The organism is Exiguobacterium sp. s70, assembly GCF_018618315.1.
In the GTDB taxonomy this organism is placed as follows: Bacteria; Bacillota; Bacilli; order Exiguobacteriales; family Exiguobacteriaceae; genus Exiguobacterium; species Exiguobacterium chiriqhucha.
Genome location: NZ_JACSLV010000001.1, coordinates 170,417 through 401,102, shown reverse-complemented (window position 1 = coordinate 401,102; position 230,686 = coordinate 170,417). Strand labels below are relative to the sequence as shown.

At 52.3% G+C, this 230,686-nt stretch carries 224 protein-coding genes, 1 tRNA gene, 1 other RNA gene, 2 pseudogenes, 4 riboswitches and 2 other annotated features (2 of these 234 cut by a window edge); of the genes and pseudogenes, 174 read left to right on the top strand and 54 right to left on the bottom strand.

Going from position 1 to position 230,686, the window contains the following annotated elements; genetic code table 11:
• From rapZ to KNP84_RS01995, 7 genes are all read left to right on the top strand, one after another.
• Positions 1-498 carry the 3' portion of an RNase adapter RapZ gene (gene rapZ, locus KNP84_RS02025; RefSeq protein ID WP_128124256.1) on the top strand. 375 nt of this gene lie to the left of the window's left edge, so 498 of the gene's 873 nt are visible here — the last part of the coding sequence; its start codon lies beyond the left edge, outside the window; its stop codon occupies positions 496-498.
• A 1-nt stretch (position 499) separates the two neighbouring features.
• The gene (locus tag KNP84_RS02020) at positions 500-1,495 is read left to right on the top strand and encodes a gluconeogenesis factor YvcK family protein (protein ID WP_214751750.1); all 996 of its coding nucleotides are present in this window, start codon (positions 500-502) and stop codon (positions 1,493-1,495) included.
• A 31-nt stretch (positions 1,496-1,526) separates the two neighbouring features.
• The gene (whiA, locus tag KNP84_RS02015; protein ID WP_029595055.1) at positions 1,527-2,480 is read left to right on the top strand and encodes a DNA-binding protein WhiA; all 954 of its coding nucleotides are present in this window, start codon (positions 1,527-1,529) and stop codon (positions 2,478-2,480) included.
• A gap of 87 nt (positions 2,481-2,567) precedes the next feature.
• Positions 2,568-2,804, top strand: a complete 237-nt coding sequence (locus tag KNP84_RS02010) for a hypothetical protein (RefSeq protein ID WP_021065439.1) — start codon at positions 2,568-2,570, stop codon at positions 2,802-2,804.
• A gap of 95 nt (positions 2,805-2,899) precedes the next feature.
• A complete protein-coding gene (locus KNP84_RS02005; protein WP_021065440.1) occupies positions 2,900-3,415 on the top strand; it encodes a DUF2179 domain-containing protein in 516 nt (171 codons plus the stop codon).
• A 63-nt stretch (positions 3,416-3,478) separates the two neighbouring features.
• On the top strand, positions 3,479-3,919 hold the full coding sequence (locus tag KNP84_RS02000; RefSeq protein ID WP_031199788.1) for a hypothetical protein: 441 nt from the start codon (positions 3,479-3,481) through the stop codon (positions 3,917-3,919).
• Between the two features lie 57 nt (positions 3,920-3,976).
• On the top strand, positions 3,977-4,672 hold the full coding sequence (locus KNP84_RS01995; protein ID WP_215114107.1) for a MerR family transcriptional regulator: 696 nt from the start codon (positions 3,977-3,979) through the stop codon (positions 4,670-4,672).
• A 42-nt stretch (positions 4,673-4,714) separates the two neighbouring features.
• On the opposite strand, the gene clpP is transcribed toward KNP84_RS01995, so the two are convergent.
• On the bottom strand, positions 4,715-5,290 hold the full coding sequence (gene clpP / locus KNP84_RS01990; protein WP_021065442.1) for an ATP-dependent Clp endopeptidase proteolytic subunit ClpP: 576 nt from the start codon (positions 5,288-5,290) through the stop codon (positions 4,715-4,717).
• Positions 5,291-5,444: 154 nt separating this feature from the next.
• Positions 5,445-5,517: transfer RNA gene (locus tag KNP84_RS01985), tRNA-Arg, on the bottom strand.
• A 123-nt stretch (positions 5,518-5,640) separates the two neighbouring features.
• Between KNP84_RS01985 and KNP84_RS01980 the strand changes: the two genes are divergently transcribed.
• The 8 genes from KNP84_RS01980 (at position 5,641) to eno (ending at position 14,170) form a co-directional block, all read left to right on the top strand.
• A complete protein-coding gene (locus KNP84_RS01980; RefSeq protein WP_215114106.1) occupies positions 5,641-6,783 on the top strand; it encodes an RNA polymerase factor sigma-54 in 1,143 nt (380 codons plus the stop codon).
• Between the two features lies 1 nt (position 6,784).
• Positions 6,785-7,042, top strand: a complete 258-nt coding sequence (locus KNP84_RS01975; protein WP_021065444.1) for a glutaredoxin family protein — start codon at positions 6,785-6,787, stop codon at positions 7,040-7,042.
• 109 nt (positions 7,043-7,151) lie between these two features.
• Entirely contained in the window at positions 7,152-8,180 is a 1,029-nt protein-coding gene (locus KNP84_RS01970; RefSeq protein ID WP_021065445.1) for a sugar-binding transcriptional regulator, read from the top strand.
• Between the two features lie 59 nt (positions 8,181-8,239).
• Positions 8,240-9,247, top strand: coding sequence for a type I glyceraldehyde-3-phosphate dehydrogenase (gene gap, locus KNP84_RS01965; RefSeq protein WP_021065446.1), 1,008 nt, complete (start codon positions 8,240-8,242; stop codon positions 9,245-9,247).
• A gap of 98 nt (positions 9,248-9,345) precedes the next feature.
• A complete protein-coding gene (locus KNP84_RS01960) occupies positions 9,346-10,530 on the top strand; it encodes a phosphoglycerate kinase (RefSeq protein ID WP_021065447.1) in 1,185 nt (394 codons plus the stop codon).
• Between the two features lie 18 nt (positions 10,531-10,548).
• A complete protein-coding gene (gene tpiA / locus KNP84_RS01955; protein WP_021065448.1) occupies positions 10,549-11,301 on the top strand; it encodes a triose-phosphate isomerase in 753 nt (250 codons plus the stop codon).
• Positions 11,302-12,840: a 2,3-bisphosphoglycerate-independent phosphoglycerate mutase gene (gpmI, locus tag KNP84_RS01950; protein WP_215114105.1), complete on the top strand. Its 1,539-nt coding sequence runs from the start codon at positions 11,302-11,304 to the stop codon at positions 12,838-12,840. It begins immediately after the preceding gene.
• 37 nt (positions 12,841-12,877) lie between these two features.
• Complete coding sequence (gene eno / locus KNP84_RS01945) at positions 12,878-14,170, top strand: phosphopyruvate hydratase (protein WP_021065450.1); 1,293 nt, start codon at positions 12,878-12,880, stop codon at positions 14,168-14,170.
• An 89-nt stretch (positions 14,171-14,259) separates the two neighbouring features.
• On the opposite strand, the gene KNP84_RS01940 is transcribed toward eno, so the two are convergent.
• Positions 14,260-14,643, bottom strand: a complete 384-nt coding sequence (locus KNP84_RS01940; protein ID WP_215114104.1) for a DUF2513 domain-containing protein — start codon at positions 14,641-14,643, stop codon at positions 14,260-14,262.
• Positions 14,644-15,036: 393 nt separating this feature from the next.
• On the opposite strand from KNP84_RS01940, the gene galU reads away from it, so the two are divergent.
• The 14 genes from galU (at position 15,037) to KNP84_RS01870 (ending at position 28,612) form a co-directional block, all read left to right on the top strand.
• Entirely contained in the window at positions 15,037-15,918 is an 882-nt protein-coding gene (gene galU / locus KNP84_RS01935; protein ID WP_021065453.1) for a UTP--glucose-1-phosphate uridylyltransferase GalU, read from the top strand.
• Positions 15,919-15,939: 21 nt separating this feature from the next.
• Positions 15,940-17,148 carry a glycosyltransferase family 4 protein gene (locus tag KNP84_RS01930; RefSeq protein ID WP_251131136.1) on the top strand — a complete coding sequence of 403 codons (1,209 nt, stop codon included), beginning with the start codon at positions 15,940-15,942 and terminating at the stop codon, positions 17,146-17,148.
• Positions 17,145-18,485, top strand: coding sequence for a glycosyltransferase (locus tag KNP84_RS01925; protein ID WP_215114102.1), 1,341 nt, complete (start codon positions 17,145-17,147; stop codon positions 18,483-18,485). The genes KNP84_RS01930 and KNP84_RS01925 overlap by 4 nt, the downstream gene beginning before the upstream one ends.
• Positions 18,486-18,540: 55 nt before the next feature.
• A complete protein-coding gene (locus tag KNP84_RS01920) occupies positions 18,541-19,428 on the top strand; it encodes a YitT family protein (RefSeq protein WP_021065456.1) in 888 nt (295 codons plus the stop codon).
• Positions 19,429-19,501: 73 nt separating this feature from the next.
• Positions 19,502-19,726, top strand: coding sequence for a preprotein translocase subunit SecG (gene secG / locus KNP84_RS01915; protein WP_012726902.1), 225 nt, complete (start codon positions 19,502-19,504; stop codon positions 19,724-19,726).
• Positions 19,727-19,816: 90 nt separating this feature from the next.
• Entirely contained in the window at positions 19,817-20,569 is a 753-nt protein-coding gene (locus tag KNP84_RS01910) for an alpha/beta hydrolase (RefSeq protein ID WP_483299371.1), read from the top strand.
• Between the two features lie 16 nt (positions 20,570-20,585).
• Complete coding sequence (gene rnr, locus KNP84_RS01905; RefSeq protein WP_215114100.1) at positions 20,586-22,988, top strand: ribonuclease R; 2,403 nt, start codon at positions 20,586-20,588, stop codon at positions 22,986-22,988.
• A gap of 49 nt (positions 22,989-23,037) precedes the next feature.
• Complete coding sequence (gene smpB / locus KNP84_RS01900; RefSeq protein ID WP_029595066.1) at positions 23,038-23,508, top strand: SsrA-binding protein SmpB; 471 nt, start codon at positions 23,038-23,040, stop codon at positions 23,506-23,508.
• A gap of 49 nt (positions 23,509-23,557) precedes the next feature.
• Positions 23,558-23,913, top strand: a transfer-messenger RNA (tmRNA) gene (ssrA, locus tag KNP84_RS01895).
• A 127-nt stretch (positions 23,914-24,040) separates the two neighbouring features.
• Positions 24,041-24,196 (top strand): alcohol dehydrogenase, encoded by a 156-nt coding sequence (locus tag KNP84_RS01890; RefSeq protein WP_215114099.1) that lies wholly within the window; start codon positions 24,041-24,043, stop codon positions 24,194-24,196.
• A gap of 744 nt (positions 24,197-24,940) precedes the next feature.
• The gene (locus tag KNP84_RS01885; protein WP_215114098.1) at positions 24,941-25,777 is read left to right on the top strand and encodes a GIY-YIG nuclease family protein; all 837 of its coding nucleotides are present in this window, start codon (positions 24,941-24,943) and stop codon (positions 25,775-25,777) included.
• Between the two features lie 383 nt (positions 25,778-26,160).
• On the top strand, positions 26,161-26,769 hold the full coding sequence (locus KNP84_RS01880) for a hypothetical protein (RefSeq protein WP_215114097.1): 609 nt from the start codon (positions 26,161-26,163) through the stop codon (positions 26,767-26,769).
• Between the two features lie 155 nt (positions 26,770-26,924).
• Positions 26,925-27,800, top strand: coding sequence for an HNH endonuclease signature motif containing protein (locus KNP84_RS01875; protein ID WP_215114096.1), 876 nt, complete (start codon positions 26,925-26,927; stop codon positions 27,798-27,800).
• A gap of 164 nt (positions 27,801-27,964) precedes the next feature.
• On the top strand, positions 27,965-28,612 hold the full coding sequence (locus KNP84_RS01870; RefSeq protein WP_215114095.1) for a hypothetical protein: 648 nt from the start codon (positions 27,965-27,967) through the stop codon (positions 28,610-28,612).
• 47 nt (positions 28,613-28,659) lie between these two features.
• Here KNP84_RS01870 and KNP84_RS01865 read toward each other — a convergent pair whose 3' ends face one another.
• Positions 28,660-28,851 (bottom strand): hypothetical protein, encoded by a 192-nt coding sequence (locus KNP84_RS01865; protein ID WP_131485055.1) that lies wholly within the window; start codon positions 28,849-28,851, stop codon positions 28,660-28,662.
• A gap of 139 nt (positions 28,852-28,990) precedes the next feature.
• On the opposite strand from KNP84_RS01865, the gene KNP84_RS15320 reads away from it, so the two are divergent.
• The 3 genes from KNP84_RS15320 to KNP84_RS01855 all read left to right on the top strand — a co-directional run bounded on the left by KNP84_RS15320 (position 28,991) and on the right by KNP84_RS01855 (position 32,098).
• The gene (locus KNP84_RS15320) at positions 28,991-29,305 is read left to right on the top strand and encodes an NAD-dependent epimerase/dehydratase family protein (RefSeq protein WP_353049096.1); all 315 of its coding nucleotides are present in this window, start codon (positions 28,991-28,993) and stop codon (positions 29,303-29,305) included.
• Positions 29,256-30,407, top strand: coding sequence for a Rossmann-fold NAD(P)-binding domain-containing protein (locus tag KNP84_RS01860; protein WP_353049095.1), 1,152 nt, complete (start codon positions 29,256-29,258; stop codon positions 30,405-30,407). The genes KNP84_RS15320 and KNP84_RS01860 overlap by 50 nt, the downstream gene beginning before the upstream one ends.
• Before the next feature lie 146 nt (positions 30,408-30,553).
• Positions 30,554-32,098 (top strand): SulP family inorganic anion transporter, encoded by a 1,545-nt coding sequence (locus tag KNP84_RS01855; RefSeq protein WP_251131101.1) that lies wholly within the window; start codon positions 30,554-30,556, stop codon positions 32,096-32,098.
• Here the strand turns inward: KNP84_RS01855 and KNP84_RS01850 are convergent.
• Positions 32,095-32,424 (bottom strand): YolD-like family protein, encoded by a 330-nt coding sequence (locus tag KNP84_RS01850; protein ID WP_131437869.1) that lies wholly within the window; start codon positions 32,422-32,424, stop codon positions 32,095-32,097. The genes KNP84_RS01855 and KNP84_RS01850 overlap by 4 nt on opposite strands.
• Positions 32,421-33,716, bottom strand: a complete 1,296-nt coding sequence (locus KNP84_RS01845; RefSeq protein WP_214799116.1) for a Y-family DNA polymerase — start codon at positions 33,714-33,716, stop codon at positions 32,421-32,423. The genes KNP84_RS01850 and KNP84_RS01845 overlap by 4 nt, the downstream gene beginning before the upstream one ends.
• Positions 33,717-33,953: 237 nt before the next feature.
• On the opposite strand from KNP84_RS01845, the gene secA2 reads away from it, so the two are divergent.
• The 6 genes from secA2 to KNP84_RS01815 all read left to right on the top strand — a co-directional run bounded on the left by secA2 (position 33,954) and on the right by KNP84_RS01815 (position 43,677).
• Entirely contained in the window at positions 33,954-36,323 is a 2,370-nt protein-coding gene (gene secA2 / locus KNP84_RS01840) for an accessory Sec system translocase SecA2 (protein WP_215114093.1), read from the top strand.
• A gap of 1 nt (position 36,324) precedes the next feature.
• Positions 36,325-37,146, top strand: coding sequence for an SLAP domain-containing protein (locus KNP84_RS01835; RefSeq protein WP_215114092.1), 822 nt, complete (start codon positions 36,325-36,327; stop codon positions 37,144-37,146).
• 292 nt (positions 37,147-37,438) lie between these two features.
• Positions 37,439-40,183, top strand: coding sequence for a bifunctional 2',3'-cyclic-nucleotide 2'-phosphodiesterase/3'-nucleotidase (locus tag KNP84_RS01830; protein ID WP_215114091.1), 2,745 nt, complete (start codon positions 37,439-37,441; stop codon positions 40,181-40,183).
• Positions 40,184-40,392: 209 nt separating this feature from the next.
• Positions 40,393-41,835: a carbon starvation CstA family protein gene (locus KNP84_RS01825; protein ID WP_021065477.1), complete on the top strand. Its 1,443-nt coding sequence runs from the start codon at positions 40,393-40,395 to the stop codon at positions 41,833-41,835.
• Between the two features lie 95 nt (positions 41,836-41,930).
• Positions 41,931-42,602: a PAQR family membrane homeostasis protein TrhA gene (gene trhA, locus KNP84_RS01820; protein ID WP_215114090.1), complete on the top strand. Its 672-nt coding sequence runs from the start codon at positions 41,931-41,933 to the stop codon at positions 42,600-42,602.
• Positions 42,603-42,759: 157 nt separating this feature from the next.
• Entirely contained in the window at positions 42,760-43,677 is a 918-nt protein-coding gene (locus KNP84_RS01815) for a proline dehydrogenase family protein (RefSeq protein ID WP_021065479.1), read from the top strand.
• A 15-nt stretch (positions 43,678-43,692) separates the two neighbouring features.
• On the opposite strand, the gene KNP84_RS01810 is transcribed toward KNP84_RS01815, so the two are convergent.
• The 3 genes from KNP84_RS01810 to KNP84_RS01800 form a co-directional block, all read right to left on the bottom strand.
• Positions 43,693-44,250: a YcxB family protein gene (locus KNP84_RS01810; RefSeq protein WP_215114089.1), complete on the bottom strand. Its 558-nt coding sequence runs from the start codon at positions 44,248-44,250 to the stop codon at positions 43,693-43,695.
• A 57-nt stretch (positions 44,251-44,307) separates the two neighbouring features.
• Positions 44,308-44,862 (bottom strand): YcxB family protein, encoded by a 555-nt coding sequence (locus KNP84_RS01805; RefSeq protein WP_131472373.1) that lies wholly within the window; start codon positions 44,860-44,862, stop codon positions 44,308-44,310.
• 122 nt (positions 44,863-44,984) lie between these two features.
• Entirely contained in the window at positions 44,985-45,887 is a 903-nt protein-coding gene (locus KNP84_RS01800; RefSeq protein ID WP_214715906.1) for an SDR family oxidoreductase, read from the bottom strand.
• A 214-nt stretch (positions 45,888-46,101) separates the two neighbouring features.
• Here KNP84_RS01800 and KNP84_RS01795 point away from each other — a divergent pair, with 214 nt between their 5' ends.
• The 6 genes from KNP84_RS01795 (at position 46,102) to gcvH (ending at position 53,150) form a co-directional block, all read left to right on the top strand.
• On the top strand, positions 46,102-48,513 hold the full coding sequence (locus KNP84_RS01795; RefSeq protein WP_215114088.1) for a 3-hydroxyacyl-CoA dehydrogenase/enoyl-CoA hydratase family protein: 2,412 nt from the start codon (positions 46,102-46,104) through the stop codon (positions 48,511-48,513).
• Between the two features lie 19 nt (positions 48,514-48,532).
• Complete coding sequence (locus KNP84_RS01790) at positions 48,533-49,705, top strand: acetyl-CoA C-acetyltransferase (protein WP_021065484.1); 1,173 nt, start codon at positions 48,533-48,535, stop codon at positions 49,703-49,705.
• Between the two features lie 13 nt (positions 49,706-49,718).
• Complete coding sequence (locus KNP84_RS01785) at positions 49,719-51,503, top strand: acyl-CoA dehydrogenase family protein (RefSeq protein ID WP_215114087.1); 1,785 nt, start codon at positions 49,719-49,721, stop codon at positions 51,501-51,503.
• Positions 51,504-51,590: 87 nt separating this feature from the next.
• The gene (locus KNP84_RS01780; protein WP_251131099.1) at positions 51,591-52,319 is read left to right on the top strand and encodes a hypothetical protein; all 729 of its coding nucleotides are present in this window, start codon (positions 51,591-51,593) and stop codon (positions 52,317-52,319) included.
• A gap of 45 nt (positions 52,320-52,364) precedes the next feature.
• The gene (locus KNP84_RS01775; RefSeq protein ID WP_021065487.1) at positions 52,365-52,727 is read left to right on the top strand and encodes an arsenate reductase family protein; all 363 of its coding nucleotides are present in this window, start codon (positions 52,365-52,367) and stop codon (positions 52,725-52,727) included.
• A 39-nt stretch (positions 52,728-52,766) separates the two neighbouring features.
• A complete protein-coding gene (gene gcvH, locus KNP84_RS01770) occupies positions 52,767-53,150 on the top strand; it encodes a glycine cleavage system protein GcvH (RefSeq protein WP_021065488.1) in 384 nt (127 codons plus the stop codon).
• Positions 53,151-53,192: 42 nt separating this feature from the next.
• Here gcvH and KNP84_RS01765 read toward each other — a convergent pair whose 3' ends face one another.
• Positions 53,193-54,245 carry a PTS sugar transporter subunit IIC gene (locus KNP84_RS01765; protein WP_029595091.1) on the bottom strand — a complete coding sequence of 351 codons (1,053 nt, stop codon included), beginning with the start codon at positions 54,243-54,245 and terminating at the stop codon, positions 53,193-53,195.
• A gap of 187 nt (positions 54,246-54,432) precedes the next feature.
• Here KNP84_RS01765 and KNP84_RS01760 point away from each other — a divergent pair, with 187 nt between their 5' ends.
• From KNP84_RS01760 to KNP84_RS01695, 15 genes are all read left to right on the top strand, one after another.
• Positions 54,433-54,690: a thioredoxin family protein gene (locus KNP84_RS01760; protein WP_021065490.1), complete on the top strand. Its 258-nt coding sequence runs from the start codon at positions 54,433-54,435 to the stop codon at positions 54,688-54,690.
• A 453-nt stretch (positions 54,691-55,143) separates the two neighbouring features.
• A riboswitch (SAM riboswitch) is annotated at positions 55,144-55,249 on the top strand.
• 77 nt (positions 55,250-55,326) lie between these two features.
• The gene (locus KNP84_RS01755; protein WP_021065491.1) at positions 55,327-56,355 is read left to right on the top strand and encodes a methionine ABC transporter ATP-binding protein; all 1,029 of its coding nucleotides are present in this window, start codon (positions 55,327-55,329) and stop codon (positions 56,353-56,355) included.
• Complete coding sequence (locus KNP84_RS01750; RefSeq protein WP_215114086.1) at positions 56,345-57,007, top strand: methionine ABC transporter permease; 663 nt, start codon at positions 56,345-56,347, stop codon at positions 57,005-57,007. The genes KNP84_RS01755 and KNP84_RS01750 overlap by 11 nt, the downstream gene beginning before the upstream one ends.
• Positions 57,008-57,037: 30 nt before the next feature.
• Positions 57,038-57,871 carry a MetQ/NlpA family ABC transporter substrate-binding protein gene (locus KNP84_RS01745; RefSeq protein ID WP_021065493.1) on the top strand — a complete coding sequence of 278 codons (834 nt, stop codon included), beginning with the start codon at positions 57,038-57,040 and terminating at the stop codon, positions 57,869-57,871.
• Between the two features lie 101 nt (positions 57,872-57,972).
• A complete protein-coding gene (locus KNP84_RS01740; RefSeq protein ID WP_215114085.1) occupies positions 57,973-59,187 on the top strand; it encodes an MDR family MFS transporter in 1,215 nt (404 codons plus the stop codon).
• A gap of 172 nt (positions 59,188-59,359) precedes the next feature.
• Positions 59,360-60,121: a Fe-S cluster assembly ATPase SufC gene (gene sufC / locus KNP84_RS01735; RefSeq protein WP_087576453.1), complete on the top strand. Its 762-nt coding sequence runs from the start codon at positions 59,360-59,362 to the stop codon at positions 60,119-60,121.
• A 12-nt stretch (positions 60,122-60,133) separates the two neighbouring features.
• Positions 60,134-61,402 (top strand): Fe-S cluster assembly protein SufD, encoded by a 1,269-nt coding sequence (gene sufD, locus KNP84_RS01730; RefSeq protein ID WP_021065496.1) that lies wholly within the window; start codon positions 60,134-60,136, stop codon positions 61,400-61,402.
• Position 61,403: 1 nt separating this feature from the next.
• Complete coding sequence (locus KNP84_RS01725; protein ID WP_029595097.1) at positions 61,404-62,624, top strand: cysteine desulfurase; 1,221 nt, start codon at positions 61,404-61,406, stop codon at positions 62,622-62,624.
• A complete protein-coding gene (gene sufU / locus KNP84_RS01720; protein ID WP_029595098.1) occupies positions 62,614-63,048 on the top strand; it encodes a Fe-S cluster assembly sulfur transfer protein SufU in 435 nt (144 codons plus the stop codon). Before KNP84_RS01725 ends, sufU begins: the two co-directional genes overlap by 11 nt.
• A 19-nt stretch (positions 63,049-63,067) precedes the next feature.
• Positions 63,068-64,465 (top strand): Fe-S cluster assembly protein SufB, encoded by a 1,398-nt coding sequence (sufB, locus tag KNP84_RS01715; protein ID WP_029595099.1) that lies wholly within the window; start codon positions 63,068-63,070, stop codon positions 64,463-64,465.
• 134 nt (positions 64,466-64,599) lie between these two features.
• Positions 64,600-64,974: a YciI family protein gene (locus KNP84_RS01710; RefSeq protein ID WP_215114084.1), complete on the top strand. Its 375-nt coding sequence runs from the start codon at positions 64,600-64,602 to the stop codon at positions 64,972-64,974.
• Between the two features lie 90 nt (positions 64,975-65,064).
• A riboswitch (SAM riboswitch) is annotated at positions 65,065-65,179 on the top strand.
• A 111-nt stretch (positions 65,180-65,290) separates the two neighbouring features.
• Positions 65,291-66,673: an LVIVD repeat-containing protein gene (locus KNP84_RS01705; RefSeq protein WP_215114083.1), complete on the top strand. Its 1,383-nt coding sequence runs from the start codon at positions 65,291-65,293 to the stop codon at positions 66,671-66,673.
• A gap of 69 nt (positions 66,674-66,742) precedes the next feature.
• Complete coding sequence (locus KNP84_RS01700; RefSeq protein WP_215114082.1) at positions 66,743-67,162, top strand: hypothetical protein; 420 nt, start codon at positions 66,743-66,745, stop codon at positions 67,160-67,162.
• A gap of 2 nt (positions 67,163-67,164) precedes the next feature.
• On the top strand, positions 67,165-67,605 hold the full coding sequence (locus KNP84_RS15315) for a DUF6678 family protein (protein WP_353049094.1): 441 nt from the start codon (positions 67,165-67,167) through the stop codon (positions 67,603-67,605).
• Positions 67,606-67,714: 109 nt separating this feature from the next.
• Positions 67,715-68,689, top strand: coding sequence for an L-lactate dehydrogenase (locus KNP84_RS01695; protein ID WP_021065501.1), 975 nt, complete (start codon positions 67,715-67,717; stop codon positions 68,687-68,689).
• 35 nt (positions 68,690-68,724) lie between these two features.
• Here the strand turns inward: KNP84_RS01695 and KNP84_RS01690 are convergent, their stop codons facing one another.
• A complete protein-coding gene (locus tag KNP84_RS01690; protein WP_215114081.1) occupies positions 68,725-70,107 on the bottom strand; it encodes an alanine/glycine:cation symporter family protein in 1,383 nt (460 codons plus the stop codon).
• A 92-nt stretch (positions 70,108-70,199) separates the two neighbouring features.
• Between KNP84_RS01690 and KNP84_RS01685 the strand changes: the two genes are divergently transcribed.
• From KNP84_RS01685 to KNP84_RS01650, 8 genes are all read left to right on the top strand, one after another.
• Positions 70,200-70,472: an acylphosphatase gene (locus KNP84_RS01685; protein ID WP_215114080.1), complete on the top strand. Its 273-nt coding sequence runs from the start codon at positions 70,200-70,202 to the stop codon at positions 70,470-70,472.
• 241 nt (positions 70,473-70,713) lie between these two features.
• A complete protein-coding gene (brnQ, locus tag KNP84_RS01680; RefSeq protein WP_215114079.1) occupies positions 70,714-72,033 on the top strand; it encodes a branched-chain amino acid transport system II carrier protein in 1,320 nt (439 codons plus the stop codon).
• A 114-nt stretch (positions 72,034-72,147) separates the two neighbouring features.
• Complete coding sequence (locus KNP84_RS01675) at positions 72,148-73,329, top strand: MFS transporter (protein ID WP_021065505.1); 1,182 nt, start codon at positions 72,148-72,150, stop codon at positions 73,327-73,329.
• Between the two features lie 17 nt (positions 73,330-73,346).
• Entirely contained in the window at positions 73,347-74,192 is an 846-nt protein-coding gene (locus KNP84_RS01670) for a DUF72 domain-containing protein (protein ID WP_214831966.1), read from the top strand.
• 14 nt (positions 74,193-74,206) lie between these two features.
• Complete coding sequence (locus KNP84_RS01665) at positions 74,207-75,547, top strand: bifunctional metallophosphatase/5'-nucleotidase (RefSeq protein WP_251131098.1); 1,341 nt, start codon at positions 74,207-74,209, stop codon at positions 75,545-75,547.
• A gap of 48 nt (positions 75,548-75,595) precedes the next feature.
• Positions 75,596-75,976, top strand: coding sequence for a YutD family protein (locus tag KNP84_RS01660; RefSeq protein WP_215114078.1), 381 nt, complete (start codon positions 75,596-75,598; stop codon positions 75,974-75,976).
• A 165-nt stretch (positions 75,977-76,141) separates the two neighbouring features.
• Positions 76,142-76,447: a hypothetical protein gene (locus tag KNP84_RS01655; RefSeq protein ID WP_021065509.1), complete on the top strand. Its 306-nt coding sequence runs from the start codon at positions 76,142-76,144 to the stop codon at positions 76,445-76,447.
• A gap of 92 nt (positions 76,448-76,539) precedes the next feature.
• A complete protein-coding gene (locus tag KNP84_RS01650; protein ID WP_251131097.1) occupies positions 76,540-77,217 on the top strand; it encodes a DUF975 family protein in 678 nt (225 codons plus the stop codon).
• A gap of 37 nt (positions 77,218-77,254) precedes the next feature.
• Here the strand turns inward: KNP84_RS01650 and glpX are convergent, their stop codons facing one another.
• On the bottom strand, positions 77,255-78,235 hold the full coding sequence (gene glpX / locus KNP84_RS01645; protein WP_021065511.1) for a class II fructose-bisphosphatase: 981 nt from the start codon (positions 78,233-78,235) through the stop codon (positions 77,255-77,257).
• Between the two features lie 158 nt (positions 78,236-78,393).
• Between glpX and KNP84_RS01640 the strand changes: the two genes are divergently transcribed.
• Together KNP84_RS01640 and KNP84_RS01635 are read left to right on the top strand one after the other, a co-directional pair.
• Positions 78,394-78,837 (top strand): DUF86 domain-containing protein, encoded by a 444-nt coding sequence (locus tag KNP84_RS01640; protein ID WP_131472395.1) that lies wholly within the window; start codon positions 78,394-78,396, stop codon positions 78,835-78,837.
• A gap of 4 nt (positions 78,838-78,841) precedes the next feature.
• On the top strand, positions 78,842-79,612 hold the full coding sequence (locus KNP84_RS01635; RefSeq protein ID WP_058764066.1) for a TIGR01457 family HAD-type hydrolase: 771 nt from the start codon (positions 78,842-78,844) through the stop codon (positions 79,610-79,612).
• Positions 79,613-79,646: 34 nt separating this feature from the next.
• Here KNP84_RS01635 and KNP84_RS01630 read toward each other — a convergent pair whose 3' ends face one another.
• Complete coding sequence (locus KNP84_RS01630) at positions 79,647-79,904, bottom strand: NifU family protein (protein WP_228617585.1); 258 nt, start codon at positions 79,902-79,904, stop codon at positions 79,647-79,649.
• A 96-nt stretch (positions 79,905-80,000) separates the two neighbouring features.
• Here KNP84_RS01630 and KNP84_RS01625 point away from each other — a divergent pair, with 96 nt between their 5' ends.
• Positions 80,001-80,294, top strand: coding sequence for a DUF1462 family protein (locus tag KNP84_RS01625; protein WP_058764064.1), 294 nt, complete (start codon positions 80,001-80,003; stop codon positions 80,292-80,294).
• A gap of 38 nt (positions 80,295-80,332) precedes the next feature.
• On the opposite strand, the gene KNP84_RS01620 is transcribed toward KNP84_RS01625, so the two are convergent.
• Both KNP84_RS01620 and KNP84_RS01615 read right to left on the bottom strand, forming a co-directional pair.
• A complete protein-coding gene (locus tag KNP84_RS01620; protein ID WP_215114077.1) occupies positions 80,333-81,763 on the bottom strand; it encodes a S8 family serine peptidase in 1,431 nt (476 codons plus the stop codon).
• A gap of 238 nt (positions 81,764-82,001) precedes the next feature.
• The gene (locus KNP84_RS01615; protein ID WP_021065516.1) at positions 82,002-83,057 is read right to left on the bottom strand and encodes an NAD(P)/FAD-dependent oxidoreductase; all 1,056 of its coding nucleotides are present in this window, start codon (positions 83,055-83,057) and stop codon (positions 82,002-82,004) included.
• Positions 83,058-83,154: 97 nt separating this feature from the next.
• Here KNP84_RS01615 and KNP84_RS01610 point away from each other — a divergent pair, with 97 nt between their 5' ends.
• Complete coding sequence (locus KNP84_RS01610) at positions 83,155-83,391, top strand: YuzB family protein (RefSeq protein WP_215114076.1); 237 nt, start codon at positions 83,155-83,157, stop codon at positions 83,389-83,391.
• Between the two features lie 210 nt (positions 83,392-83,601).
• Positions 83,602-84,813: a NupC/NupG family nucleoside CNT transporter gene (locus KNP84_RS01605; RefSeq protein ID WP_214831956.1), complete on the top strand. Its 1,212-nt coding sequence runs from the start codon at positions 83,602-83,604 to the stop codon at positions 84,811-84,813.
• A 94-nt stretch (positions 84,814-84,907) separates the two neighbouring features.
• Here the strand turns inward: KNP84_RS01605 and KNP84_RS01600 are convergent, their stop codons facing one another.
• Together KNP84_RS01600 and KNP84_RS01595 are read right to left on the bottom strand one after the other, a co-directional pair.
• The gene (locus KNP84_RS01600) at positions 84,908-85,486 is read right to left on the bottom strand and encodes a nucleotidyltransferase family protein (RefSeq protein ID WP_251131096.1); all 579 of its coding nucleotides are present in this window, start codon (positions 85,484-85,486) and stop codon (positions 84,908-84,910) included.
• Between the two features lie 78 nt (positions 85,487-85,564).
• Entirely contained in the window at positions 85,565-86,152 is a 588-nt protein-coding gene (locus KNP84_RS01595; RefSeq protein WP_031199812.1) for an ECF transporter S component, read from the bottom strand.
• 159 nt (positions 86,153-86,311) lie between these two features.
• A riboswitch (FMN riboswitch) is annotated at positions 86,312-86,453 on the bottom strand.
• A gap of 97 nt (positions 86,454-86,550) precedes the next feature.
• Here KNP84_RS01595 and KNP84_RS01590 point away from each other — a divergent pair.
• Positions 86,551-86,907, top strand: a complete 357-nt coding sequence (locus tag KNP84_RS01590; protein ID WP_021065521.1) for a HesB/IscA family protein — start codon at positions 86,551-86,553, stop codon at positions 86,905-86,907.
• 40 nt (positions 86,908-86,947) lie between these two features.
• On the opposite strand, the gene KNP84_RS01585 is transcribed toward KNP84_RS01590, so the two are convergent.
• Positions 86,948-87,190: a hypothetical protein gene (locus KNP84_RS01585; RefSeq protein WP_214717630.1), complete on the bottom strand. Its 243-nt coding sequence runs from the start codon at positions 87,188-87,190 to the stop codon at positions 86,948-86,950.
• A 142-nt stretch (positions 87,191-87,332) separates the two neighbouring features.
• On the opposite strand from KNP84_RS01585, the gene KNP84_RS01580 reads away from it, so the two are divergent.
• A complete protein-coding gene (locus KNP84_RS01580) occupies positions 87,333-88,187 on the top strand; it encodes a Rossmann-fold NAD(P)-binding domain-containing protein (protein WP_215114075.1) in 855 nt (284 codons plus the stop codon).
• A gap of 36 nt (positions 88,188-88,223) precedes the next feature.
• Here the strand turns inward: KNP84_RS01580 and KNP84_RS01575 are convergent, their stop codons facing one another.
• Positions 88,224-89,201 carry an NAD(P)/FAD-dependent oxidoreductase gene (locus KNP84_RS01575; protein ID WP_021065524.1) on the bottom strand — a complete coding sequence of 326 codons (978 nt, stop codon included), beginning with the start codon at positions 89,199-89,201 and terminating at the stop codon, positions 88,224-88,226.
• Positions 89,202-89,467: 266 nt separating this feature from the next.
• On the opposite strand from KNP84_RS01575, the gene KNP84_RS01570 reads away from it, so the two are divergent.
• The 5 genes and pseudogenes from KNP84_RS01570 to ptsG (KNP84_RS01550) all read left to right on the top strand — a co-directional run.
• A complete protein-coding gene (locus KNP84_RS01570; RefSeq protein WP_021065525.1) occupies positions 89,468-90,679 on the top strand; it encodes an NAD(P)/FAD-dependent oxidoreductase in 1,212 nt (403 codons plus the stop codon).
• 126 nt (positions 90,680-90,805) lie between these two features.
• Positions 90,806-91,123 carry a YuiB family protein gene (locus KNP84_RS01565; RefSeq protein ID WP_021065526.1) on the top strand — a complete coding sequence of 106 codons (318 nt, stop codon included), beginning with the start codon at positions 90,806-90,808 and terminating at the stop codon, positions 91,121-91,123.
• A 105-nt stretch (positions 91,124-91,228) separates the two neighbouring features.
• Positions 91,229-92,074, top strand: coding sequence for a glucose PTS transporter transcription antiterminator GlcT (gene glcT, locus KNP84_RS01560; protein ID WP_021065527.1), 846 nt, complete (start codon positions 91,229-91,231; stop codon positions 92,072-92,074).
• A gap of 217 nt (positions 92,075-92,291) precedes the next feature.
• A pseudogene (ptsG, locus tag KNP84_RS01555) lies at positions 92,292-93,791 on the top strand (glucose-specific PTS transporter subunit IIBC); the annotation flags it as partial.
• A gap of 140 nt (positions 93,792-93,931) precedes the next feature.
• Positions 93,932-95,869, top strand: a pseudogene (gene ptsG / locus KNP84_RS01550) (glucose-specific PTS transporter subunit IIBC); the annotation flags it as partial.
• A gap of 137 nt (positions 95,870-96,006) precedes the next feature.
• Here the strand turns inward: ptsG (KNP84_RS01550) and ptsP are convergent.
• The gene (gene ptsP / locus KNP84_RS01545; protein WP_215114074.1) at positions 96,007-97,725 is read right to left on the bottom strand and encodes a phosphoenolpyruvate--protein phosphotransferase; all 1,719 of its coding nucleotides are present in this window, start codon (positions 97,723-97,725) and stop codon (positions 96,007-96,009) included.
• Positions 97,726-98,054: 329 nt separating this feature from the next.
• On the opposite strand from ptsP, the gene KNP84_RS01540 reads away from it, so the two are divergent.
• Both KNP84_RS01540 and KNP84_RS01535 read left to right on the top strand, forming a co-directional pair.
• Positions 98,055-99,497 carry a leucyl aminopeptidase gene (locus KNP84_RS01540; protein WP_215114073.1) on the top strand — a complete coding sequence of 481 codons (1,443 nt, stop codon included), beginning with the start codon at positions 98,055-98,057 and terminating at the stop codon, positions 99,495-99,497.
• A 135-nt stretch (positions 99,498-99,632) separates the two neighbouring features.
• On the top strand, positions 99,633-100,292 hold the full coding sequence (locus KNP84_RS01535) for a DUF429 domain-containing protein (protein WP_021065532.1): 660 nt from the start codon (positions 99,633-99,635) through the stop codon (positions 100,290-100,292).
• 4 nt (positions 100,293-100,296) lie between these two features.
• On the opposite strand, the gene ytvI is transcribed toward KNP84_RS01535, so the two are convergent.
• Positions 100,297-101,424: a sporulation integral membrane protein YtvI gene (gene ytvI / locus KNP84_RS01530; protein WP_058764051.1), complete on the bottom strand. Its 1,128-nt coding sequence runs from the start codon at positions 101,422-101,424 to the stop codon at positions 100,297-100,299.
• Positions 101,425-101,509: 85 nt separating this feature from the next.
• Between ytvI and KNP84_RS01525 the strand changes: the two genes are divergently transcribed.
• Together KNP84_RS01525 and KNP84_RS01520 are read left to right on the top strand one after the other, a co-directional pair.
• Complete coding sequence (locus KNP84_RS01525; RefSeq protein ID WP_021065534.1) at positions 101,510-102,298, top strand: MazG nucleotide pyrophosphohydrolase domain-containing protein; 789 nt, start codon at positions 101,510-101,512, stop codon at positions 102,296-102,298.
• Between the two features lie 126 nt (positions 102,299-102,424).
• Positions 102,425-104,368 carry an N-acetylmuramoyl-L-alanine amidase gene (locus tag KNP84_RS01520; RefSeq protein ID WP_215114072.1) on the top strand — a complete coding sequence of 648 codons (1,944 nt, stop codon included), beginning with the start codon at positions 102,425-102,427 and terminating at the stop codon, positions 104,366-104,368.
• Between the two features lie 54 nt (positions 104,369-104,422).
• Here the strand turns inward: KNP84_RS01520 and KNP84_RS01515 are convergent, their stop codons facing one another.
• From KNP84_RS01515 to KNP84_RS01505, 3 genes are read right to left on the bottom strand one after another with little or no spacing between them, the layout of a single operon-like run.
• Entirely contained in the window at positions 104,423-105,463 is a 1,041-nt protein-coding gene (locus KNP84_RS01515) for a ribonucleotide-diphosphate reductase subunit beta (protein ID WP_058764045.1), read from the bottom strand.
• Positions 105,420-105,926: a flavodoxin domain-containing protein gene (locus KNP84_RS01510; RefSeq protein ID WP_021065537.1), complete on the bottom strand. Its 507-nt coding sequence runs from the start codon at positions 105,924-105,926 to the stop codon at positions 105,420-105,422. Before KNP84_RS01510 ends, KNP84_RS01515 begins: the two co-directional genes overlap by 44 nt.
• Positions 105,927-105,955: 29 nt before the next feature.
• Positions 105,956-108,223 (bottom strand): ribonucleoside-diphosphate reductase subunit alpha, encoded by a 2,268-nt coding sequence (locus tag KNP84_RS01505; protein ID WP_035385654.1) that lies wholly within the window; start codon positions 108,221-108,223, stop codon positions 105,956-105,958.
• Positions 108,224-108,732: 509 nt separating this feature from the next.
• Here KNP84_RS01505 and KNP84_RS01500 point away from each other — a divergent pair.
• The 12 genes from KNP84_RS01500 to KNP84_RS01445 all read left to right on the top strand — a co-directional run bounded on the left by KNP84_RS01500 (position 108,733) and on the right by KNP84_RS01445 (position 118,688).
• Positions 108,733-108,966, top strand: a complete 234-nt coding sequence (locus tag KNP84_RS01500; RefSeq protein WP_215114071.1) for a DUF1871 family protein — start codon at positions 108,733-108,735, stop codon at positions 108,964-108,966.
• Between the two features lie 12 nt (positions 108,967-108,978).
• Positions 108,979-109,227 carry a NifU N-terminal domain-containing protein gene (locus KNP84_RS01495; RefSeq protein ID WP_021065540.1) on the top strand — a complete coding sequence of 83 codons (249 nt, stop codon included), beginning with the start codon at positions 108,979-108,981 and terminating at the stop codon, positions 109,225-109,227.
• On the top strand, positions 109,224-110,024 hold the full coding sequence (locus KNP84_RS01490; RefSeq protein ID WP_215114070.1) for a glycosyltransferase family 2 protein: 801 nt from the start codon (positions 109,224-109,226) through the stop codon (positions 110,022-110,024). Before KNP84_RS01495 ends, KNP84_RS01490 begins: the two co-directional genes overlap by 4 nt.
• A gap of 3 nt (positions 110,025-110,027) precedes the next feature.
• Entirely contained in the window at positions 110,028-110,522 is a 495-nt protein-coding gene (locus KNP84_RS01485; protein ID WP_215114069.1) for an Lrp/AsnC family transcriptional regulator, read from the top strand.
• Positions 110,519-111,706 (top strand): aminotransferase, encoded by a 1,188-nt coding sequence (locus KNP84_RS01480; protein WP_021065543.1) that lies wholly within the window; start codon positions 110,519-110,521, stop codon positions 111,704-111,706. The genes KNP84_RS01485 and KNP84_RS01480 overlap by 4 nt, the downstream gene beginning before the upstream one ends.
• A gap of 58 nt (positions 111,707-111,764) precedes the next feature.
• Positions 111,765-113,009 (top strand): lysine N(6)-hydroxylase/L-ornithine N(5)-oxygenase family protein, encoded by a 1,245-nt coding sequence (locus tag KNP84_RS01475; RefSeq protein WP_215114068.1) that lies wholly within the window; start codon positions 111,765-111,767, stop codon positions 113,007-113,009.
• A 194-nt stretch (positions 113,010-113,203) separates the two neighbouring features.
• A complete protein-coding gene (gene yugI / locus KNP84_RS01470; protein WP_016509788.1) occupies positions 113,204-113,596 on the top strand; it encodes a S1 domain-containing post-transcriptional regulator GSP13 in 393 nt (130 codons plus the stop codon).
• Between the two features lie 94 nt (positions 113,597-113,690).
• Complete coding sequence (locus KNP84_RS01465; RefSeq protein ID WP_215114067.1) at positions 113,691-114,689, top strand: Gfo/Idh/MocA family protein; 999 nt, start codon at positions 113,691-113,693, stop codon at positions 114,687-114,689.
• Positions 114,690-114,757: 68 nt separating this feature from the next.
• A complete protein-coding gene (locus tag KNP84_RS01460; protein ID WP_029595137.1) occupies positions 114,758-115,921 on the top strand; it encodes an iron-containing alcohol dehydrogenase in 1,164 nt (387 codons plus the stop codon).
• Between the two features lie 106 nt (positions 115,922-116,027).
• The gene (locus KNP84_RS01455) at positions 116,028-117,380 is read left to right on the top strand and encodes a glucose-6-phosphate isomerase (RefSeq protein WP_029595138.1); all 1,353 of its coding nucleotides are present in this window, start codon (positions 116,028-116,030) and stop codon (positions 117,378-117,380) included.
• 98 nt (positions 117,381-117,478) lie between these two features.
• A complete protein-coding gene (gene ytkD / locus KNP84_RS01450; RefSeq protein ID WP_021065548.1) occupies positions 117,479-117,952 on the top strand; it encodes an RNA deprotection pyrophosphohydrolase in 474 nt (157 codons plus the stop codon).
• Positions 117,933-118,688, top strand: coding sequence for an alpha/beta hydrolase family protein (locus KNP84_RS01445; RefSeq protein WP_021065549.1), 756 nt, complete (start codon positions 117,933-117,935; stop codon positions 118,686-118,688). Before ytkD ends, KNP84_RS01445 begins: the two co-directional genes overlap by 20 nt.
• 35 nt (positions 118,689-118,723) lie before the next feature.
• On the opposite strand, the gene pckA is transcribed toward KNP84_RS01445, so the two are convergent.
• Positions 118,724-120,295: a phosphoenolpyruvate carboxykinase (ATP) gene (gene pckA / locus KNP84_RS01440; RefSeq protein ID WP_021065550.1), complete on the bottom strand. Its 1,572-nt coding sequence runs from the start codon at positions 120,293-120,295 to the stop codon at positions 118,724-118,726.
• A 315-nt stretch (positions 120,296-120,610) separates the two neighbouring features.
• Positions 120,611-120,730, top strand: a riboswitch (SAM riboswitch).
• A 132-nt stretch (positions 120,731-120,862) separates the two neighbouring features.
• Between pckA and metK the strand changes: the two genes are divergently transcribed.
• Complete coding sequence (gene metK / locus KNP84_RS01435; protein WP_215114066.1) at positions 120,863-122,071, top strand: methionine adenosyltransferase; 1,209 nt, start codon at positions 120,863-120,865, stop codon at positions 122,069-122,071.
• A 39-nt stretch (positions 122,072-122,110) separates the two neighbouring features.
• Here the strand turns inward: metK and KNP84_RS01430 are convergent, their stop codons facing one another.
• Positions 122,111-122,608, bottom strand: a complete 498-nt coding sequence (locus tag KNP84_RS01430) for a hypothetical protein (protein ID WP_029595140.1) — start codon at positions 122,606-122,608, stop codon at positions 122,111-122,113.
• Positions 122,609-122,772: 164 nt separating this feature from the next.
• Here KNP84_RS01430 and KNP84_RS01425 point away from each other — a divergent pair, with 164 nt between their 5' ends.
• Together KNP84_RS01425 and KNP84_RS01420 are read left to right on the top strand one after the other, a co-directional pair.
• Positions 122,773-123,243, top strand: coding sequence for a GNAT family N-acetyltransferase (locus tag KNP84_RS01425; RefSeq protein ID WP_029595141.1), 471 nt, complete (start codon positions 122,773-122,775; stop codon positions 123,241-123,243).
• An 89-nt stretch (positions 123,244-123,332) separates the two neighbouring features.
• Positions 123,333-124,049 carry an alpha/beta fold hydrolase gene (locus KNP84_RS01420; protein WP_021065554.1) on the top strand — a complete coding sequence of 239 codons (717 nt, stop codon included), beginning with the start codon at positions 123,333-123,335 and terminating at the stop codon, positions 124,047-124,049.
• A gap of 30 nt (positions 124,050-124,079) precedes the next feature.
• Here the strand turns inward: KNP84_RS01420 and mnmM are convergent, their stop codons facing one another.
• Together mnmM and mnmL are read right to left on the bottom strand one after the other, a co-directional pair.
• Positions 124,080-124,652: a tRNA 5-(aminomethyl)-2-thiouridylate-methyltransferase MnmM gene (gene mnmM / locus KNP84_RS01415; protein ID WP_029595142.1), complete on the bottom strand. Its 573-nt coding sequence runs from the start codon at positions 124,650-124,652 to the stop codon at positions 124,080-124,082.
• Complete coding sequence (mnmL, locus tag KNP84_RS01410; RefSeq protein ID WP_215114065.1) at positions 124,606-125,583, bottom strand: tRNA modification radical SAM protein MnmL/YtqA; 978 nt, start codon at positions 125,581-125,583, stop codon at positions 124,606-124,608. The genes mnmM and mnmL overlap by 47 nt, the downstream gene beginning before the upstream one ends.
• Positions 125,584-125,759: 176 nt before the next feature.
• Here mnmL and KNP84_RS01405 point away from each other — a divergent pair, with 176 nt between their 5' ends.
• From KNP84_RS01405 to KNP84_RS01385, 5 genes are all read left to right on the top strand, one after another.
• Positions 125,760-126,941, top strand: coding sequence for an MFS transporter (locus KNP84_RS01405; protein ID WP_214802825.1), 1,182 nt, complete (start codon positions 125,760-125,762; stop codon positions 126,939-126,941).
• A 129-nt stretch (positions 126,942-127,070) separates the two neighbouring features.
• Positions 127,071-127,817, top strand: coding sequence for a bacteriorhodopsin (locus KNP84_RS01400; protein ID WP_131437070.1), 747 nt, complete (start codon positions 127,071-127,073; stop codon positions 127,815-127,817).
• Positions 127,818-127,874: 57 nt separating this feature from the next.
• Positions 127,875-128,093 (top strand) — a binding site (T-box leader).
• 38 nt (positions 128,094-128,131) lie between these two features.
• A complete protein-coding gene (gene leuS / locus KNP84_RS01395; protein WP_214802823.1) occupies positions 128,132-130,537 on the top strand; it encodes a leucine--tRNA ligase in 2,406 nt (801 codons plus the stop codon).
• Positions 130,538-130,654: 117 nt separating this feature from the next.
• Complete coding sequence (locus KNP84_RS01390) at positions 130,655-131,695, top strand: hypothetical protein (protein WP_215114064.1); 1,041 nt, start codon at positions 130,655-130,657, stop codon at positions 131,693-131,695.
• A 14-nt stretch (positions 131,696-131,709) separates the two neighbouring features.
• Positions 131,710-132,222, top strand: coding sequence for a pyrophosphohydrolase domain-containing protein (locus tag KNP84_RS01385; RefSeq protein ID WP_021065560.1), 513 nt, complete (start codon positions 131,710-131,712; stop codon positions 132,220-132,222).
• A gap of 44 nt (positions 132,223-132,266) precedes the next feature.
• Here the strand turns inward: KNP84_RS01385 and KNP84_RS01380 are convergent, their stop codons facing one another.
• The gene (locus KNP84_RS01380; RefSeq protein ID WP_483299370.1) at positions 132,267-133,541 is read right to left on the bottom strand and encodes a BaiN/RdsA family NAD(P)/FAD-dependent oxidoreductase; all 1,275 of its coding nucleotides are present in this window, start codon (positions 133,539-133,541) and stop codon (positions 132,267-132,269) included.
• 128 nt (positions 133,542-133,669) lie between these two features.
• On the opposite strand from KNP84_RS01380, the gene KNP84_RS01375 reads away from it, so the two are divergent.
• Entirely contained in the window at positions 133,670-135,367 is a 1,698-nt protein-coding gene (locus tag KNP84_RS01375; protein WP_058764030.1) for a putative polysaccharide biosynthesis protein, read from the top strand.
• Entirely contained in the window at positions 135,367-136,077 is a 711-nt protein-coding gene (locus tag KNP84_RS01370; protein ID WP_131471312.1) for a pseudouridine synthase, read from the top strand. The genes KNP84_RS01375 and KNP84_RS01370 overlap by 1 nt, the downstream gene beginning before the upstream one ends.
• Before the next feature lie 84 nt (positions 136,078-136,161).
• Here the strand turns inward: KNP84_RS01370 and KNP84_RS01365 are convergent, their stop codons facing one another.
• The gene (locus KNP84_RS01365; protein ID WP_081637897.1) at positions 136,162-136,383 is read right to left on the bottom strand and encodes a DeoR family transcriptional regulator; all 222 of its coding nucleotides are present in this window, start codon (positions 136,381-136,383) and stop codon (positions 136,162-136,164) included.
• Positions 136,384-136,689: 306 nt separating this feature from the next.
• Between KNP84_RS01365 and pepV the strand changes: the two genes are divergently transcribed.
• The 6 genes from pepV to KNP84_RS01335 are packed head-to-tail and all read left to right on the top strand — an operon-like array spanning position 136,690 to position 143,708.
• Positions 136,690-138,075: a dipeptidase PepV gene (gene pepV / locus KNP84_RS01360; RefSeq protein ID WP_021065564.1), complete on the top strand. Its 1,386-nt coding sequence runs from the start codon at positions 136,690-136,692 to the stop codon at positions 138,073-138,075.
• 59 nt (positions 138,076-138,134) lie between these two features.
• Positions 138,135-139,286, top strand: a complete 1,152-nt coding sequence (locus KNP84_RS01355) for an MFS transporter (RefSeq protein ID WP_215114063.1) — start codon at positions 138,135-138,137, stop codon at positions 139,284-139,286.
• A gap of 5 nt (positions 139,287-139,291) precedes the next feature.
• Positions 139,292-139,867, top strand: coding sequence for an RNA 2',3'-cyclic phosphodiesterase (gene thpR, locus KNP84_RS01350; protein ID WP_214714556.1), 576 nt, complete (start codon positions 139,292-139,294; stop codon positions 139,865-139,867).
• A complete protein-coding gene (locus KNP84_RS01345) occupies positions 139,837-140,676 on the top strand; it encodes an NERD domain-containing protein (protein ID WP_058764022.1) in 840 nt (279 codons plus the stop codon). The genes thpR and KNP84_RS01345 overlap by 31 nt, the downstream gene beginning before the upstream one ends.
• 21 nt (positions 140,677-140,697) lie before the next feature.
• Positions 140,698-142,863: a type I pullulanase gene (gene pulA / locus KNP84_RS01340; RefSeq protein WP_215114062.1), complete on the top strand. Its 2,166-nt coding sequence runs from the start codon at positions 140,698-140,700 to the stop codon at positions 142,861-142,863.
• A 50-nt stretch (positions 142,864-142,913) separates the two neighbouring features.
• Positions 142,914-143,708 (top strand): phosphotransferase family protein, encoded by a 795-nt coding sequence (locus KNP84_RS01335; protein WP_029595153.1) that lies wholly within the window; start codon positions 142,914-142,916, stop codon positions 143,706-143,708.
• A 45-nt stretch (positions 143,709-143,753) separates the two neighbouring features.
• On the opposite strand, the gene cydS is transcribed toward KNP84_RS01335, so the two are convergent.
• Positions 143,754-143,864: a cytochrome bd oxidase small subunit CydS family protein gene (cydS, locus tag KNP84_RS15390; RefSeq protein ID WP_021065570.1), complete on the bottom strand. Its 111-nt coding sequence runs from the start codon at positions 143,862-143,864 to the stop codon at positions 143,754-143,756.
• A 135-nt stretch (positions 143,865-143,999) separates the two neighbouring features.
• On the opposite strand from cydS, the gene trmB reads away from it, so the two are divergent.
• Entirely contained in the window at positions 144,000-144,647 is a 648-nt protein-coding gene (trmB, locus tag KNP84_RS01330; protein WP_029595154.1) for a tRNA (guanosine(46)-N7)-methyltransferase TrmB, read from the top strand.
• 105 nt (positions 144,648-144,752) lie between these two features.
• The gene (locus tag KNP84_RS01325) at positions 144,753-145,262 is read left to right on the top strand and encodes a hypothetical protein (protein WP_021065572.1); all 510 of its coding nucleotides are present in this window, start codon (positions 144,753-144,755) and stop codon (positions 145,260-145,262) included.
• A 24-nt stretch (positions 145,263-145,286) separates the two neighbouring features.
• Here KNP84_RS01325 and dhaM read toward each other — a convergent pair whose 3' ends face one another.
• The 4 genes from dhaM to KNP84_RS01305 all read right to left on the bottom strand — a co-directional run bounded on the left by dhaM (position 145,287) and on the right by KNP84_RS01305 (position 147,646).
• Positions 145,287-145,655: a dihydroxyacetone kinase phosphoryl donor subunit DhaM gene (gene dhaM, locus KNP84_RS01320; RefSeq protein ID WP_021065573.1), complete on the bottom strand. Its 369-nt coding sequence runs from the start codon at positions 145,653-145,655 to the stop codon at positions 145,287-145,289.
• Complete coding sequence (gene dhaL, locus KNP84_RS01315) at positions 145,648-146,238, bottom strand: dihydroxyacetone kinase subunit DhaL (RefSeq protein ID WP_215114061.1); 591 nt, start codon at positions 146,236-146,238, stop codon at positions 145,648-145,650. Before dhaL ends, dhaM begins: the two co-directional genes overlap by 8 nt.
• Before the next feature lie 23 nt (positions 146,239-146,261).
• Positions 146,262-147,239 carry a dihydroxyacetone kinase subunit DhaK gene (gene dhaK / locus KNP84_RS01310; RefSeq protein WP_021065575.1) on the bottom strand — a complete coding sequence of 326 codons (978 nt, stop codon included), beginning with the start codon at positions 147,237-147,239 and terminating at the stop codon, positions 146,262-146,264.
• A 104-nt stretch (positions 147,240-147,343) separates the two neighbouring features.
• Positions 147,344-147,646, bottom strand: a complete 303-nt coding sequence (locus tag KNP84_RS01305) for a PepSY domain-containing protein (RefSeq protein WP_021065576.1) — start codon at positions 147,644-147,646, stop codon at positions 147,344-147,346.
• Between the two features lie 136 nt (positions 147,647-147,782).
• Here KNP84_RS01305 and KNP84_RS01300 point away from each other — a divergent pair, with 136 nt between their 5' ends.
• Entirely contained in the window at positions 147,783-148,856 is a 1,074-nt protein-coding gene (locus KNP84_RS01300; protein ID WP_029595159.1) for a M42 family metallopeptidase, read from the top strand.
• A 127-nt stretch (positions 148,857-148,983) separates the two neighbouring features.
• Positions 148,984-150,000 (top strand): PTS sugar transporter subunit IIC, encoded by a 1,017-nt coding sequence (locus KNP84_RS01295; RefSeq protein WP_215114060.1) that lies wholly within the window; start codon positions 148,984-148,986, stop codon positions 149,998-150,000.
• 49 nt (positions 150,001-150,049) lie between these two features.
• Here the strand turns inward: KNP84_RS01295 and KNP84_RS01290 are convergent, their stop codons facing one another.
• The gene (locus KNP84_RS01290; RefSeq protein WP_021065579.1) at positions 150,050-150,382 is read right to left on the bottom strand and encodes a hypothetical protein; all 333 of its coding nucleotides are present in this window, start codon (positions 150,380-150,382) and stop codon (positions 150,050-150,052) included.
• Positions 150,383-150,496: 114 nt separating this feature from the next.
• Between KNP84_RS01290 and KNP84_RS01285 the strand changes: the two genes are divergently transcribed.
• From KNP84_RS01285 to KNP84_RS01260, 6 genes are all read left to right on the top strand, one after another.
• Positions 150,497-150,808 (top strand): thioredoxin family protein, encoded by a 312-nt coding sequence (locus KNP84_RS01285; RefSeq protein WP_021065580.1) that lies wholly within the window; start codon positions 150,497-150,499, stop codon positions 150,806-150,808.
• A gap of 5 nt (positions 150,809-150,813) precedes the next feature.
• On the top strand, positions 150,814-151,605 hold the full coding sequence (locus KNP84_RS01280) for a DUF1444 family protein (RefSeq protein ID WP_029595160.1): 792 nt from the start codon (positions 150,814-150,816) through the stop codon (positions 151,603-151,605).
• Positions 151,606-151,653: 48 nt separating this feature from the next.
• Positions 151,654-152,274, top strand: a complete 621-nt coding sequence (gene ytpR, locus KNP84_RS01275) for a YtpR family tRNA-binding protein (RefSeq protein ID WP_058764015.1) — start codon at positions 151,654-151,656, stop codon at positions 152,272-152,274.
• A gap of 53 nt (positions 152,275-152,327) precedes the next feature.
• Entirely contained in the window at positions 152,328-153,311 is a 984-nt protein-coding gene (locus tag KNP84_RS01270) for a hypothetical protein (RefSeq protein WP_215114059.1), read from the top strand.
• An 88-nt stretch (positions 153,312-153,399) separates the two neighbouring features.
• Complete coding sequence (gene murC / locus KNP84_RS01265; protein WP_215114058.1) at positions 153,400-154,707, top strand: UDP-N-acetylmuramate--L-alanine ligase; 1,308 nt, start codon at positions 153,400-153,402, stop codon at positions 154,705-154,707.
• A gap of 102 nt (positions 154,708-154,809) precedes the next feature.
• Positions 154,810-155,262 carry a Dps family protein gene (locus KNP84_RS01260; RefSeq protein ID WP_021065585.1) on the top strand — a complete coding sequence of 151 codons (453 nt, stop codon included), beginning with the start codon at positions 154,810-154,812 and terminating at the stop codon, positions 155,260-155,262.
• Positions 155,263-155,302: 40 nt separating this feature from the next.
• Here the strand turns inward: KNP84_RS01260 and KNP84_RS01255 are convergent, their stop codons facing one another.
• Positions 155,303-156,415 (bottom strand): aminopeptidase, encoded by a 1,113-nt coding sequence (locus KNP84_RS01255; protein WP_215114057.1) that lies wholly within the window; start codon positions 156,413-156,415, stop codon positions 155,303-155,305.
• 173 nt (positions 156,416-156,588) lie between these two features.
• Between KNP84_RS01255 and KNP84_RS01250 the strand changes: the two genes are divergently transcribed.
• The 4 genes from KNP84_RS01250 to ccpA all read left to right on the top strand — a co-directional run bounded on the left by KNP84_RS01250 (position 156,589) and on the right by ccpA (position 160,215).
• Positions 156,589-157,107 carry a DUF948 domain-containing protein gene (locus KNP84_RS01250; RefSeq protein WP_021065587.1) on the top strand — a complete coding sequence of 173 codons (519 nt, stop codon included), beginning with the start codon at positions 156,589-156,591 and terminating at the stop codon, positions 157,105-157,107.
• 22 nt (positions 157,108-157,129) lie between these two features.
• Entirely contained in the window at positions 157,130-157,846 is a 717-nt protein-coding gene (locus KNP84_RS01245; protein WP_021065588.1) for a YtxH domain-containing protein, read from the top strand.
• A gap of 137 nt (positions 157,847-157,983) precedes the next feature.
• Positions 157,984-159,075: a bifunctional 3-deoxy-7-phosphoheptulonate synthase/chorismate mutase gene (locus KNP84_RS01240; RefSeq protein ID WP_021065589.1), complete on the top strand. Its 1,092-nt coding sequence runs from the start codon at positions 157,984-157,986 to the stop codon at positions 159,073-159,075.
• A gap of 126 nt (positions 159,076-159,201) precedes the next feature.
• On the top strand, positions 159,202-160,215 hold the full coding sequence (ccpA, locus tag KNP84_RS01235; RefSeq protein ID WP_021065590.1) for a catabolite control protein A: 1,014 nt from the start codon (positions 159,202-159,204) through the stop codon (positions 160,213-160,215).
• 50 nt (positions 160,216-160,265) lie between these two features.
• Here ccpA and KNP84_RS01230 read toward each other — a convergent pair whose 3' ends face one another.
• Genes KNP84_RS01230 through KNP84_RS01220 form a run of 3 tightly spaced genes read right to left on the bottom strand, consistent with a single transcriptional unit; the run spans position 160,266 to position 162,706 of the window.
• On the bottom strand, positions 160,266-161,435 hold the full coding sequence (locus KNP84_RS01230; RefSeq protein ID WP_214831916.1) for an acetoin utilization protein AcuC: 1,170 nt from the start codon (positions 161,433-161,435) through the stop codon (positions 160,266-160,268).
• Positions 161,432-162,064 (bottom strand): acetoin utilization AcuB family protein, encoded by a 633-nt coding sequence (locus KNP84_RS01225; RefSeq protein WP_021065592.1) that lies wholly within the window; start codon positions 162,062-162,064, stop codon positions 161,432-161,434. Before KNP84_RS01225 ends, KNP84_RS01230 begins: the two co-directional genes overlap by 4 nt.
• A 12-nt stretch (positions 162,065-162,076) precedes the next feature.
• The gene (locus KNP84_RS01220; protein WP_058764004.1) at positions 162,077-162,706 is read right to left on the bottom strand and encodes a GNAT family N-acetyltransferase; all 630 of its coding nucleotides are present in this window, start codon (positions 162,704-162,706) and stop codon (positions 162,077-162,079) included.
• Positions 162,707-162,861: 155 nt separating this feature from the next.
• Between KNP84_RS01220 and acsA the strand changes: the two genes are divergently transcribed.
• On the top strand, positions 162,862-164,568 hold the full coding sequence (acsA, locus tag KNP84_RS01215) for an acetate--CoA ligase (protein ID WP_021065594.1): 1,707 nt from the start codon (positions 162,862-162,864) through the stop codon (positions 164,566-164,568).
• 44 nt (positions 164,569-164,612) lie between these two features.
• Here the strand turns inward: acsA and KNP84_RS01210 are convergent, their stop codons facing one another.
• Positions 164,613-167,111 carry a transglycosylase domain-containing protein gene (locus tag KNP84_RS01210; protein ID WP_214714561.1) on the bottom strand — a complete coding sequence of 833 codons (2,499 nt, stop codon included), beginning with the start codon at positions 167,109-167,111 and terminating at the stop codon, positions 164,613-164,615.
• A 167-nt stretch (positions 167,112-167,278) separates the two neighbouring features.
• Positions 167,279-167,476: a binding site (T-box leader), on the top strand.
• A 47-nt stretch (positions 167,477-167,523) separates the two neighbouring features.
• On the opposite strand from KNP84_RS01210, the gene tyrS reads away from it, so the two are divergent.
• Positions 167,524-168,771 carry a tyrosine--tRNA ligase gene (gene tyrS, locus KNP84_RS01205; RefSeq protein ID WP_029595167.1) on the top strand — a complete coding sequence of 416 codons (1,248 nt, stop codon included), beginning with the start codon at positions 167,524-167,526 and terminating at the stop codon, positions 168,769-168,771.
• Positions 168,772-168,878: 107 nt separating this feature from the next.
• On the top strand, positions 168,879-169,505 hold the full coding sequence (locus KNP84_RS01200) for a GTP pyrophosphokinase (RefSeq protein WP_021065597.1): 627 nt from the start codon (positions 168,879-168,881) through the stop codon (positions 169,503-169,505).
• Positions 169,506-169,548: 43 nt separating this feature from the next.
• Here KNP84_RS01200 and rpsD read toward each other — a convergent pair whose 3' ends face one another.
• Together rpsD and KNP84_RS01190 are read right to left on the bottom strand one after the other, a co-directional pair.
• The gene (gene rpsD, locus KNP84_RS01195) at positions 169,549-170,148 is read right to left on the bottom strand and encodes a 30S ribosomal protein S4 (RefSeq protein ID WP_029595169.1); all 600 of its coding nucleotides are present in this window, start codon (positions 170,146-170,148) and stop codon (positions 169,549-169,551) included.
• A gap of 222 nt (positions 170,149-170,370) precedes the next feature.
• On the bottom strand, positions 170,371-170,853 hold the full coding sequence (locus KNP84_RS01190) for a GAF domain-containing protein (protein WP_021065599.1): 483 nt from the start codon (positions 170,851-170,853) through the stop codon (positions 170,371-170,373).
• A gap of 236 nt (positions 170,854-171,089) precedes the next feature.
• On the opposite strand from KNP84_RS01190, the gene ezrA reads away from it, so the two are divergent.
• Both ezrA and KNP84_RS01180 read left to right on the top strand, forming a co-directional pair.
• Positions 171,090-172,820, top strand: coding sequence for a septation ring formation regulator EzrA (ezrA, locus tag KNP84_RS01185; protein WP_021065600.1), 1,731 nt, complete (start codon positions 171,090-171,092; stop codon positions 172,818-172,820).
• Positions 172,821-172,894: 74 nt separating this feature from the next.
• Positions 172,895-174,466: an amidohydrolase gene (locus tag KNP84_RS01180; RefSeq protein WP_215114056.1), complete on the top strand. Its 1,572-nt coding sequence runs from the start codon at positions 172,895-172,897 to the stop codon at positions 174,464-174,466.
• 45 nt (positions 174,467-174,511) lie between these two features.
• Here KNP84_RS01180 and KNP84_RS01175 read toward each other — a convergent pair whose 3' ends face one another.
• Entirely contained in the window at positions 174,512-175,330 is an 819-nt protein-coding gene (locus KNP84_RS01175) for an NAD kinase (protein WP_031199840.1), read from the bottom strand.
• Positions 175,331-175,485: 155 nt separating this feature from the next.
• Here KNP84_RS01175 and tpx point away from each other — a divergent pair, with 155 nt between their 5' ends.
• From tpx to KNP84_RS01150, 5 genes are all read left to right on the top strand, one after another.
• Positions 175,486-175,974, top strand: a complete 489-nt coding sequence (gene tpx, locus KNP84_RS01170) for a thiol peroxidase (RefSeq protein ID WP_021065603.1) — start codon at positions 175,486-175,488, stop codon at positions 175,972-175,974.
• Positions 175,975-176,073: 99 nt separating this feature from the next.
• Complete coding sequence (locus KNP84_RS01165; protein WP_058764001.1) at positions 176,074-176,961, top strand: class I SAM-dependent methyltransferase; 888 nt, start codon at positions 176,074-176,076, stop codon at positions 176,959-176,961.
• A 126-nt stretch (positions 176,962-177,087) separates the two neighbouring features.
• Positions 177,088-178,299: an acetate kinase gene (locus KNP84_RS01160; RefSeq protein WP_021065605.1), complete on the top strand. Its 1,212-nt coding sequence runs from the start codon at positions 177,088-177,090 to the stop codon at positions 178,297-178,299.
• A gap of 432 nt (positions 178,300-178,731) precedes the next feature.
• Entirely contained in the window at positions 178,732-179,325 is a 594-nt protein-coding gene (locus tag KNP84_RS01155) for a 3D domain-containing protein (RefSeq protein ID WP_021065606.1), read from the top strand.
• 158 nt (positions 179,326-179,483) lie between these two features.
• A complete protein-coding gene (locus tag KNP84_RS01150; protein ID WP_021065607.1) occupies positions 179,484-180,506 on the top strand; it encodes a serine hydrolase domain-containing protein in 1,023 nt (340 codons plus the stop codon).
• 48 nt (positions 180,507-180,554) lie between these two features.
• Here the strand turns inward: KNP84_RS01150 and KNP84_RS01145 are convergent, their stop codons facing one another.
• On the bottom strand, positions 180,555-180,992 hold the full coding sequence (locus KNP84_RS01145) for a universal stress protein (protein WP_021065608.1): 438 nt from the start codon (positions 180,990-180,992) through the stop codon (positions 180,555-180,557).
• Positions 180,993-181,175: 183 nt separating this feature from the next.
• Here KNP84_RS01145 and KNP84_RS01140 point away from each other — a divergent pair, with 183 nt between their 5' ends.
• Together KNP84_RS01140 and KNP84_RS01135 are read left to right on the top strand one after the other, a co-directional pair.
• Positions 181,176-181,901, top strand: a complete 726-nt coding sequence (locus KNP84_RS01140) for an SDR family oxidoreductase (RefSeq protein WP_021065609.1) — start codon at positions 181,176-181,178, stop codon at positions 181,899-181,901.
• Between the two features lie 12 nt (positions 181,902-181,913).
• Positions 181,914-182,636 carry a metallophosphoesterase family protein gene (locus KNP84_RS01135; RefSeq protein WP_215114055.1) on the top strand — a complete coding sequence of 241 codons (723 nt, stop codon included), beginning with the start codon at positions 181,914-181,916 and terminating at the stop codon, positions 182,634-182,636.
• A gap of 43 nt (positions 182,637-182,679) precedes the next feature.
• Here the strand turns inward: KNP84_RS01135 and KNP84_RS01130 are convergent, their stop codons facing one another.
• Positions 182,680-183,777: a M24 family metallopeptidase gene (locus KNP84_RS01130; protein ID WP_021065611.1), complete on the bottom strand. Its 1,098-nt coding sequence runs from the start codon at positions 183,775-183,777 to the stop codon at positions 182,680-182,682.
• 161 nt (positions 183,778-183,938) lie between these two features.
• Here KNP84_RS01130 and KNP84_RS01125 point away from each other — a divergent pair, with 161 nt between their 5' ends.
• Complete coding sequence (locus KNP84_RS01125) at positions 183,939-185,249, top strand: DRTGG domain-containing protein (protein ID WP_021065612.1); 1,311 nt, start codon at positions 183,939-183,941, stop codon at positions 185,247-185,249.
• 44 nt (positions 185,250-185,293) lie between these two features.
• Here KNP84_RS01125 and KNP84_RS01120 read toward each other — a convergent pair whose 3' ends face one another.
• Positions 185,294-185,608, bottom strand: a complete 315-nt coding sequence (locus KNP84_RS01120) for a YtpI family protein (RefSeq protein WP_235045157.1) — start codon at positions 185,606-185,608, stop codon at positions 185,294-185,296.
• Positions 185,609-185,685: 77 nt separating this feature from the next.
• Between KNP84_RS01120 and KNP84_RS01115 the strand changes: the two genes are divergently transcribed.
• Positions 185,686-186,651 (top strand): DHH family phosphoesterase, encoded by a 966-nt coding sequence (locus tag KNP84_RS01115; protein ID WP_031199843.1) that lies wholly within the window; start codon positions 185,686-185,688, stop codon positions 186,649-186,651.
• A gap of 18 nt (positions 186,652-186,669) precedes the next feature.
• Here KNP84_RS01115 and KNP84_RS01110 read toward each other — a convergent pair whose 3' ends face one another.
• Positions 186,670-186,861, bottom strand: coding sequence for a YtzJ family protein (locus KNP84_RS01110; protein WP_021065615.1), 192 nt, complete (start codon positions 186,859-186,861; stop codon positions 186,670-186,672).
• Between the two features lie 102 nt (positions 186,862-186,963).
• Here KNP84_RS01110 and dnaE point away from each other — a divergent pair, with 102 nt between their 5' ends.
• The 15 genes from dnaE to coaE all read left to right on the top strand — a co-directional run bounded on the left by dnaE (position 186,964) and on the right by coaE (position 206,590).
• Positions 186,964-190,134 (top strand): DNA polymerase III subunit alpha, encoded by a 3,171-nt coding sequence (gene dnaE, locus KNP84_RS01105; RefSeq protein ID WP_236355695.1) that lies wholly within the window; start codon positions 186,964-186,966, stop codon positions 190,132-190,134.
• 74 nt (positions 190,135-190,208) lie between these two features.
• Positions 190,209-190,763 carry a FadR/GntR family transcriptional regulator gene (locus KNP84_RS01100; protein WP_021065617.1) on the top strand — a complete coding sequence of 185 codons (555 nt, stop codon included), beginning with the start codon at positions 190,209-190,211 and terminating at the stop codon, positions 190,761-190,763.
• 14 nt (positions 190,764-190,777) lie between these two features.
• Positions 190,778-191,632: an acetyl-CoA carboxylase, carboxyltransferase subunit beta gene (accD, locus tag KNP84_RS01095; protein WP_215114381.1), complete on the top strand. Its 855-nt coding sequence runs from the start codon at positions 190,778-190,780 to the stop codon at positions 191,630-191,632.
• Positions 191,625-192,560: an acetyl-CoA carboxylase carboxyltransferase subunit alpha gene (locus tag KNP84_RS01090; RefSeq protein WP_021065619.1), complete on the top strand. Its 936-nt coding sequence runs from the start codon at positions 191,625-191,627 to the stop codon at positions 192,558-192,560. Before accD ends, KNP84_RS01090 begins: the two co-directional genes overlap by 8 nt.
• 160 nt (positions 192,561-192,720) lie before the next feature.
• Entirely contained in the window at positions 192,721-193,689 is a 969-nt protein-coding gene (pfkA, locus tag KNP84_RS01085) for a 6-phosphofructokinase (RefSeq protein WP_214831905.1), read from the top strand.
• A gap of 95 nt (positions 193,690-193,784) precedes the next feature.
• Complete coding sequence (gene pyk, locus KNP84_RS01080) at positions 193,785-195,527, top strand: pyruvate kinase (RefSeq protein ID WP_214831904.1); 1,743 nt, start codon at positions 193,785-193,787, stop codon at positions 195,525-195,527.
• A 67-nt stretch (positions 195,528-195,594) separates the two neighbouring features.
• Positions 195,595-196,059 carry a DUF441 domain-containing protein gene (locus tag KNP84_RS01075; RefSeq protein ID WP_021065622.1) on the top strand — a complete coding sequence of 155 codons (465 nt, stop codon included), beginning with the start codon at positions 195,595-195,597 and terminating at the stop codon, positions 196,057-196,059.
• Positions 196,060-196,242: 183 nt separating this feature from the next.
• A complete protein-coding gene (citZ, locus tag KNP84_RS01070) occupies positions 196,243-197,355 on the top strand; it encodes a citrate synthase (RefSeq protein ID WP_021065623.1) in 1,113 nt (370 codons plus the stop codon).
• Between the two features lie 118 nt (positions 197,356-197,473).
• On the top strand, positions 197,474-198,742 hold the full coding sequence (gene icd / locus KNP84_RS01065) for an NADP-dependent isocitrate dehydrogenase (protein ID WP_029595182.1): 1,269 nt from the start codon (positions 197,474-197,476) through the stop codon (positions 198,740-198,742).
• A gap of 30 nt (positions 198,743-198,772) precedes the next feature.
• Positions 198,773-199,708, top strand: coding sequence for a malate dehydrogenase (mdh, locus tag KNP84_RS01060; protein ID WP_021065625.1), 936 nt, complete (start codon positions 198,773-198,775; stop codon positions 199,706-199,708).
• Between the two features lie 185 nt (positions 199,709-199,893).
• Positions 199,894-200,598, top strand: coding sequence for a response regulator transcription factor (locus tag KNP84_RS01055; RefSeq protein WP_021065626.1), 705 nt, complete (start codon positions 199,894-199,896; stop codon positions 200,596-200,598).
• The gene (gene pnpS, locus KNP84_RS01050; RefSeq protein ID WP_021065627.1) at positions 200,595-202,322 is read left to right on the top strand and encodes a two-component system histidine kinase PnpS; all 1,728 of its coding nucleotides are present in this window, start codon (positions 200,595-200,597) and stop codon (positions 202,320-202,322) included. Before KNP84_RS01055 ends, pnpS begins: the two co-directional genes overlap by 4 nt.
• Positions 202,323-202,529: 207 nt before the next feature.
• The gene (polA, locus tag KNP84_RS01045; RefSeq protein ID WP_214835183.1) at positions 202,530-205,127 is read left to right on the top strand and encodes a DNA polymerase I; all 2,598 of its coding nucleotides are present in this window, start codon (positions 202,530-202,532) and stop codon (positions 205,125-205,127) included.
• 20 nt (positions 205,128-205,147) lie between these two features.
• Complete coding sequence (mutM, locus tag KNP84_RS01040) at positions 205,148-205,972, top strand: DNA-formamidopyrimidine glycosylase (RefSeq protein WP_215114054.1); 825 nt, start codon at positions 205,148-205,150, stop codon at positions 205,970-205,972.
• A gap of 12 nt (positions 205,973-205,984) precedes the next feature.
• Positions 205,985-206,590: a dephospho-CoA kinase gene (gene coaE, locus KNP84_RS01035; RefSeq protein ID WP_029595185.1), complete on the top strand. Its 606-nt coding sequence runs from the start codon at positions 205,985-205,987 to the stop codon at positions 206,588-206,590.
• Positions 206,591-206,607: 17 nt separating this feature from the next.
• On the opposite strand, the gene KNP84_RS01030 is transcribed toward coaE, so the two are convergent.
• Positions 206,608-207,090: a site-2 protease family protein gene (locus tag KNP84_RS01030; RefSeq protein ID WP_029595186.1), complete on the bottom strand. Its 483-nt coding sequence runs from the start codon at positions 207,088-207,090 to the stop codon at positions 206,608-206,610.
• Between the two features lie 154 nt (positions 207,091-207,244).
• Here KNP84_RS01030 and KNP84_RS01025 point away from each other — a divergent pair, with 154 nt between their 5' ends.
• The 8 genes from KNP84_RS01025 to KNP84_RS00990 all read left to right on the top strand — a co-directional run bounded on the left by KNP84_RS01025 (position 207,245) and on the right by KNP84_RS00990 (position 215,398).
• Positions 207,245-208,276 carry a glyceraldehyde-3-phosphate dehydrogenase gene (locus KNP84_RS01025; RefSeq protein ID WP_215114053.1) on the top strand — a complete coding sequence of 344 codons (1,032 nt, stop codon included), beginning with the start codon at positions 207,245-207,247 and terminating at the stop codon, positions 208,274-208,276.
• A 231-nt stretch (positions 208,277-208,507) separates the two neighbouring features.
• A complete protein-coding gene (speD, locus tag KNP84_RS01020; protein WP_029595188.1) occupies positions 208,508-208,894 on the top strand; it encodes an adenosylmethionine decarboxylase in 387 nt (128 codons plus the stop codon).
• Positions 208,895-209,005: 111 nt separating this feature from the next.
• Positions 209,006-209,377: a hypothetical protein gene (locus tag KNP84_RS01015; protein WP_029595189.1), complete on the top strand. Its 372-nt coding sequence runs from the start codon at positions 209,006-209,008 to the stop codon at positions 209,375-209,377.
• A gap of 12 nt (positions 209,378-209,389) precedes the next feature.
• The gene (nrdR, locus tag KNP84_RS01010; RefSeq protein ID WP_021065634.1) at positions 209,390-209,857 is read left to right on the top strand and encodes a transcriptional regulator NrdR; all 468 of its coding nucleotides are present in this window, start codon (positions 209,390-209,392) and stop codon (positions 209,855-209,857) included.
• Positions 209,858-209,899: 42 nt separating this feature from the next.
• Positions 209,900-211,252, top strand: coding sequence for a DnaD domain protein (locus tag KNP84_RS01005; protein ID WP_021065635.1), 1,353 nt, complete (start codon positions 209,900-209,902; stop codon positions 211,250-211,252).
• 5 nt (positions 211,253-211,257) lie between these two features.
• Positions 211,258-212,172, top strand: coding sequence for a primosomal protein DnaI (gene dnaI, locus KNP84_RS01000; RefSeq protein WP_021065636.1), 915 nt, complete (start codon positions 211,258-211,260; stop codon positions 212,170-212,172).
• Positions 212,173-212,484: 312 nt separating this feature from the next.
• Positions 212,485-214,422 (top strand): threonine--tRNA ligase, encoded by a 1,938-nt coding sequence (thrS, locus tag KNP84_RS00995; RefSeq protein WP_214714591.1) that lies wholly within the window; start codon positions 212,485-212,487, stop codon positions 214,420-214,422.
• 112 nt (positions 214,423-214,534) lie between these two features.
• The gene (locus KNP84_RS00990; RefSeq protein ID WP_031199847.1) at positions 214,535-215,398 is read left to right on the top strand and encodes a DUF1002 domain-containing protein; all 864 of its coding nucleotides are present in this window, start codon (positions 214,535-214,537) and stop codon (positions 215,396-215,398) included.
• A 52-nt stretch (positions 215,399-215,450) separates the two neighbouring features.
• Here the strand turns inward: KNP84_RS00990 and KNP84_RS00985 are convergent, their stop codons facing one another.
• A complete protein-coding gene (locus KNP84_RS00985; RefSeq protein ID WP_021065639.1) occupies positions 215,451-215,660 on the bottom strand; it encodes a hypothetical protein in 210 nt (69 codons plus the stop codon).
• Between the two features lie 338 nt (positions 215,661-215,998).
• Here KNP84_RS00985 and infC point away from each other — a divergent pair, with 338 nt between their 5' ends.
• The 3 genes from infC to rplT are packed head-to-tail and all read left to right on the top strand — an operon-like array spanning position 215,999 to position 217,142.
• Positions 215,999-216,529, top strand: a complete 531-nt coding sequence (gene infC, locus KNP84_RS00980; RefSeq protein WP_021065640.1) for a translation initiation factor IF-3 — start codon at positions 215,999-216,001, stop codon at positions 216,527-216,529.
• A 30-nt stretch (positions 216,530-216,559) separates the two neighbouring features.
• Positions 216,560-216,754, top strand: coding sequence for a 50S ribosomal protein L35 (gene rpmI, locus KNP84_RS00975; RefSeq protein WP_021065641.1), 195 nt, complete (start codon positions 216,560-216,562; stop codon positions 216,752-216,754).
• 28 nt (positions 216,755-216,782) lie between these two features.
• Positions 216,783-217,142: a 50S ribosomal protein L20 gene (rplT, locus tag KNP84_RS00970; RefSeq protein ID WP_021065642.1), complete on the top strand. Its 360-nt coding sequence runs from the start codon at positions 216,783-216,785 to the stop codon at positions 217,140-217,142.
• A 178-nt stretch (positions 217,143-217,320) separates the two neighbouring features.
• On the opposite strand, the gene KNP84_RS00965 is transcribed toward rplT, so the two are convergent.
• Positions 217,321-218,412 (bottom strand): RNA-guided endonuclease TnpB family protein, encoded by a 1,092-nt coding sequence (locus KNP84_RS00965; RefSeq protein WP_215114052.1) that lies wholly within the window; start codon positions 218,410-218,412, stop codon positions 217,321-217,323.
• Between the two features lie 238 nt (positions 218,413-218,650).
• Between KNP84_RS00965 and KNP84_RS00960 the strand changes: the two genes are divergently transcribed.
• From KNP84_RS00960 to pheT, 6 genes are all read left to right on the top strand, one after another.
• A complete protein-coding gene (locus tag KNP84_RS00960; RefSeq protein ID WP_214835179.1) occupies positions 218,651-218,905 on the top strand; it encodes a hypothetical protein in 255 nt (84 codons plus the stop codon).
• 23 nt (positions 218,906-218,928) lie between these two features.
• Entirely contained in the window at positions 218,929-219,411 is a 483-nt protein-coding gene (locus tag KNP84_RS00955) for a dUTP diphosphatase (RefSeq protein WP_029595195.1), read from the top strand.
• A 23-nt stretch (positions 219,412-219,434) separates the two neighbouring features.
• Positions 219,435-220,514, top strand: a complete 1,080-nt coding sequence (locus tag KNP84_RS00950) for a M42 family metallopeptidase (protein ID WP_021065645.1) — start codon at positions 219,435-219,437, stop codon at positions 220,512-220,514.
• A gap of 1 nt (position 220,515) precedes the next feature.
• Positions 220,516-221,262 carry a TrmH family RNA methyltransferase gene (locus KNP84_RS00945; RefSeq protein ID WP_215114051.1) on the top strand — a complete coding sequence of 249 codons (747 nt, stop codon included), beginning with the start codon at positions 220,516-220,518 and terminating at the stop codon, positions 221,260-221,262.
• 301 nt (positions 221,263-221,563) lie between these two features.
• Entirely contained in the window at positions 221,564-222,586 is a 1,023-nt protein-coding gene (gene pheS, locus KNP84_RS00940; RefSeq protein ID WP_214835177.1) for a phenylalanine--tRNA ligase subunit alpha, read from the top strand.
• A gap of 12 nt (positions 222,587-222,598) precedes the next feature.
• On the top strand, positions 222,599-224,974 hold the full coding sequence (gene pheT / locus KNP84_RS00935; RefSeq protein WP_215114050.1) for a phenylalanine--tRNA ligase subunit beta: 2,376 nt from the start codon (positions 222,599-222,601) through the stop codon (positions 224,972-224,974).
• Between the two features lie 41 nt (positions 224,975-225,015).
• Here pheT and KNP84_RS00930 read toward each other — a convergent pair whose 3' ends face one another.
• The 3 genes from KNP84_RS00930 to rnhC form a co-directional block, all read right to left on the bottom strand.
• Complete coding sequence (locus KNP84_RS00930; RefSeq protein ID WP_034796886.1) at positions 225,016-226,038, bottom strand: PTS sugar transporter subunit IIC; 1,023 nt, start codon at positions 226,036-226,038, stop codon at positions 225,016-225,018.
• Positions 226,039-226,365: 327 nt separating this feature from the next.
• Entirely contained in the window at positions 226,366-227,178 is an 813-nt protein-coding gene (locus KNP84_RS00925) for an alpha/beta fold hydrolase (protein WP_021065650.1), read from the bottom strand.
• 72 nt (positions 227,179-227,250) lie between these two features.
• Positions 227,251-228,162: a ribonuclease HIII gene (gene rnhC / locus KNP84_RS00920; RefSeq protein ID WP_021065651.1), complete on the bottom strand. Its 912-nt coding sequence runs from the start codon at positions 228,160-228,162 to the stop codon at positions 227,251-227,253.
• 123 nt (positions 228,163-228,285) lie between these two features.
• On the opposite strand from rnhC, the gene KNP84_RS00915 reads away from it, so the two are divergent.
• The 3 genes in view from KNP84_RS00915 to KNP84_RS00905 are tightly spaced (at most 3 nt apart) and all read left to right on the top strand, a layout consistent with a single transcriptional unit that may run on beyond the window.
• On the top strand, positions 228,286-228,687 hold the full coding sequence (locus KNP84_RS00915; RefSeq protein ID WP_021065652.1) for a hypothetical protein: 402 nt from the start codon (positions 228,286-228,288) through the stop codon (positions 228,685-228,687).
• On the top strand, positions 228,687-229,208 hold the full coding sequence (locus KNP84_RS00910) for an NfeD family membrane protein (protein ID WP_021065653.1): 522 nt from the start codon (positions 228,687-228,689) through the stop codon (positions 229,206-229,208). The genes KNP84_RS00915 and KNP84_RS00910 overlap by 1 nt, the downstream gene beginning before the upstream one ends.
• A gap of 3 nt (positions 229,209-229,211) precedes the next feature.
• On the top strand, positions 229,212-230,686 hold the 5' portion of the coding sequence (locus KNP84_RS00905) for a flotillin lipid rafts scaffold protein FloT (RefSeq protein WP_021065654.1). It continues 40 nt past the right edge of the window; only the first 1,475 of its 1,515 coding nucleotides appear in the window; the start codon lies at positions 229,212-229,214; the stop codon falls past the right edge of the window.

Genomic DNA, 230,686 nt, shown 5'->3' with positions numbered 1-230,686 from the left:
CGCTCATTGCTCGAAGGCTTCCGTGACCGGGCCCATACGCTCTATGACACGACCGACTTGAAGCCGCAGATGCTCAAAGACCGCATCCTGCTCCAATTCAACGAGGAACGGATCCCGTTCACGGTCAACTTCATGTCGTTCGGGTTCAAACACGGCGTCCCGCTCGACATCGATCTGTTGTTCGACGTCCGATTCATCACGAACCCGTTCTATATCCCGGAGCTCCGTCCGCTCACCGGGCAGACGGAAGAAGTCCAGACTTACGTCATGTCGCATCCCGAGGCACGGGCGTTCTATAAGAAGCTGATCGACATGCTTGAATTCCTGTTGCCGCAGTACAAGCGCGAAGGGAAGACGCAAGTCGTCGTCGCCTTCGGCTGTACCGGCGGGAAGCACCGCTCGATCACGTTCGCCGAGAAAGTGTCGGCCCATTTCGCCGAGCGCTATAACGTCAAGACCGTCCATCGCGACCTCGCACATGCGACGAAGGAGAAGTAAGATGAGACGCGACAGAAAAGTTGTGGCCATCGGTGGCGGTACGGGCCTCTCGACGCTCGTACGGGGCTTGAAGCACTATCCGCTCGACATCACGGCCATCGTCACGGTCGGGGACGACGGGGGCAGCTCGGGACGCCTCCGTGACGAGTTCCACATGTTGCCGCCGGGCGATATCCGTAACGTCATCCTCGCCTTGTCCGAGGTCGAGCCGCTCATGGACAAGATTTTGCAGTACCGGTTCGACAGCGGTTACGGACTCGAGGGTCACTCGCTCGGTAACCTCATGCTGACGGCGGCGACGCACATTTGTGAAGGGTCGTTCGTCAAGGCGGTCGACGTCTTGTCGCAGCTGTTGAATGCCCAGGGCAAGGTGCTCCCGGTGACAGAGACGCTCATGACGCTCGCGGCCGAGTTCGAGGACGGGACAATCGTCAAAGGCGAATCGAAAATCCCGCTCGTCGAGAAACCGATTAAGCGCCTGTTTTTGCTCGAAGAAGGCATCAAGCCAGCGGCCGGTGTCGTCGAGGCGATCGAGGACGCGGATTTGATTGTACTCGGACCAGGGAGCTTATATACGAGCATCATCCCGAACCTGTTGATTCCGGAAGTGCGCGACGCCATCGTCCGCTCCGGGAAGCCGGTCGTCTATATTTGCAACGTTATGACGCAGCCGGGCGAGACGAAAGGGTACGACGCGATGAAGCATTTGAAATCGATTGAGGCGTATCTCGGCAAGTCGACGGTCGACACGATCGTCGTCAATAACGAGCCGATCGAGGACATCTATTTAGAGCGTTACCTCGAGGACGGCTCGGAAGAGGTCCGTTTCGATCGCAAGAAGCTTCGGAACTATGGCACGAACGTGCTCGCCGGTGACATCGTCGACTATAACCGCGATTACATCCGCCACGACTCGGACGCCATTGCCGGACTCGTCATGCAGCGCGTGTTGCGCATCAAGAAACCACGCTCGTTCCAAGAGCTCGAGCTGAAATAAGTTGTGATTGAACAGAAAGGAGGGGACTGACATGAGCTTTGCCTCTGACGTCAAAAAAGAACTGACGCAACTCGAAGTGACCGATGCCGAGGCGAAAGCGGAACTGTCCGCGCTCGTCCGGATGAACGGGGTCATCTCGCTCGCCTTAGGGCGGGGGATGACGCTCGACGTCTCGACCGAGAACGCCGCCATCGCACGCCGAATCTATTCCCTCATGAAACGGCTGTACGACCATCATCTCGATTTGTTCGTACGGAAGAAAATGCGGTTGAAGAAGAACAACGTCTATATCGTCCGGGTCGCCCAACGCGCCGAGACGATGTTGAAGGACCTCGAGATTCTCGGGGAGAATTACGAGATGATTCGGACGCTCAACTCGGATATGACGCGCGACGAGAACCTCGCCCGGGCCTATTTGCGCGGGTCGTTCCTTGCCGGCGGGTCAATCAATCATCCGAAGACGTCGTCGTATCACCTCGAGGTGTACAGCCTGTACGAGAACCATAACCAGGCGCTCCGGGACCTCGCCAACCGCTTCGGCTTGAACGCGAAGACGCTCGAGCGGAAGAAAGGGCATATTCTCTACATTAAAGAGAGCGAGAAAATCTCGGACTTTCTGAAACTTGTCGGGGCGACGCGCGGCATGCTCGACTTCGAGGACGCGCGCATCATCAAGGACATGCGGAACTCCGTTAACCGGCTCGTCAACTGTGAGACGGCGAACTTGAACAAGACCGTCGGGGCGGCACTCCGCCAAGTCGAGAACATCAAGTTCCTCGAGCGCACGGTCGGACTCGAAATCTTACCGGTCAAACTCCGGGAGATTGCCGAGCTCCGGGTCACCCATCAAGACGTCTCGCTCCAAGAACTTGGCGAGATGCTCGAAACGGGACCGATCTCGAAGTCAGGAATCAACCACCGGCTTCGTAAAATCGATCAGATTGCGGACAAGGTGCGCAACGGTGAAGAAATCAGCTCATCGTGACGTTGGTTGCGCCAAAACCATTCTTCCTATATAATTAGCAATTGTGTATAGGACTTTAGAAATGTAACTTAAAGGAGCTTCATGATTATGTCGAATGCAAAGAAAAGAATCTCGCTCACGATTGACGCTGACTTAGACCAGGTCATCACGGAGCGTGCGAAACAAATCGGAATCCCGAAAAGTGCCCTCGTCACGTTCGCGACAAGCCTCTTCCTCAACCAATTGCGGGCCGAAGAAGTATTGTCAGGCGACACGAATGCCATCTATCAGGTCATCCGTAAAGACTATGAACTGCTCACGAGCGTTGATAACTTAGACAAATAATTGCGAAAGGCTGACTCCGGTCAGCCTTTTTTGGTTGCATCCGGCCCTGAAATTTGAAATAGTGGTTGTATTGAATTCGAATGGAGGTCGTTCCAATGGGGCAAATCTTGCTCATCCTAGTATTACAACTCGTCTATGTACCGGTGCTGACGCTTCGTACCATCATGCTCGTCAAAGGAAAAACGATGATTGCGGGGCTGTTCGGTACGCTTGAGACGCTCATCTATATCTTTGCGCTCGGCATCGTGTTCCAAGATTTGACGACACTCGGGATGATCGTCTATGCGGTCGGCTTCGGACTTGGGATTCTCGTCGGCGGTTACGTCGAGCGGAAACTTGCGATCGGCTACAATATGATTCAAGTGCACACACAAGAGTTCCCGGCCGAGCTCATCCAGAAGATGCGCGACAGCGGCTACGGGGTGACACACTACCAAGGGCAGGGACGTGACGGCATCCGCTATCGTCTCGATGTCTTGGCAGCGCGGACACGGATGAAAGATTTGCGCCAGATGGTCGAGGAGTATGAACCGAAGGCGTTCCTCGTCGCTTTCGATCCAATCGACTTTAAAGGCGGCTATATGATGAAAGGGCTCCGACGCCCGAAATGAACAGGACGACTCACGGAAGTGGGTCGTTTTTTTCGTGGAACGGGGAATAGACGTACAAAGGGGATGAGCGGGTTGAGACGAAAAGGATTATGGATTGTTGTGATTGGGTTGCTCGTGGTCGGCGGGGCGTTGTATGCCACCTCGTTTTGGAACTCGGAGTCGTCACTGAAACCACCGCTCCCGACGGTCCGGGTCGGAACCGTGACCGCGGAAGTGAAACAGTCGACGTTCTGTTGGTCGGACGGGGGCGAGGCGGTATGCGAGGACCACGCTCTGCCGGAAGCGGATGACCTACAGCTCGTGCCGGTCGAAGCGGGTGCCGAGATTGATGTCGAGTTCCACGCCGAGCCGTCGAACGCTTCGTTCCATCAACTCGTCGATGGGGAACTTGTCCCGGCTGAACCGGTCGTGCCAGACGAGCCGGGCGTTTATGTATTCGAGACGGGCGGGGATTGGCCGCAAGGCGATAGCCGCTATGTGTTCGGTGTCGAGGTCAAGGAATAAAAATGTTGACCTGTCCGCTACGGGCGGCTTTATGATAAACGAGAAGGGGGGACGCCAATGATTCAAATCGGAAAAGTGGTCCATCTAACGGGGTTGTCCACTAAGGCAATCAAATGGTATGAAGCGAAAGGACTTGTCCAACCGACTCGTTTAGACAATCAGTATCGGTTATACGGGATGGAAGAAATAAGGCGCCTGAACGAAATCAAATTACTACGTCAAATGGGCATCTCGCTCGAACAAATTCAAACGGCAGAAAGTGTGAGTGGGTTACTCGACAGCAGACTTGATGAGGTCCAACGTGAAATCGAGGCGTTGCGACAAGTTGAGCAACAAATTAAATGGATGCAAACAGGGGGAGATTCAATGAAAGTACGTTATGAGAAGTGGGACCAACCGAAAATCGTAAACGGCTATGTATCCGAACTCACCAAAATCCCATTCGTTTGGGAAAAACTGCAACCAGAGCTGACAACAGACGAATCATATGGCGTCTGTTTAGCGAAAGAAGAAGCCTATTTAGCAGGGATGACTAATCCTGTGACAGGTGAAGACGGAAGACAGGTTGAACTGTCGGCAGGACGGTATCTTGTCGCCACGGTCGAAGGGGGAATTCCAGCCATCCCTACGACATATAATCAACTTCTAGCATTGCCGGATGTAACGTTGCGAGATGCACTCGATTTTGAGCGCTATATTCATGGGCAAGACGGAGCCGACGACTTGATTGAAATTTGGTTGCCCGTCCAATAACAAAGAAGTGCCTTTCCCGAAGTCGGGAAAGGCACTTTTGGATTAACGCGTCATGACTTTGTCGATGAGACCGTAGTCTTTCGCTTGTTCAGCTGACATGAAGTAGTCGCGCTCTGTGTCGCGCTCGATGACTTCAAGCGGCTGGCCAGTGTTGTCGGCCATGATTTGGTTTAATTTCTCACGCATCTTGATGATGCGCTCGGCATGGATTTTGATATCCGATGCTTGACCTTGCGTACCGCCGAGCGGTTGGTGAATCATGATCTCTGCGTTTGGAAGCGCGAAGCGTTTGCCTTGTTCACCGGCTTGAAGCAAGAAGGCACCCATCGATGCGGCCATTCCGATACAAATCGTCGACACGTTCGGCTTGATGAAGTTCATCGTGTCATAAATCGCCATTCCGGAAGTGATCGAACCACCCGGGCTGTTGATGTAAAGTGAGATGTCCTTATCTGGGTCCTCGGCTGCAAGGAAGAGAAGCTGGGCGACAATCGAGTTTGCGACGTTGTCGTCGATTGCACTTCCGAGCAAGATGATGCGGTCCTTGAGCAAGCGTGAGTAAATATCGTACGCGCGTTCCCCGCGACCTGTTTGTTCGATAACTGTTGGAATTAACATTGAATCTGCCTCCTTTATGTAGGTTGTAAACATATCATACCGCTATAGTCAATGTTGGTCAAACGATAGTCATCGTTTTTGACCTATTCCACGGTTTGATGATTCTAAAACGACAAAAGAGGCCAGGCATATGCTGCCTGGCCTCTTGCTATGATACACCCGGAGAGATTCGAACTCCCGACACCTGGCACCGGAAACCAGTGCTCTATCCCCTGAGCTACGGGTGCATGTTCTCTGACACGATTTATTATACATTTGTTTTTTTAAAAAAGCAATCCTGTTCGTCTCACTTTTTTTCGAGCACGATTTCGCGCTGTTCGCTACAATAGGAAGCGAGAGGGGTGTGACCGATGCAACGGCAAGAACAGCAACAACTTCAGACACAACAGTTGACCCAGGACATGGTCCGGCGGCTGCCGATTCTCGAGGCGGACCGGACCGCGATCGCCTTTCAGCTCGGCCGGTTGGCCCGACGCAATCCATGCATCGCCACGGGGAGCGGTGCGGTCGAATGGGTGGCCGATACGGCGAGTGGGTTCGAGGAGCGATTGTTCGAGCAAATCGAGGAAGGGAGCGGGACCGAGGCCCAGCGTGCGCTCCAGAAACGGCTCGTCCTCGCGCTCGACCATCGCGGTCTACTACCGGAGAGCGACTTCGTGCTCGCCCATCGTTTCGAGGTCGATGTGGCGGACATTGAGGCGGCGCGCCAGGCGCTCTTGTTTCTAGAACCGACAGGGATCGGGGCAAAGAATGAGCACGACTGCCAATACCGGCATGCGATTGAACATGACGACCCACTCGTCTTGGACGTGTTCGAGGCGCTCGACGCGAACCTTGATGACATCCCGGGACGACTCGACATCTCGGTTGCCGAGTACGAACGAGTGACGCGTATCGTGGCAACGCTCCCGAAGACGCCATTATTATATGAAGGAACCGAACACGTCGTCCCGGAACTTGAAGTCGTCCGTCATGACGGAGAGCTCGTGACGACATGGTTCAGCCCGACGCTCGACGCGGCTCGGATCGGAGACGACCGCGAGGCGAAATGGTGGAATGAGACGCTCGAGATGCGGAACGCGACGCTTCGATTGGTATGGGCCGTCATCGCCGAACGGCAACGCGATTGGTTGGACGGGAAGCTCGTCTTGCACCCGTTGACGCGAAAAGAAGTCGCCGAACAAATCGGCAAGCACGAGTCGACCGTCGGCCGGGCGATTCAAGGCAAGTACGTGACGACCGAAGGCGGCGTGATGGCGTGGCGTCACTTTTTCGTCCGGGCCTCGCACGGGCAATCGCCGTTCATGGTGAAGAAGGCGCTCGCCGAACTGATTCAACAAGAGACGTCGCCGCTGAGCGATGCCGCACTCATGCGCGAGCTGGCAAGGCTCGGCTATACGGTGACACGACGGACCGTGGCGAACTATCGGGAGGCGCTCGGTTTTGGAAACTCGCGGGAGCGGGAACGACAACTATGGAAAGGAGGGGACTGACATGGTCCTGACGTTATACCGCCGTGCCAACTGTTCGCTTTGCGAGGAGGCACTCGTCATGCTCGAATGGCTCATGGAAGACTATCCGTTTGAGCTCGAGCAGATCGACATCACCGGCAACGAAGAACTTGAGGCGAAGTACTTGTTTGAGATCCCTGTCGTCTTACACGAGGGGCGTGTCATTAGTCAAGGTCGATACGATGACAGTAAAGTTGAAGATTTTGTTAAGTATACGCTTACATCGAAAAAAAACGTTTGAAGGGGTTGCAAGACGGAAAGGTGATTGATAAGATGAAGTCGTAGCGGTGGGACGCAAATATAAAAGTGGGACAAAAATTGTCCATGCTTTAAGTCGAGGGGGAATGAGTATGATCCAGCAGCTGATTCAAGTTCAGAAGCAAATCGTTCCCGACATGCTCGATACGCTCCGACATCGTTACGATATCTTACATTATGTCCGTTTGATGCAGCCGATCGGCCGCAGGACATTGGCCACAAGCCTCGGGCTGACGGAACGAATCCTAAGACGAGAAGTCGACTTTTTGAAAGACCAAGGTCTATTGATGGTCGCTACTCAAGGTATTTCCCTTACGGAATCGGGCAGAAACGTTCTCCGGGACTTGCACGAGGTCATGGGAGAGATCCTAGGCATCTCGGAAGTCGCACGAGAACTCGAGCGCAAACTAGGCGTTCGCCAAGTCGTCATCGTACCGGGTGATTCCGACGAGACGTTCTGGGTCCAGCGAGATATCGGACGGGCCGCCGTCACGCAACTAAAAGCGCGACTGGCACCGGACGACAATATCATCGCGGTCACAGGCGGGACGACGATGGCATCGGTTGCGGCCATGATGTCGCCCGATAAAAAAGAACGGCCGATGCATTTCGTGCCGGCACGCGGCGGACTCGGAGAGACGCTCGAGTTACAGGCGAACACCGTCTGTTCTCGGATGGCCGACCGGGCCCATGCCGACTATCATTTACTCCACATTCCGGACGAGGTTTCGCAAGAGACATTCGAGCGGATGGTGGAGGAACCTAGCATTAAAAATGTACTGGAAATGATTAGAGCGGCGCGAATTGTGGTACATGGAATTGGTGAGGCGGAAACGATGGCGAAACGCCGTCACGCGTCACCAGAGCATTTGCGGATGATCGAACGGCACGATGCCGTCGCTGAAGCGTTCGGATATTATTTCAACGCGGAAGGTGAAATCGTGCACCGGGTCAAGACGGTCGGGATCCAATTGGAGGAGCTCGACGACATGGACACCGTCATCGCTGTCGCCGGAGGAAAGTCGAAGGCACAGGCGATCGCCGCATATGCGAAACACACGCCGAACATCATCCTCGTCACAGACGAAGGTGCGGCGACAGAATTATTAACTCGTTATTAAAGAGTTGACCCCCGTTGGCTCTTCAATAAATAGCTTCTACCCTAAGGAGGAAATTAACTATGGCAGTAAAAGTTGGTATTAACGGATTTGGACGTATTGGTCGTTTGGCATTCCGCGAGATCATCAAAAACGAAGGAATCGAAGTTGTTGCAATCAACGACTTGACTGACACGAAGATGCTTGCTCACCTTCTCAAGTACGACACGACTCAAGGTCGTTTCGACGGAGACGTTGAAGTACACGACGATCACTTCCTCGTAAACGGCGAGAAAGTCATCACACTTGCTAACCGTAACCCAGAAGAACTTCCATGGGGCGAGCTCGGTGTTGACATCGTACTCGAATGTACTGGATTCTTCACAGACAAAGAAAAAGCGGAGCTTCACTTGAAAGCTGGCGCGAAAAAAGTTGTCATCTCGGCTCCAGCTACAGGTGACATGAAAACTGTCGTTTATAACACAAACCATGACATCCTCGATGGTACAGAGACAGTAATCTCTGGTGCTTCATGTACGACAAACTGCTTGGCGCCAATGGCTAAAGTTCTCCAAGACCAGTTCGGAATCATCGAAGGTCTTATGACAACAATCCACGCTTACACAGGCGACCAAAACACGCTTGACGCTCCACACCCGAAAGGCGACTTCCGTCGTGCACGTGCGGCAGCAGCTAACATCGTACCGAACACAACTGGTGCGGCTAAAGCAATCGGCCTCGTTATCCCAGAACTTCAAGGTAAACTTGACGGTGCGGCACAACGTGTACCAGTTGCTACAGGTTCACTCACAGAGCTCGTAACAGTTCTTGAGAAAACTGTATCTGTTGACGAAATCAACGCAGCAATGAAAGCAGCAGCGAACGAGTCTTACGGTTACACTGAAGACGAAATCGTATCTTCTGACATCGTCGGAATCACTTACGGTTCACTCTTCGATGCAACACAAACTAAAGTAATGACAGTTGGCGACAAGCAACTCGTTAAGACAGTTTCTTGGTACGACAACGAAATGTCTTACACTGCACAATTGGTTCGCACACTCAAGCACTTCGCTGAAATCGCGAAGTAAGTTCGTGAACTAAATAGAATCAAATAGGAGCGGAAACAAGAGATTGTTCTCCGCTCTATTTATGAAATTGACACGCACGACATATGGAGGCGAAGGTTATGAACAAACAGTCTATTCGTGACATCGATGTAAAAGGGAAACGCGTCTTTTGCCGCGTTGACTTCAACGTTCCACTCAAAGATGGCGTCATTCAAGATGAAACGCGGATTCAAGCGGCACTTCCAACGATCAAGCACTTGATCGACGGCGGCGCGAAAGTCATTTTGGCGAGCCACCTCGGCCGTCCAAAAGGCGAGAAGAACCTCGAGTTCTCACTCGCACCGGTCGCTAAACGTCTCGCTGAGCTTCTCGGCAAAGAAGTACCCCTCGTTGAAGAGGCGTACGGTCCAGTCGCAGAAGAAGCCGTTTCAAAACTTGGTGAAGGTGACGTCGTCGTTCTCGAGAACGTCCGTTTCTACCCTGGTGAAACGAAAAACGATCCAGAACTCGCGAAAGGTTTCGCGGCACTCGCTGATATCTTCGTCAACGACGCGTTCGGTGCGGCTCACCGTGCCCACGCTTCGACAGAAGGCATCGCGCACCACGTCGACCACGCGGTTGCTGGTTTCTTGATGGAGAAAGAACTTGAAGTCCTCGGCAAGGCACTCTCGAATCCTGACCGTCCGTTCACGGCGATTATCGGCGGGTCGAAAGTTGCTGACAAGATTGGGGTCATCGACCACCTTCTTGACATCGTGGATACACTCATCATCGGTGGCGGTCTCTCGTACACGTTCTCGAAAGCACTCGGGCACGAAGTAGGGACATCACTCCTTGAAGAAGACAAGCTCGACCTCGCTCGTCAGTTCATGAAAAAAGCAGAAGACAAAGGCGTGAAATTCTTGATGCCAGTCGACTGTGTCATCACGAAAGAATTCGGCGAAGAGACATACGTCGGACCAGTCGATATCGACTCGATCCCAGCGGATCACATGGGTCTTGATATCGGACCGAAGACAGTCGAACTTTACGCGGCAGCGATTCGCGAATCGAAACTTGTCGTTTGGAACGGACCGATGGGCGTATTCGAACTTGATAAGTACGCCAACGGAACGAAAGGTGTCGCTCAAGCACTTGCAGACAGCGATGCATACTCAATCATCGGTGGTGGGGATTCAGCGGCAGCAGCAGCCAAGTTTGGCCTTGCTGACCAAATGAGCCACATTTCAACTGGTGGCGGCGCTTCACTCGAATTCATGGAAGGCAAGAAACTTCCAGGCGTCGAAGCGTTGAACGACAAGTAAAACAGAGGAGGGTTATCGATGCGTAAACCGATTATTGCAGGTAACTGGAAAATGAACAAAACACTCTCGGAAGCCGTCGCTTTCGTAGAGGAAGTTAAAAACAATATCCCGTCAACGGACAAAGTTGACGCGGCGATTGGTGCACCAGCAGTATTCTTGGCCCCAATGGTAGAAGCGGCTAAAGGATCGAACTTGAAACTCAGTGCACAAAACATGTACGACAAAGACAGCGGGGCATACACAGGCGAAATCAGCCCGGCCATGGTCGCTGACCTCGGCGTGACATATGTCATCCTTGGACACTCAGAGCGTCGCGAATACTTCGGCGAATCAGATGCGTTCATCAACAGCAAAACGAAAAAAGCGTTCGAACACGGTCTTACGCCAATCGTTTGTGTCGGTGAGACATTGGAAGAGCGCGAAGGCGGCAAGTTCGAAGAAGTCATCAAGACGCAAGTCGAAGGTGGCCTCGCGGACCTCTCAGCTGATCAAGTCAAACAACTCGTCATCGCGTACGAGCCAGTTTGGGCAATCGGCACTGGTAAATCAGCGGACGAAGCAGACGCGCAAAGCTCATGCAAATATGTTCGTGACGTGGTAAAAGGTCTTTACGGTGAAGACGTGGCGGCTGCGGTTCGCATCCAATACGGCGGTTCTGTAAAACCTGAGAACATCAAGGAGTATATGGCACAAGAAGACATCGACGGCGCACTCGTCGGCGGTGCTTCACTTGAAGCTGCTTCGTTCCTCAAGTTGTTGGAGGCGATTTAAATGGCAAGACCAGTCGCCCTCATCATCTTGGATGGTTTTGGAATGCGGAACGAGACGTTCGGCAATGCGGTCGCTGCGGCGAACAAACCGAACTTCGACCGCTTCTGGGAGCAGTACCCACATACGCTCCTGAACGCGAAAGGCGAGTACGTCGGCCTTCCGGAAGGTCAGATGGGGAACTCGGAAGTCGGTCACTTGAACATCGGTGCCGGCCGGGTCGTCTATCAGTCACTTTCACGCGTCAACAACTCCATCAAAGACCGTTCACTCTTCGACCGCCAAGCGATGAACCACTTGGCCGGACATGTGAAGAAGTATGATTCGAGCCTTCACATCATGGGCCTCGTCTCAGACGGTGGGATTCACTCTCACATCAACCACATGTACGCCATCGTCGAGTTTGCAAAACTTCATGGTATCGAAAAAGTATTCATTCACGCTTTCACGGACGGCCGTGACTGTGATCCGAAATCAGGCGCTGGCTTCCTCGAACAGACGGAAGCGAAGCTCGCTGAACTCGGACTCGGTCAAGTCGCTAGCGTGTCTGGACGTTACTATGCCATGGACCGCGACAACCGTTGGGAACGCGTCGAGAAAGTATACGACGTACTCGTCAACGCGAAAGGCGAAGTCGGCACGAATGCAGTCGACGTTCTTAAACAGTCGTATGCAGACGGCTTGACGGATGAATTCGTTCTTCCGACGGTCATCGAGAAAGACGGTCAACCGATTGCGACGATCAAAGACAACGACGCAATCATGTTCTTCAACTTCCGTCCGGACCGGGCGATTGAACTTGCGAAAGTGTTCAAAGAGAAGACCGGCTTCAAAGGCTTCGAACTTTCGAGCGCACATCCAGAGAACATCTTGCTCGTCTCGATGACGAAATTCTCGGATGAAATCGACACGGACATCGTCTTCCCACCAGAAGATTTGAAAAACACGCTCGGTGAGACTCTCGCCGCGCAAGGGTACAAACAGCTCCGCGCTGCGGAAACTGAGAAATACCCGCACGTCACGTTCTTCTTGAACGGACAACAAGAAACACCGTTCGAAGGTGAAGATCGTTTCCTCGTACCGTCACCGAAAGTGGCGACGTACGACTTGAAGCCGGAAATGAGCGCATACGAGCTCACGGAAGGTCTTCTCGAACGCATCGAATCCGATCAATATGACGCGTATATCATCAACTACGCGAACCCGGACATGGTCGGCCATTCCGGTATGCTCGAACCGACGAAGAAAGCTGTCGAAGTCGTCGACGAATGCCTCGGTAAAGTAGTGGACGCACTCATTGCCAAAGGCGGCGCGGCGATCATCACGGCGGACCACGGGAACGCTGACCTTGTCACGAACCCGGACGGCTCACCGATGACGGCCCACACGACGGAACCAGTACCATGTATCGTCACGAAAGAAGGGGTAGAACTGAAACCAGTTCTAGAAGGCGCCTTGTGCGACCTCGCCCCGACACTCCTTCACCTTCTCGGTGGAGAGCAACCGGCCGAAATGACCGGTACATCAATCGTCACGAAGTAACTCAAAAAACTTTCCAAACAAAAAGGAGCGAATTTTCATGTCAATGATTACAGAAATTTACGCACGCGAGATTTTGGATTCACGCGGTAACCCAACAATCGAAGTAGAAGTCTTCACAGAAGACGGCGGTTTCGGCCGTGCCCTCGTCCCATCAGGCGCATCAACTGGTGAGCACGAAGCAGTTGAACTCCGTGATGGCGACAAGTCACGTTACCTTGGTAAAGGCGTACTCAAAGCCGTTGCTAACGTAAACGACACAATCGCACCAGAACTCATCGGCTACGATGTATTCGACCAAAACGCACTCGACAAGAAAATGATCGAGCTCGACGGTACGAAAAACAAAGGTAAACTCGGCGCAAACGCGATCCTTGGTGTCTCTATGGCAGCAGCACACGCAGCAGCAGACGAGCTTGGCCTTCCACTTTACACGTACCTCGGTGGATTCAACGCGAAGACGCTTCCAACTCCAATGATGAACATCATCAACGGTGGTTCGCACGCTGACAACAACGTTGACTTCCAAGAGTTCATGATCATGCCTGTTGGCGCGCCAACGTTCCGCGAAGCGCTCCGCATGGGTGCAGAAGTATTCCACGCCCTCAAATCAGTTCTTTCTGGTATGGGTCTTAACACAGCTGTCGGTGACGAAGGTGGTTTCGCACCAAACCTTAAGTCTAACGAAGAAGCGATCACAGTTATCCTTGAAGCGATCGAAAAAGCTGGTTACAAAGCTGGCGAAGACATCTACCTCGCAATGGACGTTGCGTCTTCTGAGTTCTACGACAAGTCGACTGGCAAGTACGAACTCGCTGGCGAAGGCAAGTCAATGACAACTGCTGAGCTCGTAGACTTCTACGCTGAGCTCGTAAGCAAGTACCCAATCATCTCAATCGAAGACGGTTGCGACGAAAACGACTGGGACGGCTTCAAATTGCTCACTGACAAAATCGGTGACAAAGTTCAGCTCGTTGGGGATGACCTCTTCGTAACGAACACTGAGAAATTGGCTGAAGGTATCGAAAAAGGAATCTCGAACTCGATCCTCATCAAAGTTAACCAAATCGGTACGCTCACAGAAACATTCGACGCGATCGAAATGGCTAAAAAAGCTGGCTACACAGCTGTTATCTCACACCGTTCTGGTGAAACAGAAGATGCGACGATCGCGGACATCGCTGTTGCGACAAACGCTGGTCAAATCAAAACTGGTTCGCTCTCGCGTACAGACCGTATCGCGAAGTACAACCAACTTCTCCGCATCGAAGACATGCTCGGCGATGTAGCGAAATACGACGGTATCAAGTCGTTCTACAACCTCAAGAAGTAATTAAAAAACCACGATGAGCCTAAATTAGCTCATCGTGGTTTTTTGTAATCTAATTATATTGGGGAAGAATCATTTTCTCGATAATCCTTTTAAATTTTACCTTTAATCAGCTCAACTAAAATACCTGAAGCTACTTGAGAGATTAATTGTAATCCTACACTAGTGAATCTTGAAGTACGTTTTTTTGTCTCTGACCATACACTCTCGTCACGTATAGTATCTAAAAATTGGTGTCCATCCCATGTTATAGAGTCAATTATTAAGTCGTAACCGGAACCAGAAAATCTAAGAACTTTAGCGTCAATAAAGTTTGCTGAATTTAAGGTCTGGATGGTATAGAGAATCTCCTCTTCTGAATAAGGTGTCATTCTAGGTGCTTCTTGTATTTCAAAATTTCTTGTGGGAGCGAAAGGTGTATTTATTTCTTCCAGTGTAAGTAAAGCATCACGAACGCAATCATGGTTTAAACGCATTCAGTAACCCCCTTGGTTTAATTAAAGTAGGATAGAAATTAGAAAAAGTTAACCATTGACTTAATTATAACTTGAACGAAAATTATCCCACACCCTTGACTTAATATTACTGCATTTAGAAAAGTGATAATTCTAATCAACTTTTTCGCGTTTATACAAGATTAGTTTTGAATTACGGGAATAGACTAGTGTAGGTAAAAGGAGGCGTTCGTCATGATGATCAGCGGTTTTCTCCTTCTTCTCATCGCGCTCGGTGTCGGTGGTTGGTTCCTGTACAAGTATATGGACGACCGGAAATGGTCGTGACGTATGTCACGGCCGTTTTTTTTTGTGCGTGAACGCTAGGAAATTGGGTATAATCATCAGATACAGCATAAAAAAGGAGAGACGTCCATGACACGCGTACGGAAAGCCATCATCCCGGCCGCCGGGCTCGGTACCCGCTTCTTGCCGGCGACGAAAGCGATGCCGAAAGAGATGCTCCCGATCGTCAACAAACCGACGATTCAATTCATCGTGGAAGAAGCCGTCGCTTCCGGCATCGAGGACATCATCATCGTGACCGGGAAGAACAAGCGCGCCATCGAGGACCATTTCGACCGGGCCATCGAGCTCGAACAGAACCTTGAGTCAAAAGGCAAGACCGAGCTCCTCGAGTCGGTGCGCCACTCGTCGAACCTCGCCAATATCCACTACATACGGCAACAGGAACCGAAAGGGCTCGGCCACGCGATTTGGTGTGCCCGCAAGTTCATCGGCGACGAACCGTTCGCGGTCCTGCTCGGGGACGACATCATCGAGGCGGACGTGCCGGCGACGAAGCAATTGATTGACCAGTACGAGCAGTATGAGCGTTCGATTATCGGGGTGCAGCGCGTCCCGTATGAAATGACGAATCGATATGGTATAATTGACCCGCTTGCCGTCGAAGGGAAGCTGATCCCGGTCCGGACGTTCGTTGAGAAACCGGCTGTCGGAGAAGCCCCATCGAACCTCGCCATCCTCGGCCGCTACATTTTGACGCCGGACGTCTTCGAGGCGTTGTCGGCGCAAGAAATCGGGACGGGCGGCGAGATCCAACTGACGGACGCCATCGCCCGCTTGAACGAGGTGGAGACCGTCTTCGCCTATGAATTTGACGGGCGTCGCTATGACGTTGGGGAACCGATCGGCTTCATCGAAGCGACGATTGCCCATGCGCTCTGCGACCCAGATTTAAAAGCCAACGTCCACACGCTCTTGAAGCGCTTCGTGGACGAACTCGAACAACAGTAAGGTGTGTTATTTTTGAAAACAATGTTAATGGTCTGTCAAAACTATTATCCGGAAATCGGCAGTGCCGGTAACCGGATGCAAAATATTACGCATCTCATGAAAGAACGCGGTTACGAGGTGGAGGTCATCACGGCCGCCCCGTCGTATCCGAACTTCAACTTGTATAAAGACGACCGCTTCTGGAACGACAAGGCGCTCAACAACCAGCCGTTCATCAAGCGTCTCATCACGAAGAAACGCAAGCATACGTCGAACATGGTGAGCCGGCTCGCTTTGTTTTTGGAACAGATGATTAAAGGCGTCGCTGCCGTCCAAAAGCTCGACTCGAAACCGGATGTCGTCTTTGCGACGACCCCGTCTTTTTTTATGGCGTTCGTCGGTGTGTATGCGAAACGGAAGTATGGCGTCCCGTTCATCTTGGACGTCCGTGACCTCTGGCCGGAGTCGGTGAAAGGCGTCGGCGTGTTCAAACACGACTGGATGCTCGCCCCGGCGTTTTGGTTTGAGAAGCGGCTGTATAAGGCGGCCGATGAAATCATCATCAACTCGGAAGGGTTCCGCAGCTATCTGCGCCAACGTGGCGTCGACAACGACATGATTCACTATATGCCGAACTCGATTCGAGAGAGCGAGCGCAACCTCGAGCGGACCGTCCCTGAGGACGACCGGATGGAGATTCTGTACGCCGGGAACATGGGCCTCGCCCAAGACGTATCGCTCTTGCTCGAGCTTGCAGAACGATTCCGTGACGAGCCGCGCGTGCATTTCAAGTTGATCGGCTATGGATACCGGAAGAACGAATTGAAAGACATGATTAAAGCCCGCGGTTTCAAGAACTTCCTCTTCCTCGAGGCGATGCCTCGGACGGAGGCGTTCCAAGCCATCAAGAACGCGGACGTCGCGTTCGTCAGCTTGATTGAGCAAGAAGTGTTCGATACGGTCATCCCGGGTAAATTGATTGACTATATGGCGGTCGGGAAACCGATCGTCGCGGCGGTGTCAGGCCATGCGGCGAATGTCATCGAAGCGGCCGAGGTCGGTTACGTGTCACGGAAGCGTGACATCAACGAGATCGAGCTCATGCTCCGGAAACTGCTCGAACGTCCCGACTTGCGTGAGAAGTACGGCGTCAACGGGATCCGTTATGTGAAAGACAATCTGTGCTGGGAAAACAATATACACGTCCTCGAAGACGTGGTAGAAAAAGTAACGATGGAGGAAACACGATGAAGTCAGTATGTATGTTTGTATGGAATCATTTTACGAATGATGCGCGCGTCTTGCGCGAATGCTCGGCGCTCGCCGAAGCGGGCTATGAAGTCGATTTGATCGCGCTCCAAGACCCGAAAAATCCGTCGCTCCCGAAAGAAGAGATGCGTCCGGAAGGATTCCGTGTCATCCGCGTCAAACGGCAGCCGTCGATTCTCGCCAACGGGATGAAGGCGCTCAAGTCGGCCCGCACATGGGTCAGCGCGAAGAAGACACGTCAACTCGGCGCTGGACTCGTCGGTGCGGGACTGCTCGTCCTCGCACCACTGACGATGATCGGACTCGGCGCGGCAGCGGGTGCGATTTTGTTCCCACCGGTGCGTAAAAACATCGTCAACGCGAGCGCGATGCTCGAGATGGTGTTCACTTCGACGAAGAAGTCGTACGATTTCTATCACGCCAACGACTTGAACACGCTCCCGCAGGCGTTGATCGCCGGGAAACTCGTCAACAAAGGCAAAATCGTCTACGATTCGCACGAAGTCCAGACGGACCGGACCGGTTACGGTTATATCCAAAGTAATCTCGAAGGCTGGCTCTTGCCATACGTCGACTCGATGATGGTCGAAAATCATACGCGCGCGGCGCATAACGAAGAGTTGTACGGCTTCTACCCGTACGTGCTCCACAACTATCCGTTCTATCGTCCGCTCGACTTCACGCTCCGCAAAGACTTGCATGCGCTCCTCGACTTGCCGAAAGATGAAAAGATCCTATTGTACCAAGGCGGCATTCAAGCCGGCCGCGGACTCGAGCAACTCATCCTCGCCGTCAAGGACTTCAAGGAAGGCACGCTCGTCATGATCGGGGACGGGAAACTCAAGCCGGTGATTAAACAGATGATCGAGGACGAAGGCGTCAGCGACCGCGTCAAGATGATTGACAAAGTACCGGTCGAGGCGTTACCGTACTATACGATGAACGCGTATCTCGGTTTCCAAGTGTTGAACAACGTCTGCTTCAACCACTACTCGGCGTCATCGAACAAGCTGTTCGAATATTTAATGGCCGAAGTACCGGTCGTCTCATGTGACTTCCCGGAAATCGAACGTGTCGTCGCCGGCAACGACGTCGGTGTCGTCGTCGATTCGCACGACCCACAATCGATCGCCGAAGGCGTCAACCGCCTGCTCGACGATCAAGCACTCTACGCCCGTGTCAAAGAGAACACGAAGACGGCGCGTGAGCAATATAACTGGGATTTGGAAAAAGAGGCACTCTTGAACGTCTACACGAACGTCGTGGACCGCAAGTTGCCGATTATGAAAGACGGTGCGCCAAAGCCAGTTCAACAGTAAGACTTAGACTGCGGCTTTGTGCCGCGGTCTTTTTTATATGGAAGGGGGACAACCAATGAAACGTCAACAACAACATCTATTGCGTCAACAAGTCTGGAAGAAGCTCCAATCGATTTCCTTGAAGGATATCGCCTGGATCGTCGCCGGCTCATTCATTCTCTCGTTCGGGGTGAACTACTTCACCGTTCCGAACGACTTCTCGGAAGGCGGCCTGCTCGGGGTCACCATCATCCTGTATTACATGTTCGGCTGGGACCTCGGGGTCACGTCGATTATCGGGAACGGGATTTTATTCATCGTCGGCTATAAGCTGCTCGACCGCCGGACGATGGTATACTCGGTCGTCGCTGTCATCGCGACGTCATTCTTCCTAAGCTTGACCCATGACTGGGGCAGCCCGGCTGAGGACAAACTGCTTGCGGCCGTCTACGCCGGGATTATGATCGGGGTCGGCATCGGCATGGTGCTCCGCGTCGGGGGGACGACCGGAGGCGGGGTCATCATCGCCCGTCTCATGGAGCGCTATTTGCATATGAGCGTCGCTGTGTCGATGTTCATCATCGATGCCATCGTCGTCGGGGCGTCGGGCTTCATCCTCGGGGAACAGATCGTGCTCTATACGTTGATCGCCATCATCATCGGCTCGTGGGTCATTGACCTCGTCGCTGAAGGGCTCAACATCCGTAAGGCCGTCACGATCATCAGCGACAAGCAAGAAGAGCTCGCCGTCGTATTGACGGAGACGCTCGGCCGCTCGGCGACGATTATCCATGGCCACGGCTACTATACGAAGCAAGATAAGAACATGCTGTATATGATCGTCGACAAGCGCCAAGTCGGTCCACTCAAGAAAATCGTCGAAGTGACAGACCCACGTGCCTTCGTCGTCATTCACCAAGTGAAAGAGGTCATCGGAGAAGGGTTTAGCTACCCGTCCCGATAATTTGAAAGCTGGTGTTTTGACGCCAACTTCTATATAATAAGAAGCGTGTAAAAAGAAGGAGGAACTGACTACTATGCAAACGATCGCTACAATCAGCCTACTCGTCGTGGCTGTTTTATTGATTGTCGTCGTACTGCTCATGTCAGGTCGGTCGCAAGGTCTTGGGGCGATTGCAGGTGGCGCGGAGCAGTTGTTCGGCCGCCAGAAAGCGCGCGGCTTCGACGCTGTTTTGAACCGAACTGCAGCTGTACTAGGCACATTGTTTTTCATTTTAGGATTACTAGTCGCATCACTATGATGAAAGGCTGATCGTTCTCGGTTTTTACGTGAGGCGGTCGGCTTTTGTTTTTTTCAATTATTTTTTGGGAATAATGGATTGTATGAGGAGATGACGTTAGCAATGAAGATTACAGCACCGAAACCGTTCTTCTTTGAAGGCGGACCACGTGCCGTGTTGATGTTACATGGCTTTACCGGATCGAGCGCGGATGTCCGCATGCTCGGTCGTTTCCTGCAAAAAGAAGGCTATACGTGTATGGGTCCACAGTACCGGGGCCATGCCGTCCCGCCGGAAGAATTGCTTCAGTACGGGCCGGCGGACTGGTGGGAGGACGTCTTGAACGCCTACCAGTCGTTGAAAGAGAAAGGCTATGAGGAGATTGCCGTCTGTGGCCTCTCGCTCGGCGGCGTCATGTCGCTACGCCTCGCTTCGGAGGAGAACGTCAAAGGCGTCATCCCGATGTGCGCCCCGACCGGAATCGATGCCGAGGACCGGTTATACAAAGGAGTCAAAGCCTACGCTCGAGAATATAAGTCTCGAGAAGAAAAATCGCCTGAACAGATCGAACAGGAGATGGCGGACTTCAAACCGATGCCGACGCTCAAGGACCTCCGTGCCTTCGTCCGTGACACGACGACAAAACTAGAAGATATTTTCGTCCCGGCGCTCGTCGTCCAAGGGGCAAAAGATCAAATGGTCGATCCTGAATCTGCACACGAAATTTACGAGGCGATTAATGCGTTCCAAAAAGAACTGCTCATGTACGAGGAGTCGGGACACGTGATCACGCTCGATAAAGAAAAAGAGAAACTGCACCAGGACGTGCTCGATTTTCTCGAAACGTTAGACTGGTCAGTTTGAAAAAGGAGGTGTCACGTTGAATTTACGTGACCAACTACTAGAAATTATCCAAGCCAGTGATAAAGCACTGACAGTGGACCAGTTGACCGAGCGTCTTTCGCTCGAGTCGACGGATGCTTTTAAAGAACTCATCCGCACCTTGAACACCCTCGAAGAAGAGGGCTTAATCGGCCGCACACGGACGAACCGTTACGGGACGCTCGCCGTGCTCGGCCAAGCAGCGGGAATCATCTCGATTCACCAACGCGGCTTCGGCTTCTTATCGGTCGAAGGCGAGACGGAGGACGTGTTCCTTCCGCCCGACCAATTGAAAGACGTCTACCACGGGGACACGATCCTCGTCAAAAAACGCGAGGACAACCGCGGCAAGACCGAGGGCGTGCTCCTCAAAGTCTTGAAGCGCGGCTTGTCGGAGTTCGTCGGGACGTATACGCTCCCGAGCGGACGCCTCGACCAGTTCGCTTTCATCGAGCCGGATGACAAGCGCATCAACTTCTGGCCGGTCGTCAACCCGGACAAATCGCTCGGTGCCGTCGATGGTCATAAAGTCGTCGTCCGCATCACAAAATATCCGGACGGACGTTTCGCCGGAGCGTGTGACGTCGTCCGCATCATCGGACACAAGAACGACCCAGGCGTCGACATCTTGTCGATCGTCTATAAGCATGGCATCCCGACGGAGTTCCCGGAAGATGTCATCGACCAGGCGAACGCCGTACCGGACGAGGCCGACGAGAAAGACTTCATGGGCCGTGTCGACCTTCGTAACGAGACGATCTTCACGATTGACGGCGAAGACGCGAAAGACTTGGACGATGCCGTCCACGTCAAAAAACTCGACAACGGCAACTATGAACTCGGCGTCCACATCGCCGACGTGTCACACTACGTGACGGAAGGGTCACCGCTCGACGTCGAGGCGTTCGAACGGGGGACGAGTGTCTATCTCGTCGACCGTGTCATCCCGATGTTGCCGCACCGTCTCTCGAACGGGATTTGTTCGCTCAACCCGCACGTCAACCGTTTGACGCTCAGCTGCGTCATGGAGATCTCCCCGCAAAACGGGAAGGTCGTCCATCATGAGCTGTTCCCGAGTGTCATCAAGACGACGGAACGGATGACGTATACGAACGTCCGTGAAATCATTGAACGTGATGACGAAGCGACGCTCGAACGGTACGAGCCGTACATCCCGTTGTTCGACCTCATGGCCGAACTCGCGGAAGTGCTCCGCACGCGCCGTAACTCACGTGGTGCCATCAATTTCGATTTTGCCGAGGCGAAAGTCGTCGTCGACGAAGAAGGCAAACCGGCCGACATCGTCTTGCGTCCGCGCTCGGTCGCCGAGAAGTTAATCGAAGAGTTCATGCTCGCGGCCAACGAGACGGTCGCCGAACACTTCCACAAGATGGACGTGCCGTTCATCTATCGTGTCCACGATAACCCGAAACCGGACAAGCTCGATTTCTTCTTCGATTTCGTCGCGAACTTCGGCGTTCACATCGAGCGGTTCAAAGGCCAGAAGGTCGAACCGAAGACGCTGCAGAAGATTTTGAAAGCAATCTCGGGTGAACCGGAAGAGCCGGTCATCAGCACAATCATGCTCCGTTCGATGCAACAGGCGAAGTATGACGACGTCTCGCTCGGCCACTTCGGCCTCGCGACCGACTTCTATACGCACTTCACATCGCCGATTCGTCGGTACCCGGACTTGATCGTCCACCGTCTCATGCGCACGTACGTCTTCAACGGCGACGTGTCTGAGAAGACGATTGCCAAGTACGAGGACCGTCTCGACTCGATCGCCGAACAGGCGTCGAAACGTGAGCGTCGTTCGGTCGATGCCGAACGCGAGACGCAAGCCTTGAAGAAAGCCGAGTACATGGAATCACGTCTCGGTGAAGAGTTCGACGGTGTCGTCAGCGGTGTCACGAACTTCGGAATGTTCATCGAGCTCCCGAACACGATTGAAGGACTCGTCCGTCTCCAGTCGATGGATGACTACTACCACTTCGACGAGTCGCAACTCATGTTGCTCGGCGAGCGGACGAAACGTCAGTTCCGCATTGGTGACGCGGTGCGCGTCAAGGTCGACGCCGTCAACTTGGACGAGCGCACGATCGACTTCACCGTCGTCGGCATGCCGAAACGGGAACAGTCGCGCCGTCGCCAACCGACGACGATCAAAGCGACGGAAGGCCGTCCGAAGAAGGACGACAAAAAAGGCCGCGGTCGTGACGACAAACGTCCGAAGCGCGGCAAGCCAGGCAAACCAGGGAAACCAGGTCAAGCCGGCAAACCGTCTAAACCAGGCGAGAAGCCGAAGACGTCGCAAGGACGCTCGGCACTCGACTTGAAGAAGAAAGACGGTCAAAAACGAACAGGCGACGCCAAACGCGGAGCGAAGAAGCGTCGTTGATGGGAGGGGGCGACCCCTCCTCCATATTGAAGTAAAGGACTGAATGTCTATGGCCAAGAAGAAAGATTCGAACGCACTCGCGCAAAACCGAAAAGCGTCCTTCGATTATGCGATTGAAGATACGATTGAAGCCGGCATGGTGTTGACGGGGACCGAGATTAAATCGGTGCGCCAGTCAAAAATCAATATCGCCGATGCGTATGTCCGCTTTGACGGTGGCGAGGCGACGCTTCATAACTGTCATATCAGCCCGTTCGAGCAAGGGAACCGGTTCAACCATGAGCCGCTTCGTGTCCGAAAGCTATTGTTGCATAAGAAGCAAATCAATCAGCTCATCGGGGCGCAAGGGCGTGACGGGTATACAATCATCCCGCTCAAAGTGTATCTCAAGAACGGCTTCGCTAAATGTCTCCTCGGCATCGGGCGCGGGAAGAAGAAGTATGACAAGCGCGACGACTTGAAGAAGAAAGACGCGAAGCGTGACGTCGACCGGGCACTCCGGGACCGGCAAAAATACTGACAGCGAGACCTGATTGTGGTATAGTTGTTGTAGTACCAATTACCACCTCGGGGACGTTATGGATTCGACGGGGGTAGGTCGGTCGTATGTGGCGTGTCGAGGGGTCGGCCTCGTTAAAACGCAAACGCCTATAACTGGCAAAACTAACACACAACTCGCAGCAGCCTAAGTGCCCTGCGGATCCTGACATCCATCGCTTGTGTGGATGATTATCAGGGTCTCAAACTAAGCAAGCTACGCTTCAACCTCGCCGTCTGAGGGCGCGAAGAAGAGATGAACCAGACTGGATGCGACAACGCCTGTTTATCGGCAGTGTCACATTGAGATTCAATAGATAAACTACACACGTAGAAGCATGCGTTACGATGCCTTCGGACGCGGGTTCGACTCCCGCCGTCTCCATTTTTAAGCAGTCTGCAACGACTGCAATCAATGATATTTCATGAAGACCTTCTAATTTCATTGAGATTAGAAGGTCTTTTGATTTGAACGGAGCAACTCAATCAGAATGAAATGAAAGCAGGTGAACGGAATGGGGAAATATCAATTGGATACGAAAAGTAAAGTGGCCGCTGCCAAGTATCAAGACGGCAAAAAACCAGCTGTCTCGAATAAAAAAGATAAGATCAATCAGATTCGAGAAGCATATTTGCAGAAGCAAAAAGATAAAAAACAATCTGGTGAATGATTAGACAGCTTAGCTGACTTCAGGTGTTCTCTTATAAGAAGTTGAAATGAACGAAGAGGGTCATCCATGCGTAGTTTATGCATGGGTGACCCTCTTTTTGTTTCTCCGTTTGTTAATCAGATTCGAATTATTTCTATTTCACGCACAATCATGCTAGAAGTTAATACATTTTAATTTTCATACGGGGACTTATAGAACGTTCTTCAAGATTTCGTTATAGCGTAACGTTGCTAGTTCACTCGGTTTGCCTTTTTGGCAGAATGACAGCTTCGCTAGTTTTGGGACGACCCGTTCGACCACAAATCTTTCTGTCGACCAGTTTAGACTGCAGGGAGGCCATGGCTTCCGAAAAGCGTTCATCCTCTTTGGCGCGATTATAAAACAATAGGACGTATACATAGAGAAAGAGATTGTAATTTTGGAATGGGTACGCGACTTGTATAAATAACGTCCCGATACTAAAGTGGCACGGCCAATCTGCTCACGAATCGTCCGATAATCAAGCAAAAAATCAACGGCCTGATCAAGTGAAGGTTCTTTATTGATATAATCAGTGAATCGGATATATGCAGGGCATTTGAAGTTCGCAACGGGTTCGAATACTTTGTTTCAGCACCATGACTATAACTGAATTGATTAATGTATAGATTAATGCCATTTCTTTAAGTTTTAGATTTTTGGAAAATTGAATAATAGTATGGCAATATTAAACTAATGACTTAAATCATCGACAGGAGCCATGACATGAAGTTTGGGAAGACAATAAAACTATTTTTAATTGATGGAGATCCAAGTGGTCGCTTAACTTGTGAGCTGTCTAATTGGACTGGACTTGCTTATCGGATTCCACGAACGGAAGTAAAACGATGTAAAGACCGTTCAAATTTAAACTCAACAGGGGTATATATGTTGTTTGGTCGTAGCGAAGATGCAGATGCAGTGTACATAGGAGAGGCAGAAGATGTCTATAAACGTCTGCAAGATCACCTGCGAGAAAAAGATTTTTGGAATGAAGTACTAGTTTTCATCAGTAAGGATGAAAATCTGAACAAGGCGCATATTAAATATATTGAAAATAAATTGTACGAAAAAGCACAAACAATCAAACGTTATAAATTATTGAATGGAAATATTCCACCGATGTCTTCTATTTCAGAATCGGACCGTGCTGAGATGGATGAATACATCAGCAATTTAATGATGATTGTTAATACGTTGGGACATAAACTTTTTGAAGGACTTAAAGATAGTCAAGAGATGGAGTCAGATAGTATTTTTTACATTGAAGGGAGCCGCGGGGCAAAAGCAAAAGGTGTTCAAACGCATGAAGGATTTGTTGTTTTAAAAGATTCAAGAATTGCAACAACTGTTGTCCCTTCATATTCAGAACGACTTCATGCTAAGCGCAATTTCTTGATTGAATCGAATGAAATAGCAATTATAGACGGTGAATATGTAGTTATGCAGGATATTCTGTTCTCTAGCCCTTCGGCAGCTGCTGATCTTGTGACGGGTCGTAGCGCTAATGGATTGACTGAATGGAAAAACATTAATCAGCAAAGTATTCGTGATTTATCATAGTTCTAAAAACAGAATTTCTTATTGTGCTTGATTGTGGCGTTGAATAGCAAATCGTAATGTAATATCCGACAACGCCTGTTTATCGACAGTGTCACATTGAGATCCAAAGGATAAATTAAACACGTAGAAGCATTTGGATGCCTTTGGACACGGGTTCGACTCCCGCCGTTTCCATTTTGATAAATGGCTATGTCCATAGTGAATCACTATAACATTGAGATTATTGAGTTTATTGCTCGATAATCTTTTATTGTGGATATACGACATACTTTATGTGCACGAACTGATTCAAAAGGTATGGAAAATTGTTTATCGAATATAAGTTATTAGGTTGTGTTTTATTTTTCATATGATGTGACGTATGACGAAAAAGGAGGATCTCTATGTCAAAAAAATCTACGGAATTAATTATCAATGGGGTCAAGAAGTATGGTCCGGCAGTAGGCAAGTTTGCACTTGAACATAAAAAAGAAATTGTTGGAGCAATTGGTGCACTCGGTGTAAAGGAACAACTTAAAAAGCGTACGAATAAAGAATCAAATCCTAAAAAAGCAAAAGACAAAATTATGCATCCTCGAAAGAAGAGATATCAATACTATTTAACAGAGGTAATCCCTACAGTAGATACTCGAAATCGAGACGAGTTGTTCCAGTACAAGTTAGAAGTGGAGCAATGCATTCAACAAATTAAATTGGAGCAGGCGCAGGACATCGTCATCAAAAAACAGATTCATGAGAGTCGGGTAAAAGAGTGGGATGCAATCATGTCTCAAATCGTGAGCCAGATGACCGTGAAAGATTATATGGAATATTTAAAGCTCTTTAACAATCCGGAATATCAAAGCGAGTACTTCAAAGGCTTTGAAGGAGATGTTGAGAAATTTAAAAAACTAAATACTATCGAACAGTATGATACGTTAGTCCACTATATTCATGAAAAAACAAATATTGATATAGAACAAATCAAAAAAGAGTTTTCGGCTCCTGTTTGAGTTACCTTGATCCGTTCTTGTTCCTCCTTCGTTATAATCGATGATGTAACGAAGCAGTGGGGGTGAGGTCATTGGGCTGGGATTTGAGTGTTGCTGAAGCAAAGGACGTCTACTTAACAGAAACTGACTTATGGCGCTATACACAGCAATTTTTAATGAATGCAACACATACGACGACGTACAAACACATGCTCATGAAAGCGTTGCTCGAATGTACGACTGAACTGAGTGATTCCGGTGTACTGACGTTCGAGCAAATTTCTAAACATGTGACGAAGATGTATTGGAATTTGATTGTGACGCACGGATTGCGACAAGTGAATCAGACTGGAAAGATGAGTTCGGTGGAACAAACAATGCTCGTATTTCAAGCGACGCATGAAATTCCGTCTTCATGGAACTTTGACCGTCTGCCAGATGAGCAGCAGCAACAATTGATTCGGGAAGTGAATCGGTTCTATAAGAAATACGTGTACGGCTCGTTTTATGCCTCGTTCGATGGAACCATTTATTCGTTCAATCGGAAAGAGGAATGGGTCAAACTCGTGCCGAGCTATATCGTCTTCTTTGAGAAATATAAGCGGGTATTGATGAACGTCACGAACTATCAACTCGCTGTCTTCTTAGAGAAATACAATACACGTGATGCAATGGAGCGAATTTTGAGCAAACTCGAGTTTGTCTCAGCCCGTCAATCGCTCGACGAGTTCAAGCAGATTTTGCTGAGTCACGGTCATTCTATCTGTTTTTATTGTATGAAGCCGCTCAAACAGATTCATGTCGATCACTTTATTCCATGGTCGTATATGCAGAACGATGTATTATGGAACTTCGTGTTGGCATGCCCGAGTTGCAACACGAGCAAGAATAATCGGATGGCGAAGGTGGATTATCTTTATGCACTCGTGGAACGAAATGAAGAACTGCGAGTAGCAGAGCAGATGGAGACATACAAAGAGACAAAATTAATTCACTTGTACGAGTATGCGGTCCAAAATGGGTTTGAAGCCGATTGGGCACCGAGGGTATAGATGATATTCAAAAAATCAGGATCTCAGAAAACTAGAAACTCATTACCTTTAAAACTATACCTGTGAATAAAATAAACCCTTCCATAAATTGTCTGATACACTGATAGAAAGAAGCTGAGACACTTTCTTCTGGTGGTACATAGACGTTTAGAGGAGGTATTGGTATGAAGCGCTTTTGGAAATGGGGATTAATTACGATTGGGGTGCTTGTCGTCGGGATGGGTGGGCTCGTTTTTGCGTTCAATCAGTCTATGCAGTCCGATCCCGATGAAGAAGCAAAAGCCATTCAACTCGCGGAGCCGTATGTAGCGGAGCGTTTCGACAATGCCGAATTGACGACAGAGGTCACGTTCGACAACATGGGCAATTTCCCGTTCGAGTATGCGGCGACTGCAGTTGATGCCGTGACAGGGACCGAATTTTTTGTCTATGCAGATGAGACGACAGGGGAAGTCGTCGACACGTTCCTGGCATCGAAATGGGAAGATGACGTGACGGATGTCATCGAGGATTCGGTCATGACGGCGTTTGGCCGTGATGTCACGTTCGATGTTTTTTACGATGAAGTAGCCTTACGACAACTCGACGCTTCGGCGGCGAACCCGCTCGCCTATAAAACAGCCGACGTCGTACCGACAATCTTGGTGACGATTCCTCGGATGCCGGAGTCAGGGGATGAGGCACTCGTCCGCACCTGGATGGCAGCGCTACAAGAGAGCGACATGTTACGCCATGCGGATGTTCATGTCGACTATGTCGCTAAAAACGGGAAGATCCTTAATGACGGTATTCCGTTAATTCTATTGTTCTAATGAAAAACACTTTCTGCACGCAGGAAGTGTTTTTGTTCAATCCATGGTCACCACAAGTTAAACAAATCCGCCACAATCGCATCACTGCCGTCTTGGAACATGAACAAGCCGAGTGCAATCAACAGCCCTCCAATGACGAGTGTGCCGAACCGCATCAGTCCGTTTGTGTTCTTTCTAAATAGGCCGCGTATCACAAGCCCTCCACCGATCAATAGCATCAAGAAATACCAAAACCCCATAGCCATTCCTCCTCCGCCTGTAGTTGAGTTCAGCTTACATAAATTTTCCAGTACATACTGTAGGGCGTGAGACTGATTTAATCTCAGTCCAAGACGGGTACAGTACCTTTATGTGTAAATAAAGGGGAGAGTGACCACTATGCGAAAAACCATCGTCATCGCGGGCGCGAGCGGCTACATTGGCTCGAACGTGATGGACCATTTAAAAGAAGAATACGACATCATCGCTTTGTCCCGTTCGACGAAACACAAGGAAGACGAGGACCACATCACGTGGCGTTCGTGCGATTTGTTCTCGTATGAACAGACACGTGAGGCGTGCGAGGGAGCAGACTACGCCATGTTCCTCGTCCACTCGATGATTCCGGACGGCGGATGGATTGACGCAAGCGACGTTCGAAGACATGGACGCGCTCATCGCCGACAACTTCGCCCGGGCGACGAAAGCGAATGACATCGAACAGATTGTCTATTTGAGCGGAATCATTCCGAAAGAGTCGAAGACGTTGTCCCGTCACTTGAAGAGCCGGCTCGAGGTCGAACGGATTCTCGGTGGGCAAGGCGTGCCGGTGACGACGATTCGGGCCGGGCTCATCATCGGTCCGGAGGGCTCGTCGTTCCCGATTCTCGCGAAGCTCGTCAAACGGTTGCCGGTCATGATTCTCCCGAATTGGACGAAGACGGAGACGCATCCGATTGATTTGCGTGAAGCCGTCCAGGCGCTCATCTCGGTCGTCGGCGCCGAGGCGCTGTACGACCATCATATCGATATCGGCGGTCCGGAAGTGATGACGTATCGCAAGATGATTGAAGATACGGCTGACGTCATGGGCAAACGTCGCGTCATGATTGACTTCCCGTTCCCGACCATCAAGCTGTCCCGCCTCTGGGTCATGGCTGTGACGGGTGAACCGAAAGACACCGTCTATCCGCTCGTCGAGAGCATGGGCCACGCCATGGTCGCGAAAGACACGACCGGCGTCAAACAAGGGGAGATCCCGTTCAAGGAAGCGGTCGAGCACGCGCTCGAGGAAGAAGAGAAGCAGAAGTCGGGCGGCGGCAAGAAGAAAAAAGCGCCGCAACAGTATACCGTCCGCTCGATTCAACGGTTCGGTCTGCCCGAGAACAAATCGGCGCTATGGATGGCCGACACGTACTTCGAGTGGCTCGGCCGTCTCGCCTATCCGCTCATCCAGACGACGAAAGAAGACGATGATTGGGAGATTGCGCTCCTGCGACCGTCACTCGTCGCGCTTCATCTGTCGCTCGAAGACGAGGCGACGGACGATATGGCCTCTTATGAAATCGATGGCGGCTTGTTCGCGAAGTTGAGTGAGGATGACAAGACAGGCCGACTCGAGTTCAGACGGCTCCCCGAGTCGGACGAAGGGCTCGTCGCCATCCATGAGTTCGTACCGGCGCTGCCGTGGTGGTTCTATACGAAGACGCAGGCGAAAGCCCACCTCGTCGTCATGTGGTTGTTCGGCCGTCACGTCCGTCTGCTTGGGGAAGATGCGGATGAGGGCGATCAAGTCGTCGAGGCACCCACGAATTAACGAAGACGCATCCATCGCGATGCGTCTTTTTGTTTTGTCGATTATGTTAACGTTTCGCCAGAGTCGTTTACAAAGGACAGGGACAGGCGTACACTGAACTCGTTTTCGACCTAATAGAAAGAAGGAATGCAAGAATGGACAACCTCATGACATCACGCCAAGGATGGCAGAAAGACATCTCGGCTGGGATCACCGTCGGGGTCGTCGCCGTCCCGCTCGCGATGGCGTTCGCGATCGCCTCGGGCGTCGGACCGGTGTACGGGCTCTATACGGCCATCATCGCCGGCATCCTCGTCAGCCTGTTCGGGGGCTCGACGTTCCAAATCGCCGGACCGACCGGCGCCTTCATCCCGATCGTCTCGGGCGTCATGCTCGCGCACGGTTACGAAGGGTTGCTTGTGACGACGTTCCTCGCTGGGATCCTATTGTTCCTCATGAGCGTGCTCCGCGTCGGACGACTGATCCGCTTCATGCCACGGGCGGTCACAATCGGGTTCACGGCCGGGATTGCCGTCGTCATCTTCGTCGACCAGCTCGATGAACTGTTCGGCATCTCGTTTCAGAAGGCGCCGCACTTCCACGAGAATTTACTGAAGCTCGTGACGTCGTTACATGAAGCGAGCCTATGGCCTGTCTTCATTGCCGCCATCGGTTTCTTGACGCTCTGGCTCGTACCGAAACTGCCTGTCAAATTGCCGCTTCTCTTGATGGCGATGCTCGTGCCGACTTTCGTCAGTCTCGTCATCCCAGGGGAAGTCGCGACGATCGGCAGTGCCTATGGCGGCATCCCGAGCGGACTGCCTGAGTTCAACTGGCTCGTGATCGACCTCGATTTGATTGCGACGCTCATGCCATCGGCGTTCGCCATCGCCTTCCTCGGGGCGCTCGAGTCGCTATTGTCGGGTGCGGTCGCGGACGGCATGGCCGGTACGAAGATGAACCCGGACAAGGAACTGTTCGGGCAAGGGCTCGCCAACGTCGTCGTCCCGTTCTTCGGCGGGATTCCGGCGACCGGCGCCATCGCCCGGACGGCGACGAACATTCAAGCAGGGGCCGTCAGCCGCCGCTCCGGCGTCATCCACGGGTTGACGGTGCTCCTCGCCGTGCTCGTGTTGGCACCGCTCGCGAGCTATGTCCCATTGGCCGCACTCGCCCCAATCTTGATGCGCGTCGCTTGGAATATGTCGGAGCGGCACCACGTCTTCGAGATGCTCAAACATCGGTCGGCCGAGTCGCTCGTTTTGCTCGTCACGCTCGGGCTGACTGTGTTCGTCGACCTCGTCGTCGCCGTCGAGGTCGGGGTCATCTGTGCACTCGCCTTGTTCGCGAAACGGATGGCCGATACGATTGACGTCCGCGAACAGACGGAACGGTACGTGACGCGCGACGGACAGGTCGTCTTCAGCGTCGAAGGACCGCTCTTCTTCGGGGCGATTGAGATGTTCGAGCATGTGTTGCATCATATCCATGACGAGCCTGACGTGTTCATCTTCAACTTCCACCGTTGTCCGGTCATCGATGTGACGGCCGTCGAAGAGATTCGCCGCGTCGTGCGGGAATTGAAAGCGGCCGACCGTCGTGTCGTCTTTGCGCACTTGTCGACACCGGTGCGCCAGACACTCACGCATTACGGCGTGCTCGAGTACGTCGACACGTTTGAGACGACGCAGGAAGCGATTGACGCGTCTTAACGGACAGACAGAATTTGACCGAACGGGATGCGGCGCACGTCCGTGTCGAACAGCTCGACTTCACGCTCCGCATAATAGATGGCATGAACGTAGCCGCGCACCGTATGGGTCATACCGTTGTCGAACAGCGTCAGCTCAACGGCGTCACCTTCACGGATGGCGCGTTCGAGCTCGGTCTGCCACAAGTAGAGCAATTGCTCATCCAAGTCGGGCAGCTCAATCTTTTGGACGTGGGCGTAATATTTCTTCAGGAGCGCCACGTGCTCGGGCATGAGGAACGGAATCCATTTCAATTCACCGCGGTCTTTGTAGCGGGTCTGGCTCATGACGATTCACCTCCTTGTTTATGTCCGCCGATGAGGCGTTGTCGCGTCCGGAGCGGACTGTCTTTCAATAAACTCGATGCTGGGCGGATCGTGCCGCGTCCGAAGCGGACGTTCAAGCTATCGACGAGATCGAGGAAGTCGAACCGGCGCGCCCGGGCCCACTCATCCTCGAAGAAGGAGAGTTGGACATGGTCGCTCCTTGGCTCGAGCTTGCCGAGGGCGACCGAGACGTAACGGACTGCCTCCGTCTCGTCCCAGGCGTCGAGGAAAAGCGTCAACAACACCGGCAAGAACTCGCGCTCGTCCGCTGTGAAGCGGGCGAGCTTTTTTTGTTTGCTGAAGCCGCGCCGCTCGCTCGTCCGGGTGTAGCGAACGCCGAGATGGACGCTGCCGCCGACGAGACCAGCCTGTCGCGTCCGCATCCCGACCTCGACGGCGATGGCCTGTAGGACGAGCCGGATGGCCGCGTACGTCGTATAGTCTTTCATGAGCGTGATGCCGTGGCCGATCGTCCGGGGCCGCTGCCGCTTCGCGCCGAACAAAGAGCTTGGCGGGAGGATTGTCGGCGACTCATCGATGCCCCAGGCGTGATGCCACAGCTCGGCGCCGATGACGCCGAACTTTTCATGGAGCGTCTCGAGCGGATAGCGGGCGAGGTCGCCGATCGTGTCGATGCCGAGCCGCCGGAGATGGACTTCCATCTTCGCACCGACGCCCCACATCTTGCCGATCGGGGCCGGGTGAATTAATCGTTCGACGTCGTGGAGGAAACAGCTGGCGACACCCGTCTTCTTCCCATGAAGGTCGAGGACGAGCTTGGCGAGGACGTTGTTCGGACCGATGCCGATCGTGACCGGGATGCCGGTATAGCGGAAGACGGTCGAGCGGATGAGGCGGGCGACGTGCGCATCGTTCCCGAACAGCCGCTCCGTCCCCGTCAAGTCGACGAGCGTCTCGTCGACCGAGTAGACGCGGATTGCCTCCGGGGGTGCGAACTGATGCAAGATGTGGACGATTTGCACGGATACGTTCAAATAATGGCTCATCCGGGCCTCGGCGTAGATGACGTGCCGCCGCTCGTGCCACGGCAACCGGTCGATGTGGAACCGTCTAGAGCCGGTCTTGATGCCGAGCTGCTTCATCGGCGGCGTCGCGGCGAGGACGAGGGCGCCGTGGTCTTGGAGGTTTGATAAGACGACGAGTTTCGTCTTGTACGGGTTTAACTTGCGGGCGGCGCACTCGCAACTGGCATAGAACGAGACGCTGTCGATACAAAAAATCCGACGTCGCATAGCCACCTCTCCTTTTTACGAACAAACGTTCTGTTTTTTTTCATCGTATCACGGTCTCACGCCGTCTCAAATAGAAAAATGAAAAGAAATTTTTAAAATAGTAAAAAAAGGGTGTAATGAATAGTGAAATTCCAACTTTCTGGGATTTACCAAAATAAAAAAACGAGTCGGAAACAAAATCCGTTATAATGAGAGGGTAGCTAGACAAATATGGTTTCGGACGATGGAGGCTATCCTGTGATTGATTTTGTGAAGCAATTGACCAATGATCAGGCACGACGATTGAAAACCTATAAGAAACAAGTCGAACGCATCAACGCGTACGAGGAAACGATGCGCGCTTTAGACGATGAGGCGCTTCGCCAGTACGCGCTCGAACTGAAACAGCGGCTCACGGACGGTGCGGACGTCCGCGCCATCACGGAGGAAGGGTTCGCTCTCGTCCGCGAGGCATCCGTCCGGACGATTGGGCTCCGTCACTATGACGTCCAGCTTATCGGCGGCCTTGCGCTACTTGAAGGGAACATTGCCGAGATGCCGACCGGGGAAGGGAAGACGCTCGTCGCGGCATTACCGGCATTCGTCAAAGCACTCGAAGGAAAAGGCGTCCATGTCATCACAGTGAACGATTATTTGGCGCAACGTGACGCCGAACAAATCGGCAAGATTCACACGTTCCTCGGGCTTACGGTCGGGTTGAACGTGCCGGAGATGGAGCTCCCTGACAAACAAGCGGCGTATGCGGCCGACATTACATACGGGGTCGGGACCGAGTTCGGGTTCGACTATCTTCGGGACCACTTGGTCGGCTCGCCGGAAGAACGGGTACAGCGTCCGTTCCATTTCGCCTTGCTCGATGAAGTCGACAGCGTCTTGATTGACGAGGCGAAGACACCGCTCATCATCGCCCAGAAGGATGAGTCACATGTCCGCCTGAAGCGGCTCGCCCAAACCGTGTTCGGTCAATTGACGGAAGACGACTATACGGTCGACCTCGAGGCGCGCGCCGTCATGTTCTCGGATAAGGGCATCGAGAAGATTGAAGCGTTGTTCTCGGTCGACAACTTGTTTTCTGCTGAGCACCACGTCCTCTATCACTACATGATGCAGGCGCTCCGGGCGAACGTATTGTTCGAGCGGGACGTCGACTATATCGTCCAAGAAGGCAAGATCGAGTTGATCGATTTGTTCACGGGCCGGGTCATGGAAGGACGCAGCCTGTCGGAAGGCCTCCATCAGGCGCTCGAGGCGAAAGAACAGCTCGACATCACCGAAGAGAACAAGACGACGGCCGAGATCACGATTCAACACTACTTCCGGATGTATCCGCTCCTCGGCGGCATGACCGGGACGGCCCAGACGTCACGCGAAGAGTTCATGAAGACGTATCAGATGGATGTCGTCCAAGTGCCGACGAACCGGCCGCGTCTGCGTGAAGACTTGCCGGACCGCGTCTTTGACACGATCGCCCATAAATATGCGGCGGTCGGCCAAGAGGTGGCGGCCATCCACGCGACGGGGCAACCGATTCTGATCGGGACGACATCAATCGCTCAATCCGAAGCGGTGAGCGAACAGCTCGAGCGACAGGGCATCACGCATGAGCTGTTGAACGCGAAGACGGTCGCCCAAGAAGCCGAGATTATCGCCGAGGCGGGACGGCTCGGACACGTGACGATTGCGACGAACATGGCCGGACGCGGGACCGACATCGTCTTAGACGAGACGGCGCGCGAACGCGGCGGCTTGTATGTCATCGGGACGGAACGACACGAGTCGCTCCGCGTCGACAATCAGCTCCGCGGACGGTCGGGACGCCAAGGCGACCCAGGTATGTCACGTTTCTTCGTCTCACTCGAGGACGACCTCGTCAAACGATATGCCGCCGAGCGGTTGAAACGTGTCGAGCACAAACTGAAGCCGGACGAGCACGGGGAGATTCGCCATAAGGAAGCAGGCGACATCATCGAATACGCCCAGACGACGATCGAAGGCGTCGGCGTATCGGTTCGCGACTACATGTTCAAACTCGACGACGTCTTGAACGAACAGCGCCGCATCATCTACTCGATTCGCGATGAGGCGGTCGATGCCAATGCGACAGCCATCTTGAACAACGTGCTCGCCATGATGCGCCTCGCGCTCAACGAGACGCTCGACCGTCATATCGACGCTGAGCTCGTCCCGGAAGAGTGGGCGACCGAGGCGCTCATCGAGGACTATGTCTATTTGACGCAACAGGCGCCGACATGGGACGACACGGTCGGAGACAAAGAAGAGTTGAAACGAGAACTCGCACCATGGATCGACGGCATCGTCGCGACGGCGCAAGAGCGCATCGAGGGCTACCCGGAAGTCATCGCCTTCGCGCGGCAACAACTGCTCAGCCACCTTGATATCCGCTGGACGAACCATTTGACGACGATGAACGCCTTGAAAGAGGGCATCGGACTCCGCAGCTACGGCCAGGAAGACCCGAGTCGTCAGTTCGGCAAGGAAGGGCTCGAGATTTTCCAAGAGACGTATCTCGATATCGCCCGCGACGTGACGATTCAACTGTGCCAGCTTGATCTATACTTTGCGCAACGGGAAGAGGAGGGGCTGTGACATGTTCGGACTGTTGAAACGAAAAAAAGTCGAGACGATCATCCGCCAAGACGACGAGCGGGCGCTCCGCCTCGTGTTCGATGAAGGGATGGACATCTCGAAAGAAGATGAGTACGTGTTCCGTTATCATGCGACGACGCTGCCGCCGCTCGCGGACAACCAGTTGTCGATTGAACTGCTCAGTGCGACGAAGAACCCGGGCGGTCTGTCCGTGGTCGCCTTGTTCCGCAACACGGTCGCGACCGTGTTCTCGCTCGACGAGATCCCGGTGCTCTTGTTGAACGAACGCCGCGAACCGCTCGGCCAGAAGATGCTCAGCCGGATGGACTTGCCGTCGTTTGAGGCGATGACGAGTAAGCCCGTCTATCTCGACTTTTTCGAGGAGGAACTGTTCACCGATGTCGACGAACTCGACACCGAGTCGCTCCAACTCGCCTTCCAAATGAACCCGACGGCACCGCTCCAAGATATCTCCGACGCCGAACGGGACGCGTTCCCTGACGTGGCGTGGCATCGCCTGAAGCGGATGAACGTCCTCAGCCGTCCGGTCGCCGAAGGCCAGTTCGATTTGTTGCTCGTCCATCTCGACGTGACCGACACGGAAATCGGCGCCTCACTCCTCGTCCGGAACGGCTATTCCGAGCAGGCGCTCCAAATCCCGCGCCTCCCACTCGAGTTGATACAGCGAGACGAGGTCGTCGGCCGAGCCGATGCCGTGCTCGCCGAGCCAATCTTGCCGAAACACGACTATCCGCTCCACGTCCGCTTCCCGCGGCCGGAAGGCGACAACGACGGACCGATCTCGATTCGCATCCGTTCGTGACGATATGACCATCCCCGATACGCGTCGGGGATGGTTTTTTAGGTCTAACGAACTGCTTGTGCGAAGTCTAGCCTCTGTACAAGTTCGACCAAAAAAATCTCGTGAAGCGAAGTCGTCTGTTCGGTTCCATCATACTGATTCGGACCTTTTCCATGTTCTCGGAAAGTCGTCTGAGACTAGACCTTTCTTTACCAAATTTTAAAGGAAATAGGGCGTTAGATTCATTAAATTGAGAGTCCGGCTATGGTATATTTAGTCCGCAATGCACACCACATGAATGGGGAGAAAAATCATGTCTAAATTTACGAAGATGGCCATTGCTACGTCGCTCATCGTCCCAACACTTATCCCGCTCCAACACGCGGCAGCGGAAGACGAGGACGTCGTCAAACTGCGCTTCTTGGAGACGACCGACCTACATACGAACATCACGAACTACGATTACTTCCAGGACAAAATCGATAACACGATCGGGTTGACGAAAGTCGCGACGTTGATTCAGCAACATCGCACGGACGCCGGAAAGCCGAACACGTTCCTATTCGATAACGGGGATACGCTTCAAGGGACGCCGTTCGGGGATTACGTCCGCGAGCAACACCAAAAAGCACCAGGCGCGTTCGAGCATCCGATGTATCAAGCGATGTCGGCGCTCGAGTTCGACGCCGTCACACTCGGGAACCACGAGTTTAACTTTGGGCTTCAGTTCTTGTATGACGCGATGCAAGGGTCGAAAGGCAAGCTTCGCTTCGTCAACTCGAACGTGAAGGACTTGTCAGGTGAGCCGATCGTCTCGAAATACAATGAAGACGGACAAGAAGTCCAAATCATTGAACGCCAAGTCGTCGACGGGGACGGCGAGACACATACAATCAAAGTCGGCGTCTTCGGTGTCGTGCCGCCAAAAATCATGTCGTGGGATTCAGGGAACCTCCAAGGCAAGGTGACGGCAGATGATATGGTACCGGCAGCAAAAGCGGCCGTCGCCAAATTGAAAGAGCAAGGTGCGGACGTCGTCGTCGCGCTCGCGCACTCAGGGATCGGGGAAAGTGCGGCACTTGCGGAAGAACAGTCAGATGGGGAAGAGAACGTCGGCTACGCGCTCACGAAAATCGAAGGGCTCGACATGGTCATGACCGGTCACCAGCACGGGCGTTTCCCAGACGCGAATGGCATGTTCACTTCATTCCCGAATGTGGATATGAACAAAGGGACAATCAACGGCAAGCCGGTCGTCATGGCGAACAACCAAGGGAAAGACCTCGGTGTCATCGACCTCGACCTCGAGCTCGTCGACGGCAAGTGGAACGTGCTCGACGCGAACGCGAAACTCGATACAGTCAAGGCGGACACACCGGTCGACCCGACGATCGCCTCGCTCATCGACGCGGACCATAAGGCGACGATTGAATACATCAACCGCCCGGTCGGTGAGATTCAAGACGACATCCAAAGCTACTTCGCGCTCGTCCGTGACGACGCGTCGGTCCAGTTCGTGACGAACGCGCAGAAATGGTACGTCGAGAAAGAACTCGCGACGAACCCAGAGCTCGCGGCGTATAAAGAGCTCCCGATCCTTTCAGCAGGGGCACCATTCAAAGCCGGTAACCGTCAGTTGACAGACGCCAGCTATTACACGAACATCCCGAAAGGCTCAATCGCATTGAAAAACGTGGCCGACCTATACGTCTTCCCGAACACGCTCGAAGTCGTCAAAGTGACAGGCGCGGACGTGATGGACTGGCTCGAGATGTCAGCTGGGGCGTACAAACAAGTGTCGGATATGAACGATGAATTGCTCAACTTGGAGTTCCGCAGCTACAACTTCGATATCCTTGACGGCCTCACGTATGAGATTGACGTGACGGGTCCAGCCAAGTTCGATGCGGGCGGGAAATTGATTCCGGAAAACAAAGATGCAAACCGCATCAAGAACGTGAAGTACAACGGCAAGCCGATCACACTCGACCAAGAGTTCCTCGTCGCGACGAACAACTATCGGGCTGGCTCGACATCGTTCCCAGGTCTCGGTGGCGGGAAGAACATCGTCTATCGTTCGGCGTATGAGACACGGAACGTCATCTCGGACTATATCGTCTCAGGCAAGCTCGAATACAAAGCGGATGACAACTGGAAGATTGTCGCTGATGCGAAACGGACAGCGAAGTTCGAGACGGCCGATGCCGGCAAACAGTACGTCGACCTGTATGAAGGCATCGAAGCGACCGAGACGACACGTCCGGATGCGGCGAATCGCTTGTTCCGCACATACACGATCGAACTCGATCAAGCGGCAGTCGAACTCGCCCTCACGGTGAACACGATTAAACCTGGCGCGAAAGCGGTGACAGGGACGACGACACCGAACGCCAACGTCACGTTGAAAGATGGCGACAAAGTGCTCGCGACAGCGAAAGCGGACAAAGACGGTGCGTATACGCTCGTGACGAAACCGCTCAAGCTCCGTCAGTCGCTTACCATCGTCTCTGAACTCGATGGCGCTTCGGTCACGGAAACGAAAGTCGTCGGTGCTGGTTTCGTCGGTACGCCGGCGCTCGCGTCGAAGTTGACGTACGCCAACACGAACGTTATTACCGGAAAAGCGACACCGGAGACGAAGTTGACGCTCAAGCGTGACGGCAAGACGATCGCATATGCGACGGCTGACAAGAACGGATTGTTCGAATTCACGAAACGGGCCGGCTTCATCTATGGCGACTATGAAGTCGTCGCCAAAGATGTGACGGGAACGGTCGTCAAAGCGAAGGCGTTCACGCTCAAGAAAGCGGCCATCGCGACACCGAAGAACACGAAAGGCGTGAAAGCCGGCACGAAAGCAATCATCGGGAAAACGACACCGGGAGCCGTCGTCGTCTTGAAAGACGCGAAAGGCAAACAAGTCGCCAAAGTGAAAGCGAGCTGGGCCGGAACGTATACATTCACATTCAAAAAAGGTCTCGCCAAAGGAAGCTACGCGGTCATCGCGAGCGACTATACTGGCGCAGGGGCGAAGCAAGCGAAGTTCGCCTTGAAATAAGCGATTCAACCGAGACGGCGTCCTAAAAGGGCGCCGTTTTTTCGTGATCGAAAAAGTGTCAAAAAAGTGAACGAAACCCCTTACAAAATTTTGGGAACTCCTGTATAATCAGTCACGTAAGCGTTTACATTATACGTGTAAAACAACGGGATTCATTTTTTCGGGGCCGACGGGGATCGGCTACATATGTACAAAAGGGGACAGCACACATGATTACATTCTTTATTGCCTTGGCGATTTTATTCGTCGGGTACAAAGTGTACGGCAGCTATGTCGAGAAGACGTTCGGCATCAAAGAAGAGCGGACGACACCTGCCTATGCGTCACAGGACGGCATCGATTACGTGCCGATGGGGAAAAAACGGAACTCGATGATTCAACTGTTGAACATCGCCGGTGTCGGGCCGATTTTCGGACCAATCATGGGGGCTCTCTACGGACCGGTCGCGTTCCTATGGATCGTCTTCGGGTCGATTTTCGCGGGAGCGGTACACGACTATTTGACGGGCATGATCTCGCTTCGTAACAACGGAGCGCACTTGCCGCAGCTCGCTGAGAAGTTCCTCGGCCGCTCGCTCCGCCACGTCGTCAACGGGTTCGCACTCTTACTCTTACTCTTGGTCGGGACAGTATTCGTCACGTCACCGAGTAACATGATCAACAACTTGTTCGACGGCAATGCGACGACACTAACAATCGTCATCTTCGCCGTGTTCGCGTACTACATCTTGGCGACGCTCCTTCCGGTCGATAAAATCATCGGACGCATCTATCCGTTCTTCGGGGCGCTCCTCATGATCAGCGCCGTCGGGATTGCTGTCAGCCTGTTCGCACAAGGCTACCAGATTCCAGAGATGACACTCACGAACATGCATCCGGATGGCTTGCCGATTTGGCCGCTCCTCTTCTTCACGATCTCATGTGGGGCGTTGTCTGGTTTCCACGCCACGCAGTCGCCGATCATCTCGCGGACGACGATGAAAGAAAGCAATGGCCGTGAAATCTTCTATGGCATGATGATCGTCGAAGCGGTCATCGCCATGATTTGGGCCGCGGCAGCCATGGCGATTTTCGAGCCAGGCGAATTGCTCGGGTTGATTCAAACGGGTACACCGGCACTCGTCGTTCAAGAAGTGGCAACACTCATGCTCGGCAGCATCGGCGGCACACTCGCCATCCTCGGTGTCATCGTCTTGCCAATCACGTCAGGTGACACGGCTTTCCGTAGCGCGCGGATGATTATCGCCGACTATATGAGCATCGCGCAGAAGAAATTCTCGTCACGCCTTTGGATCGCACTTCCACTCTTCGTGATCTCATACGCGCTCACGAACATGGACTTCCAGATGCTCTGGCAATACTTCAACTGGGCCAACCAGACGACGGCGGTCATCGCCTTGTTCGTCGGGGCGATGTACTTGTACATCAAAGGGCGCAACCACTATATCGCGCTCATCCCAGGGACATTCATGTTGTATGCCGTCTGGTTCTACATTTTGACGGCACCGATCGGCTTCAAGATGGATGGGGTCATCCCGTACGTCATCGCCACCATCGGGACGATCACGTTGCTCGTCTTGTTCCACATGCGCGCGAAAGCGATGCGAGCACAAAATATGGAATGTGACGTTCCGGTGAAGGAAGTCGCATAATTCACAGACATGGGTCGCTTCGGCCCATGTTTTTATTTGCGTTGAAATCGGGAAATGACCATACTAGAGGAATAGATTTGAAAGGTGGGACCTGAATGGATCAAGAGAAGCTAAAAGACATGCTCCATGCCGATACGCTTGGAGAAGAGATTGCGAGCGCCATCACCCACGGGCTTGGCGTCATCTTCAGCATCGTCGCATTCGTTCTGCTTGTCATGACGGCAACCGAGACGGGAAGCACAGGTAATGTCATCGCGGTGAGCGTGTTCGGGGCATCGATGATTTTACTGTATCTGTTCTCGACACTCATGCATGCGATTCCACACCCACGGGCGAAGCTCGTGCTCCAAGTGTTCGACCATGCCGGGATTTACTTACTCATTGCGGGGAGTTATACGCCGTTCGCGCTCGTGTCGCTCAAAGGGACGCTCGGCTGGACGTTGTTCGGGATTGTTTGGGGCGTCGCCGTGCTAGGTATCGTCTGGAAGTTGTTCTCGACGGGGAAATACATGTGGGTGTCGAACGTGACCTATCTCGGCCTCGGCTGGATTTGTCTCATCGCCATCCGCCCGCTGTACGAGTCGCTCGGTCATAACGGCTTCATGTTGCTCCTCGCCGGAGGGATCGCCTATTCGGTCGGAATCATCTTCTACGTATGGCAGAAGTTGCCGTTCAACCATGCGATTTGGCACTTGTTCGTCCTAGCCGGAAGCGTGTTTGTTTTCCTTAGTATCTTGCTCTATGTGGCACCGAATACGGGTCTTTGAAACGGACGTCCTGCGGGGCGTCTGTTTTTTCTGAATAGAGGGAAATGAAATCCTGAAAACGATTACAAAATTACAGACGAATTGACGTTTGTATGTCATAATAATTTCAGACATCGTCATAGAGATAGATGGGTGTAAACGTAAGGGGGAAAATCAGATGGAAAAAGTGTTGCGCGATGGATTTATCTACATGTCTCAAAACAAAACACTCAACAGTTTGGCTAAAAAATACGGGCTTCGGTTCGGGGCTTCGCGCTTTGTGGCGGGGGAAGATTTTAAGACGTCGGTACCGACGATTCGCGAGTTGAACGCGAAAGGATTATCGGTCACGGTCGACCATTTAGGGGAGTTCATCACGACGGTCGCGGAAGCGAACGAGAACCGCGATGAAATTATCCGGGCGATTGAAATTATGGCAGAAGAGAAACTCGACGCCTACATGTCACTCAAACTGACGTCACTCGGATTCGACATCTCGGACGAGTTGATTGAAGACAACATGCGTCAAATCTTGACGACGGCTCAAGCGGTCGGTGTGTTCGTTGCTATCGACATGGAAGACGAGACACGCTGTGAGAAGACGCTCGACTTGTTCAAGAAGTTGAAAGCTGACTTCGACGGGCTCGGGACAGTCATCCAATCGTACTTGTACCGCTCGGAAGACGACATCAATCATCTCGCACCGCTCAAGCCGAACCTCCGGATCGTTAAAGGGGCATACAAAGAGCCGGCGACGGTCGCATTCCCCGAAAAGGAAGACGTCGACCACAACTACTTGAAGCTCGTCAAACTCCATCTTGCGAACGGGAACTACGCCTCTATCGCGACACATGACGACCACATGATCGATGCGGTCATCGAACATGTGAAACTGAACAATATCCCACTCGACCAGTTCGAGTTCCAAATGCTGTACGGCATCCGGGTCGAGCGTCAACTCGAGCTCGTCCGCCAAGGTTATAAAGTCCGCGTCTACGTGCCATACGGCCGTGACTGGTATGGCTACTTCATGCGCCGCCTTGCAGAACGTCCGGCGAACGTCGCCTTCGTGTTAAAAGGAATGGTCAAGAAATGAGAAAAGCACACGAGTTCAATGTGAACTCGTGTGCTTTTCTGTGTTCATATGTTTGTCGAGGATCCGCTCGACTTCAGTGACTCCATTTTTCATTTTCGGGATAATCAACGCCTCATCTTCTTCGTAATAGAGGAAGCGATGCGTCTCGTTCTCGTTCACTTTGAGAATGGATGTCCATGGGACTTGCGTCGTTCGATGGATGTTGCCACGAATGGCCTGCATCTCGACGTGGGTGTCAGAAAGCTGGAGCGTGACGACTTTGGGCCAAGTGTCCTGTTTGCTGAGGACACGACGGATTTGCCAAAGGGCGAGCGGGGCATGCAAATCTTTTAGCAACGGTCTGAGTAATAGCGCGAACAGCAGCCCGATTCCGACCGTAATCAATAAAAAGGCAATCGTCGACTCGGGGCGCGGTACGAGGAAGAATGCGGCTGCATAACCGAGAGCGAAAAGCGGGATGTTCATATATCTCAACCATGCGCTGCGAATTCGTTTATATTGATCGGAATGGTGAATCATGTCGTTTTGGAAAGCTAAAAAATCGTCAATCGTCAGTTTATACGTGGTGACCATTGCATCCACTCCTTTGTGATTCGTCATAATTACGTACTGATTGAATACCTTTGTCGCTTAGAGTGTGATGCCTAAGTGTTTTTGTAGCAGATCATTCATTCGAATTCGCTCCGTCTCGTCGAGCATCCGGTTTTGCTTCGGGACGATAATCGCTTCCGCCGCTTCAATAAATATATAGTGATGGGTCTCGTCCTCGTTCACTCGTTCAATCGCTTCCCACGCGACTTGAACCCGTTTGTTGACAGCATTGTGGAGCGAATTGACTTCAATCCCGTCCTCATGGATCGACAACGTGACATCACGTGGCCATTTCGAGTCCTGTCGAAGTATGGATCGCAACTGTCTCAACCTCATCGTGGAATACACTTTCTTGAAGAGCGGGAATAAGAGTAGCGCCGGCACCACAGCGGCACTGACGGCGAGTGCGATGATGACAGGGGCGGAAAGCGTTTGCGGTAAAAAGACAATCGCGAGGGCAAATCCGTAAAAGGCGGTCAGTAACATGAGTACAAGCGTGACAAGTATAGATTTTCGTTTATTGGGAACCGAGTTTTCGATGAAGTTCTTTTGTAACGTGAAAAAATCATCTTGTGTCAATCGATAATGAATCATCCATCATTGGCTCCTTTCTGTCGTCTAAATGACAAGCTAACGCCTGCAAATTACGCTAACATAGGATGGATGAATTTTCCATACAAAAGGCCCAGTGACTGAACACTGGGCCTGCGACAATATTATCCGTTGATGACCGTCCCACCGTTGACATGCATGACTTGCCCGCTGACGTACGTCGAGTCGTCGCTCGCGAGATAGACGTAAGCCGGGGCGAGTTCTGCCGGTTGGCCCGGACGTTTCATCTCGGCCGAGTCACCGAACGAGGCGACTTTTTCTGCCGGGAACGTCGCTGGGATGAGCGGCGTCCAAATCGGACCTGGTGCGACGCCGTTGACGCGAATTTTCTTCTCGGCCAAGTTCTTGGCGAGCGAACGCGTGAATGCCGTGATTGCACCTTTCGTCGACGCATAGTCGATCAATTGGTCGTTACCTTCGTACGCTGTGATCGACGTCGTATTGATGATGCTCGCGCCTTCGTTCAAGTATGGAAGGGCGGCTTTCGTCAAATAGAACATGCTGAAGATGTTCGTCCGGAACGTACGCTCGAGTTGGTCGTCCGAGATGTCGAGGAGCGACTCTTGTGGATGTTGCTCGGCGGCATTGTTGACGAGGATGTCCAAATGTCCGAACGTCTCAAGCGTCTGTTTGACGACGTCTTGGCAGAAGGCCGAGTCGCCGATGTCCCCTTGTAGCAACAGACAGGCTTGGCCGAGTTCCTCGATGCGCTCTTTCGTCGCCTCGGCGTCCTCGAGTTCGTTTTGATCTTTATAGACGATGACCGTGTTCGCGCCTTCGTGGGCGAAGAAGATGGCGACCGATTTCCCGATTCCCGAGTCGCCGCCTGTGATGATGGCCACTTTATCTTTTAGTTTATCGCTTCCTTTATAGCCTTCACGCTCATAGATCGGGAACGGCTCCATCTTCGAGTCGATCCCCGGTTGATGGGCCTGCTCTTGGCCGTCCTTCTTGAACGATTCAAAATCATGTCGGTTCCCCACTGTGTTTAAACGATTATCACTCATGTATACATTCCCCTTTCTAAAATTGACTCTTTGTGTCTATACCACAGTGACCGAGAAATAAATCGTCCTCAGTGAAATTGGAACGAATTTGAAAAATGAACGCTTGCGAATGAATTGTCATTCATTTATGATAGAAGAGTAAACACGATGGTGATTGCGATTTTTTTTACGCTTGAAATGAATCACTATTCATTCTCATTGAGGGGGGAACAATATGACGAGTCACATCGAACAATCAGCCGACCTCCGTTTGACGAGCAATATCCGTTTTGCGGTCGTCATCGGTTCAGGAGTAATGGGGGCGGGGATTGCGGCTCACTTGGCGAACGCGGGGATTCGTTCGCTCATGCTCGACATCGTACCACGTGAATTGACGGCGAAAGAAGAAGCGAAAGGGCTCACGCTCGAATCACCAGAAGTGCGGAACCGCATCGCTTCCGAGAACCGTCAGAAGCTATTGAAACAAAACCCGGCACCACTCGCGACAGCGGAGCACTTGAACTTCATCGACGTGGGGAACTTAGAAGATGATCTCGAGCGCTTGAAGGAAGCGGACTGGGTCATCGAGGTCGTCGTCGAACGGCTCGACGTGAAACAACAGCTGTTCGAGAAAATCGCTCCTTACATCCGTGAAGACGCGATTCTCAGCTCGAACACGTCTGGCATCTCGATTGAAGCGATGGCGAGCGTGTTGCCGGAAGGCTTGAAAACACGTTTCCTCGGGACACACTTCTTCAACCCGCCACGTTATTTGAAACTGCTCGAACTCATCCCGACGGAGCAGACGGCACGCCCGGTCATCGACTTCATGGCCCGCTTCGCGGAAGACCGTCTCGGGAAAGGCGTCGTCGAAGCGAAAGACACACCGAACTTCATCGGCAACCGCATCGGTACGTACGGACTCCTCGTCACATTCGAAGAGATGCTCAAGCAGAACGCCTCGATTGGCGAGATGGACTCGATCACCGGACCGCTCATCGGCCGGCCAAAATCGGCGACATTCCGTACGCTCGACGTCGTCGGCATCGATACGTTCGTTCACGTCGCTGGTAACGTCTATGAGACACTCGACGCAGGTGAAGAGAAGGACACGTTCGACGTCCCAACTGAAATGAAGACGCTCGTCGAGAAGGGCTGGATCGGTCAAAAGGCCGGACAAGGCTTCTATAAGAAAGACGGCAGAGTCATCCAAGAACTCAACCTTCACACGTTCGAGTACGAACAATTGAAAGCGATTACAGGTCCGGAGCTCGATCAAGTCAAATCGCTCCCGGGCTCGAAAGCGAAGTTGAAAGGTGCCATCTTGAACAAGGGACGCATCGGACAACTGCTCTGGCCGGTCACGGCGAAGACGCTCGTCTACTCGGCTCGTCTCACAGGCGAAATCAGTGATTCAATCGTCGCCATCGATGACGCGATGAAGTGGGGCTTCGGCTGGAAGTTCGGACCGTTCGAGACGTGGGACGCACTCGGTGTCGAGAAATCGGTCGCCCGCATGAAAGCGGAAGGTTATGACGTCCCGGCGTGGATCGACGAGATGCTCGCTGCCGGACACACATCTTTCTATAAGGGAGACCAGTATTACGACCAAGCGTCACAGACGTACGTTGAGAAGACCGTCAACCCGAAAGAAGTGAAACTCGCGCCGCTCGCCAAGTCGAACGGCATCGTGCTCGAGAACGGTGGGGCCCGCCTCATCGATATCGGAGACGACGTCGTCGCCCTCGAGTTCACGTCACCGAACAACGCAATCGGTGTCGATATCATGCAGATGATTGAACAGTCAATTGACCTCGTCGAGACAGACTTCAAAGGACTCGTCCTCGCCAACGACGGCAAGAACTTCTGTGTCGGCGCCAACCTCGCGATGATGCTCATGGAAGCGGAAGACGAGAACTGGTACGAACTCGACTGGATCATCAACAAGTTCCAACAAGTCGTCCAGAAGATTCGCTATGCGGGTCGCCCGGTCGTCGTCGCGCCTTACGGCATGACGCTCGGCGGTGGGACAGAAATCAGCTTGCCGGCCGCACGCATGCAGGCGGCGCTCGAGACGTATATGGGTCTCGTCGAAGTCGGTGTCGGCCTCATCCCAGGTGGGGGCGGAAACGTCAACACGTACCGTCGACTCCTCGAGCAGACGCCGAAGTCGATGCAAAACATCGAGAAAGCGGCGCAACAGACGTTTGAAAACATTGCCATGGCGAAAGTATCGAAGTCGGCCTATGACGCGAAAGCGCTCGGCTATCACCGTCCGGTCGACGGCATCTCGATGAACCGCGACCACTTGACGTTCGATGCGAAACAGACGGTACTCGGTCTCGCTGACGGCTATACGGCACCGGTTCGTGAGAAGTTGCCGGTCGTCGGTCGAACGGGGAAAGCGACGCTCGAACTCGCGGCGTACGAGATGTTCTACGGTGGCTATATCTCTGAACACGATTTGAAGATTGCGAAAAAACTTGCCCACGTCATCAGCGGCGGCGATTTGGCATACGGCACGATGGTCGACGAGCAGTACTTCCTCGACATCGAGCGCGAGGCGTTCCTAAGCCTCATCGGGGAACCAAAATCGCAGCAACGGATGCAACATATGCTCGTCAAAGGCAAGCCACTTCGGAACTGACAAAAGGGGGACTTAACAGATGAGAGAAGCAGTCATCGTGGCCGGCGCACGGACGCCGGTCGGAAAAGCAAAACGCGGTTCGTTCCGAAATGTTCGCTCGGACGAACTCGCGGGTCATGCGATTAAAGCGACGCTCGAGCGGTCTGGCTACACGGGACCAATCGACGACGTCATCATGGGATGCGCCATGCCGGAAGCGGAACAAGGGATGAACATCGCCCGCTACGCGGCCGTCCGGGGCGGCTTGTCGCACGAAGTACCAGCCATCACGATCAACCGTTATTGCTCGTCAGGTCTGCAAGCCATCGCCGACGCGGCAGCGAAAATCATGATCGGCCAAGCGACGGCGGTCATCGCCGGCGGTATGGAATCGATGAGTCTCGTCCCAATGGGCGGACACGTCATCCGTCCGAACCCGACGATCATGGAGACGGCTCCGGAATACTATATGAGCATGGGCCACACGGCAGAACGTGTCGCGGCCGAATATAACATCTCGCGCGAAGACCAAGACTTGTTCGCGATCGACAGCCACCAAAAAGCGGCGGCGGCGATTGCGGGCGGCAAGTTCGAAGAAGAGATCGTCCCGGTCACGGTCGTCGAGCAAGTGCTCGGCGAAGACGGGAAAGTCGCGGAACGTGAATTCGTTGTCAAACATGACGAAGGCGTCCGTGCTGACTCGACGCTCGAGGCGCTCGGTAAACTGCGCCCGGCGTTTAAAATCAAGGGCTCAGTGACGGCGGGGAACGCGTCACAAGTGTCAGACGGCGCAGCAGCCGTGCTCGTCATGGAGCGCGAAGAAGCCGAACGTCAAGGCTTGAAACCGATGGCGAAATTCCTCTCGTTCGCGGTCGGTGGTGTCCGTCCGGAAGTGATGGGAATCGGGCCAGTCGTCGCCATTCCGAAAGCGCTCGAGATGGCCGGCGTGAAGCTTGAAGAAGTCGGATTGTTCGAATTGAACGAGGCGTTCGCGAGCCAATCGCTCGGCGTCATCCGTGAACTCGGGATCGACCCGTCGAAAGTGAACGTCAACGGCGGCGCGATCGCCCTTGGGCATCCGCTCGGTTGCACGGGCGCGAAACTCGCGGTCTCGATCTTGCATGAGATGAAACGACGCAATGAAAAATATGGGGTTGTGACGATGTGCATCGGTGGCGGTATGGGTGCTGCTGGCGTCTTCGAATTACTATAAGGGGGAATTGACAATGGAACGTACAGAACACGAATTGATTAAAGGCGGTAGCTTCGTCATCGACGCACTCGACGCGGATCGTTTGTTCACACCGGAAGACTTCTCAGATGAGCACAAAATGATTGGCGACACGACGGCGAGCTTCGTCGACGACCGTGTCATGCCTGTCCTTGGACGCATCGAGAAACACGAGTTCGATCTCTCGGTCGAACTGTTGAAAGAAGCGGGCGAGCTCGGCCTCCTCGGCGCGGACGTGCCAGAAGAGTATGGCGGTTATCAGCTCGATAAAATCTCGTCATCGATCATCACAGAGCGATTCGCCAAAGCGCGTTCATTCGCCCTCAGCTACGGCGCCCACGTCGGCATCGGGACGCTCCCGATCGTCTTCTTCGGGACAGAAGAGCAAAAGCATAAGTACTTGCCGAAACTCGCAACTGGCGAATGGATTGCCGCCTACGCGCTCACAGAGCCAGGCTCAGGCTCGGACGCGCTCGGTGCGAAAGCGACGGCCGTCTTGAACGAGGCCGGCACACACTACGTCTTGAACGGGGAGAAACAATGGATCACGAACGCTGGTTTCGCGAACGTGTTCATCGTCTACGCGAAAATCGACGGCGACAAGTTCAGCGCCTTCATCGTCGAGCGTGAATTCAAAGGTGTCTCGACAGGCGCCGAAGAACAGAAGATGGGCATTAAAGGCTCATCGACACGGACGCTCATCTTAGAAGACGTCGAAGTCCCAGTCGACAACCTCCTCGGAGAAATCGGCAAAGGCCACGTCATCGCCTTCAACATCTTGAACGTCGGTCGTTACAAACTTGCGGTCGGTGCGGTCGGTTCGTCGAAACGTGCGTTCGATCTTTCGGTCCAGTACGCGAACGAGCGCAAACAGTTCAAGACACCGATCAGTCAGTTCCCGCTCATCCAAGAGAAACTCGCAACGATGGCTGCGAACATTTATGCGATGGAGAGCTCGGTCTACCGGACGGGCGGTCTGTTCCAAGACAGCCTCGACGCGCTAGGCGACGACAACATGCGTGACGGTTCGAAAGTTGCCCAAGCCATCGCCGAATACGCGATTGAATGTTCACTCAACAAAGTGTTCGCCTCGGAGACGTTTGACTACGTCGTCGACGAAGCGGTTCAAATCCACGGAGGCTACGGCTTCATGACTGAATATGAAGTCGAGAACTTGTACCGTGACTCACGCATCAACCGCATCTTCGAAGGGACGAACGAAATCAACCGTTTGATCGTACCGAGCACGCTCCTCAAGAAAGCGATGAAAGGCGACTTGCCGCTCCTCGCCGAAGCACAGAAGCTCCAGAAAGAGCTCATGAGCTACATGCCACAAGAACTTGACGGGTCGCCGCTCGCACGTGAGAAGATGCTTCTGTCGAACATGAAGAAAATCAACTTGATGATCGCCGGAACGGCCGTCCAGAAATATCAGCAGGCCCTCCAGAACGAGCAAGAGATCCTCGCGAAGATTGCCGACATCATCAGCGCCATCTATGCGCTTGAAGCGGCCATCGCACGGACGGAGAAAGCCATCGCTCGCACAGGCGCTGAGAAGAACCAGCAGAAAGTCCGCTATACAGAAATCTTCGCCGAGCAAGTGTTCAAGCAAGTCGAACTCATGGCGAAAGAAGTCTTGTATGCGGCCGCATCGGGCGACGAGCAGCGCATGCTCTTGTCGGCGATGAAGAAGTTCAGCCGCTATCAGCCGATCAACGTCATCGGCACGAAGCGCGAAGTCGCAGCGAGCCTCATCAAAGCGAACAAGTTCATCGTATAAGCAAGCGAGAGAAAGGGTGGCCGGACGCGGTCGGCCCTTTCTTTTTGCTGTCTGCGGACGATACAATGGACGAAGGAGGGGATACGCATGAAACGAGATGACTTATTAGAACGGATGGATGCAATCGGCCGCTCGGTCGCCAAGCATGAGGGCACGCTCATGCTCCTCGCGCTCGGTTCAATTGGACTTGAGATGGATCGGCTCGACGACTATTCGGACCTCGATTTCTTTTTGATTGTCGAGGACGGGCATAAGGCCCGCTTCATCGACAATTTGGACTGGCTCGCGGTCGAGCCGTTGGCGTACCAGTTCCAAAACACGAAAGACGGGCACAAGGTCATGTATGAGGACGGCATTTACGCCGAGTTCGCCGTGTTCGAGATCGTAGAGATGCCTGGAATCGCTTATACACCGGGTCGTGTCGTTTGGCAGCGTGACGAGGCGCTCGATACGTTTGCGACGCCGAAGCTTGTCACACGCCCTTCAGACGCCGCACATCGCTACGAGGAGGCACTGACGAACCTATACGTCGGACTGCTCCGGGAACGGCGCGGCGAACAGCTCGCCGGCTTCGAACTCATTCAAGTCGCGGCTGTCAACAACGTGTTAATCGCGTACGGGGAGACGAGCGACCCGTTCAACCCGACGCGACGGGTCGAAGGGACACATCCGGAACTCGTCGCACGTCTACAGGAGTGGTTACCCGGGTACGGAAAATCGGTCGAGGCGGCCGCAGCCATCCTCCGCCACATCGAGGCGCACCACTCGGTCAATCCGGCGCTCAAGCAAGATATTGTGCGCTTGCTTGAAACGTGAACCGACGAATCGGAATATGCTACAGTAACAGGAGAGGTGATGAACATGGTGACACTATATGGCTATCCGCCATGCAGTACGTGTAAAAAAGCAGAGAAGTGGTTGAAAGAGAACGGCATCGACTATACATATATCCATATCGTCGAGGCGACGCCGTCGAAAGACGAGTTGGCTGAACTATGGAAACAGTCGGGTCTCCCGCTTAAAAAATTCTTCAATACGAGCGGACAAGTGTATCGGAACGAAGGCATTAAAGACAAGCTACCAAATCTATCAGAAGACGAACAACTCGAGCTTCTTGCGAGCAATGGTATGCTTTTAAAGCGCCCAATCGTGACAGATGGTCAAAAATCAACTGTCGGATTTTCAGAAAAGTCGTTTACAGACGTTTGGGGCGAAGTGCTATAATACTCGTGTGAGTCTAATTCATTTGAGGGGGAAGTTAAGATGAGCAAAGTACCTGCCAATCTACGTTATTCAAAAGAGCACGAATGGGTGGAAGTGAACGGAAGCGTCGCCCGCATCGGGATCACGGATTTCGCACAAAGCGAACTAGGGGATATCGTCTTTGTCGAACTTCCTGAAGTCGGTGGCACGATCTTACTCGATGAGCCATTCGGTTCGGTTGAATCGGTCAAGACCGTATCAGAGCTTTACGCACCGATCTCTGGGAAAATCACAGCAGTGAACGAATCACTTGCCGATTCACCAGAACTCGTCAACGAAGCACCGTTCGAAGGCGCTTGGATGATCGAAGTCGAGTTGAACGACGCGTCAGACGTCGACAAGCTCATGTCAGCCGAAGAATACGAAGCGATGATTCAAGGCTAAACAAAACCCGGTTTCTCTTTACGAGAAGCCGGGTCTTTTTGATTAATCGAAGTCGAGACGGTAATGATCAGGCTCGATGAGCGACGTCCGGTTGAACAAACGATAGAACAGAATCCCGAGTGCGATTGGGATGAGCCCGAACAAGACGACGACAAGCATGACGTTCCAGAGCGCGAATCCTCCCGGCATCAAATGCAAGGCGTTGACCGGACCGATTAGACCCGAGACGCCGAATCCGGCACTGATTGGCGTGCCTTCAATCCGAAGGATACCTGCGAGCGCTCCGAGAATGGCCGCATTGGCGAGCACGGGCAACATCATGATCGGACGACGGACGAAGTTCGCCATTTGAATCTTCGGTGAGCCGAGGAAGTGGGCGATCGACGTTCCGGTCGCGTTCATCTGCCAGCCAGCGATGGCGAGACCGAAGCCGGCAGCGACGACGCCAAGGTTGGCGGCCCCGGCAGCGACACCAGACAGGCTGATGGCTGTGGCAATTCCGACCGTCGAGATTGGCGATACGATGATGAGCGAGAACGCCATCGCGATTAACATGCCCATCACGATCGGTTGCAGTTCAGTCATCGTCATGATGATCGTTCCGACGTACGTCGTAATCTGTGAGATGTAAGTGAGTAGGAACGCGCCGATGCCTCCCGCGACGACGATGACCGTCATCGGCAAGACGAGCACCGTGTATGTCTTCAAGCGTGGCGACAACTGCATGACGAGGAACGTCGCGAGAGCGGCCGTCACACCAGCCGTGATGACGTCACCGATTCCGGCCATGAGGAACGCGCCTTCCTCGATGCGAATGGCGCCACTTCCGACCTGGGTCGCGATGCCGATCGTCCCGGCCTCGAGCGCCGATCGTCCGAACTGCATGGCGACGGCGACACCGATGATGACGGGTAAGAGGCGCATCGCAATCGTCGTCGCATCTAAGATGAACTGCAAGGACGGAAAATACGGCAAGATGGCTTTCGTTAATTCACCGAGCAAAGCGCTCGGGATGAGGGCAATGAGAATGGCAAGACTGAGGCCGTTCAAGACGTTCATTAAAAATTGTTTTCCGGTAAGCTTCTCTTCCGTCATTGGGGATTCACCTGTCCTTTTCTACTGGTTTGCTGTTATGTACAAAAGCGATAAAGTTAATGACCATACTATGCCTCTTTCTGCCGAGCGTCAACAAGAAATGTTGAAATGTTCAGAATTTTCCATTTGAGCACAACTTTTGAACCGACTGGTCCGGATTCATATACTTAGAAGAGAGGTGAGCAAAATGATGACAGACGGATTCTTATATATATACGCCCCAATGTGTGGTACATGCGCCGTGGCCGAGCGGATGCTCTCGGTCGTCGAGGCGGTCGATCCAGAATTGAAGATTGAAAAACGCGATGCCAACTTTATCCCGAACGAGCTCGAGGCATATCAGGTTATGAGTGTTCCGGCGCTATTGAAGCTAGAGAATGGCCAAGTTCGCGATCGTTTGTACGCGTTTCAAAACGTCCAGCACGTCCTATCTTTCGTTAAATGAGATAGGATGATTAGAATAATCTGAAAATTTTAAATAATCAGTTGACACAGAAAGTTCACGAATGATATATTCATTACAACATCTTACTTGAACACAACATAGGACGAGATTTTCCCGTCATCAAGACGTTTTCGAACAACCGCTGCATGAGCTTACGCGATTTCAGGTGGACCTTCCCTTCGATTGTCCCCCAAAAAAATCAAGCGTCGGGGCACCGGTCGCGTAATTGCATGGTCCGTTCGAAGACCGAGTGATGGTTGGGTAAAAATCCCCCATATAAGGATGAATGCTCTGATCGGGCAAAAGAGGTTCATCTATGGGTTGTCCTTCAGTGACTCAAGGTGCTACGTTCTGTGTCATCCTCGGATGGCACCTTTTTTTATTTTGCTGAAAAAAATAGTTTGACATGAAAATAATGTGTCGCTATGATAAAGCTAATCAAATACGCAACCACTCTTATCAAGAGAGGCTGAGGGACTGGCCCTATGACGCCCAGCAACCGCGGAGCAATCCGAAATGGTGCTAATTCCAGCAAGGTGTATACCTTGGAAGATGAGAGCAATCGTTGTCCGTACGATAAAGTACGCACGTTTGCTCAAACGTGCGTACTTTTTTTGTTGTCAGGAGGGAAATGGATTGATTCAATTACGCAATGTGGCCAAATGGTTCGACACGAAAAACGGTCGGGTCCAGGCGGTCGATGATGTGTCGCTTACTATCGAAAGCGGCGAAATTTTTGGAATAATCGGATATTCAGGGGCGGGGAAGTCGACGCTCATCCGCTTGCTCAACCGACTCGAGGCACCGTCAAGCGGTGAAATCGTGGTCGCCGGCAGCGAGCTGACGAAGCTCACGCCGAAGGAACTGCGCGGGGTACGTAAAAACGTCTCGATGGTGTTCCAACACTTCAACTTGTTATGGTCGCGCACAGTCGCTGAGAACATCAGCTTCCCGCTCGAGCTCATCGGGGTACCGGCGAGCGAGCGCAAACGCCGCGTCCAAGAACTCGTCGAACTCGTCGGCCTCGCCGGACGAGAAGATAGCTATCCGTCACAACTATCGGGCGGCCAAAAGCAGCGAGTCGGGATAGCCCGTGCGCTCGCTACGAATCCAGAAGTGCTCCTCTGCGATGAAGCGACGAGCGCACTCGACCCGAAGACGACCGATTCGATTCTCGAACTGCTCGTCAGCATCAACAAGAAACTCGGTTTGACAATCGTCCTCATCACCCATGAGATGCACGTCATCCAGAAGATTTGTCACCGTGTCGCCGTCATGGAGGCCGGAAAGGTCGTTGAGACCGGACAAGTCGCCGACGTGTTCCAACATCCGGAACAGCCGATCACGAAAGAGTTCGTCAAGCAGATCGGCGCGGTCGAAGACATGTCGCTCACATTCGAACATTTGAAAGCTCGTTATCCGAGCGGTCAAATCGTCAAGCTCAAATTCTTGAACGAGACGGCCGAACAACCGATTCTGTCGGAAGTGTTGAAGCAGCATGACATCGGCTTCAACATCATCGGCGGGAACGTGACGCAGTCACAAGTCGGTGCCCTCGGGACATTATTCATCCAATTGATCGGAGAGCCGGCTGAAGTCGAGCGGGCCATCGCCTCAATCCGATCACAGGCAGTGGAAGTGGAGGTAGAAAGCGATGTTTCCTAATGTAGATTGGCAAGTCATGTTAGAACAGACGTGGGAGACGCTCTATATGACGCTCGTCGCCGGAGCCGCGACGTTCGTCATCGGTCTCGCCCTCGGGATGCTCCTATATGTCACAAACGAGCCGCTCATGATGAAGAACCGTCCGATTTACACGGTCATCAGCGCGGTCGTCAACATCTTCCGGTCGATCCCGTTCATCATTTTGATTATCTTGCTCATCCCGCTCACGTTACTCGTCGTCGGGACGATGCTCGGGTCAACGGCAGCACTGCCGGCACTTATCATCGGTGCGGCCCCGTTCTATGCGCGGATGGTCGAGCTCGCGCTTCGCGAAGTCGACCGCGGCGTCATCGAGGCGGCTGAGTCGATGGGTGCGACAAAATGGCAGATCGTCTATAAAGTATTGTTCCCAGAAGCATTGCCGGCCATCGTGTCAGGCATCACGGTCACAATCGTCGCGATCGTCGGTTACACGGCGATGGCAGGGGTCGTCGGGGGCGGTGGACTCGGGAACTTGGCGTTCCTCGAAGGATTCCAGCGTTCACAAAGTGACGTCACGTTCGTCGCGACCGTCTTAATCTTGGTCATCGTCTTCGTCATTCAGTTCATCGGCGATCGACTCGTATCTGTAATTGATAAGCGTTCTGCTTAATCTAAATAGAAAATTTGGAGGGGTTTTATAATGAAATCATGGAAAACAGTACTCGGTTTAACGGCAGCTTCAGCACTTACGATTCTCGCGGCTTGTGGCGGTGGGGATTCAGAATCAGGTTCAGGCGATGACAAGACACTCGTCGTCGGCGCATCAAACGTCCCGCACGCTGAGATTTTAGAGCACGTCCAAGACGAATACGAAGAGAAGGGCTATACGCTCGAAATCAAGAAGTTCCAAGACTACGTCCTCCCGAACAAGACGCTCGCAGACGGGGAGTTGGACGCGAACTACTTCCAACACGAGCCGTACCTCGAGTCGCAAATGGCTGAAAACAAAGACTACAAATTCGCTTCAGCCGGCGGCGTTCACATCGAGCCGATCGGTGTGTACTCGAAAGACTACGCGTCACTCGATGAGCTCCCAGAAGGCGCGGAAATCATCATGAGTTCGTCGGTCGCTGACCACGGACGTATCCTCACGATGCTTCAATCTGAAGGGTTGCTCACACTCGCAGACGGCAAGACAACGGACGCGACGGTTTCAGACATCGTCGACAACCCGAAAAACTTGGAGTTCAAGACGGACGTCGAAGCGGCACTTCTCCCGCAAGCATTCAACAACGGTGAAGGGGACGCGGTCCTCATCAACACGAACTACGCGATTGATGCCGGCCTCAACCCACTCGAAGACGCAATCGCTCTCGAAGGTGAAGATTCACCGTACGTCAACTTGATCGTCACACGTGAAGGCGACGAAGATGACGAGCGCGTCAAGGCACTCCTTGAAGTCCTCACGTCAGAAGAAACACAACAGTGGATCTTGGACGAGTATAAAGGTGCGGTCGTACCGGTCAAACAATAATTTCGTCAAGGCCCGGGCTATCCCGGGCCTTTTTTATTTGGAGTAGTTTTGGTTCACCAATAGAAGTACACTACATATATGTAAGAAAAGGGGGGATCCGGATGAACATACGACACATTCATCCGCTGACGCTGGGTGTCTTGTTTGGCACATTTTTTGCCCGGCTGTCGACATTTTTTGTTATGCCGTTTTTTGCGATTTATCTCGCGACGCTCGGGTTCTCGGCGAGTGTCATCGGGACGGTGTTCGCCATCTCGGCGCTATCGGGTCTGTTCATGAGCTTTTTCGGGGGAACGCTGTCTGACCGGTACGGGCGCAAACAGTTGATGCTGATCGGCATCGTCTTGAACGCCTTGACGTTCAGCGGCTTCGCGCTCGTGACAGAATTATTTTGGTTTTACATATTTTCGGTACTCATGGGTGTGTCGCGGTCGTTCCTCGAACCGGCGTCTCGCGCGCTCATCAGCGATACGACGCAGCCGGACCAGCGCGTCATCGTCTATAACGTCCGCTACTTTTTAATCAATATCGCGGCGGCGATTGGGCCATTGCTCGCGGTCGTCTTGTCGCTCACCGGCGCAAAGAGCGCCTTCTTCGTCGTGACGGGCGTTTACGTGATGTACGGACTCGTCATTTCGACGCTGTTCCGAAAGTATCCGTTCGAGGAAGGGGACGGCGTCAAAGTCCGGCCGCGCTTGACGGAGACGTTCCGTGTGTTACAACAAGATAAGACGTTCCGCTTCGTCATCATCGGGATGATTTTTGCCATCATCGGCTATAGTCAGTTCAATGCGACGTTGCCACAGTTCATCGCTTTCCATGACGGATTCAGTGACGGCTCGCGTTTGTTCGCCTATCTATTGACGGTCAATGCGATCACCGTCCTTGTCGTCCAATATCCGATTATGCGATTCGGGATGCGGGTCTCACCGATCAAGTCACTCTTCTTCGGTGTCGCCACGCTGTCGTCGGGACTCCTCCTGATCGGCTTCGCGACCGAGACGTGGATTTTATTCGTCGCGATGGTCATCTTCACGGTCGGCGAGGTGCTCATGTTCACGATGACGGACGTGTTGACGGACGAATTGGCACCGGCCCATCTGCGCGGGACGTATTTCGGGGCGATGGGGTTGACGGCGCTCGGTCAGACGATTGGCCCCGTCATCGGAGGAGTGTTGCTTGATGGATTCGACAATGCAGCGTTTCCAGTGTTTGGAAGCTTGGCCGTATTGACGGCGTGTGGCGCCTTCTTCTTCACCGGCGCCTTGAAAGAACGGAAAGCAAGTTTGGCGTTAACCGAGGAAAAAGTTGGATAATGTCTTGATTTCCCGATATTCTCATTCTCAACATTTATGTTTTATTGAGAATGAATAATAAGGTGAGTCGCTTGAAATAAAAAATTGCCTAGATTAAGATTAGAATATATCTAATCTACGCCAAAAATGGCGAGAAAACGGAAGGGGTATCCGAATGTCTAACGTACCACACATGAAAATTGATGACCTCCGCGTCTCAATCGAAGGAAAAGAGATCGTCAAAGGTCTTAATCTTGAAATTAAAGGTGGCGAAATTCACGCCATCATGGGTCCTAACGGGACGGGTAAATCTACACTCGCATCGGCACTTATGGGTCATCCATTGTATGAAGTAACAGGCGGAAGCGTCGATTTGAACGGTGAAGACGTACTCGAGATGGAAGTCGACGAGCGAGCGCAAGCCGGAATGTTCCTCGCGATGCAGTATCCTGCTGAAATCAGTGGTGTCACGAATGCCGATTTCTTGCGTTCAGCAATCAACTCGCGCCGTGAAGAAGGCCAAGAAATCTCGCTCATGAAGTTCATCCGTGAACTCGATGCGAAGATGGACGTCCTTGAAATCCCTTCAGCAATGGCACACCGCTATTTAAACGAAGGTTTCTCAGGCGGAGAGAAAAAACGTAACGAGATTCTTCAGATGATGATGATCAAACCGAACATCGCCATCCTCGATGAGATTGACTCAGGTCTTGACATCGATGCGCTCAAAGTCGTCGCGAAAGGCGTCAACGAAATGCGCAACGAAGAGTTCGGCTGCTTGATCATCACGCACTATCAACGTCTCCTCAACTATATCGAGCCAGACTTTGTTCACATCATGATGGACGGGAAAATCGTCATGTCAGGTGGCAAAGAGCTTGCACAACGACTCGAAGCAGAAGGTTACGACTGGGTGAAGCAAGATCTTGGAATGACAGTAGACACAGAAGCGTAAGGAGGCTGTACGATGACCGTACAATTTGAATTGGATGCACAAGCAGTAGCGGCACGTGCAGAGGCGCTCGGTGGACCTTCATGGATGGTCAACCGTCGCAAAGAAGCAGCAGAACTTGCGCCGACTCTCGCCTTGCCAAAAGTTGAAAAGATCAAGATTGATAAATGGGACTTCGTCTCTGGAGACGTCGAGCTCACGAAGCATGACGGCTTGACGCCTGAAATCGAAGCACTTCTTGGAGACCACCGTACAAACGTGCTCGTTGAACGCAACGGTCATGTCGTCTACAACGAACTTGCGACGCCAGAAGGTGTCCTCTTCATGGGCATCAACGAAGCGATGGAACAACATCCGGACCTCGTTGAGAAATACTTCATGACGGAAGGTGTCCGCGTGGACGAAGAACGTTTGTCTGCGTTGAACGCTGCCCTCATGAACGGCGGTGCGTTCTTATACGTACCGAAGAACGTTCAGTTGAAAGACCCGCTCCAAGCCATCTTCACGATGGAACAAGCGAACGGCGCGCTCTATCACCACACGATCATCGTCGCAGACGAAGGCAGTGAATTGACGTACGTCGAGAGCTTCCTCTCGAACACGAACGAGCCGCACACGGTCAACGCCGTGACGGAAGTGTTCGCTGGCGCGAACGCGAAAGTCGTCTTCGGTGGCGTCGACCAGCTCGCTGAGTCGGCTCTCTCGTTCATGAACCGCCGCGGTGTCGTCTATGAGAACGCACGTCTCGAATGGGCGCTCGGTCACATGAATGACGGCAACTCGGTCGTCGAGACGAAAACGCACCTCGTCGGAGACAACACGTTCTCAGACACGAAAGCGGTCACGATCGGTCGTGGCGCACAGAAACAAAACTTCAACATCCGGACGGACCATTTCGGGAAGTCTTCAGAAGGGTTCATTTTGATTCACGGTGTCCAAAAAGATTCGGCCACGGCCATCTTCAGCGGGACATCGATGATTCACCATGGCGCTTCGAAATCGAACGGCGTTCAAACGGAACGTGTGCTCATGTTGTCTGAAAAGGCACGTGGAGATGCGAACCCGATTCTCCTCATCGATGAGGACGACGTCATGGCAGGTCACGCCGCCTCGGTCGGACGCGTCGACGACGTACAGCTCTACTACTTGATGAGCCGCGGTTTGTCACGTAAAGAAGCCGAACGGTTGATCATTCACGGATTCTTGAACCCGGTCGTCGAGCAACTCGCGATCGAGTCGGTCAAAGACCGTCTCCGTGAAGTCATCGAAGGGAAAGTACGTTAAGATGATTGATGCCTCGATTCGTAAACAGTTCCCGATTTTAGATCAGGAAATCAACGGTCATCCGCTCGTCTATCTCGACAGCGCGGCGAGCTCCCAAAAACCGCTTGCTGTCATCGAGGCGATCGAGGATTACTATCGCCGCATCCACTCGAACGTGCACCGGGGCGTCCATACGCTCGGGACGCACGCGACGGATGCGTATGAAGGGGCGCGGGAGCGCGTCCGTTCATTCATCAACGCCGCCGTCCCAGAAGAAATCATCTTCACACGCGGGACGACGACGGCGATTAACCTCGTCGCGTCAAGCTACGGGGACGCCAACGTCGGCGCGGGAGACGAAATCGTCCTCACACCGATGGAGCACCACGCCAACTTGATTCCGTGGCAACAGCTCGCCAAGCGTAAAGGGGCCACGCTCCGTTACGTCGAACTGACGCCGGACGGTCGGGTCACGCTCGACGCGGTCCGTGCCGTCTTGTCGGACCGGACGAAAATCGTCGCCATGAGTCACGTCTCGAACGTGCTCGGCACGATCAACCCGATCGCCGACGTGGCGAAGCTCGCCCATGAAAAAGGCGCGGTCATGGTCGTCGATGCGGCGCAAAGCGCACCGCACCGGAAACTTGACGTGCAAGCACTCGATTGCGACTTCCTCGCCTTCTCAGGCCATAAGATGCTCGGTCCGACCGGAATCGGTGTCTTATACGGGAAGAAGCAGTTGCTCAAAAACATGGAACCGGTCGAATTCGGTGGCGAGATGATCGATTACGTCGACTTGTATGAGTCGACCTGGAAAGACATCCCTTACCGGTTCGAAGCAGGGACGCCGATTATCGCCGGCGCCGTCGGTTTGGCAGCGGCCATCGACTTTTTAGAAGACCTCGGTCTCGAGAACGTCGAAGCCCACGAACGGGCGCTCGCGACGTACGCCATCGAACAGATGCGGACGATTGAAGGCATTGAGATTTACGGACCAGAGGAACGGGTCGGACTCGTCACGTTCAATTTAGGTGACGTGCACGCCCACGACTTAGCGACCGTCTTGGATATGCAAGGCATCGCGGTCCGGGCCGGCCACCACTGTGCCCAGCCGCTCATGCGTCTCCTGAAGCAATCATCGACAGCCCGAGCGAGCTTCTACTTGTACAATACGAAAGAAGAAGTCGATCGCTTCATCGAAGGGCTACGTCAAACGAAGGAGTATTTCAATTATGAGTTTTAACAATCTCGACATGTTGTACCGACAGGTCATCATGGATCATTATAAAAACCCAAGAAACCGTGGCGTCATCGAAGATGGCGTGACGGTCGACTTGAACAACCCGACATGCGGGGATTCACTCCGACTCCAACTCCAAGTCGAGGACGGAATCGTGAAAGATGCCAAGTTCGAAGGTGAAGGCTGTTCAATCAGTCTCGCGTCGGCATCGATGATGACTCAAATCGTGAAGGGCAAGTCTGTTGACGAGGCACTCCAATTGGCCAACATCTTCTCGGAGATGGTCCAAGGGAAAGACTATGATACAGACACGTTCGACCTAGGCGACATCGAAGCGTTGTCTGGCGTCTCAAAGTTTCCGGCTCGCATCAAGTGCGCCACACTCGCGTGGAAAGCGCTTGAAAAGGGAGTCGACGAGGAAGCGTAAGTAGAAGGAGGAGACCGATATGGCGAAAAACATGCCTGACATTGGCGATTATAAATATGGCTTCCATGACCGAGACATCTCGATTTTCCGTTCAGGCCGCGGCTTGACGAATGAAATCGTAGAGACGATCTCGCGCATGAAAGAAGAACCGGCATGGATGCTCGAGTTCCGCTTGAAATCACTCGAACAGTTCCGCAAAATGCCGATGCCGACATGGGGCGGCGATCTCACAGCACTCGATTTCGATGAGATCACGTATTATGTCAAACCGTCTGAAAAGACAGAGCACTCGTGGGACGAGGTTCCTGAAGAAATCAAACGTACGTTTGACAAGCTCGGAATCCCGGAAGCGGAGCAAAAATACTTGGCAGGCGTCTCGGCTCAGTATGAGTCTGAGGTTGTCTATCACAGCATGCAAGAAGACTTTGAAGCGAAAGGTGTCATCTTCAAAGATACAGACACAGCGCTCAAAGAAAACGAAGACCTCTTCCGTGAGTACTTCGGAAAATTGATTCCACCGACGGACAACAAGTTCTCGGCGCTCAACTCGGCTGTTTGGTCAGGTGGCTCGTTCATCTACGTACCAAAAGGCGTGAAGCTCGAGCAACCGCTCCAAGCTTACTTCCGCATCAACTCGGAGAACATGGGTCAGTTCGAGCGGACGCTCATCATCGTCGACGAAGGCGCTTCTGTCCATTACGTCGAAGGATGTACAGCACCGGTCTACACGACGAACTCACTCCACTCAGCGGTCGTTGAGATTTTCGTCAACAAAGACGCATACTGCCGCTATACGACGATCCAGAACTGGGCGAACAACGTCTACAACTTGGTCACGAAGCGTGCTGTTTGTGAAGCGGGTGGATCGATGGAGTGGATCGATGGCAACATCGGTTCGAAACTCACGATGAAATACCCGGCCGTCATCTTGAAAGGTGAAGGCTCACGCGGTATGACGCTCTCAATCGCTCTCGGCGGTAAAGGGCAGCACCAAGACGCGGGCGCGAAGATGATTCACCTCGCACCGAACACGTCGTCGTCAATCGTCTCGAAGTCGATCTCGAAACAAGGCGGAAAAGTCTCGTATCGCGGAATCGTCCACTTCGGTCGTAAAGCGAAAGGTGCACGTTCGAATATCGAATGTGACACGCTCATCATGGATAACGAGTCGACGTCGGACACGATCCCGTACAACGAGATCTTGAACGACCAAGTCTCACTCGAGCACGAAGCGAAAGTCTCTAAAGTGTCAGAAGAGCAACTCTTCTACCTCATGAGCCGTGGAATCTCGGAAGAAGAAGCGACGGAGATGATCGTCATGGGCTTCATCGAGCCGTTCACGAAAGAATTGCCAATGGAATATGCCGTCGAAATGAACCGTCTCATCAAGTTTGAGATGGAAGGATCGATCGGATAATCCTGAATAGATGAGGAAAGACGGTTGACATGATTTCATGTCGACCGTCTTTTTGTGTAGGCAATGCCTGTAAACAGGGAATAGGGAATGGGATAAGATGATGCGTGACTGTAGATTCGAGAGGAGAAGATCACATGATGTTCTTGGTAACGGGATATTTCAACGCTGACAAAATGAACGAAAAGACCGACCTGGAAATCGATCAAATCATGGCGACGTGTGAACCATACTTACAGGAGCTATATGCAAGTGAACAAGTGTTGTTGGACATGGGGCTTGAAGCGAGCATGAAACAACTCAAGCGGGAGTCACATCAGATTTCGATTACGGATGGGCCTGTTACTGAATCGAAGGAAGTCATGGGAAGTGCGTTCGTGATTGAAGCGTTAGATATGGAGGACGCAGTCAGAATCGCTTCCATCCATCCGACGACCCAAGTACCCGAAGCGGAAGCGTTAGGGTGGCGGCTCGAGATTCGGCCGGTTCACTATTGTCGGGAGCGAGAGTGAATGAAAACTTCACCTGTAAAGATTATGCAGAAAAATATATTGACATTCCATGGAAACGTCGTCATAATACAAAGTAATTTGATATGAATACTCTTATTAAGAGCAGGTGGAGGGAATTAGCCCTATGAAGCCCGGCAACCATCCGTACTGAATCGCCAGTACGGAAACGGTGCTAAATCTAACAGCGAACGCTGAGAGATGAGAGGAAATCGGAATTTTTCGGAATCCTTCTGTCTCGTTTATGAGTTCAGAAGGATTTTTTTGTATTCTGCCTCTAACAGAGTTTCTATCAAAAAAATATAAGGGGGAATTTATTTTGAAAGGAAAATTCTTATTAAGTGCAGCGCTCGTCACAGGGTTAACGGTCTCATCAGCTTTACCGGTTACATATGCGCATGACGAGCTTGGGGACATCAACATTGAGAAAGGGGAGCGTAACCCGGATGAAATCAGTTCGGTTCCCGTGACGGAAGGAAGCAAGAACGTCAAGTATCTACATGAGACGGCAGCAGTATCATTAAAGGAAATCCGAGAAGGCGTAAAAAATAGTACGGCCGACGTGTACGCCCATAAAGGGTTTGCATACACAGGAACACATACTGCCGGTGGAGGAAACGGCGGGGTTCGCGTGTTTGACTTGAAAGATCCATCCAATCCGAAAGAAGTCGCTGTATTCGCCGACCAAGACATTCCTGGGACTTGGCAGGAAAAAGTAATCGTGAAGACGGTGAACACAAAATCGTTCAAAGGAGATTTGGCGGTTGTATCGGTACAACAACTCGACTCTAAAAATCCGAATTCTAAAGGTGGATTCCTGATTTATGATGTGACGAACCCGTATGAGCCGAAGAAGTTGGGTTTCTATGAAGTGACGAAGAAAACGAGAGGCACACATGAGCTTTACTTGACGACACAAGAGGACCGGGTATTGGTCCTTGCCTCGAACCCTTACGCGGACTACTATTCACACGGTAAAGAGAAGGACTTCCAACTCGTCGATGTAACCAACCCGGCGGAACCGAAGAAGCTATATGAGTTCGATCCACGCTCATTAGCAGAAGTCGATGAAAGCTTTGACGGATACAATTGGAACGCACCAGATGGCAAGAAGAGACCGGTCTTCAATCATAGCGCCTATGCGGATGAGAACGGGAAAACAGCGTTTCTCTCGTTCTGGGATCTTGGAACGATCATCTTGGATATCTCAGACCCAGATAACGTGACATACGAAGGACGCACAGCGTTCGCATCGGATCAACAAGGCTCGGCGCACTCGGCGGCACTTGCAAAAGGCGGCACGGTACTCGTTGAAACAAGAGAAGTGTATGCACCGGTTAAATCAGGCTACGAACAAGCTTACGGATACACACGGATCTTCGACATTAAAAACAAAACGAATCCAAAACTATTGAGCGAATTCAAGACGGATTTGACAGAAGACATCTCTGAGAATCCGGCTGAACAAGTGACGTTCGGTAAAACGGTACACGATCCAAAAGTACATGGGAACACGTTGTACTTGTCTCACTATGCGGGCGGGGTTCGAACTGTTGATATTTCGAATCCAAGTCACCCGGTACAAATCGGAAAATACGTGCCGGCCGATGCGAATATCTGGGGCGTGTACGTCGATCAAAACTATGTGCTCGCGTCTGACATGGGTACAGGGTTGAAAGTGCTCCAAAAAACCAACAAGTAATGCCATCTCGACAACCAGCGAAGCTCGACTTCGCTGGTTTTTTGTATAATGAAACGAGGAGGCGATGACGTGACCAATCGATTTTCACTAGAGAGCCGAGAACTTGAAACGTTCATGGGTCAGATGTTCGTAATTTGTCCACGTTGTGGGGGACGAGCGGACGTTATAGAGAAGGCTAATGAGGTACGCCTGAGTTGTCTAAAATGCGGTCATCTGCAAAGTAATCAGACCGGTACAAAATATATCGGTGGAGCCTTCGATGTGCATTTCGGATTGCCGCTCTATCTACAAACTAGTTGTTGTGGTCATGTGTTATGGGCTTACAATCGAGAACATCTCGATTACCTCAAGCGTTACATCGAGGCGACGATTCGGACGAGCGAAGGGGCGAATCGAAGTATCGAAAGTCGATTGCCTGAATGGATGAAACGAAAACAGAATCGGGATGAAGTGTCACGGGCGATTGCAAAATTAGAACAAATACGGTAGAGGTGAATTGGGTGGACCGACGAAAAGAACTGCATGAAATCGAGCGGCGTCAATTGACATCGGTAATGAACGAGACGAGATGGAAGCGTCTCAATCGAGCTCTATCAGAAGCATTGTGTTATGCGCCCCCGTATCAAATTAAATACTTAGGAGAAGATACGTTGTTTCCAAGTGAGTCGTTGTCTGAGTACGAATTGTTATGGGGAGAGTGGGAAGACATTTGGATGGAGTCTTCTCTACAATCAATCGAATGGATTCGATTGCGACCAAAGGTGTTAATCTACAAGGGAGCAATCGTCGAACCGGACGTATTTGACATGACTGATGAATTGATATCTACCCTAAAAAAAGAACGAATCCCGTTTATACAGGACAATAAAACGATTCAAATTTTTGGATATGTTCGAGATACGGGAATATTTGAACCGAAACGTGGCGTATAGCGTAATCCTGTATTTACTTTGGATATACTGATTGTTTAGTTTTTGTCGTGAAACGATGGCGAGTCGGGTATGCTAAGTAAGAGAACACGTTTAGAAAGGGATGAAGCATATGGATCACTTGAACACGATTGACCCAGAAGACATCACCCGTATCGCCGTCGTCGGCGCTGGATGGGTTGGCGTCAGTTTCGCCTATCAACTGTCGATGGCCGCGCTCTGTGAAGAGCTCGTCTTGATTGACTCGAACCACGCCAAGGCTGAAGGAGAGGCGATGGACCTCAATCACGGGATATCATTCGCCCCGAGTCCGGTCCGGATTTGGGCAGGTGACTACTCGGACTGCCGCGACGCCGATATCGTCGTCATCACGGCCGGTGCCGCGCAAAAGCTCGGTCAGACCCAGATGGACCTCGCCGAACAAAATGCGAAGGTCATGCAACATGTCACGGAACAAATTATGGCGAGCGGATTCGACGGCATCATCGTCGTCGCGACGAACCCGGTCAATGTCATGGCACACGTCGTCTGGAAGGCGTCCGGCTTGCCGAAACATCGCGTTATCGGTTCGGGTACCGTTCTCGATACGGCCCGACTCCGTTATAAGGTAGGCGAGTACTTCGACTTGTCGTCGCGGAACTGTCACGTCTATTACATGGGTGAGCACGGTGCCGGGGGCTTCGTCGCCTGGGACAACGCCCGCGTTTACGGGAAGTCGATGAAGCAGCTACTTGAGGAGAATGAATCGTATCGCCAAGAAGATTTGGACGCCATCTATCAAGGAGTCCGCGATGCGGCGAATCAAATCATCGAATATAAGAGCGCGGCGTACTACGCGATCGGGCTCGGGCTCCTCCGAATCGTCCGCGCCATCGTCCGGAATGAGAACTCCGTCGTGACAATCGGTGCCCATCTCGATGGCGAATACGGTGCCTCAGGTCTCCATATCGGCGTACCGGCCTTGATTGACCGGACCGGCATCCGCCAAATTATCGAGATCGAACTGACGGACGAGGAACAGGGGCAGTTCGATGCCTCAGTCGGACGGATTCGCCAAGCGATTGACAACATCGAATCATCAACATAAAAAGGACCCGGCTGCAATCGCAGCCGGGTTTGTCATTACGACGCCTTCTTCTCGGCGACGTCTTTCTTATAATATTTCTCGGACGTGAAGAACTCGTTCGTCAAGCGCTTCACTTCACCGCTCAACATCAAGACGGCAATCATGTTCGGGATAAGAATCATCGCGAGCATCAAATCAAGGAAGTTCCAAATCATTTGGGCCCCACCGATTGCACCGATGACGATTGAGCCGATATAGACGACTTTCATCATGAAGCCGGCCTTCAAACCAAACAAGTACTCGGCTTGGCGCGACCCGTAGAAGATGATGACGATAATCGTCGACAAGACGAAAAAGATGAGCGAGATCGTTACGAGCAGGCTACCCGTGTAACCGAAGTACTGTTGGAACGCGATTGTTGTCAGGGCGGCTGGATCGTTCATCGCATCGGCCCGTGTCCATACCCCGGACGACAAGACGACGAACGCCGTCGTGCTACAGATGATGAGCGTATCGATGACGATCCCGATCACGGCCCAAAAGCCTTGTCGGACCGGATGATCCGTTTGCGCAGCGGCGTGGGCAATCGGTGCCGTCCCGAGTCCTGCCTCGTTCGAATAAAGACCACGGGCGAAGCCCCAGCGAATCGTCTCGGCGATGGCGGCACCGGCGAAACCACCGAGCGCGGCCATCGGTTGGAATGCGTATGAGAAGATGAGCCCGAGTACTTCCGGGATTTGTGAGAAATTCATCAAGACGATAATGAAACCGGCACCGACATAGACGAGTGCCATCGCCGGGACGATGACTTCCGTCACTTTCGCGATGCGTTTCATACCGCCGAAGACGACGAGGGCGACGAGCCCGGCGACGATAATCCCGGTCACAAGGGTATTGCCGTTGAACGTCTCTCTGACGGCCGAACTGACGGCGTTTCCTTGAACCATGATACTCGGGATGAGTTCGATCATGAGAGCGAAGGCGAACCATGAGGCGAGCCATTTCAGCTTCAAGCCTTTCGCCATATAGTAGACGGGACCGCCGACAAACTCACCGGCCTCGTTCTTCTCGCGGTAACGGACGGCGAGGACGCTCTCCGAGAACTTGATGGCCATCCCGACGACGGCGATGACCCACATCCAGAAGATGGCGCCCGGCCCGCCGAACATGATGGCGGCCGGTACCCCGATGATATTGGCGGCACCGATCGTCGAAGATAAGGCCGATGTCAACGCCTGGCGGGGACTGATGTCACCTTCACCTTTTGGTTTTTTAAAGACACTGCCTAACGTTTGTTGCATTATGTAGATGGGGTATCGGAATTGGAAGAATCCTAAACGAATCGTCAAATAGAGTCCAGACAAAACGAGTAACGAGATGATTGGCACACCCCATAGCCAATCTGAAATTGTCGTCACCACAGTCACAAGTTGTTCCACATCACCACTCCTATCCAGTATTTTACTTATATATTGTTGCCTAACGAGACAGAGACTAAACCCATTCTTTCAAATTAGAGGAGGAGACTTATATGAAACAAGCACAGCATCTCATCGTATCGGGCCGGGTCCAAGGGGTCGGTTTTCGCTATTTCGCTCAAGCGACTGCACTTGAATACGGCATCACAGGTTGGGTCCGGAATTTGAATGATGGGACGGTTGAACTTCAAATCGAAGGAGACGCGGAGAGACTCGAATCATATAAACGCGCCCTCTATGACGGGAATCGCTTTGTCGGGGTCGAACGGATTGAAGCGGAAGACGCGACGGTCGAATCATTCCGGAAGTTTGATATCCGTTATTGACCATTTTTCTCATATACAGCTAGTCACTGAGCGCAACTAGCCGATAATTTGTAAATTAAGGGAAGAGTTCTATGTAATAAATCCACATAATTAAAAAATAAACATCATTTTTAACGATAGGGTGGTCAAAAAAATGAAAGTGTGTATAATGAAATAGACCAAGCGGTTTATTGTCAGAAAATTTAGTCATTTGATTCATTGGGTAACACGGAAGGTATTACATGTATGTGGAGGTAGTTGTATGAAAAAATCGACATTATTCCCGTTAGCATTTACGATTTTCGCATTATTCTTCGGGGCCGGGAACTTGCTGTTCCCACCGATGCTAGGTGCGATGGCAGGACAGAACCTCGTCCCAGCCCTAGTCGGCTTCGTCATTACCGGCGTCGGGCTACCATTACTCGCGCTCTTCGCAGTCGCGCGGGTCGGCGGTGGATCTGACCAAATCGCTCGGTATATTCCGAAGCGGCTTGCGCTCGTCTTGACGGGATTAATATACGTGGCGATTGGACCGTTCTTCGGGATTCCTCGGACGGCAGCAGTCACGTATGAGATGGGAGTCGTACCGTTTCTCGGTGCGCCATCTACGCTCACGCTCGCAATCAGTTCAACTGTCTTCTTCGGTTTGACGTTCTTCTTGACGTTACGTGCTCAGAAATTGATTGAAGTCATCGGACGCATCATCACGCCAATCCTCTTGCTCTTGCTTGCGGCAATCGGAATCACGAACCTCGTGGCTCCACTCGGGAAGCCGGTCGCACCAGCAGAAGGATATGAGACGTGGATTGGTGCCCTCGGGGAAGGCTTCAAACAAGGCTACTTGACGATGGACGTCTTCGGCGCTCTCGTCTTCGGTGCCATCGTGCTCGTCACGCTCAAAGCGAACGGGATGACGGACCAGAAAGAAGCATCTTCACTTCTTCGGACGTCTGGAATGCTCGCTGTCACGTGTTTGATGCTCGTCTATATCTCGCTCGGGTCGATTGGAGCGAACATGACAGGCCAAACAGGAACGACAGACGGAGCAAGCTTGCTTCAAGCGTTTGCAGGTTCATCTTTCGGACAAGTCGGAATGCTCGCGCTCGGGGCTGCGGTCTTCCTCGCTTGTTTGACGACAGCGGTCGGACTCATCACTGAGTTCTCACGCTTCATCAGCAATACGTTCGAATCACTCAAGTATTACCAAGTCGTCATCGCAACGACGTTGTTCGGCTTCATGATTTCACTCGTCGGACTCGGTATGTTGATTGAAATCGCAGTACCGCTTCTCACGCTCTTGTATCCGGTCATGATCGCACTCGTACTCGTCTCGATTACGGAGCGGATTCAGCGCAACCCGCATGTCGCCATGAAGGCAACTGTATATACGGCCCTCGTGCTCTCGCTCTTCGAGACGACACACGGATTGGCGCCGTCAGCAGTTACAGCTTGGATCACGAACTTGCCGATGGCTGAGATCGGACTCGCTTGGGCAGTTCCAACATTGATCGTGTATGTGATCACACTGTTTTTACCGAAAAATCGTTCCAACCAATCACTCGCTCAATCACGCATCTCATAAGCAAGTGTTTGAACACCCATCCTCTGGTCAAGGATGGGTGTTTTGCTGTCTTATCGTTTGCTCATTTCATTCATCAACAAGTAAAATGAAAGGATGAAAAGGAAGTGACATACATTGACGACTAAACAAAAGAAACAATTGGCGATTCTCATGTTGAACATGTTCATCGCTGTAGCAGGATTCGGGATTATCATACCGATTATTCCTGATTATTTGAAGATGATTGGAGAAGGTGGAACCGCTGCCGGACTCATGATCTCTGTCTTTGCCGGGGCCCAGCTGCTCATGTCGCCGATTGCCGGGAAATGGGCGGACGTTTACGGCCGCAGGCTCATGATCATCCTCGGACTCATCGGCTTTACTATCTCGATGGGCGTCTTTTACTTATCAGACAACTTGACCGTCCTGTTGATTTCACGGGCGATCGGCGGCGTCGGGGCCGCTCTCTTGATTCCGGCCATCTTTGCTTACGTGGCCGATATCACGACGCTCAAACAACGGGCGAAAGGGAACAGTTATATTTCCGCGGCAATGTCGCTCGGGATTGTCATCGGACCAGGAATCGGTGGTTTCTTCGCCGAATTCGGGTTGAAGGCACCGCTCTTGTTATCGGCGATTGTATCATTCGTCGCCGTCATCTCGTCAATCATTCTATTGAAAGAACCGGACCGTGAACCGTATGTCCAAACGAGTGAGAGTGAATCGTTACCGCGTCAACTCGTGTCGTCGACACGGAAACCGTATTTCTTCGTGCTCGTCATCAACTTGGTCATGGCGTTCGGTTTGATGGCATATGAGTCGGTCCTCGGTCTGTTCGTCAGTGAGACGTTCAGCGCAACGCCACAACAAATCGCGGTCATGATCACCGGGACGGGAATCGTCAGCGTCATCGTGCAACTGTTCGCGGTCGACCGTCTCGTCTCGCTGTTCGGTGAGATTAAAGTCGTGCTCATCTTTATCATGCTCGCCGCGCTCGGCTTCTTGTTCTCACTGTTTGCCGGGTCTTACACGATTTTCTTCGCGGTCACGTTGATTATCTTCTTGTCGACGTCAATTTTACGGCCGGTATTGAATACGCTCGTATCGAAAATGGCAGATAAAGAGCAAGGGTTTGCGATGGGGATGAACAATGCTTATATGAGCATCGGGAATATCGTCGGACCGACGCTTGCCGGAATCGCCTTCGATATCGATATGCGCTATCCGTTTGTGATGGGGCTCGTTCTGTTGCTCGTGACGTTCGCAGGGACGTTGAATTGGTCGAAACGGAACACTGCGGCCACGTTCGAACAATAAGTTGAGGAGGGAATGTGATGATTTATGTCGGTGTGACGGGGTGGGGAGACCATGATTTACTGTATACGACCCCAGAAGAACGAAAACATAAACTGTCGACCTATGCGGGACATTTCCCGACCGTTGAAATCGATTCCTCGTTTTATGCGATTCAACCGGTGAAGAATTACGAGAAGTGGAACCTGGAAACACCGGAGACGTTCCAATTCATCGTCAAAGTTTCCAGGGAAATGAGCGGCCATGACCGGGAGCCGAAGTTGCCTCTCGCCGAGCTGTTCGAGCGGTATCGAACGTCTGTTGAACCGCTGAAACAAGCTGGGAAGCTACGAGCCGTGCTCGTCCAACTCCCGCCCTGGTTCGATGTCTCGAAGCCACATCTCGATTATTTACGGACGATCCGTGACGAGTTGCGAGACTATGACATCGCCATCGAGTTCCGGAACCCGACGTGGTTCTCCGAGGCGTTCCGGGAGCGGACGCTTGCGTTCTTGGCGGAACAACGTTTCATCAATACGATTTGTGATGAGCCGCAAACGAAAGAGAGCAGCATCCCGTTTGTCCCGGTCGTGACCAATCCGGACGTGGCCGTCGTGCGCTTGCACGGCCGTAACACCGCCGGCTGGCTCCGAAAGCCGGGCATGACGAGCCAAGAATGGCGTCACGTCCGCTGCCTGTATCGCTATAGTGAGGATGAACTGCAGGAGCTCGCTGCGGCCCTCAAACAAGTCGACGAAACAGCGAAGTCGGTGTACGTCTACTTCAACAACAACTCGGCCGGCGACGCGGTACCAAACGCCAAACGGTTGATTGAGATTCTCGGTGCCGAATATGAACTCGCCCCGAGCCAAATCAGTCTGTTCTAGGAAGGGGGATCGTCTTGAGAACGATTACGATGTTCCATTATAATGACTTACATTCGAAATTCCATAACTGGCCGCGGTTCGTCTCGTTTTTGAATGAGCATCGGACGGACGAGACGCTCGTCTTCGATCTCGGCGACCATGCCGACCGCACCCATCCGGCGACAGAAGTGACGCGCGGACAAGTGAACGTCCGACTGCTCAACCGGATTCGACCGACGGCGGTCACGATCGGCAATAATGAAGGCATCACGTTCCCGCACGACTGGCTCGCCCATCTGTATGACGAGGCCGCGTTCCCGGTCCTATTAGGGAACGTCTATCAAGCAGCTGGTGAACGACCAGAATGGGCGTCGGAGACGCTCATCGTCGAACGAGAGGGAATTCAGATTGGGCTGTTCGGGGTGACCGCGCCGTATGAAGAGCTTTATCCTGAACTCGGTTGGGCCATCGAAGCACCACATGCGGCAACGGCGCGTGCCCTCGAGACACTTCGAGACTGCGACGTCATCATCGCGCTCAGCCATCTCGGCTTTTATGCCGACGAACGGCTCGCCGAGGCGTTCCCAGAAATCGATGTCATCCTCGGAGCCCATACCCACCACGTACTCGATGAAGGTGTCGTCACGAACGGCGTCCTGATTGCGCAGGCCGGCAAGTACGGGCAGTACGTCGGGCAAATCGAGCTAGCCATCGAAGGAAAGCGGGTCATCGAGAAACGGGCTTGTCTCCACGATGTATCGGAGCGCGAACCTGATGAAGCGACGGTCGCGGTCCTAGCCGCAGAGTATGGTCAAGCCGAGCGTCTGCTCGATGTGACGATTGCCGAGACACCAGGTTATGAAAGTGACTGGTTCGGTCCGTCAGCCATCGGAGACCTATTGGCGAGCGGACTCGCGGACTGGTGTGACGCCGAGTTGAGTATCATCCCATCCGGTGTCTTGTTAGAAGGTTTGCGCCCGGGCCACGTCACGCTCAATATGTTGCACCGGATTTGTCCGCATCCGATCAACCCTTGTCTCTTGACGCTTGACGGGGCGACCCTCGTCCGATTTTTGAACGACGTCCAAGAAGATGCGTTCACGACAATGCATGTCCGTGGCCTCGGTTTTCGCGGGACGGTGCTCGGTAGCCCGATCCTCCATGGAATCGACAGCCGACACGGTCGCTATTCGATTAATGGTGAGGAAATCAAGCTAGACGGGACGTATCGTGTCGCCACGGTCGATATGTTCACGTTCGGACCGCTCCTTCCGTATTTGGCCGATCAGCCGAAGCGTTACTTTATGCCGGAACTGCTGCGTGACGTGTTACGCGAGACGATCGTGACCCGTCATAATGCCATCCGAAAAGGATAGGGACGGGACCGGTCGGCATGCTATGATAGAACAGTGGAGGTGTGAAACATGATTAGAGTGAATCGCCACGGCTATACCGTCATTGAAGAGAAACGTGACGGTTTTGACGAGGAAGCGTTCATCGCACGCTATAGCGACGTGCTTGATAAATACGATTATATCGTCGGGGATTGGGGCCACGGACAGCTTCGGTTGAAAGGGTTCTATGAGTCGAAGTCCAAGTTCGCGACGTATGATAATCGAATCGATCACGTGATGGATTACGTGTATGAATACTGTAACTTTGGGTGCCCGTTCTTTGTACTCAAAAAAGAGACGGAAATCGATGAGGCGGAAGACGGTCCAGTCTTCGGTGGTACGAAACAACCGCTCAAACTGAAACGCAAATTCAATAAATCGGAAGAAGTCGAGCCTTCGACCGGTACATGACGCGCTGATGACATCAGCGCTTTTTTGTTACATTTATTTTCCAAATGTTTCTTTTAGGTGAAAAGACGGTGTGACAGGTTTAGGGATAGGAAAATTGTGATAACTTATATTTAAGGTTATTGTTTCTGTTCGGGTTTTTGTGGGTTTTGGAAGTGAGGTGGAAGTATGCAACACGTACAAACGGCGACCGTCGGTGACCGCGATGACGTCCATAATCGAATTCATAATTTCGGCTTGGGCGTACTGGCGATGTTGTTCTTCGGGTTCGGGAGTATCATGACGTTTTACTTCACCGCCGCAGTCCTGATCTATGAGGTTGTCCACGTCTTGCTAATCCGCCGCTTTGAATATCGTCAGGCGTTTTTGAGAAGCCGCCTCTTTAAAATTATTTCGTTGGCGGCAGTGGCCACAGGTGTGCTCTTATTTATCGTATCGATGTCACAGTTTTTCATGGGCAACGTCATGTATTGAAGGGAAAGGGAAAACCTTTTCCCTTTTTTCGTGTTTTTTTGAAACTTTTCGTGAAGTGATGACGTACACTGAAGAGAGAACTCAAAAAAAGGATGATGAAAATGACTGCACAACTTAAGCAACATGCACAACAAATGTTAACTGGTAAGCGTTGGCTACTCGCCGGGCTATTAATTTTATTCGTCGTCTTGAACGGGATTCCACAATCGTTCGCGCCTCCTGTAGATCCAGAAGCGGTCCCAACAGCAGCGGACACGGGACTTACGTTCTTGTCGCTCCTCCTCACATTATTGATTGCGCCGCTCGCCATCGGTTGGTCTTGGCTCGTCCTGTCTGTATCGCGCGGTGACAAGCCTGCTGTCTCAACGTTGTTCGAGCCGTTCAAAACGGGATACGTCAAGCACGTGCTCGCCCCGTTCTTCATGGGATTGTTTATCTTCCTTTGGTCGTTGCTCCTCGTGATTCCGGGAATCATCAAAAGTTTCTCGTACTCTCTCACGTATTACATCTTACGTGACCAGCCGGAATTATCGGCCCTCGAGGCGATCACCGAATCACGCCGGATGATGGACGGCCATAAGATGGACGCGTTCAAACTCGTCCTCTCGTTCATCGGTTGGTTCCTTCTCGGGGTCATTACACTCGGCATCGGTTTCTTGTACGTCTATCCGTACTTTACGACGACGTATGCGACGTTCTACGACTCACTTCGGAAAGCAGAACAACCGCAGACGAACCATGTCGGGACAGATTTTGAACAAGGATTCTAAACGAAAACCTCCGCTCATCGAGAGCGGAGGTTTTGTATTAGGCGTTGACTTCTTGTTTTTGGAGGTAGGGCTTGAGCGACAGTGTGTGTTCGGCGACGACTTTACGAATCGTCTTCGTCTTCGATCGCATGACGAGTGACGTCGTCTCGACGATATCGTCCGTCAAGAATTTTACGCCGTCCAGCAATTCGCCCGATGTGACGCCTGTCGCCGCAAAGATGCAGTCGTCGCTCTTGACGAGGTCGTCAAGCGTGAGCAATTGGAGCGGGTCCTCGATGCCCATCGAGATGACACGTGCCGTCTCTTCTTCATTCATCGGGTGGAGGCGTGCCTGCATGTCGCCACCGAGCGCTTTGACGGCCGCTGCCGTGATGACGCCTTCTGGTGCGCCGCCCGTACTGATGAAGATATCGATCGGGTTCGACTTGACGGCCGCTGCGATTCCGGCCGAGACGTCGCCGTCTTCAAACAGCTTGACGCGTGCGCCCATGTTCATCGCCGCTTGACGGAAATGTTCATGACGATCACGGTCTTGCATGATGACGGTCACTTCCTCGATGCGCTTGCCGTTATAAAGGGCGGCTTTCTCGATAATCGACTCAAGCGGTTCGTCGAGTGAGACTTTCCCTTTTAAATTCGGGCCGACGACGAGCTTATCCATATACATATCTGGTGCGTGGAGGAGGGCGCCTTTATCCGCGACCGCGATGACGACCATGGCGTCCCCGAGTCCTTTGGCGACGATCGACGTCCCTTCGAGCGGGTCAACGGCGATATCGACTTCTGGTCCGAACGTTGTCCCGAGACGTTCCCCGATGTATAGCATCGGTGCCTCATCGAGTTCACCTTCACCAATGACGACAGTTGCATCCATATTGATCGTGCCGAGTACTTCACGCATGGCCGATGTCGCTGCGTCATCCGCTTCGTTCTTTTGCCCACGACCGATCCATTTCGATGAGGCCAATGCTGCTGCCTCGGTTGCTCGTACGATCTCTAACGCTAATTCTCGTTCCATAGTGTTGTACCCTCCACATGATATCTATTTAATGTGACATACTAATAGTTGTGTTAATCCGTGGATTAGTGTATCACAATTACGTAAATGATGTAAATAGGAGAGATTCTTTTCTCGAACGATAAAAAGGATTACTATAGGAGGCAGGGGGGATTGCGATGTATTTTGTAAACAGAGAAAAGATTAACGAGACGTTGACCCATATGGAGACGATGCTCAGTCGACTCGACCAATTAGAGGGGGACGCGTTCACCATCGAGCTGGCGAAACAACGTTTGGCCGTTCACTTGATGGAGGGCGTGATTGACGTCGGCAACTCGATGATTGACGGGTTCATCATGCGTGACCCGGGCAGCTATGAGGATATTGTCGACATCTTGCTCGACGAGCGTGTGCTCGACGCCGAGACGGCGGAAGCGACGAAAGCGCTCGTCGGATTACGGGCGCACTATGTCAGGGAGTTCGTCACGGCAGATTCGGCCCGGTTCGACGTCTGGGTCGACCGTGATAAATCAACGTTCGAGGCATTCCCAGAGCAGGTCCGACGCTATCTCGAGGTGGAGCTCGGTCCTGTATCAGCATTTTTACCAGAAAGCGAGTGATTAGATGAATCCGATTAAAGGATACTTATTTGATTTAGATGGCACGATGTATGCGGGGACGGCCCCGATTCAAGCAGCGGTCGATTTTGTGAATCGACTCGAGGCGACCGGCTTCCCATACTTATTCGTCACGAACAACGCGTCGATGACGCCGGAGCAAGTGGCGAATAAACTTGTCTCGATGGGTGTGCATGTGACGCCTGAGCACGTATTGACGAGTGCGATGGCGACGGCCCGTTATATCGAGAAGATGACGCCCGGGGCGACGATTTACATGATCGGTGAAGATGGCCTGCGCCTGGCGCTCGAAGAACGCGGTTTCCATGTGACGGAAGAGGCGAAGGCGGATTACGTCGTCGTCGGGCTCGACCGACACATCACATACGAAAAATTGGCGAAAGGCGCGCTCGCGATCCGCTCCGGCGCTCGTTTCATCTCGACGAACGGTGATATCGCCATTCCGACCGAACGCGGCTTTTTACCGGGGAACGGTGCGCTCACGTCCGTCTTGACGGTGACGACGGAAAAAGATCCGTTCTTTATCGGTAAGCCAGAACCGGTCATGGTCGACATCGCGCTTGAGATGATTGGTCTCACGAAAGAAGAAGTCGTCATGGTCGGAGATAACTACCATACCGACATCTTGTTCGGGATCAACGGCGGGATTCGGACGCTCCACGTCAACTCAGGCGTACATGGTCCGGCTTTCATTCAGGAACAAGAAAAACTCCCAACCTATATGGTCGAGAGCTTGGACGAATGGACACATGCATGAAAAAAAGGGATGACATGATTGTCTCCCTTTTTGTTTAGAATACTTGTTCGACTTCAACGATGCCAGGTACTTCTTCGATGAGCGCGCGCTCAATCCCGGCTTTCAATGTAATTGTTGAAGATGGGCAGCTGCCGCATGCACCCATCAAACGAAGTTTGACGATGCCTTCTTCTACATCAACGAGTTCGACGTCACCGCCGTCGCGAAGCAAGAACGGGCGTAATTTATCGAGTACTTCTTGGACTTGATCAAACATTTCCATGGTATCTACCCCTTTCTGGTTCTCTTTCATTCTAGCAAGTTTGAGATTGTTTCTCAATCATTAACGCTGAGCGTTTTGTGACGATGCAGCTTCTTGATTTTTGTATAATAGGAAAGAAGAGGGGGAATGGATATGAAAATCACGGTATATGGGGCCGAAGTACAGTGTGCGAGCTGTGTCGGGGCGCCGAGTTCGATTGAGACATACGAATGGTTGCAAAGCGCATTGGCACGGAAATATCCGAATCAGGCGTTCGAGTTCGAGTATATCAATTTTGAGACGGCGGACGATGACATCGCCGAAGCGATCAAGCAGGACGAGTGGTTCTATCCGCTCGTGCTCATCGATGGGGAAGTGGTGGACGAAGGGGTCGTCCAACTACGGAAAGTCTATTCGGCCATCGAGCAGACGACAGCATGAAAAGAGTCGAGCGACGATTGTCGTTCGACTCTTTTGCGTTATAGAAGACGGAACGACGACGTCGCCGAACCTGACGTGTAACCCGTGAGCGTCGCATCAGATTTCACTTGATACGTCCCACGTTGTGATGAAGAGGTTGTTGAGAGCGTGAACGTGATGGCGCCCGTTGAACTTGTCTTGCCTGTTCCTGTGAGCGTCGCGCCGTTTGGCTGTGTGACCGTCACACGGACGTCGGCGTTCGCGACCGCTTGGCCGTTCGAATTCCGGACTGTTGAAGAGATGGAGACGACTTCACCAGCGTAGTAAGTTGATTTCGATGTCGATACTGTCGTCGTGAGCGCTTGGACCGGTTGCGTCGTGCCGCTAGCCGTCGGTGCTTGCACGAGTCCGTTCCCGAACCATGTGTCACGTCCGGCCGTTCCGAGGTCGATCGAATCTTGTGACAGTTTCGTGCGAAGTTGCGAGCTCGACAACGTCGGGAACGCTTGCTTCATGAGTGCGAGGTTACCGGCGACGTAAGGTGTCGCCATCGATGTCCCGCTCATTTGACCGTAGCCGCCGTTCGCGAGTGTCGAGTTGATGCTCACACCTGGTGCCGCGACTTCGACCGTGCTACCTGTCGCCGAGAACGAGGCGCGGTTGTTGTTGATGTCCGTCGCCGCGACGGCGATGGCCGAGCTGTAACGGGCTGGGTAGTTGACGAGGTCACCTGTACCGTCAGCGCGTCCGTTGTTACCGGCTGCCGCGACGACGAGGATACCCGCGTTATTGGCACGATCGACGACTTGTTGGAGCGTCGTCGATGGACTTGTCGTCCCGAGACTCAAGTTGATGACGTCCATATCGTTCGTGATCGACCAGTCAATCCCGGCGATGATACTCGAGAGGCTACCACTACCGTTGGCTTCGAGTGCTTTAACGGCATAGATGCTCGCCTCATGGGCAATCCCGACCGTTCCGATGCTGTTGTTGCGGGCACCGATAATCCCGGCGACGTGCGTACCGTGACCGTTGTCATCCGCGTATGAGCTCGTGACTGTACTGAACGAGGCACCACCAGAAATCGTCAAATCAGGGTGCGGCGAGATTCCGGTATCAACGACCGATACTTTCACGCCTTTCCCGGTGTAGCCACTCTGCCAAGCTGATGGAGCTTTCAACTTCGGAATGCCCCAGTCTTGCGTCTGATTTTCGATTTGTACCGTTTGATCGACTTCCACGTGGGCGACGTTCGGGTTGTTTTTCAAGCCATTCAAGGCAGCCTTCGGTACTTCGAGCGCTGCGGCCGGAATGTTTTTGTACTGTTGGCGAACTTCCATGCCTTCAATCGAGAGCGGGATGTTCTTCGCCGATTCCTTGAAGACGACGATGACACGTTCTTTCTCTTTGTTCGGGGCGGCTTCTGCGCCTCCTGGAACGGTTGACAAGACGAGCAGTGAGGCGAGGACAGTGCTGCAAACTTTTTTCAACTTGTTTCCTCCTTCGGGTTATGTAGGCGAGGTGACGCGATGTCGAACTGCCGTGCCCATAGAGTAACAAGTTTTCCCATCGGGTAGAATATGTCAATGGAATTAAAAATCTGAATATTTAGATAAGGATACAGGGGATTCAGATACAAGACTTTTGACTCAAGGAGATGGCCGCAGAACGGGAAATCAAGCACATTACACAAAAAAACGGGTGACCGTAAAGGTCGACCCGTTCATGTTATTTAATGACTTTATGTTTCCAAAGAATTCCGGACTTGAGCAGTCGAGCGACTTTTCCGGTGAGGGACTGTTTGCCCATGAAGACACCGAAGCCGGCCTTCTTCCCGAGCGAGCCGAGCGTTCCTCGGAGTTTGATATCCGGTAAATCCGGATAACTGACGCCTTTCCATTTACAGAGCAACACTTGGACGATCTGTTCCGCTTGCGCTTCAGCGAGCTGACCGGAAGGTGCATACGGAAGGCTGGCGTTGTCTCCGACGACGAAGATGTCCGGCTGTTCCGGGACGTAATGGTGCGGTGTCAATTTGACGCGCCCGCCGCCATCGAGTTCCCACCCTTGATTTCGGACGACGGCGACCGGTTGAATCCCAGCCGTCCAAACCGTCAAATCAGACGGGAAGTGTTGCTCGTGATTCCATAGACCGTCGGCGTCGACCCGGACGATATTCGACTGGTTGATGACCTCGACGCCGTGCTCTTCGAACCAAGACTGGACGTACATCGAGACGCGGCTCGATAGGAACGATAAGACCGATGGGCCACGGTCGAACAAACGGACCGTCAAATCAGGACGGCTCTCGCGCAGCTCGCTGGCGAGTTCGACACCCGATAATCCAGCACCGACGATTGAGACGATTGAACCGGGCGACAGACCGTTGATGGCTTGTTGGGTCTTACGTGATTCTTCTAACGTTTGGATGCTGTACGTGAACTCGGCGGCGCCAGGTACGTTGTGATACTTGTCCTCGCATCCGAGTCCGATGACGAGGTCGTCATACGGTACTTTTTCACCGCTCGCGAGCAGAACCATCTTGTCTCCAGCGTCGATATCGGTGACTTGACCGTATATGTAATCGATCTCTTCTGGAAAATCGATACGGATATCGCGATCCGATACGGTCCCCGCCGCAAGTGCGTAATACTCTGTTTTTAACCCATGGTAAGGTAGACGATCGATGAGTGTGATCGATACGTCCTTCAGCTGATGGCCGAGGACGCGTTCGATTACACGCATACCCCCGTAACCGCCTCCCAAGACGACTAATTTGCGCATAAAAATCCCCCTTTGTTACACTTCAACTGTATCATGTTATAATACGCCGTAGAAGAACCATTTTCCTGTTTTGAGGGAAAGGGGAAGGGTGAATGACATGATGAATCCGATCATTGAGTTCTGTGCCTCCAATTTGGCGATGGGCTCGCAAATCGCCCGGGCCAAACTAGAGTCCGATCCAGACCTAGAAGTCGTTGAATACGGCTGTACAGGCTACTGTGGCGTCTGTTCGCTCGACTTGTTTTGCCTAGTCGATGGAGAGGTCGTGACGGGAGATACGCCAGAGCAACTCGTGACGAACGTATATGAAAAAATTGAAGAAATGGCTTGGTGAAAAAGTTTGAAGCAACTTCAAACTTTTTTTATTTTGACTGTTTTGACCCGTTGCATTTTTAAAAAGGGTCTGTTATATTCAAAGAGGTTCGAATGTAGGTTGTCTGACGTTTAACAACATAAAAAGAAAGCGTTTCAAACGGTAGGACACATCTCGATTCGGGTATATCACAATATCAGGTTTCCCCAATATGAAAGGAGCACAACACCAATGAATATCATGAGCGTGGTTGGTATTTTGGCACTAATTGGAATCGCTTACATCTTCTCAACCAACCGTAAAGCCATCAAATGGCGTACCGTTCTTGCCGCTTTCGCGGTACAGTTTACGTTCGCTTTCCTCGTCCTCTTCACATCAGCAGGACGTAGCGCGTTAGAATGGATCTCAGGAGGCGTTCAGAACGTCTTGAACACAGCAAATGACGGAATCGCCTTCGTTTTCGGTACAGCTGTAGGAGGGGACAACTTCGTCTTCGCATTCCAAGTGTTGCCGATTATCATTTTTATGTCTTCTTTAATCGCTTTGCTTTACTACCTCGGTGTCATGCAGTGGGTCATCCGTATTCTCGGGACAGCCCTTGCGAAAGCTCTCGGCACATCACGTAAAGAGTCGCTTTCAGCGACGGCAAACATCTTCGTCGGTCAAACGGAAGCACCACTTGTCATCAAACCTTACCTTCCGACAATGACACAATCGGAGCTCTTCGCCGTTATGGTCGGGGGACTCGCGTCGGTTGCCGGTTCGGTTCTCGCTGGATACGCTGCCCTTGGTGTACCGCTCGAGTACTTGCTCGCAGCGAGTTTCATGGCTGCACCTGCTGGTCTCTTGTTCGCAAAAATCATCGTTCCGGAAACAGAAGAGTACAATGATGACATCGAAATCGCTGAAGATGAAGAGGACAAAGCAGCGAACTTCGTCGATGCAGCCGCTCGCGGTGCGTCTGACGGTCTCTTCCTCGCCTTGAACGTCGGTGCGATGCTTCTCGCCTTCGTTTCATTGATTGCGCTCGTCAACTTGATTCTTGGTGGAATCGGCGGCTTGGTCGGATTTGAGAGCCTCTCACTTGAATTGATTCTTGGTTACGTGTTTGCACCACTCGCGTTTATCATCGGTGTACCGTGGGCTGATGCGGTTCAGTTCGGTAGCTTCCTCGGTCAAAAACTCGTCTTGAACGAATTCGTTGCCTTCTCTGAATTCGCACCAATCATCGGTACTGGTGAACTTTCAGCACGTACGGAAGCGATGATCGCCTTCGCACTTTGTGGATTCGCCAACATCTCGTCACTTGCAATCCTTCTCGGTGGTCTCGGTGGAATGGCACCGAACCGTCGGAACGACATCGCACGTATGGGTGTCCTCGCGATTCTCGCAGGTACGCTTGCCAATTTGATGTCAGCCACGCTTGCTGGTTTGCTTCTCTAATCAAATACGATTTACTCAGAGTGATCACTTCGGTGGTCACTCTTTTTTTGTAGATGAATGAATAGCAAAACCCGACCGTAAAGGCGGTCGGGTTCTACAGTCCGTGACGAGTCACGTCCACTTCTTGAAGTTTCGGCCAAGTGGCTTGCCAATTCTTATTTTTGATCCGTGCTTGATAAATGTGGTGATGCGGGGATCCGTCTGCAAAAGCTGGGGTCGGTCGCAATTTCAGTCCAATGATGTCGTCAATGCCGTAAGGGGCAGCCAACTCCAACCGTCCGCTGTTGTCGAGGCTGACACCGATGGCAGTGACGGTCTCGGGGAAGTGGGCCAAGGCGTCGGTCGCAGACTGATAGGGTGGCAATTGATTGACCAGGTGCATGCGGGCTTGGTTTTTGACCGACCAAGGGACGTTTGGTAACAGAGCGTATAGTTGTGCCTCATACTCTTTTTCGATTGCTTCGTCGTTGTGAGATGGGTCAAAGTAGATGACGTCGACATCTTCGGTGGGCGTCGGTGCTGGATAGCCGTGCACGTCATCCCATATCTTCGCCCGTACGTATCCGGCACATATCCACCAGTCGGGTAAATTGAGCGAAGCGACGGTCGTCAATAGACGCATCAATTCATCATCATTTTCTAAAAAAAGGGTCACCTCTTCAGTCGTGTTCAATCCATCTCCTCCAATCCTCTCCTAAGCATAACGTATCCAAATAAAAAGCACCTCGATCGAAATCGAGGTGCATGTCAGTTACGCTTGAAGTTGCATCCGCTGGCGTTCGATCCACGGCTTCAACTTGAGGAAGAGTGGGACGAACAAGGCGCTGATCAACAACGCTTTAATAAGGTTGAACGGCAAGATGCCATAGAGGACGAGGTCCGTTTTGACTGCCGGTTGCGCCATCTCGGTCATGCCGAAGAAGAACGCGTAGGCTGGTAAGATGAGCAAATAGTTCAAAATCGCCAAGCTGAGTGCCATCGTGATTGTGCCGGCCACGAGGCCTGAAGCGAGCGCTTTATTCGTTTTACGTTTATGGTAGAACCATGCGACCGGATACATGAAAGCGACACCTGCAAAGAAGTTTGCGACTTCACCGACCGGAACGCCGCCACCGTTAAAGACATAGTAGAGGACGTTTTTTAGAGCGACGACCACGACGCCTGCGAGTGGGGAGAACACGATTCCGGCGACGAGCGCGGGAATGTCACTAAAGTCCACTTTTAGGAATGGTGGTAGGAATGGCAGCGGGAAGTTAAAGAGCATGAGGACAAAAGAAATGGCCCCGAGCATCGATAGCGTCACCAGTGTTGTCAATCGTTTGTTGCGCGTTGTTTTCATCAAAATCTCTCCTTTTGTCGCTCCTTGATGAATGGCACCCGTCGCATAGAAAAACCCGATTGTATCAAACAATCGGGAGAGTTTACGCGCATACGAAATAGATGTTCTCGTCGGCGTTTAGACCACGCCAAAGAAAACATCCGGATATCGGTCGGATGCCGCCATCTTCTCCCATCCAGACTATACTGTCGGCTTTCGAATCTCACGAAATCAGCAAGCAACGCCTTGCTCGCTCACGGGCTGAGAAGATCATGTCTTCAATACCGCCGGTCGGGAATTTCACCCTGCCCCGAAGATGGAACGATTTAATTTTTTTTGTTACAGTTTAGTTATACAAGATATTTCACAAAATCTCAAGTCAGTTGACTTGAAGTTAAGATAATGAAGGAGGAGTTCAGATGATTCATTTGACAGAGTCAGCTGCATTGCAAGTCATCGATATGATGAAACAGACAGAACACCCCGAAAATCAGTACTTGCGCATCAAGGTACAAGGTGGGGGATGCACCGGCCTCTCGTACGGGATGGGGTTTGATGAAGACAAGACGGATCGAGATATCCAATTCGACCATCACGGCGTCCGCGTCATCGTCGCCGAAGCCGACCATGGGGTCGTCGACGGGCTCGAAATCGACTATAAGCAGTCGATGCTCGGAGGCGGGTTCACGATTAAAAATCCGAACGCCATCGCCACGTGTGGATGTGGTTCGAGTTTCCGGACGGCGTCGAACGCCGGGACACCTGGAGATTGCTAAACGAAAGGCCAATCGTGTGGACGATTGGCCTTTTTTCGATTCAGTCGGTTTCTTCCATCAAAATCAAGCGAATCACTTTGGATGTCGCATTCAATTCGATGTGATGTTGCCAAGGGCGGAACGCCGTGATTTTGCATGTGTCGGTCGTGATTTGGAACGAACAGACGCTCTCTTCCTCTTGGTCAAGCACTGAGTAGCGGCTGAAATCGGATAAGCTTTGGTAGATGGCGTATTGTTTCGGTAACTCACACGTCCATCCTTTTTCTAACATGATTTGATGCATGGGTCTCGCCTCTTTCTTCTATCATATATATAAGACATATATATAAGAATAACAAAAAAATTCAAGGATGTGGAAGATTAGTCGAGAGGAACCAAGGGAAAATGAAAAGAGATGTCATTTTTATGTAGGAGGGGTAGGGACGATGAGAAAAGTATTGATATTCGGTGGGTCACGCTATTTTGGAAAGCGGTTGGCGCTTCGCTTGGCGGAGGCCGGTGATGATGTGACGATTGTGACGCGTGGACAGCTCCAAGTGCCAGAGGCGGAAGGCATTCGTTCCATCAAAGGGGACCGACAGTCGGTGGCGACGATGAAAGATTTATCGCGCGACCGTTACGACCTCGTCTATGACAATATTTGTTTCAATCCATATCAGGCGAAAATCGCATCGGACGCGTTCATGGATCAAGTTGGCAAATATGTGCTCACGTCGACGATGTCGGTCTATGCACCTGGCGCCGATTTGAAAGAAAGTGACTTCAATCCGCTCCATCACGACTATCATCTCGAATCCGAACATGACTATGGTCAAGGGAAGCGGGAAGCCGAGTCCTACTTCTTCCATCGCGCCTCATTCCCGGTCGCGACCGTCCGTTTGCCAATCGTCTTGGGCCCGGACGACTATACGGACCGTCTCAAGTTTTATATCGATGCTGTCCGTCGAGAAGAGCCGGTCGTCCTGCATCATCCCGAAGCGAAGATGGGCTTTATCTCAAGTTTTGAGGCAGCGGCCTTTTTAGAATGGGTCGGTCGGGCCAACGTGTCCGGACCGTTCAATGCGGCGAGTGAAGGAATCATCTCACTTGGGGCGCTCATGGAACGGATTGGCCATCACTTAAATAAACCCGTCCAAATCATCAAAGACGGCGAGTCGTCGCCGTACGATACGGACGTCGACTATTACATGTCAATCGCCGAGGCGAAAAAGGCAGGTTTTGTCTTTACCCAACTCGATGACTGGCTCGACCGGGTCATCCTCCAAACAATCCGTAAATGAAAAATGGCCCTCATCATCGCGATGAGGGCCACATCTTTATTTCCCGGCGAATACCGAAGTCGAATGTTGCGGGTGACGCGCTGTCGGGTCGACGAGCTGCTTCACTTGGTTGATGGCAATCGGAGCTTCTCCGAAGCCTGTCGCAATCAATTTTACTTTTCCTTCGTACGTGGCGATGTCACCACACGCGAAGATGCCGGCGACCGTCGTCTCCATCCGCGAGTCGACGCGGATCGTGTTCTTCTCGAACTCCATGCCCCAGTTTTTGATTGGGCCGAGCGATGAGACGAAACCGTAGTTACAGATAAGGTCATCGATCTCGACGAATTTCGATTCGCCGTCCTTGTCTGTCAATTCGACCGACTCGATGTGCGTCTCACCTGAAAGTGATTCGATGTTATATGGCGTCCAGACGTTAATCGTCGACGCTTTCATCTGTTCGACCGTATGCTCGTGGGCACGGAACCGGTCGCGACGGTGGACGATATGGACTTCTTTGGCAATTCCTTCGAGCATGAGTGCCCAGTCGACAGCCGAGTCGCCGCCGCCGGCGATCATGACGCGACGATCACGGAATTTCTCCATGTTGTCGACGAAGTAATGAAGGTTCGCATAGTCTTCACAACCATCGAGACCGAGTGGTCGTGCGGCGAATGCCCCGTTCCCAGCCGTGATGATGATTGCTTTCGTATGGTACTCGTCTTTATTCGTCGTAATCTGGAACGTGCCGTCCTCGAGACGCTCGACTGTTTCAACTGTCTCCCCGAGGCGATAGTCCTGTTCGAACTGATCGGCTTGGGCTTTCAATTGGTCAATCAAATCTTGGGCTTTCACTTTCGGGAAGCCGGCGATGTCGTAAATATATTTTTCTGGATACAGTGTCGACAATTGTCCGCCGAGTTGTGGCAAACTTTCAATCAACGCCGTATCGAGTTGGCGCATACCTGCATAAAATGCGGTGAACAGTCCGATTGGGCCGCCACCGATGATGATCACATCTTTCGTCGATTTCATCGAATTCCTCCTCAAAACGTATACATCTATTATAGTGACAATCGTGAATTAAATCCATTCTGTACAAACATGCTATACATTCAAAAAAATTTCAAGAAGATATGCTTTTCCATTGAGAAAACAAAACAAACAGCGTACAATGAACGAGAAGCAATTGTGAACATTGGTTGAACAAGGTTTAGGCTTTATTGTGAACACTCATGTGAAAAAACACACAACATGGTTGTTCAAGAAAACAAAACTATCAAAACAAGGTGGAAATGAACATGAAACGACCTAACATTGTTATTCTTGGCGCAGGTTTCGGTGGACTCATCACAGCGGTCAACCTCCAGAAGACGCTCTCAGCTGGCGACGCGAACATCACGCTCATCAACAAGCATGATTACCATTACCAGACGACGTGGCTTCATGAGCCAGCGGCCGGAACGATGAAACCGGATCAAGCTCGCATCTACATCAACGACGTCGTGAACCCGTCACGTGTGAAATTTGTCAAAGGGATCGTCGATCGCGTCGATACTACGGCAAAACAAGTCTTGCTCGTAGACGGTTCAGCCGTTGAATATGATTATGTCGTGTTCGCACTCGGCGGCGTACCTGAAACATTCGGTATCCCTGGCCTTAAAGAGAACGCGATGACAATCAGTTCATTGAACAGCGTCCGTAAAATCAAAGAACATATCGAGTACTCGTTCGCTCAATATAAAACGAACGGTTCAGCTGACCGCTCGTACGTGACGATCGTTGTCGGTGGCGCAGGATTCACAGGAATCGAGTTCCTCGGTGAGCTCGTCAACCGTGTGCCTGAGCTTTGCAAACAGTATGACGTGCCACGTGAAGCGGTTCGCATCGTGAACATCGAAGCCGCTCCGACTGTACTTCCTGGTTTCGACCCAGAACTCACGACGTACGCGCAGAAATGGCTCGAGCGCAACGGCGTCGAGATGAAACTCGGCAACGGCATCAAAGGCGTTGAGCCTGGTGTCGTCACATTCGGTCCACTCCAAGGCGACACGACAGAGACGATTGAAGCGAACACGATTCTCTGGACAGGTGGCGTCAGCGGTAGCCCGATCGTTGAGAAGTCTGGCTTTGAAGCGGTCCGTAACCGTGTCATGGTCGAGGCGGACAACCGTGCCCCTGGTCACGACAACGTCTTCATCATCGGTGACTGCTCGGCTGTCATGGATCCGGTCTCAAACCGTCCATACCCGCCGACTGCGCAAATCGCGACACAACAAGCGCACAACGTGGCGAAAAACATCGCAGCACTCATCAACGGGAAATCAACTTCGAAATTCACGTATGAGAGCAAAGGGACAGTCGCATCACTTGGCCATAACGACGGCATCGGCATCGTCATGGGCAAAAAGATCTTCGGTCGCAACGCTTCATTCATGAAGAAAGTGATCGACAACAAACACTTCCTCGAATTGAAGAAGTACGGTCTCGTCCTCAAAAAAGGTAAATTCTAAGCCATATATCTGAGTGGCCCGCTCATAGGAGCGGGTCACTTTTTTATTGTCGGTGGCGTACGGTTCACCTTTGACCTAAGCGCAAACGATTCGGTATAATAGACAACGGGAAAAGGGGGCAATCGCATGCATATTATCCAGGCTGTCATTGGGGCGATTCTTTATTTGGTCATCTTCTTCAGCATCGGCTTCATTTTGAACATGCTGCTTAAAAAAACATGGACGCTCGTGTTCATCTATCCGATTTTCGTCATTATGATGATTGATAACGTCAAGCTCTCGAGTTACATCACTGAGACATCGACTGCGCTCGCCAACGTTTACGAACGCGTGCTCGGCCTTCAGTTTCTGGATGTGTTCATGCTCGGTTTCGGGTTGCTCGGTGCGATTTTGGCTGGGGTCACGATTCGCTACTTGCGCAAGAGTGGTTATTCAATGTTTTAAAGACGACAGAAATGTTCGTCTTTTTTGTTTTCCGCCTACTTTTTTGGGGGATGAACCGATATACTTAGTACGAAACGATTATAGTGAGTAAGGGATGCGATACGAATGACATTACCGATGTATACGATCAAGAAAGTGTTGAATAATAGCGTTGTCATTTGCCAACATGATCCGGAACCGGAAGTCATTCTACTCGGGAAAGGGATTGGCTTCGGCAAGAAAGCGGGCGATCTCGTCGACCCGGCCAGTGTCCCGGAGAAAGTGTATCAACTGACGGACAAAGAAGAGCAATCGCAATATCGTGAACTCGTCAAACACGTCGACGAGGACTTTATTGCTTTCATGCAAGAAATCGTCGGCTTTATCGAGAACAACACCGGTAAAAAAGTCGACCAACATATTCATATCGGTTTGACCGACCACTTGTTCTTCACGATGAAGCGGATTGAACAAGGGATGGAAGTCACGAATCCGTTCTTGCTTGAGACCGAATCGCTCTATCCGAACGAGTACGCGCTCGCCGAACGTATCGTCGATATGATTCACGAGCGGCTTGACGTGTTATTGCCGGACGCGGAGATCGGTTTCATCGCGCTCCACATCCATTCGGCGACGACGTTCAAAAACGTCCTCGAGGTCAATCGACACAACCAAATTATCGGGCAGATCGTTCAGACGATTGAGAGTCGTTTGAACGTCAAAATGGACCGGAGTTCACTCGATTATAAGCGCTTACTTCGGCACTTAAGGTACGCCGTTGAGCGGGTTGCGACGGGTGAGATGGTGGAGGCCCCACAAAAAATTGAAAAGGTATTGCGCGAAGAATATCCGCTATGCTATAGTACTGCTTGGGAGCTGATGGGCATCATGGAACGCGAATTAAAGCGTCCGGTCCCGCGAGGTGAAGCGACATATTTGACGATGCATCTCCAGCGCCTAACAAGTAGATAACTGATACCACGTATCTTACGTGTTACTGATTCGATCAGGCATGAGTAAGGAGTGGAACGCAACGATTTCTCTATTAGGAGAGGTCTACGTTCTATACCTTATTCATGCCTGTTTCTGTTTTTATAAACGTTTATTATGAAAACGTTTAGATACGTCGGTTGTCTGACATCTACAGTCGTCTTTCCGCACGAAACAATCACAAAAAGGAGGATTTATCATGTTTAAGCAGATCTTTGGTGTTCTTCAAAAAGTCGGTAAAGCACTTATGCTTCCTGTTGCGATTTTGCCGGCAGCCGGTCTTCTTCTTGCATTCGGTAACGCGATGCAAAACCCGGCCCTTACATCACGCGCTGGTTGGTTAACGAACGAAGGCGTTGTGAAATTCGCTCAGCTCATGGAGCAAGCGGGTGGCATTATCTTCTCGAACTTAGCACTCTTATTCGCAGTCGGTGTCGCAATCGGTTTAGCAGGGGACGGCGTTGCCGGACTCGCAGCCATCGTCGGATTCCTCATCATGAACAAAGTTATGGGTGTTTGGCTCGAACTCACACCTGAAATCATCGCACAAGGTGATCCGGCTTACGCATCAGTACTCGGGATTCCAACGCTCCAAACTGGGGTATTCGGAGGGATCATCGTCGGTCTGATCGCCGCCTGGGCATATAATAAGTACTTCAACATCGAGTTGCCGCAATTCCTTGGCTTCTTCGCTGGTAAGCGTTTCGTCCCAATCGTTACTGCGGTATTGGCAGTTGTCGCTGGTTTCGTCATGCTTCTCATCTGGCCACCAGTTCAGCACGGCTTGAACACGTTCTCAAACTTCATGTTGACTGAAAACCGCACGTTCGCGGCATTCATCTTCGGTTTGATCGAACGTTCATTGATTCCATTCGGTCTTCACCACATCTTCTACTCACCATTCTGGTTCGAGTTCGGCTCGTACACGGATGCAGCGGGTAACATCGTTCGTGGTGACCAAGCTATCTTCTTCGCACAAATTCGTGATGGCGCTGAGCTCACAGCCGGTACGTTCATGACTGGTAAGTACCCGTTCATGATGTTCGGTCTTCCAGCAGCAGCACTCGCAATGTACCACGAAGCACGTCCTGAACGTAAAGCAGTCGTCGGTGGTCTCTTGGCTTCGGCAGCACTTACATCGTTCTTGACTGGTATCACTGAGCCGATCGAGTTCTCATTCTTGTTCGTTGCTCCACTCTTGTTCGCAGTACACGCAGTCTTCGCGGGCCTTTCATTCATGGTCATGCACATCTTGAACGTCAAAATCGGGATGACGTTCTCGGGCGGTTTGATCGACTACCTTCTCTTCGGTGTACTTCCTAACCGTACAGACTGGTGGCTCGTCATTCCAGTCGGTCTCGTGTTCGCAGTCGTTTACTACTTCGGATTCCGCTTCGTTATCCGTAAGTTCAACCTTAAAACACCGGGCCGTGAAGATGAAGTCGTTGAGCAATCAACTGCTACAGGTTCGGAACTTGCACAAGATATCCTCGTTGGTTTCGGTGGTTCACAAAACATCAAACACCTTGACGCATGTATCACACGTCTCCGCGTCGAAGTAAAAGATAAGAGCCAAGTCAACAAAGAAGAGTTGAAACGCCTTGGAGCAGCTGGTGTCCTTGAAGTCGGTAACAACATTCAAGCCATCTTCGGACCACGTTCGGATGCGTTGAAATCAGAAATGCAAGCGGTCATCGCTTCAGGTAACGAAAAGAAAGCTAACTAATTGAAGCTATAAGCCAATCCATTATGGGTTGGCTTTTTTTGTATGGGTGAAACGGTTTCAGCCTACTGGCAGATGGGGAAAAGTAAGTATTCTGACAAAAGGAGGGAACCATGATGTGGAAGAAAGTGTTTGGTGTTTTGCAGCGAATCGGGAAGGCACTCATGCTTCCGGTTGCGATTCTACCGGCAGCCGGTCTATTACTCGCATTTGGTACCGCGTTCCAAAACCCTGATCTCGTTTCGCTCTTACCTTTCTTGGCAAACGATTCACTCGTCCTCGTCTGGCAAGTTATGACAGATGCCGGGGATATCGTGTTTGCCAATCTAGGTCTTCTGTTCGCCGTCGGTGTCGCCATCGGGCTAGCCAACGGGGACGGTGTTGCCGGGTTAGCAGCTATCGTTGGTTATTTGATTATGAACAAGGTTATCAGCACGTGGAACGGTATTACCGCGGAAATAGCTCAAGGAGACCCGGCCTATGCCACGGTACTCGGGATTCCGACGCTCCAAATGGGGGTATTCGGGGGTATCATTGCCGGTTTGATTGCCGCATTCGCGTACAACAAGTACTTCAACATCAAGTTGCCGGATTTCTTAGGGTTCTTTGCAGGGAAACGATTCGTGCCAATCGCGACCGCCGCGTTCAGCTTATTGATCGGGATTGCCCTCGCCTATATTTGGCCGCCAATCGGTTCAGCGATCAACACGTTCTCGAGCACGATCATTGAAGCGAACGTCGCGGTCTCCGCCTTCGTCTTCGGTTTGGTCGAACGTTCACTAATCCCGTTCGGTCTGCATCACATCTGGTACTCTCCGTTTTGGTTCCAGTTCGGGGAATATACGAACCAAGCGGGGGATCTCGTCCAAGGGGACCAACGGATCTTCTTCGCCCAGCTTCGTGACGGGGTCGAATTTACAGCCGGTACGTATATGACCGGCAAATTCCCGTTCATGATGTTCGGATTACCTGCCGCTTGTCTCGCCATGTTCCATACTGTCCCGAAAGAACGTCGCAAAGACGTTGAAGGACTTTACTTCTCAGCAGCCCTCACTTCATTCTTGACGGGAATCACCGAGCCGGTCGAATTCTCGTTCGTCTTCGTTGCACCTCTTCTCTTTGGTATTCATGCCGTCTTCGCTGGACTTTCCTTTATGACCATGCACTTGCTCAATGTTAAAATCGGGATGACATTCTCGGGCGGACTCATCGACTATCTCTTGTTCGGGGTGTTGCCGAACCGGACAGCCTGGTGGCTCGTCATTCCAGTCGGTCTCGTTTTCGCGGTCATCTATTACTTTGGGTTCCGTTTCGCAATCACGAAGTTCGACTTGAAAGTACCGGGACGTGAAACCGTCGCTGAAGGCAAAGGCGCCCGCGCCGTCGTCGGAGATGATTTACCGTATGAGGTGCTCGTTGGACTCGGTGGACCGGATAACATCAAACACCTCGATGCTTGTATCACACGCTTGCGTGTCACTGTGAACGATGTCAAACAAGTCGATAAAGACTTGCTGAAAGATTTGGGAGCGGCCGGAGTGCTCGAGGTCGGGGATAACATTCAAGCCATCTTCGGTCCGAAATCGGATACGCTCAAATCACAAATCGCGGCCATCATCGAAGGCGGCGAATATAAACCGAAAGAAAAAGCTGTCATCACACCGGAAGCGGCCGAACATGCCGATCATCGATTCCTTGCCCCGATGTCGGGTGTCATCTTATCGCTTGACGATGTGCCGGACCAAGTCTTTTCGGGCCGGATGATGGGTGAAGGATTTGCCATCGAGCCGAGCTCGGGACAAGTCGTTGCGCCGGTCACCGGTCAAATCACCACGTTCTTCCCGACGAAACATGCAATCGGCCTACTCGCGGACGACGGACGAGAGATTCTCATCCACGTCGGACTCGACACGGTCAACCTGAAAGGAGAAGGCTTCGTCGCCAAAGTGAAAGAAGGCGACCGGGTCGAAGCAGGGGACGTCTTGCTCGATGTCGACCTCAACTTGATTCGTGACAAAGTCCCATCGCTCATCACGCCGATCATCTGGACGAACGGAGACGGCAAAATCGTCTTCGTCCCATTCGGAGAGACGGTCGTCGCCGGGGAAGCGCTCGACTTCAGAACGGATGACAAAGGAGCCGAGTAAACAAAAAAGAAGCTCTCGCAACCGCGAGAACTTCTTTTTTTGTGTTACTTCTTAATATCGAATTTTTCACTGAGGAAGTTCACGACTTCTTCAGCTGTATCCATGTTGAGGACGTCGTTGACGATTGCTTCTGTTTCTGACTTCGTCAAACGTTTCACGAGGCTACGTGCGCGAAGGACGCTTGAAGCCGACATCGAGAATTCGTCAAGACCGAGTCCGAGAAGGATTGGAATCGCGAGCTCTTCTCCAGCCATCTCGCCACACATGCCGACCCATTTACCGGCTTTGTGTGCTTCAGTGATGACGTTGTGGAGCAAGTTCAAGATGGCGGGGTTGAACGGTTGGTACAAGTACGAGACTTTCTCGTTCATACGGTCCGCTGCCATCGTGTATTGAATCAAGTCGTTCGTGCCGACCGAGAAGAAGTCGACTTCTTTCGCGAATTGCTTCGCCATGACAGCAGTCGATGGAATCTCGACCATCATCCCTGTCTCGTAGTTACCGACAGCGATGCCTTCTTCTTTCAACTTCGCTTCTTCTTCGAGCAAGATGGCTTTCGCAGCACGGAACTCTTCAAGCGTCGCGATCATTGGGAACATGATGGCGAGGTCACCGTGCGCCGAGGCACGGAGAAGCGCACGAAGTTGTGTGCGGAACAAGTCCGTCTCTTCAAGGCAAAGGCGAATCGCACGATAGCCGAGGAACGGGTTCATCTCTTTTGGAAGGTCGAGGTAAGACAATTCTTTATCTCCACCGATATCGAGCGTACGGATGACGACTTGTTTGCCGTCCATACCTTCGATGACTGCTTTATAAGCTGTATACTGCTCTTCTTCCGTCGGGAACGTTTCCGAGTCCATGTAGAGGAACTCAGTCCGGTAAAGACCGATGGCGTCAGCGCCGTTTTTCAAAACGCCTTCGAGGTCATTCGGTGTACCGATGTTCGCTGCAAGTTTGACCTTGTGGCCGTCGGCTGTGATCGACTCTTCGTTGACGAGTTGTTTCAACTCTTCTTTATACGCTTCGAATGCTGCGCGTTTTTCGTTATATTCGTTGACGAGTTCTTCAGACGGGTTGACGAACACGTCGCCCTCTGTCCCGTCGATGACGACGAGATCGCCATTTTTGATTTCTTCAAGTGCTACTTTTGTACCGACGACGGCAGGGATCTCGAGTGAACGAGACATGATTGCCGAGTGAGACGTACGTCCACCGATGTTTGTCGCGAATCCTTTGACGTACTTACGGTTGAGCTGAGCTGTATCAGACGGCGTCAAATCTTCAGCGATGATGATGACTTCTTCTGAGATTGAGGCTGGCGTCATGAACGTGACACCGAGAATGTGCGCCATGACACGTTTCGTGACGTCACGAACGTCTGCTGCGCGCTCACGCATGTACTCGTTATCCATCGATTCAAAGATCATGACCATCATTTGAGCGACTTCATCGAGCGCCTTCGCAGCGTTCATGTGTTCGCTTTCAATTTTGTCGTTCACTTGTGAGACGATCTCAGGATCCTCGACGATGAGCAAGTGAGCCGAGAAAATCTCAGCCTTGTCTTCACCGAGCTCACGAAGCGTGATTTGACGGATTTCTTCGAGTTCTGTTTTTGACTGAGCGATGGCCGCTTGGAAACGGGCTTTCTCAGCTGCTACGTCCTCGATTTTGTTTGTCGGGATGTCGAATGAAGGTGTCTCCATGACGAATGCTTTCGCAACTGCGATTCCTGCAGATGCGCCAATACCTTTAATGTGTGACATAAGCGTAGTCCCTCTCTTCAAAGAAATAGTGGTTTCCAATGTTATCTCGTTAGTTCTTACCCGAAATGAAAAAGGAACTAACGAAAACCTGGAAGATTAAAGTAGCAACGGTCTACTACTAGGGGAAGCCTCGACCGAACAAAATGGCCTCGCCTCAACAGTGAGGGATGCCTGATTGCGTACTTTCTTATCCTATCATAAAATAAATCATCGTCACAACGAGGAGTTAACGCCTGAATTCGAAGAATTCATGACTCTTACGCATACTGTTTCATTATTTCGCCGAAGTTCGTTATGCTAACCATATATAAAGAAGGGAAGTGGCAAACATGTATCAAGTGAAGGATTTAGATTGGAACGGTTCATATGACACGATCGTCGTCGGAATCGGTGCTGCCGACACGATTGATGAAGGACTCGATACGTTGTTTAATGGGCGCGTCAAGTCGCTCATCCAAGCATCGGATATCTCGACGAAAACAGGGGAACTGTCCATCGTCCCGACGTTCGAAGGAACGGTCAAACGCATCCTATTCGTCGGTCTTGGACAACGCAACGAGAATACGCCTGAGAACGTGCGCAATTGGTTCGGGAAAGTCGCGAAACAAATTAAAGCACGCGCCTTCACAAACGTCGCGGTCGCGCTCGACACGTTCGGACCGAACACGGCGAAACTGTTTGCCGAAGCGTATGAGATGGCGACGTATGAGCACCCTACATACAAATCTGAACCGAAGCCGGCGAAGTCAGACGTGACGATCACGTTGCTCGGTGCTGGTGTAGAGGAAGAGGCGTTGACGGGTGCCGCTTACGGACGCGGTGTCAATGTCGCACGGACGCTCACGATGATGCCGGCCAATATTTTGACGTCGGAAACACTCGCGGACTATGCGGTCGAATTGGCCGAACGTCATGGATTCAGCCATCGCATCTTGGAGAAGGAAGAGATGGAGGCGCTCGGGATGGGGGCGCTGCTCGCCGTCAATCAAGGGTCGACCATCCCGCCGAAATTGATTGTCCTCGAATACCACGGTGCAGGCGATGCAGCGCCCGTCGCTGTCGTCGGAAAAGGAATCACGTTTGATACGGGTGGTTACTCAATCAAACCGAAAGACGGCATCGTCGGCATGAAAGGCGACATGGGGGGCGCGGCGACCGTGCTCGGCCTATTCGAGACGCTTGCGACGACGAAACCGAACGTGAACGTCATCGGCGTCATCCCGTCGACGGACAACATGATCTCAGGGGACGCGTTCAAACCGGATGATGTCATCACGGCGATGAGCGGGAAGACGATTGAAGTGCTCAACACCGACGCAGAAGGTCGTCTCGTCCTCGCTGACGCAGTCACGTTTGCCAAGACGTATGAACCACAAGCCATCATCGATGTGGCGACGCTCACGGGCGGTGTGCTCGTCGCACTCGGCACAGAAGTGACTGGTTGCCTGACGAACGATGCGTCGCTCTACGGCGCCTTAGAAGCTGCGAGCCGAAAGACGAATGAACTCGTCTGGCAAATGCCATACTTCGACGTCTTCATTAAACAAGTCCGGAAATCAGAAGTCGCAGATTTGAACAACTCGCCGGGCCGTTATGGGCATATGATCTTTGGTGGCGCGTTCGTCGGTGAGTTTGTCGGCGACACGCCTTGGCTCCACCTCGATATCGCCGGGACGAGTGAACGTTCGGCGGCAAGCGATCTCGGACCAAAAGGACCGACTGGGGTCATGGTGCGCACGCTCGCATTGATGCTCGAAGAGTGGAAACGTTGAAGTCAGGATTGTTATTGATTGGCTTAGCCGTCGTCTCCGGACTCGGATACACGGCTTGGCCGAGTCAATGGTTGTTGGGAGTGACCGTCTTATGCGCGGTGCTCGGAATATTGTTTTTGATGCAGGAGGGACGACGTGGTCGGAGTAGGAATTGATGGCGCGCGCGGGAGCTGGGTACGAATCACGTACGACAGCATCTCGCTCTGTTTGACCATCTCAGAAAAGTTGGAAGATTTATTGATTGAAGGGGCCGTCCATTTTGTCGACATGCCGAAAGACTTGGCGACGATTGATGCGCCGGACCGGTCGTGTGATGCCTGGATGCGGTCACAACTGAAGCAGCGGAAGTCGTCCATCTTCACGCCGCCGATTCAAGACGTGCTCATGGAGGCGTCCTATGCCGAGGCGAATGCGAAGAGCCGGGAACTGGTCGGAAAAGGGATCAGTAAACAGGCGTGGAACTTGGTGCCGCGTATCCGTGAGTTTCAAACGATCACGGATGCAGATGTCTACGAGTCGCATCCTGAAGTGTGTTTTGCCGTCATGACGGGGAACGAGGCGTCCTTCAGCAAGAAGACCGAGGCGGGAGAGCTCGAACGGATCGAGTTGTTGCGCCGTTATTCGAACAGCTCGCCATGGAAATGGAAGATGTCGAACGTGCAAGTCGATGATATCATCGACGCCTGTATTTTGGCCGTTGCCGCCTATGAGGCGGGCACGACCGGGATGGTGACGCATCCGGACCAAACTGAAGGGGCACCGTTCGTGGCGGTACCGAAGACAAAAGAGCGATGACGTGTCATCGCTCTTTTGGTGTCGTCGGCCCGATGACGAACTTCCACATATAGTGGAACACTTGGGCGTTATAGAGGGCTTTGAGCAGGACGGCCAATACCGGCCCTAAAATGAAGCCGAGTACCCCGAACAGCTGGAGCCCGACAAAAATCGAGATGAGGGCGGCGAGCGGGTCGAGGCCGATGTGAGAGCCGACGATTTTCGGTTCGGCCAGATTGCGTTGCACGATAACGACGATATAGAGGACGACGAGCCCGATCGCGAGGAACCATTCGCCCGTGACGGCGGCATAGGCGGCCCACGGCAATAACAGCGTTCCGACACCGAGGTACGGCAACAAGTCAAAGATGGCCGCGAGCAGGGCGAACGAGAACGGATTGTCGACACGAAGGATGAACATGCCGATTAAGACGATTCCGAACGTGATCGAGATGAGCGTCAATTGCGCGCGGACGTAACCGAACAGCGCCGAGCGTAAATTCGTCATGACGAGCTCGAACTCCTTGAAGCCTTTTCGTTCATTCAAGCGAGCGATGGACTTCATATAGTCCGGCCAGTCTTTCGTGATGAAGAACCAGGCGAGCACGATGACGATGAACAAGAGCAAGACGAGCGGCAACGCGCTCAAGATGTCCTGCAACAAGCCGGCGACACCTCGGGACAAGACGCCGATCGCGGCGCCGAGTTGGACACCGATTTCGGTGATGCCGCCTTCGAGCGAGTTCGCCTGTTCGGGGTTCAGCCGTTGGATGCTGTCGTACGCATCGTTGACCAACGGGGCGAGTTTTTCATTGAATAGGCGTTGTATGTATTCGGTGAACGTTTCAATCTGGGCAGGCAATTTTTCGGCGGCAATCGTCAAGTAGCGAATGAGTTGCGTCACGACGATGGCGATGATTCCGCTGACGACGCTCATGACAATCAACAAAGAAACGAGTGTGCCGAGGGCGCGTGGTAACTTGGTCTCACGCTCGAACCAATTGACGAGCGGGACCGTCAACAAGGATAACAAGAGAGCGAACACGAATGGATACGTGTACGTGAAGAGGACACTCAGTCCCCAGATGACGAAGACGAGGCCGATAATGACGAGCATGAAACGAAGTAATTGCCATAGTCTGGCTGGCGACAAGATGCATAGCCCCTTTCCTAACAATTTGATTGAGCATAGTATACCACGCAGGCGGTAAATAAAGAGGATGGATAGGTGATTAAATATGAAGGAATTACAACGACGAATCGATCAAATGATTATTCATTTAGGTGGCTATTGGCGGCCACTATCGGGGTTGGCCCGACTGCTAGAAGAAGTCGGTGAAGTCGGCGGAGCATTGTATGCGAACGACCAATCGGCGCTACGGGAAGAACTGATGGACGTGTTCGTCATTTCGACGTGTCTGGCGAACCAGTACGCCATCACGCTTCAGCGTCAAGAGGCCGGAAATGGTCAGGAGGCGCAGGACAAGACGTACTATCGGCTCGTTCGTGAGGCCGGGGAAGTCGGACGGATTTTAAACGCCTATGAAGGGGACAAAAAACTGAAGGCGTCCGCGACGCCGGGTTCGTTGCAGCGACATATCGAGGCTGTCCAACGAGCGGTCCTCGACCTTGCGTCCCAAAACGACTTTGATTTATATGCAGCGATTGGCTCACTCATCGAAGACAAGTCATCCCGGGACTTCGGACGTTTCGACCATACCCCGGACCCGATCACGGAAGCGTCGGTCCGCGCCTATGTGGCGTATGTCGAAGGGCGCTATTGGGGTGGAGTAGCGGCTAAACCTTTCGAGGAGGCGAGCCGATATAGAGAGCGAGAAGGGCATTTGACGCGATTTTTAAAAATTGCCGAAGTGGAAGGGCTTGATGGATTCGTGATCCGTCAGCCAGAGCCTCCGCTCCAAACAAACGGCTCGTTGACTGCAGCTTTCCAGCTCCCGGACTCTTTCGTGGTCGAGACCGAGCGGCATGGTGCCGATTCGTTCTTGATTGTTCGAAAACAAGGGTAAAAACATTCCCCTTTTTTGTAAAAAGTATTCATCATTTTTTCAAATATTTACTTTTTTAATAAAAGCAATGTGCTACTATGAAGGTGTTGTCAGTTGCGATGCGCGTAGAAGAAAGGAATATTTTGGATGAATATGAAGCTTTTTAAACTTGCCCTCATCATGATCGTCTTGTTGTTTTCAATCCAAATACCGTCAGCTGAAGCGGCTACTTTGGAAGGAGAAACAACTGTCAATCTGAATGTGCGCGCTACACCGAGCACGAACGGGAAATTGATTCAAACGCTAAAAAAGGGAACAAAAGTAAAATATGGAACTTATAACAAAGAGTGGAGTAAAATATATTTAAACAGTCGTACGTATTATGCTTCAGCACAGTATATTAAGCGAATCCCTACACCATCTTCGACCGTAACGAAGCAAGCGGCCACTTCGACAGGCGTGACCACGGTCAACTTGAATATCCGTGTGTCCGCCCATAGCAAAGCGACTGTCTATCGGACGCTCAAAAAAGGCACGACCGTCCAATATGCGGTCCACAACTCGTCTTGGGCAAAAGTGTATATCGGTGGCAAAACGTATTATGCGGCCAAAGCATACATTGCCCCGAAAGTCGTCGCCTCGACACCGACCGTGACGAAAGAGGATGGTTATGCCAACCGGTCGTTGAAGCTGTTCGGTGAACGAAATCAACGGTCGACCGTATTGAAGGTGCTTCCGGTCAAGTCGAAAGTCGTCTCGAGCAAGTACAATACGAGCTGGTCAATCGTCTATCTCGGCAATGAGACGTTCTTCACGCCGACCGCTTGGATTACGTCGGGAGCGCCAGCCACTCCTCCGGTGACGACAAAACCGCCAGTAGTGAAAACGGATGGTTACGCGAACCGTGAGTTGAAGCTGTTCGGTCAGCGCAATCAACGTTCAACGGTGTTGAAGGTATTGCCGATTAAGTCGAAGGTCGTCTCGAGCAAGTACAACACGAGCTGGTCGGTCGTCTATCTCGGGAACGAGACGTACTACACGCCGACAGTTGGGATCACGACGGGTGCGCCTCCGGTAGCAAAACCGCCAGTAGCGAAGCCACCGGTCATTCAAAAAGTACAAGGCTATGCGAATCGGAATGCGAACCTCTACAAGAAAACGCTTCAGTCTTCACCGGTCGCTCGCGTATTGCCGAAGTATACGACCGTGACTTACAGTAAACATAATTCGAGCTGGTCGGTCGTCTATATCGGAACGGAGACGTTCTATACGCCAACGTCTTGGCTGACGGCTGGAAAGGCCCCGGCCGCCCCTGCGGCCACGCCGAAAGGGAAAGTGTACACGAATACACCAGGAGACGTGTTGAACGTTCGGGCGAGCGCTTCGGCGAGCTCGGCGGTACTCGGTCGCCTCGCGCACGGGACTCAAGTCGACCATTACGGTTCGGCGAACGGTTTCTATAAAATCAAGTACAATGGCCGCGATGGCTACATCTCAACGGCTTACGCGATGACGCTTAAACCGAATGCAACGAGTGGCGCCGTCATCGTCCTCGATGCGGGACATGGAGGCGGTGACCCGGGAGCGGTCAATGGATCACTTTATGAGAAGACGATCGTCCTCGACGTGACGAAGCGGGTCGAGACGTATCTTCGGTCGAAATATGGATATCAAGTCCGGTTAACGCGCTCGACGGACGTCTATTTGACGCTCGATCAACGCGTTCAGACCGCTAAGACACTTCGCGGCAACTTGTTCGTCAGCTTGCATACAAACGCAGCGACGACGCCTGCGGCCAAAGGGGTCGAAACATTCTATTCGTCTTATTCGGCCCATAGCGCCAAGAGCCGTGTCCTGGCGACAAATATCCAATCCAATCTGATGGGGAAAATGTCTGGGATGACGAACCGTGGCGTCAAGACGGCGAACTATTATGTCATCAGTTATAATACGATGCCATCGGCCCTCGTCGAACTCGGCTTCATTTCATCTCCGCAAGACGTTACACATTTACGAAATAACACCTCACGTCAACGGATGGCAGAAGGTGTCGCGGAAGGTATTGCCCAATACGTACGCGCTTATCATTAAGCTTCATCCATTATAAAAATCCCCCGACTCATCGTGAGTCGGGGGATTTTGTGCTTACAGGTCGTCGAAGCCGTTGGCGTCGGTGACTTTCGCGTACGAGCGTGATTTTTGTTCAAAGAAGTCTGACTTGGTTGCGTTCAATGAATCATCTGAATAAGCGCGAATCCAAGGCATGACATCCTCATTGAACCCTTCATACAGATCGTTCAAGCCGATGACGCGGAGACGCTTGTTGGCGAGGTATTTGACGTAGTCGCGCATCTCGCTGACGTCGAGTCCATCGAGATCACGCAACACATACTCACACCATTCGATTTCAAGGTCGACGGCTTCCGCCATCGTGTTGTAGACGAACTGACTGAAGCTACCGTCCGCGTCAATCTCCGGATTTTCCGTCAAGACGGCCCGGAGCAACTGGCTGACGAAATAGGAGTGCTGCATCTCGTCGCGCTGGATGTAACTGATCATCGTCGACGTGCCGACCATCTTCTGATGGCGCGCCAAGTTATAGAAGTAGGCGAAACCGGAATAGAAGTTGATGCCTTCGAGAATGATTGAGGCGACGAGCGATTTGGCAAACGTCTCGGCCGTTTGATCGGCGCGGAAGTCCTCATATAAGTCCAAGATGAATTGATTGCGTTTCATGACCATCTCGTCGTCCTTGGCGATATCGAAAATACGATTTTGTTCGCTGAGCGGGACGAGGCTCGAGAGGACGTAGCTATACGATTGGTTATGGACGACTTCTTGCTGAGCGATGACGGCGAGCACGGCGTGCACCGACGAGTCGGATGAGAACATTGATGACTCGAGGATGTAACGCGTCTGCACCGAGTCAAGGATTGACAGCAGACCGATGATGCGTTTGAAGGCATCCTGCTCGCGCTCCGTCAACTGTGGCCATTGCTGCATGTCTTTGGACATCGAAATCTCATCCGGGATCCAAAAGTTCGAGAGCAGTTGCTTATAGATGGTATAAAACTGTGGATAGGCGATGTCGTTCCAATTCACGATGGAACTCGTCTCGCCCCCGATAATGGCTGTCGCCCGGTTAGGATGTTTGGGCGACAGTAGTTTGATCTTTTGAATGTTCATGGACATATACTCCTTCTTCGGCGTTTCTAGCCAACCGTTCGGCCCAATGACGGACGTTGTACGGTTGATTGCGCGGTGATTGCTCGATTTTCAACGTTTCACCGGCGAGCGGGATCCCGTATTTCGAAAGGTGGTACGCCATCTCATCGACCGCTCGACAGAAGTGGACGAACATCTTGTCCCCGGTCCCGAATACGGCGGCTTGGCGAAGCGGCACGTCGAGCTCTTTCAAGACGAGCCGGAACGTGTCTTTCATCTCGTCCGGCAAGACGCCGTCGGCCCACGTGTACGACCCGAAATAGACGAGGTCGTACGTGGCGAGCGATCGGGCTTCGCGATGGCCGATGCGGTCCGCTTCGAACAAGACGACGCGGTCGCCCCGATTAACGTGGCTTTCCTGAATCAGCTCGGCGACTTCTTCTGTATTCCCACTCATGGAACTATAGACGATGGCGATGTGCATGGTCGTTCCCACCTTTCTGTTACGTGACGTTATGAAGCACACGATTCACATTCGTCGACTTCAACGGTCGTCGAACGCGTGTAGTAGATTGATTTCATTCCGAGCGACCACGCCTCGAGGTGCATCGAGAGGAGTTCGGTCGCTTTGACGTCGTTTTTGACGTACAGGTTGAAGCTGATTGCTTGGTCGATGTGACGCTGGCGCGCCGCGTTTTGACGGATGCTCCAGAGTTGGTCGACTTCGAACGCTGATTTATAGAACCAGTTCGTCTCCGAGTTGAGGTCAGGGACCGTCACCGGAATCTTATAGTTTTTCTTCTCTTCCGAGTAGACCTTCTTATAGACCGGGTCGATTGACGCGGTGCTGCCAGCGATGATGGCCGTCGACGAGTTCGGAGCGACCGCCATCATATAGGCGTTGCGGACACCGTTTTGGTGGACCGCTGCGGCGAGACCGTCCCAATCGAGTTCGTCGTGTGAGCGGTAGTTGCGGCGCTTGAAGTACTCACCCGTGTGCCATTCCGATCCTTCGAAGACCCCGAACGCGCCTTTTTCTTTGGCGAGTTCCATCGAGGCTTGAATCGTCAAGTAGGCGATTTTCTCGTACAGCTTCTCCGCGTACTGGACGGCATCGACCGATTCCCAACGGATGCCTTCAAGTGCGAGCAAGTGATGCCAGCCGAACGTGCCGAGTCCGACGGCGCGGTATTTCTGGTTCGTGATCATCGCTTGTGGCACTTCAATCGTGTTCAAGTCGATGACGTTGTCGAGCATCCGCATTTGAATCGGGATGAGTCGCTCGAGGACGTCCGATTTGACGGCCCGGGCGAGGGCGATTGAGCTCAAGTTACAGACGACGAAGTCACCAGGGGTCTTCGTAATGACGATCTTTCCGTCTTCCGTGTACTCTTCATCGATTGTCGTCGGCGACATGTTTTGCGCGATCTCTGAGCAGAGGTTCGAGCTGTAAATCATGCCGGCGTGTTTGTTCGGGTTGGCGCGGTTCACGGCGTCGCGGAAGAACATGTAAGGAGTTCCTGTCTCGAGCTGTGAGCGCATATACCGTTTGACGAGGTCGATGGCCGGTACCGTGACGCGAGTCAGCTCAGGCGTATTGACGCACGCCATGTATTTCTCCGTGAATGAACCGCCGTTCTCTGTCTCATCATAGAAGTCTTCGAGGCTGAAGCCCATGACCGTCCGGATCTCGTGCGGGTCGAACAAGTGCCAGTCACCGCGGGCTTCGACCGTACGCATGAACAAGTCTGGCAAACAGACGCCCGTGAACAAATCGTGGGTCCGGAGACGCTCGTCCCCGTTATTCAATTTCGCATCGAGGAACTCGAAGATGTCCTTATGCCAAATGTCGAGGTAGACGGCAATCGAGCCTTGACGCATGCCGAGCTGGTCGACCGAGACGGCCGTGTTGTTCAACTGTTTCATCCAAGGGAGCGCGCCGCTCGAGACACCTTTGAAGCCTTTGATGTCACTGCCGCGTGAGCGGATCTTGCCGAGATAGACGCCGATCCCGCCGCCGCCTTTCGAGAGCGTGGCCACGTCCGTGTTCGAATCGTAGATGCCGCGGAGTGAGTCATCGACCGTATCGATGAAGCATGAGCTGAGCTGCCCGTACGATTTCCCGGCGTTCGAGAGCGTCGGTGTGGCAACCGTCATATAGAGGTTCGAGAGTGCCCAGTACGCTTCTTCGACGAGTTTGACGCGCTGGTCGGCGTTCTCCTTTTGCATGAGCGTCATGGCGATGACCATGAACCGCTCTTGCGGTAACTCGTATAGGTTCTTGACATGGTCACGGCCGAGATAACGGTCCGACAACGTCCGGAGACCGATGTAAGTGAACATGCGGTCGCGTGACGGGTCAATCAACGTCTCCAAGTAGGCAATGTCTTCTTTTGAGTACGTATCGAGTAGGGCCGACGTGAAGATGCCTTTTGTCGTGAGCGTCTCAATCATCGGATAGAGCGCACCGTAACGCATCGAGGCGTCATAGCCACGGTTTCGTGCCGCTTCTAAATAGAGGCGGTTTAAGTACATCTCAGTGGCAACGAACGTCCAGTCCGGCTCTTCTGCCTGCAACATGTCGAGGGCGTGCATCGTCAAGAGTTCATATACTACATCTTGTGTCAGTGTCTTTCCTTCGAGCGCCCGAACGGCCCGTTCTTCATATCGTTCAACACTGAGCTGTGGGTAGCGTTGTTTAAGGGATTGGATCAATGTCGAGACGTCAGCGAGCGTTGGCGTCGCAGCCAACAGCGTCTCGTGGTGGATAGGGGATGTCAAAACGATCACTCCTTCTTCGGATGTAGATATTATAAAGGTATAGCGGAACTTGTCCGATACGACGTCAATGTGAGCTGAACGTGATAAATATCCGTTAACTATATATTGACGTTTTCTTGTCTTTTTAATCATAAATCACCTATATTTAGTTTTGCAATCTTGACATTCGGCAAACTGCAGACGCTTGAATTACTTTTACTCAAAAACGGCGCTGTCATCCGATTTGAGATGAGATTTGAGATAGAAAAAAGTTTGAACGACGGTTAAACGACAGCACATTCATTTTTATGTAAGCGGTCAATCGAGAAGCGAACGACCTCATTCGGCAGTCGCCTTCGTTATTTTTCGAGAAAATCCTGCTTCTTTTCACTGTTGATTCATTACTATATATAGTGGTCGCTTGTTTTTGAAAACGAGGGAAATTCGAACGCTCACTAGCATCGGATTGAAAAGTGAGGTAGATTGAGGGAGTACGATTTGAAATCAAGGTAAAAAGAAGGGTTTAACAAATGAGAGCAGAAGACTTATTATTAGCATGGGACCCACTCGGTTACGGGCTTGGGTCGTATGGACCAGAGTTTGATGATATCGCCTTGGCGCTCATCCACATCGACACGATCGATGAGTTGGATGAAACGATTCGCCGGATTTTGACAGACGCGTTCGGCGACTGTCCGACCGAATCGGAAACACGGGCCATGGCGGCAAACTTACTCGCGTCTTCAGAATCTTGTCACTTATAAGGGGGAACCACGATGTTACGTATCGATCCAACACCGAATCCAAATGCAATGAAAATCACACTTCCTGAGAACGTCTTCGGCGCGAAAAGCCAAAGCGTAAAAGCTGGCGAAGAGACGGACCAACCGCTTCTCGCGAAACTCGTCGCCATCGAAGGCGTGGAGAGCGTATTCGCTTATGGCGATTTCGTCACGGTATCAAAAGAGAATGGCGTGAGCTGGGAAACCATCTTGCCACACGTCGAAACTGCTTACCGCGGATGAACCCGCTCGTTTCCATCGTCATCCCGGTCTATTCACGGGAGACAGAACTGACCGAACTGCTGGAAAGCCTGGTCGTCCAGACGTTTCAACAGTTCGAAGTACTTGTAATCAATAATGACGGGCCGCCAAAACAGCATCTTTTGGCGCCTTTTTTGAATCGATTGTCGATTCGTTATATCGAACTTGGCGAGAACCATCACGTCAAAGCCCGCAATCTCGGCGTGCAAGAGGCGAACGGCGAGTATGTCTTGTTGCTCGACGATGACGATCTGCTCATGACGACACATCTCGAGTTGGCGCTCGAGGACATCCGCGCGGCCGACCTCGTCTTCACGGATGCGGAACTGTTCCGCTTCATATGGGAAGACGGACGCCGACGCGTCACCGACTGGGAGGCGTTCGCCTACGACCTCGATTTGGAACGACTCCGTCAAGACTCGACGTTCATCCCGTCCGGCACGCTGTATCGCAAACAGCTGCACGAGACGATTGGACCGTTCGACGAGGATGTCTATAACTACTGGGACTGGGATTTCATTCTACGTGTCAGCGAAGTCGGGACGATTCGGCATCCCGCGCGCGCGACCGTGCTCTACGCGTTCAACGGCACGGACAATCTGTCGGCCAAACAAGATGAGACGCGTCGTCGTTACTTTGATCGGTTCTGTCACAAGCACGGCCTCGTCAATATGGAGATGAAAAACTTCCATATCGTTCAAGCCGAGCGACGGGACTACGTGAGACAGACAGAGAGAACGTTCACAGGGGCGTTCCCCGGTAGAACGGAAGGAGAATAAATTATGTACACATCGAAAGAATTAGAACTGCTCGAGTTGCTCGAAGAGAAAGGCTACCTCGAGACGAAATTGTTGGCGAACTTGTTGGCGACCAATGAGGCGACCGTTGAGGCGATGCTCGAGAAGTTCAAGGCGGACGGAATTTTGCTCGGTTTCCGGGCGATGGTCAACTGGCAAAAAATCAATCGGCACGACGTCACGGCGTTCATCGACGTCAAAGTCACACCGAAACGTGGCCGCGGCTTCGACGAGGTCGCCGAGCGGATTTATCGCTTCCCGGAAGTGACGGCGCTCTATTTAATGTCAGGGGCTTACGATTTGCAAGTCGTCATTCGGGCGAACTCACTCCAAGACGTCGCGTCGTTCGTGTCGGATAAACTGTCACCGCTCGATTCGGTCGTCTCGACGACGACGCACTTCAAACTGAAGACGTATAAACACGATGGCATCTTGTTCACCCCACAAGTCGAAGACAAACGGTTGAACATCACGCCATGAAGTCACTATCTCAACAAGTCGTCTCGATGAAGCCGTCCGGCATCCGCCGCTTCTTCGATTTGGCGCAAACGATGGAAAACGTCGTCTCTCTCGGGGTGGGGGAGCCAGATTTCATCACGCCATGGAATGTGCGCGAGGCGAGCTATGCAGCGCTCGAGCAAGGTTATACGGCTTATAGCGCCAACGCAGGACTCCTCGAGTTGCGACAAGAAATCGCGAGTTACATGACGGACCGGTTCGGGGCGACGTATGATCCGGCGACGGAATTGATTGTCACGACGGGCGCCTCGCAAGCGCTCGATATCGCGTTCCGGGCGCTGCTCAACCCGGGTGACGAGGTCATCGTCGTCGAGCCGGCCTTCGTCTCGTACGGACCGCTCATCGAACTCGCCGGCGGGACGGTCGTTCCTGTCGCCTGTCGTCCGGAGAACGGGTTCCGTTTGAACCGGGACGATGTCGAGGCGGCCATCACCGAACGGACGAAGGCGATGCTCCTCTGTTTCCCATCGAATCCGACCGGGGCCACGATGACGGGCGAAGAGCTCACCGAAATTGCGGAACTCGCGACGAAACACGATCTTTGGGTCGTCAGCGATGAGATTTATGCCGAGCTGTCTTACGATGAGCCGTTCACGAGTTTCGCGACGCTCCACGATATGCGCGAGCGGACGATTGTCGTCAACGGGTTCTCGAAGGCGTTCGCGATGACGGGCTGGCGGCTCGGTTTCACATGCGCGCCGGAAGTCGTGACGCGAGAGATGCTCAAAGTCCATCAGTACGGCATGATGTGTGCCCCGACACTCGTCCAATTCGGCGGTCTCGAGGCGCTCCGTAGCCGCGACCAACATGTACCGAAGATGGTGAAGAGCTATCGGCAGCGCCGTAACTACTTCATCCAGGCCCTTAATGACGCCGGATTACCGACGCACGTGCCGGGAGGCGCATTCTATGCCTTCCCGTCAATCCGTCACACGGGCTTGACGAGTGAAGAGTTCGCCGAGCGTCTCTTGCTCGAGGAACGGGTCGCGGTCGTACCGGGCAACGCGTTCGGTGCGAGTGGCGAAGGTTTCGTCCGTGCCAGTTACGCGACGTCGGTCGAACAGTTACAAGAAGCGATTCGTCGCATCGATCGGTTTATGAAACAGTTCGAGGTGACGACGACAACAACAGACTCTCAGCGATGAGGGTCTGTTTACGTTTTAGCGGTATAATAGGTGGGAAAAGACGAGCGAGGTGAAGCCAATGGAACAAGTGGATTTTGTAGCAATCGGCTGTGGGCCGTACAATCTCGGATTGATGGCGCTCAGTGAAGCGACGTCATTGAAGGGTGTCTGTTTTGAGGAACGGGACGACTTCAACTGGCACGAAGGCATGCTGCTCGAGTCGGCGACGATGCAGACGCATTACTTATATGATCTCGTGACGCTTGCCGATCCGACGAACCGTCACAGTTATTTGAACTATTTGAAACAGAACGGCCGCTTGCAGACATTCATCGTCCAGGAGAGCCCGACAATTCCCCGGACGGAGTTCAACCGGTATTTACAATCGGTCGCCGCCTCGCTCGACACGATCAAGTTCTCACACCGGGTCACCGATGTCCGTCCGGCGGCGGATGGGTTTCTCGTCACGGTCGAGACACCGGATGGGGAAACGGTGCTGTCGTCACGTCACGTCGTCATTGGTACGGGAGCAGAACCGCTTGTCCCGGACGCCTTCCAAGATGTCGTCCATACGAGTTCGTATCGGATGGAGCGGGAGCGCTTGCTTGAAACCGATTGCATCGTCATCATCGGTAGCGGTCAAAGCGCGGCTGAAGTGTATCTCGACTTATTGACCCGGTCCGATAAAATGCGCCAACGCATCGATTGGGTGACGCGCTCGGATGTGTTCGAATCACTAGAGAGCGGTAAGCTCGGCGAGGAAATTTTCAGCTTGCCGTATGTCGACTATTTCAATCAATTGCCCTATGCGGAGCGGGAGCAGCTCGGGAAAGCGTTCGAGCGGTTCCGGAACGGGGTCAATCCTGAGACGCTTCGGGCGATTTATGGATTTTTGTATCATCGGACGGCGGACGGAAGTGATCAAGCGACGAACCTGTACACTCAGATTGAAATCGAGCACATCGCACACGAAATCGTTTATACTGTCGAAGGGACGCAACAATATACGGGGCAATCGTTTACGGGTGAATATGATGCGGTCGTGGCGGCGACCGGATATCGACCGCGCATCCCGACATGGGTCGAACGGTTCGACATTGAATGGGAGGCGGACCAGCAGTGGCGTGTCAACAATCGCTATCAGATTGCGACGAAGACGACATTGGCGGGAAGTTTATTTACCCATACGAATTTAGAACATTCGCACGGTCCGGCAGCGACGAATTTGGGGATGGCAGTGTATCGAAACGCAATCATGTTGAATGAAATGATGGGGGAAACGGTGTTTGATGTGGCCGCGCAGCAACCGTTTATAAGTTTTTGAACAAAAAAAGGGCTAGGCGTTAGCCTAGCGGAATCAGGGGGGAATACTTGAAGTCTTGCTTGATTTGTATTTACCCGACCCGTCGACTTTGAAACACAAAAACAATCCCAAATAATCTTTTTTACTAATTTGTACACTTTATCGAAAAAAGTATGTTATAGTAAGTTGATGAATTTAGCATAGGAGTGTTTGTAATGGCAAAATACGAAAAAGATCAAGTTTTAAAAGGTAAAGTAACAGGAATCCAACCTTTCGGTGCGTTCGTCGCACTCGACGACGAGACTCAAGGTCTTGTCCACATCTCTGAAATCTCACACGACTACGTGAAAGACGTGAACGAGTACGTTCAAGTCGGTCAAGAAGTTGAAGTGAAAATTCTTGATGTTGATGAAGCATCTAAGAAAATCAAGCTTTCAATGAAAGCGACACAAGAAGCTCCAAAACGCGAGAAGTCGGCTAAGCCAGCTCGTCGTGGCGCACCACGCCGTAACGAAGCTTCAAACTTCAAGCAAGAAGAAGCACCAGGCTTCACTGTCCTCAAGGACAAGCTCGAAGACTGGATCAAAAACACGAACTTCAAAAAGTAAGTGATTGAGACGACCTGCCCTGTGCAGGTCGTCTTTTTTTTGTACAGGAAATGTCCCACACGTTCACGAACAGTACAGAAAAGGAGTGAGGACCATGAAAATCGGAATCATCGGTACGGGCGGGATTGCCAAGACCGCCCACATCCCGCAATACATCGCAGCAGGCGCAGACGTCGTCGCCGTCATGAATCGGACACGCGAACGCGGGGAGGCGGTGGCGAAGCAGTTCGGAATCGAACGGGTGTACGAGACGGTCGAGGAGATGCTCGCCGAAGAGACACTCGATGCGGTCAGCATCTGTACACCGAACGCCTTACATAAACAACAAGTCATTGCCGCACTCGAGGCCGGCTGTCACGTCCTCTGCGAGAAACCGCCAGCCATCTCGGCCGACGAGGCGAACGAGATGCTAGAGGCGGCCAGACGAGCTGAGCGAACCCTTCATTACGGCTTCCACTACCGGCATCGGTCCGATACCCAACTATTGAAGCGAATGATCGAGGCGGGTGAACTCGGACACATCTATGCCGCGACCGCGCTCGCCCTTCGGCGCCGTGGCATCCCGGGATGGGGCGTGTTCACGAATAAAGAGCTGCAGGGCGGCGGCGCACTGCTCGATATCGGGGTGCATATGCTCGACCTTGCCCTCTATTTGATGGATTATCCGAAGCCGGTCGATGTGGTCGGTCACGTCGGTCAATATTTCGGAACGCGACCTGGTGTCGGGCTGATGGGCGATTGGGACGCGGACGCGTTTTCGGTCGAAGACACGGCGCGGGCGATGGTCACGTTCGATAATGGGGCATCCTTGTTCTTAGACGCGAGTTTCATGGCCAACGTCGACGCGGCGGACACGATGCGGGTCGAACTGCGTGGGACGAACGGTGGCGCGTCGCTGTTCCCACTCGTCATCCATACGGAAGAGCACGGGGCGTTGTTCGATAAGACACCGGCTCACCTCGCGCTCGAAGACCCGTATGCGAGACAGATTCACACGTTTCTCGAGGCGTGTCGTCAGGAGCCGTCGTACCAGCAAGCGGAACAGGCGGTGACGCTCCATACAATCATCGACCGCATCTACGCTCAGGCCTGATTGCTTTTCAATCACAAAAAACAGGGTATATAGTGTAGGTGTTACATATTTTCGAAGGAGGATGAATTATGCACAACTTTGAATACAAAAACCCGACGAAACTTATTTTCGGGACTCATCAAATCGAAAAACTCGCGAGCGAGTTACAGGCGCTTGACGCCAAGAAAGTGATGCTCGTCTATGGAGGCGGGAGCATCAAAAAGAACGGCACGTACGAAGAAGTCGTGGCCGAGTTAAACAATGCTGGGATCGACTACGTCGACTTCTCAGGCGTCGAGCCGAACCCGCGCATCGAGACGGTACGTCGCGCGGTCAAACAAGCACGCGAAGAGAACATCGACGCGTTGCTCGCGGTCGGCGGTGGTTCGGTCATCGATTGTACGAAACTCATCTCGGCGGCCATCCCGTATGAAGGCGACGCTTGGGATATCGTGCTTCGCGACCACATCCCGACAGAAGCGGTCCCGTTCGGTACGGTGCTCACGCTCGCAGCGACTGGCTCTGAAATGAACTCGGGCTCGGTCATCACGAACTGGGAGACGCAAGAGAAGTACGGTTGGGGCCACCCGCTTGTCTATCCGACGTTCTCGATTCTCGATCCGCGTTATACGGTATCGGTACCGAAAGATCAAACGATTTACGGCATCGTCGATATGATGAGTCATTGTTTCGAGCAATACTTCCACCCGAATCATGCGCCGGTCCAAGAGCGTATGACGGAAGGTGTGTTGAAAGCGGTCGTCGAATCGGCACCGAAACTCGTCAATGACTTGGAGAACGTCGACTTGCGCGCCATCATCTTGTTCGCCGGAACAATCGCCTTGAACGGTGTGCTCCAAATGGGCGCCTCGGGCGACTGGGCGTCACACAACATCGAGCATGCGGTCTCGGCTGTCCATGACATTCCACACGCAGGCGGACTCGCAATCTTGTTCCCGCGCTGGATGGAGCATGTGCTTGAAGAAGACAACGCCGCTCGATTTGCACGCCTCGGGACGGAAGTGTTCAACGTTGAACCGGCCGGTAACGATCTTGAGACGGCGAAACGGACGATTGCAGCTGTCCGCGCCTTCTTCGACGAGCTCGGTGCACCAAGCTCACTCCGTGACTATGACATCGATGAATCGACATTTGACGCCATCCTCGACTCGGCGATGAAACGAGGCGCATTCGGTCGCTTCCGTACGCTCGAACGTGAAGACGTCGCAGCGATTCTTGAACTGAGCAAATAAGGCGATTTCATGCCTATTTTGCAATAATGATTGAACGAATCCGACGTTTCCGTTTATGATGGGTCATGTATGGCTCTTCAATGAGCGATTTAAAGGAGGAAATGACATGTCAACAGTACGTTTCGATTATTCAAACGCCCTGTCTTTCGTCGGGGAACATGAAGTCGATCAATTGCAAGAAACCGTGAAAGCAATGCATTCGGTCATTCATGACCGCAGTGGGGCAGGTAGCGATTTCCTTGGGTGGGTCGACCTTCCAACAAACTACGATACGGATGAGTTTGCTCGCATCAAAGCGGCTGCGGAACGAATCCGTGAAAATTCGGACGTCCTCGTCGTCGTCGGAATCGGTGGATCATACCTCGGCGCACGCGCGGCAATCGAGATGCTCCAACATTCATTCTTCAACGTGTTATCTAAGGAAGAACGCAACGCACCACAAGTCTTCTTCGCCGGCCACAACATCTCGTCGACATACTTGACGGAGTTGCTCCAAGTGCTCGAAGGCAAGGACGTCTCAGTCAACGTCATCTCGAAATCGGGAACGACGACTGAACCGGCCATCGCGTTCCGTGTTCTCAAACAGTTCATGGAAGACAAGTATGGTCAAGATGGCGCACGTGAACGTATTTATGCGACGACAGACCGTGCCCGTGGCGCCTTGAAGACGCTCGCGGATGCAGAAGGCTACGAGACGTTCGTGATTCCAGATGACGTTGGAGGTCGTTTCTCGGTGCTCACACCGGTCGGACTCCTTCCGATCGCGGCAGCAGGCATCGACATCGACGCCCTCATGGAAGGTGCACGCGATGCCCAAACGGCTTACTCGTCTCCGAACTTGGCGGACAACGAAGCGTACCAGTACGCGGTCGTCCGTAACGCTTTATATGCGAAAGGCAAGTCGATTGAGTTGCTCGTCAACTACGAACCAGCCTTGCATTACGTATCGGAGTGGTGGAAACAGCTTTATGGCGAGTCAGAAGGGAAAGACAACAAAGGGATTTTCCCGGCGGCAGTCGACTTTTCGACGGATCTCCACTCGATGGGACAATACATTCAGGAAGGTCGTCGTGACTTGTTCGAGACGGTTATCCGTGTCACGAACGTCCGTCACGCGATGAACGTGCCGGAAGATTCACAAGACCTCGATGGCTTGAACTTCCTCGCTGGTGAGACGATTCAATTCGTCAACGACAAGGCAGCTGAAGGAACACTCCTCGCCCACACGGACGGAGAAGTCCCGAACCTCGTCGTCGAATTGCCAGAGATGACGCCGTACCACCTCGGTTACTTGTTCTACTTCTTCGAGAAGGCATGCGCGATGAGCGGATACATCCTCGGAGTGAATCCGTTCAACCAACCAGGCGTTGAAGCGTATAAAGCGAACATGTTCGCGTTGCTTGGAAAACCAGGTTACGAAGAGCAAAAAGCTGAGCTTGAAAAGCGCTTGAACCAATAATTTTGAGTAGGTCCGCTCCGGCGGGCCTATTTTTTTGTTTGAAACTAGTGGAAGACAAGGTAAAGTGAGAGTAGACAGGGGAAAGAAAGGGATGGACTATGTTGACATTCACGGACTACTATCACAATAAAGTCGAGTTGAGCTTTGCGCACTATCCATTTTCGGATACACCGCTCCACGTCTGGGTCGTCGCTCGCTTTGAAAATCAATGGGTGCTGACGAAGCACAAGCAGCGCGGGCTCGAGTTTCCGGGTGGGAAAGTCGAACCCGGCGAACACGAGGATGACGCCGCGATTCGGGAAGTGTATGAAGAGACGGGCGGTGTCGTGAAGACGCTCCATTATCTCGGCCAATATCGCGTGCTTGGGCGTGGCGACACGGTCATTAAAAATATTTATTTCGCCGAAATCGAACGTTTCGACGATCATCCGGCGGTCGACGAGACCGATGGGGCCGTCCTTATGAAGGAATTGCCGACGAATCTGCTCCGGAACAATCGGTACAGCTTCATGATGAAAGACCGGGTGCTCCCGGAAACGATGAAGGTGCTCTATGAAAAACAATTGGTTTGACAAGGTCGAGGTCCTGCCGCCGTACGCCGGTTATCCGGTCCATCGTGGCTGGTATGCGACGCGTGACGGTGAGGACGTCGTCGCCTATACGATCACACCGAAACGGCCGAACGGACACGTCCTGTTCTATCTGCGCGGCGGAACAGGACGCATCGGGGATGTGCGTTTGCCCCGGTTGATGCAGTTCGCTGCCAAAGGTTTTCACGTCGTGGCGCCCGTTTACCGGGGTAACCATGGCGGGAGCGGGAAAGAGGACTTCGGCGGCGCCGATCTAGAGGACGTCCTGTCTCTCTACGATCGCGTCCGTCGAACGGATACGTTCATTCATGCCCTTGGTTTCTCGCGCGGGGGCATGATGGCGTTGTCGCTCGCCGCGGAACGACCGCTCACGTCCGTCACGTCATGGGCGGGTGTGACCAATCTCGAGTGGACATATGAAGAACAGCGTTCGATGCGGAAGATGTTGCGCCGTATGACCGGGGGCGACCCGGAAGCGGCCCGTGCCGCTTATGTTGAGCGCTCGCCGCTCTACAAGGAATGGGATGCACCGACGTTGTTGATTCACGGCACCGATGATGAACAAGTCCGCCTCCGCCATGCGACGGCGGTCGCGGAACGGATGGGGGAGCGGGCCGAACTTTGGGTCGTCCCATTCGCCCATCAACTCCCGTTCTGGGAAAAATGGAAGACGACCGATGCGGCGATGGAATGGATGCTCGCCAACTCAAAAAAATGAGACGATTGCCGATTCGGCAGTCGTCTCATTTTTCGTTATACGATGATTGGTCCGGCCGCAACGACCGCCTCACTCGCTTTCGTGAATCGTTTGAAATTGTCCTGGAACTTCCGGGCGAGCGCCGTTGCCTCGGCATCGTAGCGCGCTCCGTCTTTCCATGTGTCCCGCGGATTGAGCACGTCGCCTGGCACGCCGTCAATGTGGCGTGGAATCTCGACATTGAAAATGTCGTGGCGCGTCGTCTCGACGTCACGCAATTTGCCGTTGACCGCCGCGTTCACCATCGCCCGTGTATAGGCGAGCTTCATCCGTGATCCTTCTCCGTACGCGCCGCCGGTCCAACCCGTGTTGACGAGATAGACGTCGACGTCGTGCTTCTCAATCAGCGTACCGAGCATGTCCGCATAGCGCTCCGGTGCGAGCGGCAAGAACGGTGACCCGAAGCAGGTCGAGAACGTCGCCTGTGGTTCAGTGACGCCGCGCTCCGTGCCGGCGAGTTTTGACGTATACCCTGACAAGAAGTGGTACATCGCCTGCTCTTTCGTCAATTTGCTGATTGGAGGCAATACCCCGTATGCATCGGCCGTCAAGAAGACGATCGTGTTCGGATGACCGGCCCGTGACGGAAGCATCGCGTTATCGATGAATTGAATCGGGTAGGCGGCCCGTGTGTTCTCGGTGAGCGAGATATTCTTATAATCCGGTGCACGGTTCTCGTCTAAGACGACGTTCTCAATCAATGAGCCGAAACGGATGGCATCGTAGATTTCCGGCTCGTTCTCGCGCGACAAATTGATCGTCTTCGCGTAGCAACCGCCCTCGATATTGAAGACGCCGTCGGGTGACCAACCGTGCTCGTCATCCCCAATCAAATGGCGTTCCGGGTCGGCCGACAGTGTCGTCTTCCCAGTTCCCGATAGACCGAAGAAAAGGGCCGTCTCGCCGGCGTCCGATACGTTCGCCGAGCAGTGCATCGATAACACATGTTGTTCCGGCAACAGGAAGTTCATGACCGAGAAAATCGATTTTTTAATCTCGCCGCCGTATTCTGTTCCCCCGATCAGAATGGTCCGCTTGGCGAATGAGACGAGAATGAACGTTTCGGAGTTCGTCCCGTCGATGATTGGGTCGGCCTTATAACTAGGTGCATAGATGACCGTGAAGGGCTCGAAGGCACCTTTCGTCGGCCATTCACGCAAGAACAACTGTTTGGCGAACAAATTGTGCCACGCGTATTCCGTGATGGCACGGACCGGGAGCGTATAGTGCTCGTCTGCCCCCGCAGACGCCTCGAGATAATAGAGCTTGTCTTTCGTTTCGAGGTGCGTCAACACTTTGTCGAGTAGCGCGGTGAACTTCTCTTCCGCGATCGGTTGGTTGACTGGACCCCAGTCTACTAAATGATTGCTGACTTCATCTTGCACGACGAATTTGTCTTTCGGTGACCGTCCTGTGAATTTCCCGGTACTGACCGATAAAGCCCCGTCTTTCGTCAGTACGCCCTCACCGTTGCGAATGGCTTCTTCCACCAGTTCTGGAACCGTCAAGTTCCGCATCATGTCGGCACCTTTAATTAATTCTTCGATTTTCAGGAGCGTTGTCGCCATCCTGAATCCCACCTTTCCCCTAAATAGATGTGGATGAAATCCGCATACTTCCGCGTTTAATCAGTATGACGTTTTTATTATATGTGACATACTAATCAAAAACAAGCATTTTTTACCCTTTAAAGTAAGCGCTTTCTTACATTGTCATTCTAACATATTCTGTACCAGGTCATAGTACAAAAACCAAAACGGACAAAAAAATGTTTGATATTTCACAAACATAACTATTTGACCGTTTGTGAAAAGTTTGACGAATTCGGTCGATACGCTTGACAGAACGGGGTGTCATTTATATGATGGTCTTCGTAACGGATACTCTTATTCTGAGCGGTGGAGGGAACAAGGCCCTACGAAGCCCAGCAACCGTCCGATTTTTCATTGTTATTCGGAAAAGGTGCTATCCTGAAGCGAAGCGTAAGCTTCGAACGATAAGAGGGTAAGGAAGAACGATTCAACCTTTCCCATTTGAACATGGCGAGAGGTTTTTTTCATTACCGTCCCAAAGCAACGCGTAAGGGGAACGAGTACCGTCCACACATCACCCTTTATTATAGGAGGTTTTTCGAAATGGCAAACTTGAACCGTCGACTTTTCACTTCGGAGTCCGTCACGGAAGGACATCCGGATAAAATTTGTGACCAAATCTCAGATGCGATTTTGGATGCAATTTTAGCTGAAGATCCAAACGCCCGCGTTGCGGCTGAGACGTCTGTCACAACAGGTCTCGTGCTCGTAGCAGGTGAAATCACAACATCAACTTACGTGGATATCCCGAAAGTTGTTCGTGAAACTGTTCGTGAGATCGGCTACACACGTGCGAAATATGGTTTCGATGCAGAGACTTGTGCTGTCCTCACATCGATCGATGAGCAATCGGTAGACATCGCGCAAGGTGTTGACCAAGCGCTCGAAGCTCGTGAAGGACAAATGACTGAAGAAGAAATCGATGCGATCGGTGCTGGTGACCAAGGTCTCATGTTCGGTTACGCAACAAAAGAGACGCCGGAACTCATGCCGCTCCCGATTTCACTCGCTCACAAATTGTCACGTCGTTTGGCAGAAGTTCGTAAGAACGGCACGCTCGCTTACCTTCGCCCAGACGGTAAGACACAAGTGACAGTCGAATACGACGAAGCGAACAACCCAGTTCGCATCGACACAATCGTCATCTCAACACAACACGCGGAAGACATCACGCTCGAGCAAATCCAAGCTGATTTGAAAGAGCACGTCATCGATGCAGTCATCCCGGCTGAACTCATCGACGCGGACACGAAATACTTCATCAACCCGACTGGCCGCTTCGTAATCGGTGGACCACAAGGGGATGCAGGCCTCACAGGACGCAAAATCATCGTCGATACGTACGGTGGATACGCTCGTCACGGCGGCGGCGCGTTCTCAGGTAAAGATCCTACCAAAGTTGACCGTTCAGCAGCGTATGCAGCTCGTTACGTGGCGAAAAACCTCGTTGCAGCGGGACTTGCTGACAAAGCAGAAGTTCAACTTGCTTACGCAATCGGTGTTGCTCACCCGGTATCAATCGCGGTTGATACGTTCGGCACAGGCAAATTGAGCGAGACTGAGCTCGTCGAACTCATTCGTGAGAACTTCGACCTCCGTCCGGCCGGCATCATTAAGATGCTCGACCTTCGTCGCCCAATCTACAAGCAGACAGCAGCTTACGGCCACTTCGGTCGTACAGACGTTAAACTCCCATGGGAGCAAACGGACAAAGCGGCAGTGCTCGAAGAAGGCGCGAAACGCTTCGCATAAGCATAGAAAAACGACCTTTCACTCGAAAGGTCGTTTTTTTTAGGCTTGCGGCTTGTCTTCAGTTGTTGAGTTCTCTTTGCCAAGTGCCGTATCTTTCGCTTCGACGACTTTCTCGCCGATCGATTGTAAATCCGATTTCGCTTCTTGCGCCGTCCCGACGACTTTGTTCACGTCTTGTTTGACCGTGTCGACTTCACCGGCGACTTTTTCATAGACGTTTTGCACGTCGGTCGCGACGTCTTGAATGACCTCGCTCGCTGCTTTCACTTGACCGATGACTTGTGACGCCGTTCCGGCCGGGTCTTGCTTGACCGTATCGACGAGACCGCCGACCGATGACTTCGCGCTCGAGAACGATTGTTTCGTGTTCTCACGGTTTGACGTGCTAAGTAAGGCAAGTAGGCCGCCGACGAGGGCGCCGAGGAGCATCCCAGTCACGACTGTGATTTTTGGACCTCCTGTGTTCGTTTGTTCAAACTGACGGTTCGGATGATTGGCTTGCTCGACTTGTGGATCGTGTTGTAGTTTCGGTTCCATGGTAACACTCCTTTTTGTAAGTTGGCATTGATACTCTTATACCCGACACAAAATGGAAAATAACGTCTTCCTTCATTTCGACATCAAAAAGTAATGAACGGGCAGGATATTTTTTTGCCGATGGGGAATGTTACTACTAGATTGGCCAAAAGGGGGATGCCGTTATGAAGATTCGAGAAGCCGTGCCAGAAGATGCCGCCACCATCCGCGACATTGCGCTCGCGACGGTCAGTGAACGAGACGAGGTTCGTTCGAAAGTAATGGAACGCGCCTATCAACAAGAAGAAATCGTCCGCGCCATCAGTTCAAGCGAGGAAGCGAAAGAGCAGTTGTTCATTGTCGGTGAGGCCGAAGGCGACGTCATCGGCTTCTATCACGCCATCGACCGCGGGGACACATGGGAAGTACTCCGTCTCTATCTTCATCCGGCTCATCACCGCCAAGGCCTAGGGACGGCACTGTTGTCGCATCTACGGGAACGGAAAGTCCAACCGATCGAGCTGTACGTCGAAAGCTCGAACGAGCAAGCCATCGCTTTTTTGAGTCATGAGGCGTTCATCGAACTGAATCGCATCCAAGAGGAAGTGTACGATCAACCGATGGAGCTGATTCATTTACGGTACGACCCGCGCTAAGACCCTAGACGGATTTTCAACCAAACATCAGTCTCGGCTGATGTTTTTTGTTAGTATAAAGATATGTGATAACAAAATGAGGTGACAGCATGGCTTATGAAGAAGAATCACGAAAAGGGGTCATCGTGATCGTGTATCCGCTCCAGTTCACGTCGCGTTTGAGTGAGGCGTTTTTAGGACGGTTGCGGGACGAGTATGAAGTCCTCGTCGTGACCGGCCAGACGGTCGGTTTGACGGCGGAAGACCATAAATTGTTAATCAAGAACACGTTACGTGAGGCGAGTCAGTACAAGCTGCCGATTCACGTCATCGCGTTCAGTCTCGGGGCGTTGTTGACGAACCGCTTGCTCCAGGAATATGACGTGCCGCTCGGCAGTCTGACGTACATCTCACCGCTGTTCGACTGGCATCCGTCCCGCCAAATCGGCGGACTGAAACAAGTCGTGGCCAGTGCGGTCGACCGTTTCCGTCCTGACCTTCCGCTCGGCATGATGACGTTCATGGGTGGCGGGGAAGAGTCGTCGCGCTTCGGGGAGATCACGTACGGTCAATACCGTGAAATCGAAGAGGAAATCGTCGAGCATCAAGAAGAGAAGAAACATCTGCCGCGTCTGCCGCTCGCTTGTTTCTACGCACCGGACGATCGCTTCGCCGATGTGAAATTGACACTCAACGTCTGCCGGAAAATCGGCGGCGACCAAGTGTATATCCGCCGGCTTGAAGGGTTCCCGCACTTCGGCTATGAACGACTGAATACGAAGTTCGCGGAGACGCTCATCACGTTTTATGAATTGATTCGAGAATGAAGACAGGCGACTCGCATGAGTCGCCTGTTTTTATTCTCGTTTTTCAATCGCCACGATGAACGGGGGATGATTGATTTGATTGATGAAGCCGTAACGGAGGACGCCGGCCCGTTTTTGATCGAGTGATTCGACATATGCGAGCACTTCGTCGCGCTCGACTTTGCCGCTCTCATGGCCGTGATAGATGACGACGACGATGACGCCGCCGACAGCCATGACGTCGAGCAGTTGCTCGAGGGCGTCGATGGTCGTATTGCCGGTCGTCGTGACCGACTTGTCGCTTCCCGGTAAATAGCCGAGATTGAACACGGCCGCTGTGATTGGGCGTGTCTCGTCTGCCACGATGTCCCGGACCGTGTCGTGGCTATCATGAATGACGGTGACACGGTCCGTCAATGTTGCCTCCTCGATACGAGTCCGTGTCGCCTCGACCGCCGCGGCTTGAACGTCGAACGCATAGACATGTCCCGTCGCTTCGACGAGTTCGGCTAAAAACAATGTGTCGTGCCCGTTGCCGGCCGTCATATCGATGGCGACGGCACCTGGCGTCACATGTTCACGAAGTAGGTATTTCGCGAACGGTAAAACTCTCATTAATCCCATGGCTCTCATCCTTCTTTTTTCCTTGGAAAGAATCACGACGCATTAATTCGGCATCGATGGCGTTTAGGACGGCCATCTTGTGCCGGCTCCACGTCGGACCGATCAACAGATCGGGTGGACCGTCACCGGTCAATCGATGGATGACCATCTCGGGCGGTAATACTTCCAATTGATCACAGACGAGCGAGACGTAAGTCGTCTCGTCCATGAGCTCGAGCAGTCCTTTTTCGTATTGTCTCGCGAGCGGGGTCTGCTTCAAGACGTGGAGCAAATGGATCTTGATTCCTTGTACGTCCATTTTAGCAACTTCTCGCGCCGTGTCGAGCATCATGTCCGTCGTCTCGCCCGGCAAGCCGTTGATGATATGGACAACGACGCTGATTTGGCGTCGCCGGAGTTTGTCGAGTCCTTCCAAGAACGTCTTGTAGTCGTGACCACGATTGATTTTCCTCGCCGTCGCATCGTGAATCGTCTGCAGGCCGAGTTCGACCGTGAGTGACGTCCGTTCATTCAACTCGGCGAGATAGTCGACGACGTCGTCTGGCAGACAGTCCGGTCGGGTCGCAATCGATAGACCGACGACACCGTCTTCCTCAAGGGCGGGCTCGAATAATTCCTGGAGCCGGGCGACGGGGGCATACGTGTTGCTGAACGCTTGGAAGTAGGCAATGTAACGGGCGTGTTTCCATTTTCGGTGCAGCCGCGCCTTCACTTCGGCGAATTGGACCGAAATTGGATCACAGGCATTGCCTGCGAAGTCGCCACTTCCGTCATCCGAGCAGAACGTACACCCGCCCTTCGAGACGAGCCCGTCCCGGTTCGGACAAGTGAAGCCCCCGTCGAGCGGTACTTTGAACACTTTTCCGCCGAACTCGCGGCGATATGCTTCATTTAATTTGTGATATTTGGCTTCGCCAAACGGGTTTTGCATGAATATCCTCTCCTTCTTTGCTCATGCTATCACAAAGGGAAGGCGCCGTTATTTCATAATAAGTAATTTTTCTTGACAGTTATGAGGCGTTCCGTTAGCTTGGAGGAGGACTTATTTTTGATTCGGCCGTCGTGCCGAATTTTTATCGTTTAAAGGGTAGGAAAGGAGTAACTGGTATGAACAACAAAATGCCGATTTCGGTATGGATTTTGGTCATCGCGATGGCGCTCAATACGACGGCGGCGTCTTTTTTATGGCCATTTAACACACTCTATATAAATGGATATTTAGGCGAGTCGATGACGCTCGCAGGGGTGGCGCTGCTCGTTAACTCGGCGCTCGCCATTGCCGGGAACTATATCGGGGGGACGCTGTTTGACCGCATCGGCGGGAAGCGGACGCTCATCCTCTCGGTCGGCCTATTGCTCGCGAGCTCGCTCGGTTTCTTGTTGTTCCACGCCACGTTCCTCGGCTACTTGGCTTGGCTCGGCTTAATCGGATTTTCCGGTGGACTCGTCTTCCCGACAGTATACGCTTTTGCTGGCTTGATCTGGCCGGAAGGGGGACGACGTTCGTTCAACGCGATTTACGTCGCCCAAAACGTTGGGGTCGCCCTCGGGACAGCGATGAGCGGACAGATCGCGCGTATCGATATCGAGTTGATTTTCTACGCCAACTTCTTCTTATCGGTCTTGTTTGTCGTCGTTCTCTTGTTCGGGCTCCGTTATTTGAAAGACCCGGCACGTCCGGTCGTCCAGTCGCAGCTTGAGGCTGCGGCGACGACGTTGTCCGGCGCGACGATGAAATCGATGTGGTTCGTCGCCATCGGTTACGCGGCGCTTTGGTTCGTTTACGTGCAATGGCAAGGCACGATCGCCGTCCATTCGAAAGACCTCGGCGTGACGATCAGCCAGTATTCGCTCCTTTGGACGGTGAACGGTGCATTAATCGTGTTCGCTCAACCGCTCCTCAACCGCGCGCTTCGTTATTTTGAAGACGATTTGAAGAAACAATTGGTCGTCGGTGCTGTCATCTTCCTCGCAGCTTTCGTCATTGTCCCGTTCGCGGGCGGTTTCACGATGTTTATGGTCGCGATGATTGTCATGACGATCGGGGAAATGTTCATTTGGCCGGCGGTCCCGACGATTGCCGCGAAACTTGCACCTCCGGGGAAAGCAGGGCAGTTCCAAGGGCTCGTCAATATCGCGGCCTCGGTCGGACGGATGATTGGTCCGACGCTCTCAGGACTTACGTTTGATTTACTCGGTATGAATGCTGTGTTCGGACTGTTGCTCGTGCTCATTCTGACCGCACTCGTCTTCTTCATTAAAATTCGGACACTGAATGTTCAAACTTGATTCGATTTGCACATCGGCTGCATATCTAAATCAGGCGAAGACTAATTCGCGAATATAAAATGAAGACAAAGGATCCTTTCACATAATCGTTCCGTCGTTTCCTGTTTCAGCAATGAGGAGATGTACACCATGAACGAAGAGGTCAATTTGCTCGTGCTCGCGACCCAATATATGTTTTGGGTCGGATTTGTCGGAATGGCAGCCGCTACGCTCTACTTTCTAGTCGAACGGAATAGTCTTGATCCAGAATATCGGTCTGTCGCCACCGTTGCCGCCTTAGTCACGTTCGTCGCGGCGATTCATTATTACTTTATGAAGGACGCGGTTGGCGATTCGGGTCTGTTATCGGAAATCACTGGATTCCCGACGGAGATTCGGTATATCGATTGGCTTGTGACGACACCGCTTCTACTTGTGAAGTTCCCACTCTTGCTCAGTCTAAAAGGAAAGATGAAGACTGGTCTGTTGACGAAGTTGATTGTCGCCGACATCATCATGATCGTGGCTGGTTACCTTGGAGAGTCTTCGATTAATTTGAATGGCGGCTTCACCCAGCTTGGATTATGGGGCTATCTCGTCGGTTGTTTGGCTTGGATCTATATCATCTATCTGTTGTTCACGAACGTCACGAAGGCGGCCGAATCGTCTCCAGCCCCAATTCGGAAAGCGCTCCTCAACATGCGTTTGTTCATTTTGATCGGGTGGGCGATTTATCCGATTGGCTATGCGGTCACGTTGTTTGCGACCGGTGTCGAAGTCCAATTGGTGAGAGAACTCATCTATAACGTCGCCGATTTGATAAACAAGGTCGGCTTCGGGTTGATTGCCTTCTTCGCGGTCAAAACGATCTCGACGTTGAAACAAATTAAGACGTAAAGATAAGTTGACGTTGACGTAGATTTTTATCTTGCGCTAGAATGAAGAGGTGAGATAAAAATTGCGTTGATAAGGAATAGTATCGTGACGTCTGTATTTGTAGAGAGCCGGTGGGTGGTGTGAACCGGTATATGGACCGCGAGAACTCGCCTTGGAGCAGTTCGCCTGAACGAACAGTAGGGTGAACCGGAGTTACGCCTCGTTACCGGCGTCTCAAGTGGCAGAAATGCAACATGGGTGGTACCGCGGAAAGCTTTCAAGCCTTTCGTCCCATTACCGGGGCGGAAGGCTTTTTATTATGCAGAGGAGGATGAATGTTGGACTATTTTAAACATCAAGACATCGAGCCGAAATGGCAAAAGCGTTGGGACGAGAAAGATGCATTCCGGACGACAGAAGACCCGGACAAGGAGTGTTTCTACGTCCTTGACATGTTCCCTTATCCGTCAGGAGCCGGACTTCACGTCGGTCATCCGGAAGGTTACACGGCGACGGACATCATCGCGCGTATGAAACGGATGCAAGGCTTCAACGTCCTCCATCCAATGGGTTGGGACGCGTTCGGTCTTCCGGCCGAGCAATATGCCCTCGACACAGGGAACGACCCGCGCGAGTTCACAGAGCGCAACATCGGCACATTCCGCCGCCAATTGAAAGAGCTCGGTTTCTCATACGATTGGGATCGTGAAATCAGCACGACCGACCCGAAATACTACAAGTGGACGCAATGGATCTTCACACAACTCCATGACCGCGGACTCGCCTACGTCGACGAAGTCGCCGTCAACTGGTGCCCGGCCCTCGGGACGGTACTCGCCAACGAAGAAGTCATCGACGGATTGTCGGAGCGGGGAAGCCATCCGGTTTACCGTGTGCCGATGAAACAGTGGGTGCTTCGCATCACGGAATACGCCGAGCGCTTGCTCGATGATTTAGAAGGGCTTGACTGGCCAGACAGCGTTAAAGAGATGCAACGCAACTGGATCGGCAAGTCGGTCGGGGCTGAAGTCGATTTCAAAGTCGACGGTCACGATAAAGTCGTGACGGTGTTCACAACACGTCCGGACACACTTTACGGCGCGACATACGTCACGCTCGCACCGGAGCACCCATTCGTGAAAGCAATCGCGACACCGGAACAAGTCGTCGCCATTGAAGCGTACGTCGAAGAAGTCTCGAAAAAGACAGACCTCGAACGGACCGATCTCGCCAAAGAGAAGACGGGTGTATTTACCGGCGCTTACGCCATCAACCCGGTCAACGGGGAGAAGCTTCCGATTTGGATCGCTGACTACGTGTTGTCGACATACGGCACGGGCGCGGTCATGGCCGTACCTGGACATGATGAGCGCGACTATGAGTTCGCGAAGACGTTCGACCTTCCGATTCGTGAAGTCGTCACAGGCGGCAACTTGGATGAGGCGGCTTACGTCGAGGACGGCGTCCACGTCAACTCAGGCAGCTTGGACGGCCTCAATAAAGCCGACGCGATCGCCAAAATCATCGAAGAACTCGAACTCGCCGGCACTGGCCGTGCGAAGACGACGTATCGTCTCCGCGATTGGTTGTTCAGCCGTCAACGCTATTGGGGCGAGCCGATTCCAATCATTCATATGGAAGACGGTACGCTCAAGACCGTTGCGATTGAAGAGCTTCCGCTCGAACTCCCGATTATCGATGAAATCAAGCCGTCGGGTACGGGAGAATCACCGCTTGCGAACGCCGACGAGTGGTTGATGTACACGGATCCTGTGACAGGTGAGAAGGGGCGGCGCGAGACGAACACGATGCCACAATGGGCCGGTAGCTGCTGGTACTACATTCGCTTCATCGATCCGCACAATGAAGACATGATCGCGGATCCAGAGAAGTTGAAGCGTTGGCTTCCGGTCGACTTATATATTGGTGGTACGGAGCACGCGGTCCTACACTTGCTCTACGCTCGCTTCTGGCATAAAGTGCTCTATGATATCGGCATCGTTCCAACGAACGAGCCATTCCAAAAGCTCTATAACCAAGGGATGATTCTCGGTGAGAACAACGAGAAGATGTCGAAGTCAAAAGGGAACGTCGTCAACCCGGACGATATCATCAAATCGCACGGTGCTGACACGCTTCGCCTTTACGAGATGTTCATGGGACCGCTCGACGCAGCCATCGCTTGGTCGACGAACGGCCTTGACGGCGCTCGTCGCTTCCTTGACCGCGTCTGGCGCTTGTTCGACCAGACGGAGCTCACGGACGGCGCTCCGACGGCCGACTTCGAACGGACGTACCATCAGACGGTGAAGAAAGTGACAGAAGACTACGAGGCGCTCCGTTTCAACACGGCGATCTCGCAACTCATGGTCTTCATCAACGAGGCGTACAAACAAGACACGCTTCCAAAACAAGAGATGGTCAACTTCATCAAGATGCTCTCCCCAGTCGCGCCACACTTGGCCGAAGAGTTATGGGAACGTCTCGGCATGACAGAAGACTTGACGTACGCGGCATGGCCGACGTTCGATGAGTCGAAACTCGTCAGCGACACGATTGAAGTCGTCATCCAAGTGAACGGGAAGCTTCGTGCGAAGATGCACGTGGCCCGCGACGCTTCGAAAGAAGCGCTCGAGGTCGATGCGCTTGCGAACGAACGCGTTCAAGAGTTCACGGAAGGAAAGACGGTCCGCAAAGTGATTGTCGTTCCAGGGAAACTCGTCAATATCGTCGTAGGATAAGCAAAGGAATGTGTGACATTGTCACACGTTCCTTTCTTTTTCGTCATGTCGTTTTCTTTTCGGGTCGGGTTTGTTACACTAAAGGGCGATACTGCATATAAAGGGGACGAAACGTCCATGAAACGTTCATACGTACTATATACGACGCTATTTGCCGTCGTCGTCGGTGTGATTTTATGCTATGTGTTCGTCTTTTCGGACGAGGACATCCAAAGCCAAATCGCCTCGACGTTTGAGAAAATCGATATTCAAACGAGCCATCAATCGACTTCAGTACCTCCCGTCGAAGCTTCGCCGGACGAGGAGGACATCGATACGACCGATGCCCTCGAACAGATTCAAGAGATTGATGAAGTGTACTACAGTGACACGATCGGATCGTATCTCGTCTTGACGAAAAATAAAGAGTTCTTCGAAGTGAGCGGGAACGCCAATCGCGTGAATGCGTCGCTCATATTGGAGAACGAAGGGCAACCCTATCGGTTCGGCGAGTTCATCGGCATGCGCATGATTTCCGAAGAAAAGATATATGCCGTCACGGCGAACGGGGTTCTCGTGACAATCGAGCGGGTAGAAGGCCGTTGGACGGAACAACGACGCAAATTGATTAAAGGAATCGCCTCGACAGATCGGTTGTTCGGCCTCGGTTACGATGAAGAGACGAAACGATTGATTATCATGAGCCGTTTGGAGGACACGCCGGATGTAGAACTGTTGTACGTCCAAGAGCGGACGCTCGAGGAAGAGACAGTCGACGACAGTGAGGCGGAAACGGATACATCGTCGGAAACCGATTCAGACGACGATTCGACATCGACGACAGATGAAGCGGACTCTGAAGCAGTAGCGGAACCGAAGACGGAATGGGCTGTCGAGTCGAGAAAACCGCTCACGACCGAAGGGATGAGCGCCTCGATTCAACAGAAGTTCGAGAACTTCCGCGGTGTCGGCCTCGTCGAACGCCAAGGGCGCATTTACGTCCTCGATTCGGAAGAACTCGTCCTCTATACGGTCAACCCGGACGAAGGGACGATGAACGGGCAGATGGTGACACCTCGCGTCTACGGCTCGACCGGCATGTTCCTGCAAGACAATGAGATATTCGCCATCGTGCGACCAGATGTGTTCGACCTTGACGATTTCGTCTCGGTCGACTGATAGGAGAGAATGAGATGAGCAAACGTTACTTTTATGAAGAGGTTCGCCAGTTCCACGAGACGTTCGGACACCCGGAGGCGAGTGCACCGCAACCGCTCGGCTTAGACCGTGCTGTCAAACGTTCGGTCTGGACGGCAGAAGAAGCTGTCGTCGAATTTTTACATCAATCGGCACGGAATGAAGACGAGTTCCTTGCTGCCGTCGCCACGTTCCAACAAGGATTCGAACAGGCGGTTCAAAAATCGCTCCAAGACGCACCGCCGACGGACGACGTCGCTCGCCTCGTCGGACAAGGTGATGCGCTCACGGACGCCCTCTATTTCGTGATGGGCAGTTTCGTCGAACTCGGGCTCGACCCGGTTCCGTTGTTTGAAATCGTGCAGCGTGCCAATATGGCGAAGCTCGGACCAGACGGCAAGCCGATCCTCCGTGCGTCAGACAATAAAGTCATGAAGCCGGAAGGCTGGTTGCCACCCGAGCCAGAGCTCGAGGCGGAAGTAAGACGTCAACTTGAAGCAAAACAGTGACACTAAAAAGAGAGCCGATCGCACGTGCGATCGACTCTCTTTGTTTATACGGTCGTCTGTTCCGCGAACTGTGCCGCGTGTGAACCGGCACAGTGTCCGGTCGTGAAGGCGGCCGTGATGTTATAACCACCCGTATAGCCGTGAATATCGAGCACTTCGCCGGCGAAGAACAAGCCGTCTGCTTTCTTCGACATCATCGTCTGTGGGGCGATTTCTTTGACGGAAACGCCGCCGCCCGTGACGAACGCTTTATCGAAATCGAGCGTTCCGGTGGCGTGCAACTCGAACGTCTTCAATCGGGTCGCGAAATCGATGACCGATTGTTTCTTCAGTTGGCTCGCGTCCTCTTCGCCGAACGCGAGGTCGGCCAACAACAAGTCGAGCATACGCTCCGGGATAAATCCTTTCCAGACGTTCTTGACGGCCCGCTTCGGTTGGTCTTGCACTTGGTTCCAAAGCTCTTGACACAGCTCGTCACGTGCCATATCCGGGAACAAGTCGAGCGAGAGGGCGACGACGCGCTCTTTGCTACGTTTGCGTTCTTTAATCGTATATTGACTGCACCGGAGGGCAATCGGACCCGAAATCCCGAAATGCGTGAAAATCATGTCGCCACGGTGTGTCTTAATCGGCTTGCCTTTCTTGCCGTGAACGGTGAGGGCGACGTCACGGAGCGACAGCCCTTGCAGCTGTTTCGTGCCGATGAACGCATTGTTCAACAAAATCGGTACTTCAGTCGGGAACAGCTCGGTGATCGTATGGCCGGCTTTCTCGGCCCATGGATAGCCGTCCCCGGTCGAGCCGGTGTGAGGGACAGATTGTCCACCGACGGCGATGACGCAAGCGCCGGCCTCAATCCGCTCGCCGTCCTCGAGTTCGACCGCTTCGAACTCATTTGCTTCATTAAAATGGAGCGTCTTCACTTTCGCATTTTTGCGAATCTCGACACCGAGTTGGTCGATGGCCCCGAGGAGCGTGTTGACGACGTCTTGCGCTTTATCCGTCACCGGGAACATCCGGCCGTTATCTTCCTCTTTTAACGGGATGCCGAACCCGGTGAACAAGTCGATAATCGACTGGTTGTCGAACTGGGCGAGGGCGCTATATAAGAAGCGTCCGTTCCCCGGGATGAATTGAATCAACTCGTCGACGGGCTTGCGGTTCGTCACGTTACAGCGTCCTCCGCCAGAAATGGCGAGCTTGCGTCCGAGCTTCGAACCTTTATCAATTAGGAGCGTGTTCGCTCCGGCTTTGGCGGCGGCATAGGTCGCCATCAGACCGCTTGGGCCTCCTCCGATGACGATTACATCTTTCATCATGGTATCCCTCGTTTCTCTTTCAAATCAAATTCGTAACTTTATTATCTGCAACAGTAAGAGTATAATGAGAAACGGTCGTTTTGTAAAATTAGGTACATTAGTTGTGAAACAATAGATGGAGGTATCTCATGTCATCAAGCGTCAAACAAGATTCAGGACGAGAGTCCTTCGTCAAAGGCACGCTGCTGCTGTCAGCCGGAAATTTGATTTCACGTGCACTCGGACTGCTCTATACGTTCCCGTTCCAAGCGATGGTCGGGATTGCCGGTGTCACGCTCTATCAGGCGGCGTACACCTATTATGCGCTCATGATCGCCATTTCGACGGCGGGGATTCCCGTGGCCGTATCGAAATTCATCGCCAAGTATAATGCGCTCGGCGAATATGGCACGAGTCAGCGCTTGTTCCGCCAAGGGATGAAGCTGATGCTCGTGACCGGAGTCGTCGCTTTTTTATTACTGTTCTTCTCAGCACCGTGGTTATCGGAACTCATGGTCCGCAACTCGGAGAACAATCAGCAATATATCGACTCGTTGACGCTCGTCACGCGTAGCGTCAGTTTCGCCCTCCTGCTCATCCCAGCGATGAGTATGGTGCGCGGCTATTTCCAAGGACATCAGGACATGGCCCCGACGGCCATCTCCCAGGTCATCGAACAGATCGTCCGCATCATGTTCCTGCTCAGTGGGACGATGCTCGTCTTGTTCGTCTTCTCGGACTCGGCACTCATTCGTCCGCTCGCCGACTCGCTCGGTGGCACCGCTGCCGTGGCGACGACCGAGTTGAACGGTTTGAAAGTGCTCGCCGTCACGATTGCGACGTTCAGCGCCTTTATCGGTGCGATTGGTAGTATCGTCGTGCTCGCCATGTACTGGCGCAAACGGAAAGACATCCATCGTCAAACCGATAATCCGGCCGGCACACCGGTCCGTTCGATGAAATCACTATTGCTCGAGTTGCTCAGCTATTCGATTCCAATCGTCATGGTCGGTCTGTCGACGCCGCTCTATCAGTTCGTCGACCAGTTGACGATGGTCAATACGTTGCTCAACTCTGGGAAGTCGGTCGCCGAAGCGACGTCCGCGTTCGGATTCTTGACGGGGAACGCCCATAAAATCGTGTTGATTCCGGTATCGATTGCGGCGAGTGTGTCGATGGCGACCATCCCGCTCGTGACAAAATCGTTCACTCACGGCGATATGAACAAAGTTCGCAATCAAGTGAACCATATTTTCCAAGTATCGTTCTTTGTCACCATCCCGGCCGTCATCGGATTGGTCGCGCTCGCGGAACCGTTGTTCGGGACGTTGTTCCCAGGTGACCGCGAAGGGTGGGTCTACCTGCTCCACTACGCACCGAGTGCGTTCTTCCTCGCTTATTACTCGGTGGCGGCGGCCATCCTGCAAGGGATCAACCGTCAATATTTCACGATCTTCGCAACGGCGATGGGTCTCATCACGAAAGCTGTGCTCAACGTACCGTTCGTGTATGCAATCGGCGGGATCGGCGCTGGTTATGCGACAATCGCCGGTTATATCGTCGCGATTATCCTCATGGTTTGGAAAATCCAACGGGCGCTCCAGTTTCCGTATAAGCAACTGTTGCGTCGGACGATGCTCATGTTTGCCATGGGTGGCGCGATGTTTATCGCCGTGTATGGCTCGCTGTTCGTCACGCTCCGGAATGAACCGAGTTGGGGCAATGATATCGTTGCCACGATCGTCGGTTTCGGAATCGGTCTCGTCGTATACGGCTATCTCGGTTGGAGAAGCCACTTGGCCGGAAAACTATTAGGGAAACGATTCCAGTATCGGAGGAAAGCTTAATGCGAATTGATAAATTATTGGCGAACATGGGATACGGTTCGCGCAAAGACGTCAAGATTTTACTGAAACAAGGGGTCGTCCGTGTCGATGACCAACCTGTCAAAGACGCGAAACGTCAAGTCAACCTTGAAACGGAACGGGTGACCGTGCAAGGCGAGGTCGTCGAGTACAAACCGTTCGTCTACTTGATGATGAACAAGCCGGCAGGTGTCATCAGTGCGACCGAGGACAAGGTCGAATCGACGGTCGTCGATTTGATTGACCCGTCCTACGCCCATTACGAGTTGTTCCCGGTCGGACGTCTCGACAAGGACACGACCGGTCTGTTGCTTCTCACAAACGATGGGGCGTTCAATCATGCGCTCATGTCACCGCGTAAGCATGTCGACAAAGTGTATGTCGCCGAAGTTGACGGGGAGATGACGACAGACGATGTCCGTCACTTCGCCGAGGGTGTCGAGCTTGAGGACGGCTATACGACGAAACCGGCCCGACTTGAGCTCATCAGCAAATCCGGACGTCGTTCGACGGTCCGTCTGACGCTCTCGGAAGGGAAGTATCATCAAGTAAAACGGATGATTGCCGCGGTCGGGAAACACGTCGAGCAGCTCGAACGGGTCCAAATCGGCGCACTCGAGCTCGACCCGACGCTCGAACCCGGGGCGTATCGGGAGTTGAGCGAAGAGGAAGTCGACTTGTTCTTCACATGAAATGAAGGCACGTGTCAGCCGACACGTGCCTTTTTGGGCGCAAAAAAAAGGGACCCGTTGCCGGAATCCCTCGTAACTTGTTATTTAATTTGCCGTCTTGAGCGAACGTTTTGATGATGTCCACGTTCCGCGACTCGGACTTTCAACCAGATTGTTGTATTCAAGCACGTTCAAATCACGCTGTACGGTGCGTGATGTGATCCCGAACTCCTCTACTAGTTCAGAAGTGGTGACGCATTCCCTTTCGTTAATGAACAAATAAATGGACTTGATGCGGGTTAGCATACGATCTGTTGAACCTTTCATTGGATAACCTCCCAATGCGTAGAATGATGAAAGACAAAACCTACGGACGACAAATGAAATATGAAATTGTTATTTTCTAAAATTACACCTTTAGTATACCGCTCCTGCATAGAATTGCAAGAGAAAAGAACGAACAATCGAAATGTAAAGAAACGATTATGAACGTAAATATCGAATGAAGGATATGTAAAGACGTAGACAAAAGGCTAAAAGACGAACGAAAAAATATTTTCGAAATGAATGTTCGTCTTTCTAACATTTGGATATACTAATAAGGGAGAGAACATTCGCAAAGGGGAGATCCATATGAATTGGAGACAAGAAGTCGACGCACGAAAAGACGCATTTTTAGAAGATTTAACAGGGTTATTGCAAATCCCAAGCGTGCTTGATGAGACGAAGACCGGCCCGAACGAACCGTTTGGACCTGAAGTCCGCCGAGCTCTCGATTACATGTTTGCACTCGGAGAGCGAGACGGGTTCGCTACGAAAGACGTCGCCGGATACGCGGGGCATTTAGAATACGGGTCAGGGGAAGAAATCGTTGGCATCCTCTGTCACTTAGACGTGGTGCCGGCTGGGGAGGGATGGACGTATGGGGCGTTCAATCCTACCATCGCCGACGGGAAAATATTCGCCCGTGGCAGCAATGACGATAAAGGACCGACGATGGCTGCTTATTACGGACTGCGCATCGTGAAGGAACTTGGATTGCCGCTATCGAAACGCGTCCGCCTGATTGCAGGTTGCGACGAGGAGAGCGAATGGCGTTGTGTCCGCGAATACTTCAAACAAGAGGCGATGCCGACATATGGCTTCGCACCGGACGCTGACTTTCCAATTATCAATGCTGAAAAGGGGCTATACGATGGCGTCTTGAAGCAGCTCCCAATTCAACGGGTGCCAGGCTCGAAACATCACTTGGTCTCGTTCGTGAGCGGAGAACGGCCGAACATGGTCCCGGACTTTGCGACAGCGGTACTCGAGACAGAAGACGTTCTCGAAGAAAAGTTTGAAGCGTATCTCGAAAAATATGAAGCGGACGGCACGTGCACATGGGACCAAGGGACGTATACGTTCACGATGAAAGGTGTGGCCGCCCACGCCATGGAACCAGATAACGGAGTCAACGCGGCCTACGTCCTCGCCGGCTTCTTGTTGACGCTCCCGCTCGACATTCAAGGAGAGCGCTACATCGAGTTCATTCGTCACGTGTTCGCCGATTCACGCGGGATTTCACTCGGTATCGAAGCGAGTGATGAGACGGGTGATTTGACGATTAACGGTGGCGTGTTCCGCTATCAAGGGGACGAACGGACGGCGACGGTGAATATCCGTTATCCATACACCGCGAAATTCGAGGAACGGTTGCAAAACTTGAAAGAGATCGCCTTGTCGTTCGGGTTCGAACTGTCGACGCGTCATCATATGCCGCCGCACCATGTGGCCGAAGACCATCCGCTCGTGAAAACGTTGGCAGGCGTCTATGAGCGTCAGACCGGCGAGTCAGCGCACTTGATGGCCATCGGCGGAGGGACGTATGCGCGCTCGCTCGAGGCTGGTGTCGCTTTTGGGGCGCTGTTCCCTGGAGCGAAAGACGTCGCCCACCAAGTCGATGAATACATGGAAATTGAAGATTTACTTCGCGCCGCCGCCATCTATGCGGAAGCGATTTATGAGCTCGCTAAATAATAACCCGTGAGAGCTGACTGATTCGGTCGGCTCTCTGTCTGTTAGGAAGGAAGTTTACTGTGAACCAACAAAAAATATCGTTTCAATCGATTTACGTCGCCATTTTCTTTGCCCAAGGAGCCCTCATTCCTTACATGGCACTTTTCTTCTCGCAGTCACGTTTTGATTTGTCTCCGGGTCAGGTCGGAACAATCGTCGCCATCATGCCGATCCTCTCAATCGGTGTCCAACCGCTATGGGGCATGCTCGCCGACCGAACGGGGCGGGTTCGGGCTTGGCTGATTATCGCAATGCTCGGGGCGGCTGCCTTATCGCTCACGTTTTTGTTCGCGACGTCTTACGTATGGATTATTATGTTGATGATCGCCTGGTCCATCTTCCAATGTGCACACATCCCGCTCGTCGATATGATGACACTCGAGTATACGTCACGCGCCAAAATCGACTACGGGGCCATCCGTCTGTTTGGATCGGCCGGATTTGCGATTGCGGTGTTCGTCATGGGTCGCATCTCGGACACGACATGGGGACTCGCGAGTACGTTTTTACTCAGCGCGGTCATGCTGGCAATCGGTACGCTGTTCGTGCGGAGCGTATCTGAACAGGAACCGAAGCAAGTGCACACGACGGCCCCGTTCCAATGGTCGGCCGTCTGGAATGGGCCGTTCATCGCCTTTTTGATTGGGGGCATGCTCGTCTTCGGCCCGATTTACGCGAATAACTATTACTTCGGAATTTATGTGACGAGCATCGGAGGCTCAACGACGCTCGTCGGGACACTGTTCCTTGTCGCGGTATTATGCGAAATTCCATTCATGAAAGTGGCTTACCAAATCGTCTCACGTCTAGGTACGGTCAACGTGCTGGCGGGAGCCGCCTTGATTTCGGCGCTTCGCAACGGCTGGTTAGCACTTGAGCCCCCGATTTGGGTCGTTTGGATTCTTGCCATCGTTCAAGGACTGGTCGTCGGATTATTGATTCCGGTCGCACTTCAATTTGTCCGCAGCCTTGTCAGCCGCAACGTCGTCTCGACGGCGATTGGCGTCTATATGGCCATCACGTCAGGACTAGCGACGGCCGGATTCAACTTCCTCAGTGGATTTATCATTGAATATAACAGCATCATCGGTGTATTTTGGATGTACACGGTGGTCAGCATCGTAGGAGCGGTCCTCTTCTTTGGACTGAGACGTTTTCGAGTGAAAGGATGATGGTCATGTCGACACATTATTTTTTGGCGCTACCCATCGAGGACGAAAAGTTCGAACATGTACAGCGGGACATCTTGCCGTTTTATTCGTATCGTCGGACGTATCGTCCGGAGGAATTTCATTTGACACTTCAGTTTCTCGGTTCATTGGACGATGATGAAGTCGAGGCAGTGAAAGAACTCACACGTGAAGTGACAACGTCGACGGCCCCGTTCGCGCTGACGTTCCAGCAAATCGACCACTTCGGTAGACCGGATCGTCCGCGTGTCTTGACGATCGTCCCGGAACCGTCCGTGGACTTGACGGCGCTTACCGGGACGCTTCGACGAAAGTTATCCGAAGAGATTCCAGCACTCGACCGTAAACCGTTCGTCCCCCACGTCACACTCGCGAAGAAGTGGGACATAGGCACACGAATCCCGTACATCGCCCCGACGTTTACCATCGAGGAGCCGATTGAAACGGTCGTACTTTATCGAATCAATCCAAACCATACCCCTGCCTATGAGGCAGTCGAAGTATTTCCGTTACAGCGGTCAGAGGAGGACACATGGCGATCCCGATTAAAATTTTTGACGTAACATCTAAATATGAACGAAACATGCTCGACCAGTTCAATCGCTTTCAAGAGTATGTCGAGTCCGATGTCGCTCGCATGCGTCGTCTTCACGATTCCAATCGGTTGAATCCTCCCGAAATCATGGAGTTTGAGAACCCGTGGTGGAAATTTTGGCGCCGTACGGAACGCATCGAGCTCGAACCGACACCGCTCTCGGAGTCGCAGTTCCAGACGTTGCTCACGAACCGCCGTCATATCCAAAAACTGCAGTACGCCTGTGAAGGGGCGACCGAGGCGGACGTCCCGTTGTTGCCGTTTTTGCGAGAATACGGATATCGCAAGATGGTATCCGAATGGAACGACCAACACTTCTTCATGTATCGTCCGGTCGTCGAATGGAACGGGGCGACGGTCGAACTGAGCCATCTCATCATCGGACCATCGCATATTTACCTGGTCGAATGGCTCGACGGCGACCGCAGCATCTATCACATATCGAAGCAGAAGACGTGGATTCATCAACCGCTCAAAGGGGAAAATAAACGTGTAGTCAACCCGCTCATCGCGTTGACGCGCACCGAAGAAATCGTTCGACAGTTTCTTCCGTCCTATGACGGGGTCATCCAAAAAGTGACGGTGGCCCCACAAGGCTATTTCGATCATGTGCCTGAAATTCGGTCGACTCAGTTCATCTCACGCGCGGATTATGAACCGTGGATGAAACAAGTGAACACGAGGGCGCCGATCGTCAAAGCCCAACAAATTCGAGATGTGGCGAAACTACTAGATGCGACAGCCCAGATGCCGTTTCGACAATTTTTGGACCAGTAGGTAGGAGAGGATGGAACGCGTATGCATCACACACCAAATCAGCAAACGACGTCTCATGTGACGATTGAACGGGCTTCCTTGCTCTCATTCGAGACGATTCGACTCGAGGTCATTGCCGAATATGAATCCGTACCGGTACAAATCGAACAAAACGGTCGACCGGTCGATTATGTGGTGCTCAACGAATGGACGACAGAGGCGGGCACGATTGAACGAGATATCCAATTGACGCGCCCGGTTACGCTCGAAGCGGTCTATACCGTGTTTCACCCTGGACATAAGACGATTGTCGTCGTGCCCCGCGAAATTGTGCATACAGACGAGTTTGAACGTCGCTATGCCTATGACGGACCGCTCGGCCTTTCATTTTCCGGGCAATCGATTGAGGCATATGTCTGGTCGCCCGTCGCGTTTTCGATTTGGTTCGTCATCCATGATCCCGAAACGCATCGTGAGATTGAACGGTTTCGCATGTCTCGGAGCGGTCGAGGCGTCTGGCATGCCGATGTTCCTAGACTGTACGAAGGCTATTTTTATCGACTGTACGTCAAGACACCTGTCGAAACGAACGAGGTCGTCGATCCTTACGCCAAAGCCGTCAGCCTAAATGGCGAATTTGGCGTATTGATCGATGTTGAGACAGCCGTCGCTGAGCACGTGGAGCCGGCAGAACGCCCGCCTCTCCGCAAAGCGACAGATGCCGTCATCTATGAACTGCATATCCGTGACTTCACGAGCCACCCTGCGTCGACGAGTCGACGGCAAGGGCTGTACGCCAGCATCGTCGAGACCGGGCTTGAAACCCGGGCGGGGAACAGTGCCGGTTTCGATTATTTGAAAGAACTCGGGGTCACGCACCTGCAGTTATTGCCGGTCCATGATTTTGGAAGCGTCGACGAAGCGACCCGGATGCCTTACAACTGGGGTTATGATCCGATCCATTGGTTCGGGTTGGAAGGCAGTTACGCCTCGAAACCTGACGAGCCGCTATCACGCATTCTAGAGTATGCCGAAATGGTCGATGCCTTGCATCGCCATGACATGCGCGTCGTCGTCGATGTCGTCATGAACCATATCTTCATCCGTGAGCAATCGTCGCTCGAAGCACTCGTCCCGTACTATTATTTCCGTTATGAACATGACGGGACGGTCGCGAACGGGACCGGCGTCGGAAACGACACGGCCTCAGAACGGTATATGATGCGACGGATGATTGTCGATTGTGTGACGTACTTTGCCGAGACGTATCACGTCGACGGTTTCCGGTTCGACTTGATGGGCATTCATGACGTCGAGACGATGAATCAAATACGGGCCGCACTCGATAAAATCGATCGCTCGATTTTGATTTACGGGGAAGGATGGGATTTGGCGACACCGCTCAGCCCATCATTGAAAGCCTCGTCGCATAACGCGGCCTTCATGCCCCGAATCGGTCATTTCAATGACATGATGCGGGACGCCTTGAAAGGGTCGACGTTCAATGACCGGGAGCGCGGGTTCGTCTCCGGGAATGAGTGGCGGGAGTGGGAGCTTCGCGAATGTATCACCGGAGCGGTCCAAATCCCGAACGTCACCGTCGGGCGTTTCCCGAGCCCGCAGTATACGATCAACTATGTCGAAGCACATGACAATTATACGACGTACGATAAATTGCTCTTGTCGTGTGAAGATATGGACGAGACGATGCGGTTGCGGATGCAACGGTTCGCCACAGCCATCGTCATCACGTCGCAAGGCGTCCCGTTCCTTCACGCCGGCCAAGAGTTTGGTCGGACAAAACAAGGGGTTGAGAACAGCTATAATGCACCGGACCGAATCAATCACTTCGATTGGGACTTACGTGACGAGCGGCAAAGTGAGGTCGAGTTTGTGAAGACCCTACTCAAGTTACGGCGCCGTCACACGTGTTTCCGCTACGATACCCGGCAAAAAGTCATCGAACAGTTCAAGTTCCTCCCGTCGCCCCCGGGCGTGATTGCATACGAGCTGACGGCGAGCCATTCTTATGATGCCTGGCAGCGCGTCCGCGTCTATCTGAACGGAACGTTCCACGATGTGACGTTCCAAGCGGAGGGGGACTGGAACGTCTACGTACAAGGGGAAAAGGCGAGCCTCGTCCCGATTGAACGAAATCCGAGCCAGATTCAAGTCGAGTCGTTGTCAATGACGATTATCGCGTGTTAATATGGTGATTGTATCTTTGTAATTCTTAATGAGATTTGAGCGTGATGAATATGTATTCAGATATAATCGGTGCGCTCGGTGAAGAGTGGACGGTGGCTTCCGCAGGCGGGATTACAGGCGAAGCGTACGTAGCGACGACGCGCCAACAAAAAATCTTTGTCAAACGAAACTCGTCCCCGTTTTTAGCCATTCTTTCCGCCGAAGGCATCGTCCCCAAATTGCTGTGGACGAAACGGATGTTTAACGGTGACGTCCTCAGTGCCCAACAGTTCATCGAAGGTCGTGAGCTCTCGCCAGCCGATATGAAACGGGCTGATGTGGCGGCACAGCTTGGGAAGATTCATCATTCGAAAGAGCTATTATTCATGTTGCAGCAGTTGAATCATACACCGGTCACGTCCTCACTGTTGCTCCGGCAATGTGCCGCTTACGAGCAAGACGAGGCGGACGTGACGATTGATGAGGCAATCCGTTGGTTGTCGGTCCATCAGCCGATTGATGACGAACGTGAACTCGTCGTCTGCCATTCAGACTTGAACCATAACAATTGGATTGAGGATGAGACCGGTCTGTTATATTTGACCGACTGGGATGACGCCATCATCGCCGACCGTGCCTTTGATTTGGCCATGGTCGTCTACAGCTACGTCGACGAGGTGGACTGGGAGACGTGGTTCAGCCATTACGGCATCCGTTTCACCTCCGAATTACACTATCGAATGCACTGGTATGCGATTGCCCAGACGGTTCTGACCTTATATGGGGAACAGAACGGCATCGCCCGAGCAGAAGGATTGACCGTGCTCCGGGAATTGCTCGATGAAGCAGAGGAACGGACACAATGAAAAAAGGGATGGATCACGAGTGTGAGCCATCCCTTTCCATATGCATCAGACATCATCAGGTTTCATGAAATACGCCCATACGAACGTCGCGATGACGGCGCCGAAGAACGTCAACGGAGCCGCGTAAAAAATAAGAAATTGATCTAACGTGCTCATCGATATAACCTCCTTGTGAAGGATGATTCATGTTCATTAAACAATGATTTCGTGTATAATCGCAAGGGGACTGCTCGCGCGAAGCGGCTAGTCAGCTGAAACTTGAACATTTCTTGAACGAAAGGTTGGAAAAACATGCGTTTACGTCACAAGCCTTGGGCTAAAGAATACATGGAAGCTCAAGAACACGTCTTTATCACTCATCCCGAAACGTTAAAAGGGAACTGGACATCAGAATTTAAGAACGACAATCCGCTCTTCATCGAAGTCGGGTCGGGGAAAGGGCAATTCATTTTAGGGATGGCCCAGCAGTTCCCGGACGTCAACTTCATCGCTATCGAGTTGTTCGAGAGCGTCGCCGTGTCGATCGTGCAAAAGCTCGTCGAAACGCCGATGCCGAACGTCCGCGTCTTGACTGTGGATGCCAAGCAACTCGTCGACTATTTCGAAGCCGGCGAAGTCGACCGCGTCTATTTGAACTTCTCAGATCCATGGCCGAAGACCCGACATGCGAAACGTCGTTTGACGTATAAGACATTCCTCGCCACGTACGAGGCTGTGTTGCCACGCGGAGGCGAGATTCACTTCAAGACGGATAACCGCGGACTGTTCGAATATTCACTCGAAAGCATGAGTCAATACGGCATGTACTTCACAGATATTTCACTTGATCTTCACGCGAACGAACCGGCAGATAACGTCCGTACCGAGTACGAAGAGCGCTTCAGCGCCATGGGACAACCGATTTATCGGATGGAGGCCGCGTTCCGCCCGAAAATTTGACACGCTTTTTTCTTATTTTAATAGCATTTTCTTCACACTTTTTTCTTTCTTCTTGGTACAATAGGAATGACGCTAAACTGGAATTAGAGAAGGGGGAACATGGGGATGTTGAAAAAAGCATGGGCAAGCCTGCTTGCACTAATCTTCATTCTAACAATCGCACCACTTAATACCTCGGCAAATGAGGCGTTCTTGGACGCCCTTGAAGAGGATTTGAAGGCCACGCACTATGATTACAAAGAAGGAACGGCTGAAATCGTAAAAGAAGAGACGCTCCGTCATTCGAATGGCAACGAAGTCATCGCGGCGGTCGTTGAAATTGATACGGTCCGTGACGGCATCTTCATCACACGTAAGACGGAGTTCCATTACTATGATGCGACGGACAACAAAATCCTCGCAACAGCTGACCTTGCAGAAGTCGAAGGCGCGACTGAATTTGCAGACGCAAATATCGACATGCTCGGACAACAAATCGTCTATTGGTTGCCTGTCTTGATCTTGTTACTCTTGATCGCAATCCCGGCTGTCATCTTGTTCGTTGTCGTGCCACGTTTCTACTCGACGACTGAATACATGAACCCGATTTACGAGAAAAACGATAACCCACGTTAAAAAAAGAGCCGCGAGGCTCTTTTTTTATGCCATCTTTAACTGTTCGACGATTTGAGCAACGTCCATGCCGTTACCGGCTGAGACGGAAGCGACGAAGGCGCTCTCGACGATCGGGCCGTCATAAAACTGGACGGTCTTCTCGCCTTCATACATATCGACGGCCAGTTCGGCGTTCATCGTGGCCGAACCGATATCCGATAAGATGAGTGCCTCTTTGTCGACGGCTTCAATGGCTTCAAGGATTCGGGTCACATCAGTCCCGATGCTGCCGTCTTCAAGCCCGCTCGCTAAATGAATCGGAACGGACGGGGCCATCTCTTTCATCAAGTCTTGAATCCCTTCAGCGATTTTAGCGCTATGGGATACGATGATGAGCTCTACGATATCACTCAACCTCCTTCATAATCGCTTTTAAGACGATTGAACTCGAGAGTGCCCCCGGGTCGACGGTACCGCGAGAGTTCTCACCGAAATAAGACGCCCGTCCTTTCGTGGCGACCATATCTTCGGTCGCACCGACGAGTTGATCAAGTTTTGCGTCAAAGTCGTCGGACTCGTTCAAGTCACTCAAGAACGGGTCCCACACATCGACCATCGTCTTTTGGCCAACTTCCGATTTCCCGCGCGCCTTGATCGCTGTCGCTGCTTCGACAAGCGCTTCTTTGACGAGATTGAAATCGGCTTCGGTCGCGTCACCAAACTTAGGCGCTGCCTTGACGAAAGCGGAACCGTAAAGTGGACCGGCTGCACCACCGACTTTCGACATGAGCGTCATCCCGACTTTCTTACTCAAGTCGCCGAGAGTCGGGTAGTCGTCATCGAGGACAGCGACGACCGCTTCAAAGCCACGCGACATATTGATGCCGTGATCTCCGTCGCCGATGGCGCGGTCGAGATTGGTCAATGTATCCTTGTTCGCCTCAATCTCTGATTGGGCGTGCCGTAATGCTTGCTTGAATCCTTCAATCGTCAACATTGCATGAACACCTCATTCGTAGATTAGAGTTTGAAACCGAGTGCCGCCGATGGTGCATCGAGATAGCTCGTCAACTCTTCGTCGAGCGGCAAGAGTGTGATCGAGAAGCCGTGCATCTCGAGTGATGTCATATAGTTGCCGACGTATTTTCGTTTCAATGAATAGCCGGCATCTTCCAATTTTTTCGCGACGAAGTGATACGTCACGTACAGTTCAGATAGAGGCGTTCCGCCCATACCGTTGACCATGACGGCGACTTCGCCGGGGCTGACTTCTTTTTTCAAATGATCAAGCAAGTCATCGACAATCGCATCGACGTTCGTCGTCGGTTTCCGTTCGACGCCGCGTTCTCCGTGAATACCGATTCCGATTTCCATTTCTTCTTCGTTCAAATCGAATCCAGGTTTACCGCTCACCGGCATATAGCAAGGTTCGACGGCCATCCCCATTGAGCGGACATTGGCCGCGACTTTCTCTGCAAGCGCTTTCACTTCATCGAGTGACTTCCCGCTCGCTGCGGCTGCACCGGCAATCTTGTGGACGAACACGGTACCGGCGACACCGCGACGGTCTTCTTTGTTCGTGATAGCGACATCGTCGGCGACGACGACGTGGTCGACTTTAATCCCTTCGGCGTCCGCGAGCTCTGCGGCGAGTTCGAAGTTCATGACGTCACCTGCGTAGTTTTTGACGACGAGCAATACGCCATTGCCGCCATCGGCCGCTTTGATGCCTTCGAGTACCATGTCCGGTGTCGGGGACGTGAACACTTCACCGCATACGGCGGCATCGAGCATCCCATCGCCTACATAACCGGCGTGCGCTGGTTCGTGGCCGCTCCCTCCACCTGAGACGAGTCCGACTTTCCCGGACTTGGCCCCGTCGGCACGACAGATGACATTGAATCCTTCCACACGACCGTACAGTTCAGGGTGGGCGTGGACCATACCTTCGACCATTTGTGACACGAGCTCGTTTGCTTCACCGATCAGTTTCTTCACGTGGGATCACTCCTTTTTGAGTTTGAAAAGTACCATATTCAATTTTCCACTCTTTTGGGTGAATTAAACAAAAAAAGTCGGCGAAAATATTCGCCGACCTCATCTCATGCATATTCAAGTAGAGCGCCAGTCTCTGAATCGACTGTGAATTGGTACGTCTTCTCTTCGTCGTTCTCGAGAACCGAGATGCCGCCTTTGAAGACGTCGTACTCGCGTCCGTCATACGTATAAATCTCAGGTGATGCCGAGATCCATGCCCCTTGGACGTGACCTTTGGCTGAAAATGCACGCTTCGTGTACTCAAGCGCATCCTCGGCCGATAAGCTTCGTTCATCTAACACTTTTTTCGTCATAAGTGCGGCTGCGATGGCAACCCCGATTCCAACTAACCAATATCTTTTCTTCATATGACTACCTCCCCTTGAACTATGGCTATCATGTACATCGTACCAAAACCTGTACCCCATTGGAACGAAAACCATTCGCATCTGTCGAAAAGTTCTGTATATAATGAAACAAGAACGGTTGAAGGGATGGATGGAAATGGAACAAAAAACGAGAGACTTATTCAAGACGTTGACAGAGCTTCCGGGCGCGCCCGGGTTTGAATCAGAGGTCCGCCGGTTTGTTCGTGACCGAATCACACCGCACGTCGATGAAGTCATGACGGATGGCATCGGCTCGATCTTTGGGAAACGAGTCGGCGATGAGGCGGGACCACGCATCATGGTCGCTGGTCATATGGACGAAGTCGCATTCATGGTCACCCGAATCACAGAAAACGGGATGCTGTACATACAACCGCTCGGCGGATGGTGGAGCCAAGTGCTCATGGCACAACGATTTGACATCGTGACGGCCGATGGATTGATTCCAGGGGTCGTCGCATCGACGCCGCCGCACTTGCTTGGACCGGAGGCGATGAACAAGCCGATGGACATGAAGCAAATGTTTATCGATATCGGGGCCGACACGAAAGAAGAGGCCGAATCGTGGGGCGTACGTCCGGGTCTACCGGCTGTGCCGACGAGCGAGTTCACGCCGCTCAAACATCCGAAAAAAATTATGGCCAAGGCATGGGACAATCGCTACGGCGTCGGGCTCGCCGTCGAGTTGCTCGAAGAGACGACAAAAGCCGATCACCCGAACATCTTGTTCGCCGGGGCGACCGTACAAGAAGAAGTCGGTCTCCGTGGTGCCCAAACAGCAGCCGAAATGATTCGTCCGGATGTCGCGCTTGTCCTCGACGCATCACCAGCCAACGATGCATCAGGCAATAAGACAGAGTTCGGACAGCTCGGGGAAGGGGCACTCATTCGTATCCTCGATCGAGTCATGGTCATGTCTCCTGAGATGCGTGACTTCCTGCTCGATACGGCATCTGATGAAAACATTAAGACCCAGTATTTCGTCTCGCCAGGTGGCACGGATGCGGGTCGCATCCACATGAGCGGGGAAGGGGTGCCGACGGCCGTCATCGGTGTCGCGGCGCGTTATATCCACACGCATGCCTCGATTTTGCATACGGACGACTACGACGCGGCGAAAGCGCTCCTGAAGGCACTCGTCAAACGACTCGATCGATCGACGATGGAGACGCTCCGGGCTTCACGCTAATTGAACGAAGAACGTCACTCGTGGAGTGGCGTTTTTTTCATATTGAAATTTCACGAGAAACGCTTATACTGATAAAAGTGTGAAGACAGAAACTTTACGACTGACAAGACAGAAAAGAGGAATTTCCATGCTTAAGAAAAAAGGGATTACGCTCAGTCCGTCGCTCTATTTCGTGACGGCTCTCAGTTATATGGCACTCGGATTATTCAGTACGCTCATTATCGGCTTGATTATGAAGACGGCCGGAGGACAGTTGCTCGAGACGAGCCTGTCTGGATTTGGTTCGACGCTCATCGAGATTGGTGACGTGGCCATCGGCTTGACCGGGCCTGCCATCGGAATCGCCATCGCCTATGCGCTCCAGGCACCACCACTCATCTTGTTCTCGGCACTCGTCGTCGGGGCATTCGGCTATGAGTTCGGACCAGCCGGCAGTTATGTGGCGACGTTGCTCGCCGTCGAAGTCGCCAAGCTCGTCTCGAAGTCGACGAAACTCGATATTTTGGTCACGCCGTTCACGACAATCGGCATCGGTTATTTGAGTTCGACCTATATTGGCAAATACGTCGGGTTGTTCATGACACAGCTCGGCACATGGATCGAATGGGGAACGGAACAACAACCACTGTTCATGGGCGTCGTCGTCGCGACGTTGATGGGGCTCGCCCTCACGGCTCCGATTTCGAGCGCGGCCATCGCCCTCATGCTCGGTTTGAGCGGGATTGCCGCCGGCGCGGCGACGGTCGGGTGTGCTGCCCAAATGGTCGGGTTTGCCATCACGAGCTATCGGGACAATGGCATCGGAGGCGCCATCGCCCAAGGCATCGGTACATCTATGCTCCAAGTCGGCAATATTGTCAAAAACCCATGGATTTTGTTGCCGCCGACCGTGGCCGGCGCCGTGCTCGCGCCGATTGCGATTCTGTTGTTTGAACTCGAGAGCGTCGCGGCAGGCGCTGGCATGGGAACAAGTGGACTCGTCGGACCGATCGTCATGCTCGAAACGATGGGCTTCAGTTGGTATACGTTCATCGTCGTCTTCGGCTTTTTAATCGTCGGGCCAGCGGTGCTCAGCTACGCCGTCTATCAAGTGTTGGTCCGGATGAACCGGATTCGACCGAACGACATGAAAATCGAATATTGAACATACGAAAGAGAGCGTCCCGGCAAATAAGCGGGACGCTCTCTTTCGTTCACCACCCGAAAAAATTCCGGACGATTTCGACCGTTTCCCGCGGGACGCGGAAGCTCGCGAGGAATAGTACGAGCAGGACGGCATAAACGGGGAGTAAAAAACGTTTTCGAATGATGGGCAGCCTGCGCACAAGACGCTTGCCGACGCGTTCAAGTATGTAAATCACGGCGAATCCGACGACGAGCCAAATGAAAATCTCGCCTCGTGATTTGTCCGTATCGATGAACAAATAACCGTAGCGTAGAATCGCCAACATGCCGATGACGCCGACGAGTTGTTCAAGTGGATGCTTCATTTCTGGATTCAACTGTTCGCGTGTCCATTTTGTCATGACTTCACCTTTTTCACGTAGTCTTCACTCCCGACTATCATAAAACACGAGAGCGGAATGTGACAACGGACTTATGCTATCATGAATGAGGAAAAAAGAACAGGAGTGGTGAAGATGAAACAACTGACAACGATGAACGAATATACAGCAGCGAAACAAGGGAAGAGCGTCCTCATGTTTTCAGCAACATGGTGCGGCGATTGCCGTTTCCTCGACCCATTCATGCCGGACATTGAAGCGAAGTTCTCAGACTGGTCATTTTATTACGTCGATCGTGATGAATGGATGGAGCTTGCGCAAGAACTCGACATTTTCGGAATTCCAAGCTTCGTCGCTTTCAACGGCGGGCAAGAAGTCGACCGCTATGTCGGACGCGAACGGAAGACGCCGGAGCAAGTCGAAGCCTTCCTTCATGGGTTAGGGTGATTTAAATGGAGCGGAATGAATTACGTCGTCATCTCGAAAGTAAGTTCACTGACGGATACCGGACCTCGTACGACCGCGAGAATGAGGTGTTGCGCATCGAACGGGCGACCGATCGTTTCGGCGTCAACATCCGTCTCGCCCCGCTCGTAGCGAAAACAAAAGTTCGAGGGGAAATCGCTGTCGATGAGGTCGTAGACTACATCAAGACAGCGCTCACCGCGGATGATGACATCACATTAGCGGGTAATGAGGCCAATCTTTATCCTGTCATCCGTTCTGCTTCGTTCTCGACCGAGACGAAACGGGGCGAGACATTGGCGATGACGCCGCATACAGCTGAGACTGCCGTCTTTTACGCCCTAGATTTGGGTAACGGCTATCGATTGATTGAAGAGCGACATTTGGGCGGGATGACGCTCGAACGCCTTGATGAGTTGGCGCGGGATAACGTCAAAAAATTACCGACCGATTTAAAAGAAGATACCGTTGCCGGCAACACGTTCTATTTCCTGGCGGCACGGGACGGCTACGAGGCGTCACGTATCTTGAACGATGACTTTTTACGAGTTATGGAACGCCGCATCGAAGGCGATATGCTCGTCGGAGTGCCGCACCAAGACGTCATGATTATCGCGGACATCCGCAACGATCAGGGTTATGATGCGATGCAACAGCTCATGTTCGACTTTTTCACGAACGGTCGGATTCCGGTGACGGCTCTTTCTTTCCATTATGAGGCTGGCGTACTCGAGCCAATTTTCATTGTCGGAAAAAAGAACCCACCAACCGACGCATAATCTGCTAAACTATTTGTGTCTAGTTTGAAAGAAGGGGCGTTTTTACGTATGCAAATCAATGCTTTTTATAACCGTGAAGGAATCGGCGATGTCCTCATGGTCCTGTTAAGAGAAGGCGATCGCCATCATCAAGTTGTTGAACGGAAAGACGATGTCGCCATCGTTAAGTCGACGACAGGGAAAGTTAATGGCTACAACGTGTTCAACGCGAGCAACTATTTTGATGTCAGCGATTGGCATGGACCGGTCGAATTGACGGCCGAATTGATTGAGACGCTCGGTGTCATCTTGCGCAAACAAAATATCGAAGCCGAGTTGTCGGGCGTGGACTTTACCCCGAAATTCGTCGTCGGCTATGTCAAAGAAGCTGAGAAACACCCGGATGCCGATAAATTGTCGATTTGTCAGGTCGAGACTGACCAAGGTATGGTCCAAATCGTCTGTGGCGCACCGAACGTCGCGGCCGGCCAAAAAGTCGTCGTCGCGAAACCGGGTGCAGTCATGCCATCAGGTTTGATCATTCGCCCGTCTAAATTACGTGGTGAGAGCTCACACGGGATGATCTGTTCGGCGCGTGAATTGAACTTGCCTGATGCACCGCAAGAAAAAGGAATTCTCGTATTAGATGACGAATATGAAGTAGGTAAAGCATTTGAAATCGGTCGCTAAACTCGACCGATTTTTTGCTAAATAGGATTGAGTGAAAAAGCGAGGAATCAAGTATGGATGCATATGAACGTTCATTAAAACAGCAAGCAGACCGAATTCGACGCGAACTATCCCAAGAAGGGAAGAAAGGTGCGCCTGCACCGAAGCCCGAGCCGAAGGATGAATTTGTGCCGTCGGATGTACCGTCTCCGATTTATGGATACGCCCGACCGAAACCGAAAATCATCCTGCCGACTGAACATTCTCCGGAGACGCGAGACGATTCAGCGATGCGTCAAGCGAAGCGAGTGGCCGTCCCAGTCGAGGAAATGTCAGAGGCGGTGCCACCAAGCGTAACGCCTGAGCCTGAGAACGAACCGGTAATTGATTCTGTAGATGAATCGGTGATGGAGTCAGTAGACGAATCTGTTGTTGAGTCAGTAGACGAATCCGTTGTTGAATCAGTAGACGAACCGGTGATGGAGTCAGTAGACGAATCGGCGCCGGACACGGACGAAGCGACGACACCACAGTCTGACTTTGATCTCATAGCGGACGAAGCGCCAGTAGCGGAGACGCTTGAGGAAATGGTGGCCGAGCAAACAGATTCACCAATCGAAGCGTCGATTATTTCCGCGGAAACATCGCAACCGATTGACGAGAGTCAGACCGTCTTGGAAGATGAGCCGGATGAATCAGATACAAAACCGCTCCTCGGGGAAGTCTCGATTGTAGAGAGCGGATTTGCCTCGGTCTTCATGGGGTCGACCGATTTGAAATCGTCAAAGATTGCCGTTCGTGAAGAAAAACAAGATGTGACCGAACCATCGTTGCCGACCGAGGCATCGGTCGAGACGGTGGCACCGATTGTTGAGGATGTTGCGAAAACATTACAGTCGGACGAACCGGTCGATGTGCCTGATGAAGAAACATTGACGCCCGCCATGGGCGTGTCATACAAAGCGGAAGGCCCTCCGCTCAACGTCATGATGACGCCGCAAGACCGGATGGCGATGTACAAGAGTCGCCGATTGGCTAAAAAAAACAATAATCTGTAATAGCATGACTCCGGTAGTTTTGCTATAATGACAAAGGTTTGTCGCATTTTTGAAACAGACCGCAATGAATTAGGGGGGCTATTTACAGATGAACCGTTATCACTTCGTCGGAATTAAAGGAACGGGCATGAGTCCTTTAGCTCAAATTTTAAATGACATGAATAATGAGGTCCGAGGTTCGGACGTTGACAAAGCATTTTTTACTGAAGAAGCATTGAACCGTAAAGGAATTGAAATCCTTCCGTTTGACCCTGAAAACATTACTGAAGGGCAAATCGTCGTCCAAGGTAACGCCTTCACAGACGATCACCCTGAAGTTGTTCGGGCACGCGAACTCGGATTGACGATATACAAGTACTATGAGTTTCTAGGCGAGTTGGCTGACCACTACACTAGTGTCGCCATCACTGGATCTCACGGGAAAACATCGACGACAGGTCTGTTGGCCCACGTCATGCGTGGCATCGAGCCGACATCATTCTTGATTGGCGATGGTACGGGTGAAGGTGTCGAAGCCTCGAAAAACTTCGTTTTCGAGGCTTGTGAGTATAAGCGTCACTTCTTATACTATCGTCCGGACTATGCCATCATGACGAACATCGACTTTGATCATTCTGATTACTTCTCAGGACTCGATGACGTCATCGACGCATTCCAAGAGATGGCCAAGCAAGTGAAGAAAGGCATCATCGCTTGCGGGGATGATGAAAATCTTCAACACATTCAAGCGAACGTGCCAATCGTCTATTACGGTTTTGGCGCTCATAACGACTTCCGCGCCGAGAACGTGAACTCGACGGATAACGGGACGACGTTTGACGTGTATTTGCGTGACGACTTCTATGGGACGTTCCGGATTCCAGGATACGGGAACCATAGCGTCTTGAACGCACTTGCCGTCATCGCGACATGTGACTACGAGAACTTACCGAAAGAGTTGGTCAAAGACCGCCTCGAGACGTTCAACGGCGTGAAACGTCGTTTCAGCGAATCGACGCTCGGAAGCCAAGTGTTAGTGGATGATTATGCCCACCATCCACGGGAAATCAGTGCGACAGTGGAAGCGGCGCGTAAAAAATACGTCGGCCGTGAAGTTGTAGCTATCTTCCAACCGCACACGTACACGCGTCTTAAATCATTCATGGATGATTTCGCTGCGGCATTAGCCGAAGCGGATGCCGTTTACTTGTGTGACATCTTCGGTTCGGCTCGCGAACAAGAAGGTACAGTTACGATTGAAGACCTGCAATCGCGCATCGAAGGCGCGAACGTGTTAAAGCGTGGCGGAACGCAAGTGCTCCAGGCACATGACAATGCCGTCCTCCTGTTCATGGGGGCTGGGGACATCCAGACTTATCAACGCGAATATGAGAAACACGTCCAACTTGAAGCGTGAATCGAGAGCGAACGGCTGATGCCGTTCGTTTTTTTTGTGTTTAACATCGAGCTAAGACGGTAATAATACTAGCGACTGAATTTGGAAAAGGAGATGTTAAGGATGGCAAGCCAAGGCGCATTAAACACATTGAACAAAGAGGTAGCCAACTATGGCCTCTTATTCGTCAAACTGCACAACTACCATTGGTACATTAGCGGCCCTCACTTCTTCACGTATCATGAAAAATTAGAGGAACTGTATAATCTCGTCGCCGAACTGTACGATGACGTGGCGGAACGTCTATTGATGAACGATGGCGAACCGTATGCGACGATGAAGGAGTATCTCGAACATTCGACGTTGCAAGAAGGGGACCGCCACGCGGATACCGAGCAGATGATTAAAGATGTCATCAGTGACTTCAAACAGATTCGCCAAGAGATGCAAGACGCGATGGAGAACTTCGAAGACGGGGACGAAGCCATCGAGGACACATTCGTGTCTCATATCGAACGACTCGAAAAAGAGATTTGGATGATGTCGGCTGCGCTCGGTAAAAAGACGAAGCTGTAACGAAAAAACAAGCGTGCCGTCATCGGCACGCTTGTTTTTGTTATTTCAAGTTCTCTGGGTTGAGTGGCAAGAGCGAGTCGACGACGAAACGCCCGTCCTTACGAATCAAGACATCATCGAACCAAATCTCGCCGCCGCCGTAATCAGGGCGTTGGATATTGACGAGGTCCCAATGGATTGACGAGTTGTTGCCGTTATAAGCGTCATCATACGCCTGACCCGGTGTAAAGTGGAAACTGCCGTCGATTTTCTCATCGAACAAGATATCCTTCATCGGATGTTGGATGTACGGGTTGACGCCGATGGCGAACTCGCCGACGAAACGTGCCCCTTCGTCCGTATTGAACACTTCATTGATTCGGTCTGTGTCGTTCGCTGTCGCATCGACAATCTTTCCATCTTTGAACGTCAACGACACGTTCTCGAACATGAAGCCGTGATACGGTGACGGCGTGTTGTACGTGATGACACCGTTGATCGAATCTTTGACCGGAGCTGTGAACACTTCACCGTCCGGAATGTTCATTTGGCCAGAACACTTGATGGCCGGAATGTCTTTAATTGAGAACGTGAGGTCCGTCCCTGGTCCTTTGATTGTGACACGGTCGGTCTCATTCATGAGGCTGACGAGCGCGTCCATGGCTCGGTCCATCTTACCGTAGTCGAGTGTGCAGACGTTGAAGTAGAAGTCTTCGAACGCCTCAGTCGATTTACCAGCGAGTTGTGCCATCGACGGCGATGGATAACGGAGCACGACCCATCTCGTTCCTTTGACGCGGTCCTCGGTATGCATTTTACCGATAGTGGCCCCGACGAGTTTTTGTTGCTCGGCCGGCACGTCTGACAGTTCGTTGATGTTGTCACCGGCACGAAGGCCGATGTAAGCGTCCATCGCTTGCATCTGTTTGCGTTCGATGTCGGCCATGAGTTCGAGCTGTTCCCGGCTCGCTCCCGTATAAAGTTTGCGCAAGATGCGGCTCTCTTTCAATAAGACGAACGGATGCCCCCCAGCCTCATACGCCTTTTCGACGAGCGCTTCGACAAGCGATTCCTCGACGCCGAAATTTTCAATGAGAACGCGTTCCCCCGGTTTCAATTCGACTGAATAATTGATTAATCCATCAGCGAGTTGCGTGATTCTTGGATCTCTCATACGAACACCCCTTTTAACTTTTTTAAATTTATTTCTATTTTAGTGTAATCGAAAACATAAAAACGGGTAAAGGAATAATCAGACCGGATGGCGAAAACGGTTGTGACAAATCTTTTGAGTCATAATGGTGCTATAATGAAACCACCACATTATCGAATAGGAGGAATGGATGCATGGAAATCACATTAGGAGGCATTGCAGGGCTCGTCGCAGCACTCGCATTTGTCGTACTCGTATTTTTCTTGGCACGTGTCTTGTCGAACGTCAATCGGACACTCGGCAGCGTCGCCAACACAACTGAAAACTTAGAACGTCAATTAGACGGAATCACAATGGAAGTGACGGCGCTCTTACATAAGACGAACCGTCTCGTGGATAACGTCGAGGAGAAAACAGAATTGCTCGCACCGGTGGCACACGCCCTTGATGAGCTCGGCACGTCACTCAACGAAGTGACAGAGTCGGTACGGACGGTTTCTTCTTCTGTTCACGTAGCAGCAGACGAGAATAAAGAGCAGATTGCCCAAGCGGTACGTTGGGGATCGGTCGCTGTAGAATTATTTAAGAAAAACAAAACAGAAACGTCTTCAGACGAACGACCATCACGTCGTCGCGGCCGTCGGGACCGTAAACAAGAACCGACTACGGTTTCACCAGGGTTGATTGCGACAGACGATACAATCAAATCATAACTATCACAAGGAGGAAGTAACGATGACATACGACAAGAACAAGACATATACGAATGAACAGCAATCAAGCGGTGGGTTTTTAGCTGGTGTCGTCCTCGGCGGCGTGATTGGTGCAGCAGTAGCACTCCTCACATCACCGAAGAGCGGACGTGAAGTACGGACATACCTCGACGAGAAAACGGCGACGTCGCGTGAGCGATTGACCGTCAAGTCGAAAGAAGTTCGTGAAAAAGCAGAACCGGTCGTCGGCGAATGGATTAAAGTAGCGAGCGATAAAGCGGCTCCGGTCTTAAACCTCGTCAAAGACAAGGCCCGTGAAGCGGCTGAATTGAAACAACAAGTCGATGAAGACGAATTGTCAATCGAAGAAGCGATGGAGAAAGCTGATCAACTCGTAGCGGAGGCGGAAGCCGAAGTGAAAGAGCAACTCGATAAGGCTTCAGAAGAGCAGTCGAACGAAGCAAAAGATTCGAACGAAGCGAAAGCTTCAAATGAGTCAAACGAGTCGTCGAAGTCAGAAGCGTCGACAGACAAACCGAAACAATCAGACAGTAAGCCGAACGCGAACAAATCGAACGCGACGAAATCGGCTGCAAACAAACAAAACACAACGAGCAGCCGTGACCAGTCGGAAGACTATGAGTCAGACTTCGAGGCACCTGTGAAAGACTTGCTCGACGATGAGTCGAAACAAGAATTGAACAACTTGAAGCAAGACCTTAAAAACGGCAACAAATAAGTGATGACGCGTCCGGGACTAGCCGGGCGCTTTTTTTGTTGATTTTGTGTCGTCAGCCCATTTCCCTATGACAAAGCGATTAAAGTTCGTTATAATTAGGAATCTGGAAAGAACGGCTTAGAAATGAGAGGGTAATTATGAGTCCACAAGATCAGTTGAATCGATTACGTCGCGAGATGGATGAGTTGAATCGTGAGATGCTCGACTTGCTCAGCCGCCGTGGCACACTCGCTGTTGAGATTGGAAAAGTAAAACGTCTGCAAGGTGTGGAGCGATACGATCCGGTACGTGAACGTGAGATGCTCGACTTCATCGCGGCAGAGAATCCGGGTCCGTTCGAGACGGCTCGCTTGCAACATCTGTTCAAAGAGATGTTTAAAGCTTCGGCCGAACTGCAAGGCGAAGATCGTGACAAGACGCTGCTCGTTTCACGGAAACGCCAAGCCGAAGACACGATTGTCACGCTCGATGATGTCAAAATTGGCAATGGACGTCCGCAACTGATTGCGGGACCATGTGCGGTCGAATCGTTTGAGCAAGTGAACGCCGTCGCTGAGAAATTGGCGCTGTCCGGAGTGAAAATCTTGCGAGGCGGGGCGTACAAGCCACGTACTTCACCATACGACTTCCAAGGTCTCGGCTTCGAGGGGTTGAAACTGCTTAAGCAAGCGGCAGATCGTCATGACTTACGGGTCATCTCTGAAATCATGACGCCTGGTGCGGTCGAATCGGCACTTCCATACGTGGACATCATCCAAGTCGGTGCGCGCAATATGCAAAACTTCGACTTGCTGAAAGAAGTCGGGAAGACGGATAAACCGGTGCTCTTGAAGCGTGGCTTATCGGCTACGATTGAAGAGTTCATCTATGCGGCCGAGTACATCATGGCGAGCGGCAACAGCCAAGTCATCTTGTGCGAACGCGGCATCCGGACATATGAACGGGCGACACGCAACACGCTCGACATCACCGCGGTCCCGATTTTGAAACAAGAGACGCATTTGCCGGTCATGGTCGACGTGACGCACTCGACAGGACGACGCGACTTGTTACTGCCAGCGGCCAAAGCGGCGCTTGCAGTCGGAGCGGACGGGGTCATGGTGGAAGTACACCCGAACCCGGCCATCGCCTTATCGGATGCCCAGCAACAACTCGATTTCGATCAGTTCGATCAATTCGTGGACGGGCTAACGGCCCAGTTCCCTCAACTTGATTTGGTGAAAAAGTAAGCTTTCCAATTGGAAACGTTTTATATAGCGTGAAGACAGGGTAAAATGATGACAGATACCTGTCTTCCTTTTTTGACACGTTTTTTGAAAATCGTTTGAAAATCATTGCTTGTAGGAGGAGTTTTAATGAATAGTAACAATGTAACCATCTATGATGTCGCACGAGAAGCCGGGGTGTCGATGGCAACCGTCTCACGCGTCGTCAACGGAAACCCGAACGTCAAACCGACGACCCGCAAGAAAGTCCAGGATGCGATTGACCGTCTCGGCTATCGTCCGAACGCTGTCGCACGTGGACTGGCCAGTAAGAAGACGACGACGGTCGGCGTCATCGTCCCAGATATCTCGAACATCTTCTTCGCAGACCTTGCCCGCGGAATCGAGGACGTCGCGACGATGTACAAGTACAACATCATCCTCGGGAACTCGGACTCGAACCGTGACAAAGAGATCCATTTGTTGAACACATTGCTCGGGAAACAAGTCGACGGCATCATTTTCATGGGCGGTCGTCTGCATGAAGACCTCGTCAACGAGTTTAAGAAGTCACCGGTCCCAATCGTCCTCGCGGCGACACTCAACCAAGGGTATGACCTCCCTGCGGTCAACATCGATTATGAGCAAGCGGCATACGACGCGACCGAAATGTTGATTGGCCACGGTCATAAACAAGTCGGCTTCATCACAGGTCCACTCGAGCAACAAATCAATGGCGAGAAGAAATTCTCTGGTTACCGCCGTGCCCTTGACGACGCCGGACTCCCGTTCCGTGAGAGTGACGTCGTCCTTGGGAATTACACGTACGCATCAGGCCTTGAGGCGATGCAGAAGATGCTCGAACGTGACGATTGCCCGAAAGCGATTTTCGCCGGTACGGATGAGATGGCACTCGGTGTCATTCACGCGATTCAAGACGCCGGTTTCTCGGTCCCGAACGATTTTGAAGTCGTCGGCCATGATAACACGCGTCTCGCTACGATGATTCGTCCGAAATTGACGACGGTCGTCCAACCGATGTATGACATCGGTGCCGTTGCCATGCGTCTCTTGACGAAAATCTTGAATGCGGAAGAAGTCGAAGAGAAGAACGTTGTCTTGCCGCACCGCATCGAACGTCGCGATTCGGTACGTCAAGACTGAATAAAAATCCCCTCGCCTGTCGGAGTCACTCCGCGGACGAGGGGATTTTTTTAGACATATAGTGATTTGCGATCGTTCGAAATGAACGGCCAGAACGCCCGTTTCGTCACTTCCCAATTTTTCTCCTCAATTTGTTGGCGTCGGGGAATATGTTGGAAAGTGTACGGATGGTCATCCCAGCGTGTCGGCAAGGCTAAATCCGCTTTGTCCTGCCACTGCTCGATCCATTCGGGCGGAATGTCGCCGCTGTACGGCGCCTCGCGCGTCAGTCCGGCCCACACTTGCGCCCAAGCCCGGGGTACGGTCCGATACCAATCATAGCCGCCGCCGCCGAGGGCGACGAGTCTTCCTTCCGTATACTCGTCGGCAAGTCGAGAAGCGATTTGAGGAATCTGTTCGAACGTCCGAATCGTCGAGGCAAGGTGAGTCAACGGATCAAAGGCATGAGCGTCGGCCCCGTTCTGCGTCACGATGATATCCGGCTTGAACCATTCGCACGCTTCCCGGAACACTGTCTCGTAACAGCGCAAGAACGACTCGTCTTGGGTGAACGCATCGACCGGGACGTTCCAGCTATAGCCGTACCCATTCCCGTTGCCGCGCTCTGTGACGGCTCCTGTCCCCGGGAACAGGTAGCGGCCGGTCTCGTGGATGGATAACGTCATCACATCGTCATCGTCGTAAAACAGCCATTGGACGCCGTCTCCGTGGTGGGCGTCAGTATCGACATAGAGGACCCGGCTGCCGTACGCTTTACGGACGTGGGCGATGGCAACCGCTGCGTCGTTATACACGCAAAATCCGGACGCTTTCCGCCTCATCCCGTGATGGAGGCCGCCCCCGACGTGAAAGGCGCGCTCCAGTTTACCGCTCGCGACCAAATCGAGTGCGTGAACGGTGCCCCCGACGAGCCGGGCCGCCCCTTCATGGATGGTTGGGAAAATGGGAGTGTCTTCAGTGCCGAGGCCGAACTTGTTCGCTTTCAATGTCGACAGCTCACCGGCCGCCGCCGCTTGAACCGCTTCAATATAATCAAGGTCATGGACGAGCGCGAGCGACTCGACCGAGGCGAGGGGCGGGGCGATGCACTCGGAGGCCTGAAGTTTACCTGAGGCGATGAGCAGGGACGTCGTCAGCTCCAGGCGGACCGGATTGAACGGATGATCCGCATGGAAGCGGTACGAGTTCTCGTTCTCCCCGAATATGTAGGCCGGTCTCATTGGGACATCTCCGGACCGAGCACGTCGTAACCCTCGCGTTTCAACCGTTCGATGATGCGGAGCGGATTCATCGTCTGGACGCGGAACGAGATGATGCGTTTATATGGGTCGGGCGTCGGATGAACGAACACGTTGATAATGTTGACGTTCGTCTTGGCGAGGAGCCGGGTCACTTTCTCGAGCGTCCCCGTCGTGTTCTCGACCAAGAGCTCAATCTGAGAGCTCGGCTCGAGCGCGCCCGTCAATTGGACGAAGTAACGCAATAAGTCTGTCTCGGTCAAGACGCCGACGAGTTTGCCTTGTTCGACAATCGGCAGGCAGGTCAGGCGATACTCATAAAACAGAGCGGCCGCATCTTCGAAGAAGTCGTACGGATGTGCCGTCGTCACATCTTGACGCATGATGCTCGAAACGGGGTTTTTGAAGTCGGCGCTCTCGCTCTCCGGATGGAACACGCTCGTCGCTCCGCTCATCTCGAACTGGCCGACGATTCCGACGACTTGTCGGGCCGGGTTGGTGACGATGAGATGGCGCACTTTATGATCACGCATGAGCTTGGCCGCATGGGCGATCGTGTTGGTCGGTTGAATCGTCACGACATGACGATTCATCATTTGTTCAATCAACATCCAGGTCCCTCCTTAGTCATACATGAACCGGCGCCGCAGCCGGAGCGAATCGAAATGGTCGATCGTTTCTTGCCGGACGTTCTTGCCAATCCGTGCCATGAGACAGTTGGCCGGATGCGAGGCAATCTCCGGGTCATCGGTCGGGAAGAAGACGAGTCCGCCGTGGTTCATCATCTTTTCCATCACTTTCCGATAGTCCCAGATCGAGAGCCCGCTCCCTTTCAAGTCCCAGTGCCAATAATATTCTGTCGTCAAAATCAAGAAGTCATCCATATGCGAGTCCATCATCGACACTTCGAGTAGCTGCTTGCCAATCCGTTGGCCACGGAAGCGCGGGCTCACTTCGATCGCGCCGAGCTCGAGGATATAGGGGTCGTTCCCTTCGCTCCAACGTTCATATGGGTCCGGATATAAATACGTGACATAACCGATGACGAGGTCATCGACGCGGGCCACGATGATGCGGCCTTCTTTCAAGTCAGCGATTTCGACGAGCGCCTTATGTTGGTCCTCAGGTTCACGAAATGCGGTCAATCCCTCATCGAGCCGATACGTGGCCAACACGTCGCTCTCGATCGGTCCATCGATGATTACGGCTCCGAGTGAGGTTTCCCACACCTTTGAATGATATTGTTTTTCCATGGAGTCACCACCTTTTCCACCTTCTATTATAGCGCTTTCATTTAGCTTGTTTCACACTCTTTTGGAGATTTTGGAAATTCATTGATTTGTCATAATATTAACACTATACTGAAAGTGGTTATACCATTCATTACAGGGGAGGCGAATCTTTAGCGATGGAAAAATTGAAAGCGTTATCAGGGGAACATCAATTGGCGTCGTATGAAGATGCTTGTCAGTCGTTCGAGTGGACACAAGCAGAAGCATTATTTTCTTGGAATTTGACGGGGAACGTCAATATGGCGTACGAAGCAATCGACCGTCACGCAGAAGGTGAACTCGCCACAAAGCTGGCGTTGCTCTATTTCGATGGGGAACGAGAAGAGCGCTACACGTATGAGGACATGAAACGAGAAAGCAATCGGGCCGGAAACGTTCTGAAATCGGTTGGAGTGGAGAAAGGCGACCGCGTCTTCATCTTCATGCCACGGAGTCCAGAACTTTATTTTATTTTGCTCGGTACACTCAAGCTCGGGGCGATCGTCGGTCCGTTGTTTGAGGCGTTCATGGAGCAAGCCGTCCACGACCGTCTGCTCGACTCGGAAGCGAAAGTCATCGTCACGACCGAGGCGCTCCTACCGCGTATCCCGGTCGATCAACTCCCGCACTTGGAGACGATTTTAATCGTCGGTGACGAGGTAAAAGAGGCAGGGAAAATCATCGACTACCGCAAATTGGCGGGTGATGCCTCGACCGATCTCGACATCACGTGGGTCGACCGCGAAGACGGCATGATTTTGCATTATACGTCAGGGTCGACCGGGAAACCGAAAGGTGTCTTGCATGTCCATAACGCCATGGTGCAGCATTTGATGACCGGCAAATGGGTGCTTGACTTGCAACCGGACGACATTTACTGGTGCACAGCCGATCCAGGTTGGGTGACGGGTACGAGCTACGGGATTTTCGCACCGTTCTTGAACGGGGCGACGAACGTAATCGTCGGGGGACGATTCAATCCTGAGTTCTGGTATTCGGTCATCGAACGGTTCGGTGTCACGGTCTGGTACAGCGCGCCGACAGCGTTTCGGATGCTCATGGGTGCCGGAGAAGAGGCGTTTGAAAAATATGATTTGTCGTCACTCCGCCATATCCTGTCGGTCGGAGAACCGCTCAATCCGGAAGTCATTCGTTGGGGGAACGAATCGTTCGGATTACGGATTCATGACACGTGGTGGATGACAGAGACCGGCGCGATGATGATTTGTAACTATCCGACGATGGATATCAAACCGGGGTCGATGGGCAAAGCTATCCCGGGTTGTGAAGCGGCCATCTTAGACGACCGCGGTCAACCACTCCCGCCTCACCGGATGGGCAACTTGGCACTCAAGACGCCATGGCCGTCGATGATGCGGAAAATTTGGAAGAATGACGCCAAGTATGAGAGCTACTTCTGGGGTGACTGGTACGTCTCAGGTGACTCGGCGTATATGGACGAGGACGGTTACTTCTGGTTCCAAGGCCGCGTCGATGACGTCATCATGACGGCAGGGGAACGGGTCGGTCCGTTCGAAGTCGAGAGCCGTCTCGTCGAGCATCCAGCTGTCGCCGAGGCCGGGGTTATCGGGAAACCAGATCCGGTCCGCGGCGAGATCATCAAGGCGTTCATCGCGCTCCGTAAAGGCTATGAGCCGTCGGACGAGTTGAAGGCGGAGATTCAAAAGTTCGTCAAAGAAGGTCTCGCGGCTCACGCGGCTCCGCGTGAGATCGAGTTCAAAGACAAATTGCCGAAAACGCGAAGCGGGAAAATCATGCGTCGCGTCTTGAAAGCATGGGAGTTGAACCTCGAGACGGGTGACTTATCGACAATGGAAGATTGAACGACAAAAGGTCGACACGCGATGTGTCGACCTTTCTTGTCGGATTAGGCGCCGTCTGCAGCTTCGGCGTCTTCTTTCTTCTTGTCTTCCTCAGCCTTTTTCTCAGCTTCGGCTTTCTTCTTTGCTTCTTCTTCAGCTTTCTTCTTATCAGCTTCCGCTTTTTTCTTTGCGTCGGCTTCTGCTTTCGCTTTTGCGTCAGCCGCTGCCTTTTCCTTCGCAGCAGCATCAGCTTCTTGTTTCTCTTCTTCAGCTTCCTGTTTCTGTTCTTCAGCCTCTTGTTTCTTCTCTTCGGCTTCTTCTTTCTTCTTCGCCTCTTCTTCGGCTTTCTTCTTCGCTTCCTCTTCCTTCTTCTTCTCTTCGACTTTTTTCTTCTCAGAGAATGAACCAGAGTCACCGAAGTCGCCAGCTCTTACGCTAGCCGGTTGTACGAAGCGAGCGTTCGAATTGAACACTTCTGGACGATCGAGATAGACGTTGTTGGCAATCTTTGACCACATACCTTGCGTCCGTTGGAAGTAGCGGCCGAAACCTTCACCGTCACTCAATGGATACTCTTTATCATAGCCCGTCCAGACGGCAAGCGTGACACCTGGCGTCGAACCAACCAAGTACGAGTCGCGAATATCTTGGGTCGTACCAGTTTTACCCATCCAGTCGCCAGGGACGTTCAAGAGCGAGTTGGCATACGTCGCTGTTCCTGACGTGTAGACGTCACGGAGCATATCGACAATCAAGTAGGCCGTACGATCCGAATAGATGCGTGTCTTCTTCGGATTCTTCTCGTAAATGACTTCGCCTTGGTACTCGACACGGTCGATGATATACGGTTCGACGTGTTCACCGCCGTTGGCGAGCATGGCGTAACCTGAGGCGAGCGACGCGAGTGAGACCGAGCTGACACCGAGTGCCATTGATGGCGCGTCGCGTGTATCGTCAGGGACGTTCATGCCCATCTGCAGCAATTTCTCAGTATCACTTCTAAAGTCGCCTTGCTCTTCGTAAATTTTCACGGCCGGGACGTTTCGCGATAGTTTCAACGCGTCACGTGCCGTCATCGGTCCACGGTATCCGCGGTCTTCGTTTCGGACCGGGATTGTATTCGGGTTTGTTCCGTTTTGATACTTGTACTCCTCGTCGACGATGACCGTATCCGTCGTGATAAGACCTTTTTCGATTGCGTTCGCATAAACGAGTAGCGGTTTCGCCGTCGACCCGATTTGGCGCTCCATTAAGCGGGCACGGTTGAAATCATCGGCTTTGCCGTTCACATAACGACCACCGACGAATCCGAGGATGCGACCGGTCTTGTTGTCGAGCATGATGGCTGCCGTTTGTTCCGGACCTTGGTCAGGATCGACATTTTTGTCCGGATTTCGAGGTCCGAAGTTATTGACGTTACGGGCCGGCTGTTGCATCGATTCATGGACTTGTTTATCAAGCGACAAATGAATCTTGTATCCACCTTGACGGAGTGCGTTGTGGGCGCGACGTCCGTACGTGCTCGTAATTTCTTTACGTTCTTCTGCACTCAATTCGTTCACGTTCACGCCATCTAGTTTAAGCATGTGGTCACGGACGATAATGAGAGCATCTTCTTCAGCCCATTGCACAACATACGGATAGCGGTCACGCGGCTTCGATTGCGTCTTCATGAAGTCTTTTGTGATGTCGTAGTTGTATGCAGCGTCGTAGTCTTTTTTCGTGATCTTCCCGGCGACGTACATCCGGTTGAGTACCGTCTTCATCCGGTTGATGGCCGGTGCTACGTCCTCTTTAATGACACCGCCTTGGTAATACGGTGTATAAAGGAACGGGTTTTTCGGAATCCCGGCGAGGAAAGCGGCTTGTGGTAACGTCAACTTCTCAGCCGATGTGTTGAAGACACCGCGAGCGGCTGCTTCAATCCCTGAGATGTTGCGTCCCATCGAGTTTCGTCCGAATGAGACGACGTTCAAGTACGCGTTCAAGATCTCATCTTTGTTCATTGCTTTCTCGAGGCGAAGGGCGAGTAAAATCTCTTTCGCTTTTCGTTCGAACGACACTTCGTTCGTCAGCATTTGGTTCTTGATGAGCTGTTGTGTGAGCGTAGAGCCACCGGTCCGATCTTCCGAACCGGTCGCTTCTTGTAAGATGGCACGGAGCGTCGCTTTCGGGACGACACCATCGTGTTCGTAAAACTCGACGTCCTCTGTGGCGAGTAACGCGTCGACGACGAACGGAGAAACTTTGTCGACGGCGACGGGAATCCGTACTTCATCCGTCGTATAGTTTCCAATTCGTTCACCGCTTCCAAAATAAATGTCAGAAGTCGATGAGTACGTGTTGATTTGTGACGTCATCGTCTTATAAGCGGGTGCCGGCATATCCTTGACGAGTGAAGCGAAATAACCCGCTCCGATCCCGGCGCCTAAAAATCCAATGAGAACGACCGATATAATCGTTAGGAGCAGAACGTTCCAGGATACATCGTAAAATACATTGGCATAACGGCGGGCTTTCAAGGACTTTGGTTGGTTCCATGTGTCTCGAATCTTTTGCAGCATGACAGCCTCCTTAATATGGTGTAAAACTATTTTGGACAGTAATATATACGATTATAGCACAAGTCATTGCCGACCTTCCTCCCAATCAACTGTCGGCTGCAAGTTTCCATCTTCCAGTTGACAATTTGGAAATAGAACTTATAAAATGTAAAGCATAGTCCATAAACAAAGATGCTATGAAGAAAGCGAAGTAGTCGACTGACCGCTTGTCCAGAAAGCTAGTGGGTGCTGTGAACTAGCCAATGTCAATCGATGAATTACACTTTTGGAGCGTGCCGTTCGGCCGGGTCGAGACCGTTATCTCTCGCTACAAGTGGCCACAGCTGTGGCAATTAGGGTGGTACCGCGGAATCTCCGTCCCTTCTCATATGAGAAGGGACGTTTTTTTATGTCAATCGAAGGAGTGGAACAGATGGAATTATTGAAGGATTTAGAATTTCGAGGTCTCGTCAACCAAATGACGGACGAAGCAGGATTGAAAGAACAGTTGAACAAACCGACGACGCTTTACACCGGGTTCGACCCGACGGCGGACTCGCTTCATATCGGGCACTTGCTCCCGATTTTAACACTCAAACGTTTCCAAGAGGCGGGACACCACGTCATCGCCCTCGTCGGTGGCGCGACTGGGATGATTGGTGACCCATCAGGTCGTTCGGACGAGCGTTCGCTCAACACGCTCGACACGGTCAAACAGTTCTCGGATCGAATCAAAGACCAATTGAGCCGTTTCCTCCCGCTAGAAGGTGAGAATCCAATCTCTATCCGCAACAACTACGAGTGGACGGAAGAGTTATCGATTATCGATTTCTTACGCGATATCGGGAAACACTTCCCGATCAGCTACATGCTCGCCAAAGACTCGGTCGACTCACGTTTGGAGAACGGAATCTCGTACACGGAATTCTCATACATGTTGTTGCAATCGTTCGACTTCTTGAAGTTGTACGAAAACGAGAACTGCCGCCTTCAAGTCGGGGGCAGCGACCAGTGGGGCAACATCACGGCCGGTCTCGAACTCATCCGCCGCTTCGGTCACTCGGAGAAGGCGTTCGGGTTGACGGTGCCGCTCGTGACGAAGTCGGACGGGCAAAAATTCGGGAAGACGGCCGGTGGTGCAGTCTGGCTCGACGCCGATAAGACGACACCTTACGAGTTTTACCAGTTCTGGATTAACGTCGACGACGCTGACGTCATCAAGTTCATCAAATACTTCACGTTCATGTCGCACGAAGACATCTTGGCGCTCGAAGCAGAAGTGGTCGCTGCACCGGAGAAGCGTGTCGCCCAACGTCGTCTCGCTGAAGAGATGACAAAACTCGTCCACGGAGAAGCGGGTCTTGATCAAGCGCAACGCATCACGACTGCCTTCTTTAGTGGCGACTTAAAAACGCTCAAACCAGAAGACATGGATGCCGCATTCAAGGGCATGCCACAGTTCGAGCTCGAAGGCGAGCGCAACCTTGTCGACCTTCTCGTCGAAGCGAAGATTGCACCATCGAAACGTCAAGCCCGTGAAGACGTTCAAAACGGGGCGATTTACTTGAACGGGGAGCGGGAGCAGTCGCTCGATAAGACGGTGACACGCGCCGATACGCTCGGTGAGTTCACCATCATCCGTCGCGGTAAGAAAAAATACTTCGTGATCCGTCACGTCTGATGCATGCGTCCATGTCCGCCAATGTTGCGAACATGGACGTTTTTTTCTGACTCAACATCGATTCGGTCTGCTACGATAGCAAGTATAGACGACAAGGAGGCTTTGTTATGGACATTGAAGAATTTTTTGGCGAGCAGTTCCATCAATGGCGGGAGCGATTCCGGTACTACGAGATGGCGATCACTGAACTCGAGAGCGATCTCGGCATCATCGACCTCGATTGGCAGACGCGGCTCGGCTATTCGCCGATTGAACACGTGAAGACGAGGATGAAGACGTTGCCGTCCATCATTCGGAAGATGAATCAAAAAGGGCTTCCCCTCGAAGTGGAAGCGCTGTGGGACAATATATCTGACGTCGCCGGAGTGCGAATCGTCACGAGTTTTCGTGATGACATCTACGCCATCCTCGATCATTTGAAAAAACGGGACGATTTAGAAATTGATGAGATTAAGGATTACATCCAACATCCGAAACCGAGCGGCTATCGGAGCCTGCATCTCATCGTCCGAACGAAAGTGTATTTGGCGGAACGCGTCATCTGGGTGCCAGCCGAGATTCAAATTCGCACGCTCGCCATGGACTTTTGGGCGGCGACGGAGCATAAACTTCATTATAAATACCAGCACGTCGTCCCGGAGGCGTCGAAACTCGAGTTGATTGAAGCGGCGAAGATGGCCGATGCGCTCGATACCCAGATGGGCCGGATTCGTGAACAGATTTTAAAGAAATAAAAAAATCCCCTTTCCTGCCGAGGCAGGGAAGGGGATAAAAGCATTAACGTGAGTAGTACTCAACGATGAGTTGCTCTTTGATTTGGTCGTTCAATTCAGCGCGCTCAGGAAGACGTACGAATGTACCTTCGAGCTTCTCAGCATCGAATGTGACGTAGTCTTTTGTAGCTGGTGCTACTTCGAGAGCTTCAGCGATCGCTTTGAAGTTTTTAGACTTCTCGCGAACTGAAATGACTTGACCTGGTTTTACACGGTAAGACGCGATGTCTACACGTGAACCGTCAACTTGGATGTGACCGTGGTTGACGAGTTGGCGCGCTCCGCGACGTGTGCGAGCGAGACCCATACGGTAAACGAGGTTGTCAAGGCGTGACTCGAGCAAGAACATGAAGTTCTCACCGTGGATACCTTGCATTTTCCCAGCATCGTTGAAGATGCGACGGAATTGCTTCTCGTTGATTCCGTACATGTGACGGAGAGCTTGCTTCGCTTGAAGCTGAAGACCGTATTCAGAGATTTTACGACGACCATTTCCGTGTTGACCTGGTGCGTAAGGACGTTTTGCTAATTCTTTACCCGTTTCGCTAAGCGAGATGCCTAAGCGACGCGAGAGTTTCCAAGCTGGACCTGTGTAACGAGCCATGTTTGGACTCCTCCTTGTTGTTCATGTATTTTGCACAAAAGAACAACGGTGTCAAAGACGGGTGACGCCCCTTTCTAGGTTCAAGCACCTTCACTTGATAGCGAAGCTACGAGATGCTCCTCCGACTCAGTCGAGGCCCGAAAGGTGGATACGTCTGTCAATGACTGCTATCGTCATTTCATGCACAAAAATCAGTATACGACGAAACGATTCGCTTGTCAATCAGATGAAGCGAAGTAATGTCTGGCAAAATTGCTCGAGCCCTTGGCGATCGACATCTGAGAAGCGGTCGAACTCGGGGCTGTCGATATCGAGGACACCGATCGTCTTGCCGTCGCGAACGAGCGGGACGACGATTTCTGAGTTAGAAGCCGCGTCACAAGCGATATGGCCCGGGAATTGATGGACGTCTGCGATGAGTTGCGTCTCTTGCGTCGAGGCCGCCGTGCCGCAAACTCCTTTACCGAACGCGATATGGACACAAGCCGGAAGGCCTTGGAACGGTCCGAGGATGAGGGCATCTTCTCCCTCTGTTAAATAGAATCCGACCCAGTTGATGCGGTCGAGGAACTGGTTGAGCAATGCGCTCGCGTTCGATAGATTGGCGACACGGTTCGTCTCGCCTTCTAGAAGTGCTGCCAACTGTTTATTGAGCATGTCGTACCCGGCGGCCAAGTCGCCAGTGTAAGTCGTTGTTTGAAACATTTGATTCCCTCCTATGAATGAATGCATGATGAATTAGCATTATGGTACACGCATTTTTTCGGTTTGTCTTCTCAAAAGATTCGCGTGAAAAATAACATTCTCTCCCTAAACCGTTGGAAAACCTATGCAAATCATTGGTTCTATAATATGATTAGTATTATCTATACTCATAAAATACTTCATTTATTCATTTAGATACATAAGTCCATGAAAGCGGCTTGGAGGTTGTGACAGAGATGGATTACGGAATCTACGGAATTTTAATTGGAATCATTGTCATCGCATTAGGGGCCATGCTGGGAAGCATGCTCGTACGAAGGAATTTTTACCAGAAAATTGATGATTTAGACATGCGCAAACAAAGTGTGCTCAGCGCCAGTGTGCCGGCTGAACTGCAGAAGTTCAAACAATGGCCGATGGAAGGCGAGACGAAAGAGAAGTTCGAACGATGGCATCAGTCGTGGGACGAACTCGTCAGCGTACATACGGGACAAATCGATGAGGCGCTCTATCATGCCGAAGAAGATTTGGACAAATATCGTTTCCTTAAAGTGAAATCCGATTTGAACGCGACGGAACAGTTGATTGAAGAGCTCGAGTCGATGGTACACGCCATGCTCGATGAGATGGATGAGTTCAATCAACACCATTCGTCGCTTCTCGATATCGTCAAAAAAGACGAGAAAGAGTTGTATCAATTCCGGAAGACGCTCGTCGCCCAAAACAGTGCGTTTGGCCCGACATACGAGCTCGTCGAGTCTGAAATCGCGGCAGCGGAAGCGAAGCGGACCGAGATGATCACGTTGAAGCAGGAAGGACAAGTGTCGGAGGCGTATATCGCCGGCCAAGTCTTGTCTGAGAAAGTGACGAAGATTCGTGAACTCGTCGGCGTCATCCCGCAGTTCGTGCGCACGGTGCAAATCGATTTGAAACAACAGCTCAACCAGTTGCGCTCGGGTCATAAAGAGATGCAAATGGACGGCTACGCGCTTGAGCCGCTCGGTTTAATGGAAGAGATCGAGCAAGCGGAAGATCGCCGGGCCGCGCTCATGGACCGGATTGAACAACTCGACTTCGATCATTTCGAGATGGACATGCAACAGCTCAGCTCGGACATCGATCAGCTGTTCGAAGCGTTCCGGACCGAAGTCGATGCACGCCAATACGTGAAAAAAGAATTCGCGACCGTGAAAGAACGTGACCGCCAGACGAGTGAAGTCATGGCTCGTCTCCATCAAGAGATGACCCGCCTCGTCAGCAATTACGAGATTAATGCCCGTGTCGGCGAAGAGTTTGAACAGCTCGAACGGGAGCGTGCGACGCTCACGGCGAACGTACTCGACATCGAACAGGCGCTCGTCGCCCAGATGATTCCGTTCAGCATGATTAAATCAAAAGTACAAGAAGCGAAACGTTCGCTCGATCAGTTCAGTGCGATGCATGAACGGTTCATCGAGAACACGAACTCCCTTCGCAAAGAAGAACTCGAAGTCCGCAACAAACTCGAGTCATGGAAGCGCGAACTGTCTGCCCATCGCCGTTTGCTCGCGAAGAGCGCCATGCCGGTCGTTCCGACTGATTTGACGAGCGATATGCGCCAGTTGCAAAAAGGCGTGCAATCGTTGGATGAACAGTTCGAGAAAGCACCGTTTAATATGACGTATATCGTCGGCCTCAGCCACGACGTCGAAGAGACGATGGACAACTTCCGGGACCGGGTCAAAGCGCTCTTGCGCCAAGTCACGTACGCCGAACAGCTTCTGCAGTATGCGAACCGCTATCGCCGTCGCGACAACGAGGTGCATATCGCCTTGACGCTCGCCGAGAACAAGTTTTTACATGGTGAGTATGGGACGGCCGTCGAGATTGGCGAGCGTGTCCTCGGACGTTTCGATGAAGGAGCGGCCCGTGAGATTCGCCAACGTGTCGAAAAAGGATTGGAACAGCAAGAGCTATTACGAAAATAATGATGCATGAAGATTGACGTAAACGGGAATTAACGTGTACGTCAATCTTTTTTGAATCGAGGAGGAATTTTGTGATGGGAACGCTATGGGTTAACGGAAAGATTTATACGATGAACAAAGAGCATGAACAAGCTCGTGCCATGTACGTGGAGCACGGCCGGATCTTGAAGATGGGGGAAGAAGGCCACCTTCGTCGTACATACGCCGGAAGAATCAAGCAAATTGTGAATCTTGAAGGGAAGAGCGTCTATCCGGCGTTCACCGACTCACACATCCACTTGATCGGGTACGGGGAAGCGCTCGACCGGATCGATGCGACCGAGACGACGGACTTGCAAGCTCTGCTCGAATCGATGAAGCAAAAAGGTGGAAACGACGATTGGATCGTCGCGGAAGGGTTCAATGACCGTCTGCTTGGAGAGATGCCGACGCGTGAGATGATTGATGCCGTCATTCCGGACCGCCCCGTCGTCTTGAAACGGGTCTGTCGCCACGTTGCCGTCGTCAACTCGAAAGGGTTGGAACGGCTCGGCTTGATTCATCATACCGTCATCGAAGGCGGGAAGCTCGGACGCGATGCGGACGGCAAGTTGAACGGGGTACTGTACGATGCGGCGCTCGACCTGCTCCACAAAGAGCTAGGCGGGAATCGCGAGAAAAATGTCGCCTCGCTCCACCGGGCCATCGACTCGCTGTTCGCCCACGGCATCGTCAATGCCCATACGGAAGACTTGTTCTATCACGGTGACCCGCTCGAGACGATTCGAGCGTATGAAGACGTGTTGGCGGACCTCCCGTTCCACGCGCATCTGCTCGTCCATGAACAAGTCGTCGATACGTTGATTCGTCACGATGCGCTCGCCAAGCGCCCGCGTTTTGATTTCGGGGCGATGAAATTGTTCGTCGACGGATCGTTCGGGGGACGGACGGCACTCTTGTCGGAACCGTACACGGATGATCCGGCACAGCGGGGAATCGAGGTCCATCGTCCGGATCATCTCGAGGCGCTTGTCAAAAAGGCGCGGTCCTACGGGATGAACGTGGCGGCCCACGTGATTGGGGACGCCGCCGCCGAACAGTTCATCACGCTGCTTGAGAAATATCCGGCCAAGCGCGGGACGAGAGACCGAATCATTCACGCTTCACTCTTGAACGACGCGCTCTTGAAACGGATTCAAGCGTTGCCGGTGTTGATTGATGCCCAACCGATTTTCTTGTCGGACGACATGAACTTGTTGTTCGACCGGCTCGGCAACGACCGCGTCGATGACGCCTACCGCTTCAAATCGATGCTCGATACGGGAGCGCTCGTCCTTGGAGGCAGTGACGCCCCGATTTCTACCGTCGATGTACGGAAAGGTTTGTATGCGGCGGTCACCCGTCAGTCATTTGAGGAGTCAGGGGCGCTCAACCCGCCGGAACGCCTATCGATGTATGAGGCGCTCCGTAGCTTCACGTATGCACCACGTGTCGCCACAGGCACACACGGACGCGACGGCTTGTTGATTCAGAGCTATAACGCGACGTTCACAGTGTGGGAAGAGGACTTCTTCGACTTGCGTGGACGCGACATCCTCGACAACCGACTCGTCATGACGGTCGTCGACGGGGCTCCGGTATACGAGGCCGACGTCGTCAACACGTAATAAAAAAAGGCTAGCCATCCACGAGGACGGCTAGCCTTTTGTCGTTTAGAAGAATGAGCGTTGGACTTTGTGCCAGAACGAGTTGTTTTTCAGTTTGACCGTCTTGATGACCTGGTCAGACAGTTCGATATCGATGCGGTCTGTATACTTCAAGCTGAGCGCCTCGTTGTCCATGCCGATAATCGGATAGTCGTTCCCGTCCTCAACGATGCGGAGCGAGAGTTTGCGTGAGTCGTGCACGATGAACGACGAGCCGAGCGTGCGGTAACGATTATTGTTCACCGAGGCGATCTCGCTCACTTGCATACATGGGATGAGCGGGTCGACGATGGCGCCGTCGAGTGATTTGTTGTACGCTGTCGAGCCGGTCGGTGTCGAGACGACCATGCCGTCACCGCGGAACGTCTCGAAATGGAGGTCGTCGATGTACACTTCGATGGCGAGCGATTTGATGATACTCGACTTGATTGAGGCTTCGTTCAAACAAAGCATCGGAGTCGATTCATTGATGGATGCCGACAAGAGCGGGTATTTCCGCACTTCGAGACCGGCTTCGATACGGGCGCTGTTGTCCGAGAACAAGCGATCGACTTCGTCGAGTTTATGTATATCGAAGTCGCAATAAAACTCGTTCAAGCCGCGGCCAAACCCGACGTAGATGGCATCTTGACGGAATCCCGTATAGCGGACGGCCTGCAAGAACGCGCCATCTCCCCCGATGGCGACGATGATGTTGGCGTCTTCAGGACGATTGACGACGTTGAAGCCATATTTCTCACCGATTTCGATTAATTTCTTTACTTCTTTTGTAAAGTCGTTGACGTTACGATGGTACAAAAAAACGTTGTTTCTCATCCTAGTCATCCCCTTTGTCAATTGAGTCTCTTTCATTATACAGCGTTTTAGACGCTCGATATAGGGAAAATCACAATCAGGCCGTCTGAGGCAGGATGCTTGTCATCGAGACGGCGCCATCGCTATGATGAAGAAGTATAAATCATGCAAAAGGGGATGAAACGATGCCAACATTTAAAGGCAATACCGTTACACTGCAAGGGAACCCGGTCAAAGTCGGAGATACTGCACCGGACTTTACAGCGCTCACGACGGCACTTGAAGAGGTGACGCTCGCGTCATACCCAGGCAAGAAATTGATTAGTGTCGTTCCATCGATCGACACAGGTGTCTGTGACACGCAAACACGCGCATTCAACGAGAAGGCGTCATCGCTCGGCGGTACCGTCTTGACGGTGTCAAACGACTTACCATTCGCACAGCGTCGCTGGTGTGCGGCGTCAGGACTTGATAATGTCGTCATGTTATCGGATCACCGCGACCAATCGTTCGCGAAATCGTACGGCGTATTGATGGAAGAACTCCGTCTTCTCGCACGTTCGGTATTCGTCATCGACTCGGCCGGTACGGTCCAGTACGTCCAGTACATGGATGAGATGACTGAGGAAGTTGATTTCGATGCGGCGCTCGAGGCGTTTGACGCTGCGAACTGATTCGCTTGGCGAATCGACCACGAATCGCTTACACTAATAGAAGTGAACCGACCGGCTCTCCACAAGAGGGCCGGTTTTGTATGGAAAGGATGATCGAAGATGGAACGATTTGAACAACTGTATCGGGATTGGAAGAAAGAAGCGAAGAAGCTGACGACAGACCTTGACTTATTGCCGCTCGAGGCATTGATTGAAGTGTTTGAGCGAGTCAATGTCGAACAGGAGAAAACGGATGATGTCCGCAAAGCCGTCAGTCTGCTCGTCCTCGAGGAGACGACGACACTCCCGCCGAACCATCAACCGACGCCGGACGCCGTCAGCCTGTTCATCGGGTACTTGGCGACGAAACTCGTCAAGGACGGGGCGAACGTGCTCGAGCTCGGTAGCGGGACGGGGACACTCGTCCACGCCGTGTTGACACAATTGAAAGATGCCACCGCACAGGCGGTCGAAGTCGATGAGACGATGCTGCGTCTGTCTTACGCAATCAGCAACCTGCTCGGGAAGCCGGTATCGTACTTCCATCAAGACGCACTCGCACCGCTGTTCGTCGAGCCGAGCGACTTGGCACTCGTCGATTTGCCGATCGGCTATTATCCGAACGATGACATGGCGTCTGGCTACGCCTTGAAACGGGATGAAGGCCATTCTTACTCGCACTTCTTGTTGATCGAGCAGGCGATGCGTCACTTGAAACCAGGCGGTCACGGGATCTTTGTCATCCCGAACAATTTGTTTGAACAGGATGACGAAGGGAAATTAAAACAGTGGATGGACCGTGAGGCTGTCGTCAAAGGTGTTCTTCAATTACCGACGACGATGTTCAAAGACGAGCGATATGCGAAAAGCCTATTGATGTTACAAAAGCTTGGGGAAGGCGTCAAACGCCCGAAACAAGCACTCCTCGTCGAGTTGCCATCGTTCACGGATGTGCGTGCTGTTGCCAATATTGTGAAACAGATTGACGATTGGTTTAAAACAACATAATTTTTATTGGGCAAAAGACTTGAAAAACATATGCCATATCAAGTATCTTCATTATGATACAGTTATCGGTTTTTAAGAGAACAGATAAAGACTCGTGTTTAAATCGAAAGGTAAGAGGTGTATGACATGACAAAAATTATGGCAGTCAACGCAGGTAGTTCGTCATTAAAGTTCCAACTTCTCGAAATGCCATCTGAGAAGATGCTCGCCGTCGGGCTCGTCGAGCGTGTCGGAAAAGAAGATGCGATCTTCACGATTAAATATGGCGAAGGACAAAAGTTCCATATCGTCACACCGCTTCATTCACATAAAGAAGCGGTCGAGCTCTCGCTCGAAAAATTGATTGACCTTGATATCATTCAGTCGTTCGACGAAATCGCAGGCGTCGGTCACCGTGTCCTTCACGGAAAAGAGTTGTACGCGGATTCGGTCGTTATCGACGATGAAGTCATGAAGAACATCGAATCGTTCGTCGAACTCGGACCGCTCCACATCCCGCCAAACTTGACGGGGATTCGTGCGTTCCAAACGATTTTACCGAACGTACCGCAAGTCGCGGTCTTCGACACGGCGTTCCACCAGTCGATGCCGGAAGAGAACTTCTTGTACAGCCTTCCGTACGAGTACTACACGGAGCACGGCGTCCGGAAGTACGGTTTCCACGGAACGAGCCACAAGTACGTCACGCAACGTGCGGCAGAGCTTCTCGGTCGTCCGCTTGAAGACCTTCGTTTAATCTCATGCCACCTCGGTAGCGGTGCATCAATCGCAGCGGTTGCCGGCGGTCGTTCGATTGACACGACGATGGGCTTCACGCCACTCGAAGGAATCACGATGGGAACGCGCTCGGGATCACTTGACCCGGCCCTCATCCCGTTCTTGATGCAGAAGACTGGCAAGTCGGCTGAAGACGTATTGAACGTCATGAACAAAGAGTCAGGTGTCTACGGTCTCTCGGGTATCTCGAGTGACTTGCGTGACATCGAGCAAGCAGCGGCTGAAGGCAACCACCGTGCCGAAGTCTCGCTCAAAATCTTTTCGAACCGCATCCACGGCTATATCGGTCAATATGCGGCAGAGATGAACGGTGTCGATGCAATCATCTTCACAGCTGGTGTCGGAGAAAACTCTGACGTCATCCGTGAGCGCATCCTTCGTGGCCTTGAGTTCATGGGCGTCTACTGGGATCCATCACTCAACAACGGAGCACGCGGCAAAGAGTTGTTCATCAACTACCCGCACTCACCGGTCAAAGTCATCATCATCCCGACGAACGAAGAATTGGTCATCGCACGCGATACGGTTCGCATCGCCAACCTCGTCGAATCACACGTTTAAGCTGTTACAACGTCCGTTCCGTATTCATACGGGACGGGCTTTTTTTAGTGCTTTTGGCATACGGCATGAGATGGTTTTGTGACGATGGGCTGAATCGAAAGTGCTCGTTTGTAACATTTGACGTAAGAAAACATGGTTTCCGTAACAAAGCAGATATATTAATCCCTTTAATTGGGAATTAATATGACGAAACCTAAAGATTTTTATTAAAGCCGTCATCTTCCCTTAAAAGATGGCGGTTTTGTAATGTAATCGTAACTTAGCTGACACTCAAATGAATTTTAGTTGTAAACGCACGGTCATACGATTCGTCATATAGTTATCTGGACGAAACATTCCGTAATCGATACGACATGTTTCAACTGGAACAGCACCACAGATTCGACAACACGAACTTACAACGAACAAACCGACTAGGAGAGGACAAACCACATGCTCAAAAAAATTGGAACGGTCTTACTACTGACGGTCATGACACTCGCTATGCTCTTACCCCAACAACAAGTTGAGGCGTCTTCAAAAGTTTACGTACAAAGCCAAGTCAACGGATTGAACGTCCGCTCGGCAGGGACGCTCAGCGGTAAAGTGATTGGGAAAATCAATAAAGGACAACAACTTCAACGCACTGGCTCAAAAGGAGCTTGGATTCGCGTCAACTACAAAGGCAAGTCAGGTTGGATCGCTACAAAGTACTTACGCACCGTGAAGAAAACGGTCGCGAAGGCTAGTGTGAAAACATATACGATGAACGCATCGGCTTACACACCGTACTGCAAAGGATGTTCAGGCGTTACGGCATTAGGCTGGAACGTACGGGCACAAAAACGTAACGTCGTCGCTGTCGACCCGCGCGTCATTCCGCTCGGTAAGAAAGTACAAGTGTACGTCGGCGGGAAGTTGATGGGCACATACACAGCGGCTGACACAGGCGGCGCCATCAAAGGTAACAAAATCGACATCTTAATGTACTCACAAAGTGCGGCCCTCAACTTCGGTCGTAAGACAGTAACTGTCAAAGTATTATAATATGTGAACGACAAAGGGCCATCGCATCTGCGGTGGCCCTTTGTTATATGGTTAATGAAACCGCTTTGGCTCGGTTTTGGAACAGGACTTTCAGAAAAATAAAGGAAGTTCGGGTTTTGTCCAGAAATATACACGAGGCTTGAAAGGGGGAGATTGACTTGAAGACATCTTACGTTGCATTGGATTCGTACGTTAGGCATATTCAAAACCTAAATCATAGCAGTGCCGCCGCGCTGCTAGTCCTGCAAGACGATCGCATCGTGTTCGAAAATTATGACGGATTCCATTCGAATCATGATGCAAAAGTGGTTGACGTCAATTCGATGTTCAACGTCGCTTCGGCCCGTAAAAGTTATTTGGGGCTGGCGATTGCCTATGCGTTGTATGAAGGCAAGATTCGGCATCTCGACGATTTGGTCTCTAATTATTTTGATGAGCATGACGTGGACACGTTTCGAGGGACGACGATTCGGCACTTGGTCACGCACTCGCACGGACTGAACCGGGATGAGACGGGTGTGCTATTTCGGGAGTTCGATGCGGGTGAAGGATGGGCATATCGGAACGTGAACGTCGAGATCGTGACGGATTTGTTTAAACGGTTATACGGATATGACTTCACGCACTTATTAAGGGAGCGGGTGTTTCGGCCGATGGGACTCTCGCGGACGGAATGGGCGACCGATGCGGCACCGAGTTTCGTCAAAGTCATTGACGATCCTGACGAGGAAGCGTCGTATAAGTTGTATCCTTTTGATGATGGAATGGGGTCGAACCTACATACGACTGCGCGAGAATTCGCGGCATGGGGCAATCTTCATCTGAATATCGGACGTCATCATGGCGTTCAGATTGTGCCGGAAGAAGTGATTCGTCTCGCGACATCGATTCAAAGTCCCGCATATCCCAACTCAACGTTCCCGACAAACGGGCTGTTTTGGTATGTCCAAGGCGAGCCGAAAGCGTGGAGCGAACTAGGGGAGGCTGTACCAGCTGGGTCGTATCAAATTCTTGGGAACACCGGGCCATTGCTATTGGTTATTCCTGCTTATCGAACCGTCGTCGTCAGAATGTATAACAAACTCTATAATTATGGTGGCGATCGATACCTCGATTACCTTCGCGAGTTCAGTAATTTGGCGGCTGAGACGGTTCGACCGATTGATAACCTGATGCCATAAGCGACTACACACGAAAGGGCCAACGCATGCGCGCTGGCCCTTGAAACGTTATTGGCGGACGATCAGAACGTCACACTTCGAGTAGCGGACGATGCTTTCAGAGACGCTACCGATGAAGAAGCGTTCGACGGCGTTCAACCCGGTCGCTCCACAGATGATGAGATCAATGTCGTGATTCGGTGCGATTTTTTTAGCGATTGTCACTTTCGGAGAGCCGTACTCGATGACCGTCTCTACTTCTTTGACACCTCGTTCTTTCGCGCGATTGACGTAGTCCTCGAGCAGTTCTTTCGCATACGTCTCGGCACGCTCGGTAATCGTCCGGTCGTACGCTTCAACCGTGGCGAATGTCCGTGTATCGATGACGTGTCCGATATACAGTTTGCCATCGTTTCGAAGTGCGACGTCGATTGCTGTTTCAAATGCACGTTCGGCCTCTTTCGAGCCGTCGACGGCAGATAGAATATGTTTGTAGACAATTGCCATGTAAATCCCAACCTTTCGCTTGAAATGTACGTGCGGCTTACATGTATAGTATACCACTTCTGCTTCAATTCACGCCCGGTTCTTTCAGAAATGTGTGAAATTTTCACAACTTTCTGATGGAACAGGTTGAAGTTTGGAAATGGGCAAGCGGAACGGGTAAGATGATACAGAGGAGGGATGACGATGAAACATGTAGTCATCACGGCCGGTGCGAAAGGGATCGGCCGCATTGTGACGGAACGATTATTGGAGGAAGGTTGGCACGTCAGTGTATTGCAGCGGAAGCCGATCGATTGGCAACATGAACGGTTACATATGGTCGAGGCCCCGTTGACTGACCGCGAAGCTGTCCTGAGTGGCTATGAAGAGGCGGTGGCCAAATTCGGAGAGCCGGACGCGCTCATCTTGAACGCCGGGCCTTACATCTTCGAACGGAAGTGTCTCGTCGATTTGACGGACGAGGAGTGGGACGAGGTCATCAGCGGCAACTTGTCAGCCTCGTTTTGGCTGATGCGCCGGGCTATCCCGAGTATGCGGGCAAAACGATTCGGCCGCATCATCACATATGGCTTCCCGGAGAGTGGGACGGCACCGGGCTGGGTTCATCGGTCGGCGTTCGCGGCCGCCAAAACCGGGCTCGTCAGTTTGACGAAATCGGTCGCACTCGAGGAAGCGGCACACGGCATCACAGCCAATATGATTAACCCGGGCAATATCGTCGGCGCGCAAAAAGAAATGCGAATCGAAGCGGCCGAACCGGACGACCAGACCCCGGTCGGACGACACGGGACGGGCGAAGACATCGCCCGCATGATTCTATTCCTGCTCGCCCGTGACTCCGATATGGTCACAGGTGCCATCATCGATGTGACCGGAGGCGTCAACGTCGTCCATCAATACCGAAAATAAGGGGGAAACCGCATGAAATTGGCCATGTTGACCGATATCCATGGAAACGTCCAAGCGCTCGACGCGGTGCTGGCCGAGCTCGATCGCCAGCAGGTCGACGAGATTTGGAGTTTGGGCGATATGATCGCGATGGGGCCCGACTCGAACGAAGTGATGGCACGTCTGCTCGACCGTGGTGTACACATGATCACCGGCAACCATGATGAGGCTGTCTTGTCGCTCATGGCCGGGACGGGTCACCCTGACAGTTATGCCCATACCCGTCCGCATCACGAGTGGGTGGCGCGCACGCTTAGGCCTGACTATGCGGACGCGCTCTTCAAGTTGCCGCGTACGATTGAACGCGTTGTCGAGGGTACGCGGGTATATGGGATTCATTATCATATCCCGAGCGAGAAGCGGGACGTGCCGATCACCGAGGAGCCGTTCCATGACATCGTCGAGGCGACGCTTTCGAACATGCAGTCGCTGTATGGGTCTTATGAAGCGGACGTCATCTGTTTCGGGCATCATCATCCGGAGCATGTGTTCCATGACGACACGAAACATTATTTCAATCCCGGTGCGCTCGGTGTCGCCCGTGACGACTTGGCCCGTTACGGCATCCTCGAGTGGGATGAGACAGGGTTCGCCATCCATCCGCAGTCGGTCCGTTATGACAAGCGGGCATTTCTAGAGGCGATGGAACGGAATGATGTGCCGCAACGTGACGTCATGTTCCGACTCTTTTATTGACCATGAAAAAGACCAGCCGCGTGCGGCTGGTCTTTGTTGTGACTCAATTGATTTCTTGGAGCGTCTTCGGGTAACTCGTCAACAAGATCGGACCACTCTCGGTCATGACGATATCGTCCTCGATGCGGACGCCGCCGACGCCAGGGAGATAAATTCCTGGTTCGACGGTGAACGTCATCCCGACTTGGGCCGTCATATCATTGTTGGCCGCCATCGATGGGAATTCGTGCACCTCGATGCCGATTCCGTGTCCGACGCGATGCGTGAAGTATTCGCCGTAGCCGGCCGACGTGATGACTTGGCGAGCCGCGATGTCGATGGACCCGAGCGTCGTCCCGACGTTCGCCATCTCGATGGCGGCTTCTTCGGCCTTGAGGACGGTCTCGTAAATCTCACGTTGCTTCGTGCTCGCTTCGCCGTAGACGACGGTGCGCGTGATATCCGAGGCATAGCCTTGCCAAATGACACCGAGGTCGAACAAGGCGAAGTCGCCTTTCTTCAAGCGGTTATTGCCGGGTACGCCATGCGGATCGGCACTGTTCTCGCCGAACAAAACGAGCGTGTCGAACGACATCTCGCGGACACCTTGTTTCTTCATCGCATATTCGATTTCGGCGATGACCTCGAGCTCGGTCACACCTTCACGCAAGGCGCGAATCCCTGCCTCAATCGCCATATCAGCGAGTTCGGCGGCGCGTTTCATCAGGCGGACCTCGTCCGGAGACTTAATCATGCGAAGCGCCTGAAGCTCTTCGGTCAAGTCGATGATTGAGAGACCGGCAAAGCCGGCGCGGAGCTGTTCGACGCGGTTGTAGGTCAAATGCTCGCCTTCAATCCCGATGCGCTCGGGGATAATCTGTTGGTCGAGGAACAGTTTGACGACTTTGTCCCATGGATTTTCGTGGTCCATGTACGTGACGATATCGCCATTCCAGTCGCTTGCCTCGACGATGCCTTTTTCAAGTGCCGGACAGACGAGAGCGGTCGTGCCGTTCTTCAAGACGAGGATGGCGATGAGCCGCTCATGTGCCTCGGCATATACTCCCGAAAAATAAAAGACCGATGCTTTCGACGTGACAAAAGCAGCGTCTAACCCTTTAGTGGCCAAAGATTGTGCAATATGGTTGGTTCGTTGATTCAACTCGTTTCCCTTCCTTCTCGTTCATTGGCGTTCTGTTTCATTATACCGTTTTCCAAAACGGAAAGGAAATGTCACATTTTCAGTAGTACAGTTTGAAGAAGGAAGACTGATACAGTATACTGAGGATGACAGAAAATGTATTGAGGAAAGGGACTCGTGACATGACAACAAAACATGAACAGATCATAGCACATATCGAGTCGCTCGATGTCGGATCTAAAATTTCGGTCCGCCAAATCGCGAAGGAATTGGCAGTATCAGAAGGAACGGCGTATCGGGCCATCAAGGAAGCGGAGAATTTAGGCTTCGTCTCGACGATTGAACGGGTCGGAACCATTCGTATCAAACGTAAACATAAAGAGAATATTGAGAAGCTGACGTTCGCAGAAGTCGTCAATATCGTCGACGGGCAAGTGCTCGGTGGCCGAGACGGGCTCCATAAAACGCTCTCGAAGTTCGTCATCGGGGCGATGAAGCTTGAGGCGATGATGCGTTATATCGACGTCGACTCACTCGTCATCATCGGAAACCGGGAAAAGGCGCATGAACTTGTGCTCCAGTCCGGTGGCGCCGTGTTGATCACGGGGGGATTCGACACGACCGATGAAGTGAAACGGATGGCCGATAAGTATCACATGCCGGTCATCTCGACGTCGTATGACAGTTTCACCGTCGCGACGATGATCAACCGGGCCATCTATGACCGCTTGATTAAAAAAGAGATTCTACTCGTCTCGGATATCGTCATTCCGCTGCACGACACTTTCTATTTGAAAGTGGACGATACGGTCAAACGGTGGCACGAACTGAACGAACGGACGAAACATAACCGCTATCCCGTCATCGACGAGCAGATGAAAGTCGTCGGCGTCATCACGGCAAAAGACTTGCTCGACCGTCCGCACGACACTGAAATCGAGAAAGTGATGACGAAGAGCCCGATCACGGTCGGTGTTCAGACGAGCGTCACCAATGCGGCGCACCAAATGGTTTGGGAAGGCATCGAGATGTTGCCGGTCGTCGACAACTATGGCCGCCTGCTCGGCATCATCAGCCGCCAAGACGTGTTGAAGGCGCTCCAACTCGCCAACCGCCAACCGCAAGTCGGCGAGACGTTCGACAATATGATCACGAACCAGTTGAAAGAAGATCCGGCTTCGAACGGGACGGCGTTCACCGTCGAGGTCGCGCCACAGATGACGAGCCACATGGGGACGGCATCGTCAGGGGTGTTGACGACGTTGCTCGTCGAAGGAGCGACCCGCAGTCTGCGCCATATGAAAAAAGGCGACCTCGTCGTCGAAAATATTACGGTCTACTTTATGAAACCGATTCAAATCGAGAGTCAAATTCGCGTCTCGGCCAACGTGTTCGACCTTGGCCGGAAGTTCGGGAAAGTCGATGTTGAGATGACACAAGGCACCCAACTCGTCGCCAAGGCGCTTGTCACGGCGCAATTGATTGACCGCTAACAAAAAAACGAGCTGATGCCATCATCAGCTCGTTTCTATTTCTCTTATGATTGGTTGATTGGCTCTTCGCTAGCGAGCGGATAGATTTTACGATAGCGAATGAACCCGACGATGGCGTTGCCGACACCCAAGACGAGCATAGCGATGCTGACGATCCAACCGATCGTCGAGCCGAGTCCGAGTCCGCCAACCATTTGGTTGACGGCGAAGAGTGCGAGAAACATGCTCAGCCAGATGAGCGCTTGCGTGTTGAACAGTGCTTTCCGGTACGGTGTCTTCGTCAAATAAGCGCGTCGTTTGGAAACGAAGTAAGCGCCTAACGAAAACAGAATGAGTCCGATCATAACTAATTGACCCAAGTGAAGAAACCCCTTTCAGACGTGTAATCTGTTATCATCATACCATAGAATAGTGTTCAAGAAAGCGAGGAATGGCAATGGCACATTGGCCAGAGGCAGCAACGATATTGAAATTGATTGAAGCGGCGGACACGATTATGATTCATCGACACGTCCGTCCCGACCCTGACGCGCTCGGGAGTCAGCTCGGATTAAAGCGGATTCTTGAAGTCGCCTATCCGGAAAAGCAGGTCTATGTCGTCGGCGGTATCGTCCGTGATTTAGAGTTTTTAGGTAAGATGGAGCATGTCGAACCGGAGATGTATCAAGAGGCGCTCGTCATCGTGCTCGATACGGCTAACCATGAACGAATCGATGGGCCGCACGCCTTGACCGGCAAAACGGTCGTCAAGATTGATCACCACCCTGACGAAGATGCGTATGCGACCCATCAAATCGTCGACACGACGGTCAGTTCCACCTCAGAGATGATTGCTGAACTTGCAGGGATTTGGGGGCTTGAACTTGACGAGGCGTCCGCATTCTTGTTGTTCGCCGGAATCGTCGGCGACACGGGACGGTTCCAGTTCCGCAACGCGACGCCACGTACGTTCGAAGTCGCGGCCGAACTGATTAACCATGGTATCGATACGAACCGGTTGTATCGTCAAATGTATAAGACGAATTTGGCGACGTTGCAACTCCAAGGCTATGTCTTACAAAACGTCAATGTGACCGACGCGGGTGTCGGCTACGTCAAAATCGATGCAGACGTCTTGCGCACGTTCCATGCGACACCGGAAGCGGCGTCGCTGCTCGTCAACAGCTTCTCTGGCCTTGAAGGGCTGAAGTGTTGGGTCATGTTCGTCGAGAACAAGGACGAGATTCGTGTCCGGATCCGTTCGAAAGGACCGGTCATCAATGAAGTGGCGAAACGCTATCGCGGCGGTGGTCATCCGATGGCCGCCGGTGCCACGATCGATAAATGGGAAGAGATGGACGAGGTGATCACGGCGCTCGATGAAGTCGCGGCCCCGTTCACGTTCGAAACAGAAGAGAGCTGACCCGTTGGTCAGCTCTCTTCAGCGTTTATCCTCTTCTTGTGGAATGAACCACGTACCACGGTCGGTCACATCCTCGACGACATCGAGTTGATACTCGGTGATATAACGACGGAGTCGTTCGATAATCTCCGGACTGTCGGCGAAGACGGTCTGGCCGTTCTGTAAATTCTCTAGCTTGTCACGTGCGATTTTACCCCGATTAATAATCATACGGTTTATACCCCCTTTTAGGAGAAGTTTTGTCTATAATTATTGTATCAGACAAGTGCCAAAATGAGTTTGACAATTGTGAAAAAAGAAAGGGGGACTCTTGTGATCCACTTGAATGTACGATCGGCTTATAGCTTGATGCAAAGTACGATTCGGCTCGAACAGTATGTCGCCCAGATGGCCGAACGGGGGAGTCGAGCAGTCGCTTTGGCCGACGATGCGTTATACGGCTTGCCGCAATTCGTCCGGTTATGTGAACGCTATGCGGTTAAACCCGTTATTGGATTACGGACGACGCTGCGAATGGATGGATTCGACGTCTCCGTTCTCGTCTATGCGTTGACCGATGAACAAGTGCCCGAACTGTATCGCATCGTCCAGGCCGATGGCTTGACCGAAGCGACCGAACTGGCGGTGCTCATCTTACCGGAGAACTGGAAAGCGAACGACCCGGTTCACCGTCGCCGTCTCTATAACCATTTGCTCGGTTATGTGAATGAAGACAGACTGTGGCTCGGGTTGCCGGCGCCGCAGTCGACGGAACAGACGCTGATGCTCCGGCAATTACGCGAGATGCGTGACGAACTGGGGACACGACTCGTACCGGCCCCGGACACGTGTTACATGAGACCGGAGGATTTCGAGGCGTATCGCGCCATCGTCGCCATCGGTGAAGGCGAGCTCATCTCACAAGAAGATGTGCATCGGAAAGGAAAGTACGTAAGACTGCCGAGCGAAATGAACGATTGGTTCGACCCAATCGAGCTTGAGGCGTTGGACGAGTTCGAATCCCTCATCTCGGTCACACGCTTGCCGGAGGCGACCTCGTCGATTCCAGAGATTGAACATGCGATCGACCGACTGAAGCGTCTCGTCGCCGAACGATTAAAGGCGCTCGACTTGTTCCAAGAGGAATATATCGAACGAGCCCGCTATGAACTCGACGTCATTGCGCGGACCGGTTTCGCCTCGTATTTCCTCATCGTCGAGGACATCGTCCGCTACGCTAGGGAGCAAGGCATTGAAGTCGGTCCGGGGCGTGGGTCCGCGGCCGGATCACTCGTCAGTTTCGCGCTTCACATCACCGAGGTCGACCCGGTCCGGTTCGAGCTGTTATTCGAACGCTTTTTGAACCCGGAACGAATCACGATGCCGGATATCGATTTAGACTTCGAAGACGAGCGGCGCGACGAGGTCGTCCGCTATGTCCTCGATAAATACGGGGCCAACCACGCCGCCCAAATCGGGACGCTCGCGACGTTCGGCGCGAAAGCGGCGCTACGTGATGTCGCGCGGGCGCTCGGGCTGACGCTTGAAGAAGGACAGGCGGCCAGCAAACAAGTGAAAGACGACGGGTTGGCCGGGATTTTGGCCAATCCGACGAAGATGAAATGGTTCGCCGGCAGTCAGAAGCGGTCGCAACTGTTACACATCGCCGCCCAGCTCGAAGGATTGCCCCGTCAAGCCTCGGTCCACGCGGCCGGACTCGTACTCAGTCGTGACGCGCTTGATGACGTCACCCCGTTACAGCCGACAGCAGGGGAGCAAGTGACCCAATATAATATGAAGGATCTCGAAGCGCTCGGCCTGTTGAAAATCGATTTGCTCGGCCTGCGCAACTTGACGAGACTCCGTCAGATGGAGACGCTCATTCGCGAGACGGATGAACTGTTCTCGCTGAAGACGATTCCATTGAATGACGCCAAGACGTTGCGGGTGCTCGCTCGCGGTGACACGGACGGGATTTTTCAGTTCGAATCGGAAGGGATGAAACAAGCGCTCCGGCAAGTGAAGCCGACCACGTTCGAGGATATCGTCGTCACGATGTCGCTCTATCGTCCAGGTCCGATGCAGTTTATCGATACGTATGCGAAGCGAAAGCATGGCATGCCGCATCAGCCGGTCCACCCGGTCGTCGGTGAGATTATGCGTACGACGAACGGCGTGCTCGTCTATCAGGAGCAAGTCATGCGCCTCCTGCGAGAACTTGCCGGCTACTCGTATGCCGAGGCCGATTTGATTCGCCGTGCCATCGCCAAGAAAGATGTAGCGGCCATCGACGTTGAGAAGAGTCGATTCTTGGAACGTTCGTCGGAGCGGTTCGACAGCGACTCGATGCGACAAGTATTCTCGTGGATTGAGAAGTTCGCGGGCTACGGTTTCAACCGTTCGCACGCGGTGGCCTACAGTTTAATCAGTTATCGCTTGGCTTTCGTGAAGGCGCACTTCGAGCGGATTTTTTATCTCGTTACGTACGACAAGACGAACCAACTCGTTCGCATGCTGCGAAAAGGGAAAATTCCCGTCTATCCGCCGGACGTCCTTCATGGCCAAGCCGGGGCCTTTTTAGAAGGGCCAGGGGTCCGTCTCGGGTTGAAGGCGGTCCAAGGCTTGACGAAACGCGACGTCGAACGGTTGATTGAACACCATTCCGAATTCACCGACGTAAAACGTCTGCTCGAACTGATGGAGTGGGGCTCGAAAGACCAGCCGAAGTTGCGGCGCCTGCTCGGAGCCGGTGCCCTCGACCGGATGTATCACGGCGATCGCCACCGTGCGTTCGAGGCCGTTGAACGGCTTCGCGAGGAGACAGAGACGCATCTGCTCCCAGATGAGCTGTCCGCACTCGGTTTGAAGCGCTCGGCACCAATCGAGCCGAATTGGTCCGAAGAAGAACGGGAAGCACTCGGGACGTGGATCGTCCACTCGCCGTTGACGACGGTCGCCCCGCTCTCGATTGAGACGGTGACGATCGATGAAGTGTTGAACGGCGAACGGGGATTCATCGTCGTCTATGTCGATGCGATTCGTACGTTCAAGACGAAAAAGAATGAAGAGATGGGTGTTGTCATGGTCGATGACGGCGTCTCGCAAGACGAGGTCGTGATTTTTCCACGCGTGTTCACCCAATTCTCTCGTTCACTTTACGTCGGGAACGTCCTCTTGCTCGAGGTGCATCCTAATGAACGGGACGGGCGTCGCCAACTCGTCGTCGAACGCGTCCGGCCTCTCCACGGCCAAGCGTTGTTTGTCCGATTGCGTCTGGAGTCGTTCGCCGACCTTGAAGAACTATTGCGAACAGCGCCAGGGGATGTCCCCGTCATTTGCCGATTCTCTGATTCGAAAGAAGTGAAACAACTCGCCTCGACATATGCCGTCAATCCGACAGAAGCATTGTTGCAAGGATTGAGGCAGCGGTTCGGCGATACGGATGTCGTGTTGAAACGGGTCGACTCGAAATTGCCCGGCACGGGAACTAGTACCAAGTCATAAAAAGTGGTATAATCTGTTTAATTGGTCTGACCACTTTAGAGATAATGCCATCCAAAAGGGAGTTGAACGGTCAGATGCATGGAAAACACGCATCCTCATTTCACGAAAACATTTCTAAAATCAGAACGTTAATCGTCCAGGCCGCACTCGAGCCGGGCGACCGTCTCCCGTCAGAACGGGAACTCGCTGAAACGCTGTCCATCAGCCGTGCGTCAGTCCGTGAAGCATTACGGGCTCTCAGCTTCCTTGGGATTGTTGAGACGAAACACGGCGGCGGCACGTTTTTGTGCGAACAGGATCGGCACCGTTACATTGAAATCTTGTCAGAGTTCATCGTCACGAAACAGACGAAGGCGTCGGACATCGTCGATATGTTGCGTTTGCTTGAGCGCTTGGCGTTGACGGAGGTCGAACCGACCCCGGAACGCATCGCGTTGCTCGAGTCGAGCGTTGAGACGGACCGCGCCTTCAGGCAAAACCTTATCTTCGGATTAAAGAATGAACTGTTCATTCGAATCTGGAGCGAAGTGAACCGGTTTTATGACGGCACGGACGCAGGCGACCTATATACGGAAGACGAACGTAGACGATTGTTGGAGATGTGGCGTGGGGCGGGGATGCCGGAATGAACGAGGGGGAAGCGATGACTGCTTTTTTCAAGAAACCTAAACGATATATGCCATTGCGTCAACGAGAACCAAAGATTGATGCACCACAAGGCTTGATGACGAAATGTCCATCTTGTAAATATATGCATTACACGAAACAGTTAAATGAGAATCATAAAGTGTGTGATTGCGGCTACCATTTCCCGCTCAGTGCAGATGAGCGGATTCACATGTTGGTCGATGGTCAATCGTTTGAAAAATTTGCGGGACCGCTCGTCAAAGAGAACCCGCTTGATTTTCCAGATTATGAAGAAAAATTGAAAAAAGACAGGGAACGAACTGGGATTGAGGAAGCAATCGTTTGCGGTCGTGCCACAATCGATGGGCTCCCGGTCGTCGTCTGCGTCATGGATGCCCGTTTCCGTATGGGGTCGATGGGCGCCTACGTCGGAGAAGCAATCGCCTCGGCGGTCCGGACCGCGACGAAAGACGGATTGCCGGTCGTCTTGTTCACGGCCTCGGGCGGTGCCCGCATGCAAGAAGGCATGGTCAGCTTGATGCAGATGGCCAATACGTCAATCGCCTTGAAAGAACATGACGAGGCGGGTCTTCTGTATGTCGCCTACTTGACGCATCCGACAACAGGTGGCGTGTCGGCGAGTTTCGCGATGCTTGGTGATGTGAACGTCGCCGAACCTGGAGCGTTGATCGGCTTTGCCGGTCGTCGCATCATCGAACAGACGATTCGTGAAAAATTGCCAGACAACTTCCAAACTGCCGAGTTTCTATTAGAAGCGGGTCAATTGGACGCCGTCGTTCATCGTGAACAGATGCGTTCGTTCTTGAAGAAGATGATCGTGTTACACGGCGGGGAGGTCCATCATGTTTGATCCAATCAAAGAAGTAAATGAACAGCTCGGGAAGTTGCGTGAGACGGCGGAGACGAAAGGAATCGATTTATCCCGTGAAATCCGTCACCTTGAAGCGAAGCTTCATCGATTAGAAAAAGACATTTATGGGAATATGAAACCGTGGGATCGCGTGCAGCTGGCGCGAAATCCGAAACGCCCGACGACGCTCGATTATATCGATCGCCTGTTCCCGGATTTCATCGAGTTGCACGGTGACCGTCACGGCTATGATGACGCTGCGATTGTAGCGGGATTGGCCACACTCGACGGCGTCCCGGTGACGATTATCGGTCATCAACGTGGGCGGAACACGAAAGAGAACATGAAACGCAACTTCGGGATGCCACATCCAGAAGGCTATCGCAAAGCGCTTCGTTTCATGAAGCAAGCAGAGAAGTTCAATCGTCCGGTCATCACGTTCATCGATACAAAAGGCGCCTACCCTGGGAAAGCGGCCGAAGAGCGTGGACAAAGCGAAGCGATTGCCCGCAACTTGTTTGAAATGGCGACGTTGAAAGTTCCGATTATCTCGATTGTCATCGGGGAAGGCGGATCGGGCGGTGCGCTCGGGATTGGTGTTTGCGACCGGTTGCTCATGCTTGAAAACAGCACGTACTCGGTCATTTCACCAGAAGGCGCGGCTGCCCTGCTTTGGAAAGACGCGAAGCTTGCGGAACGCGCTGCGGAAACGATGAAGATTACGGCACAAGATTTGTTGAATTTAGGGATTGTCGATGAAGTCGTCACCGAGGTGTTTGGTGGTGCCCATATCGATGTGTCATTACAGTCATCACTCTTAAAGCCTGTATTAGCACAACACATGACTGAGTTGCGAGGACGGACTCAAAACGAGTTGTTGCAAGGGCGCGCTGCCAAATATCATGAAATTGGCACAATTGGCTCGTGAAAACGTTAACAATCGCTTTGCGTTCACGTTAAATCACTCACGGGTTGACTGCTTTTGAGCATACCCCATGCTTTTTTTTCACATACTTGTGTTGTAAAACAAAGGTCAGACATGGTATTTTATTTTCAGATTTCGTTAAAACACATAAGAGGTGAGTGACGTGAATTTAAAACGTATTGCGGTATTGACAAGTGGGGGAGACGCCCCCGGAATGAACGCTGCAGTCCGTGCCGTGACCCGAAAAGCGATTTTCGAAGGTCTAGAAGTGTACGGTGTGTATAACGGCTATCAAGGTCTAATCGAAGGAGATCTCGTTGAATTGAACCTCGGTTCTGTCGGTGATATCATCCAACGCGGAGGAACATTCTTACGTTCTGCCCGTTGCCCTGAGTTTAGAACGGAAGAGGGCCGTGCCAAAGCGGTCGAGCAGTTGAAGAAATTCAATATTGACGCGCTTGTAGTCATCGGGGGCGACGGTTCTTACCGTGGCGCCCAGAAGTTGACGGAACTTGGATTCCCGACAATAGGGCTTCCAGGAACGATCGACAACGATATCCCAGGAACGGACGCGACAATCGGGTTCGATACGGCGCTCAATACGGCGCTTGACGCGATTGATAAAATCCGTGACACGGCGTCGTCGCATGAGCGGACGTACGTCATCGAAGTAATGGGCCGTGATGCAGGTGACATCGCACTTTATGCCGGTCTTGCCGGTGGTGCCGAGTCAATCCTCGTCCCAGAACGTCCAGAAGATTTGAGTGCCATCGTCGACCGCATCAACCATGGTGTGGCGCGCGGTAAGAAACACTCGATCGTCGTTGTCGCCGAAGGCGCAGGCAGTGCCGAAGAAATCGGAAAAATGATCGCTGAGAAGACAAACTCAGAGACGCGTGTAACGATTCTTGGACATATCCAACGCGGCGGTTCCCCGACTGCTGCTGACCGTGTGCTTGCGAGCCGCATGGGTGCATATGCCGTCGAGATTTTACTCGAAGGCAAAGCCGGACGTGTCGTCGGTATTCGTGGCGGTAAGATGATGGATCTTGATATCGACGAAGCACTCGACCATAACAAACACACGCTCGATATGCAGTTGATCGATCTTTCGAACCAACTTTCGATTTAACGAGTAGCAGTGAACTCCACAGAGACGGGATCAGGTCGGTCGACCCCCCGTTTTCTGTGTGTAAATGCAATACATCCCCTAGGAGGTTTTTATTTATGCGTAGAACGAAAATTGTATGTACGATTGGACCAGCTTCAGAGAAACGTCTTCCAGAAATGATTGAAGCCGGAATGAACGTCGCTCGTCTCAACTTCTCACACGGTGACTATGAAGAGCACGGCGCACGTATCCGTGACATTCGCGAAGCATCAAAAGCTGCCGGTAAAGTCGTGACGGTACTTCTTGACACGAAAGGTCCTGAAATTCGTACACATACGTTTGAAGAAGGAAAAGCACTCCTCGAAAAAGGCAAAGAAGTCATCATCGTCTCGACAGAAGAAATCGTCGGAACGAAAGATCGTTTCTCAGTCACGTACGAAGGCTTGTACGAAGACGTTGAAGTCGGTTCACGCATCATGCTCGACGACGGACTCATTGGTCTCCTTGTCGTTGAGAAACTCCCGAACCGTGACCTTCGCTGCGTCATCGAAAACGAAGGCATCATCAAGACGAAGAAAGGTGTCAACTTGCCTAACGTCAAAGTGAACCTTCCTGCCCTTACAGACAAAGACATCGCTGACATCGAGTTCGGTATTTCTCAAGACATCGATGTCATCGCGGCATCGTTCGTCCGCCGTGCGTCTGACGTCGTTGAGATTCGTCAACTTCTCGAGCGCAACAACGCGTCACACATCAAAATCTATCCAAAAATCGAAAACCAAGAAGGTGTCGACAACATCGACGAAATCTTGGCGATTTCTGACGGTTTGATGGTCGCTCGTGGTGACCTCGGAATCGAGATCCCAACAGAAGAAGTCACACCAGTTCAAAAAGAATTGATCAAAAAGTGTAACGACCTCGGGAAACCGGTCATCACGGCTACACAAATGCTTGATTCAATGCAACGCAACCCGCGTCCAACACGTGCGGAAGCATCTGACGTTGCCAACGCCATCCTCGATGGTACGGACGCAGTCATGCTTTCAGGTGAGACGGCAGCAGGGGACTACCCAATCGAGTCAGTTCAAATGCAAGCAGCAATCGCTGTTCGTACTGAGCAAATGCTCGACTACAAAAACTTGCTCAAAGATCGTCAGAAGCGCAGTGAGCACACGGTAACGGATGCGATCTCACAAGCGGTTGCCCACACGGCAATCAACTTGAACGCGAAAGCGATCTTGACACCGACACAATCAGGTTACACGGCTGCTCGTACAGCGAAGTATCGTCCAGAGGCGAACATCATCGCGGTCACAGAGTCAGAGCGCGTGGCACGTCAATTGAACCTCGTTTGGGGCGTGTACCCAATCGTGGCTGACACGATGCCGAACAACACGGATGAGATGTTGGTACAAGCTTCAGAAGCAGCTCGTCACGCTGGATTCGTTACAGACGGTGACCTCGTCGTCATCTCGGCTGGTATCCCGGCTGCGACAGCTGGTACGACGAACATGATGAAAGTTCATATCGTCGGTCACGCCCTCGCAAACGGACGCGGCATCGGTGAGCGTGGTCTCGTCGGTGAAGTCGTCGTTGCGAACAATGCAGACGAAGCGAATGCGAAAGCGAAAGAGGGCATGATCCTCGTCGCACCATTCACAGATAAAGAAATGATGCCAGCGATTGAAAAAGCGGCTGGAATCATCACAGAAGACGGTGGATTGACGAGCCATGCCGGTATCGTTGGACCATCACTCCGCAAGCCGGTTATCGTCGGTGTCGAATCAGCGACATCAACGTTCCGCGACGGACAGATGATTTCAATCGACCCACTTACTGGTAAAATCTACAACGCGTAATCGAATGCCAATCGAACCGACCTTTTCATGAGGTCGGTTCTTTTTCCATTCAGAAAGAGAGTGTGTGATGAGTGCCTATTTATTCTTGCTGTTGCTCGTATTGATTGGGGTTATCTCCCATAACCAGTCGGTCATCATCGCCAGCAGCGTCCTCTTGATTATTAAAGCGGTCGGATTCGGCGACCAATTGTTCCCGACGCTCGCCTCAAAAGGCATCCATTGGGGGGTAACGATTATTACAATTGCCGTCCTCGTGCCGATTGCGACCGGCGACATCGGATTCCGGGAATTGTGGAATAGTATTAAAGGTCCAGTCGGCATCATCGCGTTCGCCTCTGGAATCTTCGTCGCGCTTGCCGCCGGCCAAGGGGTCCAACTGATGCGGGTCGACCCCGTCGTCACGACGGCATTGCTCGCTGGGACCATCCTGGCCGTCGGTTTCATGAAAGGCGTGCCGGTCGGACCGCTCGTCGGAGCCGGCATCGCCGCCTTGATTTTAGGTGGATTTAGCCTGTTACAAAAATGGTTCTGACATTTTTTGACGGCTGGATACGCTTACATTTCTTTTTTTCAGTAAATTGTTTATACTAGATAAAGGACAGGGTGGAGCGAGCTCGAAACGGATTGGGGAGAGTCTTCGACTCCTCGCCCTTATTCCCTACACACAGACTGTATATGCGGTCGATCACTTTTAAAGACTGAGGGGGAGTTATTGATGTCAACGACAAAAGGTTTAGAAGGAATTGTGGCAGCGGCCTCAAAAGTCAGTTCGATTATTGACGGACAATTGACTTACGGAGGATACACGATTGACGATTTGGCAGACCACGCCACATTCGAAGAGGTTGTTTTCCTATTATGGAACGACCGCCTTCCGAAAGAAGATGAATTAACTGAGCTCTCAGCAGCGCTCGTGAAAGAAGCCAAATTGCCAGAAGACGTCATCGCGACGCTCGAACGGGCACCGAAATCGGCCAATGCGATGGCGACGATTCGGACTGCACTTTCACAGCTCGCGCTTTATGATGAAGAGTCTGAAGATATGAGTCCGGAAGCGAACATGCGCAAAGCGATTCGTCTCCAAGCGCAAATCGCCACGATTGTGACGGCATTCGCTCGTCTTCGTAAAGGCGAACAACCGGTTGCACCAAAACAGGGCTTGTCTTATGCGGGCAACTTCTTGTACATGTTGAATGGAGAAGAGCCGAGCGAGGTCGCCGAGAAGACGATTGACAAGGCACTCATCCTTCACGCCGACCATGAATTGAACGCTTCGACGTTCACGGCACGCGTCTGCGTTGCCACATTGTCGGATATTTATTCTGGTGTGACGGCGGCGATGGGCGCCCTTAAAGGCCCGCTCCACGGAGGTGCGAACGAGGCGGTCATGAAGATGCTTCATGAAATCGGATCGGTCGACAAAGTCGAAGACTACGTCCGCGGCAAGTTCGAACGCCGTGAGAAGATCATGGGCTTCGGTCACCGTGTCTATAAGGACGGCGACCCACGCGCGAAACACTTGAAAGAGATGAGCCGCCAATTGACTGCTCAAATCGGCGAACCGGAATGGTACGAGATGTCTGAGAAAATCGATCATCTCGTCGAGACGGAAAAAGGCTTGAAACCGAACGTCGATTTCTATTCGGCGTCAACGTATTACGCGCTCGGCCTCGACGAAGAGTTGTTCACGCCGATCTTTGCTGTCTCACGCATGTCGGGCTGGATTGCCCACATCCTCGAGCAGTACGCGGACAACCGTTTGATCCGTCCTCGCGCTGAATACATCGGCGAGACGAACCGGTCATACGTCCCGGTGAACGAGCGTTAATTGACGCCGAACGAGAAGTTCGAGTCACAATTTAGACATAAACTTTGGTAAACTAACAATTGACGTAGGTCGGCGCTCGCGTCGGCCTACATAAATGTACTTAGGGGGATTCATTATGTTGACACAAAACGAAAAGATTACAGTTGAAAACGGTGTATTAAACGTACCAAACGTACCGACGATTCCATTTATCATCGGCGACGGCACAGGACCTGATATTTGGAACGCATCAGTGCGCGTCTTTGATGCGGCTGTCGAAAAAGCATATGGCGGCGAGAAGAAAATCGAATGGATGGAAGTGTACGCTGGGGAGAAGGCCTACAACCAAAAAGGCGAATGGCTTCCAAACGAGACACTCGATCAAATCCGTGAATATTTGATTGCCATCAAAGGTCCATTGACGACACCGGTCGGCGGCGGAATCCGTTCACTCAACGTAGCACTCCGTCAAGAACTTGACTTGTACACGTGCTTGCGCCCGGTCCGTTACTTCACAGGCGTCCCTTCACCGGTCAAACGCCCAGAGGATACAGACATGGTCATCTTCCGTGAGAACACAGAAGATATCTATGCAGGAATCGAATACGCGTCAGGTAGCGACGAAGTGAAGAAGTTGATCTCATTCTTGAAAGAAGAGATGAACGTCAACAAAATCCGTTTCCCAGAAACGTCTGGAATCGGAATCAAGCCAATCTCGTCTGAAGGAACAAAACGTCTTGTTCGTGCGGCGCTCGAGTACGCCATCGCGAACAACCGTAAATCGCTCACGCTCGTTCATAAAGGAAACATCATGAAGTTCACAGAAGGCGCCTTCAAAAACTGGGGCTATGAGCTTGCAGAAGAAGAGTACGGCGACAAAGTCTTCACATGGGCGCAGTATGACCGTATCAAAGAAGAATCAGGCGAAGCGGCTGCGAATGAAGCGCAATCGAAAGCAGAAGCAGAAGGCAAAATCATCGTAAAAGATTCAATCGCTGATATCTTCTTGCAACAGATTTTGACACGTCCGCGTGAGTTCGATGTCGTGGCCACGATGAACTTGAACGGTGACTACATCTCGGATGCGCTCGCTGCCCAAGTCGGCGGAATCGGGATCGCCCCTGGAGCGAACATCAACTACGTGACGGGCCATGCTATCTTCGAAGCGACACACGGTACGGCACCGAAGTATGCCGGCCTCGACAAGGTCAACCCGTCATCGGTCATCTTGTCTGGTGAAATGATGCTTCGTCATATGAACTGGAACGAAGCGGCTGACCTCATCATCAACTCGATGGAGAAGACGATCGCCTCGAAAGTCGTCACATACGATTTCGCTCGTCTCATGGACGGCGCGACAGAAGTGAAGTGTTCAGAGTTTGCGGATGAATTAATTAAAAACATGTAAGACATCAGCTAAACCAAGGGGGAGAGCACAATGATTCGTCGCAATAAAATCTCGGTTATCGGTAGCGGATTCACGGGGGCCACGACGGCACTGTATTTGGCTCAAAAAGAACTCGGTAACGTCGTCTTGCTCGATATCAAAGAAAACGAGAACCCGACGAAAGGAAAAGCGCTCGATATGCAAGAGACGGCGCCGATTCAAGGGTTTGACTCGTGGATTACAGGGACGTCGGACTATGCCGAAACGGCGGACTCGGATATCGTCGTCATCACAGCGGGAATCGCGCGCAAGCCAGGCATGAGCCGGGACGACCTCGTCTCGACGAACGCCAAAGTGATGCGGGCGGTCACGAAAGAAGTGGCCCGTTACTCGCCGGACGCGATTATCATCGTCTTGACGAACCCGGTCGACGCGATGACGTATGCCGCCTTCAAAGAGTCGGGCTTCCCGAAAGAGCGTGTCATTGGTCAATCCGGTGTGCTTGATACGGCCCGGTTCCGGACGTTCGTCGCTGCGGAGTTGAATATATCCGTGAAGGACGTTTCTGGATTCGTGCTCGGCGGGCACGGGGATGACATGGTCCCGCTCATCCGCTACTCGTATGCGGGAGGAATCCCGCTCGAGAAATTGTTGCCGACCGACCGCATCGAAGCAATCGTCAATCGGACCCGTAAAGGCGGCGGTGAGATCGTCCAACTGCTCGGGAACGGATCGGCCTACTATGCGCCGGCCGCGGCCATCGTCGAGATGGTCGAAGCGATTCTCAAAGATCAACGGCGTATTTTACCGGCCATCGCGTATCTCGACGGCGAATACGGTTTCCACGACTTGTATCTCGGTGTTCCGACGATTCTTGGTGCGAACGGAATCGAACGTGTGCTCGAACTTGAATTGACGGAAGCCGAAACGGCGGCGCTACAGCGTTCAGCCGACTCGGTCCGCTCCGTCCTGAACGTCCTCAACTGAGGGCTTACCTCGTCTGCCATGGCAGACGAGGTTTTTTGTATGCGTGGCGCATGCTACACTGAAAGCAGAACGTGGATTTGTTTTGTTTTTGTAAAGATTTGCTTTGAGGTTGGTCGTAGGTGGCATTGATTTGTAAAATAGGTAGTGTACATGACTGAACAGATAGATTAGAGGAGGAACTAAGCGTGGCTGATAAAGTAATTGTTGTCGATGACGAGGTGTCGATTGCGACGTTATTAAAGTTTAATTTAGAACAAGCCGGATTCGAAGTCGAGACGGCGCACGATGGAAAGACCGGACTTGAACTGGCCGAGAAACAAGATGCCGTCTTGATTGTCCTCGATTTGATGTTGCCTGAGATGGACGGTCTCGAAGTTTGCAAACGGCTACGCCAACAAAAAGTGAACACACCGATTCTCATGTTGACGGCGAAAGACGATGAGTTCGATAAAGTACTCGGCCTCGAACTCGGTGCCGATGACTATTTGACGAAGCCGTTCAGCCCACGAGAAGTCGTGGCCCGGGTCAAAGCCATCCTGCGCCGTTCGGCCCCACAAGAAGCTCCGGCGACAGACACGGACGTCATCGAGATTGGCGACGTGAAAATCATCGCGTCGAACTATGAAGTGTTCAAAAACGGCGAACGGCTCGAGTTGACACCGAAAGAGTTCGAACTGTTAGCCTACTTAGCCAAGAACAAAGGACGCGTTTTGACGCGCGACCAGCTCTTGTCGGCGATATGGAATTACGATTTCGTCGGAGATACGCGCATCGTGGACGTTCACATCAGCCACCTCCGGGAGAAGATTGAACCGGTGACAAAAAAACCGACCTATATCAAGACGATTCGCGGCCTCGGTTATAAGATGGAAGAGCCGATGCCCGAATGAAGACGTACCGCTCGCGGTTTTTGACGACGCTCATCCTGCTCGTGACGGGCGTCTTATTGACCCTCGGGATCGTGCTCGGTCAATTGTTCAAAGACTTCTATTTAGATTCTGAACGCGACCGCTTGAAAGAAGACGCTGAGTTGGCCGCGCTCTATTTAGACGGAGGCGACCTTGCGGACATCCAAGACTACGTCGGTCAAATCGATGATGAGAGCAGTTTCGATATCTTGCTCCTCAATCGTCGGATGGAAGTCATCGCCGGGACACCGTTTCGGGTCGGTTCCTTTGATTTCCGGATGGATGCCTCGTCGATTCCGGAAGGCGGGACGTTCGGCAACGAGACACGCGAGGACTTGATTCAGTTCACGAAGCCGATCGAACTGTCATCCGGTGACACGGTATATTTGAGTTTTATCCGTTATGTCTCCGATTTGGAAGGGGTGTATGACCGGATTTGGCTGACCATCGCGCTAGCCTTGATTTTCTCGTTCTTCTTAATCCTTTTCGTGTTACACAACCTGACGAACCAATTCATCCGACCGATCGACGAGGCGACCATCGTCTTGCGGGAACTGGCGGACGGGAACTATCGGGCCCGCGTCTACGAGTTGCGAAACGATGAGGAGACGGGCAGCCTGGCCGGGTCGATTAACGTGCTCGCCCGCAACTTGGAGACAATCTCACTCGGGGAATCGGTTCAACGGGCAAGGCTTGAGTCGCTCATCGAGTATATGGGGGCAGGGTTACTTTTGGTCGACGAACGTGGCATCGTGACGCTCGTCAACCGCTCGTATCGCGACATGTTCCAATATGATGAGTTGATGATCGGTCAGTTTTATCATGGAATTTTGCCGAGCCCGGACGTTGAGACGCTGATTGAAGACGTCTATTTGACAGAGGAGCCGCATCGCCGACAACTATCGATTCGGTCCGGTTTCAACCAAAAGACGTATATGGTATCGGCCGCACCGATTTTCAGTGATACAGGCATGTTGCGCGGGACGACGCTTCTCTTTAACGACATCAGCGAGTTGAAGCGACTTGAGAAGATGCGCAAGGATTTCGTCGCGAACGTCAGTCATGAACTGAAGACGCCGCTCACGTCGATTCGTGGTTTCAGCGAGACGCTGCTCGACGGGGCGAAAGAAGTGCCGGAACTACGCGATCAATTCTTGGATATCATTCAAAAGGAAGCGACGCGCATGCAGATGCTCGTCGAGGACTTGCTCGAACTGTCGCGGCTCGAACGGGAAGACTTCCATTTGGAGTTCACCCCGGTCCAACTCAATCAGCTCGTCGAGGAAGTCTGTCTCGTGCTCAGTCAAAAAGCGGAACAGAAATCGATTCACTTGGAGTCGCGTCATGATGGGGAAGTCGTCTTGCAGGCGGACATGAACCGAATCAAACAAGTCATCTTGAATCTCGTCGCCAATGCGATTAACTACTCGCCGGAAGGTAGCCAGGTCGAGATTGCGGTCGAGAAGAGACCGGACGGCTCTTATTTGATCGTCAAAGACAACGGCATCGGCATCGCGCCGAAAGAAGTGGGCCGAATCTTTGAACGGTTCTACCGGGTCGATAAGGCGCGGAGCCGAAACTCCGGCGGGACGGGTCTTGGTCTTGCCATCGTCAAGCATATCGTCGATCTCCATCACGCGACGATTCAAGTCGATAGCGTCGAAGGCGAAGGAACGACGTTCACCATCAAATTCCCGAGTGCTTAACAAGGAATTCATGGTGAATTCATACCGGCTTTACAAAGCGATGCTACTCTATGGATGAGACCTCTTCATCATCTCGTGTCCCGATTGGTGCTCATCTCCACTCGATCGGGAAGATCGACCCTTTTCTAGTACCTAGAAAAGGGTCTTTTTTTTCGAACGCATGTACCCGTATGATATGATGGAACCAGATAGAATGGAGGTTGTCCAATGAATAAACTACTACTCCTTGACGGAAACTCACTCACGTATCGTGCCTTTTTCGCGTTGCCTCCGATGACGGATGCGAGCGGTCGAAACACGAACGCCGTGTACGGGTTCACGATGATGTTATTGAAGCTGATGGAAGACGAACAGCCGACACATTTCGCGGTCGCGTTCGATGCGTCGAAAAAGACGTTCCGCCACGACACGTATGCCGACTATAAAGGTGGACGGCAAAAGACACCGGGTGAGCTCCGCGAGCAATTCCCGATCGTCCGTGAGATTTGCGAGGCGTTCGGTATCAAAGTACTTGAGCTCGACCAGTACGAGGCCGATGACATCATCGGGACGCTTTCAAAAAATACCGCGTTCGACCAAGTGACGGTCGTCACGGGTGATAAGGATTTACTGCAGTTGATTGACGACCGTGTCACCGTCTATTTGACAAAGCGCGGCATCACTGACGTCGAGACGATGGACGCAGCGGCGTTCCACGAGCGGTATGAGGGACTGAGTCCACTTCAAATGATTGATTTGAAAGGTCTGATGGGCGATAAATCCGACAACATCCCGGGTATCCCCGGTGTCGGTGAGAAGACGGCCCTCAAATTGCTCACAGCTTACGGTTCTGTGGAAGGCCTATATGAACATACGCATGAACTGAAAGGGAAACAAAAAGAGAAGGTCGAGGCGAACGAGCGGGAAGCGCTCATGTCGAAACAATTGGCGACGATTTATACCGACGTGCCGATTGACGTCACCATGGACGAGCTCACGTTCCATCCGTATGACGCTGGAAAAGTGAAGCCGTTGTTCATGAGCCTGCAGTTCAAGTCGCTTCTCGGGAAACTGAGTCTCGACGCGTCGAGCGAGGAAGCCGTGGAAGTACGTGATGTGAACCATATTGGGATTGACGAGCAAGATTTGACAGAAGCGGTCCTCTTCCTCGAGCAACTTCGCGACGATTATTTCGAAGAATCGGTCATTGGCGTGGCCATCGCTTCAAAAGCCGGGGTGACCGTCGGTGACGTGTCGCTCTTAGACGTGCCGGCTGTCCGCGAATGGCTGGCGGATGAAAACCGGGCCACGATTTGTCTCGATGCGAAACAGACGATCATTCAATTGAAACGCCACGGCGTGTCGCTCCGAGGCTACGAGGACTTGCTCGTCGCTGGCTATTTGCTCAACTTGTCGGGCGGGACGACGCTCGACTCGATTGCCGCTCATTTCGAATACGCCTTGCCGGAAGATGAGGCCGTGTATGGAAAAGGGGCAAAACTGCACGTGCCGGAACAAGACGTCCTCGAGCAACACCTCGGGGAGAAGGCGATGGCCATCTTGACGTTGTTCGTCAACGTCAGTAACGAACTCGTCAAAAACGAGCAGACATCGCTGTATGAGGATTTGGAACGACCGCTCGCCTCGGTGCTCGCTGAGATGGAGTGGGCCGGGATTCATGTCGATGTGGCGACGTTGAAGGTGATGGAAGACGATCTTCGCGAACGCCTGCTTCAGCTCGAGACCGAAATTCACAGCCTCGCCGGTGAAGCGTTCAATATCAATTCACCGAAGCAACTCGGCGTCATCTTGTTCGAGAAGCTGGCGTTGCCGCCGGTCAAGAAGACAAAGACGGGGTACTCGACGGCGGCGGACGTGCTTGAGAAGCTTGCACCACTCCACCCGATCGTCGAACATATCATGCATTACCGCGAACTTGGGAAGTTGCAGTCGACGTACGTCGAGGGGTTACAGAAAGTCATCAAGGACGACGGGAAAATCCATACCCGTTACACGCAGACGTTGACGCAGACGGGACGATTATCGTCGGTCAACCCGAACTTGCAAAACATCCCGATTCGCTTGGAAGAAGGGCGCCGGATTCGTAAGGCGTTCACGGCGAGCGAATCCGATTGGGTGCTCTATGCGGTCGACTACTCACAAATCGAACTCCGCATCATGGCCCACATGTCGCAGGATGAAAAGATGCTCGAGGCGTTCCTGCATGACGAGGATATCCATACGTCGACGGCAGCTAACGTGTTCCGGGTCGCCAAAGAAGAAGTGACGTCGCTCATGCGACGCCAAGCGAAAGCGGTCAACTTCGGAATCATCTATGGCATTAGTGATTACGGGCTGTCGCAAAACCTCGGCATTAGCCGAAAAGAAGCGCAGACGTTCATCGATACGTACTTCGAGCAGTTCCCAGGAGTGAAACGATTCATGGATGCCGCCATCGAACGGGCCCGGGAACACGGCTACGTCGAGACGATGTTGAAACGCCGCCGCAATATCCCGGACATCCATTCCCGCAACTTCAACTTGCGCGGTTTCGCCGAACGGACGGCCATCAATACGCCGATTCAAGGGACGGCAGCCGATATTATCAAGAAAGCGATGATTGACGTCGATGTGGCGCTCCGCGAATCGGGCTTACGCTCGAAACTATTGCTTCAAGTCCACGATGAACTCATCTTCGAAGGGCCGAAAGCAGAGACGGAAGCGCTCGAAAAAATCGTCAAGCAAGCGATGGAGCACACAATCACCTTGGATGTCCCGCTCCGCGCGGACGGTTCGTTTGGTGAGACGTGGTTCGACACGAAATAAGAGCGAGAAAGGAAATCAATATGCCTGAATTACCAGAAGTGGAGACGGTCTGTCGCCGATTGCGACCGTTCGTCTCCGGAAAAACGATTGCAAATGTCGAAGTGCTCGACGCGAAAATCATTCGGGGACACGAACCGGAGATTTGGAAACAACAGTTGCTCGACGAGACGATACAAGACGTCGAGCGACGGGGGAAATTTATTTTGTTCAAATTGACGAACGGATATCTCGTTTCGCATCTCCGAATGGAAGGGAAATTCTTCCCACATGACGAAATGGTCAATCCGGTCAAACATACGCACGTTGTCTTCACGTTCACGGACGGGACGACGCTTCATTACAACGATGTCAGAAAGTTCGGCACGATGGAACTGAAGACGAATGACGAGTTGTATGTGACACCGCCGCTGTCGCTACTCGCACTTGAACCGTTCGATTCGGGAGTGACGGCGGAGACGCTCCACACCCGCTTGAAGCGGATGAATGTCCGTGCCATCAAGACGGCACTCCTTGACCAGTCGATTTTCGTCGGTCTCGGCAACATTTACGTCGATGAGACGTTGTTCCGGGCCGGGGTCCATCCGACGCGCCCGGCGGCCTCGCTCTCGCTTGACGAGGTGCACTCGGTGCATCAAGAAGCTGTGGCCGTGTTGACTGAAGCGATTGAGCGCGGCGGGAGCACAATCCGAAGCTACACGAATCCGGATGGGGCGAGCGGAACGTATCAAGAGACGCTCTACGTATATGGTCAGACCGGTGAGCCGTGTAAACGATGCGGCCGACCGATTGAAAAGATGAAATTGGGCGGACGGGGCACGCACTACTGTCCGCACTGCCAACAGTAAGAGGTGGACACGATGTTGAAGATTGGTTTGACAGGTGGAATTGCGACAGGGAAGTCGACCGTATCCCGTCTGTTTCGAAAACAAGGAATCCCGATTATCGATGCCGATAAAATGGCGCGGATCGTCATCGAGCCGGGAGGCAAGGCGTTCGCGGCCGTTCGTGAGGCGTTCCCACAATGCTTCTCGGGCGACGCATTGAACCGTCAGGCGCTCGGACGTGAGATTTTCCATGATGATGCCAAACGTCAATTGCTGAATCAACTCATGCATCCGGCCATCCGCGAGGAGATGCTCGAGGAGATGCGTGGCTATGAGGCGGCGGGCGAGAAGGTCGTCATCTTCGATATCCCGCTCTTGTTCGAAGGGACGATGCGGGACCTCGTCGATTATACGGTCGTCGTCTATTGTCGGGAGGAGATTCAGCTGATGCGCCTCATGGAGCGGAACGGCTTGACGAAAGCTGAAGCGCTCGCGCGCATCCATGCCCAAATGCCGATTGAAGAGAAGAAGCAACAGGCTGATTTTTTAATCAACAACAACGGTGCCTTAGGCGATTTATCGGCCCAAGTGGCCCGCCTCGTCGAACAATTTGAAGACATGAAAAAAGAAGGCGACTGAGCGCCTTCTTTTTTTGTTCAGTTCAATGGGTCTGAGTCCGGTCGGCCTTTCTTCCATGTGTCGAAGATGGCTCGGCCGTCACTTGGATGACCGTTCGAATAATAAATCGGATAGAGCGAGAAGAACACGTAATAAAACGAGAAGTACGCGAATTGATACGTATATAGCGTCGGTTCAATCTCACGCATCAAGATGAAGGCGTTCACGATCAAGATGCTCGATAGGTTGAAGATGGATCCGCCCGCGTAGACGAGACTCCGGGTCAAGCGGTTACTATATTTCAAGTCGCTGAACTGACACCACGCGTCATAGAAGTAGACACGGTTGAATTGCAGGCGCCCGACTTTGAATAATTTCTTACCGGTCCCAATCTCCATATCGAGCGAACCCCCAAATAGTTTCGCGAAGAAGAAATGGCCGAATTGATGGATAATCGTCACTATCGGCAAAATGATGAAAAACGAGATGATAAATTTGTCTAAATCGGTCCAATCGAACATGCTGTCTAGCTCCTTTCCAAGCTCTTCACCAAATTTCCCTCTTTTTCAAATCTGAAACTGTAAAAAAGTGAAAGAAATGTGACGATTCATAGTGAAAACGCTTCCATTTTTCCGTTATAATGGTGTCGTAACGCAGAAAAAAGGGGGACTTTACATGGGGACGAAAGTTGCAATCAATGGATTTGGTCGAATCGGGAGAATGGTATTCCGAAAATTGATGCTTGAAGGGCGTCACGACGTGGTCGCCATCAATGCGAGTTATCCGGCGGAGACGCTCGCCCACTTGATTAAGCACGACACGGTCCACGGACCGTTCACACTCACGGTCCGGGCGCATGGGGATGCGCTTGAAGTTGATGGGAAGCGAATCATGCTCGTCTCCGAGCGTGATCCGGAGCGGTTGCCGTGGAATGAGCTCGGGGTTGAAATCGTCATCGAGGCGACCGGTAAATTCAATTCAGATGTCGGGGCGAGAAAACATTTGACGGCCGGTGCGAAGAAAGTTATTTTGACGGCACCAGGAAAAGGGGAGCTGCGGACGATTGTCATGGGGGTCAACGATGGTGACTATTTACCGGAACACGATCACGTCATTTCGAACGCGTCGTGCACGACGAACTGTCTCGGCCCGGTCGTGAAAGTATTAGACTCGACGTTCGGCATCGAGACGGGACTCGTCACGACCGTGCATGCCTATACGAATGATCAAAACAATATCGACAATCCGCATAAAGACCTACGGCGCGCCCGTGCTTGTGGTAGTTCCATTATACCGACTTCGACCGGGGCTGCCAAAGCCATCGGACTCGTCTTGCCTGAATTGCAAGGTAAGTTGAACGGGATGGCACTTCGCGTCCCGACACCGAACGTCTCGCTCGTTGACCTCGTCGTCGAGTTGCGCCGGGACGTGACGGTCGATGAAGTAAATGAGGCGTTCGAGCGCGCGGCTCACGGAGAGATGACGGGCATCCTCGGTGTCTCGAACGAACCGCTCGTCTCGATCGACTTCAACGGTGATGAGCGTTCGTCGATTATCGATGCTGATTCGACAATGGTTCTCGGTGGAAACCATGTTAAAGTACTTGCTTGGTACGATAACGAGTGGGGCTATTCGTGCCGTGTTGTTGACCTATTGGACATGGTCGCGAGCTACTTGCAAATCGGGCAACAAGAAACCCACGTTTGAAAAAATATATTTACACAAAAATATTTTTAATGAATTGAAACAAATGTCTTGTATCGACGTCCCAAACACGATACACTCTAACTCGTGAACTTCAATTGGTCTGACAAACGCAACTTAAAGGGTTAGGACCTCTTAGGACTAACTTGCCCCCGTGGTTGTGGGCGATTCAGGCACAAAGTGAGTGAACATCAACTACTTTGAGACCATTGATGTAAAGGGGGATCCACTAATATGGATACTATGGGACGTCACATTATTACAGAACTTTGGGAGTGCAATCCCGACAAATTGAACGATATCGACTACATCGAGCGCTTGTTCGTCGATGCAGCACTTCGTTCGGGCGCTGAAGTCCGCGAAGTCGCTTTCCACAAATTTGCGCCACACGGTGTAAGTGGAGTTGTTATCATCTCAGAATCACACTTAACGATTCACAGTTTCCCAGAGCATGGCTACGCATCAGTCGATGTGTTCACATGTGGGGACCGAATCGATCCGGCCACAGCTTCGCAGTACATCGCGGAAGGCTTGGAAGCAAAAGTTCGTGAGGACGTGAAACTTGATCGCGGAATGGGACCGATTCGTGTTCCGGAAGCGCAAGTTGCAATCAGCAAATAATCAGATTGACCTTTTGAGGCTGGCCGAATTTCGGTCAGCCCTTTTAATTGTTTTGTTAACCGCTTAATTTTGATATGCTTAACCTATATAAATAAGGTGTCGAGGTGGATAATGGGATTATTGGATAAGTTTCAAACACATGTCCAGACGGACGATTCGCATAAAAATGAGGCGCTGCGCACACGTTACGTGGCAGCATCGCCGACCGCCGTGCTCACGTGGCTCCGCGAACGAATTGAGGCACAAGGACAAACGGTTCGCCGTGTCGATACAGACCGGGGCGAAGTGGCGTTTAACGGCGACGGCTGGGACGCGCTGGCGACAGTCATTCAAGTGGATGGCGGACGTACGGCTGTCGACTTCACGTTGAACCGGGATCAGATGCTCGGGCCGGACCTTGGTCAAATCGTCACCACATATTATGAGGCGCTGCAAGTGAAATTCCCGCTCCGCGCCATCGGGAATCAATCTGTCGAACGATAAGGAGGGCTGAGCATGCGTTGTCCTAAATGCGATCATAATGGAACGAGAGTGCTCGACTCCCGACCAGTACAAGATTTCTATTCGATTCGTCGCCGTCGCGAATGCGAGGAGTGCGGCTATCGCTTCACCACGTTTGAAACGGTCGAACAGACCCCGCTCATCATCGTCAAAAAAGACGGGAATCGGGAAGAGTTCAGCCGGGAGAAAGTGCTTCGCGGCATTATTCGGGCGTGCGAGAAACGTCCGGTCACGCTGGAACAACTCGAAGGTGTGGTCACGAAAGTCGAACAGCAGCTACGGGCCCTTGGCCAATCGGAGATTCCGAGTGAACAAGTCGGTGAGCTCGTGATGAATGAATTGGCACGCGTCGATGAAGTGGCCTACGTCCGCTTCGCGTCCGTCTATCGCCAGTTCAAAGATATCTCTGTGTTCTTTAAAGAACTTGAAGATTTAATGAAGCAAGAAAAATCGACCAACTAGAGGGGCGGCCTGCTGGTCGCCTTTTTTCAGGGGAGACCTATCATGGAAAAAGAACGAATCCTGTACGGGACTGACGAACTGTTGATTATGAGCACTGGGCTCATCGATCGCGAGTCGTATCAGTCGTTGTATCACTTATATCAGCCGGTCATCGGTGTGAAGGCACTTGCGATGTATCAGACGCTTTGGAGCGAGCTGAAGCCCGGGAAGATGAAATCGAATTATATGTCGCACAGCGCGCTCTGTGAAATGCTCGATTACTCGATTAACGAGCTGACGGACTGTCTGTTCCGGCTCGAGGCGATCGGTCTCGTCCGGACGTATAAGACGAAAGATGAGCGTTTGACCCAGTACGTATATCAACTGCGTGTCCCGCTCGCACCCCATACGTTCTTGAACGACGGACTGTTGTCGAGTTTTCTCTTCTATAAAGTCGGGGAAGTTCGCTTTAAACAGTTGCAAGGACGATTCACGATCGATCCATTGCCGGCCGGGATTATCGAGGTGACGAAAGACTTTAATGAAGTGTTCGACGTCAAAGGCGTCAATCATATGGCGTTCACCCAAAAGAACTACGAGAAACCTGACCGCGCCAAAATCGAGATCAACTATACGTTCGATATGGAAATCGTCAAAAAACTGACGAACTTCCCCGTCGGCTTCTTCACGAAGAAGCTCGATGAGACGATCACGAAGCTTGCCTACGTCTCACAAATCGATGAAGAGACGATGGCCGAGATGTTGAAGGAGTATTTCGTCCACGAGGCGTATCTACCACTCAGCGAGCAAGAGAAACGCGACGGCTGCCGCCAAATGGTGTTGCAGTTGAAGAAGAAACAAACGCGCCATCGGAAAGTGAAGTCGGACGAGACGGTAAAAGCAGAAATCGGTGATTTGCATGACGTGACGGTCATGGAAGAAGCGCATCCGCATCAATACGTGTCGACGTTACGTAAGACGCCACAACTGTCGAAGAGTGACGAGCAACTCATTATCGATCTCGTCGATACGCTCGGGCTCGCGCCAAGTGTCATCAATGCATTGTTCTATTACTGTATCGAAGTGAAGAAGCAGACGCGGCTCAGTGAGAACTATGTCATGCGGATCGCGACAAGTTGGAAGACGGCGGGCTATTTAAACGCTAAAGACGCGTTGGAACAAGAAGCGACACAAGATGCGCTCATCGAGAAGAAACAGCAGAAACGGGAGAATGTGCAACAGCGGACGACCGTCGGCTCGAGACGCAAAGACAAGACCGAGATGCCAAAATGGCTCGAAGACGAGGCGAAAGAGCAACGGACGTACGATCAAAAACGAAAACAAGAGCTCGAGGCATCGGTCCCGGACGACGCGGAACTCGTTAAGCTGTTGAATGAATTGAAAGAGAAAGGATGAGGGACATGGAACGCATCAATCAAACGCTCGCCCAAATGATGAACCGGAAAGAAGTGCGGGAAGCGTACGAATCGATTCGCCGGCGCACCCTCGAACATCCAGAAGTCGTCGCTTTTTTAAAGGCACATCCGGAGTTAGACGAGACGGCGGTCGAGGTCGGCTTTACGAAGCTCAGTGAATATGCGGAACAGATGGACGGTAAGAAGCTCGTCGAGGAGCAAGCCGTCATCCCGGGCCATCAGCCGGTGCTCTATGTCGACCTCGGTCAAATCGCAATCCGTTATGAAGAGACGGTGAAGCATCGTCAAGCACGGCGCCAAAAAGAGATGGACCGGAAGTTCAAGAGCCTATTCTTGCCGGAGGAAGTGCGAGAGGCGAGCTTTGAATCGTTCGACTGGTCCGATGATGCCCGTAAAATCGCACTCCGTGAATCGATGCGGTTCGTCTCAGGCATGAAGACCCGCCAAAAAGTGAACGGTTTATACCTTCACGGCAGCTTCGGCGTCGGGAAGACGTACTTGCTCGCGGCGATCGCTAATGAGCTGAAAGTGGCGGACATCGAGACGATCCTTGTCCACGCCCCGGGATTCGTCTCGGAAGCGAAACGGAAAATCCGGACCGACTCGTTCGATTCGTTTTTGACGTCATTCCAACACGTGCCGGTGTTATTGATTGATGACATCGGGGCCGAGGCGATCAGTCCGTGGGTACGAGATGAACTGTTCGGCATTATTTTGCAGTATCGCATGATGCATCGCTTGCCGACGCTTTACAGCTCGAACTTCAGCGGAGAAGAGCTCGAGACCCACTTCTCGATCGACGGTTCGCCACAGAACAAAATGAAGGCGCAGCGGCTCATGCAACGCATCTCGACGACGACGACGCAAATCGAGTTAAAAGGTGAGAATCGACGGCGGTAAAGGGATTGTATTTCTGGAACGAGTTGACTATACTAATAAGCATATAACCGATGCATTGAAGAGGACATGAGACGTCGTAACGGGTTTCAAAGCGAGGGAAGGCTGGTGAGAGCTTCCTAAACACGCCGATCGCCTTACTCCCTCAGAGCACCGTACGGGTCAATCGTGCGGCGATTCACACTCGTTATCGTGTGTTCGAGCCAAGCGGATCGCTTGGGAACGAGGGTGGTACCACGAGAATCAAAGCTCGTCCCTTTCATAGGGATGGGCTTTTTTTATTTTCTTTTAAATGTAGAGAGGGGAAGTTGACACATGATTCAATTGACATTTCCAGATGGGGCCGTCAAAGAGTTTGAGGCCGGCATCACAGCAGAAGAAGTAGCAGGTTCAATCAGTCCAGGACTTCGTAAAAAAGCAATCGCCGCCAAAATCGATGGTGAGATGATCGATTACCGTCGTCCGATTGAACACGACGGTAAAATCGAGCTCGTCATGCCCGACTCAGAAGACGGCATCGATTTGATGCGCCACTCGTCAGCCCACTTGATGGCCCAAGCCATCAAACGGTTGTACGGCGAAGAAGGTAGCATCTACCTCGGCATCGGACCGACAATCGAGAACGGTTTCTATTATGATATCGAGATGGATCGCCGCATCAACGAGGAAGACCTTCCAGAAATCGAGAAAATGATGAAACGAATCGTCGACGAGAACTTGGACATCACACGCGAAGTCGTCTCGCGCGACGAAGCGCTCGAGCGCTACAAACAGCTCGGGGACCCACTCAAAATCGAATTGATTGAAGATATCCCGGCGAGCGAGACGCTCACGATTTACCATCAAGGCGAATTCTTCGACTTGTGCCGCGGACCGCACGTCCCATCGACATCGAAATTGAAAGTGTTCAAGTTGATGAGTGTGGCCGGTGCTTACTGGCGCGGCGACTCGGACAACAAAATGCTTCAGCGGATTTACGGAACGGCGTTCGCGACGAAAGAACAACTCGCGGAGCACCTGCGTCTATTGGAAGAAGCGAAAGAGCGCGATCACCGCAAACTCGGGAAAGAACTCGATCTCTTCTTCGTGTCGCAAGAAGTCGGCCAAGGTTTGCCGATGTGGCTCCCGAAAGGTGCCTCGATCCGTCGTACGGTCGAACGTTATATCGTCGACAAAGAGCTCGAGCTCGGGTATCAGCACGTCTACACACCGGTCCTCGGTTCGGTCGACCTGTATAAGACATCGGGTCACTGGGATCACTATCAAGACGATATGTTCCCGAAAATGGAGATGGACAACGAAGAACTCGTCCTTCGTCCGATGAACTGTCCGCACCACATGACGATCTATAAACATGAGCCGCGCTCATACCGCGAACTCCCGCTTCGTATCGCTGAGCTCGGCGGTATGCACCGTTACGAGATGTCAGGGGCGCTTACAGGCCTCCAACGCGTCCGTTACATGGTGTTAAACGACGGGCATACGTTCGTCACACCGGAGCAGATGAAACAAGAGTTCAAAGATATCGTCCACTTGATTCAAGAAGTGTACGCTGACTTTGGCATCAAGGATTATCGCTTCCGCTTGTCGTACCGTGACCCGGCCGATAAAGAGAAGTACTTCGACAACGATGCGATTTGGGAAACAGCCCAACGTCAATTGAAAGAGACGATGGATGAGCTCGGTCTCCCGTATTTCGAAGCAGAAGGCGAAGCGGCATTCTACGGACCGAAACTCGACGTCCAAGTCCGCACGGCGCTCGGCAAAGAAGAGACATTGTCGACAGTCCAACTCGACTTCTTGCTCCCTGAGCGGTTCGACTTGACGTACACAGGACCAGACGGCAAAGACCATCGCCCGATCGTCCTTCACCGTGGTGTCGTCTCGACGATGGAGCGTTTCGTCGCTTACTTGATCGAAGAGTATAAAGGAGCGTTCCCGACATGGCTCGCCCCGGTCCAAGTCAAATTGATTCCTGTCTCGCACGTTCATGACGAATATGTCGCAGAAGTGAAGGCAGAGCTCGTCAAGCGCGGTGTCCGCGTCGAAACGGACCTCCGTGACGAGAAGCTCGGCTATAAGATCCGAGAAGCACAGATGAAGAAAATCCCGATGACACTCGTCCTCGGTGATAAAGAGCGCGATGAGCGTGCGGTCAACATCCGCCGGTACGGACAGCAAGAACAAGTATCGGCTACACTCGATGCGTTCTTGGCATCCCTCACAGAAGAAATCGCGAACCGTTCACGTTAATCGGTCGACCATCCTTCGCCGGAAGGGTGGTCGTTTTTTCGGTCTCAAGACGGATGCGGAACGAGTGATGGAAACGTAAGGTAGAAGAAAGGAGTGATTCATTTTGAATTATATGAAACCATTAGTGGCGTTGACGATCGGTTCGGTCGTCGCGACAAGCATGATTCCAAAAGTAAACGCAGAAGCCATCGTTGATGACACGATTGTCACACTCGGTGAATCATTATCAGCCAGCCAACGGGATTGGGTGCTCGAACGAGTTGAGGCACCGGCTGGAATTGAACCGATTATCACGACCGCGGCCGATGAAGATAAGTACTTAGGGGATGCCGTCCCACAAGCACAACGCGGCGGGGGTATGTATTCATCAGCCCGTATCAAACTGACTGACGGGACTGGACTCGATATCAAAACGGAAAACGTGACATGGGTCACCGAAGATATGTATGCGAACGCGCTCGTGACCGCCGGTGTCACTGATGCCGACATTTACATCACATCTCCGATTCGTGTCACCGGGACGTCGGCGTTGACGGGCATCATGAAAGCGTACGATCAGACAGCTGAAGAGACAGGCATTCAATTGTCCGAAGAGCGGAAAGACTTGGCGCAGGAAGAACTGGCTGTCACGTCTGAAATCGGGAAGACAGTCGGTCAAGAGGACGTGGCCGGTCTCATGAACGAGATTAAAGCTGAGATTGCGAACAAGGCACCGGAGACGAACATCGAGATTCGCGATATCGTCATCCAAGTGTTGAATCAAAACAACGTCCAATTGTCTGATACGCAATTGACGCAATTGACGACGCTGTTCGAAAACATGCAGCAAGCGAACCTCGACTGGGGAGCGATCAGTAACGGGCTACAAGGGGCTGGCCAAGACGTCCAGGCGTTCCTCGAGACCGAGGAAGTTCAAGGTTTCTTCGCCCGCTTGTTCGAAGCACTCAGCAACTTCTTCAAATCATTAACGAATTGATCGACGTTGACTACGTGACAGATGATATTGAAAAAAGGGCGAGCGCCCTTTTTCAATACCATCGTTTATGGATATAGTCGCGAGCGGACTCATGGTCGTCGACAATCTTCAACGTGATTCGGTTCATTTCTTCTAATAAGTCCGTCAAAATCGCTTCGAGCTTGGCATCACTCACTTCATGGTGGCGCATCGTCTCTTGAACGATGTGTTTGATTTGGTCGTGATAATCATGGTCGTCTTTCACTTGCTTTCTCCAAGACACGGTCCATCCCTCCTTTTTTATTTTATTCCCTTGGAAAAGGTATTGCGAAACAGCGAAATGACTGTTATCATCATAAAAGTGTGAGCTACCAATTATTCATGCGCGAATTCTTGACATCTTAATCCTATTGGTGTTAAGATGACATAGTGATTAAATACAACAAAGCAGAAGCGCCCGCTTCTCACCTCGTCCGAACAGATTCGGTCAGGTCCATCATGTACGTGAAGCAGTCGAGCCTTGGTCTCTGCTGTCTCCGAAATGATGTGTGGGCGGGAAACTGCCGACGCTTTTTTTATTGCCATGTTGTCTTATCAATCTAAAACTCGTGCAACCGCACGATGGAGGTGCTAACCATTAGCAAAGAGCTCTTTATCAACGAAAACATTCGTGCCCGTGAAGTTCGCTTAATTGGAGCGGACGGTGCACAACTCGGTGTGCAATCGCGTAATGAAGCATTACGTTTAGCAGAAGAGGCTGAACTCGATCTCGTCTTGGTCGCCGACAAAGCTAACCCACCGGTCGCTAAAATCATGGACTATGGGAAATACCGTTTCGAACTCCAGAAAAAGGAGAAAGAAGCGCGTAAAAACCAAAAAGTCATCCAATTGAAAGAAGTGCGCCTCAGCCCGACAATCGAGGAAAACGATTTCCAAACGAAATTGCGTAACGCTCGCAAATTCCTTGAAAATGGTAACAAAGTGAAAGCGTCGATCCGTTTCCGCGGACGCGCCATCACACACTCGGAAATCGGCCGACGCGTCATGGAAAAATTGGCGGCGGAATGTGCCGACTTGGCAACAGTTGAGCAAAAGCCGAAGATGGAAGGACGCAGCATGTTCTTAGTGCTGGCTCCGAAGAAAGAAGATTAATCATCGAGTCATAGTGGGGAGGAAATACTCATGCCGAAAATGAAATCGCACCGTGGTGCTTCTAAACGTTTCAAACGTACTGCATCAGGTAAACTCAAGCGTTCACACGCTTACACAAGTCACTTGTTTGGTAACAAATCGACTAAAGCGAAACGTAAGCTCCGTAAAGGTGCTATCGTCTCAGCTGGAGACTTCAAACGCATTCGCAACATGATCGCGAAGTAATACAGAAAGAATTTAGGAGGGAAACCATATGCCACGCGTAAAAGGCGGTTATACGACTCGTCAACGTCGTAAAAAGCAAATCAAGCTTGCCAAAGGTTATTTTGGCTCGAAACACATTCTATTTAAAGTAGCAAAACAACAAGTCATGAAGTCACTCATGTACGCTTACCGTGACCGTCGTCAAAAGAAACGTGATTTCCGTCGTCTTTGGATCACACGTATCAATGCGGCAGCACGCACAAACGGTCTTTCATACAGCCGTATGATGCACGGCCTCAAGCTCGCAGGGATCGACATCAACCGTAAGATGCTTGCTGAGCTTGCTGTGACAGATGCACAAGCATTCGCGTCACTTGCTGATACAGCTAAATCAAAATTGAACGCGTAATCGTTCAATCGACAGCGCCGAGACCTTATCTCGGCGCTTTCTTTTTTCTGATTTATTCCGTGAACTACTCACCACTTGCTCGCTTCGCAATCTGAAGTGGGAGCTTCTTGGGAAGACCGTGCTTAGACCAGCCACGGTTATGGGCCAAGCTCGTCGGGCAGTCCCTGCCCTGATTGTTTCAGTCGGCGAGGCGCAACAGGTTGAGGCTCGCGTTGACGTCGCGGTCGTGGTGTGCGCCGCACGTGGCACACGTCCACTCGCGGATGTCCAACCCCTTCTTGCCGCCGTTCTCGCCGCAGCTCGAACAGACCTGGGTCGAGGCGAACCACGGGTCGGCCTTGATCAGCTTCCGCCCGTAGAATTTACATTTATATTCGAGTTGTCGGACGAACTCGCCCCATCCGGCGTCCCCGATCGATTTCGCCAGGCGGCGATGTTGCATCATCTCCCTCGGCTTCAGCGTCTCGACCACGACGACTTGGTTCTCGTCGACGATGCGTCGCGACAGCTTGTGGAGGAAGTCGTGCCGTCGGTTCTTGACCTGTTCGTGTGTCTTCGCGAGGAGGAGCCGCGCCTTCTCACGGTTCCGGCTGCCGGGCTTCTTTCGGGCGAGCGCGCGTTGCGCCCATTTCAGCCGTGCCTCGGCCTGTCGCAGGTTGCGCGGGTTCACAATCTTCTCCGTGACGAGATCGTCGTTCGTCATGACGGCGAAGTGGTCCAGCCCGAGGTCGATCCCGATGTTGTGCTCGGCCGGGACCCACGGCTCGTCGTCCTGATTGACGAGGAGCGATACGAAGAACTTGCCCGTCCGTGTCATCGACACGGTCGCAGACCGGATCTCCCCTTCGAAACTTCTGTGTTGTGTGAACCGGATGAACCCGACCTTCGGCAGACGGACTTTTCCCGCCTCGATGCGGATCGTGCCGTGCTGGTTGTTCGTCGTGTAGGAGGCGCGCGCCCTCCGTCTCGACTTGAACACCGGGAAGCCGTCCGTCCCGGCGAAGAACTTCGCGAACGCCGTGTCGAGGTGCAGCTTCGCGTTCGCGAGCGCGAGGCTGTCCGCCTCGCACAGGAACGGGAACAGCGGCTTGTAGGAGGCCGGTGTCGGCGATTTCCGCCTCGGCCCGCCGCTCGCCTTCGCCTCCTCATGGATGGCGATGCGGTCCTCGAGCAACTTGTTGTAGATGAAGCGGGCGCAGCCGATCGTCTTGATCAGGAACTCGGCCTGCGCCGCCGTCGGGTGGAGCCGGTATTTGTATGCCTTCAGCATGTCCGCCCCTCCTTTGCCCGATGTCAGGATGATGCTCGTCCCATTCCGATACCCGCGAAGGGGGGAGGGAAATCTGACGGAATCACGAACTTTTGTTCGTTATATTTGTCACAGGGATATCCAAAGGGTTCGCAAGCAGGCGATTCATCCCCCACCTACGCTGGGCTTCGCCCCGGACGTTTAGAGGTGGGAGAATTCTCGCTTAATTATGTTAAACTTAAGATAAGGAGGACGTCCCATGGATCAATCAGTCTTAGCCATCGTCGCGTTGGCACTCATCGTCTTGAACGTCTACACCTATTTGCAGGCGAAACGGTACACGCTCGGCGAAGGTGATTTCAACGTCTTATATGCTTATGCCGGCGGTGCGATCGGTGCTCTGTTCGGGCTTCATTTGACGCGGAAAAAGGCGGTTCATGCCCCAAAAAGCGTTCAAATACAAGTATTGATTTTGGCAGTCGGCTGGTCTTTAATGATTTTAGTACTGCTTTGAATGCAGAATAGGAGGAGCAACCGGTGAACTGGACAACATTATTTGATCGGCAGCGTGAATTAGATGAGCGGATCAAAGAAGAACATCAACTATCCGGGAACCAATTTGATGAGCGGCTACTCGCTTTGCTCGTCGAACTCGGTGAACTCGCCAATGAGACCCGTAGCTTTAAATTTTGGTCAACGAAGGGCCCGTCGCCTCAAGACGTGATCTTAGAAGAGTATGTCGACGGCATTCATTTCTTATTGTCGCTCGGTCTTGCCCTCGGGTATGAACGCGATTCGTTCCCAGCAGGTAGCTCGTATCTTGATGCGACTGACGCTTTTTTAGACGTGTTCCGCAAAGTGACGAACTTTGGTTTGTCGAAGACGGAACCGATGTACGAGACGCTGATGGCGGCTTATCTCGAACTTGGCTATACGCTCGGCATCAACGAAGAGTTGATGGTGATGGCGTATATGGCAAAAAATGAAAAGAACCATGAGCGACAAAATCAAGGTTACTAATCGAAACGAAGGAGCGATGTCCCATGAACGAATCATTACATATGCTGAAACGCTTGACGGATGCCACCGGTGTCCCGGGAAATGAAGGAGAAGTTCGCTCATTGATGCGCGAATACTTGGAGCCTCACGTGGAAGCGTTCGAACAAGACGGGTTAGGCAGTCTGTTTGGACGGGTGACGGGCAACGCGGATGGACCGCGTGTCATGATTGCCGGCCATATGGATGAAGTCGGCTTCATGGTGACACGAATCGAAGAAGGGGGCTTCTTACGTTTCCAAGCGCTCGGTGGCTGGTGGAACCAAGTATTGCTCGCGCAACGCATGGACGTCGTCACACGCTCAGGCGAAAAAATCCCTGGAGTCATCGGTGCGAAACCGCCGCACGTGCTTCCGCTCGAGGCGCGCAAGAAACCTGTCGAGATTAAAGACATGTTCCTCGATATCGGTGCGACGTCGAAAGATCAAGTCGCGGAGTGGGGCATTCGCCCGGGCGATACGGTCGTCCCACACTGTGAGTTCACGGTCATGAAAAATGAAGACTTCTTGATGGCCAAAGCGTGGGATAACCGAATCGGTTGTGCCATCGCCATCGAGGCGGCGAAACGATTGAAAGACGACGAAGTTCCGGGTGTTGTCTTTACTGGAGCGACGGTCCAAGAAGAAGTCGGGTTGCGCGGTGCCGTCACGGCTGCCAACTTGGTCAAACCGGACGTCGCCATCGCCGTCGATACGGGTATTCCTGGAGATACACCAGGGATGACACCGGCAGAAGGATTGTCGAAACTCGGGGAAGGCGTTCAAGTCATCTTCTTCGATGCGACGACCATCACGAACCCGCGCCTCATCGATTTGATCGTCGAAGTGGCGAAAGAGAACGACATCAAGTACCAATTGGATTTGACGCCGGGCGGTGGAACGGACGCTGGCCGCTTCCATTTGGCAGGTGTCGGGATGCCGGCCGTCGCGCTCACGGTACCGGTCCGTTATTTGCATACGAATGTCTCAATCATTCACAAAGCAGATTATGAAGCAGCCGTCGATTTGGTCGTAGCGCTCACGAAACGACTCGACCACGAAACGGTTCAATGGTTGAAAGAGGGATAATATGACGAAAATCACGTCTACGAAAAGTGAGACGATTAAGCGCTTAAAGCGTTTGATGACGAAAAAAGGCAGACAAGAGTCCGGACAATTTTTGGTCGAAGGCGAGCATTTGGTCGACGAGGCCATCCTTGCCGGACGTCTCGTCCAGCTGATTATGGGGGAGTCGTATACCCCGAAAGGATCATGGCGCCTTGATGAGATGCCTGTCCTCGAACTATCCGACCATGTGGCCGATTTGTTATCAGAGACGGAGAAAACGCAAGGTGTGTTCGCTGTCGTCAAGATGGCCCCGGTCGAACGAAAGATGAAACATGTGCTCGTCCTCGATCGCATCCAAGACCCAGGTAACCTTGGGACGATGATTCGGACGGCGGACGCGGCCGGCTTTGATACGGTCCTTCTCGGCAAAGGGACGGTCGACCCGTTCAATGCCAAAGTCGTGCGCGCGACACAAGGTTCTTTGTTCCACGTCAACGTGAGCTCGGTCGATTTGCTCGAGACGTTGCCTGAATTGAAGAACGAAGGCTTCCAGATTTACGGCACGGCTCTCGCGAAAGCGACATCGTACGAGCAAGTCGATTTTAGTGAGAAGGTCGCGCTCGTCATCGGCAACGAGGCACAAGGCGTACGTCAAGACGTGCTCGACTTGTGTGACACGCGTGTCCATATCCCGGTTCTCGGCGATGCCGAATCGTTGAACGCGGCCGTCGCGGCCGGTATTCTCATGTATCGGATTGCGCTACAATAACCTTGTCAGCACTGACAAATCGTGATAGGTTAATTACATCGAACAAAATATCGAATAGACGTTGAAAGAGCATAGTACGCGAACTACCGAACGAGTACAGGGAGCATGGGCCGAGACTGCGAGCCGATGCCTTGGGCGGCGCTGAATTCACTCTCGAGTCGTGTTGGAGACAACACCGAAGTAGCATCCCGATACCGATGCTCTCAAGTGGGCCGATTTCGGCCAAGTAGGGTGGTACCGCGATTATTCGTCCCTTCAGTCATCGACTGAAGGGACTTTTTTTGTAGAGGAGGAAATAAGAATGAAAGAACAGTTGGAACAATTACAACAAGAGGCGTTGCAAGAGATTCAAGCGGCATCTTCGCAAAAAGAGTTGAACGATGTCCGCATCAAATATTTAGGGAAAAAGGGGCCGATGACCGAGGTGCTTCGCGGGATGGGGAAACTCTCACCTGAAGAACGACCAGTCGTGGGTGAACTCGTCAACACGGTCCGGACGACAATCCAAGACACGTTAGAGGCACGGATTGAGGAAGTGAAGGCAGTCGAGCTCGAAGCGAAACTGGCGGCTGAAACGATTGATGTCACGCTCCCGGGTCGGACGTCTCTACCAGGACACACCCACTTGCTTCAACAGATCGTCGATGAGATGGAAGACTTGTTCGTCGGTCTCGGCTATACGATTGCCGAAGGTCCGGAAGTCGAGACGGATTTGTACAATTTCGAGATGCTCAACCTCCCGAAAGATCATCCGGCCCGCGATATGCAGGATTCGTTCTATGTGACAGACGAGACGCTTCTCCGGACGCATACGTCTCCTGTTCAAGCACGGACGATGCTCCAAGCCGAAGGGAAACCAATTCGCATCATCTGCCCGGGTAAAGTGTACCGTCGCGATGAGGATGACGCGACGCACTCGCATCAGTTCATGCAAATCGAAGGGCTCGTCATCGATGAGCATATCTCGATGGCCGATTTGAAAGGGACGCTCGAATCGTTCGTCAAGCAGTTGTTCGGTGAGACGCGTGAGATTCGTCTCCGTCCAAGTTTCTTCCCGTTCACGGAGCCGTCGGTCGAAGTCGACATCTCTTGTTTCAAGTGCGGCGGCAAAGGCTGCAACGTCTGTAAGAAGACAGGCTGGATTGAGATTCTTGGTAGCGGGATGGTGCATCCACGCGTGCTCGAGATGGCAGGCTATGATTCGACGAAGATGTCTGGATTCGCATTCGGAATCGGTGTCGAACGGATGGCGATGTTAAAACATGGGGTGGACGATATCCGTCACTTCTATACAAACGACTTACGCTTCATCGAGCAATTCTAAGGGGGATCACACATGTTATTATCAAAAAAATGGTTGAATCAATATATTGATGTATCCGATTTGAGCGGACAAACGCTCGGCGACTTAATCACGAAAAACGGGATTGAAGTCGAAAGCGTCGTCAGCCGGTCGGAAGGCTTGTCGGGACTCGTCGTCGGGCATGTCCTCGCTTGCGAGAAGCATCCTGAGGCCGACAAATTGAACGTGACGACGGTCGATATCGGTGCGGACAGCCCGGTTCAAATCGTCTGTGGCGCGCCGAACGTCGCCGCCGGTCAACACGTCATCGTGGCGACGGTCGGAGCTCGTCTCCCAGGACTTAAAATCAAGAAAGCGAAGCTGCGCGGCGTCGAGTCGCAAGGGATGATTTGCTCGCTCGAGGAACTCGGGTTCGAGAAAAAACAAATTCGCGAAGACGAGCAGGACGGCATTCACACGTTCCGCGAACCGGTCGAAGTCGGTGCGGACGTCATCCGCCTGTTAGACCTCGACGATGAAGTGATTGAGCTCGGATTGACACCGAACCGTTCGGATTGCTTAAGCCTTTACGGGATCATTCATGAAGTCGCGGCCATCCTTGAGCGCCCATACACATTACCGACTGCCGACGTGACGACAGATGTCGCGAACACGGTCAGCGTTCGTCTCGAGACAGATAACTGTCCATACTATGCGACACGCCGTGTCGACGGCGTCGTCATCGGTGACTCGCCACAATGGTTGAAAAATATTTTGATCGCAGAAGGCGTCCGCCCAATCAACAACGTCGTCGATGTGACGAACTACGTCATGCTCGAGCTCGGTCAACCGCTTCATGCGTTCGATACGGCGAAACTCGGAACGACGATTGCTGTTCGTCAAGCACATGACGGGGAAGAAATCGTCACGCTCGATGACGTGACGCGCACGCTCGATGCCTCGATGATGGTCATCACGGACGGCGAGCAGCCTGTCGCCATCGCCGGCGTCATGGGTGGAGCGAACACCGAAGTCGATGCGACGACGTCGAGTATCATCCTCGAGTCGGCCTACTTCGCACCGGCATCGGTCCGTAAGACGAGCCGTACGCTCGGTTTACGCTCGGATTCGAGTGCCCGCTTTGAAAAAGGGGTCGACCCGGAACGGTTACAATTGGCCCTTGACCGTGCGGCCGAACTCATCGTCGAAGTGAGCGGTGGCACAATTAGCGACATCGTCATCGCTGGGGACAAAGACTCTGCGGCTCGGACGATTGATGTCTCGGTCGCTTATATCAACCATCGACTCGGAATGGACCTCGAGCAAGAGACGATTGTCCGCATCTTGGAACGTCTCGGTCTGGATGTGACCGGGGACGAGACGTTGACGGTCCACGTACCGTCGCGTCGCCCTGACTTGGAGTTGCCGGCTGACATCACGGAAGAAGTGGCACGCCTCTATGGCTATGACAGTCTTCCGTCGAGCCTTCCGGCGTCACACTCGAAAGGGTACCTCCCGAAAGAAAACGTGTTGCGCCGTCGCGTCCGTCGCATCCTCCAAGGCGCAGGATTGTCGCAAGCGATCACGTACTCGCTCACGAGCGTCGGGAACGCCTCACGCTTCAGTGGAGCCGACTTGACGCAAGTGAACTTGGCAATGCCGATGAGCGAAGAGCGTTCGGTACTCCGGACATCGCTCATTCCAGGTCTGTTGGAGGCGGCTCGTTACAATACGTCGCGTCAACAAGCGAACGTGCGATTGTATGAGACAGGACGCGTCTATGTTGAACAAGGCGAGACGTTGCCACGTGAAACGGAGCGCATCGCCGGCGTATTGACGGGACTTTGGTACGATCACCGTTCACAAGGTACGCGTGTCCCGGTCGACTATTTCGTCGCTAAAGGAGCCGTTGAGACGCTCTTGTCTGCGCTACGTGTCGAAGCGACGTATGAGGCGGCCGTGATTGCCGATATGCACCCAGGTCGTACCGCAAACGTGCTCATCGACGGACGTGTCATTGGTTACGTCGGACAAGTCCACCCAGGTGTGTCGAAAGACGTGTATGGATTGAAAGAAGTGTACGTGTTCGAACTCGACTTGGACGTGTTGCAACAGTCAGCCGAGCTCATCTATGAAGACGTACCACGTTTCCCATCCATCACACGTGATTTGGCGCTCGTGTTGAAACGGGACATCCCGGCCGGTCAAGTCGAAGCGACCATCAAACAGGCGGCAGGACCGCTCTTGATTGACCTCGCCTTGTTCGATGTCTATATCGGGGAGAACGTAAGGGACGATGAGAAATCAATCGCCTTCTCGCTCAAGTATCAAGATCCGACCCGCACCCTTCAAGATGAAGAAGTGACGGCGTCGTATGAAGCGATTCTCACTGCCGTTCAAGCGGCACACGGTGCGGAAGTTCGCGCATAACTTAAAAAGGTGTCCACCACGTGTGGACACCTTTTTTGAGTTTACTGGACTTCAAGAGCCAAGTCGCCAAACTTTGTCCAACCGACGAGGCATGTCACTTTATACAAGACGAGCGTGATGACGGCTGGAAGGACGACTCCCGTTCCAACGAAGATGAGGAACGCGTCCATTCCTTGCGCGGCAAGGATGTTGAGCGGTGCAATCAATGAGTTGAGCCCGAGTCCCGCGATCTCATAAGGGACTTCGAGTGAGAAGACGAGCGTCGCAATCGGCGCGCTGATCATCGCCGCGATGAAAGGCGGCATGACGACGCGAGGGTTTTTGACGACGTTCGGGAACTGGACTTTCGGTGTGACGAAGAACGAGGCGACCAAACCGCCTGGATCTGTTTGACGATATGCCATGAGCGTGAAGCCGACGAACTGGGCCGTACATCCGATCAACGCGGCGGCACTGGCGACCGGGTCGAGTTGAAGCGCGATGGCGAGTGCGGCCGACGAAGCAGGTGACATGAGCATGACACTAAATACGAGCGCGATGACGAGCGATGTCGCGATTGGAGACGTATTGACCGAAGCGGTGATGCTGGCGCTGATTGAGTTGATGAGCGGTGTCGTGACGGCTGCTGCGCCGACTCCGACGATGCCGCCTCCAAGGACAGCCGTGACCGGGACGACCATCATATCAAATTTCGTTTTCCCGAGGACACGTTTGCCTAACCAGACCGCAGCCGCTGCTGCAATCAAGGCGCTGATCGGTTGACCGGGCACGAGGACGAGCCCGCTCTCGGTCGCTTGGAGCGCCGCACCACCAACGGTTGCCGCAATCATCGAGCTGAACAAAATGAGCGTATTGCCGCCGAGCTGATAAGCGACACCGGCACCGAGTGCCGGGGCGAGCAATGATTTCGCGACTTGCCCGATCAAGACGAGTGTCTCGATGCCGGCCATCTTCCCAATCGTTTCAATTAAGAGTCCAACCCCGAGCGTGACGAGGACGGCGCTTGCCATTCCTGCTGATATTTTGATCATTCGGTCCATTGCGTACTGTTTCACTTCCATCATCTCCTCTATGTGTGTCAATCCAATAAAAAAACCTATCCGGATGGGATAGGCGCGTCGGTCATACCATGAGCGCCTCGTCCGAAACCATCGAAACAAGGGCCCAAAAATTCGTCTCGGTCATCGAGTCGATTTTCAGTCCCTCAGTCGAATAATAATCAGTAGGCCGTGTTGCGCATGGGTTTTCATCATTGCCAGCTCCTCCGTTTGTTAAGATTTGTCTAAGAGTAACACGATATTTTTCAATAATCAATATTTTCTGAAAATTAATTTGAAAAAAATTGAAAACCGCTCAAAAAGAAAGACGACCCAATGAAGGATCGTCTCGTATTAAGACGTGCTGGCTGCAAGTGAGCCAACTTGTTGATCGATGAATGCCATCGAGATTGAATTGAAATGATCGGGTTGGTCGACATTGACGACATGGCCCGAGTCAGTGACGACTTGGACACGAGCCGTCGGCTGATGTTTCGCAGTCCGTTCGACGGCTTCGAGGAACATGTAGTCCTCGTCACCCATAATATAGAGAATCGGTACGTTCGTCTCGATCGAAGAGAAATGACGAAGCAACGGATTCATATTCTCGGTCATCTTGAACCAGCGGATGAACTCGCGTTGACACAGGTTGGCCGCATCGCGGACGAACATCATGCGTGATTTCTTATGACGCTTCTTCGGTAATAAAATCCACGCGAACAGCTGATATAGCCACATGTACGGCACGAAGCTCTGTACGAGACTACCGAGGCGAATCAACAACGTCGAGCGGACGTTGAACTTGACGATGGCCCCGCCGAGCACGACTGAAGCGATTCGTTCCGGATGGTGCTCGAACATCGCTTGAATGACAATCGTCCCGAGCGATAGGCCGACCATGTGGCCTTTTTCAATCTGTAAGTGGTCCATGACCTCGACGACGTCTTCGACAACGACATCGAGCGTATACGCGTTCAGCGGTTGATTCAACGACTGTTCTGCGTTGTAAGAGCCGCCATGTCCGCGTAGGTCGAGCAGGAGCACGTTATATTTCTTTTTGAACGGCCGAATTTGACGATACCAATGCGACAGACTTCCACCCGCGCCATGGATGAAGATGACCCAAGGATGGTCGTCGCTTAATGTGTACGTTTTATAATGCAACATGAACGCTATCCTCCAAAAATTTTTAAGTTCATTAAACCCTAAAAATAATATACCATATCTACAAATGTAGGACTATCGTTTCAACTCGCTCAACCGGATTGCTTTTTTCGTGTTGGCGAAGTGAACTTTCGCGACCTCGTTCAAACGGGATTGACCATAACGAAGAATCAAATCGGCCGCGACTTGGTCGACTTTGGCGCCGGCGCCTTTCGGTAACGTGACCCCGAGTGTCGCACTTAACTTGTCCATTTCTTTTAAGAACAAGGCGCGAGCGAGAATCGAGGCGGCGGCCACGGCGACATGCAGTCCTTCCGCTTTCGTCGAGAAATAGACGTCGTCTTTGACGACTGCTTTTTCGGACCGAAGGTGGTTATAGTAGATGTTCTTTTCAGCGAACTGATCGATTAAAATGGCGTCCGGTGTCGCATCGAGCTTCTGTAATAAGGCCGACAAGGCGGCGTTATGGGCGACGGCCGTCATTTTGCCTTGCGTCATCGTCCGTTGCATTTTATTATACGCCGGATTGTGCAACGTCGCCTTCTGATAGGTGATGGTGACGTGCAAGTCTTTGGCGATTCGGACGATCTCTGTGTCCGACAGCAGTTTGGAGTCTTTGACCCCGAGCTCTTTGACGAGAGCGATTTTCTCTTTTGGCACGTAGGCGGCGACGACGACGAGCGGTCCGAAATAATCACCTTTTCCGACTTCGTCGCTCCCGATGACAGACCAGTCCGAAAAGCCTTCCGGCAGAACATTTTTCGGAACGCTCGGTTCTTTTTTAATGCTCGTTCCCCATTTGGCGGCTTCCGTGTCGGCATCACGTCCTTGGAACATGACTTTACCCGAATTGTAGACCGTAATCACACACTGAGGTGTTTTAGCACTGAATCGTGCGTGTGGCGGAGGATTGACTGAATGGGCCCGATAACTCGCGATGAGTTCCTCCTGGGCGGTAGCTGATAATTTAATGACTTGATTGCCCAATGTGAGCACTTCCTTTCTAACGCTAGCAAATCAATCTTACATTTTTTTTAGTTATTTTGAAACCAAAGTTTCGCTCTAAACGTATAGACAAGTGAGTAAAGAAAGAAGCGAGGTGAGTCGGAGATGTGGTGGCGCGATGACACGGATGAAGATGAGGCAGAATCTCTCTATAAACATATTCTCGAGCTAGAAGCTCGGATTGCAAAACTGATCGCCCATCAAGTCAGGGTGCGTCGCTTGCTCATGCAGGAATCGTCGGAAGCGGCGACCGAGCAAATCATTGCGTTACAAGCGGAAGTCGATCACTATTTGTCACTTCTGCGACAAGAACGGATGGAGGCGGTCGACCGCTATGATCGTTTACGTCTCGAGCAGACGTTAGGACGGGTCCGACAGTCGGTCAATCAACCGACCCGACCGTTGGCAGAGTGGGACACGATTGAACAGGCGCTCGCGCTCGAAGTCGAACATTTGCGCCGCGTCCTTTCGTACGAACGACAGCGTCGCGCCGAGGAGGAGTGGTAATGGAATCGTTAGATCAGCTGTATTGGTGGGTACTCATCATCGCGGGTCTCGGTACATTCGTGTACATGATTTTTTCAGATGCGTTCGATGTATTTGATGGTTGGTTCAATCCCGCCGTCATCTTATCCTTTTTAGCGCTCGGTGCGGGAATCGGATTGATTTTAAATGCGCTTGCCCACGTGTCGCCAATGATAGGGCTTGCCGTCGCCCTCGTCGGTTCATTCGCGCTCACGACGCTCCTGTACTTATTCGTCCTCTTGCCGCTATCGAACGCGGAAGAATCGATCGGAATGACCGATGAATCCCTCGTCGGCCTGATTGGTCGATTGACGGTCCCGGTCCCAGAAGGTGGGTTTGGCGAAGTGCTCGTCGAATCGGTAACGGGATCCGTACTAAAAACGGCCAAGAGTGTCGACGGAAAAGCCATCGATACGACACAACGCGTCGTCATCATCGAAGTCGAACGAAACATTGCGGTCGTCATGGAGTATGACGAACCGACAATCCGAAAGGAGTTTTAACGTATGAACACAGCTATTTTAGCCAGTATTATCGTCGGGGTGATTTTGCTCGCCTTAATTTTCGTCTTCGTGTTGAAGTATCGCACGGTCGGACCAGATGAGGCGCTCATCGTTACCGGCAGCTACTTAGGGAAAAAGAACGTCCATAGCGACGCGTCAGGCAACCGTGTGAAGATTATCCGTGGGGGCGGAACGTTCGTCTTGCCGGTGTTCCAGCAGGCTGAACCACTCAGTCTTCTCTCGAGCAAGCTCGAAGTGACGACGCCGGAAGTGTATACCGAGCAAGGTGTACCGGTCATGGCGGACGGGACGGCCATCATCAAAATCGGCGGCTCGATCAGTGAGATTGCCACGGCGGCCGAACAATTCCTCGGCAAACCGAAAATCGAACGCGAGAACGAGGCAAAAGAAGTGCTCGAAGGTCACCTCCGTTCGATTCTCGGTTCAATGACAGTTGAAGAGATTTATAAGAACCGTGATAAGTTCTCACAAGAAGTGCAACGCGTCGCCTCACAAGACTTGGCCAAGATGGGTCTCGTTATCGTCTCGTTCACTATCAAAGATGTTCGTGACAAGAACGGCTATCTTGAATCGCTCGGGAAGCCGAGAATCGCGCAAGTGAAGCGAGATGCCGATATCGCCACGGCCGAAGCGGACAAAGAGACGCGCATCAAACAAGCAGAAGCGATGAAGGACGCGAAGAAAGCGGAACTTGAACGTGCTTCAGAAATCGCGGAAGCCGAGAAAGAGAACCAGCTTCGTATCGCGGCGTATCGCCGTGAACAAGACGTCGCCAAGGCCCGCGCCGACCAAGCGTATGAGCTCGAAGAAGCGAAAGCGAAGCAAGAAGTCACCGAGCAACAGATGCAGGTCCAAATCATCGAACGTCAAAAGCAAATCGAGCTCGAAGAGAAAGAGATCATGCGTCGTGAGAAACAGTACGATTCTGAAGTGAAGAAGAAAGCCGACGCCGACCGCTATGCGATCGAGCAGTCAGCCGAAGCCGACAAGGCACGTCAAATTGCCGCAGCCGACGCTGAGAAGTATCGCATTGAAGCGGAAGCGAAAGCCGACGCCGAACGGGTCCGCCTCGCCGGTGTGGCCGAGGCCGATTCGGAACGGGCCAAAGGGGAAGCCGAAGCCGACATTATCCGCTTGACGGGTCTCGCCGAAGCCGAAGCGAAACAAAAGATTGCCGAAGCGTTCGAGCAGTATGGTCAAGCCGCCATCCTCGACATGGTCGTCAAGATGCTTCCGGATTATGCGAAACAAATCGCGGCACCGCTTGGCAATATCGACAAGATTACGGTCGTCGATACGGGCAGCGGCAAAGACGGCGGAGCCGGCAAAGTCACGGGTTACGCCACCGACTTGATGGCATCGCTGCAACAGACGCTCAAAGCGTCGTCAGGAATCGATATGAAAGATTTACTCGACAACTTTGCTGGAAAAGGCAACGTTCAGCCGAGTGCGAATCG

Bases quoted from the DNA above. Each gene is read 5' to 3' on its own strand.
- KNP84_RS02020 (WP_214751750.1), top strand. From the start codon at position 500: ATGAGACGCGACAGAAAAGTTGTGGCCATCGGTGGCGGTACGGGCCTC.
- whiA (WP_029595055.1), top strand. From the start codon at position 1,527: ATGAGCTTTGCCTCTGACGTCAAAAAAGAACTGACGCAACTCGAAGTG.
- KNP84_RS02010 (WP_021065439.1), top strand. From the start codon at position 2,568: ATGTCGAATGCAAAGAAAAGAATCTCGCTCACGATTGACGCTGACTTA.
- KNP84_RS02005 (WP_021065440.1), top strand. From the start codon at position 2,900: ATGGGGCAAATCTTGCTCATCCTAGTATTACAACTCGTCTATGTACCG.
- KNP84_RS02000 (WP_031199788.1), top strand. From the start codon at position 3,479: ATGAGCGGGTTGAGACGAAAAGGATTATGGATTGTTGTGATTGGGTTG.
- KNP84_RS01995 (WP_215114107.1), top strand. From the start codon at position 3,977: ATGATTCAAATCGGAAAAGTGGTCCATCTAACGGGGTTGTCCACTAAG.
- clpP (WP_021065442.1), bottom strand. From the start codon at position 5,290: ATGTTAATTCCAACAGTTATCGAACAAACAGGTCGCGGGGAACGCGCG.
- KNP84_RS01980 (WP_215114106.1), top strand. From the start codon at position 5,641: ATGCAACGGCAAGAACAGCAACAACTTCAGACACAACAGTTGACCCAG.
- KNP84_RS01975 (WP_021065444.1), top strand. From the start codon at position 6,785: ATGGTCCTGACGTTATACCGCCGTGCCAACTGTTCGCTTTGCGAGGAG.
- KNP84_RS01970 (WP_021065445.1), top strand. From the start codon at position 7,152: ATGATCCAGCAGCTGATTCAAGTTCAGAAGCAAATCGTTCCCGACATG.
- gap (WP_021065446.1), top strand. From the start codon at position 8,240: ATGGCAGTAAAAGTTGGTATTAACGGATTTGGACGTATTGGTCGTTTG.
- KNP84_RS01960 (WP_021065447.1), top strand. From the start codon at position 9,346: ATGAACAAACAGTCTATTCGTGACATCGATGTAAAAGGGAAACGCGTC.
- tpiA (WP_021065448.1), top strand. From the start codon at position 10,549: ATGCGTAAACCGATTATTGCAGGTAACTGGAAAATGAACAAAACACTC.
- gpmI (WP_215114105.1), top strand. From the start codon at position 11,302: ATGGCAAGACCAGTCGCCCTCATCATCTTGGATGGTTTTGGAATGCGG.
- eno (WP_021065450.1), top strand. From the start codon at position 12,878: ATGTCAATGATTACAGAAATTTACGCACGCGAGATTTTGGATTCACGC.
- KNP84_RS01940 (WP_215114104.1), bottom strand. From the start codon at position 14,643: ATGCGTTTAAACCATGATTGCGTTCGTGATGCTTTACTTACACTGGAA.
- galU (WP_021065453.1), top strand. From the start codon at position 15,037: ATGACACGCGTACGGAAAGCCATCATCCCGGCCGCCGGGCTCGGTACC.
- KNP84_RS01930 (WP_251131136.1), top strand. From the start codon at position 15,940: ATGTTAATGGTCTGTCAAAACTATTATCCGGAAATCGGCAGTGCCGGT.
- KNP84_RS01925 (WP_215114102.1), top strand. From the start codon at position 17,145: ATGAAGTCAGTATGTATGTTTGTATGGAATCATTTTACGAATGATGCG.
- KNP84_RS01920 (WP_021065456.1), top strand. From the start codon at position 18,541: ATGAAACGTCAACAACAACATCTATTGCGTCAACAAGTCTGGAAGAAG.
- secG (WP_012726902.1), top strand. From the start codon at position 19,502: ATGCAAACGATCGCTACAATCAGCCTACTCGTCGTGGCTGTTTTATTG.
- KNP84_RS01910 (WP_483299371.1), top strand. From the start codon at position 19,817: ATGACGTTAGCAATGAAGATTACAGCACCGAAACCGTTCTTCTTTGAA.
- smpB (WP_029595066.1), top strand. From the start codon at position 23,038: ATGGCCAAGAAGAAAGATTCGAACGCACTCGCGCAAAACCGAAAAGCG.
- KNP84_RS01890 (WP_215114099.1), top strand. From the start codon at position 24,041: ATGGGGAAATATCAATTGGATACGAAAAGTAAAGTGGCCGCTGCCAAG.
- KNP84_RS01885 (WP_215114098.1), top strand. From the start codon at position 24,941: ATGAAGTTTGGGAAGACAATAAAACTATTTTTAATTGATGGAGATCCA.
- KNP84_RS01880 (WP_215114097.1), top strand. From the start codon at position 26,161: ATGTCAAAAAAATCTACGGAATTAATTATCAATGGGGTCAAGAAGTAT.
- KNP84_RS01875 (WP_215114096.1), top strand. From the start codon at position 26,925: ATGAATGCAACACATACGACGACGTACAAACACATGCTCATGAAAGCG.
- KNP84_RS01870 (WP_215114095.1), top strand. From the start codon at position 27,965: ATGAAGCGCTTTTGGAAATGGGGATTAATTACGATTGGGGTGCTTGTC.
- KNP84_RS01865 (WP_131485055.1), bottom strand. From the start codon at position 28,851: ATGGGGTTTTGGTATTTCTTGATGCTATTGATCGGTGGAGGGCTTGTG.
- KNP84_RS15320 (WP_353049096.1), top strand. From the start codon at position 28,991: ATGCGAAAAACCATCGTCATCGCGGGCGCGAGCGGCTACATTGGCTCG.
- KNP84_RS01860 (WP_353049095.1), top strand. From the start codon at position 29,256: ATGGACGCGCTCATCGCCGACAACTTCGCCCGGGCGACGAAAGCGAAT.
- KNP84_RS01855 (WP_251131101.1), top strand. From the start codon at position 30,554: ATGACATCACGCCAAGGATGGCAGAAAGACATCTCGGCTGGGATCACC.
- KNP84_RS01850 (WP_131437869.1), bottom strand. From the start codon at position 32,424: ATGAGCCAGACCCGCTACAAAGACCGCGGTGAATTGAAATGGATTCCG.
- KNP84_RS01845 (WP_214799116.1), bottom strand. From the start codon at position 33,716: ATGCGACGTCGGATTTTTTGTATCGACAGCGTCTCGTTCTATGCCAGT.
- KNP84_RS01835 (WP_215114092.1), top strand. From the start codon at position 36,325: ATGTTCGGACTGTTGAAACGAAAAAAAGTCGAGACGATCATCCGCCAA.
- KNP84_RS01830 (WP_215114091.1), top strand. From the start codon at position 37,439: ATGTCTAAATTTACGAAGATGGCCATTGCTACGTCGCTCATCGTCCCA.
- KNP84_RS01825 (WP_021065477.1), top strand. From the start codon at position 40,393: ATGATTACATTCTTTATTGCCTTGGCGATTTTATTCGTCGGGTACAAA.
- trhA (WP_215114090.1), top strand. From the start codon at position 41,931: ATGGATCAAGAGAAGCTAAAAGACATGCTCCATGCCGATACGCTTGGA.
- KNP84_RS01815 (WP_021065479.1), top strand. From the start codon at position 42,760: ATGGAAAAAGTGTTGCGCGATGGATTTATCTACATGTCTCAAAACAAA.
- KNP84_RS01810 (WP_215114089.1), bottom strand. From the start codon at position 44,250: ATGGTCACCACGTATAAACTGACGATTGACGATTTTTTAGCTTTCCAA.
- KNP84_RS01805 (WP_131472373.1), bottom strand. From the start codon at position 44,862: ATGATTCATTATCGATTGACACAAGATGATTTTTTCACGTTACAAAAG.
- KNP84_RS01800 (WP_214715906.1), bottom strand. From the start codon at position 45,887: ATGAGTGATAATCGTTTAAACACAGTGGGGAACCGACATGATTTTGAA.
- KNP84_RS01795 (WP_215114088.1), top strand. From the start codon at position 46,102: ATGACGAGTCACATCGAACAATCAGCCGACCTCCGTTTGACGAGCAAT.
- KNP84_RS01790 (WP_021065484.1), top strand. From the start codon at position 48,533: ATGAGAGAAGCAGTCATCGTGGCCGGCGCACGGACGCCGGTCGGAAAA.
- KNP84_RS01785 (WP_215114087.1), top strand. From the start codon at position 49,719: ATGGAACGTACAGAACACGAATTGATTAAAGGCGGTAGCTTCGTCATC.
- KNP84_RS01780 (WP_251131099.1), top strand. From the start codon at position 51,591: ATGAAACGAGATGACTTATTAGAACGGATGGATGCAATCGGCCGCTCG.
- KNP84_RS01775 (WP_021065487.1), top strand. From the start codon at position 52,365: ATGGTGACACTATATGGCTATCCGCCATGCAGTACGTGTAAAAAAGCA.
- gcvH (WP_021065488.1), top strand. From the start codon at position 52,767: ATGAGCAAAGTACCTGCCAATCTACGTTATTCAAAAGAGCACGAATGG.
- KNP84_RS01765 (WP_029595091.1), bottom strand. From the start codon at position 54,245: ATGACGGAAGAGAAGCTTACCGGAAAACAATTTTTAATGAACGTCTTG.
- KNP84_RS01760 (WP_021065490.1), top strand. From the start codon at position 54,433: ATGATGACAGACGGATTCTTATATATATACGCCCCAATGTGTGGTACA.
- KNP84_RS01750 (WP_215114086.1), top strand. From the start codon at position 56,345: ATGTTTCCTAATGTAGATTGGCAAGTCATGTTAGAACAGACGTGGGAG.
- KNP84_RS01745 (WP_021065493.1), top strand. From the start codon at position 57,038: ATGAAATCATGGAAAACAGTACTCGGTTTAACGGCAGCTTCAGCACTT.
- KNP84_RS01740 (WP_215114085.1), top strand. From the start codon at position 57,973: ATGAACATACGACACATTCATCCGCTGACGCTGGGTGTCTTGTTTGGC.
- sufC (WP_087576453.1), top strand. From the start codon at position 59,360: ATGAAAATTGATGACCTCCGCGTCTCAATCGAAGGAAAAGAGATCGTC.
- sufD (WP_021065496.1), top strand. From the start codon at position 60,134: ATGACCGTACAATTTGAATTGGATGCACAAGCAGTAGCGGCACGTGCA.
- KNP84_RS01725 (WP_029595097.1), top strand. From the start codon at position 61,404: ATGATTGATGCCTCGATTCGTAAACAGTTCCCGATTTTAGATCAGGAA.
- sufU (WP_029595098.1), top strand. From the start codon at position 62,614: ATGAGTTTTAACAATCTCGACATGTTGTACCGACAGGTCATCATGGAT.
- sufB (WP_029595099.1), top strand. From the start codon at position 63,068: ATGGCGAAAAACATGCCTGACATTGGCGATTATAAATATGGCTTCCAT.
- KNP84_RS01710 (WP_215114084.1), top strand. From the start codon at position 64,600: ATGATGTTCTTGGTAACGGGATATTTCAACGCTGACAAAATGAACGAA.
- KNP84_RS01695 (WP_021065501.1), top strand. From the start codon at position 67,715: ATGGATCACTTGAACACGATTGACCCAGAAGACATCACCCGTATCGCC.
- KNP84_RS01685 (WP_215114080.1), top strand. From the start codon at position 70,200: ATGAAACAAGCACAGCATCTCATCGTATCGGGCCGGGTCCAAGGGGTC.
- brnQ (WP_215114079.1), top strand. From the start codon at position 70,714: ATGAAAAAATCGACATTATTCCCGTTAGCATTTACGATTTTCGCATTA.
- KNP84_RS01670 (WP_214831966.1), top strand. From the start codon at position 73,347: ATGATTTATGTCGGTGTGACGGGGTGGGGAGACCATGATTTACTGTAT.
- KNP84_RS01660 (WP_215114078.1), top strand. From the start codon at position 75,596: ATGATTAGAGTGAATCGCCACGGCTATACCGTCATTGAAGAGAAACGT.
- KNP84_RS01655 (WP_021065509.1), top strand. From the start codon at position 76,142: ATGCAACACGTACAAACGGCGACCGTCGGTGACCGCGATGACGTCCAT.
- KNP84_RS01650 (WP_251131097.1), top strand. From the start codon at position 76,540: ATGATGAAAATGACTGCACAACTTAAGCAACATGCACAACAAATGTTA.
- glpX (WP_021065511.1), bottom strand. From the start codon at position 78,235: ATGGAACGAGAATTAGCGTTAGAGATCGTACGAGCAACCGAGGCAGCA.
- KNP84_RS01640 (WP_131472395.1), top strand. From the start codon at position 78,394: ATGTATTTTGTAAACAGAGAAAAGATTAACGAGACGTTGACCCATATG.
- KNP84_RS01635 (WP_058764066.1), top strand. From the start codon at position 78,842: ATGAATCCGATTAAAGGATACTTATTTGATTTAGATGGCACGATGTAT.
- KNP84_RS01630 (WP_228617585.1), bottom strand. From the start codon at position 79,904: ATGAAAGAGAACCAGAAAGGGGTAGATACCATGGAAATGTTTGATCAA.
- KNP84_RS01625 (WP_058764064.1), top strand. From the start codon at position 80,001: ATGGATATGAAAATCACGGTATATGGGGCCGAAGTACAGTGTGCGAGC.
- KNP84_RS01615 (WP_021065516.1), bottom strand. From the start codon at position 83,057: ATGCGCAAATTAGTCGTCTTGGGAGGCGGTTACGGGGGTATGCGTGTA.
- KNP84_RS01610 (WP_215114076.1), top strand. From the start codon at position 83,155: ATGATGAATCCGATCATTGAGTTCTGTGCCTCCAATTTGGCGATGGGC.
- KNP84_RS01605 (WP_214831956.1), top strand. From the start codon at position 83,602: ATGAATATCATGAGCGTGGTTGGTATTTTGGCACTAATTGGAATCGCT.
- KNP84_RS01595 (WP_031199812.1), bottom strand. From the start codon at position 86,152: ATGAAAACAACGCGCAACAAACGATTGACAACACTGGTGACGCTATCG.
- KNP84_RS01590 (WP_021065521.1), top strand. From the start codon at position 86,551: ATGATTCATTTGACAGAGTCAGCTGCATTGCAAGTCATCGATATGATG.
- KNP84_RS01585 (WP_214717630.1), bottom strand. From the start codon at position 87,190: ATGCATCAAATCATGTTAGAAAAAGGATGGACGTGTGAGTTACCGAAA.
- KNP84_RS01580 (WP_215114075.1), top strand. From the start codon at position 87,333: ATGAGAAAAGTATTGATATTCGGTGGGTCACGCTATTTTGGAAAGCGG.
- KNP84_RS01575 (WP_021065524.1), bottom strand. From the start codon at position 89,201: ATGAAATCGACGAAAGATGTGATCATCATCGGTGGCGGCCCAATCGGA.
- KNP84_RS01570 (WP_021065525.1), top strand. From the start codon at position 89,468: ATGAAACGACCTAACATTGTTATTCTTGGCGCAGGTTTCGGTGGACTC.
- KNP84_RS01565 (WP_021065526.1), top strand. From the start codon at position 90,806: ATGCATATTATCCAGGCTGTCATTGGGGCGATTCTTTATTTGGTCATC.
- glcT (WP_021065527.1), top strand. From the start codon at position 91,229: ATGACATTACCGATGTATACGATCAAGAAAGTGTTGAATAATAGCGTT.
- ptsP (WP_215114074.1), bottom strand. From the start codon at position 97,725: ATGTCACACATTAAAGGTATTGGCGCATCTGCAGGAATCGCAGTTGCG.
- KNP84_RS01540 (WP_215114073.1), top strand. From the start codon at position 98,055: ATGTATCAAGTGAAGGATTTAGATTGGAACGGTTCATATGACACGATC.
- KNP84_RS01525 (WP_021065534.1), top strand. From the start codon at position 101,510: ATGAAGGAATTACAACGACGAATCGATCAAATGATTATTCATTTAGGT.
- KNP84_RS01520 (WP_215114072.1), top strand. From the start codon at position 102,425: ATGAATATGAAGCTTTTTAAACTTGCCCTCATCATGATCGTCTTGTTG.
- KNP84_RS01515 (WP_058764045.1), bottom strand. From the start codon at position 105,463: ATGAACATTCAAAAGATCAAACTACTGTCGCCCAAACATCCTAACCGG.
- KNP84_RS01510 (WP_021065537.1), bottom strand. From the start codon at position 105,926: ATGCACATCGCCATCGTCTATAGTTCCATGAGTGGGAATACAGAAGAA.
- KNP84_RS01500 (WP_215114071.1), top strand. From the start codon at position 108,733: ATGAGAGCAGAAGACTTATTATTAGCATGGGACCCACTCGGTTACGGG.
- KNP84_RS01495 (WP_021065540.1), top strand. From the start codon at position 108,979: ATGTTACGTATCGATCCAACACCGAATCCAAATGCAATGAAAATCACA.
- KNP84_RS01490 (WP_215114070.1), top strand. From the start codon at position 109,224: ATGAACCCGCTCGTTTCCATCGTCATCCCGGTCTATTCACGGGAGACA.
- KNP84_RS01485 (WP_215114069.1), top strand. From the start codon at position 110,028: ATGTACACATCGAAAGAATTAGAACTGCTCGAGTTGCTCGAAGAGAAA.
- KNP84_RS01480 (WP_021065543.1), top strand. From the start codon at position 110,519: ATGAAGTCACTATCTCAACAAGTCGTCTCGATGAAGCCGTCCGGCATC.
- KNP84_RS01475 (WP_215114068.1), top strand. From the start codon at position 111,765: ATGGAACAAGTGGATTTTGTAGCAATCGGCTGTGGGCCGTACAATCTC.
- yugI (WP_016509788.1), top strand. From the start codon at position 113,204: ATGGCAAAATACGAAAAAGATCAAGTTTTAAAAGGTAAAGTAACAGGA.
- KNP84_RS01465 (WP_215114067.1), top strand. From the start codon at position 113,691: ATGAAAATCGGAATCATCGGTACGGGCGGGATTGCCAAGACCGCCCAC.
- KNP84_RS01460 (WP_029595137.1), top strand. From the start codon at position 114,758: ATGCACAACTTTGAATACAAAAACCCGACGAAACTTATTTTCGGGACT.
- KNP84_RS01455 (WP_029595138.1), top strand. From the start codon at position 116,028: ATGTCAACAGTACGTTTCGATTATTCAAACGCCCTGTCTTTCGTCGGG.
- ytkD (WP_021065548.1), top strand. From the start codon at position 117,479: ATGTTGACATTCACGGACTACTATCACAATAAAGTCGAGTTGAGCTTT.
- KNP84_RS01445 (WP_021065549.1), top strand. From the start codon at position 117,933: ATGAAAAACAATTGGTTTGACAAGGTCGAGGTCCTGCCGCCGTACGCC.
- pckA (WP_021065550.1), bottom strand. From the start codon at position 120,295: ATGGCGACAACGCTCCTGAAAATCGAAGAATTAATTAAAGGTGCCGAC.
- metK (WP_215114066.1), top strand. From the start codon at position 120,863: ATGGCAAACTTGAACCGTCGACTTTTCACTTCGGAGTCCGTCACGGAA.
- KNP84_RS01430 (WP_029595140.1), bottom strand. From the start codon at position 122,608: ATGGAACCGAAACTACAACACGATCCACAAGTCGAGCAAGCCAATCAT.
- KNP84_RS01425 (WP_029595141.1), top strand. From the start codon at position 122,773: ATGAAGATTCGAGAAGCCGTGCCAGAAGATGCCGCCACCATCCGCGAC.
- KNP84_RS01420 (WP_021065554.1), top strand. From the start codon at position 123,333: ATGGCTTATGAAGAAGAATCACGAAAAGGGGTCATCGTGATCGTGTAT.
- mnmM (WP_029595142.1), bottom strand. From the start codon at position 124,652: ATGGGATTAATGAGAGTTTTACCGTTCGCGAAATACCTACTTCGTGAA.
- mnmL (WP_215114065.1), bottom strand. From the start codon at position 125,583: ATGCAAAACCCGTTTGGCGAAGCCAAATATCACAAATTAAATGAAGCA.
- KNP84_RS01405 (WP_214802825.1), top strand. From the start codon at position 125,760: ATGAACAACAAAATGCCGATTTCGGTATGGATTTTGGTCATCGCGATG.
- KNP84_RS01400 (WP_131437070.1), top strand. From the start codon at position 127,071: ATGAACGAAGAGGTCAATTTGCTCGTGCTCGCGACCCAATATATGTTT.
- leuS (WP_214802823.1), top strand. From the start codon at position 128,132: ATGTTGGACTATTTTAAACATCAAGACATCGAGCCGAAATGGCAAAAG.
- KNP84_RS01390 (WP_215114064.1), top strand. From the start codon at position 130,655: ATGAAACGTTCATACGTACTATATACGACGCTATTTGCCGTCGTCGTC.
- KNP84_RS01385 (WP_021065560.1), top strand. From the start codon at position 131,710: ATGAGCAAACGTTACTTTTATGAAGAGGTTCGCCAGTTCCACGAGACG.
- KNP84_RS01380 (WP_483299370.1), bottom strand. From the start codon at position 133,541: ATGATGAAAGATGTAATCGTCATCGGAGGAGGCCCAAGCGGTCTGATG.
- KNP84_RS01375 (WP_058764030.1), top strand. From the start codon at position 133,670: ATGTCATCAAGCGTCAAACAAGATTCAGGACGAGAGTCCTTCGTCAAA.
- KNP84_RS01370 (WP_131471312.1), top strand. From the start codon at position 135,367: ATGCGAATTGATAAATTATTGGCGAACATGGGATACGGTTCGCGCAAA.
- KNP84_RS01365 (WP_081637897.1), bottom strand. From the start codon at position 136,383: ATGAAAGGTTCAACAGATCGTATGCTAACCCGCATCAAGTCCATTTAT.
- pepV (WP_021065564.1), top strand. From the start codon at position 136,690: ATGAATTGGAGACAAGAAGTCGACGCACGAAAAGACGCATTTTTAGAA.
- thpR (WP_214714556.1), top strand. From the start codon at position 139,292: ATGTCGACACATTATTTTTTGGCGCTACCCATCGAGGACGAAAAGTTC.
- KNP84_RS01345 (WP_058764022.1), top strand. From the start codon at position 139,837: ATGGCGATCCCGATTAAAATTTTTGACGTAACATCTAAATATGAACGA.
- pulA (WP_215114062.1), top strand. From the start codon at position 140,698: ATGCATCACACACCAAATCAGCAAACGACGTCTCATGTGACGATTGAA.
- KNP84_RS01335 (WP_029595153.1), top strand. From the start codon at position 142,914: ATGTATTCAGATATAATCGGTGCGCTCGGTGAAGAGTGGACGGTGGCT.
- cydS (WP_021065570.1), bottom strand. From the start codon at position 143,864: ATGAGCACGTTAGATCAATTTCTTATTTTTTACGCGGCTCCGTTGACG.
- trmB (WP_029595154.1), top strand. From the start codon at position 144,000: ATGCGTTTACGTCACAAGCCTTGGGCTAAAGAATACATGGAAGCTCAA.
- KNP84_RS01325 (WP_021065572.1), top strand. From the start codon at position 144,753: ATGTTGAAAAAAGCATGGGCAAGCCTGCTTGCACTAATCTTCATTCTA.
- dhaL (WP_215114061.1), bottom strand. From the start codon at position 146,238: ATGTTGACGATTGAAGGATTCAAGCAAGCATTACGGCACGCCCAATCA.
- KNP84_RS01305 (WP_021065576.1), bottom strand. From the start codon at position 147,646: ATGAAGAAAAGATATTGGTTAGTTGGAATCGGGGTTGCCATCGCAGCC.
- KNP84_RS01300 (WP_029595159.1), top strand. From the start codon at position 147,783: ATGGAACAAAAAACGAGAGACTTATTCAAGACGTTGACAGAGCTTCCG.
- KNP84_RS01295 (WP_215114060.1), top strand. From the start codon at position 148,984: ATGCTTAAGAAAAAAGGGATTACGCTCAGTCCGTCGCTCTATTTCGTG.
- KNP84_RS01290 (WP_021065579.1), bottom strand. From the start codon at position 150,382: ATGACAAAATGGACACGCGAACAGTTGAATCCAGAAATGAAGCATCCA.
- KNP84_RS01285 (WP_021065580.1), top strand. From the start codon at position 150,497: ATGAAACAACTGACAACGATGAACGAATATACAGCAGCGAAACAAGGG.
- KNP84_RS01280 (WP_029595160.1), top strand. From the start codon at position 150,814: ATGGAGCGGAATGAATTACGTCGTCATCTCGAAAGTAAGTTCACTGAC.
- ytpR (WP_058764015.1), top strand. From the start codon at position 151,654: ATGCAAATCAATGCTTTTTATAACCGTGAAGGAATCGGCGATGTCCTC.
- KNP84_RS01270 (WP_215114059.1), top strand. From the start codon at position 152,328: ATGGATGCATATGAACGTTCATTAAAACAGCAAGCAGACCGAATTCGA.
- murC (WP_215114058.1), top strand. From the start codon at position 153,400: ATGAACCGTTATCACTTCGTCGGAATTAAAGGAACGGGCATGAGTCCT.
- KNP84_RS01260 (WP_021065585.1), top strand. From the start codon at position 154,810: ATGGCAAGCCAAGGCGCATTAAACACATTGAACAAAGAGGTAGCCAAC.
- KNP84_RS01255 (WP_215114057.1), bottom strand. From the start codon at position 156,415: ATGAGAGATCCAAGAATCACGCAACTCGCTGATGGATTAATCAATTAT.
- KNP84_RS01250 (WP_021065587.1), top strand. From the start codon at position 156,589: ATGGAAATCACATTAGGAGGCATTGCAGGGCTCGTCGCAGCACTCGCA.
- KNP84_RS01245 (WP_021065588.1), top strand. From the start codon at position 157,130: ATGACATACGACAAGAACAAGACATATACGAATGAACAGCAATCAAGC.
- KNP84_RS01240 (WP_021065589.1), top strand. From the start codon at position 157,984: ATGAGTCCACAAGATCAGTTGAATCGATTACGTCGCGAGATGGATGAG.
- ccpA (WP_021065590.1), top strand. From the start codon at position 159,202: ATGAATAGTAACAATGTAACCATCTATGATGTCGCACGAGAAGCCGGG.
- KNP84_RS01230 (WP_214831916.1), bottom strand. From the start codon at position 161,435: ATGAGACCGGCCTACATATTCGGGGAGAACGAGAACTCGTACCGCTTC.
- KNP84_RS01225 (WP_021065592.1), bottom strand. From the start codon at position 162,064: ATGTTGATTGAACAAATGATGAATCGTCATGTCGTGACGATTCAACCG.
- KNP84_RS01220 (WP_058764004.1), bottom strand. From the start codon at position 162,706: ATGGAAAAACAATATCATTCAAAGGTGTGGGAAACCTCACTCGGAGCC.
- acsA (WP_021065594.1), top strand. From the start codon at position 162,862: ATGGAAAAATTGAAAGCGTTATCAGGGGAACATCAATTGGCGTCGTAT.
- KNP84_RS01210 (WP_214714561.1), bottom strand. From the start codon at position 167,111: ATGCTGCAAAAGATTCGAGACACATGGAACCAACCAAAGTCCTTGAAA.
- tyrS (WP_029595167.1), top strand. From the start codon at position 167,524: ATGGAATTATTGAAGGATTTAGAATTTCGAGGTCTCGTCAACCAAATG.
- KNP84_RS01200 (WP_021065597.1), top strand. From the start codon at position 168,879: ATGGACATTGAAGAATTTTTTGGCGAGCAGTTCCATCAATGGCGGGAG.
- rpsD (WP_029595169.1), bottom strand. From the start codon at position 170,148: ATGGCTCGTTACACAGGTCCAGCTTGGAAACTCTCGCGTCGCTTAGGC.
- KNP84_RS01190 (WP_021065599.1), bottom strand. From the start codon at position 170,853: ATGTTTCAAACAACGACTTACACTGGCGACTTGGCCGCCGGGTACGAC.
- ezrA (WP_021065600.1), top strand. From the start codon at position 171,090: ATGGATTACGGAATCTACGGAATTTTAATTGGAATCATTGTCATCGCA.
- KNP84_RS01180 (WP_215114056.1), top strand. From the start codon at position 172,895: ATGGGAACGCTATGGGTTAACGGAAAGATTTATACGATGAACAAAGAG.
- KNP84_RS01175 (WP_031199840.1), bottom strand. From the start codon at position 175,330: ATGACTAGGATGAGAAACAACGTTTTTTTGTACCATCGTAACGTCAAC.
- tpx (WP_021065603.1), top strand. From the start codon at position 175,486: ATGCCAACATTTAAAGGCAATACCGTTACACTGCAAGGGAACCCGGTC.
- KNP84_RS01165 (WP_058764001.1), top strand. From the start codon at position 176,074: ATGGAACGATTTGAACAACTGTATCGGGATTGGAAGAAAGAAGCGAAG.
- KNP84_RS01160 (WP_021065605.1), top strand. From the start codon at position 177,088: ATGACAAAAATTATGGCAGTCAACGCAGGTAGTTCGTCATTAAAGTTC.
- KNP84_RS01155 (WP_021065606.1), top strand. From the start codon at position 178,732: ATGCTCAAAAAAATTGGAACGGTCTTACTACTGACGGTCATGACACTC.
- KNP84_RS01145 (WP_021065608.1), bottom strand. From the start codon at position 180,992: ATGGCAATTGTCTACAAACATATTCTATCTGCCGTCGACGGCTCGAAA.
- KNP84_RS01140 (WP_021065609.1), top strand. From the start codon at position 181,176: ATGAAACATGTAGTCATCACGGCCGGTGCGAAAGGGATCGGCCGCATT.
- KNP84_RS01135 (WP_215114055.1), top strand. From the start codon at position 181,914: ATGAAATTGGCCATGTTGACCGATATCCATGGAAACGTCCAAGCGCTC.
- KNP84_RS01125 (WP_021065612.1), top strand. From the start codon at position 183,939: ATGACAACAAAACATGAACAGATCATAGCACATATCGAGTCGCTCGAT.
- KNP84_RS01115 (WP_031199843.1), top strand. From the start codon at position 185,686: ATGGCACATTGGCCAGAGGCAGCAACGATATTGAAATTGATTGAAGCG.
- KNP84_RS01110 (WP_021065615.1), bottom strand. From the start codon at position 186,861: ATGATTATTAATCGGGGTAAAATCGCACGTGACAAGCTAGAGAATTTA.
- KNP84_RS01100 (WP_021065617.1), top strand. From the start codon at position 190,209: ATGCATGGAAAACACGCATCCTCATTTCACGAAAACATTTCTAAAATC.
- accD (WP_215114381.1), top strand. From the start codon at position 190,778: ATGACTGCTTTTTTCAAGAAACCTAAACGATATATGCCATTGCGTCAA.
- KNP84_RS01090 (WP_021065619.1), top strand. From the start codon at position 191,625: ATGTTTGATCCAATCAAAGAAGTAAATGAACAGCTCGGGAAGTTGCGT.
- pyk (WP_214831904.1), top strand. From the start codon at position 193,785: ATGCGTAGAACGAAAATTGTATGTACGATTGGACCAGCTTCAGAGAAA.
- KNP84_RS01075 (WP_021065622.1), top strand. From the start codon at position 195,595: ATGAGTGCCTATTTATTCTTGCTGTTGCTCGTATTGATTGGGGTTATC.
- citZ (WP_021065623.1), top strand. From the start codon at position 196,243: ATGTCAACGACAAAAGGTTTAGAAGGAATTGTGGCAGCGGCCTCAAAA.
- mdh (WP_021065625.1), top strand. From the start codon at position 198,773: ATGATTCGTCGCAATAAAATCTCGGTTATCGGTAGCGGATTCACGGGG.
- pnpS (WP_021065627.1), top strand. From the start codon at position 200,595: ATGAAGACGTACCGCTCGCGGTTTTTGACGACGCTCATCCTGCTCGTG.
- polA (WP_214835183.1), top strand. From the start codon at position 202,530: ATGAATAAACTACTACTCCTTGACGGAAACTCACTCACGTATCGTGCC.
- mutM (WP_215114054.1), top strand. From the start codon at position 205,148: ATGCCTGAATTACCAGAAGTGGAGACGGTCTGTCGCCGATTGCGACCG.
- coaE (WP_029595185.1), top strand. From the start codon at position 205,985: ATGTTGAAGATTGGTTTGACAGGTGGAATTGCGACAGGGAAGTCGACC.
- KNP84_RS01030 (WP_029595186.1), bottom strand. From the start codon at position 207,090: ATGTTCGATTGGACCGATTTAGACAAATTTATCATCTCGTTTTTCATC.
- KNP84_RS01025 (WP_215114053.1), top strand. From the start codon at position 207,245: ATGGGGACGAAAGTTGCAATCAATGGATTTGGTCGAATCGGGAGAATG.
- speD (WP_029595188.1), top strand. From the start codon at position 208,508: ATGGATACTATGGGACGTCACATTATTACAGAACTTTGGGAGTGCAAT.
- KNP84_RS01015 (WP_029595189.1), top strand. From the start codon at position 209,006: ATGGGATTATTGGATAAGTTTCAAACACATGTCCAGACGGACGATTCG.
- nrdR (WP_021065634.1), top strand. From the start codon at position 209,390: ATGCGTTGTCCTAAATGCGATCATAATGGAACGAGAGTGCTCGACTCC.
- KNP84_RS01005 (WP_021065635.1), top strand. From the start codon at position 209,900: ATGGAAAAAGAACGAATCCTGTACGGGACTGACGAACTGTTGATTATG.
- dnaI (WP_021065636.1), top strand. From the start codon at position 211,258: ATGGAACGCATCAATCAAACGCTCGCCCAAATGATGAACCGGAAAGAA.
- thrS (WP_214714591.1), top strand. From the start codon at position 212,485: ATGATTCAATTGACATTTCCAGATGGGGCCGTCAAAGAGTTTGAGGCC.
- KNP84_RS00990 (WP_031199847.1), top strand. From the start codon at position 214,535: ATGAAACCATTAGTGGCGTTGACGATCGGTTCGGTCGTCGCGACAAGC.
- infC (WP_021065640.1), top strand. From the start codon at position 215,999: ATGGAGGTGCTAACCATTAGCAAAGAGCTCTTTATCAACGAAAACATT.
- rpmI (WP_021065641.1), top strand. From the start codon at position 216,560: ATGCCGAAAATGAAATCGCACCGTGGTGCTTCTAAACGTTTCAAACGT.
- rplT (WP_021065642.1), top strand. From the start codon at position 216,783: ATGCCACGCGTAAAAGGCGGTTATACGACTCGTCAACGTCGTAAAAAG.
- KNP84_RS00965 (WP_215114052.1), bottom strand. From the start codon at position 218,412: ATGCTGAAGGCATACAAATACCGGCTCCACCCGACGGCGGCGCAGGCC.
- KNP84_RS00960 (WP_214835179.1), top strand. From the start codon at position 218,651: ATGGATCAATCAGTCTTAGCCATCGTCGCGTTGGCACTCATCGTCTTG.
- KNP84_RS00950 (WP_021065645.1), top strand. From the start codon at position 219,435: ATGAACGAATCATTACATATGCTGAAACGCTTGACGGATGCCACCGGT.
- KNP84_RS00945 (WP_215114051.1), top strand. From the start codon at position 220,516: ATGACGAAAATCACGTCTACGAAAAGTGAGACGATTAAGCGCTTAAAG.
- pheS (WP_214835177.1), top strand. From the start codon at position 221,564: ATGAAAGAACAGTTGGAACAATTACAACAAGAGGCGTTGCAAGAGATT.
- pheT (WP_215114050.1), top strand. From the start codon at position 222,599: ATGTTATTATCAAAAAAATGGTTGAATCAATATATTGATGTATCCGAT.
- KNP84_RS00930 (WP_034796886.1), bottom strand. From the start codon at position 226,038: ATGATGGAAGTGAAACAGTACGCAATGGACCGAATGATCAAAATATCA.
- KNP84_RS00925 (WP_021065650.1), bottom strand. From the start codon at position 227,178: ATGTTGCATTATAAAACGTACACATTAAGCGACGACCATCCTTGGGTC.
- KNP84_RS00915 (WP_021065652.1), top strand. From the start codon at position 228,286: ATGTGGTGGCGCGATGACACGGATGAAGATGAGGCAGAATCTCTCTAT.
- KNP84_RS00910 (WP_021065653.1), top strand. From the start codon at position 228,687: ATGGAATCGTTAGATCAGCTGTATTGGTGGGTACTCATCATCGCGGGT.